This window comes from Pseudomonas sp. LBUM1664, from assembly GCF_059695895.1.
Genome location: NZ_CP166791.1, coordinates 6,224,351 through 6,389,726, shown reverse-complemented (window position 1 = coordinate 6,389,726; position 165,376 = coordinate 6,224,351). Strand labels below are relative to the sequence as shown.

General features: G+C 59.5%; 146 protein-coding genes and 2 pseudogenes (1 of these 148 only partly in view). 81 read left to right on the top strand and 67 right to left on the bottom strand.

Going from position 1 to position 165,376, the window contains the following annotated elements; genetic code table 11:
* Positions 1 to 566 precede the first annotated feature (566 nt).
* From rpmH to ACA047_RS29445, 25 genes are all read left to right on the top strand, one after another.
* Entirely contained in the window at positions 567 to 701 is a 135-nt protein-coding gene (gene rpmH, locus ACA047_RS29565; RefSeq protein WP_003213577.1) for a 50S ribosomal protein L34, read from the top strand.
* A gap of 16 nt (positions 702 to 717) precedes the next feature.
* Positions 718 to 1,119: a ribonuclease P protein component gene (gene rnpA / locus ACA047_RS29560; protein WP_497360592.1), complete on the top strand. Its 402-nt coding sequence runs from the start codon at positions 718 to 720 to the stop codon at positions 1,117 to 1,119.
* Positions 1,112 to 1,357, top strand: coding sequence for a membrane protein insertion efficiency factor YidD (gene yidD, locus ACA047_RS29555; protein WP_010465488.1), 246 nt, complete (start codon positions 1,112 to 1,114; stop codon positions 1,355 to 1,357). The genes rnpA and yidD overlap by 8 nt, the downstream gene beginning before the upstream one ends.
* A gap of 2 nt (positions 1,358 to 1,359) precedes the next feature.
* Positions 1,360 to 3,042: a membrane protein insertase YidC gene (gene yidC / locus ACA047_RS29550; protein ID WP_497355523.1), complete on the top strand. Its 1,683-nt coding sequence runs from the start codon at positions 1,360 to 1,362 to the stop codon at positions 3,040 to 3,042.
* A gap of 79 nt (positions 3,043 to 3,121) precedes the next feature.
* Positions 3,122 to 4,492 carry a tRNA uridine-5-carboxymethylaminomethyl(34) synthesis GTPase MnmE gene (gene mnmE / locus ACA047_RS29545; RefSeq protein WP_497355521.1) on the top strand — a complete coding sequence of 457 codons (1,371 nt, stop codon included), beginning with the start codon at positions 3,122 to 3,124 and terminating at the stop codon, positions 4,490 to 4,492.
* Between the two features lie 566 nt (positions 4,493 to 5,058).
* Positions 5,059 to 6,951 carry a tRNA uridine-5-carboxymethylaminomethyl(34) synthesis enzyme MnmG gene (gene mnmG, locus ACA047_RS29540; protein ID WP_497355519.1) on the top strand — a complete coding sequence of 631 codons (1,893 nt, stop codon included), beginning with the start codon at positions 5,059 to 5,061 and terminating at the stop codon, positions 6,949 to 6,951.
* A gap of 5 nt (positions 6,952 to 6,956) precedes the next feature.
* Positions 6,957 to 7,592 carry a 16S rRNA (guanine(527)-N(7))-methyltransferase RsmG gene (rsmG, locus tag ACA047_RS29535; RefSeq protein WP_497360590.1) on the top strand — a complete coding sequence of 212 codons (636 nt, stop codon included), beginning with the start codon at positions 6,957 to 6,959 and terminating at the stop codon, positions 7,590 to 7,592.
* 18 nt (positions 7,593 to 7,610) lie between these two features.
* On the top strand, positions 7,611 to 8,408 hold the full coding sequence (locus tag ACA047_RS29530) for a ParA family protein (RefSeq protein ID WP_212798266.1): 798 nt from the start codon (positions 7,611 to 7,613) through the stop codon (positions 8,406 to 8,408).
* Between the two features lie 9 nt (positions 8,409 to 8,417).
* Positions 8,418 to 9,290 (top strand): ParB/RepB/Spo0J family partition protein, encoded by an 873-nt coding sequence (locus ACA047_RS29525; RefSeq protein ID WP_497355516.1) that lies wholly within the window; start codon positions 8,418 to 8,420, stop codon positions 9,288 to 9,290.
* A gap of 148 nt (positions 9,291 to 9,438) precedes the next feature.
* On the top strand, positions 9,439 to 9,846 hold the full coding sequence (locus tag ACA047_RS29520) for a F0F1 ATP synthase subunit I (RefSeq protein WP_497355514.1): 408 nt from the start codon (positions 9,439 to 9,441) through the stop codon (positions 9,844 to 9,846).
* A gap of 16 nt (positions 9,847 to 9,862) precedes the next feature.
* Positions 9,863 to 10,732 carry a F0F1 ATP synthase subunit A gene (gene atpB, locus ACA047_RS29515; protein ID WP_497355512.1) on the top strand — a complete coding sequence of 290 codons (870 nt, stop codon included), beginning with the start codon at positions 9,863 to 9,865 and terminating at the stop codon, positions 10,730 to 10,732.
* Between the two features lie 131 nt (positions 10,733 to 10,863).
* Positions 10,864 to 11,121, top strand: coding sequence for a F0F1 ATP synthase subunit C (atpE, locus tag ACA047_RS29510; protein ID WP_003097235.1), 258 nt, complete (start codon positions 10,864 to 10,866; stop codon positions 11,119 to 11,121).
* Between the two features lie 58 nt (positions 11,122 to 11,179).
* A complete protein-coding gene (locus ACA047_RS29505; RefSeq protein WP_122567679.1) occupies positions 11,180 to 11,650 on the top strand; it encodes a F0F1 ATP synthase subunit B in 471 nt (156 codons plus the stop codon).
* A 12-nt stretch (positions 11,651 to 11,662) separates the two neighbouring features.
* Positions 11,663 to 12,199, top strand: a complete 537-nt coding sequence (locus tag ACA047_RS29500) for a F0F1 ATP synthase subunit delta (RefSeq protein WP_497355509.1) — start codon at positions 11,663 to 11,665, stop codon at positions 12,197 to 12,199.
* A gap of 21 nt (positions 12,200 to 12,220) precedes the next feature.
* On the top strand, positions 12,221 to 13,765 hold the full coding sequence (atpA, locus tag ACA047_RS29495; RefSeq protein ID WP_420230943.1) for a F0F1 ATP synthase subunit alpha: 1,545 nt from the start codon (positions 12,221 to 12,223) through the stop codon (positions 13,763 to 13,765).
* Between the two features lie 50 nt (positions 13,766 to 13,815).
* Positions 13,816 to 14,676 (top strand): F0F1 ATP synthase subunit gamma, encoded by an 861-nt coding sequence (gene atpG / locus ACA047_RS29490; protein WP_092399613.1) that lies wholly within the window; start codon positions 13,816 to 13,818, stop codon positions 14,674 to 14,676.
* 27 nt (positions 14,677 to 14,703) lie between these two features.
* Positions 14,704 to 16,083 (top strand): F0F1 ATP synthase subunit beta, encoded by a 1,380-nt coding sequence (gene atpD / locus ACA047_RS29485; protein WP_497355506.1) that lies wholly within the window; start codon positions 14,704 to 14,706, stop codon positions 16,081 to 16,083.
* Between the two features lie 45 nt (positions 16,084 to 16,128).
* On the top strand, positions 16,129 to 16,554 hold the full coding sequence (locus ACA047_RS29480; protein WP_497355504.1) for a F0F1 ATP synthase subunit epsilon: 426 nt from the start codon (positions 16,129 to 16,131) through the stop codon (positions 16,552 to 16,554).
* A gap of 115 nt (positions 16,555 to 16,669) precedes the next feature.
* Positions 16,670 to 18,037: a bifunctional UDP-N-acetylglucosamine diphosphorylase/glucosamine-1-phosphate N-acetyltransferase GlmU gene (glmU, locus tag ACA047_RS29475; RefSeq protein WP_497355502.1), complete on the top strand. Its 1,368-nt coding sequence runs from the start codon at positions 16,670 to 16,672 to the stop codon at positions 18,035 to 18,037.
* 114 nt (positions 18,038 to 18,151) lie between these two features.
* Positions 18,152 to 18,928, top strand: a complete 777-nt coding sequence (locus ACA047_RS29470; RefSeq protein ID WP_497355500.1) for a DeoR/GlpR family DNA-binding transcription regulator — start codon at positions 18,152 to 18,154, stop codon at positions 18,926 to 18,928.
* Between the two features lies 1 nt (position 18,929).
* The gene (gene glmS / locus ACA047_RS29465) at positions 18,930 to 20,762 is read left to right on the top strand and encodes a glutamine--fructose-6-phosphate transaminase (isomerizing) (protein ID WP_497355498.1); all 1,833 of its coding nucleotides are present in this window, start codon (positions 18,930 to 18,932) and stop codon (positions 20,760 to 20,762) included.
* Between the two features lie 595 nt (positions 20,763 to 21,357).
* Positions 21,358 to 22,224 carry an alpha/beta fold hydrolase gene (locus ACA047_RS29460; protein ID WP_497355496.1) on the top strand — a complete coding sequence of 289 codons (867 nt, stop codon included), beginning with the start codon at positions 21,358 to 21,360 and terminating at the stop codon, positions 22,222 to 22,224.
* A gap of 46 nt (positions 22,225 to 22,270) precedes the next feature.
* Positions 22,271 to 23,386 carry an efflux RND transporter periplasmic adaptor subunit gene (locus tag ACA047_RS29455; RefSeq protein WP_497360588.1) on the top strand — a complete coding sequence of 372 codons (1,116 nt, stop codon included), beginning with the start codon at positions 22,271 to 22,273 and terminating at the stop codon, positions 23,384 to 23,386.
* Entirely contained in the window at positions 23,383 to 24,462 is a 1,080-nt protein-coding gene (locus ACA047_RS29450) for an efflux RND transporter periplasmic adaptor subunit (RefSeq protein ID WP_497355494.1), read from the top strand. Before ACA047_RS29455 ends, ACA047_RS29450 begins: the two co-directional genes overlap by 4 nt.
* Positions 24,459 to 27,500, top strand: a complete 3,042-nt coding sequence (locus ACA047_RS29445; RefSeq protein ID WP_497355492.1) for an efflux RND transporter permease subunit — start codon at positions 24,459 to 24,461, stop codon at positions 27,498 to 27,500. The genes ACA047_RS29450 and ACA047_RS29445 overlap by 4 nt, the downstream gene beginning before the upstream one ends.
* Positions 27,501 to 27,506: 6 nt before the next feature.
* Here ACA047_RS29445 and ACA047_RS29440 read toward each other — a convergent pair whose 3' ends face one another.
* On the bottom strand, positions 27,507 to 28,406 hold the full coding sequence (locus tag ACA047_RS29440) for an EamA family transporter (protein WP_497355490.1): 900 nt from the start codon (positions 28,404 to 28,406) through the stop codon (positions 27,507 to 27,509).
* A gap of 139 nt (positions 28,407 to 28,545) precedes the next feature.
* On the opposite strand from ACA047_RS29440, the gene ACA047_RS29435 reads away from it, so the two are divergent.
* Both ACA047_RS29435 and nudK read left to right on the top strand, forming a co-directional pair.
* A complete protein-coding gene (locus ACA047_RS29435) occupies positions 28,546 to 29,343 on the top strand; it encodes an AraC family transcriptional regulator (protein WP_497355488.1) in 798 nt (265 codons plus the stop codon).
* Between the two features lie 74 nt (positions 29,344 to 29,417).
* Positions 29,418 to 30,014 carry a GDP-mannose pyrophosphatase NudK gene (gene nudK / locus ACA047_RS29430; RefSeq protein ID WP_497355486.1) on the top strand — a complete coding sequence of 199 codons (597 nt, stop codon included), beginning with the start codon at positions 29,418 to 29,420 and terminating at the stop codon, positions 30,012 to 30,014.
* Between the two features lie 135 nt (positions 30,015 to 30,149).
* Here nudK and ACA047_RS29425 read toward each other — a convergent pair whose 3' ends face one another.
* The gene (locus ACA047_RS29425) at positions 30,150 to 32,360 is read right to left on the bottom strand and encodes an LTA synthase family protein (RefSeq protein WP_497355484.1); all 2,211 of its coding nucleotides are present in this window, start codon (positions 32,358 to 32,360) and stop codon (positions 30,150 to 30,152) included.
* 243 nt (positions 32,361 to 32,603) lie between these two features.
* Between ACA047_RS29425 and ACA047_RS29420 the strand changes: the two genes are divergently transcribed.
* Together ACA047_RS29420 and ACA047_RS29415 are read left to right on the top strand one after the other, a co-directional pair.
* The gene (locus tag ACA047_RS29420) at positions 32,604 to 33,506 is read left to right on the top strand and encodes a LysR family transcriptional regulator (RefSeq protein ID WP_497355482.1); all 903 of its coding nucleotides are present in this window, start codon (positions 32,604 to 32,606) and stop codon (positions 33,504 to 33,506) included.
* A gap of 125 nt (positions 33,507 to 33,631) precedes the next feature.
* Positions 33,632 to 34,258, top strand: a complete 627-nt coding sequence (locus ACA047_RS29415) for a glutathione S-transferase family protein (protein ID WP_497355480.1) — start codon at positions 33,632 to 33,634, stop codon at positions 34,256 to 34,258.
* 108 nt (positions 34,259 to 34,366) lie between these two features.
* Here the strand turns inward: ACA047_RS29415 and ACA047_RS29410 are convergent, their stop codons facing one another.
* From ACA047_RS29410 to ACA047_RS29375, 8 genes are read right to left on the bottom strand one after another with little or no spacing between them, the layout of a single operon-like run.
* Positions 34,367 to 35,497, bottom strand: coding sequence for a glycosyltransferase family 4 protein (locus ACA047_RS29410; protein ID WP_497355478.1), 1,131 nt, complete (start codon positions 35,495 to 35,497; stop codon positions 34,367 to 34,369).
* Positions 35,498 to 36,628 carry a glycosyltransferase family 4 protein gene (locus ACA047_RS29405; RefSeq protein ID WP_497355476.1) on the bottom strand — a complete coding sequence of 377 codons (1,131 nt, stop codon included), beginning with the start codon at positions 36,626 to 36,628 and terminating at the stop codon, positions 35,498 to 35,500.
* On the bottom strand, positions 36,619 to 37,986 hold the full coding sequence (locus ACA047_RS29400; RefSeq protein ID WP_497355474.1) for a glycosyltransferase family 4 protein: 1,368 nt from the start codon (positions 37,984 to 37,986) through the stop codon (positions 36,619 to 36,621). Before ACA047_RS29400 ends, ACA047_RS29405 begins: the two co-directional genes overlap by 10 nt.
* Positions 37,983 to 39,248: an ABC transporter ATP-binding protein gene (locus ACA047_RS29395; protein ID WP_497355472.1), complete on the bottom strand. Its 1,266-nt coding sequence runs from the start codon at positions 39,246 to 39,248 to the stop codon at positions 37,983 to 37,985. The genes ACA047_RS29400 and ACA047_RS29395 overlap by 4 nt, the downstream gene beginning before the upstream one ends.
* On the bottom strand, positions 39,248 to 40,045 hold the full coding sequence (locus ACA047_RS29390; RefSeq protein ID WP_497360586.1) for an ABC transporter permease: 798 nt from the start codon (positions 40,043 to 40,045) through the stop codon (positions 39,248 to 39,250). Before ACA047_RS29390 ends, ACA047_RS29395 begins: the two co-directional genes overlap by 1 nt.
* Complete coding sequence (locus ACA047_RS29385; protein WP_497355470.1) at positions 40,045 to 41,487, bottom strand: mannose-1-phosphate guanylyltransferase/mannose-6-phosphate isomerase; 1,443 nt, start codon at positions 41,485 to 41,487, stop codon at positions 40,045 to 40,047. The genes ACA047_RS29390 and ACA047_RS29385 overlap by 1 nt, the downstream gene beginning before the upstream one ends.
* Positions 41,488 to 41,490: 3 nt before the next feature.
* Positions 41,491 to 42,459: a GDP-mannose 4,6-dehydratase gene (gene gmd / locus ACA047_RS29380; protein WP_497355468.1), complete on the bottom strand. Its 969-nt coding sequence runs from the start codon at positions 42,457 to 42,459 to the stop codon at positions 41,491 to 41,493.
* A complete protein-coding gene (locus ACA047_RS29375) occupies positions 42,456 to 43,370 on the bottom strand; it encodes a GDP-mannose 4,6-dehydratase (RefSeq protein ID WP_497355466.1) in 915 nt (304 codons plus the stop codon). The genes gmd and ACA047_RS29375 overlap by 4 nt, the downstream gene beginning before the upstream one ends.
* A 426-nt stretch (positions 43,371 to 43,796) precedes the next feature.
* Between ACA047_RS29375 and ACA047_RS29370 the strand changes: the two genes are divergently transcribed.
* The 7 genes from ACA047_RS29370 (at position 43,797) to ACA047_RS29340 (ending at position 52,950) form a co-directional block, all read left to right on the top strand.
* On the top strand, positions 43,797 to 45,419 hold the full coding sequence (locus ACA047_RS29370; protein ID WP_497355464.1) for a glycosyltransferase: 1,623 nt from the start codon (positions 43,797 to 43,799) through the stop codon (positions 45,417 to 45,419).
* A complete protein-coding gene (locus ACA047_RS29365; protein WP_497355462.1) occupies positions 45,413 to 46,705 on the top strand; it encodes a glycosyltransferase in 1,293 nt (430 codons plus the stop codon). Before ACA047_RS29370 ends, ACA047_RS29365 begins: the two co-directional genes overlap by 7 nt.
* Positions 46,706 to 46,713: 8 nt before the next feature.
* On the top strand, positions 46,714 to 47,574 hold the full coding sequence (locus ACA047_RS29360) for a class I SAM-dependent methyltransferase (protein ID WP_497360584.1): 861 nt from the start codon (positions 46,714 to 46,716) through the stop codon (positions 47,572 to 47,574).
* The gene (locus ACA047_RS29355) at positions 47,571 to 48,725 is read left to right on the top strand and encodes an acyltransferase family protein (RefSeq protein ID WP_497355460.1); all 1,155 of its coding nucleotides are present in this window, start codon (positions 47,571 to 47,573) and stop codon (positions 48,723 to 48,725) included. Before ACA047_RS29360 ends, ACA047_RS29355 begins: the two co-directional genes overlap by 4 nt.
* Complete coding sequence (locus tag ACA047_RS29350) at positions 48,719 to 49,549, top strand: class I SAM-dependent methyltransferase (protein ID WP_497355458.1); 831 nt, start codon at positions 48,719 to 48,721, stop codon at positions 49,547 to 49,549. The genes ACA047_RS29355 and ACA047_RS29350 overlap by 7 nt, the downstream gene beginning before the upstream one ends.
* A 70-nt stretch (positions 49,550 to 49,619) precedes the next feature.
* The gene (locus ACA047_RS29345; protein WP_497355456.1) at positions 49,620 to 50,813 is read left to right on the top strand and encodes a DUF3142 domain-containing protein; all 1,194 of its coding nucleotides are present in this window, start codon (positions 49,620 to 49,622) and stop codon (positions 50,811 to 50,813) included.
* Positions 50,800 to 52,950 (top strand): hypothetical protein, encoded by a 2,151-nt coding sequence (locus ACA047_RS29340; RefSeq protein ID WP_497355454.1) that lies wholly within the window; start codon positions 50,800 to 50,802, stop codon positions 52,948 to 52,950. Before ACA047_RS29345 ends, ACA047_RS29340 begins: the two co-directional genes overlap by 14 nt.
* A gap of 59 nt (positions 52,951 to 53,009) precedes the next feature.
* On the opposite strand, the gene lpdA is transcribed toward ACA047_RS29340, so the two are convergent.
* Entirely contained in the window at positions 53,010 to 54,410 is a 1,401-nt protein-coding gene (lpdA, locus tag ACA047_RS29335; protein WP_497355452.1) for a dihydrolipoyl dehydrogenase, read from the bottom strand.
* A gap of 221 nt (positions 54,411 to 54,631) precedes the next feature.
* Between lpdA and hflK (ACA047_RS29330) the strand changes: the two genes are divergently transcribed.
* The 5 genes from hflK (ACA047_RS29330) to cfaB all read left to right on the top strand — a co-directional run bounded on the left by hflK (ACA047_RS29330) (position 54,632) and on the right by cfaB (position 62,004).
* Positions 54,632 to 56,593 carry a protease modulator HflK gene (gene hflK, locus ACA047_RS29330; RefSeq protein ID WP_497355450.1) on the top strand — a complete coding sequence of 654 codons (1,962 nt, stop codon included), beginning with the start codon at positions 54,632 to 54,634 and terminating at the stop codon, positions 56,591 to 56,593.
* Entirely contained in the window at positions 56,590 to 57,630 is a 1,041-nt protein-coding gene (gene hflC, locus ACA047_RS29325; RefSeq protein ID WP_497355448.1) for a protease modulator HflC, read from the top strand. Before hflK (ACA047_RS29330) ends, hflC begins: the two co-directional genes overlap by 4 nt.
* Entirely contained in the window at positions 57,627 to 58,679 is a 1,053-nt protein-coding gene (gene hflK / locus ACA047_RS29320) for a protease modulator HflK (protein WP_497355446.1), read from the top strand. The genes hflC and hflK (ACA047_RS29320) overlap by 4 nt, the downstream gene beginning before the upstream one ends.
* Entirely contained in the window at positions 58,676 to 60,586 is a 1,911-nt protein-coding gene (locus ACA047_RS29315) for a heavy metal translocating P-type ATPase (RefSeq protein WP_497355444.1), read from the top strand. Before hflK (ACA047_RS29320) ends, ACA047_RS29315 begins: the two co-directional genes overlap by 4 nt.
* 230 nt (positions 60,587 to 60,816) lie before the next feature.
* On the top strand, positions 60,817 to 62,004 hold the full coding sequence (gene cfaB / locus ACA047_RS29310) for a C17 cyclopropane fatty acid synthase CfaB (RefSeq protein ID WP_497355442.1): 1,188 nt from the start codon (positions 60,817 to 60,819) through the stop codon (positions 62,002 to 62,004).
* Here cfaB and cls read toward each other — a convergent pair.
* On the bottom strand, positions 62,001 to 63,440 hold the full coding sequence (gene cls / locus ACA047_RS29305; RefSeq protein ID WP_497355440.1) for a cardiolipin synthase: 1,440 nt from the start codon (positions 63,438 to 63,440) through the stop codon (positions 62,001 to 62,003). The genes cfaB and cls overlap by 4 nt on opposite strands.
* A 141-nt stretch (positions 63,441 to 63,581) precedes the next feature.
* Between cls and ACA047_RS29300 the strand changes: the two genes are divergently transcribed.
* Positions 63,582 to 64,103: a DUF3617 domain-containing protein gene (locus tag ACA047_RS29300; protein ID WP_497355438.1), complete on the top strand. Its 522-nt coding sequence runs from the start codon at positions 63,582 to 63,584 to the stop codon at positions 64,101 to 64,103.
* Between the two features lie 70 nt (positions 64,104 to 64,173).
* On the opposite strand, the gene ACA047_RS29295 is transcribed toward ACA047_RS29300, so the two are convergent.
* The 5 genes from ACA047_RS29295 to ACA047_RS29275 form a co-directional block, all read right to left on the bottom strand.
* A complete protein-coding gene (locus ACA047_RS29295) occupies positions 64,174 to 65,049 on the bottom strand; it encodes a metal ABC transporter substrate-binding protein (protein WP_497355436.1) in 876 nt (291 codons plus the stop codon).
* 11 nt (positions 65,050 to 65,060) lie between these two features.
* Positions 65,061 to 65,927, bottom strand: coding sequence for a metal ABC transporter permease (locus ACA047_RS29290; protein ID WP_497355434.1), 867 nt, complete (start codon positions 65,925 to 65,927; stop codon positions 65,061 to 65,063).
* Positions 65,927 to 66,595 carry a metal ABC transporter ATP-binding protein gene (locus tag ACA047_RS29285; RefSeq protein ID WP_497355432.1) on the bottom strand — a complete coding sequence of 223 codons (669 nt, stop codon included), beginning with the start codon at positions 66,593 to 66,595 and terminating at the stop codon, positions 65,927 to 65,929. The genes ACA047_RS29290 and ACA047_RS29285 overlap by 1 nt, the downstream gene beginning before the upstream one ends.
* On the bottom strand, positions 66,592 to 67,488 hold the full coding sequence (gene folE2 / locus ACA047_RS29280) for a GTP cyclohydrolase FolE2 (RefSeq protein ID WP_497360582.1): 897 nt from the start codon (positions 67,486 to 67,488) through the stop codon (positions 66,592 to 66,594). Before folE2 ends, ACA047_RS29285 begins: the two co-directional genes overlap by 4 nt.
* A 113-nt stretch (positions 67,489 to 67,601) precedes the next feature.
* Positions 67,602 to 67,994, bottom strand: a complete 393-nt coding sequence (locus ACA047_RS29275) for a glutamine synthetase (RefSeq protein WP_497355430.1) — start codon at positions 67,992 to 67,994, stop codon at positions 67,602 to 67,604.
* A 158-nt stretch (positions 67,995 to 68,152) separates the two neighbouring features.
* Between ACA047_RS29275 and zigA the strand changes: the two genes are divergently transcribed.
* Complete coding sequence (zigA, locus tag ACA047_RS29270) at positions 68,153 to 69,361, top strand: zinc metallochaperone GTPase ZigA (protein WP_497355428.1); 1,209 nt, start codon at positions 68,153 to 68,155, stop codon at positions 69,359 to 69,361.
* Positions 69,361 to 70,011 (top strand): DUF1826 domain-containing protein, encoded by a 651-nt coding sequence (locus tag ACA047_RS29265; protein ID WP_497355426.1) that lies wholly within the window; start codon positions 69,361 to 69,363, stop codon positions 70,009 to 70,011. Before zigA ends, ACA047_RS29265 begins: the two co-directional genes overlap by 1 nt.
* Here the strand turns inward: ACA047_RS29265 and ACA047_RS29260 are convergent.
* Positions 70,008 to 70,361: an NADH:ubiquinone oxidoreductase gene (locus ACA047_RS29260; protein ID WP_497355424.1), complete on the bottom strand. Its 354-nt coding sequence runs from the start codon at positions 70,359 to 70,361 to the stop codon at positions 70,008 to 70,010. The genes ACA047_RS29265 and ACA047_RS29260 overlap by 4 nt on opposite strands.
* Before the next feature lie 27 nt (positions 70,362 to 70,388).
* Here ACA047_RS29260 and ACA047_RS29255 point away from each other — a divergent pair, with 27 nt between their 5' ends.
* Positions 70,389 to 71,354 (top strand): CobW family GTP-binding protein, encoded by a 966-nt coding sequence (locus ACA047_RS29255; protein WP_497355422.1) that lies wholly within the window; start codon positions 70,389 to 70,391, stop codon positions 71,352 to 71,354.
* A gap of 12 nt (positions 71,355 to 71,366) precedes the next feature.
* Here the strand turns inward: ACA047_RS29255 and ACA047_RS29250 are convergent, their stop codons facing one another.
* Entirely contained in the window at positions 71,367 to 71,789 is a 423-nt protein-coding gene (locus tag ACA047_RS29250) for a DUF3301 domain-containing protein (RefSeq protein WP_497355420.1), read from the bottom strand.
* A gap of 119 nt (positions 71,790 to 71,908) precedes the next feature.
* Between ACA047_RS29250 and pdxY the strand changes: the two genes are divergently transcribed.
* Complete coding sequence (pdxY, locus tag ACA047_RS29245; protein WP_497355418.1) at positions 71,909 to 72,781, top strand: pyridoxal kinase PdxY; 873 nt, start codon at positions 71,909 to 71,911, stop codon at positions 72,779 to 72,781.
* Between the two features lie 58 nt (positions 72,782 to 72,839).
* Here the strand turns inward: pdxY and ACA047_RS29240 are convergent, their stop codons facing one another.
* The gene (locus tag ACA047_RS29240) at positions 72,840 to 73,325 is read right to left on the bottom strand and encodes an acyl-CoA thioesterase (RefSeq protein WP_497355416.1); all 486 of its coding nucleotides are present in this window, start codon (positions 73,323 to 73,325) and stop codon (positions 72,840 to 72,842) included.
* Positions 73,326 to 73,602: 277 nt separating this feature from the next.
* Here ACA047_RS29240 and ACA047_RS29235 point away from each other — a divergent pair, with 277 nt between their 5' ends.
* Positions 73,603 to 75,366, top strand: coding sequence for a cation:proton antiporter (locus ACA047_RS29235; protein WP_497355414.1), 1,764 nt, complete (start codon positions 73,603 to 73,605; stop codon positions 75,364 to 75,366).
* 21 nt (positions 75,367 to 75,387) lie between these two features.
* On the opposite strand, the gene ACA047_RS29230 is transcribed toward ACA047_RS29235, so the two are convergent.
* The 3 genes from ACA047_RS29230 to uvrD all read right to left on the bottom strand — a co-directional run bounded on the left by ACA047_RS29230 (position 75,388) and on the right by uvrD (position 79,237).
* Positions 75,388 to 75,795 carry an SMI1/KNR4 family protein gene (locus ACA047_RS29230; RefSeq protein ID WP_497355412.1) on the bottom strand — a complete coding sequence of 136 codons (408 nt, stop codon included), beginning with the start codon at positions 75,793 to 75,795 and terminating at the stop codon, positions 75,388 to 75,390.
* Between the two features lie 140 nt (positions 75,796 to 75,935).
* Positions 75,936 to 76,811 carry a Tim44 domain-containing protein gene (locus tag ACA047_RS29225; protein WP_497355410.1) on the bottom strand — a complete coding sequence of 292 codons (876 nt, stop codon included), beginning with the start codon at positions 76,809 to 76,811 and terminating at the stop codon, positions 75,936 to 75,938.
* Positions 76,812 to 77,053: 242 nt separating this feature from the next.
* Positions 77,054 to 79,237 carry a DNA helicase II gene (gene uvrD / locus ACA047_RS29220; RefSeq protein WP_497355408.1) on the bottom strand — a complete coding sequence of 728 codons (2,184 nt, stop codon included), beginning with the start codon at positions 79,235 to 79,237 and terminating at the stop codon, positions 77,054 to 77,056.
* A 261-nt stretch (positions 79,238 to 79,498) separates the two neighbouring features.
* Here uvrD and ACA047_RS29215 point away from each other — a divergent pair, with 261 nt between their 5' ends.
* The 3 genes from ACA047_RS29215 (at position 79,499) to ACA047_RS29205 (ending at position 83,753) form a co-directional block, all read left to right on the top strand.
* Positions 79,499 to 82,372, top strand: coding sequence for a putative bifunctional diguanylate cyclase/phosphodiesterase (locus ACA047_RS29215; RefSeq protein WP_497355406.1), 2,874 nt, complete (start codon positions 79,499 to 79,501; stop codon positions 82,370 to 82,372).
* A 140-nt stretch (positions 82,373 to 82,512) separates the two neighbouring features.
* Positions 82,513 to 83,379, top strand: coding sequence for a transcriptional regulator HexR (gene hexR, locus ACA047_RS29210; RefSeq protein ID WP_003187110.1), 867 nt, complete (start codon positions 82,513 to 82,515; stop codon positions 83,377 to 83,379).
* Between the two features lie 164 nt (positions 83,380 to 83,543).
* Entirely contained in the window at positions 83,544 to 83,753 is a 210-nt protein-coding gene (locus ACA047_RS29205) for a PA3496 family putative envelope integrity protein (protein WP_497355404.1), read from the top strand.
* On the opposite strand, the gene ACA047_RS29200 is transcribed toward ACA047_RS29205, so the two are convergent.
* On the bottom strand, positions 83,695 to 84,657 hold the full coding sequence (locus tag ACA047_RS29200) for a LysR family transcriptional regulator (RefSeq protein ID WP_497355402.1): 963 nt from the start codon (positions 84,655 to 84,657) through the stop codon (positions 83,695 to 83,697). The two genes, ACA047_RS29205 and ACA047_RS29200, sit on opposite strands and share 59 nt — an antisense overlap.
* 188 nt (positions 84,658 to 84,845) lie before the next feature.
* On the opposite strand from ACA047_RS29200, the gene ACA047_RS29195 reads away from it, so the two are divergent.
* Both ACA047_RS29195 and oadA read left to right on the top strand, forming a co-directional pair.
* A complete protein-coding gene (locus ACA047_RS29195) occupies positions 84,846 to 86,261 on the top strand; it encodes an acetyl-CoA carboxylase biotin carboxylase subunit (RefSeq protein WP_497355400.1) in 1,416 nt (471 codons plus the stop codon).
* Positions 86,262 to 86,272: 11 nt separating this feature from the next.
* Positions 86,273 to 88,081, top strand: coding sequence for a sodium-extruding oxaloacetate decarboxylase subunit alpha (gene oadA / locus ACA047_RS29190; RefSeq protein WP_497355398.1), 1,809 nt, complete (start codon positions 86,273 to 86,275; stop codon positions 88,079 to 88,081).
* A gap of 71 nt (positions 88,082 to 88,152) precedes the next feature.
* Here oadA and ACA047_RS29185 read toward each other — a convergent pair whose 3' ends face one another.
* Positions 88,153 to 90,051 carry an autotransporter outer membrane beta-barrel domain-containing protein gene (locus ACA047_RS29185; protein WP_497355396.1) on the bottom strand — a complete coding sequence of 633 codons (1,899 nt, stop codon included), beginning with the start codon at positions 90,049 to 90,051 and terminating at the stop codon, positions 88,153 to 88,155.
* 27 nt (positions 90,052 to 90,078) lie between these two features.
* On the opposite strand from ACA047_RS29185, the gene ACA047_RS29180 reads away from it, so the two are divergent.
* Positions 90,079 to 90,486 (top strand): hypothetical protein, encoded by a 408-nt coding sequence (locus tag ACA047_RS29180; protein ID WP_497355394.1) that lies wholly within the window; start codon positions 90,079 to 90,081, stop codon positions 90,484 to 90,486.
* 576 nt (positions 90,487 to 91,062) lie between these two features.
* Positions 91,063 to 91,314: pseudogene (locus ACA047_RS29175) on the top strand (hypothetical protein); the annotation flags it as partial.
* A gap of 52 nt (positions 91,315 to 91,366) precedes the next feature.
* Here the strand turns inward: ACA047_RS29175 and ACA047_RS29170 are convergent.
* Together ACA047_RS29170 and ACA047_RS29165 are read right to left on the bottom strand one after the other, a co-directional pair.
* Positions 91,367 to 92,203, bottom strand: coding sequence for an amino acid ABC transporter permease (locus ACA047_RS29170; RefSeq protein ID WP_497355392.1), 837 nt, complete (start codon positions 92,201 to 92,203; stop codon positions 91,367 to 91,369).
* Positions 92,200 to 93,021 carry an ABC transporter substrate-binding protein gene (locus ACA047_RS29165; protein WP_497355390.1) on the bottom strand — a complete coding sequence of 274 codons (822 nt, stop codon included), beginning with the start codon at positions 93,019 to 93,021 and terminating at the stop codon, positions 92,200 to 92,202. Before ACA047_RS29165 ends, ACA047_RS29170 begins: the two co-directional genes overlap by 4 nt.
* 113 nt (positions 93,022 to 93,134) lie before the next feature.
* On the opposite strand from ACA047_RS29165, the gene ACA047_RS29160 reads away from it, so the two are divergent.
* Both ACA047_RS29160 and ACA047_RS29155 read left to right on the top strand, forming a co-directional pair.
* A complete protein-coding gene (locus tag ACA047_RS29160; RefSeq protein WP_497355388.1) occupies positions 93,135 to 94,034 on the top strand; it encodes a homocysteine S-methyltransferase family protein in 900 nt (299 codons plus the stop codon).
* A gap of 208 nt (positions 94,035 to 94,242) precedes the next feature.
* Positions 94,243 to 99,561: an OTU domain-containing protein gene (locus tag ACA047_RS29155; protein ID WP_497355386.1), complete on the top strand. Its 5,319-nt coding sequence runs from the start codon at positions 94,243 to 94,245 to the stop codon at positions 99,559 to 99,561.
* Positions 99,562 to 99,724: 163 nt separating this feature from the next.
* Here the strand turns inward: ACA047_RS29155 and ACA047_RS29150 are convergent, their stop codons facing one another.
* The 3 genes from ACA047_RS29150 to ACA047_RS29140 are packed head-to-tail and all read right to left on the bottom strand — an operon-like array spanning position 99,725 to position 101,497.
* Positions 99,725 to 100,396, bottom strand: coding sequence for a GNAT family N-acetyltransferase (locus tag ACA047_RS29150; RefSeq protein WP_497355384.1), 672 nt, complete (start codon positions 100,394 to 100,396; stop codon positions 99,725 to 99,727).
* Between the two features lie 10 nt (positions 100,397 to 100,406).
* The gene (locus ACA047_RS29145) at positions 100,407 to 100,853 is read right to left on the bottom strand and encodes a GNAT family N-acetyltransferase (RefSeq protein WP_497355382.1); all 447 of its coding nucleotides are present in this window, start codon (positions 100,851 to 100,853) and stop codon (positions 100,407 to 100,409) included.
* Between the two features lie 2 nt (positions 100,854 to 100,855).
* A complete protein-coding gene (locus ACA047_RS29140) occupies positions 100,856 to 101,497 on the bottom strand; it encodes an FMN-binding negative transcriptional regulator (RefSeq protein WP_497355380.1) in 642 nt (213 codons plus the stop codon).
* A gap of 100 nt (positions 101,498 to 101,597) precedes the next feature.
* On the opposite strand from ACA047_RS29140, the gene pdxR reads away from it, so the two are divergent.
* Complete coding sequence (pdxR, locus tag ACA047_RS29135) at positions 101,598 to 103,142, top strand: MocR-like pyridoxine biosynthesis transcription factor PdxR (protein WP_497355378.1); 1,545 nt, start codon at positions 101,598 to 101,600, stop codon at positions 103,140 to 103,142.
* A gap of 43 nt (positions 103,143 to 103,185) precedes the next feature.
* On the opposite strand, the gene ACA047_RS29130 is transcribed toward pdxR, so the two are convergent.
* From ACA047_RS29130 to aspA, 12 genes are all read right to left on the bottom strand, one after another.
* The gene (locus tag ACA047_RS29130) at positions 103,186 to 107,790 is read right to left on the bottom strand and encodes a dermonecrotic toxin domain-containing protein (protein ID WP_497355376.1); all 4,605 of its coding nucleotides are present in this window, start codon (positions 107,788 to 107,790) and stop codon (positions 103,186 to 103,188) included.
* A 151-nt stretch (positions 107,791 to 107,941) separates the two neighbouring features.
* Positions 107,942 to 109,042: a polyamine ABC transporter substrate-binding protein gene (locus ACA047_RS29125; RefSeq protein ID WP_497355374.1), complete on the bottom strand. Its 1,101-nt coding sequence runs from the start codon at positions 109,040 to 109,042 to the stop codon at positions 107,942 to 107,944.
* Positions 109,043 to 109,053: 11 nt separating this feature from the next.
* Positions 109,054 to 110,085, bottom strand: a complete 1,032-nt coding sequence (locus tag ACA047_RS29120) for a histone deacetylase family protein (RefSeq protein ID WP_497355372.1) — start codon at positions 110,083 to 110,085, stop codon at positions 109,054 to 109,056.
* 234 nt (positions 110,086 to 110,319) lie between these two features.
* Positions 110,320 to 110,682 carry a DUF6124 family protein gene (locus ACA047_RS29115; RefSeq protein WP_497355370.1) on the bottom strand — a complete coding sequence of 121 codons (363 nt, stop codon included), beginning with the start codon at positions 110,680 to 110,682 and terminating at the stop codon, positions 110,320 to 110,322.
* 1,212 nt (positions 110,683 to 111,894) lie between these two features.
* Positions 111,895 to 113,442, bottom strand: coding sequence for an IS66 family transposase (gene tnpC / locus ACA047_RS29110; protein WP_201189251.1), 1,548 nt, complete (start codon positions 113,440 to 113,442; stop codon positions 111,895 to 111,897).
* Between the two features lie 81 nt (positions 113,443 to 113,523).
* Positions 113,524 to 113,859 (bottom strand): IS66 family insertion sequence element accessory protein TnpB, encoded by a 336-nt coding sequence (gene tnpB, locus ACA047_RS29105; RefSeq protein ID WP_201189253.1) that lies wholly within the window; start codon positions 113,857 to 113,859, stop codon positions 113,524 to 113,526.
* Positions 113,856 to 114,188 carry an IS66-like element accessory protein TnpA gene (gene tnpA / locus ACA047_RS29100; protein WP_207203826.1) on the bottom strand — a complete coding sequence of 111 codons (333 nt, stop codon included), beginning with the start codon at positions 114,186 to 114,188 and terminating at the stop codon, positions 113,856 to 113,858. Before tnpA ends, tnpB begins: the two co-directional genes overlap by 4 nt.
* A 461-nt stretch (positions 114,189 to 114,649) precedes the next feature.
* On the bottom strand, positions 114,650 to 115,855 hold the full coding sequence (locus ACA047_RS29095) for a hypothetical protein (RefSeq protein ID WP_497355368.1): 1,206 nt from the start codon (positions 115,853 to 115,855) through the stop codon (positions 114,650 to 114,652).
* A 549-nt stretch (positions 115,856 to 116,404) separates the two neighbouring features.
* Complete coding sequence (locus tag ACA047_RS29090) at positions 116,405 to 117,397, bottom strand: AraC family transcriptional regulator (protein WP_497355366.1); 993 nt, start codon at positions 117,395 to 117,397, stop codon at positions 116,405 to 116,407.
* Positions 117,398 to 117,611: 214 nt separating this feature from the next.
* Positions 117,612 to 118,616, bottom strand: coding sequence for an asparaginase (locus ACA047_RS29085; RefSeq protein WP_497355364.1), 1,005 nt, complete (start codon positions 118,614 to 118,616; stop codon positions 117,612 to 117,614).
* Positions 118,617 to 118,749: 133 nt separating this feature from the next.
* Positions 118,750 to 120,198 (bottom strand): alanine/glycine:cation symporter family protein, encoded by a 1,449-nt coding sequence (locus ACA047_RS29080; protein ID WP_497355362.1) that lies wholly within the window; start codon positions 120,196 to 120,198, stop codon positions 118,750 to 118,752.
* A 446-nt stretch (positions 120,199 to 120,644) separates the two neighbouring features.
* Positions 120,645 to 122,069 carry an aspartate ammonia-lyase gene (aspA, locus tag ACA047_RS29075; protein WP_497355360.1) on the bottom strand — a complete coding sequence of 475 codons (1,425 nt, stop codon included), beginning with the start codon at positions 122,067 to 122,069 and terminating at the stop codon, positions 120,645 to 120,647.
* Positions 122,070 to 122,249: 180 nt separating this feature from the next.
* Between aspA and ACA047_RS29070 the strand changes: the two genes are divergently transcribed.
* On the top strand, positions 122,250 to 123,158 hold the full coding sequence (locus ACA047_RS29070; RefSeq protein ID WP_497355359.1) for a LysR substrate-binding domain-containing protein: 909 nt from the start codon (positions 122,250 to 122,252) through the stop codon (positions 123,156 to 123,158).
* 57 nt (positions 123,159 to 123,215) lie between these two features.
* Here ACA047_RS29070 and ACA047_RS29065 read toward each other — a convergent pair whose 3' ends face one another.
* Positions 123,216 to 123,917: a zinc metalloprotease gene (locus tag ACA047_RS29065; protein ID WP_497355358.1), complete on the bottom strand. Its 702-nt coding sequence runs from the start codon at positions 123,915 to 123,917 to the stop codon at positions 123,216 to 123,218.
* A gap of 239 nt (positions 123,918 to 124,156) precedes the next feature.
* Positions 124,157 to 124,726, bottom strand: coding sequence for a hypothetical protein (locus ACA047_RS29060; protein WP_497355357.1), 570 nt, complete (start codon positions 124,724 to 124,726; stop codon positions 124,157 to 124,159).
* Between the two features lie 361 nt (positions 124,727 to 125,087).
* Between ACA047_RS29060 and purE the strand changes: the two genes are divergently transcribed.
* The 4 genes from purE to ACA047_RS29040 all read left to right on the top strand — a co-directional run bounded on the left by purE (position 125,088) and on the right by ACA047_RS29040 (position 127,650).
* Positions 125,088 to 125,579, top strand: coding sequence for a 5-(carboxyamino)imidazole ribonucleotide mutase (gene purE, locus ACA047_RS29055; protein ID WP_497355355.1), 492 nt, complete (start codon positions 125,088 to 125,090; stop codon positions 125,577 to 125,579).
* A gap of 12 nt (positions 125,580 to 125,591) precedes the next feature.
* On the top strand, positions 125,592 to 126,674 hold the full coding sequence (locus ACA047_RS29050) for a 5-(carboxyamino)imidazole ribonucleotide synthase (RefSeq protein WP_497355353.1): 1,083 nt from the start codon (positions 125,592 to 125,594) through the stop codon (positions 126,672 to 126,674).
* A gap of 105 nt (positions 126,675 to 126,779) precedes the next feature.
* On the top strand, positions 126,780 to 127,025 hold the full coding sequence (locus tag ACA047_RS29045) for a GlsB/YeaQ/YmgE family stress response membrane protein (protein WP_497355351.1): 246 nt from the start codon (positions 126,780 to 126,782) through the stop codon (positions 127,023 to 127,025).
* Between the two features lie 88 nt (positions 127,026 to 127,113).
* Positions 127,114 to 127,650, top strand: coding sequence for a DUF3299 domain-containing protein (locus ACA047_RS29040; RefSeq protein ID WP_497355349.1), 537 nt, complete (start codon positions 127,114 to 127,116; stop codon positions 127,648 to 127,650).
* Between the two features lie 43 nt (positions 127,651 to 127,693).
* On the opposite strand, the gene ACA047_RS29035 is transcribed toward ACA047_RS29040, so the two are convergent.
* Together ACA047_RS29035 and ACA047_RS29030 are read right to left on the bottom strand one after the other, a co-directional pair.
* Positions 127,694 to 128,593, bottom strand: a complete 900-nt coding sequence (locus ACA047_RS29035; protein WP_497355347.1) for a D-hexose-6-phosphate mutarotase — start codon at positions 128,591 to 128,593, stop codon at positions 127,694 to 127,696.
* A gap of 57 nt (positions 128,594 to 128,650) precedes the next feature.
* Positions 128,651 to 129,055: an acyl-CoA thioesterase gene (locus ACA047_RS29030; RefSeq protein WP_003177184.1), complete on the bottom strand. Its 405-nt coding sequence runs from the start codon at positions 129,053 to 129,055 to the stop codon at positions 128,651 to 128,653.
* A gap of 369 nt (positions 129,056 to 129,424) precedes the next feature.
* On the opposite strand from ACA047_RS29030, the gene ACA047_RS29025 reads away from it, so the two are divergent.
* The 8 genes from ACA047_RS29025 (at position 129,425) to ACA047_RS28990 (ending at position 140,100) form a co-directional block, all read left to right on the top strand.
* The gene (locus ACA047_RS29025; protein ID WP_497355345.1) at positions 129,425 to 130,714 is read left to right on the top strand and encodes an MFS transporter; all 1,290 of its coding nucleotides are present in this window, start codon (positions 129,425 to 129,427) and stop codon (positions 130,712 to 130,714) included.
* Positions 130,715 to 130,887: 173 nt separating this feature from the next.
* A complete protein-coding gene (locus tag ACA047_RS29020) occupies positions 130,888 to 131,883 on the top strand; it encodes a phosphate ABC transporter substrate-binding protein PstS family protein (protein ID WP_497355343.1) in 996 nt (331 codons plus the stop codon).
* A 468-nt stretch (positions 131,884 to 132,351) separates the two neighbouring features.
* Positions 132,352 to 134,385, top strand: a complete 2,034-nt coding sequence (locus tag ACA047_RS29015) for an ABC transporter permease subunit (protein WP_497360580.1) — start codon at positions 132,352 to 132,354, stop codon at positions 134,383 to 134,385.
* Positions 134,386 to 134,400: 15 nt separating this feature from the next.
* Positions 134,401 to 136,071: a phosphate ABC transporter permease PstA gene (pstA, locus tag ACA047_RS29010; protein WP_497355341.1), complete on the top strand. Its 1,671-nt coding sequence runs from the start codon at positions 134,401 to 134,403 to the stop codon at positions 136,069 to 136,071.
* A gap of 138 nt (positions 136,072 to 136,209) precedes the next feature.
* Positions 136,210 to 137,043, top strand: coding sequence for a phosphate ABC transporter ATP-binding protein PstB (gene pstB, locus ACA047_RS29005; protein WP_497355339.1), 834 nt, complete (start codon positions 136,210 to 136,212; stop codon positions 137,041 to 137,043).
* Positions 137,044 to 137,166: 123 nt separating this feature from the next.
* Positions 137,167 to 137,928, top strand: a complete 762-nt coding sequence (phoU, locus tag ACA047_RS29000) for a phosphate signaling complex protein PhoU (RefSeq protein ID WP_497355337.1) — start codon at positions 137,167 to 137,169, stop codon at positions 137,926 to 137,928.
* Between the two features lie 167 nt (positions 137,929 to 138,095).
* Positions 138,096 to 139,040: a response regulator gene (locus tag ACA047_RS28995; RefSeq protein ID WP_497355335.1), complete on the top strand. Its 945-nt coding sequence runs from the start codon at positions 138,096 to 138,098 to the stop codon at positions 139,038 to 139,040.
* Positions 139,041 to 139,203: 163 nt separating this feature from the next.
* A complete protein-coding gene (locus tag ACA047_RS28990; protein WP_497355333.1) occupies positions 139,204 to 140,100 on the top strand; it encodes a peptidoglycan DD-metalloendopeptidase family protein in 897 nt (298 codons plus the stop codon).
* Positions 140,101 to 140,231: 131 nt separating this feature from the next.
* On the opposite strand, the gene ACA047_RS28985 is transcribed toward ACA047_RS28990, so the two are convergent.
* The 3 genes from ACA047_RS28985 to phoB form a co-directional block, all read right to left on the bottom strand.
* Complete coding sequence (locus tag ACA047_RS28985; RefSeq protein ID WP_497355331.1) at positions 140,232 to 141,572, bottom strand: hemolysin family protein; 1,341 nt, start codon at positions 141,570 to 141,572, stop codon at positions 140,232 to 140,234.
* A gap of 123 nt (positions 141,573 to 141,695) precedes the next feature.
* The gene (gene phoR / locus ACA047_RS28980) at positions 141,696 to 143,018 is read right to left on the bottom strand and encodes a phosphate regulon sensor histidine kinase PhoR (RefSeq protein ID WP_497355329.1); all 1,323 of its coding nucleotides are present in this window, start codon (positions 143,016 to 143,018) and stop codon (positions 141,696 to 141,698) included.
* Between the two features lie 44 nt (positions 143,019 to 143,062).
* Positions 143,063 to 143,752, bottom strand: coding sequence for a phosphate regulon transcriptional regulator PhoB (gene phoB, locus ACA047_RS28975; RefSeq protein ID WP_003177195.1), 690 nt, complete (start codon positions 143,750 to 143,752; stop codon positions 143,063 to 143,065).
* 151 nt (positions 143,753 to 143,903) lie between these two features.
* Between phoB and ACA047_RS28970 the strand changes: the two genes are divergently transcribed.
* Positions 143,904 to 144,284: a COG4315 family predicted lipoprotein gene (locus tag ACA047_RS28970; protein ID WP_497355326.1), complete on the top strand. Its 381-nt coding sequence runs from the start codon at positions 143,904 to 143,906 to the stop codon at positions 144,282 to 144,284.
* A gap of 92 nt (positions 144,285 to 144,376) precedes the next feature.
* Here the strand turns inward: ACA047_RS28970 and ubiA are convergent, their stop codons facing one another.
* Positions 144,377 to 145,267 carry a 4-hydroxybenzoate octaprenyltransferase gene (ubiA, locus tag ACA047_RS28965; protein ID WP_497355324.1) on the bottom strand — a complete coding sequence of 297 codons (891 nt, stop codon included), beginning with the start codon at positions 145,265 to 145,267 and terminating at the stop codon, positions 144,377 to 144,379.
* On the bottom strand, positions 145,267 to 145,830 hold the full coding sequence (locus tag ACA047_RS28960; RefSeq protein ID WP_497355322.1) for a chorismate--pyruvate lyase family protein: 564 nt from the start codon (positions 145,828 to 145,830) through the stop codon (positions 145,267 to 145,269). The genes ubiA and ACA047_RS28960 overlap by 1 nt, the downstream gene beginning before the upstream one ends.
* Before the next feature lie 194 nt (positions 145,831 to 146,024).
* Here ACA047_RS28960 and ACA047_RS28955 point away from each other — a divergent pair, with 194 nt between their 5' ends.
* The 3 genes from ACA047_RS28955 to ACA047_RS28945 all read left to right on the top strand — a co-directional run bounded on the left by ACA047_RS28955 (position 146,025) and on the right by ACA047_RS28945 (position 147,831).
* On the top strand, positions 146,025 to 146,192 hold the full coding sequence (locus tag ACA047_RS28955; protein WP_322219698.1) for a rubredoxin: 168 nt from the start codon (positions 146,025 to 146,027) through the stop codon (positions 146,190 to 146,192).
* Between the two features lie 23 nt (positions 146,193 to 146,215).
* Positions 146,216 to 147,364 (top strand): NAD(P)/FAD-dependent oxidoreductase, encoded by a 1,149-nt coding sequence (locus tag ACA047_RS28950; RefSeq protein ID WP_497355320.1) that lies wholly within the window; start codon positions 146,216 to 146,218, stop codon positions 147,362 to 147,364.
* Positions 147,365 to 147,555: 191 nt separating this feature from the next.
* Positions 147,556 to 147,831: an HU family DNA-binding protein gene (locus ACA047_RS28945; RefSeq protein ID WP_497355318.1), complete on the top strand. Its 276-nt coding sequence runs from the start codon at positions 147,556 to 147,558 to the stop codon at positions 147,829 to 147,831.
* Positions 147,832 to 148,039: 208 nt separating this feature from the next.
* On the opposite strand, the gene ACA047_RS28940 is transcribed toward ACA047_RS28945, so the two are convergent.
* Positions 148,040 to 148,396, bottom strand: a complete 357-nt coding sequence (locus tag ACA047_RS28940) for a DUF6124 family protein (RefSeq protein ID WP_497355316.1) — start codon at positions 148,394 to 148,396, stop codon at positions 148,040 to 148,042.
* A gap of 704 nt (positions 148,397 to 149,100) precedes the next feature.
* On the opposite strand from ACA047_RS28940, the pseudogene ACA047_RS28935 reads away from it, so the two are divergent.
* Positions 149,101 to 149,511, top strand: a pseudogene (locus tag ACA047_RS28935) (protein kinase domain-containing protein); the annotation flags it as partial.
* 63 nt (positions 149,512 to 149,574) lie between these two features.
* Here ACA047_RS28935 and ACA047_RS28930 read toward each other — a convergent pair.
* Complete coding sequence (locus ACA047_RS28930) at positions 149,575 to 150,666, bottom strand: aminopeptidase (RefSeq protein WP_497355314.1); 1,092 nt, start codon at positions 150,664 to 150,666, stop codon at positions 149,575 to 149,577.
* 59 nt (positions 150,667 to 150,725) lie between these two features.
* Between ACA047_RS28930 and ACA047_RS28925 the strand changes: the two genes are divergently transcribed.
* Both ACA047_RS28925 and ACA047_RS28920 read left to right on the top strand, forming a co-directional pair.
* The gene (locus ACA047_RS28925) at positions 150,726 to 151,139 is read left to right on the top strand and encodes a PA0061/PA0062 family lipoprotein (protein ID WP_497355312.1); all 414 of its coding nucleotides are present in this window, start codon (positions 150,726 to 150,728) and stop codon (positions 151,137 to 151,139) included.
* 39 nt (positions 151,140 to 151,178) lie between these two features.
* Entirely contained in the window at positions 151,179 to 151,604 is a 426-nt protein-coding gene (locus ACA047_RS28920) for a PA0061/PA0062 family lipoprotein (protein ID WP_497355310.1), read from the top strand.
* A 6-nt stretch (positions 151,605 to 151,610) separates the two neighbouring features.
* Here ACA047_RS28920 and ACA047_RS28915 read toward each other — a convergent pair whose 3' ends face one another.
* Together ACA047_RS28915 and ACA047_RS28910 are read right to left on the bottom strand one after the other, a co-directional pair.
* Entirely contained in the window at positions 151,611 to 151,844 is a 234-nt protein-coding gene (locus ACA047_RS28915; RefSeq protein WP_497355308.1) for a DUF1161 domain-containing protein, read from the bottom strand.
* Positions 151,845 to 151,973: 129 nt separating this feature from the next.
* Entirely contained in the window at positions 151,974 to 152,405 is a 432-nt protein-coding gene (locus ACA047_RS28910) for an OsmC family protein (RefSeq protein ID WP_497355306.1), read from the bottom strand.
* A gap of 233 nt (positions 152,406 to 152,638) precedes the next feature.
* Between ACA047_RS28910 and ACA047_RS28905 the strand changes: the two genes are divergently transcribed.
* Positions 152,639 to 153,640 carry an LLM class flavin-dependent oxidoreductase gene (locus ACA047_RS28905; RefSeq protein ID WP_497355304.1) on the top strand — a complete coding sequence of 334 codons (1,002 nt, stop codon included), beginning with the start codon at positions 152,639 to 152,641 and terminating at the stop codon, positions 153,638 to 153,640.
* A gap of 53 nt (positions 153,641 to 153,693) precedes the next feature.
* On the opposite strand, the gene ACA047_RS28900 is transcribed toward ACA047_RS28905, so the two are convergent.
* Positions 153,694 to 153,915: a DUF1161 domain-containing protein gene (locus tag ACA047_RS28900; RefSeq protein ID WP_497355302.1), complete on the bottom strand. Its 222-nt coding sequence runs from the start codon at positions 153,913 to 153,915 to the stop codon at positions 153,694 to 153,696.
* 117 nt (positions 153,916 to 154,032) lie between these two features.
* Entirely contained in the window at positions 154,033 to 154,248 is a 216-nt protein-coding gene (locus tag ACA047_RS28895) for a dodecin (RefSeq protein WP_497355300.1), read from the bottom strand.
* Positions 154,249 to 154,402: 154 nt separating this feature from the next.
* On the opposite strand from ACA047_RS28895, the gene ACA047_RS28890 reads away from it, so the two are divergent.
* On the top strand, positions 154,403 to 154,729 hold the full coding sequence (locus ACA047_RS28890; protein ID WP_042730550.1) for an ElaB/YgaM/YqjD family protein: 327 nt from the start codon (positions 154,403 to 154,405) through the stop codon (positions 154,727 to 154,729).
* On the opposite strand, the gene ACA047_RS28885 is transcribed toward ACA047_RS28890, so the two are convergent.
* Positions 154,702 to 155,619: a LysR family transcriptional regulator gene (locus ACA047_RS28885; protein WP_497355298.1), complete on the bottom strand. Its 918-nt coding sequence runs from the start codon at positions 155,617 to 155,619 to the stop codon at positions 154,702 to 154,704. The genes ACA047_RS28890 and ACA047_RS28885 overlap by 28 nt on opposite strands.
* A gap of 113 nt (positions 155,620 to 155,732) precedes the next feature.
* Here ACA047_RS28885 and trpB point away from each other — a divergent pair, with 113 nt between their 5' ends.
* Positions 155,733 to 156,965, top strand: coding sequence for a tryptophan synthase subunit beta (gene trpB / locus ACA047_RS28880; protein WP_497355296.1), 1,233 nt, complete (start codon positions 155,733 to 155,735; stop codon positions 156,963 to 156,965).
* Entirely contained in the window at positions 156,965 to 157,777 is an 813-nt protein-coding gene (trpA, locus tag ACA047_RS28875) for a tryptophan synthase subunit alpha (protein ID WP_497355294.1), read from the top strand. Before trpB ends, trpA begins: the two co-directional genes overlap by 1 nt.
* A 119-nt stretch (positions 157,778 to 157,896) precedes the next feature.
* Here trpA and ACA047_RS28870 read toward each other — a convergent pair whose 3' ends face one another.
* From ACA047_RS28870 to ACA047_RS28830, 9 genes are all read right to left on the bottom strand, one after another.
* Positions 157,897 to 159,858 carry a DUF7844 domain-containing protein gene (locus ACA047_RS28870; RefSeq protein WP_497355292.1) on the bottom strand — a complete coding sequence of 654 codons (1,962 nt, stop codon included), beginning with the start codon at positions 159,856 to 159,858 and terminating at the stop codon, positions 157,897 to 157,899.
* Positions 159,855 to 160,175, bottom strand: coding sequence for a DUF2388 domain-containing protein (locus ACA047_RS28865; RefSeq protein WP_497355290.1), 321 nt, complete (start codon positions 160,173 to 160,175; stop codon positions 159,855 to 159,857). Before ACA047_RS28865 ends, ACA047_RS28870 begins: the two co-directional genes overlap by 4 nt.
* A 26-nt stretch (positions 160,176 to 160,201) precedes the next feature.
* A complete protein-coding gene (locus ACA047_RS28860) occupies positions 160,202 to 160,510 on the bottom strand; it encodes a DUF2388 domain-containing protein (RefSeq protein WP_497355288.1) in 309 nt (102 codons plus the stop codon).
* A gap of 107 nt (positions 160,511 to 160,617) precedes the next feature.
* Positions 160,618 to 160,935, bottom strand: a complete 318-nt coding sequence (locus ACA047_RS28855) for a DUF2388 domain-containing protein (protein WP_497355286.1) — start codon at positions 160,933 to 160,935, stop codon at positions 160,618 to 160,620.
* 329 nt (positions 160,936 to 161,264) lie between these two features.
* Complete coding sequence (locus ACA047_RS28850; protein WP_497355284.1) at positions 161,265 to 161,480, bottom strand: DUF1127 domain-containing protein; 216 nt, start codon at positions 161,478 to 161,480, stop codon at positions 161,265 to 161,267.
* 318 nt (positions 161,481 to 161,798) lie between these two features.
* The gene (scpC, locus tag ACA047_RS28845; protein ID WP_497355282.1) at positions 161,799 to 163,292 is read right to left on the bottom strand and encodes a succinyl-CoA:acetate CoA-transferase ScpC; all 1,494 of its coding nucleotides are present in this window, start codon (positions 163,290 to 163,292) and stop codon (positions 161,799 to 161,801) included.
* A gap of 199 nt (positions 163,293 to 163,491) precedes the next feature.
* The gene (locus ACA047_RS28840) at positions 163,492 to 164,928 is read right to left on the bottom strand and encodes an NAD(P)(+) transhydrogenase (Re/Si-specific) subunit beta (RefSeq protein WP_497355280.1); all 1,437 of its coding nucleotides are present in this window, start codon (positions 164,926 to 164,928) and stop codon (positions 163,492 to 163,494) included.
* A complete protein-coding gene (locus ACA047_RS28835) occupies positions 164,928 to 165,251 on the bottom strand; it encodes an NAD(P) transhydrogenase subunit alpha part 2 (protein WP_003187010.1) in 324 nt (107 codons plus the stop codon). The genes ACA047_RS28840 and ACA047_RS28835 overlap by 1 nt, the downstream gene beginning before the upstream one ends.
* A gap of 15 nt (positions 165,252 to 165,266) precedes the next feature.
* Positions 165,267 to 165,376 carry the 3' end of a Re/Si-specific NAD(P)(+) transhydrogenase subunit alpha gene (locus ACA047_RS28830; RefSeq protein ID WP_186708188.1) on the bottom strand. It continues 1,012 nt past the right edge of the window, so the window shows 110 of its 1,122 coding nt (coding positions 1,013-1,122); its start codon lies beyond the right edge, outside the window; its stop codon occupies positions 165,267 to 165,269.

The following is a 165,376-nucleotide window of genomic DNA, read 5'->3' as shown; positions in this document are numbered from 1 at the left end:
GGATATCCCCTAAGTTGAAAGCCGGTGAGGCAAAAACAAGCGGCCATTGTAGCGAGCAGACGCCCACTTATCCACATGCAGGTTGCTCATGGACCATGATTTATCAATGCCTTAACAGAGAGAAAGACGACGGGCGGTCGGTGGATAAGCTCTGTGGATAACCGGGCCTGAGGTCGTTGCACAAGTGGGGGTGAAACTCGGTGGATAACCAGCCTGTGGATAACTAGGCATTCCACACACAGCTTATCCGACAGCGCAGCACAGGCTGGCCACTGCTTTCCCCTGTAGTTGTCATTCTCTGTACACGGTGAATTACAAGGGCTGAGCCTGGTTATCCACAGCAAGGTGGCAGCCTTGCTTTTATAAGCTTTACAGAAAAGCTTTAAATAATTCCCTTCTTTATTTCTATATCTAGCGCTGCATGATGAATCCGCCCAAGGGGCTGGAGATCTATTTAAAGGAAACGCTGGTTGGAAATTGACCTAGAGGCTTGCTTTCTCTAGAATCCCCGGTCTCTTAAAACGGGGGCCATTCCGGCCCGTTGTGGACGAACCAGGTAACACGACATGAAACGTACTTTCCAACCAAGCACTATCAAACGCGCTCGTACCCACGGTTTCCGTGCTCGCATGGCTACCAAGAACGGCCGTGCCGTCCTGTCGCGTCGTCGCGCCAAAGGTCGTGCGCGTCTGGCAGTTTGATAATCCGGCACTGGAGGTGAGTCAGGACTTCAGTCGGGAAAAGCGTCTGCTTACACCCCGGCATTTCAAGGCAGTCTTTGACTCCCCTACCGGCAAGGTTCCGGGGAAAAATCTCCTGCTCCTTGCGCGCAGCAACGATCTCGATCACCCCCGACTCGGGCTGGTTATCGGGAAAAAGAGCGTCAAGCTCTCCGTTGAGCGCAATCGCCTCAAACGTCTGATGCGCGAATCGTTTCGCCTGAACCAGGATTCACTGGTCGGATGGGACATTGTTATCGTCGCGCGCAAAGGTTTGGGTGACGTAGAAAACCCCGAATTGATTCAGCATTTCGGCAAGCTCTGGAAGCGTCTGGCCCGTAACAAGCCAGTACCAGCAGTCACTACCGAAACTGTAGGGGTAGACAGTCCCGATGCGTAAACTGGCACTCGTTCCGATCCAGTTTTATCGCTATGCCATTAGTCCCCTGATGGCCAGTCACTGTCGTTTCTACCCCAGCTGTTCCTGCTACGCGTATGAAGCCATAGAAAATCATGGCCTTCTGCGCGGTGGCTGGCTGACCTTTCGTCGTTTAGGTCGCTGTCATCCGTGGAATCCCGGCGGTTATGACCCGGTTCCGCCTATCCCTACCTCCCGTTCTTCTTCGATGGCCGAGTAATCATGGATATCAAACGCACGATCCTGATCGTCGCCCTGGCAATCGTGTCCTACGTCATGGTCCTTAAATGGAACCAGGACTATGGCCAGGCTGCCCTGCCGACTCAGAATGTTGCAGCCAGCAATACCGCACCGAGCCTGCCGGACACCCCTACTGGCAACAACGCTGCCAGCAATGACGACATTCCGCGCGCGGCAAGCGATACCAGTGCACCTGCTGAAGCCCCCGTGGCTGCAAGCAAAGATCTCATCCAGATCAAGACCGACGTGCTCGAGCTGGCAATCGATCCACAGGGTGGTGACGTCGCTCAGCTGAAGTTGCCGTTGTATCCGCGTCGCCAGGACCATCCGGAAATTCCGTTTCAGCTATTCGATAACGGTAACGAGCGGACCTATCTGGCCCAGAGTGGCCTGATCGGCACCAACGGTCCGGATGCAAGCCCGGCCGGTCGTCCGGTTTACTCCGCCGAGAAGAAGACTTATCAACTGGCTGATGGTCAGGACCAATTGGTCGTGGACCTGAAGTTCAGCAAGGATGGCGTCAACTACATCAAGCGTTTCACCTTGAAACGTGGCCTGTATGACGTGACTGTGTCCTACCTGATCGACAACCAGAGCGCTCAGCCCTGGTCCGGTGCGATGTTTGCGCAACTCAAGCGTGATGCCAGCGACGATCCTTCCTCCAGCACCGCTACCGGCACTGCGACTTACCTGGGCGCAGCCCTGTGGACAAGTTCGGAGCCGTACAAAAAAGTGTCTATGAAAGACATGGACAAGGCGCAGCTCAAGGAGACCGTTCAAGGTGGCTGGGTTGCCTGGCTGCAGCACTACTTTGTGACCGCCTGGATTCCGCAGAAGGGCGACAGCAACATCGTCCAGACGCGTAAAGACAGCAAAGGCAACTTCATCATCGGTTACACCGGCCCGACATTGACTGCCGCGCCAGGTGCGAAAGCCGAAACCAGCGCCATTCTGTATGCCGGTCCAAAAAGCCAGGCTGTACTCAAAGAGTTGTCCCCAGGCCTGGAACTGACCGTTGACTACGGTTTCCTGTGGTTCATTGCCCAGCCGATCTTCTGGTTGTTGCAACATATCCACAGCATCGTTGGTAACTGGGGTTGGTCGATCATCTTCCTGACCATGCTGATCAAGGGGATCTTCTTCCCGTTGTCGGCCGCCAGCTACAAGTCCATGGCTCGTATGCGCGCCGTGGCACCAAAACTGGCCGCGCTGAAAGAGCAACATGGCGATGACCGGCAGAAAATGTCCCAAGCCATGATGGAGCTGTACAAGAAAGAGAAGATCAACCCGCTGGGTGGATGCTTGCCGATTCTTGTACAAATGCCTGTGTTCCTGTCGCTGTACTGGGTTCTGCTGGAAAGCGTGGAGATGCGTCAAGCACCGTTCATGCTGTGGATTACCGACCTGTCGATCAAGGATCCGTTCTTCATCCTGCCGATCATCATGGGCGCGACCATGTTCATCCAGCAGCAGTTGAACCCGACACCTCCGGATCCGATGCAGGCGAAGGTCATGAAAATGATGCCGATCATCTTCACCTTCTTCTTCCTGTGGTTCCCAGCTGGCCTGGTGCTGTACTGGGTTGTGAACAACGTGTTGTCCATTACTCAGCAGTGGTACATCACGCGTAAGATCGAAGCGGCTGCGAAAAAAGCCGAGGCGTAACTTGCTCTGTGGATAACCACACAAAACGCCCCCTAGTGGGGCGTTTTGCTATCTGCCACTTTTGTCTGGATACCGGTTTATGAGCGCACCCCGTGAAACCATCGCCGCCGTCGCCACCGCCCAAGGTCGTGGAGGTGTCGGCATCGTCCGTATTTCCGGGCCTTTGGCCAGTGTTGCGGCCCTGGCTATCAGCGGTCGCGAGCTCAAACCGCGGTTCGCTCACTACGGCCCATTTTTCAGTGATGACCAGCAGGTGCTGGACGAAGGCCTCGCCTTGTATTTCCCGGGGCCGAACTCGTTCACCGGCGAAGATGTACTGGAACTGCAGGGCCACGGCGGGCCGATCGTGTTGGACATGCTGCTCAAGCGTTGCCTTGAACTGGGTTGTCGCCTGGCCCGGCCGGGCGAGTTCAGCGAACGCGCGTTCCTCAATGACAAGCTCGACCTGGCCCAGGCCGAGGCAATTGCCGATCTGATCGAAGCAAGTTCTGCACAGGCCGCGCGCAACGCGTTACGTTCCTTGCAGGGCGCGTTTTCCCAACGTGTACATCACCTCACCGAACAACTGATCGGCCTGCGGATTTACGTCGAGGCTGCGATCGACTTCCCCGAAGAAGAAATCGACTTCCTTGCCGATGGCCACGTACTGAGCCTGCTCGACAAGGTACGGGATGAGTTATCCACAGTCCTGCGTGAAGCGGGGCAGGGTGCCTTGCTGCGCGATGGCATGACGGTGGTGATCGCCGGACGACCCAATGCCGGCAAATCCAGCCTCCTGAACACCCTGGCAGGCCGTGAGGCGGCGATTGTCACCGAGATCGCCGGCACTACCCGGGACATCCTGCGAGAACATATCCACATCGATGGCATGCCACTGCACGTAGTAGACACCGCAGGTCTGCGCGACACCGATGACCAGGTGGAAAAAATCGGTGTTGAACGGGCGCTGAAGGCCATCGGCGAGGCAGACCGTGTGTTGCTGGTGGTGGATGCCACTGCGCCGGAAGCCGACGACCCATTCGCCTTGTGGCCTGAATTCCTCGAAGTACGCCCGGACCCGGCGAAAGTCACCTTGATTCGCAACAAGGCCGACCTGACTGGGGAGGCGATTGCCCTCGAAATCAGTGACGATGGCCACGTGACTATCAGCCTGAGCGCGAAGTCGGCAGGGGAAGGCCTGGAACTGCTGCGCGAACACCTCAAGGCCTGCATGGGCTATGAGCAAACCTCGGAAAGCAGCTTCAGCGCCCGCCGTCGGCACCTTGAAGCATTGCGCCATGCCAGCGCGGCGTTGGAACACGGTCGCGCCCAACTGACCCTCGCAGGGGCCGGTGAGTTGCTCGCAGAGGATTTACGCCAAGCCCAGCACTCCCTTGGGGAAATCACCGGTGCCTTCAGCTCCGATGATCTGCTGGGGCGGATCTTTTCCAGCTTCTGCATCGGTAAATAACACCCTTCTCTAAAACCGGGTTTGCCCTCGAAAGCGAATCGAGTCCAACGCAAACCCGGTTTCCTTCTCTCATTTACAGCGATTGCCCCTCATGGCGGCTTGTCTGTGGCGCAACCTTTGCTCTGCAAGCGGCTGTTTTCTGTGGATTAAGCCCTGTGAATAACTGCCATTGAGATCGGTTGATAAACCCCCTCAAAAACTGAAGATAATCGCCCCTGTGGATAACAACCCCATTCATCCACAGGCTTACAGCGGTTATCCAAGCCCCTCATTGCCACCTGACCACAGGGTTTTGAATCTCTGTACATATTGAAAATAAAGGTCTGTAGAGTTTTATCCACAGATATGTGGGTCAGTAAGAATAAACATAAAAACAAAGGTTTTATAAATTTCTTTCTTTTTAATTTCTTTAACCGCGAGTTCTCCACAGCTGGTTAAATTTTGTGCAAAGGGTTCTTTAGGTAAGGCGAAGTCCCTATACTTGCCGACCTGGTTCGAAAAACGCCCAGGACCTGACTCAAAACCTATTTGCGAATGACCTGAATTAAGCAGGCACGAGGTGCGTGGTGGATTTCCCTTCCCGTTTTGAAGTGATCGTCATCGGTGGCGGTCATGCCGGTACCGAGGCAGCACTTGCATCAGCACGTATGGGAGCAAAAACCCTGCTGCTGACGCATAACGTGGAAACCCTCGGCGCCATGAGCTGCAACCCTGCCATTGGTGGGATCGGCAAAAGCCACCTGGTCAAGGAAATCGATGCCCTTGGTGGTGCGATGGCGATCGCCACCGACAAGGGCGGTATCCAGTTTCGCGTATTGAACAGCCGCAAAGGCCCAGCGGTGCGTGCTACTCGCGCCCAGGCCGACCGAGTCCTGTACAAGGCCGCTGTCCGCGACATCCTGGAAAACCAACCGAACCTGTGGATATTTCAGCAGGCGGCCGATGATCTGATCGTCGAACAGGATCAGGTGCGCGGTGTTGTCACGCAGATGGGCCTGCGTTTCTTCGCAGATTCGGTGGTATTGACCACCGGGACCTTCCTCGGCGGACTTATCCACATCGGTATGCAGAACTATTCCGGTGGTCGTGCCGGTGATCCACCGTCAATCGCCCTGGCCCAGCGCCTGCGTGAATTGCCGTTGCGTGTCGGTCGCCTGAAAACCGGTACGCCACCGCGTATCGATGGCCGGTCTGTGGATTTCTCGGTGATGACCGAGCAGCCGGGCGATACGCCGATCCCAGTGATGTCGTTCATGGGCTCGAAAGAGCAGCACCCGAAACAGGTGAGCTGCTGGATTACCCATACCAATGCCCGCACCCACGAAATCATTGCCGCCAACCTGGATCGCTCGCCGATGTATTCCGGCGTGATCGAAGGGATCGGCCCGCGTTATTGCCCTTCGATTGAAGACAAGATCCATCGTTTTGCCGACAAGGAAAGCCACCAGGTCTTCATCGAACCCGAAGGCCTGACGACGCACGAGCTGTACCCGAACGGAATCTCCACGTCCCTGCCGTTCGATGTGCAACTGCAGATCGTGCAATCGATTCGCGGCATGGAAAACGCTCACATCGTTCGTCCCGGCTACGCCATCGAATACGACTACTTCGACCCGCGTGACCTGAAGTACAGCCTGGAAACCAAAGTCATCGGCGGTCTGTTCTTTGCCGGGCAAATCAACGGGACCACCGGCTACGAAGAGGCCGGCGCCCAAGGGCTGCTGGCCGGGGCCAACGCTGCGCTGCGTGCCCAGGGCAAAGACAGCTGGTGCCCGCGTCGCGACGAGGCGTACATCGGGGTGCTCGTGGACGACCTGATTACCCTGGGCACCCAGGAACCGTATCGGATGTTCACTTCCCGTGCGGAATATCGCCTGATCCTGCGTGAAGACAACGCCGACTTGCGCCTGACCGAGAAAGGTCGTGAGCTGGGGCTGGTGGATGACGTTCGCTGGGCCGCGTTCTGCAAGAAACGCGAGAGTATCGAGCTGGAAGAGCAACGCCTGAAAAGCACTTGGGTTCGTCCCGGTACCGAGCAGGGCGATGCCATCGCGGCGAAATTCGGTACGCCACTGACCCACGAATACAACCTGCTCAATCTCTTGAGCCGCCCGGAAATCGATTACGTCGGGCTGGTCGAAGTCACCGGTCATGGCGCGCAAGATCCACAGGTGGCCGAGCAGGTCGAAATCAAGACCAAATACGCCGGTTACATCGACCGTCAGCAGGACGAAATCGCCCGTCTGCGCGCCAGCGAAGACACAAAACTGCCTGTGGATATCGATTACACAGGCATTAGCGGGTTGTCGAAGGAAATCCAGAGCAAGCTCGGAGCAACCCGTCCAGAGACCTTGGGCCAGGCTTCACGCATTCCAGGCGTGACCCCGGCGGCCATTTCCCTGTTGATGATTCATTTGAAAAAACGCGGCGCGGGCCGTCAGTTGGAGCAAAGCGCTTGAGTTCGATGGTCACCTCGCAACACGCCGAAGAGTTATCCACAGGTGCCCGTCAGCTAGGCGTCAGCCTGACCGAAGCCCAGCACGCGCAATTGCTGGGTTATCTGGCGTTGTTGATCAAATGGAACAAGGCTTACAACCTGACCGCCGTACGTGATCCGGATGAAATGGTCTCCCGCCATCTGCTCGACAGCCTCAGTGTCATGTCCTTCATCGAAAACGGCCGCTGGCTCGATGTCGGCAGCGGCGGTGGCATGCCCGGAATCCCGCTGGCGATCTTGTTTGCGGACTCGCAAGTGACCTGCCTGGACAGCAATGGCAAGAAAACCCGCTTCCTGACCCAGGTCAAACTCGAACTCAAACTGGATAACCTCCAAGTTATCCACAGCCGCGTCGAAGCGTTCCAGCCTGCCCAGCCATTCAACGGGATCATTTCCCGGGCGTTCAGCAGCATGGAGAATTTCAGCAACTGGACTCGCCACTTGGGTGATGCCGATACGCGCTGGCTGGCAATGAAGGGCGTTCATCCGGCCGATGAGCTGGTAGCATTGCCGGCAGACTTCCACCTCGATAGCGAACACGCCCTGGCCGTACCCGGTTGCCAAGGCCAACGCCATCTGCTGATACTGCGCCGCACGGCATGATTGGGAACACAAGCAAGAATGGCTAAGGTATTCGCGATAGCGAACCAGAAGGGTGGTGTGGGTAAAACCACCACCTGCATCAACCTCGCAGCATCCCTGGTCGCGACCAAGCGTCGGGTGCTGTTGATCGATCTCGATCCACAGGGCAACGCCACCATGGGTAGCGGTGTGGATAAACACGGCCTGGAAAACTCCATCTACGACGTACTGATCGGTGAATGCGATCTGGGTCAGGCCATGCACTTCTCTGAACACGGCGGTTATCAGCTGCTGCCGGCCAACCGTGATCTGACGGCGGCCGAAGTGGTTCTGCTGGAAATGCAGATGAAGGAAAGCCGTCTGCGCAGCGCGTTGGCGCCGATTCGTGAAAACTACGATTACATCCTGATTGACTGCCCGCCGTCGCTGTCGATGCTGACGCTCAACGCTTTGGTGGCCGCCGATGGGGTCATTATCCCCATGCAGTGCGAGTACTTCGCCCTCGAAGGGTTGAGCGACCTTGTGGATAACATCAAGCGCATCGCCGAGCTGCTGAACCCGCAACTGAAAGTCGAAGGCCTGCTGCGGACCATGTACGACCCGCGCCTGAGCCTGATGAATGACGTATCGGCCCAGCTCAAGGAACACTTTGGTGAGCAGCTCTACGACACGGTCATTCCGCGTAACATCCGCTTGGCCGAAGCGCCGAGCTACGGCATGCCGGCCCTGGCCTACGACAAACAATCGCGTGGTGCGCTGGCCTACCTGGCCCTGGCGGGCGAGATGGTTCGCCGTCAGCGCCGTAACCCACGCACCGCTGCAGCCCAGCCAACTTAAGGAAACCCCATGGCCGTCAAGAAACGAGGTCTCGGACGTGGACTGGACGCACTGCTCAGCGGTCCTACTGTCAGCTCGCTGGAAGAGCAGGCCGTACAGGTCGATCAGCGCGAGCTGCAACATCTGCCGCTGGACCTGATCCAGCGTGGCAAATATCAGCCACGCCGGGACATGGACCCGCAGGCGCTGGAAGAACTGGCCCAGTCGATCAAGAGCCAGGGCGTGATGCAGCCGATCGTGGTACGTCCGATCGCCAACGGGCGTTTTGAGATCATCGCCGGCGAACGCCGCTGGCGCGCGAGCCAGCAGGCCGGCCAGGAAACCATTCCGGCGATGGTCCGCGATGTGCCGGATGAAACCGCCATCGCCATGGCGCTGATCGAGAACATCCAGCGCGAAGACCTCAACCCAATCGAAGAAGCGGTGGCCCTGCAACGTTTGCAGCAGGAGTTCCAGCTGACTCAGCAACAGGTTGCCGAGGCGGTGGGCAAGTCCCGCGTGACCGTGGCCAACCTGTTGCGGCTGATTGCGTTGCCGGAAGTGATCAAGACCATGCTGTCCCATGGCGATCTGGAAATGGGTCATGCCCGGGCATTGCTCGGTTTGCCGGAAAATCAACAGGTTGAAGGGGCGCGACACGTTGTCGCACGCGGTCTCACCGTGCGCCAAACCGAGGCGCTGGTGCGTCAGTGGCTGAGCGGTAAACCGGCACCTGTCGAAGCTCCCAAACCCGATCCGGATATCGCTCGCCTGGAACAACGCCTGGCCGAGCGGCTAGGCTCTGCGGTGCAGATTCGCCACGGGAAGAAGGGCAAGGGGCAATTGGTGATCGGTTATAACTCTCTCGATGAGCTGCAAGGTGTCCTTGCGCACATCCGCTGAAACAATTGCGCTTGTAGCGCGCAGTCGGAAATCACTACCTGACAGTTGAATAGGGGCAGAACCGCCCCTATACTCTGCGCGCATTTTGTCGGCACAAATTATGCCAAGTTATTGAATTTAGGCAGCCGACCACTGGAGAGCAAAAGCGATGGAAACACGCACGCCAAACCGCTTGCCGTTTCATCGCCTGGCTGTTTTCCCGGTACTGATGGCTCAGTTCGTCGTTGTACTGATCGCCACATTGGCGCTCTGGCAATGGAAAGGAGTCGTCGCCGGATACTCGGGGCTTTGCGGAGGCCTGATAGCCTTGCTTCCCAATATTTATTTCGCTCACAGGGCATTTCGGTTTTCCGGCGCCCGAGCAGCCCAAGCCATCGTCCGGTCTTTTTATGCCGGCGAGGCGGGGAAACTGATTTTGACGGCAGTGCTGTTTGCATTGACGTTCGCAGGTGTGAAGCCACTGGCGCCGCTGGCTGTATTCAGCGTCTTCGTGCTGACCCAACTGGTTAGCTGGTTCGCTCCCCTGCTAATGAGAACAAGACTTTCGAGACCTTAGGGCGTTTGAGGCAACCATGGCAGAGACAACCGCTTCGGGCTATATCCAGCACCACTTGCAGAACCTGACCTTCGGTCAGCTACCCAACGGCGGCTGGGGCTTTGCTCACACCGCAGCAGAAGCCAAAGAAATGGGCTTCTGGGCTTTCCACGTCGATACCCTCGGCTGGTCGGTTGCGTTGGGTCTGATCTTCGTTCTTCTTTTCCGCATGGCGGCAAAGAAGGCGACTTCCGGTCAGCCTGGTGCACTGCAGAACTTCGTTGAAGTACTGGTCGAATTCGTCGATGGCAGCGTGAAAGACAGCTTCCATGGCCGAAGCCCGGTGATCGCACCGCTGGCACTGACCATCTTCGTCTGGGTGTTCCTGATGAATGCCGTCGACCTGATACCGGTCGACTGGATTCCTCAACTGGCCATCCTGATCTCCGGTGACCACCACATCCCGTTCCGCGCCGTGTCGACTACCGACCCGAACGCGACCCTGGGCATGGCGCTCTCGGTTTTCGCGCTGATCATTTTCTATAGCATCAAGGTCAAGGGCATCGGCGGCTTCATCGGCGAACTGACCCTGCACCCGTTCGGCAGCAAGAACATCCTGGTTCAGGCTCTGCTGATCCCGGTGAACTTCCTGCTGGAATTCGTGACCCTGATCGCCAAACCAATTTCTCTGGCCCTGCGGCTGTTCGGCAACATGTATGCCGGCGAGCTGGTGTTCATCCTGATCGCAGTGATGTTCGGCAGCGGCCTGCTCTGGCTCAGCGGCCTGGGTGTAGTTCTGCAGTGGGCGTGGGCTGTATTCCACATCCTGATCATCACCCTGCAGGCGTTCATCTTCATGATGCTGACCATCGTCTACCTGTCGATGGCGCACGAAGAAAACCATTAAGGCCAGTCTCGACTAGTCTGATGTCCTTCCCGGTCAAACGGGAAGGGGCCCGACCAGGGCGTAGAAACGATTTGTTTTACCGCTTTAATCTAAAAAACCTAAACCATACGACGTAAAAGTCGGGAGGAAAGATGGAAACTGTAGTTGGTCTAACCGCTATCGCTGTTGCACTGTTGATCGGCCTGGGCGCACTGGGTACCGCAATTGGTTTCGGCCTGCTGGGCGGCAAATTCCTGGAAGGCGCTGCGCGTCAGCCAGAAATGGTTCCAATGCTGCAAGTTAAAATGTTCATCGTTGCCGGTCTGCTCGACGCCGTCACCATGATCGGTGTTGGTATCGCTCTGTTCTTCACCTTTGCGAACCCGTTCGTTGGTCAAATCGCTGGCTAATTACTCGGATGTTTCGAGTAGATTGGTGTGATGGACAACGTAACTGCGAGGTGTTGGCGTGAACATTAATGCGACCCTGATTGGCCAGTCCGTTGCGTTCCTGATTTTTGTACTGTTCTGCATGAAGTTCGTATGGCCTCCGGTCATTGCGGCATTGCACGAACGTCAAAAGAAGATCGCTGATGGTCTGGACGCTGCCAGCCGTGCAGCTCGCGACCTGGAGTTGGCCCATGAAAAAGTGGGTCAGCAACTGCGCGAAGCGAAAGCTCAGGCAGCTGAAATCATCGAGCAAGCCAAGAAACGCGGTACCCAGATTGTCGACGAAGCCCGTGAACAGGCTCGCGTCGAAGCTGACCGTGTGAAGGCTCAAGCTCAAGCCGAGATCGAACAGGAACTGAACAGTGTCAAAGACGCGCTGCGTGCCCAAGTGGGTAGCCTGGCCGTTGGCGGTGCTTCGAAGATCCTGGGTGCCACAATCGATCAAAACGCGCACGCAGAGCTGGTTAACCGACTGGCTGCTGAAATCTAAGCGAGGGCGATCATGGCAGAACTGACCACGTTGGCCCGACCTTACGCTAAGGCGGCCTTCGAGCACGCTCAGGCCCACCAGCAACTGGCCAATTGGTCAGCCATGCTCGGCCTGGCAGCAGCGGTGTCGAAAGATGACACCATGCAGCGCGTGCTCAAGGCCCCGCGACTGACGAGCGCAGAAAAGGCCGCCACGTTCATTGACGTGTGCGGCGACAAGTTCGATGCCAAGGCACAGAATTTCATTCACGTCGTTGCCGAAAACGACCGTCTCCCGCTTCTGCCGGAGATCGCCGCTCTTTTCGACCTGTACAAGGCCGAGCAAGAGAAATCGGTAGACGTGGAAGTGACCAGTGCTTTTGCATTGAACCAAGAACAGCAAGACAAACTCGCCAAGGTTCTCAGTGCACGACTCAACCGGGAAGTGCGCCTGCAAGTCGAGGAAGACAAGTCCCTTATAGGGGGCGTTGTAATCCGCGCCGGCGACCTGGTTATCGATGGCTCGATTCGCGGCAAACTCGCGAAACTTGCCGAAGCATTGAAATCTTGAGTTTGAAGGGGCAGCAGAGCAATGCAGCAACTCAATCCTTCCGAAATAAGTGAAATTATCAAGGGCCGCATCGACAAGCTCGATGTGACCTCCCAAGCCCGTAACGAAGGCACTGTCGTCAGCGTATCTGACGGCATCGTGCGGATTCACGGTCTGGCCGACGTCATGTACGGCGAGATGATCGAGTTTCCGGGCGGCGTCTACGGTATGGCCCTCAACCTGGAGCAAGACTCTGTAGGTGCCGTTGTATTGGGCGCCTACCAGTCGCTGGCCGAAGGCATGAGCGCCAAGTGCACCGGCCGCATCCTCGAGGTTCCAGTTGGTAAGGAACTGCTGGGTCGCGTAGTCGACGCACTGGGTAACCCTGTTGACGGCAAAGGTCCGCTGAACAACACCGAGACCGACGCGGTCGAGAAAGTTGCTCCAGGCGTGATCTGGCGTAAGTCGGTAGACCAGCCTGTACAGACTGGCTACAAGGCTGTCGATGCCATGATCCCTGTCGGCCGTGGCCAGCGTGAGCTGATCATCGGTGACCGTCAGATCGGTAAAACCGCTCTGGCGATCGACGCGATCATCAACCAGAAAAACAGCGGCATTTTCTGCGTCTACGTGGCAATTGGTCAGAAACAATCGACCATCGCCAACGTGGTTCGCAAGCTGGAAGAAAACGGCGCCCTGGCCAACACGATTATCGTGGCTGCCAGTGCTTCGGAATCTCCTGCGCTGCAGTTCCTGGCACCGTACTCCGGTTGCACCATGGGCGAATACTTCCGCGACCGCGGTGAAGACGCACTGATCGTTTATGACGATCTGTCCAAGCAAGCAGTGGCCTACCGCCAGATTTCCCTGCTGCTGCGCCGTCCACCAGGCCGTGAAGCTTACCCAGGCGACGTGTTCTATCTCCACTCCCGTCTGCTGGAGCGTGCATCCCGCGTCTCCGAAGAGTACGTTGAGAAGTTCACCAACGGCGCAGTGACCGGCAAAACCGGTTCCCTGACCGCACTGCCGATCATCGAAACCCAGGCTGGCGACGTTTCCGCGTTCGTTCCGACCAACGTGATTTCCATCACCGACGGTCAGATCTTCCTGGAATCGGCCATGTTTAACTCCGGGATCCGTCCTGCTGTTAACGCCGGTGTTTCGGTATCCCGTGTGGGTGGTGCCGCTCAGACCAAGATCATCAAGAAGCTCTCCGGTGGTATCCGTACCGCTCTGGCTCAGTACCGTGAACTGGCGGCATTCGCCCAATTCGCGTCTGACCTGGACGAAGCGACCCGTAAGCAACTTGAGCATGGTCAGCGCGTTACCGAGCTGATGAAGCAGAAGCAATACGCCCCGATGTCGATCGCTGACATGGCGTTGTCGCTGTATGCCGCTGAACGTGGGTTCCTGACTGACGTCGAAATCGCCAAGGTCGGCAGCTTTGAACAAGCGCTGATTGCTTACTTCAACCGCGATCACGCCGATTTGATGGCCAAGATCAACGTGAAGGGTGACTTCAATGACGAAATCGACGCTGGCATGAAAGCCGGTATCGAGAAGTTCAAGGCCACCCAAACCTGGTAAGCCGCAGCGGGAGTCGCAAGGCTCCCGCTTGCTAACCTGATAGGTGTTACATGGCAGGCGCAAAAGAGATTCGCAGTAAGATTGCGAGCATCAAAAGCACGCAAAAGATTACCAGCGCCATGGAAAAAGTGGCGGTCAGCAAAATGCGCAAGGCACAAATGCGCATGGCTGCTAGCCGTCCTTATGCGGAGCGCATCCGCCAGGTGATTGGTCATTTGGCCAACGCTAACCCGGAATATCGCCACCCGTTCATGATCGAACGCGCCATCAAGCGCGTCGGTTACGTTGTGGTGAGCAGTGACCGTGGTCTGTGCGGTGGCTTGAACACCAACCTGTTCAAGGCCCTGGTCAAGGACATGGCGGTAAACCGCGAACAAGGCGTCGAGATCGATCTGTGCGTGATTGGTAGCAAGGGTGCGGCTTTCTTCCGCAACTTCGGCGGTAACGTCGTCGCTGCTATCAGCCACCTGGGTGAAGAGCCGTCGATCAATGATCTGATCGGCAGCGTCAAGGTGATGCTGGATGCTTACCTGGAAGGCCGGATCGACCGCCTGTCCGTGGTATCCAACAAGTTCATCAACACCATGACTCAACAGCCAACCGTGGAGCAATTGATCCCACTGGTGGCGACCCCGGAACAGGAACTCAAGCACCACTGGGACTATCTCTACGAACCGGATGCCAAGGAGCTGCTTGACGGCTTGATGGTCCGCTACGTGGAGTCGCAGGTGTACCAGGCGGTGGTCGAGAACAACGCAGCTGAACAAGCGGCGCGGATGATCGCGATGAAGAACGCTACCGACAACGCCGGTGATTTGATCAGCGATTTGCAGCTGATCTACAACAAGGCGCGTCAGGCTGCGATCACCCAAGAGATCTCGGAAATCGTCGGCGGCGCTGCCGCGGTTTAACGGTTCAAATATTCAGAGGATCCAGCTATGAGTAGCGGACGTATCGTTCAAATCATCGGCGCCGTTATCGACGTGGAATTTCCACGCGACAGCGTACCGAGCATCTACAACGCTTTGAAAGTACAAAGCGATGCAGGCACCACTCTGGAAGTTCAGCAGCAGCTGGGCGACGGCGTGGTTCGTACCATTGCAATGGGTTCCACCGAGGGCTTGAAGCGCGGTCTGGGTGTTCTGGACACTGGCGCTGCCATCTCCGTACCGGTCGGTAAAGCGACCCTGGGCCGGATCATGGACGTACTGGGCAACCCGATCGACGAAGCTGGCCCGATCGATACCGAAGAGCGCTGGGGCATTCACCGTCCTGCGCCATCCTTCGCTGAACAGGCAGGCGGCAACGACCTGCTGGAAACCGGCATCAAGGTTATCGACCTGGTTTGCCCGTTCGCCAAGGGCGGTAAAGTCGGTCTGTTCGGTGGTGCCGGTGTAGGCAAGACCGTAAACATGATGGAACTGATCCGTAACATCGCCATCGAGCACAGCGGTTATTCCGTGTTCGCCGGTGTGGGTGAGCGTACTCGTGAGGGTAACGACTTCTACCACGAGATGAAGGATTCCAACGTTCTGGACAAAGTGGCACTGGTTTACGGTCAGATGAACGAGCCGCCGGGAAACCGTCTGCGCGTAGCCCTGACCGGCCTGACCATGGCCGAGAAGTTCCGTGACGAAGGTAACGACGTTCTGCTGTTCGTCGACAACATCTACCGTTACACCCTGGCCGGTACTGAAGTATCCGCACTGCTGGGCCGTATGCCTTCGGCAGTAGGTTACCAGCCGACCCTGGCTGAAGAGATGGGCGTGCTGCAAGAGCGCATCACTTCGACCAAGGAAGGTTCGATCACCTCGATCCAGGCGGTATACGTACCGGCGGACGACTTGACCGACCCGTCGCCAGCGACCACCTTCGCCCACTTGGACGCCACCGTCGTTCTGTCCCGTGACATCGCTTCCCTGGGTATTTACCCAGCGGTAGACCCACTGGACTCGACTTCGCGTCAGCTGGACCCGAACGTGATCGGCCAGGAGCACTACGACACCGCTCGCGGCGTTCAGTACGTGCTGCAGCGCTACAAAGAGCTGAAGGACATCATTGCGATCCTGGGTATGGACGAACTGTCGGAAGCCGACAAGCAGTTGGTATCCCGCGCTCGTAAGATCCAGCGCTTCTTGTCGCAGCCGTTCTTCGTGGCTGAAGTCTTCACCGGTGCTTCGGGTAAATACGTTTCCCTGAAAGACACCATTGCTGGCTTCAAAGGCATCCTCAACGGTGACTACGACCACCTGCCAGAACAAGCGTTCTACATGGTCGGCGGCATCGAAGAAGCGATCGAGAAAGCCAAGAAACTGTAATCCCGGCGCCCGGCAACGGGCGCTAATTTAGGTTGAGGCAATCAGATGGCTATGACAGTCCATTGCGATATCGTCAGTGCGGAAGGGGAAATCTTCTCCGGCCTGGTCGAGATGGTGATTGCGCATGGTGAGCTGGGTGATCTTGGTATCGCTCTGGGTCACGCACCGCTGATCACTAATCTGAAACCAGGTCCGATCCGCTTGATCAAGCAGGGCGGGGAAGCCGAGGTGTATTACATCTCCGGTGGTTTCCTCGAGGTTCAGCCGAACATGGTCAAGGTCCTTGCCGACACCGTGCAACGTGCTGCCGACCTGGACGAAGCCTCCGCTCAGGAAGCCGTCAAGGCTGCCGAGAAGGCCCTGAACGAAAAAGGCGCAGACTTCGACTACGGTTCTGCTGCTGCACGTCTGGCCGAGGCCGCAGCCCAGCTGCGCACCGTCCAGCAGATCCGCAAGAAGTTCGGCGGCTAAGCCGTCTGCTTTCTGTGTGATTGATTAAAAAGGGTAGCCTCGGCTACCCTTTTTTCTTTTTCCGACATTCATCATCTGGTCGCAGCCGCTGACCACCCAGGATTGGTAGCCAGTCATGTCTCTTGAAATCGTTATCCTCGCGGCGGGTCAAGGCACTCGCATGCGTTCGGCGCTGCCGAAGGTATTGCACCCGATCGCCGGCAATTCCATGCTTGGCCATGTTATCCACAGCGCCCGCCAGCTCGATCCACAGCGCATTCACGTGGTGATCGGCCACGGCGCCGAAGCGGTACGTGAGCGTTTGGCAGCCGATGACCTGAATTTCGTCCTGCAGGATAAACAACTGGGGACCGGCCATGCGGTGGCCCAGGCCGTGCCGTTCATTAGCGCCGATACGGTGCTGATTCTCTACGGTGACGTGCCGCTGATTGAAGTCGACACCTTGCAGCGCCTGCTCAAGCATGTCGCACCGCAGCAGCTGGGGCTGTTGACCGTCGAGTTGGATGATCCCACCGGTTATGGCCGCATCGTACGCAGCGCCGACGGCCAGGTGAGCGCCATCGTTGAGCAAAAGGACGCCAACGAAGCCCAGCGCGCCATCACCGAGGGCAACACCGGGATTCTTGCCGTGCCGGCTGAGCACCTGGATGACTGGATGAGCCGCTTGTCGAACAACAACGCCCAAGGTGAGTACTACCTCACCGATGTGATTGCCATGGCGGTCAATGACGGGTTGGTGGTCGCCACCGAGCAGCCACTGGACGCAATGGAAGTGCAAGGTGCCAACGATCGCCGGCAACTGGCTGAACTGGAGCGCCACTATCAATTGCGCGCCGCTCGGCGCCTGATGGCCCAAGGCGTGACCCTACGCGATCCTGCCCGTTTCGACGTGCGGGGTGAAGTCAGCGTGGGCCGCGACGTGGTCATCGACATCAATGTCATCCTCGAAGGCAAGGTCGTTATCGAAGATGACGTGGTCATCGGCCCGAACTGCGTGATCAAGGACAGCACCCTGCGCAAGGGTGTGGTCATCAAGGCCAACAGTCACCTCGAAGGTGCGGTAATGGGCGAAGGCAGCGACGCCGGACCGTTTGCCCGCCTGCGTCCCGGTACCGTGCTGGAAGCCCGCGCCCATGTGGGTAACTTCGTCGAGCTCAAAAACGCTCGCATGGGCGAGGGTGCCAAGGCCGGTCATCTGACCTACCTGGGTGACGCTGAAATCGGAGCCCGTACCAACATTGGCGCGGGGACCATCACCTGCAACTACGACGGCGCCAATAAGTATCAGACGACCATCGGTGAAGACGTGTTCATCGGCTCCAACAACTCGCTGGTTGCACCGGTGACCATCGGTGATGGTTCAAACACGGCAGCAGGTTCAACCATTAATCAGAATGTGGATAAGTCCCAACTGGCTGTGGCTCGAGCGCGTCAGCGCAATATCGACGGCTGGAAGCGACCGGAGAAGATCAAGAAGAGTTGAGTTATCCACAGGGGCGCCTGTGGATTTCTGAATTTTTCTTCTCTCGACTTGACGATATGGCTTCAATAGGTTTTGATTGCTTACGTTATCTTTCGAATCGAAACTTATACCGCTATGTCGAAGCGTAATACACCACAACGTCGTCACAACATCCTTGCCTTGCTACAGGAGCAGGGCGAGGTCAGTGTGGACGCGCTGGCCAAGCGTTTCGAAACCTCGGAAGTTACGATTCGCAAGGATCTCGCCGCCCTGGAAAGTAATGGCCTGCTGCTGCGTCGTTACGGTGGCGCGGTCTCGATGCCGCAGGAGTTGGTGGTCGATAATGGGCAAGCCGTCTCCAAATACAAACAAGCCATTGCTGGGGCTGCGGTGAAGCGGATCCGCGAGCATGCGCGAATCATCATCGACAGCGGCAGCACCACCGCCGCCATGATTCCCCAACTCGGTTTGCAGCCGGGGCTGGTGGTGATGACCAATTCCCTGCATGTGGCCAACGCCCTGAGTGAACTGGAACATGAGCCGGTGCTGTTGATGACCGGTGGCACGTGGGACCCTCATTCCGAGTCGTTCCAGGGCCAGGTTGCCGAACAGGTCCTGCGTTCCTACGATTTCGACCAGTTGTTTATCGGTGCCGACGGCATCGATCTGGTCCGTGGTACCACCACCTTCAACGAACTGCTGGGCCTGAGCCGTGTAATGGCTGAGGTCGCCCGCGAAGTGGTCGTGATGGTGGAGGCTGACAAGATCGGCCGAAAAATCCCCAATCTGGAACTGCCGTGGAGCAGCGTCCATACCCTCATTACCGATGATCGCCTGCCCGTAGAGGCCCGCGATCAGATTCAGGCCCGCGGCATCAATTTGATCTGCGCGTCTGTCAGCCAGGAGAAATAGCATGTGTGGAATTGTCGGCGCGGTTGCTGAACGCAACATCACTGCAATCTTGCTCGAAGGCCTCAAGCGCCTGGAATATCGCGGCTATGACAGCGCCGGCGTGGCGGTCTTTACCCACAATGAAAAGCTTGAACGCATGCGTCGCCCGGGCAAGGTCAGTGAACTGGAACAGGCGCTGGACGCCGAACCGCTGATCGGTCGCCTGGGCATTGCCCACACCCGCTGGGCTACCCACGGTGCGCCGTGCGAGCGTAACGCCCATCCACACTTCTCCGGCGACCTGGCGGTGGTGCACAACGGCATCATCGAAAACCACGAAGCCTTGCGTGAACAACTTACGGCGCTTGGTTATGTGTTCACCTCGGAAACCGACACCGAAGTCATCGCGCATCTGCTCAATCACAAGCTCAAGGAACTGTCGGACCTGACCGGGGCCCTCAAGGCGACCGTCAAGGAACTGCATGGCGCCTATGGCCTGGCGGTGATCAGCGCGAAACAACCGGACCGCCTGGTGGCGGCCCGCAGCGGTAGCCCGTTGGTGATTGGCTTGGGCCTTGGGGAAAACTTCCTGGCTTCCGACCAGTTGGCGCTGCGCCAGGTCACCGACCGCTTCGCGTACCTGGAAGAAGGCGATATCGCCGAAATTCGCCGCGACAGCGTGCAAATCTGGGACATCAATGGCAAATCTGTGGTGCGCGAAACCGTCCAGTACCGCGACGGGGCCGAAGCCGCCGACAAGGGCGAGTTCCGTCACTTCATGCTCAAGGAAATCCACGAACAACCGGCCGTGGTGCAACGTACCCTGGAAGGGCGCATGAGCCAGAGCCAGGTGTTGGTCCAAGCGTTCGGTCCACAGGCAGCCGAGCTGTTCGCCAAGGTTCGCAACGTACAGATCGTCGCCTGCGGCACCAGTTATCACGCGGGGATGGTGGCTCGTTATTGGCTCGAAGAACTGGCCGGCATTCCGTGCCAGGTCGAAGTGGCCAGCGAGTTCCGCTACCGCAAAGTGGTGGTACAACCCGACACCCTGTTCGTCACCATTTCCCAGTCTGGCGAAACCGCCGACACCCTGGCAGCGCTGCGTAATGCCAAAGAGTTGGGTTTCCTCGCCAGCCTGGCGATCTGCAACGTTGGCATCAGCTCGCTGGTGCGTGAATCCGACCTGACCCTGCTGACCCAGGCTGGCCGTGAGATCGGTGTGGCTTCGACCAAGGCCTTCACCACGCAGTTGGTGGGTCTGTTGTTGTTGACCCTGTCGTTGGGCCAGGTGCGCGGTACGCTGGGTGAGGGCGTCGAGGCAAAACTGGTGGAAGAGCTGCGTCGCCTGCCGACCCGTTTGGGTGAGGCCTTGGCGATGGACAGCACGGTGGAAAAAATCGCCGAACTGTTCGCCGAGAAAAACCACACCCTGTTCCTGGGCCGTGGCGCGCAATTCCCGGTAGCGATGGAGGGCGCCTTGAAGCTCAAGGAGATTTCCTACATCCACGCCGAAGCCTATCCGGCCGGTGAGCTCAAGCACGGCCCGCTGGCCCTGGTGGACAACGATATGCCGGTGGTCACCGTGGCGCCGAACAACGAACTGCTGGAAAAGCTCAAGTCCAACCTGCAGGAAGTACGCGCCCGTGGCGGCCAGTTGATTGTCTTTGCCGACGAACAGGCCGGAATGACCAATGGCGAAGGTACTCACGTAGTCCATATGCCGCACATCCACGACATCCTGTCGCCGATTCTCTACACCATCCCGCTGCAACTGCTGTCGTACTACGTCGCCGTGCTCAAGGGCACCGATGTCGACCAGCCGCGTAACCTGGCGAAGTCCGTGACAGTGGAGTGAGTTAGGCGTTTTTCAAGGTTGGTGCTGCTGCTCCCGATCAGGGTTCAGCAGCACAGCTCCCCTCTAGTCTCCCCGTTACTCACCCGCAGCCAGCCGCTTGATGGCGTGCTACCCAATGCATGCCTCTTGCTCAGCTAGACCATCGACCGCAAAGACGTCAAGCGTCTAATGTGCCCTTGTTCGCATATCTGGAACCTGGATTCAGAAAAGTTCCCGGCTACTTTGTATCAAAAAGTTTCTATGCTGATTCGATTCAGCCTTTCTCCTGGTTGGGCAAATTTCGCGGAAGAACCCGAGTGTTTCGGGTTTTTTCCGCGATGTTGTTAAGAACGTTTCTCAAGACGTTTCGCGGTTTTTTACGCAAAAATAGCCGAACAAGCCATTTTGTCAAAACCATGACGCCAAATAGATGTCGTTTTTTTCATCACCTTGAGATAAGAATAGTTAACGCGATACAGGTTTATCGCTGCCTACCCAAAAATAAATAATAAAACTCAACGGATTTCGCCACTCACTCGGCGAGGCTTAAGGCACGGCTGCCAAAGCAGAGGCGCAGTAATAATCTTATTGTTATTAAGTTAGCTAGGAGGCTGTCATGGGAGCGAAAACGCAGGTTTTAGAGGTCGCCGAGTTCAAGATTTACACCGAAACTTACTGGAAAAGTAACACCGCCAAGACCGTTCTACTGGTCAACGGTGCGCTGTCGACAACCCGTTCTTTTGGGCAGACCGTTAAATATCTACAACCGCACTACAACCTGGTGCTGTTTGATCTGCCGTTTTCGGGCCAGTCGCGTCCACACAACCCGGGCGAGACGATTATCAGCAAGGAGGATGAGGTAAGAATCCTCCTTCATCTAATTAATTTGTTTAAAATCAATTACTTATTATCAGTGTCGTGGGGCGGTGTCTCAGCGTTGCTGGCGTTGTCCGAGTCGCCTGCGTCCGTGGAGAGGGCGGTCGTCAGCTCTTTTTCGCCGGTGCTCAACGGGCCGATGCTCGACTACATCGACAAGGCCCAGCTGTATCTGGCCACGCGCGAGAAGCGCAAGATTGGCGCGTTGCTCAACGATACCGTCGGCAAGTACTTGCCTCGACTGTTCAAACTGTACAACTACAAGCATTTGATTAGTCTGGCGGAACATGAATATGGTCAGATTGATTTCCATATCAACCAGATCCGCAAGCTTAATGCCAGTAACTATGTGGACCGTTTCTCCTCGATCAAGATTCCTGTGCTGTTCGTCAACGGTGAGAAAGATGAGTACACCACCGTTGAAGATGCCCGCAGTTTCGCCGCTTACATCACCCACAGCAGTTTTAATGTTGTTCCGGATACCGGGCATTTCCTTGATCTGGAGAGCAAGGCCGCGTGGCTGAACTCGAAGAAAAACGTGCTGGCGTTTTTGGGCACGCAGGAAGAGGTAGTCAAACGGGATGCCGAGGCGATGGCTTGGAGCTGATTTGATGGGGCAGTGGAATTCTCGTCATGACTATTCTGGTAAATCGCTGTCGGCTGTTTGTGGCTCCCGGCTGACGCTGTGGTGCAGCCTTTTGCTGCTCAGCGCATGCTCTGCCGATAAATCTGCGGAAAAAGCCTTGGTGCGCGTCGCGGTGCAGCAAGTGATGTCGGCCGAGGTGATGACCCAGGTGGTGCTGACGGGCGATATCCGGGCGCGTAAGGTCACCGATCAGGCCTTCCGGGTGTCAGGCAAGTTGGTTGCGCGCCAGGTTGACGTGGGCGATCACGTGCGGGCCGGGCAAGTGCTCGCCAGGCTGGATCCGCGTGAGCAGCAAACCGAACTGGAGTCGGCCAACGCCGAAGTGGCAGCGCGCGAGTCACGGTTGTCGCTGGCGCAGGCCAACTATCAACGCCAGCAAATCCTGCTGCCCAAGGGCTACACCAATCTCAGCGAGCACCAAAAGGCGCACGCGGCACTGCAGAGTGCTCTCGGTGATTTGACCGCGCTCAAGGCGCAACAGGCCAGCGCTCGCGACCGACTGGGTTATACCGAACTGCTCGCAGTGGCCGACGGCGTTATTACGGCGCGGCATGCCGAGGAAGGCCAGGTGGTGCAGGCGTCCACACCGGTGTTCAGCGTGGCCCATGACGGACAGCGTGAAGCGGTTTTCGCCGCCTATGAAGCGTTGCTCGACGCCGACCCGTTAGGACGCCTGGTCCAGGTGCGTACCCTGAGCACTCCAGACATTGAGTTGCCCGGCAAGATTCGTGAGGTCACGCCCATCGTGTCGTCCATCAGCGGCACGCAACTGGTGCGGGTAACGCTGCCAGAGTCGGCCTCGACCCTTGCGCTTGGCACGGTGGTCAGTGCGCAGCTCGATTTGCAAGCCCGTAAAGCATTCACCTTGCCTTGGTCGGCACTGACTCGTGTGCAAGGGCAGCCAGCCGTCTGGTTGCTGGATGATCAGGCTCGGGTCAGGCTGGCGCGGGTTCAGGTGCTGCGCTATGAACAGGGGCAGGTGCTGATTGCATCCGGGTTGTCCGATGGTGACCTGGTGGTTTCCAAAGGCCTGCAGTTCTTGCATCCGGGACAAGCGGTTGCGGTCGCCGAACGCACGTCCCAGACGAGCGCCGTTGCACTGGCGACAGTGCCGAAACCATGAGCGTGCGGGCTCGGCTTGGGCTGTTTTGCATGCTGTTGATGCTACCTTCGGGCTGTCGTGACAAACCGCTTCCCGAAGTGCGCGAGCGACCGGTGCTGTTCACCGAAATCACCGGCACTCGGCAGGATTTGCGCGGGCGTTTTGCCGGCAGCATTGAACCACGCGACGAGGCCGCCTTGAGCTTTCGTGTCGCGGGGCGAGTCGCAACCCGGCAGGCCGAGACCGGTCAGTGGGTTCGTCAGGGTGAACTGCTGGCGACGCTCGAACCCAGCGATCAACGGTATCAAGTGCATACCCGTGAGGCAGAGTTGAACAGGGCTTTAGCCTCGTGGAAACAGTTACGCGATGAGCAGCAGCGTTATCGGCAGTTGATCGAGCGGGGTGTCGGTGCCCAGGCGCAGCTGGATCAGATCAGCAGTGACATGCGAGTTCAGGAGGTGATGCTTGGTCAGGCACGTCTTGCGCTGCAGCAAGCCAATGACCAACTTTCCTACACCCGCCTGTTGGCCGAGTTCGAAGGTGTGGTGACCGATTGGCAAGCTGAAGTCGGCCAGGTAGTCGCCGCAGGGCACGCGGTGGTCAGCCTTGCTCGCCCGCAAAGCCGCGAGGCGGTGGTGGATTTGCCGGTAGAGCTGGCGGCCACGCTGGATGCCAACCTGCAGATCAAAGTGTTTGACGCACTCGACGGTCAGTCATTCGTGATGGCCCAGGTACGCCAATTATCGCCGCAGGTAGACGCGACAACCCGCACCCGCCGCGTGCGCCTGAGCTTATCGCCGCTGCTTGAAAGCTTTCGCATCGGTTCGACGGTCAACGTTGAGGTCAGCAGCGCCACGGCCTCGTTTCGCGAGCTTCCCGGCAGCGCGGTGTTCGAGCGTGACGGGCGGCTGCAGGTGTGGGTGATCGATCCGCAGACCTCGACCGTGAGCGAGCGTGCGGTGCAGGTTTTGGCGCGCCACGGGACGTTGGTGCGGGTGAGTGGGCAATTACAGGGTGGTGAAAAAGTGGTGATCGCCGGGGTCAATGGCCTGAAAACGGGGCAGAGAGTTCGCCTGCAACCTGAGGTCAGTCTGTGAGGGAGCGCTTCAACCTTTCTGCCTGGGGGCTCAGGCATCGCACGCTGGTCTGGTACATGATGTTCGTCGCTTTGTTGATGGGCAGTGGGTCTTTCATGAATCTGGGCCGCGAAGAAGATCCTTCGTTTGCCATCAAGACCATGGTGATTCAGGCTCGGTGGCCCGGCGCGACCTTGCCGCAGACCTTGCAGCAAGTCACCGATCGCCTGGAAAAGAAGCTTGAAGAGATCGACGCGCTGGACTATGTGAAGAGTTATACGCTGGCCGGTGAGTCGACGCTGTTCGTGTTCCTCAAGAGTGAAACCCGCAGCGCAGATATCCCGCAAGCCTGGTATGAGGTGCGCAAGAAAATCTCCGATATTCGCGCCGATTTACCCAGCGGTGTCCAGGGGCCGGCTTTCAACGATGAGTTTGGCGATGTGTTCGGCAGCATTTATGCGTTTACCGCCGATGGCCTTTCGATGCGCCAGTTACGCGACTATGTCGAGCAGGTCCGGGCGGACATCCGCAGTGTGCCGAACCTGGGCAAGGTCGAGTTGCTGGGCGCGCAGCGTGAGGTGATCTACCTGAATTTTTCCATGCGCAAACTGGCGGCGCTGGGCATCGATCAGCGTCAGGTCATCGAAAGCCTGCAAGCCCAGAATGCCGTGACGCCCGCCGGGGTGATCGAAGCGGGGCCGGAGCGGATTGCGCTGCGCATCAGCGGCCAGTTCAACGATGAGCGCGACTTGCAAACGGTCAATCTGCGCTTGGGTGAGCGCTTCTTTCGGCTCAGTGATCTGGCGACGGTCGAGCGTCGTTATGCCGATCCGCCCGGTTCGCTGTTCCGTTTCAACGGCCAGCCAGCGATTGGCCTGGCGGTGGCAATGAAGCAAGGCGGCAACATCCAGGACTTCGGTACGCGCTTGCAGCAGCGGATCAATGAACTGACCACCGAGTTGCCATTGGGCATCGACGTGCAGTTGGTGTCCAGTCAGGCCGACGTGGTCGAAAAAGCCATCGGCGGTTTTACCCGAGCCTTGTTTGAAGCGATTCTGATCGTGCTGGTGGTGAGTTTCATCAGTCTCGGGGTGCGCGCCGGGCTGGTGGTGGCCTGCTCGATCCCGTTGGTTCTGGCGCTGGTGTTCGTGTTCATGGAGTACAGCGGCATCACCATGCAGCGTATTTCCCTCGGCGCGTTGATTATTGCCTTGGGTCTGTTGGTGGACGACGCGATGATCACCGTGGAAATGATGGTCACCCGGCTCGAAGGTGGCGACTCCTTGCAGCAGGCTGCAACCTTTGCCTATACCTCGACGGCATTCCCGATGCTGACCGGCACCCTGGTCACGGTGGCTGGCTTTGTGCCCATTGGCCTGAATTCCAGCTCGGCTGGCGAATATGTCTTCACCATGTTTGCCGTGATTGCTGTGGCGTTGCTGCTGTCCTGGCTGGTGGCGGTGTTGTTTGCGCCGCTGATTGGCGTTCACATGCTCAAGCCACCCTCGGCGCACCAACACGTGACCAGTGCCTGGATGTTGCTGTTCCGTCGTTTGCTGTTGCGGGCACTCAGACACCGCTGGTGGGTAATTGGCATTACTGCGTTGATCTTCGTCGGGTCTTTGCTGGCGGCTAAACTGCTGCAAAACCAGTTCTTTCCAGACTCGGATCGCCCGGAAGTGTTGGTCGACATTTATATGCCACAGAACGGCTCCATCGACGGCACGCGCCAGGTCATGGATCGTTTTGAAGCCACGCTCAAGGATGATCCGGACGTGCTGCGCTGGAGCTCTTACGTTGGCAAGGGCGCGGTGCGCTTTTATCTGCCGCTGGATCAGCAACTGAGCAATCCGTTTTATGGCCAATTGGTCATCGTCAGCCGAGGCGGTGCAGGCCGCGATCAATTGATCAGGCGCCTTCGCGAACGCTTTCGCGATGATTTCGTCGGGATTGGCGGCTATGTGCAGCCATTGAACATGGGGCCGCCGGTTGGCTGGCCGGTGCAATACCGCATCAGCGGTCCGGACATCGAACAGGTGCGCAGCCAGGCCATGGCGCTGGCCGCGATCCTGGATGGCAATCCCAATATCGGTCAGGTGATCTACGACTGGAACGAGCCTGGCAAGGTCTTGAAGATTGATATTGCCCAGGACAAGGTTCGCCAGTTCGGGCTGTCATCCGAAGACGTGGCGCAGATTCTCAACAGCCTGGTATCGGGCACGAGCATTACCCAGGTTCGCGATGACACCTACCTGATCGATCTGGTGGCGCGCGCCGAAGTTCAGGAGCGCAGCTCGTTGCAGGCGTTGGACAGCCTGCAAATTCCGATTCCGGGCGGCACCAGTGTGCCGTTGCGGGCCTTCGCCTCGCTCAGCTATGAGCAAGAACAGCCGCTGGTCTGGCGTCGCAACCGGCTGCCGACCATCACCTTGAAGGCCAGTGTCATTGGTCAGTTGCAGCCGGCAGCGTTGGTCAAGCAGTTAAGCCCGCAAGTCGAAGCGTTCAGTGCCGGATTACCGCTGCGTTATGCGGTTGCCACCGGCGGCGCCGTTGAAGCCAGTGCGCGTTCACAAGGGCCGATCCTGAAAGTGGTGCCGCTGATGTTGCTGCTTATGGCGAGCTTTCTGATGATTCAGTTGCACAGCGTGAAAAAGCTCTTGCTGGTGGTCAGCGTGGTCCCGCTGGGTTTCATTGGTGTGGTGGCCGCGCTGTTGTTGACCGGTTATCCGATGGGCTTTGTTGCCTTGCTGGGCGTGCTGGCGCTGATCGGCATCATCATCCGTAACTCGGTGATTCTGGTGACGCAAATCGACGAATTCATGGCCGCAGGGGAGCAAGCCTGGACGGCGGTGGTCAAGGCGACCGAGCACCGGTGTCGGCCCATTTTACTGACCGCCGCAGCGGCAAGCCTGGGCATGATCCCGATTGCCCGGGAAGTGTTTTGGGGGCCGATGGCCTACGCGATGATTGGCGGCATTGCGATGGCCACTGTGCTGACGCTGTTTTTTCTGCCTGCGCTGTACATCGTCTGTTACAGGATCAAGGCTGCGCCTGAATAGACCCGCTCACTCAGGGCGTAACTGCGCCCTGGGTGCGGTATTGATTGGCCCTGGGGACTTACGATAGAGACCGACGGCCAATCCCGTAATGATGATCGCCATCGAGATCAAGTTCGGTGTCGAGATGTGTTCACCGATAATCAGCATCGAACTGCCGATGCCGAATACCGGTATTAGCAACGACAGCGGCGCCACTGTTGAAACGGGATAAAGCTTCAACAGGGAGTTCCATCCCCAATAGGCGAAGTGTGTGGCCAGATAGACCTGGAAAATAATCGATAGCCCAGCCGTCAAGTCGAGACTGCTGTGCAGGTGCTGAAAGGGCGCGACGCCATGCATCAGCCAGGCGATGAAGAAGAGTGGGATGGGGGGAAACAGACTGGCCCAGACCATGAATGAAAAAATCTCTTTAACGCCGGATTTCTTGATTATCACGTTGCCGACGCTCCAGGCGACTGCACTGAGCACAATCAATAGAACGCCAAGTATCGCGTGCTCCCCTTGCTGGGTAAAAATGATACCTGCCAACCCCACCAACGCCAGCAGTGCACCGATAATCTGCGCACCGCGAAGCTTCTCTTTAAACAGTAGCGCCCCCCAACCCATGGTGAAGAACACGCTGAGCTGGATGATCAGCGAAGCAATACCGGGGCTGACGCCGACCTGAATTCCATAATTGATCACGCCCCACATACCCAGCCCGAAAATGAAGCCGTAGGCGGCGACGTAGCTGAACTTGATGGCGGGGCGCTTTATGAAGAACACCCAGGGTATGGCGGCGAGAGCGAAGCGTATTGCGGTTAACACAAAGGGATCGATCGAGCGTAACCCCAGCTTGGTGATTGGAAAGTTCACGCCCCACACCAGGGTAACGAGTATCGCCAGAACCAAATGTTTTTTCTGCATGTCCCTAGCCTTATGTCAGGCGGTATACCGCATTCCACCTGATAACCGTCATTCGAATTGCCCATTTTCGGAACTGATTCTATGGCTCAAAAATTTGGCCTGCTTGCTAAAGCAGGCCTACTTTTGTTAAAAACGGGCCATGTTAGTCAGCCAAACACTGGAACCCTATGAATACGCCAGCCCCGACGCTGTCGTGAACCTGCGTCAGTATTCTTCGGGTACTGTTTTTGCGCGGCACACGCACCGTCGTGGTCAGTTTGCCTACGCCTCGACGGGCGCGTTGAAGATGTTCACCGATATGGGGAATTGGGTTGTCCCGCCTCAAAGAGCGCTTTGGGTTCCCGCAGGCGTGCCGCACGAAATGCACATGCGCGGCGAAGTGATCATGATCAACACTTACCTGGATGAGGCCGCCACCAGCCGCGCTGGTTTGCCCGGGCGTTGCCAGGCTTACGACGTATCTCCATTGCTCAGGCATTTGTTGGAAGCGGCGTTGGCCATCGACCCGAAACAGCCGCCCAATATCCGAAGCCAGTGCGTGCAGACGCTGCTGGTGGATGAAATAGGCGCCATGGCGCAGCTTCCATTGAGTGCGCCGTTGCCTTCAGAACCTCGACTGGCTCTTTCGTGCCATCGCTTCCTTGATGGCCCTTCGCAGAATATTTCCATCAGTGAGATGGCCAGTTGGTCGAACATGAGCCGGCGAACGTTCACGCGAAATTTTCGAGAAGCAACCGGCATGAGCTTTGTCTGCTGGCGACAGCAAGTCTGTCTGCTTGAAGCAACGGCCAGACTTTGCAATGGTCTCTCTATCACCGAAGTGGCTATTGATCTGGGCTATAGCAGTCCCAGCGCATTTACATCGGTATTTCGGCGCAACTTTGGAGATTCACCGGGGCGTTATCTGGCCAAGTCCAAAGGCGCATCAGTGTTCTGAACGATTGTTCAAGGCGCGGACACCTGTCGGCTCTTCGTCCAGGTCAGCGATTGGGGTTCGAATGGAGTGGGTTAATGACACAGGCAATCAGCATTAAAGATCGCGTACGCATCAAGAACGTCGAAGTGCTCTCGGACAACTGGTACGTGCTGCGCAAAACCACCTACGACTACCTCGGCCGCAACGGTCAGTGGCGTGAGCTGACGCGCGAGACGTATGACCGCGGCAACGGCGCCACCATCCTGCTTTACAGCAAGGCCAAGCAGACCGTGGTCTTGACCCGGCAATTCCGCTTCCCGGCCTTCGTCAACGGGCATGATGATCTGTTGATCGAAACCTGCGCCGGCCTGCTGGATAACGATGATCCGCATACCTGTATCCGCAAGGAAACCCAGGAAGAAACCGGCTATATCATCCAGGACGTGCGCAAGGTGTTCGAAGCCTTCATGAGCCCGGGCTCTGTGACCGAACGTGTGCACTTTTTTGTCGGCGAGTACTTCGACGAGGACAAGCGGCACGAAGGCGGCGGGCTGGAAGCCGAGGGCGAGGAGATCGAGGTGCTGGAGATGTCTCTGGATCAAGCTTTGGGCATGATCCAGAGCGGGGAAATATGCGATGGCAAGACCATCATGCTGTTGCAGTACGCCAAGCTGCATCGGTTGCTGGATTAGCCCCAAGGCTGGTGGTCAGGTGCGGCGCTACATGCGTTCGAGATCATGCGATTGGTTAAATATTGATCAAACATGGTGCTTAACCCTAAAACGTGCAGCCGTGTTCAACGACTGCATGTTTTCGTTGGCGCGGGCTTAGCTGGACTGAGCCTCGCTGTCGTCCTGCATATCGTCCAGGTACTCCGGCTGGTCCATCTGGTCCGGCAGTTCGGTCACGACGCTGAAGTCGCTGATCTCGATGGCGCCCACCCCATGACCGAGCAAATGGAAGGAAAACGCCTTGCGTGTTTGCGGGTTATCGAAACGGATGTTCATCACCAGCGGCTGCTCGGATGTCACCGCCACGTCTGTCGGCAGGTCCATTGCTACATCCTGCTCGAACTCTTTGGCCTTGAGGGAAATATAGGCCGCATGGTCCGCATCCACGGCGCGAATGGTCAGGCTGACGCGGGTCTGTGAACCCTTGGGCATTTCCAGGTACTGGGCGCCGATCAGGTTGTCGGTCCAGTCGTTGGTGACCTGGGCCGGCAGCGGGATTTTATCGGCGCTGCCAAACTGATAATGCTGGTTCAGGGGCGTGCGTAGCAGGGTCTGGTCCAGGGCCGTGGCCCGCGCGCTGATCAGCCTGGCTCGCTGGCCGCTGTATTGCCCGCCGTAGGTGGCGCGGTCAGCGATGAAGCCTGCGCTGGTGTAATAGCGGCAATGCTGCAGGAAATCGCACTCGGTAAAAGTCCCCTTGCCGTCGTGATAGCGCAGCTTGCCGTTGGTGAACGACATGATTTCCCGGCCCGTTGTGTAGTCCCTGAACAGGGAGCGGCCAGACAACGACGTGGGCACCGGGAAACTGAAGTAATCGAGGATCGAGGCGCTCAGGTCCACATGGCCATAGACCCCGGACTTGATCCGGGGCAATGGCTCCGGCGCCAGCGTCAGGTTGAACCCCCAGGACGACGCCAGGCGTACATCGTCGATGCCATGGGACTCGTCCGAGGTGATGACCACCAGGGTGTTTTTCAGAATGCCCTGGCGTTCCAGGCCCGTCAGGAAACTGTCCAGGGCGTCGTCCAGGTAACCCACCGCCGCCTGCTTGGCGGTGTCGTAGCGTTGCAGGTATTCATCCGGTGCGGAGTAGGGCTGGTGCGTGCCGACGGTCAGCAGGGTGAGCATCCAGGGCTTGTCTGCCTGTTGCAGTTGCCCGACATAGTCCAGCGCGCCTTCGAAGAAGGTCTTGTCGTCCTTGCCCCAAGGGAATTCCAGGTAGGCGGGTTTGGTGAACCATTCCATGCCCAGGGTTGTGTCGAAGCCGATGTGCGGCATGATCCGGTCCTTGGCCATGAACCGCAGGCCCGCGCCCTGCAGGAAATGGGTGGAGAAGCCGTTCTGGCGCAATTGGGCCGGTAGGCAGGCTTGGTTGCGATGGGGCTGGTTCAGCATTCCGACGCCCTTGGGCGTGCCGTCGTCGAGTTTGTCGTAATCGCCACACAACATGGCGTACAGGCCGCGGATAGTCTGATGGCTGTGCAGGACGTAATCGGGCGTGTTCATGCCGCGCTCAGCCCAGGCACTGAGGTGCGGCATCAGGTTTTCCTGATAGCTGCTTTTCAACGCCTGGCGGTTGGCGCCCACGTAGGCGCCGGGAATGCCTTCCAGGGCGATGACCAAGACGTTGCGTGCGCGGCCTGGCGCGGCCAGCAGTTTTTGCCCATCGAGGTCCAGCCGGGTAAGGCCCTCCATCGGCGGGACCTGAACCGCGGTATCGCCTTCAAGCCATTGCTGGGCGCGATCCTGCCCGGCGGCGACACCCGCTGTGACGAGTTGATGAGGCAGGTTGAACACGCTCCACTGGTGCGCCTCACTGGGCCGCCAGGATTGCACCGCGCCGTGGGCCAGCAAGAGCAACACGGGCAATGCCCAGGCGTGGCGTGGCAAGCGGGGCGCCAGGTGAGGACGGCCGGCCCATTGCACAATCAGCCAGAACGCCAGCCCCGCCAACAGGATTGTGGCCAGCCAGGGATGGGCGAAGCCACCGCTGGTGGAGTTTTCGACGAATTGCGGGTCGGTCAGGTAATGCACGTCCGATGGGTTGGGCATCCGCCCGACGGCGCTGACCAGCTCGATGCTGGCCAGTGTCAGTGCACTCCAGGCCAGCAACACGGGTAATGCCAGCCACCAGGGACGACGGTAAAGCAGCGCGATCAGCAACCCGCCAATACCCAGGTCCGAAAGATAGCCCAGCGGATCGGACCAGCCGAGCGCCAGGCGCAGGCCCATCGGGACGACTACTACGCATCCGACCAGGGCGATAAGGGCAGCGAGGGGGTGGGTTAAACCGCGGTAAACGTTCACAAAAAGCAGGCCTTTCGGTTGAAGTCAATCCATTGAGCAACACACATAACCCACAAGGGTCTTTCTTCTGGTCATCAAATTGTCATGACGATAAACGCGATGGTACCAAGCGTTACCGCCCATGGCCGGACCAATGTCCTGCACTACGCTGTGGTTCACTTGCGCGGGCCTCTACAATGGCCGTGCGGCGCTGTTTTGAGGCGGGCAGAAAACTTGTATCAGGATTTCTCATCGGGGGGATGGATGGACAGGTTTCAGGAAATGCAGGTTTTTGTCGTCGTTGCCCAGGAGTCGGGTTTTTCAGCGGCCGCGCGGCGTCTGGGCCTGTCAGCGGCCAGCATCACGCGCGCCGTGGCGGCGTTGGAGCAACGCATCGGTACGCCCTTGCTGATACGCACCACGCGCAACGTGTACCTGAGCGAAGCAGGCCAGCGCTTTCTTGAGGACTGTCGCCGCATCCTCACCGATTTGCAGGAAGCCGAGGATTCAGCGGCTGGCAGTCACGCCCAGCCCCGTGGACAACTGACGATTACTGCGCCGGTGTTGTTCGGCCAGTTGTTCGTCACGCCGGTGCTGGTCGATTATCTGCAGCTGTTTGCTGACGTCAGCATCAACGCCTTGCTGCTGGATCGCGTCGTCAGCATGGTCGAGGAGGGCGTAGACGTTGCCGTGCGCATAGGCGAGTTGCCGGACAGCAACCAGCACGCCGTGCGCGTCGGTGAAGTGCGGCAGGTGGTGTGCGGCTCCCCCGATTTTTTGGCTCGCCATGGCCGGCCCCAACACCCGCAGGATCTGGAGCGAATGCCTGTGGTGACGTCCTCGTCCATCGGCCAGATCAAGAACTGGACCTTCGCCGACGCAGGGCAACCGCTGACGGTCCGGCCCACGCCTCGATTGGTGGTGACCGCCAACCAGGCCGCAATCACCGCAGCCTGCCAAGGATTGGGGCTGACGCGGGTTCTGTCTTATCAAATGGCGGGCAACGTCGCGGCCGGTGAACTGGAAATCGTTCTGGCCGATTTCGAACTGCCGCCTCTGCCGATCCATGTGGTGTACCAGGGCGGGCGCAAAGCGCCGGCGCGAGTCCGCAGTTTTGTCGATTTCACTGTCCGCGCCTTGCGGGAACATCCGGCCTTGAAGGGCTGAAGCAGTGTTTCATTTACTGAAATAATGGATTGCGCTTTTGGGTGATTCTGTAGCTTTAAGCTTGAGCGGAAGATGACCCCATCGACGCCGTTCTGCTGATGGCGTCACTTTCAGCGGAGTCGACCATGAACCCCATCAAGCTTTATCACTTCCCGCTTTCTGGCCATGCGCATCGCGTTCAACTGATGCTTTCGCTGCTCGAGTTGCCTGTCGAGGTGGTTTTTATCGACCTGGCCAAGGGCGCGCACAAGCAGGCGGACTTCCTGGCGCTCAATGCGTTTGGTCAAGTACCGGTCATTGACGATGACGGCGTGGTGCTGGCCGACTCCAACGCCATCCTGGTGTACCTGGCGCAAAAATATGGCCAGGGTCGCTGGCTGCCAACGGACCCGGTCGGCGCTGCCCAGGTGCAGCGCTGGTTGTCGGTGGCGGCTGGGCCGCTCCATGCGGGACCGGCCACGGCGCGGCTGATCACGGTGTTCGGCGCGCCATACAACGCCGAGGACGTGATCGCCCGTTCCCATGATTTGCTCAAAGTCATTGATCAGCACTTGAGCAACAGCGCTTATCTGGTGGGCGACGCTGCGACGATTGCCGATATCGCCGGCTATAGCTACATCGCCCATGCACCGGAGGGCAATGTGTCGCTGGAGGACTACGCCCATGTGCGTGCCTGGCTGGCGCGGATCGAAGCCTTGCCGGGGTTCGTGGGCATGCCGCGTACGGTTGTCGGATTACAAAAAAACGCCTGAGAAAAAGCCGAGTGTCTTTGTGGCGAGGGAGCTTGCTCCCTCGCCACAATGGATAGCGTTGTTTCAGTGTCATGATTCTTGCCCAGTATCCGGGCAGTGCGCCTGGTGTTATGCGTAGGAAAGCGCCTTTTCCTCCAGCAACTCCTCATACAGTTGCACCCACTTGCGGCCCATCTCTTCGGAGGTGAACAACTGTCGGTAGCGGGCTTCGGCCCGGACGCCCATTTCTTTGGCCTGGGTCGGGTTGTCCCACAGGGTGCGCATCGCTTCCCGGAAAGCCTCGGGGTTGCTCGGTGGCACCACGAGGCCGGTTTCGTTGTGGATATTGATGTAGCTGGTGCCCGTGCCGATTTCGCTGGAGATCATCGGTTTGCCGTACATCGCGCCTTCGAGCAGGGAAATACCAAAGGCTTCGGAGCGCAGGTGCGAGGGGAACACGATGGCGTAGCTCAACTCCAGCAATGCCACCTTGTCTTCATCCCCCAGGCGTCCGAGGAAGTGCAGGTTGCGCAGGCCCAGTGCCGTGGCCTGAGCGTGCAGTTCTTTTTCCAGCGGGCCGGCCCCGACGATGACCACGGGATAATCCACGCCTTTGAGGGCGTCGAGCAGAATGTGCAAGCCTTTGTAGTAACGCATCACGCCCACGAACAGAAAGAAACGCTCGCCCAGTTTCGCCTTCCATTGCGCCATGCGTTCGGCGTCGGGCTGTGGATAACTGCTTTTGTTCAGGCCGTATGTGATGACCCGGGTTTTATCGGGGTATTGCTTGAGCACATCGCTGGTATGAACATAGTTTGGCGATGCCGCGACGATGCGATCGGCGCCCTTCAGAAAGCGCCGCATCAGAGGCTGATACAACTTCAACAGGTGCCGCTGGCGAACGATGTCCGAATGGTAGGTGACCACGTAGGGTTTTTTCACGGCGCTGAAAAAGTGCACCAGGTCCATGAACGGCCAGGGGAAGTGGTAGTTGATCACGTCTGCTTCGGCGGCCAGCTCGCGAAATTTCTTGAACACACTGTAGGAAAACCCGGTAGAAGCCAGTTGGAAGTCCATCCGGGCCTGATGAACGTCATGCTGTCGGATCTTGATCGGACCTGGGGCCGGATGCTCGCTGAGGGTCAGCACGGTGTTGTCGATGCCCAATCGGTCGCTGCTGTCGCACAGTTGGAAAATGACCTGTTCGATGCCGCCCATGGACTCAGGCAAATAGGTTTTGTAAAAGTGCAGGACTCGCATTCAACCTCCCAAAACCTGGCGATACGCGTGGGCGGTCACCTTCGCGCACCGTTCCCAGGAAAAAAGCGCCGCTTGTTGCAATCCCGCTTCTCGACACGTCTGCCAATGCAGGTGATCTTCCATCAAGCGGCTCATGGCATCGCGCATGCCTTGTGGGTCGTCGGGCTCGCAATAGTCACCGGCGGGCCCGGCCACTTCCGGCATCGCCGAGCAGCGGGTGGTGATCACCGGTGTACCGCTGGCCATGGCTTCGAGCACCGGCAGGCCGAAACCTTCGTAGAGCGACGGGAAGATCAACGCCCGCGCGCCCGCCAACAACTGGGCAACCTGTTCGTCAGGCAGGTAACCCGCCAGACAGACATGGCCGCCGGCCAGAGCGCTTTTCAACTCGTCATTGAGCTGTGCACGCTGCCATCCGCTCATGCCTACGATGAACAAAGGAAAGGCCTGACGCACGGACTCGGGCAGCCCTGCATGGGCGCGCAGGGCCAGCGACAGGTTCTTGCGTGGCTCCAGGGTGCCGACACACAGAAAATATTGTCCCGCCTCCAGGCCATGGGCCTTGAGAACGCCGTCGATAGCCTTGGGGTCGCGTGGGTGGAATCGCGCCGCGACGCCTAACGGAGCGACTCTCAGGCGCTCGGCTGGCAGGCCGAAATGCTGCCGGGCTTCATCGGCGATGAACTGCGAGTCGGTCAGAATCAGTTGTGCCTGTTCCACCGCTCGGGACAACCGTCGCTCGATTTCTTTGAGTCGTGCCGGCGGTTGCGTCTCGGGGTAACGCAGGTGGGTCAGGTCATGCAGGGTCATCACCGTCGGCCCCTCGAAGGCCAGCGGCCACAGGCTGGGTTCGTGGTACAGGTCGATGGCCTGGGAGCGGCCCTGATCGAAGCGTTTCTGTTCCAGCCAGCGCCGCGCCCGATACGCCCCCGGAACCTGCCGAAGAAAGGGCGTAAGCCGCGAATAACCAGGCGTGGCCGCTTGCGGTAGCTGCGAGCTCCAGCCCCAGCCGTGGAACAAGGACAAGTGCACGTCCGGCTCCCGGGCCAGGGCGTTGACCAGTTCCGCCACGTAATGGCCGATGCCGGTACGAGGGGCCTGGAGGATGCGGGCGTTGAGGGCTATCCGCATGCTGTTTCCCTGCCCAGGGCCACTTCGCCGAGGTGCTGCTCGATTCGCTCTACCAGTTGCTCACTGGCCTGGCGCCAGCTCAGCCATTGCCATTGATCGAGGTTGCGATTGGCCGGGAAGGCCCCGGTGTGTTCCATGCCAGCGACCAGGTCCGCCAGACTTTGAGGGTCGTTGAGATCGAAATAGGCCATGAATTCACCGCCGATTTCCCGAAACACTTCGATGTCGCTGCCCATCGCCGGCAAGCCGCGCTGCATGGCTTCGACCAGAGGCAGACCGAAACCTTCCACGTAGGACGGGAACACCAGGGCAGTGGAATGCTGGTAGGCGTGTTCCAGGCTCTGGTCGCAAAGGTCGTTGAACATGAACAGGCGGGTGTTGAGTTGGGGATGACGCCGGATGCGTTCGATCAGGGCCTCGCATTTCCAGCCGACTTTCCCGACGATGCATAACCTCGCCCGTGAGCCGGCGGCCCAGGCGCGTTCGAACGCATCCAGCAGGTAAGCGTGGTTTTTGCGCGGTTCGATGGTGCTGACCATCAGGAACACCGGCTCGGGTTGCTTGAACAGTCGCAGCAAATCCCGGTCGACGGCGCTGGTGGCGTCAATCAGATCCAGCTCGCTGCCCAGGTGAAAATAGTCGAACCAGCGCGCCTGCACCTGCTGCTCGCCAATGCGCCGTACCATCTCCTGGCGAACCTGGTCGCGGATGGTGCTGGAGATGGCGATGTAGCCGTCGGCGGTGCGGGCAATCCAGTCGAACCAATGGTTGAACACCTTGACCAGCCCGGCGTCGCAGAATTGCGGATGGGTCAGGGGAATCAGGTCGTAGATCACCGAAACGATCCCGACGCCATCGCGCTTGAGCTGTTCGGCCAAGGGAAAGAAATCGGCGTGCCAGGAAGAGTCCAGCAGCACCAGTTGATCGCCGGCCCGATGCTCCAGCGGCACGCTGCGCGCCGGCACGGGCTTACGTTTGAGGAGGCGATCGAGCACTCGAATCGGGATGCTCAGGCAACCCAGGGCGAACAGCCGGCAGCCCACGTATAAAACGCGGCGAGCCCACAGCGACTGGCTGAAGGGGCGCCGCCGCTCGAGGGTCCGGTGCCTGAGCCAGAACAGGTTGGCGAATTGCTCCAGCCGCACTCGCAGGCTGACCAGGTCCAAGCCCTTTGTGGGCAGCGGCGCGAGGCTTTTGACCTCGTACAGCTTGCCTTGCAGGATCACCACAGGAATGCATTCGCGTTCTCGGTCCTTGGCTGGCAGTTCGCGGATGACGTTGCGCACCACCCGCTGAATCCCGGAATTGGCATTCGGGTGTTCGTACACATAAGTGCACTCCACCAGCAGGCGGGTCATGGCAACTCCTTTTGCGGCAACGCTTGGACGGCGGGTTGGCTCGAGCGCTGAATACTGGTTCGGGCCTGGAGCCACGAACAACCGACGAAATCCTCCTGACGATTGTTGATGACGTGAAACACCAGCCCATAATCGCGCCATTCGAAATTGCGGTCCAGGTGCGAATCCAGCCGCGACAGACTCAACGCGACGGAGTAATTGCCCTTGCCCAGGCGCATGTCGAAACTGAAGCGGAAGGTGACCTGTTCGCCGGCCTTGAGGTCGGTCACGGCTTTGTCCTGGCGATGGGTGTTGATGCCGTACATGGGCTGGCCGAGGCGATCCTTGATCAGGAAACCCAGCACCAATCGCTCGATGTCCTGGCGGATTTCAACCCGGACCTGCAACACCATGGGCTGGCCGATTTCGGCCACTTCCACCGGCTGCCCCTGGCTGTTGAGCAGTTGTACATCGAGAATACCGGCCTCGCCGGTGCCGGAAATGGTGCGCACCTGACCGTTGGCAAGCATTTCCTGGCGCACCACCTGGCCCTCGCGCTGGGCCAGCATCGCATTGTAGTAATCCATCACTTCTTCGGGTTTGCCGCGCATGGCCATGCGCCCGTTTTCCAGCAGGATGGCGGTGTCGCAGATCGACTGGATCGCCGAACGGTCGTGGGACACGATCAGCAACGTGGTACCGGCCTTGCGAAAGCTGCGGATGCGTTCGAAGCTCTTGTGCTGGAAGTAGGCATCGCCCACCGACAGGGCTTCGTCGACGATCAGGATATCCGGGCGTCGCGCCGTGGCGACGCTGAAGGCCAGGCGCATCTGCATGCCGCTGGAATAGGTACGCACCGGTTGGTCGATGGCCTCGCCGATTTCGGCAAACCCTTCGATCTCGGGCATCAATGCTTCGATTTCCTCCACCTGCATGCCCAGTAACTGACCGGCCATGAAGGCGTTCTGGCGGCCCGTGAAGTCCGGGTGAAAGCCCATGCCCAATTCCAGCAACGCGGCGACGCGGCCGTGCAGTTGAATGTGGCCACAGGTGGGTTGGGTGGTGCCGGTGATCATCTTGAGCAACGTGCTTTTACCGGCGCCGTTGACTCCGACGATGCCGACGGCTTCCCCCGGCTGGATCTCGAAATCGACACCCTGCAGGACCCAGTGCAGCTGATGACGCTGGCGGGAAAAGGGTATCAGCCATTCGAACAGCCGGCTCCAGCGGTTCGGGTACTGCTTGTAAGCCTTGCCCAGGCCAGTGACGCGTAGATGTCCCATCAGAGTTCGTCCACCATTTCACCGCCGCGCCGGCGAAACATCCGCAAGCCTGTGACGCACAACAGCAGAGCGATGACCAGCAGCGGGGTCAGGGAACTCCAGACCGGCCACTGGTTGTAGAGAAACAGGTTCTGGTAGCTCTGCATCAGGGCTGTCATGGGGTTCAGGGCAAGCAGTTGCTGGATCGTCGGCGGAAGGATCGTCATTGGGTAAACGATCGGCGTGAGCCAGAACCAGAATTGCAGGCAGATGCCGAACAACTGCCCGACATCGCGGAAAAACACATTGAGAATCCCCAGCAACATACCCAGCCCGGCCGCGAACATCACCTGCAGGACCAGCAACGGCACCAAGGCCAGCAAAGCCATGCCCGGCCAGCGCCCGGTGATCAACAGGAAACCGAGAAACAGCCCGAGGATGATCGCGAAGTTGATCCCGGCGTTGAACAGCACGATCACCGGCAGGCAGATCCTGGGGAAGCTGATCTTCTTCAGCAGATTGGCGTTTTCCAGGAACATGCCCTGGCTGCGGGTGGTGATTTCAGCGAACAACCCCCAGGTCAGCAGCCCGGCGCAGAGGTAAACGCTGTAGGCCATGCCGTCGTCTACCCCGGGTAGGCGAGCGCGCATGATGTGGGAAAAAATCACCGTGTAGACGATGATCATCGACAGCGGATTGAGCACGGTCCACAGGGCGCCGAACAACGAGTTGCGATACCGCGCCTGGAACTCGCGCTTGACGCTGCCCAGCACGAAGCCGCGGTAGCTCCACAGTGCGCGTTGAAAAGTCAGCAGCATCATACGGCCCTGCCGTAGTGATCCTCGAAGCGAACGATGTCATCTTCTCCCAGGTATTCGCCGCTCTGGACTTCGATGATCACCAGGTCGATGACACCGGGGTTTTCCAGGCGATGCTTGTGGCCGGCAGGGATAAAGGTCGACTCGTTCTTGGCCACCAGGTGCGAGCCCGAGCCGTTGTTGGTGACCTTGGCCATGCCCTCGACCACCACCCAATGTTCGTTGCGGTGATGGTGCATTTGCAGCGACAGCGACGCGCCAGGCTTGACCACGATGCGCTTGATCTTGAAACGCGGGCCCTCTTCCAGCACGGTGTAACTGCCCCATGGCCGGCTGACCGTGCGGTGCAGGCGATAGGCTTCGTGCTCCTTGTCCTTGAGTTGCCGGGCCACGCGCCGGACGTCCTGGGCGCGGTCGGCGTGGGCCACCAGCACGGCGTCGGCGGTGTCGATGATGATCAGGTTGTCCACGCCCAGGGCGGCCACCAAGCGGCCTTCGCTCTGGACGAAGTTGTTCTGGCTATCAATGAACAAGGCTTCGCCCGTGGCGCGGTTGTTCTGGGCGTCGGCGGGCACCAGGCCGGCGATGGCGCTCCAGGAACCGATATCGCTCCAGTCGAATGCGGCGGGGATCACCACGACGTTGGCGGAGCGTTCCATCAGGGCATAGTCGATGGAAATGTCCGGCATTTCGGCGAAATGCGTCGCGGACAATTCCTGCTGCACACAGCCTGAGGTTTCCACGGCCGCGCTGGCCGTCATGCAGGCACGCGCCTGTTCCAAAAGCTCAGGTGCGTGGGTTTGCAGCTCCGCCAGCAGGGTTTTGACTGAAAAGCAGAACATGCCCGAATTCCACAGGAACCGGCCGCTTTCCAGATAATGCGTGGCGGTTTGCAAGTCGGGTTTTTCGACGAAACGTACGACCTTGGCCGCACCCTTGGTATCCAGGGGATTGCCCCGTTCGATATAGCCGAAACCGGTTTGCGGTGTCGTGGGCAGTACGCCGAAGGTCACCAGGTGGCCGCTTTTGGCCAGCTGCGTCGCATGCTCCACTGAAGCCTTGAAGGCGGCCTCGTCCTGGATCAGGTGGTCGGCGGGCATCACCACCAAAATAGCCTCGTCACCGTGCAGGGCCTGCACCGCGAGGGTAGCCGCAGCAATGGCGGGCGCGGTGTTGCGGCCGGTTGGTTCCAGTACGAAGTGGCCGCGAAAGCGTTCCAGGTGGGCGCTTTGGTAGTGGTCGCGGCTCTGGAAGTAGTACTCGCGATTGGTGACCGTGACGATGTCGCCCCGGCCGTCGAACAATCCGGCGGCGCGTCGGTAGGTCTTGCCCAGCAGTGACTGGCCGTCAGGCAAAATCATGAACGGTTTGGGATGGCCCTCGCGGGACACCGGCCACAACCTGGTCCCGGCACCGCCGGAGAGAATCACGGGAATGAGCATGGCCTACTCCTTGGCGACGCGTTTCATGTCCGCGTCCATCATCATGCGGATCAGGGTATCGAGGTCGGTCCTGGGCTTCCAGCCCAGTACTCTTTGCGCTTTGGCTGGGTTGCCAAGCAAGACTTCGACTTCGGCCGGGCGGAAAAACGCCGGGTCGATCTTCACGAAGTCACGGTAGTCCAGGTCGACATGTTCGAAGGCAATTCTGCACATCTCGCGCACGGTGGTGGTGATGCCGGTGGCCACCACGTAATCGTCGGGTTTGTCCTGTTGCAACATCAACCACATGGCCTCGACGTAATCACCAGCAAAGCCCCAGTCACGCTTGGCGTCGATATTGCCCAGGCGCAGCTCTTGTTGCTTGCCCTGCTTGATGCGCGCCGCGGCGTCGGTGACCTTGCGGGTCACGAACTCGATGCCGCGCAGGGGCGATTCGTGGTTGAACAGGATGCCGCTGCTGGCATGCAGGCCGAAGCTTTCACGGTAGTTGACGGTGATCCAGTGGCCGTACAGTTTTGCCACGCCGTAGGGGCTGCGCGGGTAAAACGGCGTGTGTTCGTCCTGTTGCTCGGCCTGGATCAGGCCGAACATTTCGCTAGTGGACGCCTGGTAGAAACGGGTGTGTGGGCTGAACTGGCGAATGGCTTCGAGCAGGTGCGTGACCCCCAGCCCGTCGACGATGCCAGTGGTCACCGGCTGGTCCCACGAGGCAGCGACGAAACTTTGCGCGGCCAGGTTGTACACCTCGTCCGGGGCTGACTTGATCACCGCCCGTTGCACCGAGCAGGCGTCGGCCATGTCGCCGTCCAGGTAAATGATGTCTTGCTCGATGCCCGTCTCGCGCAGCCGCCAGCGCGAGTCGCTGCTTCGTCGCGCCACCAGGCCATGGACTCTGTAACCCTTGTCGAGCAGCAATTTGGCCAGATACGCGCCGTCCTGGCCGGTGATCCCAGTGATCAATGCACTTTTCATTCTTCTTGTACCCGTATCTCCCAGTCGGACAGGATCGCCCGCAAGGATTGTTGTGTTGTTGTTTCTGGCGTCCATCCGGTGGCCTGTTGGAGCTTGGCAGGGCTACCACAGACGCGACGCTGTTCTGCGCGGCGAAGACGCGCAGGGTCCTGGACCAGTTGCACATCGACCTGGGCGATGTCGGCCAGTTGTTCAATCAGGCCGCGAATGCTTTGCTCGCGGCCCGAGCTGATGTTGTAGGTCTGCCCTGGGATGCCTTTGTCCAGCAAGGCCAGGTAGGCCGAGATCACATCGCCGACATCGAGGAAATCGCGGGTCACGTCAATGTCGCCCACTTGCAGCTGGGCCGGTTGCAGGCCCTGCTTGATACGGCTGATTTGCCGGGCGGCGCTGGCGATGACGAAGCTGTCCTTCTGCCCGGTGCCGATGTGATTGAAAGGCCGGGCCACAAGTACCGGCCAACCTTCGCTCATGCCCCATTGCAGGCTCAGCAGTTCGGCCGAAAGCTTGCTCACGGCATAAGGGTTGCGCGGGGCGGGAGGTTGCAGTTCGGTAATGGGCAGCTGGTGTTCACTGACCTGGCCGTAGACATCACCGGAGCTGACGTACAGAAACGTTCCGGTGAACCCCCGGGCCTTGAGGGCCTGGAGAAGATTCAAAGTGCCAAGCAGGTTGATTTGCAGGGTGCGGGCCGGATCGCGAAAGGCTTCGGGGACAAACGTCTGGCCCGCCAGATGGATCACGGCATCGGGAATTTCGGGCCAGAGGCCTTCGAGGGTCTTGTTGTCCGTCAGATCATAGCGAGCGGCAACAGGCATCACTCGCCACGCTGAATCGGGGGTATCCAGGCGAGATTTGATGTGACGTCCCACGAAACCGCCGAGGCCCGTGACGAACAGACGTTTTTTCAAGCTCCAGCCCCTTTGATGAAGGCTTCGTCTATTGCGGATCGAGTGGGAAATTTCCGTAAGGCCGGGGAAAGCACCACGCAACGATCAGCCCAGAGAAGCGATTGTTGTATTTGTTTGATTGCCAATTTGTGCCAATTTCGATGCAATTTCAACAGGGCAAACCGTGACTGGTCAGTTCTCATATTTTCAGCCGGTTTATTCTCGCCGGGCGGTTCACGAACCCTTGGCGGATGTGTTTAGAATGCCCCTCGTCACGATGCCCCCCGGTTCTGATTTTCGAGTCGAAACGCGGGCAAGGGGGCCACAAAAAAACAAGAACGAGACGGGTAAGAAGACGATCGACGAGCGCGGCCAAGGCCGGTTCGATTCGTGAATCGACCGTCGTGAAGTGGGGCTGCCGGGATGGTGGCTCCATGCTGGGGCGCCATGAACTTCATTCTGTACTCGGATGTAAACGATTCCTCCATCAGCCAGAGCCTCGGTCGCCCGGAGTACAGCTATTACTTCGTGCTCAAGGCCTATCGGCCCGTGCTCGAAAGCCTGGGCCGGGTGCATGTGGTGTCGTCGGTTGCCGAGGTTGATCCGCTTTATCAAACACTCCAACAGGCCGGGCAGGAGTGCCTGTTTCTCTCGTTCTCACCTCCGCACAAGACGCCCGTTGATCTGCTGTGTCCGATGGTCTGCGTGGTGGCCTGGGAATTCGACTCGATCCCGGCCGAGCACTGGGATGATGACCTGCGCCATGACTGGAGCCGGACGCTGGCCAGCCATGGCCGGGTGATTACCCTGTCCAGCCATACGGCGCAGGCGATTCGCCGTACCTTGGGCGAAGATTTCCCGGTGCTGGTCTTGCCTACCCCCCTGTGGGAGCGCTTCGCGGCGGTTCGGGAGCAATACCCGAGTACGCCCGTCAACCCGGGCACGATCTTGCAGATCAAGGGCTGCATCATCGACAGCCGCCCCCTCGGGCTGTCGGCCGATGGCTTGATCGCGCCGCTCATTGAAGAAGAGCCAGTGGCGGTGCCCGAGCCTCCCCAAGCCCCTGAGCCGGTCATTGAGCCGCCGCCCCTGACTTGGCGGCGTCGCGCATTCATCTCCCGCCATTACCTGCGTGAACTCCTGCGCGCCTTCACCGGTGAGGCCGAGCAGGGGTCGCTCTGGCTGATCAAGCACAATCTGTTGTGCTGGTACCGCGAAGCGGCTCGCGACCTGGTGCCGGTGCCGGTGCGCGTTTCGGTGAGCAGGGTTCTGAGGGGGCCGACAGCGCCGCCGGAGCCGGTGGTGATCGAGCCACCGCCAGAACCCGCGCCACCGGAACACCCCCAGGCGGTTCTGCCGGATACCAGCCAGATCGTAGAAACCGAAGTCAGTGGGGTGGTGTATGTCAGCGTGTTCAACCCTGATGACGGTCGCAAGAACTGGCATCACTTGATCACGGCATTTTGTTGGGCCCTGCGGGACGTCGAGGACGCCACGCTGGTGTTGAAAATGACCCAGAACGACCTGTCGACCTACTACGTCGAGTTGCTCACGCTGTTGTCCCAGCTGTCGCCGTTCAGTTGCCGGGTGGTGGTGATGCACGGTTTTCTGGAGGACGAACAATTCGCCCGGTTGTATGGCGCGGCGAGCTTCTACGTCAATGCTTCCCGTTGTGAAGGGCTGTGCCTGCCGCTGATGGAGTTCATGTCCTGCGGGCGTCCGGCGATTGCACCAGACCACACGGCGATGCGTGACTACATCGACGCCGAGGTGGCTTTTATCGTCCAGTCCAGCCATGAGCCCACCATCTGGCCGGAAGACTCGCGCATTCTTTATCGCACCCTGCGCCATCGGCCCGACTGGGGTTCGTTGAAGCTCGCCTACCAGCAGAGCTACGCCATGGCCCGGCACCAGCCGCAGGCCTACCAGGCCATGGCCTTTGCTGCCAGCGAGCGCATGCGCGGTTATTGCGGTTTCGCCCCGGTGCAGCAACGCCTGGCGGATTTCCTCGCGCCGGGCTGCGACGAAAGGCTGCCGCTCACGGTTCAGGCGGGTGGCGCATCATGCTGATCATCATTTATTCGGAAACCAACCAGAGCAACATTCTGGAGAACCTCGGCAAGCCCGAGTACAGCTACTACTTTGTACTCAAGGAATTCCGCCCGGTGCTGGAGCGGCTGGGGCAGGTCATTGAAGTGACCCGGCCGGACGAAGAGGTCGATCAGCTGTATGCCGATTGTCTGGAGCGCGGCGAAGACTGCCTGTTTCTGTCGTTTTCACCGCCGCATCGCACCGCTGGCCACTACGCCTGCCCGACGATTCCAGTGTTTGCCTGGGAGTTCAGCACTATCCCCACCGAAAGCTGGCAGGGTGAACCCCGGCACGATTGGCGGGTGGTCCTCGGCGCAACCGGCATGGCGATTACCCATTCCAACTTCACGGTCAAAGCCGTACGTGACGTGATGGGGGCGGATTTCCCCATCGTCGCCATCGCGGCGCCGGTATGGGACCGCTTTGCGGCCCGCGGCGCGGTGCTGGCGCAAAGGCCGACGGTCGATCACATGTGCCTGCAATTGCGTGGCCTGTTGATCGACAGCCGCACCACTGACCTGCGGCCCTACGGCCCGCTGGCGCATCGGGCCGGTACTCCGCTGGTCCTTGACGGCCCGGCCCAGGATTGCGAGTTGCTGCTGGACGGCGTGATCTATACCTCGGTGTTCAACCCCTACGACGGGCGTAAGAACTGGAAGGACATGATCAGCGCCTTTTGCACCACGTTCCGCGATGTTCCCGACGCAACCCTGGTGCTCAAGCTGACCCACCACGACGTCACCGACGCGCTCAACGACATGCTGCACCACGTCTACAAGAACCAATCGTACCGTTGTCGCATCGTGCTGATTCACGGTTACCTCGCGGACGCGGACTACGAGCGGCTGGTGGAAGCTACCCGGTACGTGGTGAACAGTTCCTACGGTGAAGGGCAGTGCTTGCCGTTGATGGAGTTCATGTCTTGCGGTCGTCCGGCGATTGCCCCGTTGAACACGGCGATGGCCGATTACATCGATCACGACAATGCCTTCGTGGTCGATTCCACCGAAGAGTTGACCGCCTGGCCCCACGACCCGCGTGCGGCGTTCCGTACCCTGCGCTACGTCACCGATTGGGACTCGCTGTGCTCGGCCTATCGCGCCAGTTATGACGTGGCCAAAAACGACCCCGAGCGTTATCGCCGCATGTCCGCCCATGCCGTGCGCAGCCTGGAGGCGTTCTGCAGCCAAGCCAATGCCGAGCAGCGTCTACGGGCGTTTTTCGAACAGGTAGCTGAGCGGCGCCGGAGCGCCCAGCAGCCATGATCCAGCGAATGCTTGCCTGGCTCAGGCCACCGGTCGAACCCGCACAGCCCTCGACGGGCGCTGTTTCACCCCGTGATGCCGGCCTACACGACGCGTTACTCGATGGCTGGTTTCGCAATGAAACTGGCGAGTTGCTCAAAGGTTTTGCCATCGGGGCCGACGACACCTTGCTGGACGTGGGGTGCGGGGAGGGCGTGGCGACGCTGTTTGCGGTGCGCCAGGGCGCGTCGGTGATTTTTACCGACAGCCAGCACGACAAGGTGCGCGACCTGGCCCGCCAGGTCGAGGCCCAGACCGCCGCGCCGTTTCTGGGCCTGGTCAGCAACAGCCTGCCGTTGCCCCTGGCCGCTGGCTGCGCGAACAAAATCGTCTGCATGGAGGTGCTCGAGCATATCCACGAACCAGAGCCATTCATGGCTGAATTGGTGCGCATGGGCCGGCCAGGAGCCCAGTATTTGCTCAGCGTACCGGCGCCGGTGGGCGAGCATTTGCAGCAAGGCATCGCGCCGGCGGGCTACTTTCAATCACCCAACCATGTGCAGATTTTCAGTGCCGAACGATTTGCCGCATTGGTGGAGGACGCCGGGCTGGTGATCGAGCATCGCCAGGCCAGCGGATTTTTCTGGGTCATGGGCATGATTTTCTTCTGGGCCAGTGAGCAGGCGGCCGGACGGCACCTCGATGGCGCCGTGCGCGACCGTATCCAGGCGCCGTTCCCAGCGCTGATGGAGCGCTGGGCGAGTGTCTGGCAAGACTTGCTGGCGCAACCCGATGGCTTGGCGATCAAACAGATACTCGACCGATTCATGCCCAAGAGCCAGGTCATCATTGCCCGCAAACCCGATCCTTTGTCCGGGAGCCCATCATGAGCAGCAAGCGAATCATGGACATCGAATTGCTGCGCGCCGTTGCGGTGATGGGCGTGCTGTTCCATCACATACAAAGCATGCCGTTCCCGGGCGGATGGCCGCGCCTGGCGGCCACGGCCGACAGCTTTCAGCTGTGGTGGGGCGTGGACCTGTTTTTTGCCATATCGGGATTTGTCATCGGGCGCAGCCTGATCCCGCAATTGCGCCGCTGCGACAGCCCACGGCAATTCTGGGCCGTTACCCGGGAATTCTGGATTCGTCGGGCGTTTCGCCTGTTGCCGTCGGCCTGGCTCTGGTTGGCGCTGGTGCTGTTTGCGGTGTTTTTCCTGAACCGTTCCGGCGCGTTCGGTAGCGTGCAAGCCAACCTGCAAGCGACCCTGGCCGGGTTTCTGCAGTTTGCCAACCTGCGCTTTGCCGATGCGTTCATGCGTTATGAATACGGGGCGAGCTTCGTGTACTGGACGCTTTCGCTGGAAGAGCAGTTCTATTTGATTCTGCCGCTGCTGGTGTTCGTCTCGCGCCGGTATCTGGTTTGGGTGTTGCTGGCGGTGGTGCTGGTGCAGTTTTTCACCTGGCGGGCGCTGTGGCTGTCGGTCATCCGTACCGATGCCCTGGCCCTCGGCGTGTTGCTGTCGATCTGGAGCCTGCGCCCCGGTTACTGGCGGTTCGAACCCAAGTGGTTGCGCTGGCCCGGGCTGGGCGTGTTGCTGATGGTAGCAGCGGGGAGCGTGATGGCCTGGATTGCGACCGAGCACTTCAATTTTTCGTTCTATCGCTTCGGGGTCATCGCGGTATGCAGTGCGCTGCTGGTCTGGGTTGCCTCCTATGATCGGGATTATCTGTTGCCTCGCAGCCGGCTGAAAACGGCGCTGACCTGGCTCGGCAGTCGTTCCTACGGGATCTACCTGATCCACATCCCGGTGTTTTTCCTGCTGCGCGAGCTGTGGTTTCGTTTCGCCCCGTTGGGGTCGCAGGACGTGGCGAGCCATCCGTGGCTGGTCCTGACCTGTGCCTTATTGCTGATCGGGCTGTTGAGTGAGCTCAATTACCGGTGGGTGGAAATGCCCATGCGCAATCGTGGTGCTCAACTGGTTGCACGCCTGTCCGCCGCCCGAACCGTCCTTCCCGTCTCTGGAGCCCCTTCATGCTGAGCCTTTTGAAGAAACTCACCGCGGGCACCCCTGCGCCTGCGCCCGTCGAGCCGGTGGCCGCCAGGGTCGACCCGTACATGCTCGGGCTTTACGATGCGAAGCTCAGCGGCTGGTTCAACCAGGAGACAGACGAGCTGTTTACCGGTTTTCAGGTGAGGCCTGAAGACACGCTGCTGGACGTTGGCTGCGGCGACGGCGGTAACGTGCATTTTTGCGGTATGCGCGGGGCGAAGATCATCATTGCCGATATCGATGCGGCCAAGGTCGAGGCCACACGCCAGCGCTTGAGCGACACGCCGGCGCGGGACATCGAATGCCACGTGACCGACTGCAACCCGCTGCCCATTGCCGACGCCACGGCTACCCGCGTGGTGTCCACCGAAGTCATTGAGCACGTCGACGACCCGGCGCAGTTTCTCGCTGAGCTGGTGCGGGTCGGTCGGCCCGGCGCGTTGTACCTGTTGAGCGTGCCGCACCCCAGCTCCGAAGACCTGCAAAAAGACATCGCCGCGCCGGAGTATTTCCAGAAGCCCAACCACATTCGCATCATCAGCGAAGCGCAGTTCAAGGCGATGGTCAGCGAGGCCGGATTGGAGGTGTTGAGCCACAGCCAGTACGGTTTCTACTGGTCGATGTGGATGATGTTGTTCTGGGAGGCCAAGGTCGATTTCAGCAACGCCGACCACCCGATGCTCAACCATTGGGCCGACACCTGGCAAGCGGTGCTGGATTCGCCACGAGGCGCACAGATCAAACAGGCGCTGGACGCTGTGGTGGCCAAGAGTCAGGTGATTATTGCGCGTAAGCCTGGTGCCGTTTCATAGCACACTCGCCACAGTTTTCGGTTCGGCCCAGGAGGCGGTAATCTGCCAGCCTTTTGGGTGGTGAGGTTTCATGACTTTTCTTTTCCGGCTATCGCTGGCCCTCGCCGCGTTGCTGTTGAGCGGTTGCGAGCAGCCCCCGGCCCAGCCCCTCGATCAACAACTTTATATCTGGCAACGCCAGTGGACACCGGCCCACGAACCGGCGCTGCGCCAGAGCCGTGATGATTTTTCCACTCTGCGGGTGCTGGCGTTGCAGGCTTTTCCCGGGGCCGGCTGGAGCCGTGCGCGGATCGATCCGGCCTCGCTCAAGGCTGACGGTCGGCCGCTGATCGCTGTGATTCGCCTGGACGGTCAGCTCAAATCCCTGGCCCAGGACGATGTGATCGCGCAGATCCAACAACTGCTGAGCGACTGGCAAGCACAAGGCCTGAACCCGGTGGGGGTGGAGATCGACCATGACGCGGGTAACGCACGATTGCCGGCTTATGGGACGTTTCTGACCCAGCTGCGGCAGACCTTGCCGGCCACGCTGGGGTTAAGCATCACGGCATTGCCCGCGTGGCTCGACAGCCCCGCGTTGCCAGGACTGTTGGCGACGGTGGACAGCAGCGTGTTGCAGGTCCATGCGGTGAGCGATCCGCGACTGGGGCTGTTCGATCCGAAACAGGCCAGGCTTTGGGCCGAACGCTGGGGCGGCGTCACCCAGCGACCGTTCTACCTGGCCCTGCCGGCCTACGGCGTAGCGCTGCTGACGCAGGAGAGCGGGGTGCCGGTGGTTGAAAGCGAAGTGCCGATTGATCGAGGCGGCGAGCGTCGGGAGCTGCTGGCCGATCCGCAACAGGTGGCCGGGCTGGCGGCAGACCTGCGTGCCAAACCGCCGAAACATCTGGTCGGGCTGATCTGGTTTCGCCTGCCGTTGGTGGGTGACCGGCGCGCCTGGAGCCTGACCACCCTCGCTGCGGTGGCGCGAGGAGACAGGCTGGACAGTCGCCTGGCGTTGCATGTGCAAGAGCAGGGTGGTCTGTACGATATCCGCCTGGTGAATCAGGGCAATCTCGACAGCCCCTGGCCCCAGCGCCTGACGCTGGCGGTCGGCGCCTGTGACGGGGTCGATGCCTTGGCGGGTTATACGTTGCAACAAACCCCCGGACTGCTTACCTTCACCCGCATTCAGGAGGGCCGCTTGGCCGCTGGCGCTCAGCGGGCCGTCGGCTGGGCGCGCTGTACAAAAATTGACCAAGGAGGTTTCAATGTTTACCCGTAAGTGGCCTCGTCGTCTGTTGTGTCTGAGCCTCAGCTTGCCGCTGGGCCAGGCGCTGGCTTGCGGACCGGATTTCCCCATGCGCCTGCTGGATAACCGTGCCCAGTCACTGGCCGAATTGCCCGAGGGCAGCTTTCGCTTCGAGATCAGTCGCCTCGGTCACGCGATTGCCGGGCTGAAGCTGGCCACCGATGCGACGCGCAACCCGGATTACAGCTATGACGATATGGCTTCCTACGTTGAACAACGCAAAACGGCCGAACAAATCGGCCTGACCCCGCCGCAGCAAGCGGTGGTGGAACGTCTGCGGGCGCTGACCGATGTCGAGCAGGTCGCCACCGAAGCTGCAAACCTGCCTGCCGAACTGCGCCTGTACGCGGTCGGCGCCGCGGCCTTTAACGCCGGCGAGCATCAACGGGCCGTGGAGTCCTTCCAGCAGTTGCTGGCATTGCCGGCTGACGAGCGCCGGTTGCGCAGCACCTGGGCCGCGTACTCCCTGGGGCGGGCATTATTTAACCTGAGCACCGAGGCGGGCAGCGACGACCCCGCAGTGTTGCAGGACCAGGCCAGAGAAGCGTTCCGCCAGGCTCGCGAGCTGAGCGTTGCCGGCTTCAGCGACCCGCTGGAACTGGGTGTCGCCAGCCTCGGCGAAGAAGCCCGGGTGGCCTACACCGCTGACGACTGGGGCAGTGCCATCGAACTGTATGCGAGCCAGTCTCTGCAAGGTTCCCAGGTCGGTTACAGCTCGTTGTTGCAACTGGCCGGCGACTTGAGCGCCCAGCCGGATGAGCGCTTGAGCCAATTGCTCAAAGCCAAAGCGGTGCAGCGCTTGGTGACCTCGTATTTGCTCAGCCGTGTCGGTTGGTGGGACGGTGAGGAACCGTCGGGCGAGAAGAGACTTTTCGAACTGTTGCAAGCCAATGCTCAGGTCAACCTGGACAATGCCGACCGCCTGGCGGCTGTGAGCTATCAGCACGGCGATTACGCCAGCGCCAAGGCTCTTGTGGAAAAGGCCGGCGACAGCGGATTGGCCTGGTGGGTGCGAGCCAAACTGGCGCTGCGCGACGGTGACAAGGTCGCCGCGGCTGCGGCGTATGCCAAAGCGGCCCAGGCTTTTCCGAAGGATGAGTCCTGGGGCCAACGACGTACTCCGGATTGGGACTACGAGTCGGTGCAGCCCAAGTGTCGGGTCGAGGGGGAAAGCGCGATCCTGGCCTTGCAACGGGGAGATTACCTGCAAGCCTTCAATCAGCTTTATCGCGGCCAGAGCAACTATTGGTACGACGCCGCCACGGTCGCCGAACGGGTGCTGACGCTGGATGAGCTGAAACAGTACGTCGACGCTCAAGTCCCGGCCCCGCCGCCATTGAGCCAACAGGATCGCGATAATTACGTGCAACTGCCGGTGGCCGCGAGCCTGCGCAATCTGTTGGGTCGTCGCTTGCTGCGCGAAGGGCGCTACGACGAGGCACCGGCTTATTTCGACAACGCTGATCTACAGGACAAGGCCCGGTCCTATGGACAGTTGCGCCAGGATGCGGAGTCCAAGTGGTGGCCAACCCGGCGGGCCGAGGCGTATTTCAATGCGTCCTTGCTAGCGCGTAAATGGGGCATGGAACTGCTCGGCTATGAGATGGCGCCGGATTACGCCACCTTAGGTGGCAGCTATAGCCTGGAACCCGTTGAACTGAAGGTCGGGCCGCTGGTGGCCGAAGGCGAGGTGCAACGCCAGCAGGCTAGCGCCGCGCAACCGGACGTGCGTTATCACTATCGTTTTGTCGCCACCGCGCTGGCGAGCCAGGCGGCCGATCATCTGCCTCACACCAGCCAGGCGTTTGCGGCGGTGTTGTGCAACGCGGTCGGCTACAACTCGAGCCTTAAAGAGCAAAGCGCGTTGTATCAGCGGTACGTCAAGGAAGGGCCATACGTGGATTGGGCCGGAGACTTTGGCCATCAGTGCCCTTCTCCGGAATTCAACAAGGCCGACAAACGCTACGTCACCCAGGCCCTGGAGCCCCTGCGCTCGACGCTTCGGCCCTACAAGGGTTGGTTGCAAATCGGCGGCTTGGTACTGGTGACGGCTGGGGTGCTGGCGTTGATCAGTCGTCGCAAGCGAAGGGCCCGGATGTCGGCCAGTTAAGCTAACAACCCGCCGAACACAGAATGTGGCGAGGGAGCTTGTTCCCTCGCCACAGGTATTCACATCTGCGTTGCCATCCCTTCCACATTCATCGCTGCCTGGCGCAACGCTTCCGAGCGAGTGGGGTGTGGATGGCAGGTCAGGGCGATGTCTTCGGCCGAGGCGCTGAATTCCATGGCCACGCAGTACTCGCCGATCATCTCACTGACGCTTGGGCCTACCAGGTGCACGCCGAGGATTTCGTCGGTACGTTCATCGGCCAATACTTTGGCGAACCCTTCGGTCTCGTGGTTGATCTTCGCCCGGCTGTTGGCCGTGAACGGGAATTTCCCAACCTTGTAGGCGCGGCCTTCAGCCTTGAGCTGTTCCTCGGTCTTGCCGACGCTGGCCAGTTCCGGGCGGGTATAGATGACGCTGGGGATCAGTTCATAGTTGACCTCGCCGGCCTTGCCGACGATCTGTTCGATGCAGGCCATGGCCTCGTCTTCGGCCTTGTGGGCCAGCATCGGCCCGAAGGTTACGTCGCCGATCACCCAAACACCGGGCGCTTCGGTGCGGTGGCCCTTGTTGGCGAGCATGCCGCGTTTGTCGGTGCTCAGCCCGACGTTCGCAAGCCCCAGCCCTTGGGTATAAGGCCGACGGCCAATGGCAACCAGCACGTAATCGGCGTCCAAGGTCTGCACCTCGCCGCCCGCCGCGGGTTCAACCTGCAATTGCACGCCGCTCGCCGAGGAAACGGCGCCAGTGACTTTGGCGCTCAGCTTGAATTGGATGCCCTGTTTGCCCAAAGCCCGTTGCAGGGCTTTGCCGGCTTCGCCGTCCACGCCAGGGCAGATGCGATCAAGGTATTCCACCACTGTCACTTGGGCGCCCAGACGCCGCCAGACCGAACCCAGTTCGAGGCCGATGACGCCTGCGCCGATCACCACCAGATGTCGGGGCACTTCACTCAGGGACAACGCACCGGTGGAGTCCAGGATGCGTTGGTTGTCGATGTTCACACCCGGCAGCGGCGTGGGCTCGGAACCGGTGGCGATGACGATGTCCTTGGCGTTCAGTTCGGTCTTGCTGCCGTCTTCGCCCGTGACAGTCACCTTGCCCGGCCCGTCGATATGGCCCCAGCCCTTGATCCAGTCGACCTTGTTCTTGCGAAACAGAAACTCGATGCCCTTGGTCAGGCCCGCCACGCTCTCGTCCTTTTGCTTCATCATTTGCGCAAGATTGAGGGTGGGTTTGACGTCGATGCCCAGGATGGCGAATTCTGCCCCCATGGCCGCCTCGTACAGTTCCGAGGCATGGAGCAACGCCTTGGAGGGCATGCAGCCGACGTTCAGGCAGGTGCCGCCAAGGGTGGAGCGTCCTTCGACGCAGGCGGCTTTCAACCCCAACTGCCCGGCGCGAATCGCCGCGTTATAGCCGCCGGGGCCGCCGCCCAGAATGATCACGTCGTAGTTGCTCATTGCTGTTCCCTCTCTTGGCCTGATAAAAAATTATGTACGTAATATGTTCGTACCCGCAGATATCGGTCAAGGCTTTAGTCAAGGGGAAGGCGAGGGGCCTGTCATGAAAAATTCAAAACGGAAATTTCACAGGAATCGTTATAGGGTAACGTCACTTAACGAATCGGCGGTGGTGTCTGTCCACACGCCCGGTTTTTGATCGCCACAAGTGCTGGGGTGGTATGCAAGTCGATCTTGATGTCGAGGGGGCACCGGTGGCCGAGTGGCCGCGTTTTCAGCGGGCGATGTTTCAAGGGCGTCGCTTGAAGCGGATCGCATTCGCGCTGGGCAGTCTGGCGGGGCTGGGGCTGGGGCTGGCGTTTTTTGTCGGGCTGTTTTCGCCGCAATCGCTGTGGCCGGCCCTGCTGGTCAGTCAAAGTGCCGGGTTACTGGTGCTGGTGGCGGGTTTGCAATCGGCTGGGTGGGTCACGCAGTGGCGCAGCAGGGCGCTGCTGCCGGCTGTGGATAGCTTGGCTTATGAAAACGAGCCTGTTGAGAACCTTGGCTGGTATGAACGGTTGCTGGAGCGCATCACGGCGCGCTGGATGGGTTTGCTGAAGCAAATCGGTGCGCCCACGTTATGGCTGGCCGGATGGGCAGGGCTGGTGCTGCTGAGTCTGGAGCAAGTCTGGAACCTGGGATTGCCTGCGGCTGAGCTGGGTGTGTCGGCCAGTGTTGGCGCGGTGCTTTCATTGTTGCTGGCGTTCGGGCTGCTGGTGTTCGAACGTCAACTGGCTCAGCAATCACCCGTGGAATGGCCGGAAGCAACGCCGCTGGCGCAGCTGACGCGGGTGGCAATCATCGTGCTGGTGCTCGGCGCCTTGTGCTTGCTGTTCGCCGCACAAACGTCCATCTGGCCAGTGCGCCTGGCGGTGCTGATGGGGGCGTTGCCGGGGCTGGTGGCGGTTGAGTTGTTGCTGCGTGCATTGCTGTCTTTATTTAGCCCGCGCCGCGATTCCCTGGAGCCGACCCTGTTGGGCCGAAGTGTTATCGCCGATCTGCTGCGCTGGCCGCCGCAACCGTTGCTGGCCTTGCAGCATGAATTGCACAACCGTTTCGGCATCGACTTGCGCCAGATCTGGGCGTTCAGCTACATGCGCCGCGCCTTTTTGCCGGTGTTGGCGCTGGTGTCGCTGGTGGGCTGGCTGCTGACCGGCGTGCATGAGGTGCCGCTGCAAGGGCGGGGCATCTATGAGCGTTTCGGTAAGCCGGTGGAGGTCTTCGGCCCGGGCTTGCAGGTCGGGTTGCCCTGGCCGTTGGGCAGGGTGCTGAGTGTCGAGAATGGCGTCGTGCACGAGCTGGCCACCAGCGTCGGTGACAACCGGGGGGCTACAGAGGTGACGCCGGCGGAGGGGCCGGCGCCGGCGATTGCCAATCGGTTATGGGACGCCAGCCATGTGAACGACAAGTCTCAAGTCATTGCCAGCCAGCGCGCCGACCAGCAGAGCTTCCAGATCGTCAACATGGACGTGCGCTTTGTCTACCGCATCGGCCTGACCGACGCGGCGGCGCTGGCGGCGACATACAACAGCGCCGATGTGCCCACGCTGATCCGCAGCACTGCCAGCCGGATCCTGGTGCATGAATTCGCCTCGCGCACGCTGGACGGTTTGCTCGGCGCCGATCGTGTCAGCCTGGCCGATGAAATCGGCCGCGCCGTGCAGGCCGACTTGCAGTCGCTCGACAGCGGCGTGGAAATTCTGGCGACGGTGGTCGAAGCGATTCACCCGCCGGCCGGTGCGGCCAATGCTTATCACGGTGTGCAAGCGGCGCAGATCGGTGCCCAGGCACTGATTGCCCGGGAACGCGGTGCAGCGGCGGAGCAGACCAACCAGGCGCAATTGCAAGCCAGCATCGCCCATGACCAGGCCCAAGCCACCGCCCGGGAAATCAGCGCGACCGCACAGGCCGCCGACCTGCGCTTCAGCGCTGAACGCAAAGCCTACGCGACGGCCGGCCACGCCTTTGTTCTGGAGCAATACCTCAGTCAACTGAGCCAGGGCCTTGGCAGCGCCAGGTTGCTGATTCTCGATCACCGTCTGGGCGGCAGCGGCAACGCGCCGACCATCGACCTGCGTACCTTCACGCTGCCGGCGGACCCTGCGTCGCCGCGTAACCCTGTCCTGCCAGGAGCTGCCCATTGAGCCAGTCCTCTTCACACGATCACCACGACCATGCCGGTCACGATCACGGCCATGCCGGTCATCACCATGGGCATCATCATCACCATCACGGCGATCCGCAGGAAGCCAGTCCGTTCCCTTGGCGGCGGATGGGCTGGGCGGCGCTGCTCGTGGCGTTTGCCGTCGCGGCCGCCAGCCTGGTGCAAGTGCGTTCGGGGGAGGCCACCGTGATCACCCGTTTCGGCAACCCGGCGCGGGTGCTGCTGCAACCGGGACTGGGCTGGCGATGGCCGGCTCCGTTCGAAGCGGCGATCCCGGTGGACCTGCGATTGCGCACCACCTCCAGCGGTCTACAGGACGTTGGTACCCGTGACGGTTTGCGGATCATTGTTCAGGCGTACGTGGCGTGGCAGGTGCAGGGTGACCCGGACAATGTGCAGCGTTTCATGCGCGCGGTGCAGAACCAACCGGACGAAGCAGCGCGGCAGATCCGCACCTTCGTCGGTTCGGCGCTGGAAACCACGGCCGCCAGTTTTGATCTGGCGAACCTGGTCAACACCGACGCGAGCCAGGTGCGCATCGCTGATTTCGAAGCGCAGTTGCGCCAGCAGATCGATCAACAGCTGCTCACCACCTATGGCGTGCGCGTGTTGCAAGTCGGCATCGAGCGCCTGACCTTGCCTTCAGTGACGCTGACCGCGACAGTGGATCGCATGCGTGCCGAGCGCGAAACCATCGCCACCGAGCGCACGGCCATCGGCAAGCGTGAAGCCGCGCAGATCCGTTCTGCCGCCGAACGCGATGCGCGGATTGTGCAGGCCGATGCCACGGTGAAAGCCGCCGATATAGAAGCGCAGTCTCGCGTGGAAGCCGCCGGGATTTATGGCAAGGCATACGCCGGCTCGCCCCAGCTCTACAATCTGCTGCGCTCGCTGGACACCTTGGGCACCATTGTTTCCCCAGGCACGAAACTGATTTTGCGCACCGACGCCGCGCCGTTCCGCGTCTTGGTAGACGGTCCGCCCTCCGTGGAACCCAAAGGTGGACCACAACCATGAGTTTGGTTCCACGTGGAACAAATGAGTTTTCCAGCCCGTGGATTCAGGCGGGGCGCTTGGCGTTTCTGGCGCTTTACGCGGTCACGCTTTTGGCGGCATTGGCCTGGTTTTTTTCCAACGTTCGACAGATCGATCCGCAAAACCGCGCGGTGGTGCTGCACTTTGGCGCGCTGGATCGAATTCAGAATGCAGGTCTTTTGTTGGCTTGGCCTCGTCCTGTGGAACAAGTGATCCTGCTGCCGTCGGCGGATCGGGTTCTTGAGCGACGGGTGGAAAGCCTGCTGCGCTCGGATGCGGCTTTGCAGGCGGATCGCGTCGTCAGTTTCGCCACGCCGGTCAGCGATGCCCTCGCCGGTTCTGGTTATTTATTGACCGGTGACGCAGGCGTGGTGCAACTGGATGTGCGGGTGTTCTACAAAGTCACCGACCCCTACGCCTTCGTTTTGCAGGGTGAACATGTGCTGCCGGCGCTGGATCGACTGGCGACTCGCAGTGCCGTGGCCCTGACTGCGGCCCGGGATCTGGACACAATCCTGGTGGCTCGCCCCGAACTGATCGGCAGCGACAACCAGGCGGCCGAACGTCGCGAACGCTTGCGCGGCGACCTGGTGCAAGGTATCAACCGGCGTCTGGCCGAGCTTGCCGCAACAGGGCAGGGGTTGGGGATCGAAGTGGTGCGTGTAGACGTGCAATCGAGCCTGCCGGGGCCGGCGGTGAATGCGTTCAATGCGGTGCTGACCGCCAGCCAGCAGGCCGATAAAGCCGTCGCCAACGCCCGTACCGAAGCCGAGAAACTGACCCAGACCGCCCGTCAGGACGCTGACCGCGCCCTGCAAGTTGCCCATGCCCAGGCCAGCGAACGGCTCGCCAAGGCTTCGGCCGACACCGCCACGGTGCTGGGCCTGGCGAAGGCCCAAGGCACCGATCCGCAAATGCTGCTGCGCCTTTATCGCGAGCGCATGCCGAGCATTCTTCGTCAGGCCGGTTCGGTGACAACGGTCGATCCGAAAGACGATTCCCGCCTGATCATTCAGGGAGCCGAACAATGACCGCTCAAACCGTCGCCGCGCCAATGTTGTCTTCCGCCGAACAACGCACAGCCGCTCGACAACTGACCCTGGCGATGCTCGCCCTCGGTCTGCTCGCTTTGGGTCTTGTGTGGCGCGGCTGGTCGCCGGAGCAGAGCGGTGTCAGCCAACTGTTGTTGGGCGTTGCCTCGCTGCTGGTGGCGGTTCCGGTGATGCGTTCGGCCTGGTACAGCCTGCGCTATCCGAGCCTGCACGGGATCACCGACCAGCTGATTGCCCTGGCGATGCTCGGTGCCTGGGCCACCGGCGATCTGCTGACGGCTGCGCTGTTGCCGATCATCATGATTTTTGGCCATGTGCTGGAAGAGCGCAGCGTCATCGGTTCCCAGGAAGCGATCCACGCCCTTGGCCAACTGACCCGCAGCCAGGGTCGCAAGGTTCAGGCCGATGGTTCGATCATCGAGGTCGACAACGGCACGCTCCAACCCGGCGATGTGGTGGAGGTGCGCGCCGGTGACCGGGTGCCGGCCGATGGCCGAGTGTTGTCCGGCCAGGCCAGTCTCGATACCGCGCCCATCACGGGTGAATCGGTGCCACTGGAGGCCGTGGTGGGTTCCGAGGTCTTTGGCGGTGCAATCAACCTCGATGGGCTGCTGCGCCTGGAAGTGACCCGCACCGGTGATGAGTCGACGCTGGGCAAAGTCATCGCCCTGATGCAAAACGCCGAGCGCTCCAAGCCGCCCATCACCCGGTTGCTGGAACGCTACGCCGGTAGTTATCTGGTGTTGGTGCTGTTGCTGGCAGCGGTGACCTGGTTCGTCACCAACGATGCCCAGGCGATGCTGGCGGTATTGGTGGCAGCATGCCCTTGCGCGTTGGTGCTGTCGGCTCCTGCGACGGCCATTGCCGGGATTGCAGTGGCGGCGCGCCATGGGATCTTGATCCGCAGTTCGGCCTTCCTGGAAGAACTGGCGGACCTCACATCGTTGGTCGTCGACAAGACCGGTACCCTGACGTATGGCACCCTGCGCTTGCAATCCATCGAAAGCGCCGTCGACGATCACATACCTTTTCTGCCATTGGCCGCCAGCCTCGGTTCGGCCAGCAGCCATCCGGTCAGTCGTGCGTTGGCGGGGCTGGTGGGACAGGAACAGTGTTTGCCGCTCACGGACATTCACGAGCGCCAGGGCCTGGGTGTGGTGGCGATGACCGGGCAGGGCGAAGCGGCCCTTGGCCGACCGGAGTTGTTTGCTCAGTTGGGCATCAAGACTACAGCTGTCCCTGACCACGATGGCCCGATTGCCGGGCTGGCCTTAGACGGCCGGTTCCTTGCCTGGCTCCTGCTGGCCGACAGCGTCAAGCCGGAAGCTCGGGTTGCAATGGCTGAATTACGCGAGCTGGGGCTGGGGCGTCAGTTGCTGCTGACCGGCGACCGTCAGAGCGTGGCCAACACCTTGGCACTTGACGTCGGCATCGGCGATGTACAGGCCCAGGCCTTGCCGGAAGACAAACTCAAGCGGGTCATGGCCGAAATCGACCACGGTTTCCGCCCCATGGTGGTGGGAGACGGTATCAACGACTCCCTGGCGCTCAAGGCCGGGGTGGTGGGTGTCGCAATGGGCGCGGGCGGTGCAGACATTGCCCTCGCATCGGCAGACATCGTGTTGATCGGCAGTGACCTGCGGCGTCTTGGTACCTGCGTGCGGCTCAGTCGCCAATGCAGGCAGACGTTGCAGGTAAACGTGATCATTGGCTTGGGTTGGACACTGGCCATTGTCGCCTTCGCCGCATTCGGCTGGCTCGGGGCGGCGGGAGCGATGATTGCGGCATTGCTGCATAACTTGAGCACGTTATTGGTGTTGGGTAATGCCGGGCGTCTGCTACGCTTTCAGGAACCGTTGGTGAGGATCCAACGGGATGAGTTATAGATGCTTTGAGTTGCAGTGATTTAGGAAAAGATTGCAGGCCGTTGGAGAACTTTGGCGAACTGGAAGCCGGGCCTGCAGTCAGCTAGGGTGAGGGGATCACTTCAGGCAGTCACTGCTCAAACAGTGGATTTGGAAGGCGATAGAAAAAGGCTATAAATTCGATAGCCTGCTATTTTTCTACGATGGTCTACCCTCATTTCAGATGTTCTGAAACTAGGGGGGAATATCTCATGCTCGCGCAACTTCCACCGGCCTTACAGAATCTGCACTTATCGCTTCGGCTGCGGCTCTGGGATGGCCATGAATTCACGTTGGGTGCCGATCCCAGCGTCACGATCGTGGTCAAGGACCCACAAATGGTCGCGCAATTTTCCCATCCCAGCCTGGATGCACTGGGAGCGGCGTTTGTCGAAGGAAAACTGGAACTCGAAGGCTCGATCAGCGAAGTCATTCGGGTCTGCGACGAATTAAGCCAGGCCCTGTTGGACGAAGATTTCGACAACCTGCCAGTGCGCTCGGTCCACGACAAGGAAACCGACGCCAAGGCAATTTCCTATCATTACGACCTTTCCAACGCGTTCTATCAGCTGTGGCTCGATAGCGACATGGCTTATTCCTGTGCCTATTTCGAGACCGGCAGCGAAACCCTCGAACAGGCCCAGCAAGCTAAATTCCGTCACCTGTGCCGCAAGCTGCGTCTGCAACCCGGTGATTATCTGCTGGATGTGGGTTGCGGATGGGGCGGCTTGTCGCGTTATGCGGCGCGGGAGTTCGGTGTCAAAGTTTTCGGCATCACCCTGAGCGAGGCGCAACTGGCCCTGGCCCGGGAGCGGGTCAAGGCTGAGGGCCTGGAGCATCAGGTGGAGTTGCAGTTGCTGGACTACCGAGACCTGCCCCAGGACGGGCGCTTCGACAAAGTGGTGAGCGTGGGCATGTTCGAGCACGTCGGCCACGCCAATCTGACGCAGTACTGCAAGACGCTGTTCGGCGCGGTCCGCGAGGGCGGGCTGGTGATGAACCACGGCATTACCGCCAAGCACATCGACGGCCGCCCGGTCGGACGCGGCGCGGGTGAGTTCATTGAGAAGTACGTGTTTCCCAACGGCGAGCTGCCGCACCTGTCGATGATCTCTGCCCAGATCAGCGAAGCGGGGCTGGAGATTGTCGATGTGGAGAGCCTGCGCATGCACTACGCACGCACGCTGGATCACTGGAGTGAGCGCCTGGAAGACAACCTGGAGGCGGCGTCGAAGGAAGTGTCGGAACAGGCGCTGCGGATCTGGCGCCTGTACCTCGCCGGCTGTGCCTATGCGTTCGCCAAGGGCTGGATCAATTTGCACCAGATCCTGGCGGTGAAGGCCCACGCAGACGGCAGCCATGAGTTGCCATGGACCCGTGACGACATCTACACGCCTTAAAGTATCGGGGAAATAAGCCGGGCGATCCGCATGCCGACTTTCTGCAGGCGGTGGGTCTCCCGGCTTTCCTGTTTAGCGATCTCGTGGGCTTGGGCGAAGTCTTTATCGAGCATCTGCTCCACCTCGGTGGCGAACGAGATGTCCACGGTCAGCAGCATCACTTCGAAATTCAACCGGAACGAACGGTTGTCCAGATTCGCACTGCCGATGGCACTGATTTCCCGGTCGATCAGCACCACTTTCTGATGCAGGAAACCCGGTTCATAACGAAACACCCGCACGCCGGCCCGCACCGCCTCAAACGCATACAGGCTGGACGCCGCGTAGACGACCTTGTGGTCCGGTCGTGAGGGCAACAGGATGCGTACATCCACGCCACGCAGCACTGCCAGGCGCAACGCAGCAAATACCGCTTCGTCAGGAATGAAATAGGGCGTTGTTATCCAGACGCGTTCGCTCGCCGCATGGATGGCTTCGACGAAAAAAAGCGAGCAGGTTTCGTAGGCATCGGCCGGGCCGCTGGCCAGCAACTGGCAAAGCACGCCGTCGTCCGGGTAGGTATCGGGAAGGATCAACGGTGGCAATGAGCGGGCCGCCCAGAACCAGTCTTCGGCAAACGATTCTTGCATGCTCGCCACCACGGGCCCGCGTACTTCGACATGGGTATCACGCCACGGTGCCAGGGGCGGCTTTTCGCCCATGTATTCATCGCCCACGTTGTGTCCGCCGACGAATCCCAGGACGCCGTCTACCGCGATGATCTTGCGATGGTTTCGGAAGTTGACCTGGAACCGGTTGAGCCAGCCGCTGCGGGTGGCGAAGGCTTTTACCTGGACACCGCCGTCGCGCAACGTCTGGACATAGCGGCCGGGCAGGGAATGGCTGCCGATGCGGTCATAGAGCAGATACACCGCCACGCCTTCGGCGGCTTTTTTCAAGAGCAGTGTTTGCAGGCGTTGGCCGAGGCGGTCGTCGTGGATGATGAAAGATTGAATCAGCACGGCTTCCCGGGCGCTATCGATGGCCTGGAAAATCGCCTCGAATGTGGCGTGACCATTGACGAGCAACTTCACCTGATTGTTCGCCAGGCACGGCGTGCGCCCCAGTTTAGGCATGGCCCGTAACGAGGCGTAGGCCTGGGATGCGCGGGCCGCCAAGGCTTCTTCGACCCATGGCCGCCAGTTCAGCTCGGAGATCGCCTTGCGCATTTCTTCGTTGGCTTGCCGACGCGCCTTGATGTAGCCATCAAACGTGCTGCGCCCGAAAACCAGGTAAGGAATCAACGTCAGGTACGGGATGAACACCAGCGACAAGGCCCAGGCAATCGAGCCTTGGGCTGTGCGCACTGTCAGTACCGCGTGGATGGCGGCAATGGAACCCAAGGTATGGATCAGCGCGATCAGGTAACCGAAAACATGTGGTCCGAAAAAATCCATGGGGCCGACTTGCTCCTGAAGTCTCAATGCTTAACAGACCATGTTCCATGGCGAATGTCGCTATTTAATTCACCGAACCCGAGCCTGAACCGAAGTCTGTGGGCGGCGTCTAACGGCCACTTGTTCTCTGGAGTTTTTGCAATGAATGTTCGTCTGCTGGGTTTGGCCTTGGCGGTTGGTTTGTCAGTTCCTGTGGCGGCTCAGGCGCAGATGCTTCAACCAGGTTTGTGGGAACTGACCTCAAGTAACATGAAAGTCGACAACCAGAATCTGCCGGACCTGCAACTGATCCTCGGCCAGCTGCAAAACCAGATCACCCCGGAGCAACGGGCGGCGCTGGAAAAGCAGGGCATTACCATGGGCGGCAAAGGTATTCGGGTCTGCCTCACCCAGGCGCAGGTGCAGACCAATGAAATTCCGCTGCAAGACCCGCAATCGGGCTGCAAGCAGCAGGTCACCGAGCGCACTGGCAACCAGTGGAAGTTTCGCTTCAGCTGTCCGAAAGCCCAAGGCAATGGTGTCGCGACGTTCCAGAGTGATCGTGAGTTCACTACCAAGGTCAACGGCACCTTCAATGCCACCGGTATCCAGCAGAATGGCAGCCTCGACACCCGGGCTGTGTGGCTGGGGCAGGATTGCGGGACGGTCAAGCCGAGGGCTTAACAGGCTCCCGCTGGGCTGCGCAGCAGCCCCACTGAAGCATTCAGGGCCACCACCATTGCTCAACCATTAATCAAGGTCGGCTCAGCGCCTCGTACAAGGTGTTGAGGTTGTATTCGAACAGGCCGGTGAAAGTGCTGGCCGGCCCGCTGGCAGCGAGGGCGTCGGAGTACAGCGTGCCACCGATGTGGGCGCCGCTTTCGTCGGCTATCTGCTTGAGCAGGCGCGCGTCCTTGATGTTTTCCATGAACACCGCTTTGACTTTCGCCTGACGGATCTGGGTAATCAATGCCGCGACTTCTGCGGCCGAAGGTTCACGTTCGGTAGATAAGCCCTGGGGCGCTATGAAGTCAATGCCGTAGGCCTGGCCCAGGTAACCGAATGCGTCGTGGGACGTCACGATCTTGCGGTTGCCCGGTGGCAACGCACCGAACTTGGTCTTGGCTTCGGCGAGCAGCGCGTAGATTTTTTTCAGATACGCCTGGCTGTTGCGTTCGTAGTCGGCCTTGTTCGCCGGGTCGGCGGCTTCCAGCGCCTTGGTGATGTTGCTGACATACAGCTCGGCATTCGCCAGGTTATGCCAGGCGTGCGGGTCGGGGATGGTCTCGCCATCTTCATCCAGCGAACGTGGGATCACACCGCGACTGGCACTGATCACCGGGGCGGTGGTTTCGGTACTGGTGACCAGGCGATCCAGCCACGGCTCGAAGCCCAGCCCATTCTTGATGATCAGTTTTGCGCGAAGCAGCGCCTTGGCGTCGTCTGGCGTGGGTTCGTAGGTGTGCGCATCGGCGTCCGGGCCGACCATGTTGGTGATCTGGATATGCTCGCCGCCGACCTGTTGGGTCATGTCGGCGAGGATGCTGAAGCTGGTCACCACCTGAAGCTTTTCGGCGGCGGACAAGGACATGGACAGCATCAGACTGAACAGCACGAGTAGAGCGCGCATCGGGAAACACCTCATTGGGATGTGAGCAAAGGCGGGCGGCGCAGCAAACCGTGCACCGGACCGAACACCACGGACAGCAGATACAGCGCGCCCGCCACCAGCACGATGGCCGGCCCGCTGGGCAGCGAGAAATAGAAGGACAACAACAGGCCAAGCCAAACCGAGAGGCAACCGAGCAGTGCCGCGACGACCATCAGGACCGGCAGGCGGCGGCTCCAGAATCGCGAAGCGGCAGCCGGCAGCATCATCAGGCCAACGACCATCAGCGCGCCGATGGCTTGGAAGCCGATCACCAGGTTCAACACCACCAGGGTCAGAAACACGCCGTGGGCCAATGGGCCCAGACGACTGACGGTTTGCAGGAACAGCGGGTCCAGGGTGTCGAGCAACAGGGGCCGATAAATCAGCGCCATCGCGATCAGGCTGGCCCCCGACACCCAGAGCATGCCGGTAAGTGTTGGGCCGTCTACCGCCAGTGCGGAGCCGAACAACAGATGAAGCAGGTCGAGGCGTTTACCGGCGATGCCGAGGATCAATATGCCGGCCGCCAAGGAAATGGGATAAATCGCCGCGAGGCTGGCATCTTCCCGTAGGCCGGTGCGGCGGGTAATCCAGGCGGCCAGCCCAGCCATGCCCAGGCCCGCGCCGAGGCCACCTACCGTCAGGGCTGGCAGGCTCAGGCCGGCGAACCAGAAACCCAGGGCCGCGCCGGGCAGGATGCCGTGAGCCACGGCGTCGCCGATCAGGCTCATGCGTCGCAGAATCAGAAACACCCCCAACGGTGCCGTGCTGCATGCCAACACCAGGCCGCCAAGCAAGGCCCGGCGCATGAAGACGAATTCTTGGAAGGGTTGCCAGAGCTGGGTGGCCACGAGCATCAGGCCACCTGCATGCGAGGTTGTTGGGCAATCAAGTCGACACTGCGCCCCAGCACGCACCCGGCGTGGCTGATCAGCAGTGTGTTGGGAACATGCTGGCGAACCGCTGCCAGGTCGTGACAAACCACCACCAGGGTTCTGCCTTCGGCATGCCAGCCGTGAATGTGTTTCCACAGCAGCGCCTGGCCCTGTTCGTCGAGGGCGGCGTGGGGTTCATCAAGCAACAATAGCGGCGCTTCGGCCAGGCTCAGGCGAGCGAGCAGGGCGCGTTGTAACTCGCCTCCCGACAGTGCCATCAATGGGCGATATTCGAGGCCACCCAGGGCCCAGTCGTCCAGCACGGTTTTGAGTCGTTGGCTTCGCATGGCTGGCGTGTGCCGGTTACCCCAGAAGCCAGCTGCCACCAACTCTTGCAGGCTGATGGGGAATTGCCGATCCAGATGTTGCTGCTGTGGCAGGAACGAGACACCGCCGCGACGTGGAACGTCCAGCATGACTTTGCCCAATAGAGGTTTTTGCAGTCCCGCGAGCACTTTCAGCAGGCTGCTTTTACCCGAGCCGTTGGCGCCGATGATCGCCGTAAGGCTACCCTCTGGCCGTTCCATATCCAGTGGCGGCGTGAGAGGTTGCCCGGGAGCGCCCCAGCGCAAGGTTTGGCAGCGGATCATGAGGCCTCCCGATTCCAGCGGCTCAGGGCCACGGCGTCATGGGCATGCAGGCTTTCGGCGTGAACGACCCGTACATCGAGGGAGACGATGTCGGGTGACCGTCTCAAAGCTGTGTTTAATCGCCGAGCGGCGTCTTCGCAGAACATCAGGTTTTGGCCGTTGGCGAGTGCGAAGGCCTGTTCATCGGCCCGTTTGACTGCGGTTTGCACAGCAGTGCCGAGAGCTGCTTCGGCTTCGTTGATGAGAGACAGCAGCGGCAACTCGTCAATCTCGGCGCCCAATCGCAGGTTCAGAGTGGCCGTGCTGCGTTGACTATGAGGGGTGGCGACGATGCCGTTTGAAGAGCCCAACCACGCTAGGACCTCTGCATGCTCGAGCCTTTTGTTGGCGAAATCGTCTACGAATTGCTGCTGAATTAGCTGCCGGGCGAGCGCCGCCGAGCACGGGCAAGTGGAGGCGTAGGGGATCTGAATGGTCAGTTCCACGTGGAACATTGTGTTTTTAAGGTGAGCTTCGATGCTCACTGGATAACGCTTCCAACCGGCCAATGGACTGACCAGCGCCGGGCGCTTGAGCAATAGATCAGTGTGAATATTTAGAGAGGCCGCTTGGGACAGACCTTCATGACTCTCAAGAAACTGCTGCAGAATGCGGCGCAACAGCGAGGGGGATAGGGGCTCGTGTTCGAGCATATCCAACGCCAGGTATAAGCGTGACATGTGAATGCCGCGAGCTTCACTGTCGTCGAGGCTGACACCTGCGTCGGCAATCGCGCTGAGGCGCTGGCCGTCGATCAACACCGGTGTCGCGATGCCACACATGCCTACCCAATCGAGAGGTAAAGCTTGGCGTGAGGCCTGCGCAGCAACATCTGGCAGCGTTAACGCATTCATGGTCAAGGTCCATCGTGGGTTCGATTTAATGTTACAGTATAACAATAAAGTCGAAGCAATCTTTTTCATGAACAGAGTTTCATTTCCCTCATCTCAGCGTTCCACGTGAAACATCAGTATGGCGAATCTTGGCAACCGTTCATGCGTCCGCATACAAATTTTCCGGTGCTACCGCCCGAGCTGGAGAAGCGATTGATTGTCGTCCAACCAACACGGCGGCTGTATCCAACCCAACTTTCACCATCCGAAGCCAGGCCTGTAAAAAACGTGAGCTGACCATAACGGCTGCTTGTTTGCGCCCAATAGCGGTGACTGGGTGCTTCAAAACCACGCAGGTAAAGGGTGTTTCCGCTCGTCGCCACGCTGTACGCGTTGCCTTGGCCATCCACGCAAGCCAACAGATTTGCGCTACGGGTGCAGTTCGCCAGTAATGAGCTTTGGGCAAAGGCGCTCAGCGCCAACAGCAATAACGGGGCCGCTAACACTAATTTCAGATGATTGCGCATTGATTGTTCTCAGGCCGTTGAGCACTGCGGGGCTGGTTAAATGGATCTGTTATACTATAACATAAAACACGCAGACCTTGAACCGACCCAAAGCCTGAAAACGAGCCGCAACACGCATCAACAGCGTCAGCCACGGCCGCCCGATGAGGATATACCTGATGCCCAATCGCCTCCCCGTAACCGTGCTTTCCGGCTTTCTCGGTGCCGGAAAAAGCACGCTGCTCAACTACGTCTTGCGCAATCGCGACAATCTACGGGTCGCCGTGATCGTGAATGATATGAGCGAGATCAACATCGATGGCAGCGAAGTTCAGCGAGATGTCACCCTGAGTCGCTCCGAAGAGAAGCTGGTGGAAATGAGCAACGGCTGTATCTGCTGCACGTTGCGTGAAGACCTGTTGGAAGAGGTTGGCCAACTCGCCAGGGAAGGGCGCTTCGATTATCTGCTAATCGAATCCACAGGTATCTCCGAACCCTTGCCGGTGGCAGAGACCTTCACTTTTCGTGATGAAGAAGGTCGCAGTCTGGCCGATGTCGCGCGGCTCGATACGATGGTGACGGTGGTCGATGGGGTGAATTTTCTGCTGGATTACCAGGCGGCCGAAAGCCTCGCGTCACGGGGCGAAACCCTTGGCGAGGAGGATGATCGCTCGATCACTGACCTATTGATCGAACAGATCGAGTTCGCCGACGTGATCCTGATCAGCAAAATCGACCTGATCAGTCACCACGAACGCAAAGAGCTGATAGCGATTCTGGAACGTCTCAATGCTCAGGCGCAGATCATCCCAATGGTTATGGGGCAGGTGCCTTTGGGAAACATTCTGGATACCGGCCTTTTCGACTTTGAACGCGCCGCTCAAGCACCCGGCTGGTTACAGGAACTGCGTGGCGAGCATGTCCCAGAAACCGAAGAATATGGCATCGCCTCGACAGCCTACCGGGCGCGCCGACCGTTTCATCCCCAGCGTTTTTTCAATTTGATTGATCGTCCGTGGACTAATGGCAAACTCCTGCGTTCCAAGGGTTTCTTCTGGCTGGCCAGCAAACCGGAGGAAGCGGGCAGTTGGTCCCAGGCCGGGGGATTGATGCGTCATGGGTTTGCCGGACGCTGGTGGCGGTTCGTACCGAAAACCCAATGGCCGCAGGACGAACAAAGCACCGCTGCCATCATGAAAAACTGGCTTCCCACCACAGGTGATTGCCGCCAGGAACTGGTGTTCATCGGCCAGAACATCGACTTCACCCGACTCACCGCCGAACTGGACGCTTGCCTGCTCACTGACGGGGAAATGGTCCTTGGTGTTGAAAGCTGGCGCCTGCTTCCAGACCCGTTCGGCCCTTGGCATGACGAGGTCGCGGCGTGATGCTGGTGCCCAGTCTAAAAAGAGGAGCGCAGGTGCGGCAGGTCCAGGGTGATACCCCGCGGGTCTTGACGCAAATTCTGGAAGACGGCACCAATCTCGCGGTCTGGCAGCGTCAGCTTCCGGCGCACATTGGCGATTTTGCGGCGATGGTGCTTTCGATGGACGAGCTTCTGGCCGAATCGTTGGTGCTCGACCTGCCGGAGGAAGACGCTCAACCGATGCTGGGCGGTCTCGCCGCAGGTTTCAGCGATCTGCAAGGCTACGAAGGCTTTATCGCCGATGTCGCCTGGCTGGTCAGTGCGTTTACCTGCCTGCTGGGCGCCAGACGTGTCGGCCTGCGTCTGCGAACCTTGAACAAGGCAATGTGCCCGCGCTTTCACGTAGACCATGTGCCGGTACGGCTGCTCACCACTTATGCTGGTGCCGGCAGCCAGTGGATTGAGGAAGGGATCATGGACCGTCTACGTTTGGCGCAGCCAGAGGCTGAGCCTAGTGATCCGCGAGTGATCCAGCAGTTTTGCAGTGGTGATGTGGCGTTGCTTAAAGGCGAGAAGTGGCACGGCAATGAGGGTTTCGGACTGATCCATCGCTCACCGGAGCCGGCCCCGGGGGAACGCCGATTAATCCTCACGCTGGACTGGCTCGCTTAAGGCTTGAGCCAGTTACCTTGGCTTTGCCCCTCACAAAACGGCTGGAGATAAGCCGCGTCGGTGGCCACGCCGTAATAGTGAATATCCTGGCGGTAAGGCATATTGGCGACCTGGGCGTTGTTGCAGATGCCGAACGCGCCGCCAGGGCATTGATCGACGTATTGCACCTCGACCTTCTGCCCGGCAAGGCTTGGCTGGCAGAAGCCGTCGGCGAACAGCTTTTGCGGGATGTTGCGGTTCTGCTGGCAGACTTTCACATCGAGCCGTTCCGCCTGGCTGTGCACCACGCAAGCCTGGGCCAATGCCTGGTTCGAAATCAGCGCCAGTAACCACCAGCCGATCACCCGCATTTTCACCTCCATCGAAAGCCGTCGATTATGTTGCAGAATATCCCCACCCATGTCATCGCCGGACCCTTGGGGGCCGGCAAGACCAGCCTGATCAGGCAATTACTGGCCCAGCGGCCGGCTAATGAGCGCTGGGCGGTGCTGATCAACGAGTTTGGCCAGATCGGCCTGGATGCCGCGCTGTTGACCCAGGCCGCCGATGGTATCGCACTGGGCGAGGTGGCCGGGGGCTGTCTATGTTGCGTCAATGGCGCGCCGTTTCAGATTGGCCTCGGTCGTTTGCTGCGCAAGGCGCGTCCGGATCGGCTGTTTATCGAGCCCTCCGGGTTGGGCCATCCGGCGCAACTGATGCGGCAATTGAACGAAGCTCCATGGCTCGGCGTGCTGGCGGTCCAGCCTTGCGTGTTGGTGCTGGATGCCGAAGCGATGGCGGACGGTAAGCCGTTGCCCGATGCGCAACGACAAACCCTGGCCAACGCCGGGCTGCTGGTGCTGAACAAATCCGAGAGCCTCACCGAGACCGATCGTGCACACATCACCGCTCAATTGCCCAAAATGGCGCTGTACTGGACGCAACAGGCTGCGTTGCCGATCGATCGACTGCCGGGTCTTGCGGTTCGGGGCAGTGGGGTTGTGGATAACTTCAACTTGCCCAAGAGCGTGGGTCAAATGCCGGCTATCTGGACCGACCCGAAGTCGCCGATCTGCCTGCATCAGCAGCAGGACGGAGGCTGGAGCATCGGTTGGCGCTGGCATCCGAGCCAGGCATTCGACACGACGGCGCTGACTCGATGGCTGCAAGGCAAAGGCTGGACACGGGCGAAACTGGTTATCCACAGCCCCGACGGCTGGGTTTCAGCCAATGCGCTGGAGGGTGCGGCACTGGGTTGGAACGACAGCGAGTGGCGACAGGACTCACGGATCGAACTGATTTTTACCGAGCCGCAAGACGTTGAGGCCCTGCAAGCCGATCTGGCGAGTTGTCGATGTCCGTGAGTCAGCCCTGCTTCAAGGCTTCCACTTGTTGTGTTCCTGACGCCACTGACTCAACTCGATGACTTCGGCCCTGGGCCGGGTCTGGACCGGTTCAATCGGCGCCTGCGGTATTTCTTCGAACGGCATCGGGTAGGGCGCCAACTCGATTCGCGCGCTGTGGGCGCCGAACTGCGTAATGCTGCCCGAATGACGCGATTCGCCGGTGACCGTAAATTCGAAATCATAAATACGCGCCAGGCGTCGCCGTCCATCGGCATCTTTCACGAATCCGATCTTTTTCAGCGCCACATTGCCGTCCAGCAACTCGATCTTGAGGTTGGCGCAATGTTGGATGACCCTGGCCAAGGCCCGTTCGCGCAAGCCATGGTTGTGCCACAGCCAGGCGCCGCCGGTGGCCAGCAGCATCAGCACGAAAATGTTTCCAAGGGTCAGCATGAACGAAGTGCTCCAACAAGTTGCTGTCAGCTTAACTGTGTCGTCGGCCTGTCGTATAGGCTGCGTTTAGTCGCATACTGCGCGGCTTGAATTTCAATCGTTTTACGGAAACTTCCCGCATGAAACGCACCCCTCATCTGCTTGCCATTCAGTCCCACGTGGTGTTCGGCCACGCTGGCAATAGTGCTGCCGTGTTTCCAATGCAGCGGATCGGGGTGAACGTATGGCCGCTCAATACCGTGCAGTTTTCCAATCATACCCAGTACGGCCAATGGGCCGGGGAGGTGCTTGCGCCTCATCAGATACCGGCGTTGGTTGAGGGCATCGCGGCGATCGGTGAGCTGGGCAATTGCGATGCGGTGCTGTCCGGTTACCTGGGCAGCGCCGCCCAGGGGCAGGCGATTCTGACGGGCGTGGCGCGGATCAAGGCCGCAAATCCCAAGGCGCTGTACCTGTGCGACCCGGTCATGGGGCATCCGGAAAAGGGCTGCATCGTGGCCCCCGAGGTGAGTGAGTTTTTACTGGAAGAAGCCGCTGCCATGGCGGACCTGATGTGCCCAAACCAACTGGAGCTGGACAGTTTTTCGGGGCGTAAGGCGCAATCGCTGTTGGACTGCGTGGCCATGGCCCGTGCGCTATTGGCCCGCGGACCGAAGGCGGTGCTGGTCAAACATCTGGCCTACCCCGGCAAGCCTGAAGACAGTTTCGAAATGCTGCTGGTGACCGCCGACGGTAGCTGGCATCTGCGTCGTCCGCTGCTGGCTTTCCCTCGCCAACCGGTGGGCGTGGGTGACCTGACTTCGGGGCTGTTCCTGGCGCGGGTGCTGCTGGGAGACAGCCTGGTGGCGGCGTTCGAATTCACCGCCGCAGCGGTGCATGAAGTGCTGCTCGAAACCCAGGCTTGTGCCAGTTACGAGTTGGAACTGGTCCGCGCCCAGGACCGGATCGCCCATCCGCGAGTGCGGTTCGAGGCTGTGCCGATCAGTCTTTGATTGATGCCAATCCATGTGGGAGCGAGCCTGTTCGCTCCCACGTTTGTTTCGTTGCCAGTTAAGGCCCGTCCGCCTTGATCTCCTGATAACGCTTCTCCAGTTCCTGGCGGATCTGCCGGCGCTGCTGGGCTTGCTCGTACCGGCGTTTTGCTTCGCCGTTCTGCGGTTGCAATGGCGGGACTGCGGCCGGTTTGCGTTGGTCGTCCACCGCGACCATGGTGAAGAAGCAACTGTTGGTGTGGCGCACCGAGCGTTCGCGAATGTTTTCGGTCACGACTTTAATGCCGACTTCCATCGAGGTGTTGCCGGTGTAGTTCACCGACGCCAGGAAGGTCACCAACTCGCCGACGTGAATCGGCTCACGGAAGATCACCTGGTCAACCGATAGGGTCACCACGTAGCGTCCGGCGTAGCGACTGGCGCAGGCATAGGCGACTTCGTCGAGGTACTTGAGCAGGGTGCCGCCATGGACATTGCCAGAGAAGTTGGCCATATCGGGGGTCATCAACACCGTCATCGACAGCTGGGCATTTCCGGGTTCCATAACGTACTCACGGTTCAAGGCAGCAATTCGGGAAGTGCGCCTCTGCGGGCGCTGGTGAGTGGCCTGTGTGGCCACTTGGTTTTCAAAACCACCGATATCGGGACGCTGCGCCTGTGGTTGCCGTCACGCCCCGATGGATCTGTTTCCATATATTGCACCGTCTTTTTGTCGGAAGTCGCGGTGTTACCCTTCAAAAGCCCGATGCGAGGGCTTTTCCTACAAAGGAAACGGACTTATCCAGCTCTGTGATGAGTCATGTTGAACAGGGAGCCCCACCATGCATGCCATCAGTTTTATTCAAGACCTGGCGATCATCATGATGGCAGCGGGGCTGGTGACCGTTCTCTTTCACCGGTTCAAGCAACCGGTGGTGCTGGGCTACATCGTGGCTGGCTTCATCATAGGCCCGCATACGCCGCCGTTCGGTTTCATCCACGACGAAGACACCATCAAGACCCTGGCCGAGCTCGGGGTGGTCTTCCTGATGTTCTGCCTGGGCCTGGAGTTCAGCCTGCGCAAGCTGTTCAAGGTGGGGGCCACGGCGTTCATCGCGGCGTTCCTCGAAATCGTGCTGATGATCTGGATCGGCTACGAGATCGGTCGTTGGTTCGACTGGAACACCATGGACTCGCTGTTCCTCGGTGCGATCCTGGCTATCTCCTCGACCACGATCATCGTCAAGGCCCTCAATGACCTGAAGATGAAAAATGAGCGCTTCGCGCAGTTGATCTTTGGGGTATTGATCGTCGAGGACATCCTTGGCATCGGCATTATCGCCTTGTTGTCGAGCATTGCGGTGAGCGGTACGGTGAGCTCCGGGGAAGTGTTCTCCACAGTCGGCAAGTTGTCGTTGTTCATGATCGTCGCGTTGGTCATTGGCATTTTGCTGGTGCCAAGGCTGCTGGCCTATGTGGCGAAGTTCGACAGCAATGAGATGCTGTTGATTACCGTGCTGGGCCTGTGTTTCGGCTTCTGCCTGCTCGTGGTCAAGTTGGAATACAGCATGGTGCTGGGGGCATTCCTGATCGGTGCGATCATGGCCGAGTCCCGGCAACTGCTGAAAATCGAGCGCCTGGTGGAGCCGGTGCGGGACCTGTTCAGCGCAATTTTCTTCGTGGCCATCGGGTTGATGCTCGATCCATCGATATTGCTGCAATACGCCTGGCCGATCGCCGTGATCACTGGCGCAGTGGTGCTGGGCAAGATGCTGTCCTGCGGCCTCGGTGCCTTTATCGCCGGCAATGACGGACGCACCTCACTACGCGTTGGGATGGGCCTTTCGCAGATTGGCGAATTCTCCTTCATCATCGCTTCATTGGGGATGACCTTGCAGGTCACCAGTGACTTCCTCTATCCGGTTGCGGTCGCCGTCTCGGTGCTGACCACACTGATGACGCCTTACCTGATCCGGGCTGCCGATCCATTGTCCGTCAAGTTGGCGACGGTGATGCCACAACGGCTGACGCGGGTGCTGGGGATGTATGGCGAATGGCTGCGCAGCATCCAACCCCAAGGTGAAGGAGCGTTGCTGGCCTCCATGATCAGACGGATTGTGCTGCAGGTCGGGGTCAACCTGGCGCTGGTCATCGCGATTTTTGTCTCGGGCGGTTTTTTCGCCGAGCGGATGTCGGTTTATCTGCAAGCGTGGATCAGCGACCCGAGTTGGCAGAAAGCGCTGATTTGGGGCGGGGCGCTGCTGTTGTCGCTGCCGTTTTTGATCGCCGCGTATCGCAAGCTCAAGGCGCTGTCGATGCTGCTGGCGGAGATGGGCGTGAAGCCGGAGATGGCCGGCCGCCACACCCAGCGCGTGCGCCGGGTGATCGCCGAAGTGATCCCGATCCTCTCGCTACTGGTGATCTTCCTGCTATTGGCAGCCTTGTCGGCCAGTATCCTGCCGACCAACAAGTTGCTGGTGTTGATTGCAATAGTTGCGATTGCCGTAGCGGCATTGCTCTGGCGCTGGTTCATCCGCCTGCATACCCGGATGCAGGTGGCCTTGCTGGAAACCCTTGATAATCACAAGGAGTCGTCCGGGCATTAACCAGCGTTGGGCGTCGGCGAATCAGCTTTCCAGCCAGACGTCCCGCGCCCAGTGCCAGACTGATTCCCAGGTCTCTTCGGCAATCAGCTCTTCTTCGGCCTGCCACAGCACCACGGTGCCGTCTTCTTCTACGCAATAATAATCGTCGCCGTCCTGGCAGATTGGGATCAGGCTGCGGTCGACACCGACATCCCAGGCGTTGGCGGCCACGTCCGGAAGGTAGGTGTGGGATTGAGAATCGGTGACGGTCACCGGCTCCAGGCTGCCATAAACGACGTCGCTGACGGTCAGCAAAAACTCTCTGAAGACGAACGGGATGTCGATGAACAGCTGCTCTTCGATCTCTACCAGCAAATCTTCGTCGGGCAACTCCAGCGGAACCGGTACGGGCTCGTTGGCTTCACGCAATTGTTCGATAATTTCTTCCACGTCCGGGGATCCTCTTTCTCGATGGCGCGGTTTATATGGAGCGGTTTATACAGTAGCTCGCTATAGATGCAACTGCGAAATAGAAAACCCCGGCACCAGGCCGGGGTTCTTTTATTTCAACATGCAAAACGCGGAAAGGTTCAACCGTTTTGGCGAATACCGGCGACCAGCCAAGGCTGGTTCTCGCCCTGGGCGCGTTCCATGTTCCAGCTTTCGCTGAATGCTTCACCCTGGTCGAAGCGAGAGTTCTTCGACACGCCGATGAAGGTCAGGGTGGCGATGGTCTTGTCGGCGCGATCATCGACGCCGTCCAGTTGCACCTGAAGATTGTCGATGTAGGTGGACTGGAAGCTATCGCCCAGATCGGCCCGCTCGCGCTTGAGGAATTCCAGCAATTGCGGGGTCACGAACTCGGCGATCTTGTCCATTTCGTTCGCGTCCCAATGCTGCTGCAAGGACTGGAAGTGGTTGCGCGCGGCTTCGACGAAACGCTCTTCGTTGAACCAGGCCGGTGCATTGATCACCGGACGAGCCGCCACTGGCGCTGCCGAGCCGCCGAAGATTGAACCGCCGGCAGGCTGCTGATTGAACACTTCACGCTGCATCGGCGCATGACCGGCCGGAGCGAGTTGCTCCTGCTGCTTGCGGCGACGGGCGGCAATGAAGCGGAAGACCAGGAAGGCGATGACCGCCATGATCAGGATGTCGAAGATCTGCATGCCCTGGAAGCCGCCGCCCATGAACATGGACGCGAGCAGGCCACCGGCGGCGATGCCGGCCAGAGGGCCAAGCCAGCGCGAAGCACCGCCGGCCTTGGTGGCTGCGCCAGCGGCACCGGCCGCGCCTGCGGTAGCAGCAGTGGAACCGGCGGCAGAGGACGGCGCCATCTGGCTGGTTTGGTGAGTCGGGGCAGCCCCCGCGCTTTTACCACCGCCAAAGCGCTTGGCGGCATTGGCGTCGATGGCCATCGTCAGGCCGATGCACAACGCCATGGCGATGCTAAGAAAACGTTTCATAATAAAGGCATTCCCATTTGTGGATAGCACGCGGGCCATGTTGCACAGGTCAACTGTCGCTGGCTAGCGACAGAGTGTTTCGGGCTTTTGCGTGACAGGTTAGGTTCAGCTTCAGCCTGCGCAAGAGGGCTTGTTCGCTTTAGGCTGTAGGAAAGGGGAACAAGTTCTATCGGAAAGGCAACAGGCACCTGACCTGTGGGAGCGAGCCTGCTCGCTCCCACATAAAAAGCTTCAGGAGCCCCCTAGATCGCCTCGAGCTTGGCATACCCCAGCATCAGCCACTTGCTGCCTTCGCTGAAGTTCACCTGGACCCGGGCCTGGGCGCCGGCGCCTTCGAAGTTGAGGATCACGCCGTCGCCAAACACCGAGTGCCGCACGGCCTGGCCGAGGCTGAAGCCGGTTTCCGGGATATCGCTGCCGCCGAACAGGCTGCTGGTGCTTTGTTGCTGGCCACCCCCGAACGGACGGCTGACGCTGTTGGACAGCCGCACTTCCTGGATCAGGCCTTTCGGTACTTCGCGTACGAAACGCGACACCTTGTTGTAGGTCTCGCTGCCATACAAGCGTCGGGTTTCGGCGTAAGTCAGCACCAGATTCTGCATGGCACGGGTGATACCGACGTAGGCCAGGCGCCTTTCCTCTTCCAGGCGCCCCGGTTCTTCCAGGCTCATCTTGTGGGGGAACAGGCCTTCTTCCATGCCCACGAGGAACACGTAGGGGAATTCCAGGCCCTTGGCGCTGTGCAGGGTCATCAGTTGGATGCTGTCTTCATGCTCGTCGGCCTGGGTGTCCCCGGCTTCGAGAGAGGCATGGCCCAGAAAGGCCGACAGTGGCGACAGGTCCTGGTCTTCTTCGGTGTTCTCGAAGTTGCGTGCGGCGCTGACCAGTTCCTCAAGGTTTTCCACCCGGGCCTGGCCTTTCTCGCCTTTTTCCGCCTCGTGGTAGGCGATCAGGCCGGACTGCTCGATGACGGTCTGGGTCATCAAATGCAGCGGCATTTCCCCGCATTTGGCGGCCAAGTCTTCGATCAGGTCCATGAAGGCCTTCAGTGCACCCGCCGCGCGGCCGGTCACACCTTTGTTGGCAACCAGCTGGTTTATGGCTTCCCACATGGATACATGGCTGTGGCGCGCGTGATCACGAATCGCTTCGACGGTCTTCTCGCCAATACCCCGCGTCGGGACATTGATCACCCGCTCCAGGGCGGCGTCGTTGCCGCGCCCTTCGAGCAGGCGCAGGTAGGCCATGGCGTTCTTGATTTCGGCGCGCTCGAAGAAGCGTTGGCCACCGTAGATGCGGTACGGGATCCGTTCGCGCAACAAGGCTTCTTCCAACACTCGCGATTGGGCGTTGGAGCGATACAAAATGGCGATGTCGCTGCGAGCCAGGCCGGTTTTCAGGGCGCTCTCGATGGTTTCCACCACATAGCGGGCCTCATCGTGTTCGTTGAAGGCGGCATAGAGATTGATCGCTTCGCCTTCGCCGCCGTCGGTCCACAACTCCTTGCCAAGACGCCCGGTATTATTGGCGATCAGGGCGTTGGCGGCCTTGAGGATGCCGGCGGTAGAGCGGTAGTTCTGTTCCAGGCGGATGACTTCGGCGTCAGGAAAGTCCGCCGAGTACTGGTGAATATTCTCGATTTTGGCGCCGCGCCAGCCGTAGATCGACTGGTCGTCGTCGCCCACCACCATCAGGCTGTCGCCGCCCTTGGCGAGCAGGCGCAACCAGGCGTATTGCACGGCGTTGGTGTCCTGGAACTCATCCACCAGTACATGCCGGAAGCGCTTCTGATAGTGAGCCAGCAGGCCAGGGTGGTCGCGCCACAGGTCCAGCGCACGTAGCAGCAACTCGGAAAAATCGATGACCCCGGCACGCTGGCACGCCGCCTCGTAGGCTTCGTAGATGCTGCGCATGGTCGCCAGGAACAGGTCGCCGCTGGCCTGGATGTGTTGTGGGCGCAGGCCTTCGTCTTTCTGGCCGTTGATGAACCACTGGGCTTGACGGGCCGGCCAGCGTTGTTCGTCCAGGCCCAGTTCGCGGATCACTCGCTTGACCAGGCGCTGCTGGTCGTCGCTGTCCAGAATCTGGAAGGTCTGGCTCAGGCCGGCTTCCTGCCAATGCGCCCGCAACAAGCGGTGCGCCAGGCCGTGGAACGTACCGACCCACATGCCCGCCGGGTTGATACCCATCAGCTGCTCGATGCGATGGCGCATCTCGGCAGCGGCCTTGTTGGTGAACGTCACCGACAGGATCGAATGGGGCGAGGCGTTTTCGACCTGGATCAACCAGGCGATACGGTGCACCAGCACTCGGGTCTTACCGGAGCCGGCACCGGCCAGGACCAACTGACGGCCCACGGAGGCAGCTACGGCCTGGCGTTGGGCATCGTTGAGGGAGTTCAGCAGAAGGGAGAGATCATCGCGCATCGGGGCATTCTAGGGTGCGGCGTCACCCCGGGCAAACCGAGCTTTGCATCAGCCGATAAAAGACCGGTGGATGATGACCGGTTGGTCATGGGCTACAGGCGTTGGCGGGGCTCGCTCGAAGGGCTCGTTACCCAATGAAATCGCGACTTTTTTCAGCATTTTTTAGCGCGCAAGCAGTGTGGGATGGCGTTTGGCTTGTGTATGCTCCGTGCACGTTTCGGGTTCTCCATGCTCCGTTGAATAAGAACAAGAACAGTGTCTATGAACCTTAATTCCGATCCGGCGGGGCCCTGTGTGGAACCCCGGGTCATCCGCAAACAGTACGCCACGGAGATGGCGGTCGAACGCACACGTCTGTTATATCAAGGCTCGTTGCTACCCACGCTGTTCATGCTGGTCAACGGTCTGGTTTGCGCCGCCCTGTTATGGGGGCCGTCGCGGTATTTTCTGGTCAGCGTCTGGCTCGTCTGGTTGCTGTCATTGGTGGCGCTGCGGGTGATTCAGGTGGCTGCCTTCGATTCGGCGATGCCAAGCCGCCAGGCACACCCGGTCTGGTTGCGCATGTTCTTGCTTGGCTCGGCCATGACGGGCCTGACGTTGGCTGGGGCTGGCATCGCGCTGGTTCCGGCTGACAGTTTCCAGCAACAGGCCTGGGTGTTCGGCCTGATTGGCGCGGCCACGCTGTCGGCCAGCGTGGCCTATGCTGTGAGCCTTCCGGGGTTTCTGTCCTTTACGTTGCCCTGCCTGTTACCGGCCATCGGTTATCTTTTCTGGGGCGGTGATGAACAGCAGCGCGGATGGGGCTGGCTCGGGCTGGTGGTGCTGGTCTCGTTGAGCGTAGTGGCCTGGCAGGTCAACCGGCTGATACAAAATGGCTTGCTGCGACGGTTCCAGAATCAGGCGCTGATCGAGCATTTGCAGCAGGCACAAACCCGTAGCGCGCAGCTCAACGAGGCGCTGGGCCGGGAGGTCGAACAACGTCGTTTCGCCGAGGAAAAACTGCGTGCGGCCCAGGTTGGCCTGGAGGCGCGGGTAGCGCAGCGCAGCCTTGAGCTGGAGGCGGCCAGCCAGGCCTTGAGTAAGAGCGAGGCGCGGCTGGCCCTGGCCCTCAATGCCAGTGAGCTGGGGTTGTGGGACTGGAACCTGCAGACTGACGAAGTCCACCACACTCAACTCAAGGAACTGTTCGGCCTGGAGCCCGAATACGTCACGGCCATGCTCAGCCACCTCACCCCGCGCCTGCATCCCCAGGACCTGCCGGCCCTCAAGCGTGCCCTGGTCGAACACCTCAAAGGCCGCAGCGAGGATTACCAGATCGAATACCGGGTGCGCCACGGCGATGGGCACTGGGTCTGGATCGAAGACCGTGGCCGGGCCGTGGAACGCAGCGCCAGCGGTCGAGTGCTGCGCATGGTCGGTACCCGCCGAGACATCAGCGCCAATAAAGAACTCGAGCAGCAACGGCAGCTGGCGGCGACGGTGTTCGAGGCCGCCAGCGAAGGCATCGTGATTTTCGACCCCGGCTACGTGCTGCTCGCCGCCAATCAGGCGTTCACGCGGGTCACCGGCTTCAATATCGATGACATGCTGGGGCGCAACGTGGTCGACCTGCCGTGCAGTCGCGATGCGCGCCGGCACTATCCGGTCATTCGCCAGGCCCTCAAGCAGCACGGCACCTGGCAAGGTGAGCTGGTGGAGGCACGGGCCAACGGCGAACTGTATCCGCAGTGGCTGCAACTGAGCGTGGTGCGCGATACCCGGGGAAATGTCAGCCATATAGTCGGCTTCTTCGCTGATCTTTCGGCGCGACGCGAATCCGAAGAGCGGATGCGCTACCTCACCCATTACGACGAGCTGACCGGGTTGGCGAACCGCTCGCTGTTCCGTGAGCGTCTGCAGGAGGCCCACCAGCGGGTGCGCCAGGGCGGACGGCGCAGCCTGGCGTTGCTGCATATCAACCTGGATCGTTTCAAATTGCTCAATGACAGCCTCGGCCATGACATTGCCGACCAGCTGTTGCAGAAGATGGCCCGACGCCTGATCAATGCGCTGTCTGAGGCTGACACCATCGCCCGATTGTCCGGAGATGAATTCGCCGTGCTGTTCGATGCCTATGGCAACCTCTCCAGCCTGGCGCGGGTGGCGACCCGATTGTCCGCCAAACTGCGCCTGCCGCTGACCATCGAAGGTCATGAGCTGGTGGTCAGTGCTTCCATCGGCATCAGCATGTTGCCGGACAACGCGCGGGAAATTTCCACCCTGGTCAGCCAGGCGAACATGGCCATGCAACATGCCAAGCACCTGGGCGGCAACAATTTCCAGTTCTACACCGAAAGCCTTCAGGCCAGTACGCTGGAGCGCCTGCAACTGGAGAATCACCTGCGCAAGGCCCTTGAAGAGCAGCAGTTGAAGGTCTTCTATCAACCCAAATTGTGCCTGGCGACCGGTCGCCTTAACGCCGCCGAGGCGTTGGTGCGCTGGGATCATCCAGCCATGGGCCAGGTCCCGCCGGGGGATTTCATCGGTCTGGCCGAAGAAACCGGGCTGATCGGGCCGATTGGCGAGTTCGTATTGCGCCAGGCCTGTTGGCAGGCGTGCGAATGGCAGCGCCAGGGACTGCCGCCGATCAGGGTGTCGGTCAATCTGTCGGTGCATCAGTTACGTCAGGGCAAGCTTGTCAGTCTTGTGCGACAAGTGCTGCAAGAAACCGGTCTGGCGCCCCAATACCTGGAGCTGGAACTGACCGAGAGCCAGTTGCTCGACAGCGTTGAGCACATCATCGCCACGTTCCAGCAATTGCGCGACCTTGGGGTCAAGTTGGCGATCGACGACTTTGGCACCGGCTATTCGTCCCTGAGTTATCTCAAACGCATCCCGGTGGACTACGTGAAGATCGACCAAGCGTTCATTCGCGGGTTGGAGGAGGGCGGCGAGGATGCGGCAATTACCCGGGCGATCATTGCCATGGCCCATGGGTTGTCGCTCAAGGTAGTGGCCGAAGGCGTCGAGCGGCAGGAGCAGCTGGAGTTTCTGAAAGCCGAGCAGTGCGACGAGGTTCAGGGCTATCTCATCAGCCGACCGGTTGAGGCCCAAGGCCTGGCCGCGTTGCTGAAGGCCGATGAGGACGGTTTATAGCCCCTGGCTGCTACATGGCGCGTATGCTGCGTGAAACCGGGACATGGAGTTACGTATTGGGCAGGCAAAAAGCCAATTCTTGTAGTATAACTACAAGCTTGCTACATCCCGGCATCTGCCAATAACAAGAGTCCAGCCCCTTGAACCTGTTGCAACACATCGCCCAGTCACGCCACCTGCTGCGCAAATCGGAGCTGAAAGTCGCCGATCACGTACTGCTTGATCCTGCGGCCGTGATGCACAGCTCCATGGCCGATCTTGCCCACAGCGTCGGCATCAGCGAACCGACCATCGTGCGTTTTTGCCGGGCCATCGGTTGCTCGGGTTTTCAGGACCTGAAACTCAAATTGGCGCAAAGCCTGGCGGCCGGTGCGAGCTTTGGCCAGTTTGCGATCCATGAAGACGATTCGGTCGCTGACTACAGCCTGAAAATCTTCGACACGACCCTGCACACCTTGATGGAGGTTCGCGAGAAGCTCGACCCGGTGGCGTTGCAAAAAGCTGTCACGGCCATGTCCCAGGCGCAACGCGTCGAGTTCTATGGCTTTGGTGCCTCGGGCGCGGTGGCGGCAGATGCACAGCACAAGTTTTTCCGCTTGCTGCTCACGGCGGCGGCCTATTCCGACCCGCACATGCAGGCGATGTCGGCGGTCACGTTGAAACCCACCGATGTGGCGATCTGCATTTCTCAATCCGGGCGCTCCAAGGACCTGTTGATCACCGCCAATCTGGTGCGCGAAAGCGGCGCCTCGCTGATCACCTTGTGTCCGAGCCAGACCCCATTGGCCGAGCTCTCGACAGTGAACCTGGCTATCGACGTGCATGAAGACACTGAAATCTACACGCCGTTGACCTCGCGCATTGCTCACCTGGTGGTGATCGACGTGCTGGCAATGGGCGTTGCCATGGCGCGCGGCCCGAGCCTGGTCAACCACCTCAAGAGCGTGAAGCGCAGCCTGCGAAGCCTGCGGCTGTCGCCCAAGTCGGTGAAGGCGTTGGATGATTGATTCATAAGCCCTGAGGCCGAGGGCTTCTGCGTGGCGAGGGAGCTTGCTCCCTCACCACAGGGTATGTCACCGGCCAAATTCATCGTTTTGTAACTCACGCGCCGCCAAACCGTCACCCCGCGCCTTCATTGTGAAACTCCCGTATACGTCTTGGGAGTCTCGACATGACCCAGTCCTACGAAGATCGCAGCGCCGCCAAAACCCGTCGTCAGCAGGAAGACCAGCGCCGCATGGCGTTCCGTCGTGCAATTGAAGACCGCTGCGAGCAGCGTCAGCTTCTGGCAGAAATCAGCGAATTTCCTGACACAGTGGAGTTCAATTACTGGCAGGCATCGTCGACGGCTTCCCGTCGAAACGCTCAACCAGGCCAATGATCTGAGCGCGCTCACCGCGAACGAACGCCAGGAAGGCGTGGGCCACCGGTGACAAGCGTTTCGCCCTGGCCTGCACCAGGCACCAGCTGCGAAATAGCGGCAATTCCTCAACCGGCAACTCAATGAGCGCGCCGGACGTCAGTTCCCGGCTCACGGCGTGGCGCGTTAACAGCGCCACGCCCAGGCCCGCCAACACGCATTCGCGTTGCGCCTCCGCCGACGCCACCTCCAGTGTCTGGGTGAAGTGCACCCGTTTCTCCTTGAAGTATTCCTCACAGGCCTGCCGCGTGCCTGACCCTGGTTCGCGCAGCAGCAACGTATAAGGCTCCAGACTCTGCAAGTGCAGCGCGCCCATGTGGCACAGCGGATGGTCGGGCGGCGCCACGGCTACGATCGGATTGTTGAGAAACGGCAGGAACTCCAGGCCCATGTCCTGAGGCACCATGGACATGATCACCAGGTCATCACGGTTGTCCGAGAGCCGTCGAATGACCTGCCCGCGATTGACCACGGTGAGGTTCAGGTTGACCTCCGGGTGTTGGCGCTTGAACGCGGCGAACAGGTGCGGCACGAAGTACTTGGCGCTGGATTCCACCGCCAGCTTGAGTTGGCCTTGCAGCGACCCCTGCATGTCCGAGAGCTGCATATCGAGGTTTTCCAGGCGCCCGAAGATGTCTCGGCTGGCGCGTTGAAGGGCTTCGGCGGCTTCGGTCATGTAGAGCTTTTTGCCGACATACTCGAACAGCGGTTGGCCAATCAGCTCCTCAAGTGAACGAATCTGTAGGCTAACGGCCGGTTGTGTGAGAGACATTTCGTCGGCTGCGCGGCTGTAGGACCGCAGATCGCACACCTCGTGGAAAATCTGCAGTTGACGCAATGTCATACGCATCAATGACTTACGCATTTAATAAACACTCTGGAGCGAGACGGATAGCTCAACTATAAGTCTTTGCTTATGCACGACCCAATAATTATTCATTTTTGTTAATCCCAAGCCAGGACTAGTGTGGTGCTGCGACCGATTGTTACATCTGGTCACGCGTCGGCCTGAACCTCCAGGTCGTGGTATCACCGGCTTAAGGGAACCTCCAATTGATAACAAAGATCCTGATCGCCAACCGTGGTGAAATTGCCGTTCGAATCGTGCGCGCTTGCGCCGAGATGGGCATTCGCTCGGTCGCGGTCTATTCCGACGCTGATCGCCATGCGTTGCATGTCAAGCGTGCGGACGAGGCCCACAGCATCGGTGCCGATCCGCTGGCCGGCTACCTCAACCCGCGCAAACTGGTGAACCTGGCCGTCGAAACCGGCTGTGACGCGTTGCACCCCGGCTACGGTTTCCTTTCGGAAAACGCCGAGCTGGCGGACATCTGCGCCGAACGCGGGATCAAATTCATTGGCCCGTCGGCGGAAGTCATTCGCCGCATGGGCGACAAGACCGAAGCGCGCCGCAGCATGATCAAGGCCGGTGTGCCGGTCACGCCGGGTACCGAAGGCAACGTGTCGGGCATCGAAGAAGCCCTGATCGAAGGTGATCGTATCGGTTATCCGGTGATGCTCAAGGCCACCTCCGGCGGTGGCGGTCGCGGTATCCGTCGCTGCAACAGCCGTGAAGAGCTCGAACAGGCTTTCCCACGGGTTATCTCCGAAGCCACCAAGGCGTTCGGCTCGGCGGAAGTGTTCCTGGAAAAATGCATCGTCAATCCCAAGCACATCGAAGCGCAGATCCTGGGCGACAGTTTCGGCAATGTGGTGCATCTGTTCGAGCGTGATTGCTCGATTCAGCGTCGCAACCAGAAGCTGATCGAAATCGCCCCCAGCCCGCAACTGACGCCTGAGCAGCGCGCCTATATCGGTGACCTGTCGGTGCGCGCTGCCAAGGCTGTGGGCTATGAGAATGCCGGCACCGTGGAGTTCCTGCTCGCCGAGGGCGAGGTGTACTTCATGGAGATGAACACCCGGGTGCAGGTGGAACACACCATCACCGAAGAAATCACCGGCATCGACATTGTCCGCGAGCAGATCCGCATCGCCTCCGGGCTGCCGCTGTCGGTCAAGCAGGAAGACATTCATCACCGTGGCTTTGCGTTGCAGTTCCGGATCAACGCTGAGGACCCAAAAAACAACTTCCTGCCCAGTTTCGGCAAGATCACTCGTTACTACGCCCCCGGCGGCCCGGGCGTGCGCACCGACACGGCGATCTATACCGGGTACACCATTCCGCCATTCTACGATTCGATGTGCCTGAAACTGGTGGTCTGGGCATTGACCTGGGAAGAAGCGATGGACCGTGGCTTGCGGGCCCTGGATGACATGCGCCTGCAGGGGGTCAAGACCACCGCGGCGTATTACCAGGAGATTCTGCGCAACCCGGAATTTCGCAGCGGCCAGTTCAATACCAGCTTCGTTGAAAGCCACCCTGAACTGACCAACTACTCGATCAAGCGCAAACCCGAAGAGCTGGCCCTGGCCATCGCCGCCGCCATTGCCGCCCACGCAGGCCTGTAAGGAATATGACAATGTCCAAGAAGATTCATGTAACCGACACAATCCTGCGCGACGCCCACCAATCGCTGCTTGCCACCCGCATGCGCACCGAAGACATGCTGCCGATCTGCGACAAGCTCGACAAAGTCGGCTATTGGTCGCTGGAAGTCTGGGGCGGCGCGACATTCGATGCCTGCGTGCGCTTCCTGAAGGAAGATCCGTGGGAGCGTTTGCGTCAACTGCGCGCGGCGTTGCCCAACACCCGTCTGCAAATGCTGCTGCGTGGCCAGAACCTGCTGGGCTATCGCCACTACAGCGATGACGTGGTCAGGGCGTTCGTCGCCAAAGCTGCGGTCAACGGCATTGATGTCTTCCGTATTTTCGATGCGATGAATGACGTGCGTAACCTGCGGGTCGCCATCGAGGCGGTGAAAGCTGCCGGCAAGCACGCTCAGGGCACCATCGCCTACACCACCAGCCCGGTGCACACCATTGAGGCCTTCGTGGCCCAAGCCAAACAAATGGAAGCCATGGGCTGCGATTCGGTGGCGATCAAGGACATGGCCGGTCTGCTGACTCCGTATGCCACTGGCGAACTGGTGAAAGCGCTGAAGTCCGAGCAGTCGTTGCCGGTGTTCATTCACTCCCACGACACCGCCGGCCTGGCCGCGATGTGCCAGCTCAAGGCTATCGAAAACGGCGCCGATCACATCGACACCGCGATCTCCAGCTTTGCCTGGGGCACCAGCCATCCGGGCACCGAATCGATGGTCGCCGCCCTCAAGGGTAGCGAGTTCGACACCGGTCTGAACTTAGAATTGCTGCAGGAAATCGGCCTGTATTTCTATGCCGTGCGCAAGAAGTACCACCAGTTCGAAAGCGAGTTCACCGCGGTGGACACCCGTGTTCAAGTCAATCAGGTCCCGGGCGGGATGATTTCCAACCTGGCCAACCAGTTGAAAGAGCAGGGCGCGCTGAACCGCATGGGCGAAGTGTTGGCGGAAATCCCGCGAGTTCGCGAAGACCTCGGCTTCCCGCCGTTGGTGACCCCGACCTCGCAGATCGTAGGTACCCAGGCCTTTTTCAACGTGTTGGCCGGTGAGCGCTACAAGACCATTACCAACGAAGTGAAGCTCTATTTGCAGGGCGGCTACGGCAAGGCACCGGGCTTGGTGAATGAGAAGCTGCGTCGCCAGGCCATCGGCAGCGAAGACGTGATCGACGTGCGTCCGGCCGACTTGCTCAAGCCGGAAATGACCAAGCTGCGTGGCGAAATCGGCGCGCTGGCCAAGTCCGAAGAGGACGTGCTGACCTATGCCATGTTCCCGGACATCGGTCGCAAGTTCCTCGAAGAGCGCGAAGCCGGCACCCTGACGCCAGAAGTGCTGTTGCCAATCCCTGAGGCGGGCGGTGTGAGCTCGGCGGGCGGAGAAGGTGTGCCGACCGAGTTCGTCATCGATGTTCACGGCGAAACCTACCGCGTCGACATCACCGGGGTGGGCGTCAAGGCCGAGGGCAAGCGTCACTTCTACCTGTCCATTGACGGTATGCCGGAAGAGGTCGTGTTCGAACCGCTCAATGAATTTGTCGGCGGCAGCAGCAGCAAGCGCAAGCAAGCCACTGCGCCGGGCCATGTCAGCACCACCATGCCGGGCAACATCGTCGATGTGCTGGTCAAGGAGGGCGACGTGGTGAAGGCCGGTCAAGCAGTGCTGATCACCGAAGCCATGAAAATGGAAACCGAAGTACAGGCGGCCATCGCCGGCAAGGTATCCGCGATTCACGTGGCCAAGGGCGACCGGGTCAATCCGGGCGAGATCCTGATCGAGATCGAAGGCTGAATTAACAGCCTCGATACAACGTTTTAACCTCGGGGGGGCATGTGCTCCCCTTTTTTTTGCCCGCGAAATGGTCAGAACATCATTCGCCATTGACCCATCAGCGCACCGTTGCGGTTGTCTTGACCGGTTTCACCGCTGTAACTCAATCCCAAGGTATGACGTGGCGAAACGGCCAGGTCCAGCCCTGTTTCGAAGAGCAGGCTGTCGCGGTCCAGCTCGATGCCTTCGACGGTATAGGTGTTGCCGGCGCTGGCCAGGTGCTGGCGGGAAGTGCCCTGGGTCTCGCCATACAGGTGTTTCCAGCCGAGATTCAAGCGGGGCGTCAGTCGCATGCCTTGGTCAAGAGAGAAGGCCCGGGCGATGCGCAGGCCCAGGTTGCTGTTGTAATTGTCCTGAGACTGGCCACTGAACTGCAGCGCCGCGTCGCCACCTTTCTCTGTATAGCGATCACGTTGATAGCGTTGGTAGCCCACGTGGACATAGGGCTCGACATCGAAATGCCCGACGTTCAGGTTGTAGCCGAGTTGCCCAAAGACTTGCTGGGTGTTGGCATCGTAACGACCTTTGAGGTGATCCCTGAAACCGTTGAAGGCTACGTGACGCTTGGTGCTGCCGTCATGACTACCGTAAACGGCGCCCAGGCGCAGTGTTATTGGCCCGTCCTGATGCAAGGCATAGGCGCCCACGTGCCAGCTGTTGAGCCGGCCGTCGAATCGGTGACTGTCCAGCCGTGTTTGCGTCTTGCTGCCGATCACACCCAGGCGCCAATCCGGGCTGACTGCCCAGTCGGTACCCAGCATCAGACCTTTGGTCGAATGCTTCAGGGCATCGCTGCCCAATTGCTTCCCGATGCGGCCGCTGTTGCCGATGGCCTGGACCCAGACTTGGCCGTCGGTATGTACGCTCTCCGAATTTCTCCGGTCCATGGCCGAGAGCATGCCGGTGCCGATTGGCGCGATGCTGCTCAGGGTGGCATTGCCCAGGTCAGCCGCGTTGTACCCGCTCAGTTGGTCAATGGCGTCGGCGGCGGTAGTCATATCGCTGCCGAGCAGGGCGTTGATGGCTTTGTTGGGTTTTGCTTCTGGCTTGGCGGCGGTCGTCATGTTGGTGCCGAGCGGGGCGCTGATGGCGGCCTTGGGGTGGGCGACTGCCTTGGCGGCATGCAATTGGCTGGTGGGTTTTGGTGTGGTGCTGATGATTTCTGGCGGTTCAGCGGGCTTGTCTGTTGGGGCCTCGGTTTTTGGGTTGGCTGCGGGTGCCTGTGCGACGGTGGGGACGTCAATGGGTTCGGCTGGTTTGACCGATTGCGGCTCTTCGATACTGGCCGCAAATGCTCGCCCTTTATCGGAAGTGGCTGCTTCCTTGAGTGGGACATCGTTGCGGGCATAAGTCAGTCTGACTTGCGTATCGGTGGGGATCAGCGTCGCCGTCATGAATGCCAGCTTACTGGAGACTGTGCCGAACGCTCCTTCGATCTTCCCCGCGCGAATGACCGTGTGCTCGCGCGCCTCAATGTATTCGCCCGGCACGCCGGCAACTGTCAGTGCCGCGTTATGCAGGAACGCGGTGCCTTCAACGTTGATCGTGGAGCTACCGCCATCTGCATTAGCCCCGTAGATCAGTTCGGCAGTCTGCGCCAACGAGAAATCCTTGGTAATGGAGGGTGCGCCCATTTCGGGGCCGACTTCCAACCGACCCGCGACACTCAAGAACTCCACTGTTCCATTGCCGCTGAAGCTGGCCTTCTCACGCACTTCCACACGACCGGCCACTCCCGAGTTCATCATGTGGGCACCTGGCTCGACAGTCACGCGATTGGCCACCACTCCCTTGTTATCGAGCTTGCCAAGCACGCCCAGTTGTTCGTCGATTCGGCCAGTGTTGATCAACGTGGTGTTCGGCTCGATCACTCCCCAGCCAGCGAAACTCCCGGTGTGCTGCCATTCGCCTTTGGCAACCTGCAAAGCCATGAAGTTGCGGGTCTCAGCCAATATTGAATGTTTGGCGGCATCAAGTCGCAGAACGTTTTTTCCACCGCCGCCATCAATGATTCCGGGGAATTTTCCATTTCCGCTGATGATGACCAAGTCATTTTTGCCAGTCCATTTCGCATCACCTTTGCGGGAGGTGTTGGCATTTTGCTGCTTGGTGTCTGTGGCTTCGGCGAAGGCCTTGAGGCGCTCTTGTTGCTCGGCGGTTGTGGAGATATCGGCTGGTTGCTGAGCCATCGAAACATCGACGCAACCAAGCGCCAAGGCGACTGCCAGGGCAAGGTGTTGGGGTGGGTAAAGGTGTTGAATAGACATCGAATGCGGCCTCTCTTGAAAGGAGTCCGCACTTTAAAAATTTCACTCTGGGCGGCGATGCCAGCCATCTCCTCGCCATGGGAAAGATTCGGTGGATGAAATTCGTAGGCTGCTTGTGCTGCGATCAGTGTGTCGTCTCGTTGGCTTTCATGGTTCGAAGCTTTGCCCTACGACCGGTACAGATCTTTCTATTTGACGGGCATTTGGAGAAACAATCATCGCCCTCGGATGCCTTGTTTGAATCGTTGGGATGAGGATGAGGCGTAGTCAGGCAGCGCTCAATCGGAAGCGCAACTGATCAACTGCTCGATACAGATTGGGCTCGCAATGGTAGGCTTCCGGCCGATCAAAATTGAGCTTTGTAAACCCATTCTGTGTTTCGCGTAGGATGGTTCCGAGATACGGAAACTCAGCGTTGTATCGTTAGGGCCTCGCCTATAGTTCTCTCGTCACCGACAGATCGGTGATCGATCTTAGCCGGTCGAACAAGAGTGCACGGGCGCCCCCAATGGCGGCGCTTTTTGCTGCCTGTGTTTTTACATTTATGGCGGCTGTGCGGGGGACATCTTCGGGTGTGCCGGATTCTCTTGTCCGGTCGGCTAACCCGCGTACAGCTGCCACCCACATTCGTTTAGCCGCGAACGGTGGTAGCTCCTAACTCAAGAGAGCAACCCGATGATCAAGTACCACCCCCCTCAAGCAAATACCGGCGTCGGCGCCACACTGTTTATCGACACAGAAGCTGGTGCATCCGATCTTTTGGAAACCGCTGCACATCGCATCAAAGCCGCTCGAGACTTACTCAACAGCGTTTCCTGTCTATGCCTGAAAAACGCCGAGGGTTATGACCTGGAGCATTTCGCCAACGCCGCGCATCTGTTGTTACAGGACGGTTGCGATGCGCTGGAAGTGTTGGGGTGGAGCATCGGTGGATGTGATCTCCAAACTTCACCTGCTAGCGATTCGGTTGCACCTCAGCTCAGCGATTATTCAGATACGCCTTCCCATAATGCCGCTCCATCCGCGCCTGGATCAGCTCCAGTGCGATGGACATCAGCCAATAGATGATCGCCGCCGTGGTGAGCATTTCGATGTATCGGTAGCTGGAGCGTCCATAGGATTGCGCCAGGAACATCACTTCCCAGACGCCCATCACCGAGATCAGGGAGGAGTCCTTGAGCATGGAGATGAATTGGTTGGTGGTCGGCGGGATGATGGTGCGCATGGCCTGGGGCAGGGTGACGCGCCAGAAGATCACGGTTTCGCTCAGGCCCAGCGCCAGTGAGGCTTCGCGCTGGCCATGGGGTACGCCGAGGATGCCGGCGCGGAAGATTTCGCTCAGGTAGGCGCCGTAGTTCAGCGACAGGGCGATTATCCCGGCGGCGATGGCGCCCGGCACCACCCCCAGTTGTGGCAGGCCCAGGTAGATCAGCAGGATCTGGATCAACAGCGGCGTGCCGCGAAAGAACGACGCATAGAAACTGGCAATGCCGAACGCCACGGCGCTGCTGGACAGCCGCGCCAGGGCGGTGATGAAGCCCAGCAATGACGAAGCGACGATTGAACACAGGCACAGAAACAGCGTCAGCATCGCGCCTTGCACAAAGCCGTTGGGCGCCAGGTGCAGGCCGATCAGGTTCGGAAGTTTGTCCAGGATGATGGAGAACTTCAGGTCGAAGCTCAGGAAAAAACTCGCGAACAGCACCAGCATCGCCGCCCAGGTCAGGTACAGCCGGGTGCGAAATCCGAAGATTTTTTGCAGACGCGACTCGGCCACCGGTTGCGGTGGCCTAGAAGGGGACGGAAAAGAGGTCATTGGCTGATGTCGGCGCCGATCCATTTTTGCGAGAGTTTGCTCAAGGTGCCGTCCTGTTTCAACTGGGCGAAGACTTCACGCACCTTACGGTTCCACTCGGCGTCGCCCTTTTCGATGGCCACCGAGTTCGGCTCGGAATAGAGCGGCTCGCCGGCCAGTTTGAAGCGCTTGTCTTCGCTCAGGCGCGGTTGTGCGGTGACCAGGTTGGTCAGCACCGCATCCAGGCGCACCCCGGCGCCCAGGCCCAGGTCCTGGAAGGCCACGTTGTCGGTGTCGTACGGGGCGATCTGTACCTCTTCGAAGGGGTAGCTCAGTTGGGTGTCTTCGGCACCTTCGATCACCAGGTTCTTGTTCAGGTAGCTCTCGTAGCTGGAGGCGCTGGTGAGGCCGACTTTCTTGCCACTCAGGTCCTTGGCGCCGTGGATGCGGTCGTCCTTGGCGTTAACCACGATTACCGCCGGCGAGGCGTAATATTGCACCGGGAAATCGAACACTTCGGCGCGAGCCTTGCTCGGCGTCATGGAGCAGATGCAGATGTCGTAGCGACCGCTCCAATGTCCGGCAGCGATTACGTCCCAGGAGGGTGTCTCCAGGCGCAACTTCACACCCAGTTTCTGCGCCACGGCTTTGGCCACGTCCACGTCAAAACCGTCGAGCTGGTTCTGATCGTTCAGGAAGGAGAAGGGCGGGTAGCTTTCCATCAAGACACCGACCAGTTCTTTCTTCTGCTCGATGCGATCCAGTGTGGCGCCAGCAAGGGCTTGCGAAGAGGCGGCCAGCAGAGTCAGGCCCAGGGCCAGCAGTGGTTGAAATTTCACGAGAGATCCCTGGCTGAAAAATAAGTTGTAGTTAACCGATTGGTGCGTATTAAATAGTTATAAGAACAACTCCGGTAGTGAGTATTTTTCATAAGCTTATGAGTGAATCGCATATGGGCTCAGCAACGACAGTCATTCTCGATGGCGGCATGGGCCGCGAACTGCAACGCCGGGGCGCGCCGTTTCGACAGCCCGAGTGGTCGGCGCTTGCCTTGAGCGAAGCGCCCCAGGCGGTAGAAGCGGTGCACGCAGCTTATATCGCTAGCGGCGCCAATGTAATCACCAGCAACAGCTACGCCGTGGTGCCGTTTCATATTGGCGAAGCGCGCTTCGCTGCCGAAGGCCAGACACTGGCGGCGTTGGCCGGAGAGCTGGCGCAGCGTGCGGTGCAGGCTTCGGGCAAAGCGGTACGGGTTGCCGGGTCGCTGCCGCCATTGTTCGGCTCCTATCGGCCCGATCTGTTCGATGCCGCCCGCGCCAGTGAACTGCTGACGCCGCTGGTGAAGGGCCTGGCGCCCCACGTCGACCTGTGGCTGGCCGAGACCCAGAGTTCTACGGTCGAAGCGCGGGCGATTCACGCTGGGCTGCCGAAGGATGGCAAGCCGTTCTGGCTGTCGTTTACTTTGAAAGATGAAGACACCGACGAAGTGCCGCGCCTGCGTTCCGGCGAGCCGGTGGCGGAAGCGGCGGCGGTTGCGGCGCAGCTGGGCGTCGAGACGCTGTTGTTCAACTGCAGTCAGCCAGAAGTGATCGGTGCAGCGATTGATGCGGCGCGGGAAACGTTCGAGCGTCTGGGGGTGAAGATTCACATCGGTGCCTATGCCAACGCCTTCCCGCCGCAACCGAAGGAAGCGACGGCCAACGACGGGTTGGACCCGTTGCGCGAAGACCTTGATCCACCAGGGTACCTTCAGTGGGCGGCGGACTGGCAGAAACGTGGGGCCAGCCACCTGGGCGGCTGCTGCGGGATCGGGCCGGAGCATATTGCGGTGTTGGCGCAAAAGCTGCTCTGAACCTTGATGTGGAAACTGCTCCTGTGGCGAGGGAGTGCTCCCTCGCCACGCGTCGGCGTTGAGCCGCCAGCCGCCAGCCCCCTGTTTAGCGGACATCTGCGCTAACGGTTTGCCCCAATTGCGCAGCCGCCCCTATACATATGTATGTCATTTCCAATCGAACGGCGCGATAGGGTCTGTATCCCTCAATCACGACCGAGACACTTCAATGTCTGTTTTTTCAGGAACCGAGCCCGGCACCTTATTGAAACCTGTCAGCCCGTTACCCGGCGGCAAGCAATTTCAACCCCATGAGTTTGTCGATCACTGGTTATCTCAACGGGGGCTCACCGGCGATGCCCAGGTTCAGGCCACTTATCAAGAGGTGAAGACCGTCGATTCGGCCGCTGAAAGCAAAACCGCAGCGGTGCCTTTGCGTGATGTTGTTACACCGGGTTTTTTAAGCGCCTATCAAAGCAAGACGGTTTTCTCGTCCGTTGCCGTTTCCCCGCGCCAAGGCTGGGTTTACCCACACAGAAGCCACATGACCCTGGATTTCACGTCACTTCGGGTCGGCGGAAACCCCCTCCCACAAGCCCTTTTGCGTGAATTGCAGGCGGGTATTGCCGCCGATTATCGGGCACCTGGGCAGCCCTTCACTCCCCAAGTGGAGGCTCAAGGCACTCAGATCAGCGCCCAGGAAAAGGAACAGATCAGGCAACTGGAACTGCTGGACGCCAATCAGGTGAAACTGGCGCGTTTGTTCGCCGGGCTTCCAACGTTTGACACGGTGCTCAAGCATCTGCTGGTCAGCAGGATCCAGGGAAAACTGGCTGGACAAAAACTGCGCGCCTCACTGCCTCAGAACATCGACCCGGATCACTGGTATGTCAATCACCTCGCCATCGACTCAAGCGGTGGGCGCTCAATTACGTCCTCGCAGAGTTTTACCCACGTCATGTGGGACTGTCTGGTGCGGGACGCCTCCCCGGATTATTCGGCAGGTGGCGTAGGGTTTTTCACTCGCCCGGATGCCGTGGACGAGGCCGACAGCGTCTTTGCCGGCCCGGTGGATACGCAAACGCTACGGGCCATGCAGTCGGCATTCTATATCGCTCATCCCCCCACCAATGCCGATATAAAGCGTCAGTTGCGTGACGAACTCACCCTTTTTCGCCATAACAAAAACTGGGGCGACTCGCTCGATACGTCCGCGCCGGCCACGGCTCAAGCGGCCCTCGCTCATCTGCTCGCTCGACGATTCGGGTACCTTTTCGATTTGTACAAAGCCGATCGGGATTTCGACGCCTCCCTCACCCAAAGTGCGCAAATTGCGCAGCGTGATGAAGATCGCCTGCTGGACATTATTACGACCCATCCCTCCATGGCGGACAGAAGCCGTTTGACGCGAGCGCCCATCCCCCATGTTTATGCGGTCATGCTCGATATGGGCAGCGCGATAGCGCAGAAATGGCCTGCTGCGATGGCGATCAAGGCGCCTGATCGAGCGTCACTGTTCCTGTATTCCCTGGAAGAAGGCATACAGCGATTCCCTTCTTTTCAAGACGTGGTAAACACCGTACGCCCCCGCTACGAGGGACAGGAACGCACGATTCAGAATCTGTCTTCTGAACTGTCCGGGCATGTATTCGACGTGGCGGCCAATGACCTGTTGCAGATGCAAAGCGCCGCGCTCGACGCGGTGTTAAATACACCGGCCAATGAGACGGCCCTGGTGTGGGACTTTGCGCAAAAAGCAGAAGATGCCCTGGATTTACCCATGTTGTCTCTGGCTGGGCCGTTGGCGGTCCGTCAGCAACTGCTGGTCGAAAACAACCGACCGCCGCTCTATAAAACCGCCACTTCTTCGCAGAAGACGAAGTATCGCAAACTGGAAGAGGAGGTCTTCCAGGCGGTCTTTAAGTTGGGTCGCGGCATCCCGACGTTGTCGCAGTTCACCCGCCAGAAGGTCAAACACTACCTCCAGCAAACCGTGCACCCGGGTATCGAGCCCGACTCGGACAAGACCATGGTCACGCTTTCCTATGGGCAAAGTGCCAATCCCCGGCAGTCCCGCATCATCCAGCTCACCCAGTTGATGCTCGATAACATCCGCCCCGAGCAATATCCCAATGCCATGCGCGAAGTGCTGACGGTCTACCTGGCCGATCAGCAGGGCCAGCGCATCCGGCACCCGGCCAGTGGTTACTTCATCACCCTGACCGGGGGCGAACTGGCCCGGATGGTGACGAGCATCGACGCTGGGGGAAGTTATCAAGTGCTGCTCAGGCAGGAGATGAATAAACCGGCGTACAAAACCGCCTGGAAAAACGCGTACCTGGCCAACCTGAAATTCAAAGGTTACGAGGCTGGGCTAAGGGGCAATGAGGTGTTCAAGGCCGGAGTGATCGATAACACCGTCAATCCACCGACCTCGCAAAAACGCGTCTCGCTCTGGTTGGACGCTGTTCTGAAATCATCAACGGCACAAACACGCGCCCGGGTCATGGGGCTAAGGGTGCGCGTCTACGGCCTGCTGTTGGGGGGAAGCGTGGGCGTTGGAGGGCAGCACGGGACGATGGCTGGTGCGCTGAGCATTGATGGCGCGCTGATCTTCTCCGATCAGGACGGGCCGGATATCAAGGGAACGGTTGGCGTTTATTTCCCTGATAGCCCCGATGGGAATGACTTCCATGAGTTTTCCGATCTGGGCGATGGCATTGCAGGGCTTTTGCGGCAAGAACAATGGCAGGCGTATTTCCGTTCGCGCATTGCCACCCTTGATCCCGAGGAAATCAGGCGTGCATTGGGGCAGCAATACGGTCGCCCGTTGATTCGTGGCTCACTATTGAGCGGTGACGTTCTTGAGGAGCTTCATCAGGCGCACGTCAATTTCCAGAGTGCTCACGCGGATCATCGCTCCAGCAGCAATCTGGATGTTCGTCGGCAAACCACCGGCAAACTCGTGACGGTGGCGATCGAGATTGTCATAGACCTGGCCAGTATGCTCTTGGTACCCGGTTTTCAACTGTTCAAGCGCGCCATGAAAACGCTCTGGTGGGTGACCAAGACCGGTTCAATTCCACTGAACATGGAAACCCTGCAGTTAGTGTATTTAGTGGCGAACTATGAAGGGCGGGGCGTTGCCCGTGGGGCGGCGGTTCTATCACGCGGTCAATCCTCTTTCCTGACACTTGCGGCGCGCAAAAAACCGGGTGAGACGCTGGCGGGGCTGCCATTGGAAGAGGCGGTCTACAGCCGTTATGCCGTGACGGACTCCTCGGTGATCCGAGGGCTGAAGGCGGATGCCCAGGGCTTTTATCGTACAACCGGCGGCGTTGCTCGCCCCGTGTATGTGCGACAACCCGATGGCACGGTGTTCCGGGTGCATGACCATACGAAGTTGAAGGCTATCGAGGCCACCCTCGTCGACCCTGTTACGGGATCCAGCATCCGCTCCAGTGGGGTAATGAGAAGCACGGTGGCACGGATCGATGGTGAATGGCGCGCCGTGGTATTTGGCCAGGGCGGAGGGAAACGTAAGGCAGACATGTCTCCCGAACCGGGGTCTTCACAACCGAAAAAACCTGCCCCGGGGCCTGACGCTGTTTCCGATTCAATACGTACGCCCGGCAATTGGGACACTCAAATCATGGACCTGGTCCCCTCAATCGTGACCCGTCTTGAGAGTTGGCCACAAAACCGCAGTTTGTTGATTATTGATCAACTCACGGCAGAGCGCAGTTGGTCCGTGCGCTATACCCCGGGGCAGGTTGAACGTATCTGGCCGATGGCCAACCACCCGAATGCATCAGCCACGGATCTGATCTTGAGACGAACGGCTCAGAATCATTACAGTCTGGTCCTGGGTGATCAGGTGGTGGAGATCCCTGCCGACGGTGATTGTTTCTTCAATGCGCTTGCCCGTGGACTGAATGACGGGCAGGTGCAGGGGGCTTTCTCGATGCGGGGGTTGCGCAATGCCGCGGCCGACTATATCGACCGGAATCCGGAGGTAGGGAACTTCGTGGTGCCGCAAGCCTCGGGAGTGCAGACAGCGCTTTTTGAAAATGCACCTGTGCTGAAACAGTTTTTGGACGAGACCGCATTGTTCGATCTCACCCAGATCATCCAGGGCTCTCCCAATCCGCATGGTGTGTTTCAACCGACCCTTAAATACTTGAACCTTTATGCAGACTGGTCAGCGCGAACGTTGTTAACGAACGCGCCTAACACGGATGTCTTCCCGGCAGAAATTCTGAAAAAAATCGGGCTCTTATTGTCATCCAGAACCCGGTCTTCGGCCAGACTAACGCTGAGCAGGACACCTTATTCAGCGCAGGAAAGGCAAACCATGCGCAGCTACTTCGAGGATATTCTGCTGGGACCTATTGAAGACTCTCACATTACCCAGTTGCTTAATAATCAATACCTCCTGCTGTCTGAAGATGTGAACCATATCCTGCTGGAGTATGGCGTCAGCGCCCGGCAGTTGACCGATCATCATCCCAGCAATGACCTGGCCTTTGTAAAGTTCGATCGGGCCACGCACGGTCATCTCAATGATGATCAGCTGGATGAGTTACTCGAGGGTGCCTATCTAGTGGATAAGGACGATTTAAAGGAGGTAGCAAAAAAACTTAAGCAAGAACACGGTAAGGTTGTTGAGGACGAATCAGAACTGATGGACCAATTTATATATTCCACCGGGGTTGAGGACACCATTGACTTGCTCAGGGTTTCCCTTGCGCGTTTTCCAGATTTTCTGAGGCGGCTTAATATTGTCCTGAGCTCACCGGTTATCTCAGGTCACCTGGGTGGCCTGTTACGCGTCAGTGAAATCGCGGGATGGCTACGCAATCCGGCACTTTCCGATACGCGACTAAGGATCATCGCTGAGGATGCCAGTACTCGTTATGCCGATGTGCTCAGGACGGAAAGTATCGATATCAACTGGATGCGGCCGTTCGATGATCAGAACCTGCAAAATATTCTTGCTCAACAACGGACATTGATTGATTTGATGAAATTCCTGGGAGGGGGGGCGAACGTTGGCGTGTCTGATATTGCAAGATTGTTCAGCGTTGCGGGGCAGACGTCTTCGAATACTAGAATTGCTCTCCTGTTCAATACCGCGGATATATGGGGTTCCATTCAGCGCATTGCGCCAAATGATGCCAAGCGAATGTGGGTCGACCTGATTGGACCACACTTCAGCGATGACAATATTCAACAAGTGCTCAGGCACCCCGGGTCGCTAGGTTCTGCGAGAAGCTTTTTGGCCGCATTAGGCGCCAGCCTTGGAAGAGAAGAAGCTCGAGCGAATCAGATTATTCAGGCTCTTTTTAGTGTCGGCCCAAGTCGGGCCCAACAATATCTATACCACTTTGCTTTCCCGAATGATCGTCCGGGGCGCAGCCGGCTGGATCTTGCACTGCACTTGGAGATTGAGGGGGATATGCCGGATTGGGCCTGGGAATATGCGAGGAGTGGGGTGACCCGAGTTTCGCTCAAGTCGTTGCTGGAACGTTGGCATAGGGAGCCCTGAGAAGGGCGGCCCACCCGCTGAACTCGCTCGCAGAGAAAACGCTCAATGGCGTGTGAGGTCTTGAGTCCGTGCGTCGCTCATTGCGAGGGAGCCCCGTTTATAGCCGGGCTCCCGCGCTTTTTGCGAGCCCGCTCGTGATAGCAAACGCTCAGTCACCCATAAACTATGACCGGCACTCGACCAACCCGCGCACCTGTCCACTCGCCGTCTGATTTTCCTCACTCAACCACTGCTCGAACCCCGCCCTGATGGTCGGCCATTCCACATCCAGCATCGAATACCACGCGGTGTCGCGGTTCTGGCCCTTGACCACCATGTGCTGGCGGAACACCCCTTCAAAGGTGAAACCCAGCCGCTCGGCCGCGTATCGGGAGCGGGCGTTGGCGTTGTTGCATTTCCATTCCAGGCGGCGATAGCCCAGGGCGAAGGACTCCTTGGCCAAGAGGTAGACCGCCTCGGTGCTTTTCGGCGAACGCTGCATCGGCGCGCCGAAGGTCACATGGCCGATCTCGATGCGGCCTTGGGCTGGCACGATGGACATCAGGCTGAGGATGCCCTGGACCTCGCCACTGGCGCGGTCGATCACGCTGAAGAAATACGGGTCGGTATTGGTCGCATGATTCTCCAGCCAAGCGTCAAAGGCAGCGCGATACTTGAATGGGCCGTAGGGCAAGTAATCCCAGAGTTTCGGGTCAGCGCCGGGGCCTTCAAGGGCTTGCCACAAGCCGTCGGCGTGACGCGTCGGGTCAAGCTTTTCCAGGCGAATGAAGCGCCCTTCGATCAACTGCATGGAGGGTGCCGGGGCACCTTTCCAATCGGCGAGTGAAGTCGACATGCTGCGCTCCTTACAGGGCTTTGCGAAATTGAATGAAACCCGGACGTTCGGCGATGCGCTCGTAGAGCTGGATCGCGGTCGCGTTGGTTTCGTGGGTCAACCAGTGCACCTTGCAGCAACCATCCGCCTTGGCGGTGGTGTAGACAAATTCAATAAGTTGGCGACCGACGCCGGTACCGCGGCTCTGTTGCGCCACCAGCAAGTCTTGCAAGTAGCAGGAGTTTTCGATGCTCCAGTTTGAACGGTGATAGATGAAGTGCACCAGGCCCACCGCCGTGTCGCCGTTCCAGGCGAGGGCTGCGTGGGTGGGCTCGCGCTCATCGAGCAGGCGTTGCCAGGTGCTTTGACTCACCGCCTCCGGCAGTTCAGTGTTGTAGAACCGCAGGTAGGCCTGCCACAACGGCAGCCAGGCGGCGTGATCCTCAGCGGTGACGAGGCGGATCTCGGGTTGGCTCATGTTCACTCCTTGGACGATGAATCAGGCATCAGGCGCGCGAGCGCCTGGTCTTGCGGATCGGGGCTGGCGGCAAGGCCTTTGCGCACTCCGGCGGTATCTGCGGGGCTGCGGTTCTGACTGAGTTTGCGTTTGCCCTCCAGGCGCTGGATGGGCAGGGCGAAACCGACGATGGCCTTGAGCATGCTGTCGATGTACTCAGCCGGAGCATCATCGATTTTCCATGGCTGAGTACGGCCGGTTTCGTGACGGTCGGTCAGGGCGCTGACCAGGTTGCGCAGTCGATGAGGATCGCTGAACACCTCTGCGGTGCCATAGGCGTGCACGGCCAGGTAATTCCAAGTCGGCACGACCTTGCCGTGTTCGGCTTTGCCGGGGTAGAAACTTGGGCTGACGTAGGCGTCGGCCCCGGCGAATATCACCAAGGCTTCGGCCCCTGCTTCCAAGTCGCGCCATTGTGGATTGGCCCGCGCCATGTGCCCGTAAAGGCTTCCGTTGGGGCCTTGGTGCGTGTCCAGCAACAGCGGCAAGTGACTGGCCTGCAAACCGTGTTCACCTTGAGTGATCAATACGGCCAGACGGCAATCACCCATCATGCTATGCAATTGCGGCAGGTCTTGGACGGCAAAGTTTTTAGGGGTGTACATGACGATTTTCCTTGGCGAATGCGAGCATCCTAGGCAGGCTATTGGTCTGTTGTAAGAGCCACTTACGACCAATTCGATAGGTCCATTTGCGAGGGCTGTCATGAACAACGTCGTGCCGCCACTGTCGTTCAACCCCGCCGGGATCGAGTTGGATCGCCGCCATGGGCTCAGTCGTCAGCTCTACCAGGCGTTGCGTACCCGGGTACTGGACGGGCGGCTGGCCAGCGGCACGCGGCTGCCGGCCAGTCGCGACCTGGCAGCAGCCCTGTCGATTTCCCGTAACAGCGTGGTGCGGGCCTACGATCAGCTCTATGCCGAGGGTTTCATTGAGGGGCGGGTCGGTGACGGTACTTACGTGGCAAAACTCTCCTCGACAGCGCTCCCCCTCAAAAACATATCCACAAAAATATCCACAGGGTTTTCAACAGGCTTACCCACAGCCTTATCCACAGATTGGCTCGATTTACCTGTGGTTTCATCCAGCAAAGTTATCCACAGTGGCGCACTGGATCGGGTCGAAAAGCACCATTTGCCCCGGCCGCCCAGTGGCCCGCCAAGGGCATTTCGTGTCGGCGTCCCGGCGTTCGATCTGTTCCCTTTCGACGTCTGGGCCAAGCTGAATGCGGCTTTCTGGCGCAAGCCGGATTTGCAGCAGCTGTGCTATGGCGATGCGCAAGGCGATGCGCGCTTGCGCAGTCTGATTGCCGCGTACCTGCGCAGTTCTCGAGGCCTGCACTGTACAGCTGAACAAATTGTGATCACCAGCGGTGCCCAACAGGGCATCAGCCTTTGTGCACAGCTGTTGGTGGACCCTGGCAATGTGGTGGCTGTGGAAAACCCGGGCTATCGAGCGGCAGGTCATGCCTTTGCCGTCGCCGGTGCCGACGTGAGAGGCGTGCCGGTTGATAGCGATGGCCTGGATTGCACGGCGCTGGGTACGTTGGGCGACTGTCGGTTGGCTTACGTCACCCCGTCCCATCAGTATCCGACCGGGGTGGTCATGAGCCTTGCGCGGCGGTTGGAGCTGCTGGCCTGGGCCGAACGCAATGAAGGCTGGATCGTCGAGGACGACTACGACGGCGAATACCGCTACAGCGGCGCACCGCTGGCGCCATTGGCCGCACTGGATCGCCAGGGCCGTGTGCTTTACGTCGGCACGTTCGGCAAAGTGGCTTTCCCGGCCTTGCGCCTGGGCTATCTGGTGTTGCCGCCCGGTCTGGTAAATGCCTTCGCCCGACGCCGCGCCGTGGATGTGCGCCACTCTGAAGTCAGCACCCAGGCGGTGATGGCCGAGTTCATGGCCGCCGGGCATTTTCAGCGGCACATCAGGCGCATGCGCCGGGCCGCACTGGTCCGACGTGATGCACTGCTGGCTGGCTGGCCGAAGGCGGTTGCGGGCGTTGGTGACATGCCCACGGTCGTGGCTGGGCTGCATGTCACGGTGCCGGTGGACAGCATCGAACGTGAGCAAGAGCTGATAGCCCAAGCGACCCATGCCGGTATCGAAATCAATGGTTTGAGTGGTTATTGGTTGCCCAGCACGACGGCGCCAGTGCGAGCCGGGTTAGTGCTGGGGTTCGCGGCGGTCCCGCCAGCGGCGATAGACACCGCGCTGGCGAGCCTGGCGAATGCTTGGCAGAGTTAATGGTTCAGAGCCGGGGCATCGAGGGATGCCCTGGCGTTTGTATTTATGACCGCTCTTTTGGAAAGAACACTTCCTTGGCCTGGTCCACGGCAATTTCGCTGCGGTAATGACCAATAAGTTGATGCTGGTTAAGCCCCTCGCTGGAGTCGGCGGCCGTTCCCAGATTGACTTGCTCCGGCGTTTTCAAGCGTGCAGAGAGATACGCATGGGCGGGCACCCAGTATTTTGAGTAGTGAAAATCCGCGAACCAGAGCGTTTTATTTTTTTTGCGGTCCTTGATCTCATACCTGTCGAGATAGTCGTGATGTGGGCCTTTGATACGTTGCCGGTTTTTTTGTTTACTGATGGAAATCTGATTCCGGTTTTTAAGCCATAGGATCCCACTCATGGTTGGCGGGCTTTGTTTGAGCCGTTCCAGTACGTTCTCGAATCCCAGCTCATAAAGGGCTTTTGATTGCTTCTCAAGTTCCAGGCGCAAGGATTCGGCCGGGCGCCGCTGTTCTTGTGGAATTTCAATCGTTTCGTTCGAGACAGCGTCGAGTGCTTTTTTGATCGCAACGCCGACTTTCTCCATCCTGCTTGCATGTGCGTTCAGGATCATCCCGATACCGGTGGGCGTTCGGTCTGGCTGTTGCATGCGCGCCTCGATCTGCGCCTTGAAGTCCACCAGCCCGGCGATCAGGGCTTTACCTTTCGCGACGCTGGTTGCCAGCGCAGGTACCGCCAGCGGGGCGTCGGCCGTCCCGTGGGGCACCCACTCGCCGGTTTCCTTGCGGTGGAACGTGACGATGTTGTTATCCGAGAGCGGATGCTTTACATCGACCCAATCCGTTTCGTCTCTCGTTTTCGTTAAGCGAGGTTCGCCACTGACGATGCCCCAAAAGCGTGCCCTGATGAATTTTTTTCGGGGCCTTGGGCGTTCCTTATAAGCGCTGGGTATGCTTCGCTGGTTGTTTCTTTCTTCGAGGGCCAGCTCCAAATGCCCCAATGCCTGTTCTTTGAAGGTAGTGATCTGCTCGCGCAGTTGAGTGAGCTGTGTCGGGGGAGCGATGTCCTTGTATTCATCGCTCACGTATTCGAGGTGTTCGTCGATTGCTGCGAACTGTTCCGTCAGGCTGCCCAGCGCGTCGATTTGTTCATCCAGCCGAATCACGCTTCGCTCATTCATTGCGTCGTGCAGGCTTTGAAGAGAAACCGTGGCGTTATCAACAATCTGGCTCACCACCGCCCAGCCTTCGGGCACGGTGTTGATGCTGTCCAGTGACAGGCAGAGGTGGCGATACATTTCCACCAGGACAAGTCGAAGCGTTTCACTCTTGTAGCTCGGCATCTTTTCACGGTGCTGCCGGATAAACTCAAAGCCTTCGAGCCCTAGTTTCTTTAGCCTGGAAAAGCGTGTCTCCATATAATCCAGGCGCTCAATCATGTCGTCAGCGACACTGATCATGGCTTCGGCGGCGTCGATGTGCCGTTGCTCCAGTACCCCGATTCCAGAGTCGATCATGTCCAACGCTTCGTTCAACGCGGGGGTAAATCGCTCTTGCAGTGCGCCTATCTCTGCGAAAGTGAGGTTTATTTGCGTGTTCAGGTAGCCTAGCCGGGTTCGGGCGTAGTCGGCCATTGATTGGAAGACGGGCCGTTGATTGATGATTTTCAACGCGTTTTCGTAGCTTTCCCGCTGTGTTTCCAATGTCTTTAAATAGACTTCCCGCCTGGTTTTCCTGGAGGGGCCCGAGGTTTGGTTCAGCGCCTGTGCCTCCTTCATCAGCAGGACCTGGCTTTGCGGTTTGGTTTCTTCAAACTGGTTCAGTTGGGTCAGCAGTTCAGAACTTCTGCTTTCGGTGTCAGTGATATTTTTTTGCCTGGAAAGTGTTGAACCGCCGCCGCATAAACGCAAGCGGGTGTCAATGCTCCATTGACCCTGTGCATTGCTCATCAGGGGAGGGCCCCTGCGCGTGGGTTCTTTCCCATGAACGATGGATACGTCGTTCTCATCCACGGTCACTTTGAACCATTTTCCTGCGACCTTTGCGTACCAGTCGCCACCCTTCTGGTAGAGCCCTTTGAGCGGTCCTGCGGTTTTGGGTAGCCCTGGCTCTTCGGGTTCTTCGATGTGGAAGGCTTCAAGGGCTTTCGCGGCTTTTTGCGATGTGCTCATCAAGGCGCCGCTGCTATGGATGGCGTCATAGTGCTCGGACGCAAGCGTTGTGCTCGTTAAAGGCGCGAGCTTCTCGATAATGGGGGCAGGTTTTGGCAGGTTTTCCAATTCGCGCACTACTTGCGGCACCTTTGCTCGACGCTTGCGTCCGGCTTCTCTGGCGCGGTCCATGGCGTGCATGGAGATCGCCAGTGAGATGTTCAGCAGCAGGTCGACGAATGCTTCCCACTTGGCCTGTGTGTTGGTTTCGTCGTTGCGCTGCGTCAGCTTTTCAATGTCATCCAGAATTTGCCAGAGCCAGGCCGTGGTGCCGACGGTATTTCCCAAGTAGGGCAACGCCAGATTGAAAATCAGCCAGCCAGTCTGCTTAAAAGTCTCCCAGCGGTTTTCGCTATTGGAAACCGATTGGCGGTCGGCAAACTCTACCAGGGCATTGGCATTGGCTTTGAACAACAGTGGCAGGAACGCTTGCCCCAGAGGTTCGTCGCTCAACTTGATGGGGCCGCTGGCGCGCACCGCCGTCAGGGGGGCCGTCACGAACTCCACAATGATCCACGGCGAGGGCAGGGGCCCCGGAAAAATATATCGGCTGTAATGGGCGCGTACCCCATCGGGCAGCCATGCCAGCACCGACTGGCGCAAGGAGGCTGTTTGCCGGATCGCATATAGCAGGTTGCTGGATGACGGGTACTGGCACAGCTGCGGTTCAAGCAACGGTCGATAGAGCAGGCATGGACCGGCGCCAGGTTCTTGCGGGCCGATCACAAACATATTGGTGACGATGTCCTTCGCGGTGCCCATTTGCAGCTCGGGTACCAAGGCCAGTTGGCGCAGGACGATGGTTTGCCCGTCTACCTTGCGATCGGCGACCTCGGGCTCCATCAATGCGGCGACGTAACGGTAACCCCGTTCGTCCATGTTGCCTTGTCCACGAATTTTGTTCTCTAGCGCAAGCATCGGTAGCTGAATGCGTAGTTGGGAGGTATACAACTCTTCGCGACGAGTTGATTCTGCCGCATCGTCGAGCAGTTTGCTCTTGACCAGGTCGGGATAGACACGACCGAGATCGACTTCGGTAATGAGCTTTTTGATGTAGTCGACTGTCATCCACTCGGGTAGCGCATTGCCGTCGAGCGACCTGACTGTTTTGTCGCCGAGAGGGAGTGCGATCAGGTTTTGTAACGCCAGGTCAACGAGGTTGAACCGGGTGGTATCAATCTGGTTGGGAACGACGAACGTCCCCCAGACAACGGGGCTGCGGATCTCGATCTCGACTTTTTCCGGATCGAGGGTCGAGGCGTCGGCATGTTCTGCCTCCATCTGTTTTTTCAGGGTGCTCAGCGCGTAGTCCCTGATGGGAGGGATATCGTCCAGGTAGGTCTTGCCGGCATGCGAGCTGCCCAGCGCTGACAGATTTTTCATGTGTTCGGCGAACTGGATCTGGTCGGCTTTCGACGCGGTCTGCAGCCAGTCGGGTAGCTGTTTTTTGAACCAGGCCGCGCCAAGCCCTTTATCCGTGTTCGAGTCATCGGTAGGAGGCTGTTCGCTCTCGTCGAAGCGAAACCCTTCCATAAAGCCGGGGAGGCCGATGACGTTGACCTGCATGGCGATCAGCCCGCAGGCCTTTTGATCGAAAATGTTGCCGGCGGGTTCATAAAGTCGCCACTGAATTTTCCTGCCGGCCACGTTGCTGCCCAGATGAGAGGGCAGGGATTGCCCCAGCGCTTGCTGTGACTCGTACTTCTCATAGCCGTTGCTCATCGAGTACGTGAGAATGACCTCTTTGTTGTCGACTGTGCCGATCAATACCACGATGGAGTTTTCGTTCAGGCGTTTGATCTCATCGTTGTCAACTTCGTCGACGTCAATCAGATACGCATGGGTGTCATAAGGGTCCTTGCCCTTGCGATCCTGCAGGTCCGGGTAACGATATAAGCGTCTGGCCATGTCGCATTCAACGGTGGTCCAATCCTCGACCTGGTTAACGTCCCAGATCTTGCGCAACGTTCTGGAGAGCTCATGCCAGCGAGGGCCGGATGTGCCGAGCGAAGCATTCCAATACGCCAATTGCTGTTCCTGAAGGGCAGGCACCATGGCGGGCACGAGCTCGTTGATCAGACGCCCGATCTGGTCGATACGCACCGGTAAATGCACCTCAGGTGAGGTGATCGGTAGTTGAGTCAGAAAGTGCACGCCTTCGAGCAACAGCGTCGAATCAGGGTCATGAGCTCTATCGGCCAGCATTTCGCTGAGCGCTTGATAGAGAGTGGCGAGCTGTACGATTTCTCCGTCGACAATGTCCCAGGCCGGCACACCGACCACGCTGGTGTGTGGATCAAGGTCCAGTTCCGGGTACAGCTCCAGCAGGGCTGCCCGCAAAAGGACAGCGGCTACTTCCGGGTACGTGGGGCCGGCGAACAACTGGTTCTGGATAGCATCCCTGAGGCTGGCCTCGGACGCAGGATTTGTGGTGGTAGAGGTGTGTGTCATTTGAAACTCCCTGTCTCGCGATACATGCAATCCCCACAGCGGAACACTTCGGGTTTTCCATGCTAGGGGCGCGCAAGACAGGGAAGGTGGTAACTATATATATGCCTGCTCACAGAGTCGGGTGCCCCTGCGAGGTGTCTGCGGCCTCAATTTACTGGCCGGATTTGATTCGAGTCCAGGCCCGTGTCCGCGCCCGCTCGGCGTCCCTGGGCAAGGGCTGCAGGGTGTACAACGTGGCCATCGCCGCCTCGGTCGGGTACAGGTTGGGGTTGTTGCGGATCGCCGGGTCGACCATGTCCGTGGCGTCTTTGTTCGGGTTTGGATAGCCGACGAAATCGCTGACCGGTGCAATCACTTTCGGTTGCAACAAGTAGTTGATGAAGGTGTACGCGTCGTCCGGGTTCTTCGCGCCTTTGGGAATGGCGAGCATGTCGAACCAGATCGGCGCGCCTTCCTTGGGCAGCCGCATGTCGACCGTCACGCCGTTCTTGGCTTCCTTGGCCCGGTTGGCCGCTTGGGAGAAGCTGCCGGAGTAGCCGACCGCCACGCAGATGTCGCCGTTGGCGATGTCGGCCATGTACTTGGAGGAGTGAAAGTAGGTGATGTACGGGCGAATCTTCAACAGCAGCGCTTGCGCCTTGGCGTAGTCCGCCGGCTGCTTGCTGTTGGGGTCCAGGCCCAGGTGCTGCAAAGCCAGGGGCAGGATTTCCGACGGGGAATCGAGCAGCGCCACGCCACACTGTTTGAGCTTGCTGATGTTCTCTTCCTTGAAGATCAGGTCCCAGCTGTCCACCGGTGCGTTGTCACCCAGGGCGGCCTTGACCTTGTCCGGGTTGAAGCCGATCAGGATGGTGCCGTACATGTAGGGCACGGCGAATTTGTTGCCCGGGTCGTTGGCTTCGATCAGCTTCATCAGCTTGGGATCGAGGTGGTTCCAGTTCGGCAGCTTGCTGCGGTCCAGGGGCTGGAACACGCCGGCTTCGATCTGCTTGGCCAGGAACACGTTGGACGGCACCACCACGTCGTAGCCGGAATTGCCGGTCAGCAGCTTGGCTTCCAGGGCTTCGTTGGTGTCGAAGATGTCGTAGACCAGTTTGACCTGGCTGTTCTGCGCCTTGAAATCGTCCAGGGCCTTGGGCGTGATGTAGTCGAACCAGTTGTAGACACGCAGGGTATGTTCCTCAGCTTGGGCGGCACCGCACAACAGCGTGGCGCACAGGCTGGGAACCAGCAAACGCTTGAGTCGGTTCATGCTTTTATTCCTCATTGGGCGCTTTGAAAACCTTCGAGAACGTTCACGGCATTGATGCCGATTTGTGCCACCGCGTAGCCGCCTTCCATCACGAACAGCGTCGGTTTACCGAGCGCGGCGATGCGCTTGCCCATCGCCAGGTAATCCGGGCTGTCGAGCTTGAATTGCGAGATTGGGTCGTCCTTGAAGGTGTCCACACCCAAGGACACGACGATGACATCGGCGTCGTAACGTTGGGTCTTGTCGCAGGCCTGCTCCAGCGCGGCGCTCCAGGTGTCCCAGCCTGAGCCGGCCGGCAAAGGGTAGTTGAAGTTGAAACCTTCACCGGCACCTTCGCCACGCTCATCGGCATAGCCCAGGAAGAACGGAAACTCGGCTTCCGGGTGGCCGTGGATCGAGGCGAACAACACGTCGTTGCGTTCGTAGAAAATCGACTGGGTGCCGTTGCCGTGGTGGTAATCCACATCGAGGATCGCGACCTTCTTGTGGCCCTGGTCGAGAAAGGCCTGGGCGGCGATGGCGGCGTTGTTGAGGTAGCAATAGCCGCCCATCAAGTCACCGGCGGCGTGATGCCCCGGCGGGCGGCACAACGCAAAGGCACTGCGGGCGCCACGCTGGATCTCGGCCTGGGCAGTGAGGGCGACCTGCGCGGCGCTGTAGGCTGCTTGCCAAGTGCCGGCGGTAATCGGCGCGCCGCCGTCGAAGCTGTAATAACCGAGCTGGCCGTGCAGGCTTTTCGGAATGACCGTGCGCAAGGTCCGCGCCGGCCAGGTGTAGGGCAGCAAATCGCCGTCGCGATTGAATTCAGTCCATCGGTCCCAGGCACCTTTGAAGAATTCCAGGTACGCCGGGCTGTGGATGCGCTGGATCGGCCCCAGGCCGAAATCATGGGGCGCTTCGACCGGGCCCAGCGCCTGAGCCTTGACCCGCGCCAACACGTGATCGGCCCGGGAGGGCATTTCGAAGCAGGGCATCAGTTGCCCGTCCATCAACTCGCAGCGCCCGTGATGCAGGTGGTGATCGTCCGAATAGATCGTCAGCATTATTGTTCTCCGCAAGGCTGATCCGGTTGATCACAGTCTTGCGGCGCGCAGCGTTTTGGAGAACGGCAGGAGAGGCCAAAAGGGGATCGAAATGGCCAAAAGGTTTGACCGTAAATCGCCCCTTGCTGGCGCGGGTGTGCGCGGGTTTGGGGCGTGACTGATGCTTGGATGGCTGCTCTGTAACCTATGGCGAGGGAGCTTGCTTCCTCGCCATAGGGGTTGATGTTGTGGCGGTTAGCGTGGGTCGACGTTATGCAGCGCTCGGTTCGCCAGCAATGAACTCAGTTCGATCAGTTGCTGGATACCGAGGGCGATGTGACGTCGTGAGCCTTCCAGCTCGAAGGCCAGATCGTTGACCATCGCATCGGCTGAAGCCAGGGTTTCGCTGAGGTTTGCCAGGAGGGATTCGTTGTCGATGTCTTTTATGACGGTGAATATCTGGCCGGGTTGGATGGTTTCCGCGGGTTTTGCCGGTTTGGGCGCCAGGTAATAGTCCAATGCGCGCTTGGAGGCCTCGTCGAGTTTTTTTGCGTTGAGGCCGTCCAAGTAGGGGGAATTGGGATCTGCTTCTGCTGGGTTTGGTTTGATCTTGAACATAGTGAAGCTCCTTTCAGGTGAGGAACTTTCGTCAACCGGGCCGCCAAACCCGTTCGCTGGTGTCAGCGACAGGGAGACGATAGGTGGTGAGGGCAAGGCGCACAAGCCGGCGGTTTCTGGCGTAGTTGTAGGCAATGGTGCAAGGATGCGTAGCTGGTTGGAAGCTTGGCAGAGGGAGAATAAACGTATGCGTCCGGGCATCCCGTCTTGCACCCTGGGAGAGCAGGAAAACAGAGGTAACACATGGGTCAGTTCGTATAATTACATTAGACGGTGTTTTAACTGATTTCTGTCCCCCAAATTTGGCACTGATTCGAGAGTGTTTTCAGCCACCCTCCATCGGTTTGCCGGAATTCAATTGGCCATGTTTTAGCTTTGGCTTGGCCCCCCTTGCGTGACCAGGCAACCGGAGCCCCATGCTGGTTTGACCAGTGCAGGCGTGAATGAACCTGAATTGGGTCCATGTGCGCCACGACAATATCGCCTTCGGTGCGATATGAGTGCTGATCTGGGTTGTGTCGGGGCGTTAGGGGTGGCGTCCGGGTTGAGATGGTGTGGCGTAGGTGCGTCTACGGTGCTTTCAGTTGAAAGTCGTCGAGAAATAGACGGTGTTTTTTAGGTGCGGATTAGGGCTCGCTGAGTGCTCAGTGGGTGCTTATAAGGGTTGGGTGAGTGTGGTGCGGGGCGTTCCTGGGTTTATATGGATCGGTGATGGTGCCGGTCGGGGCAGAGCGCGCACCCAAAGCACCCAAACTGCCAAGAAGGATGTTGACGGAGGGAAGCCTGCTCGGTTCCCTCCGAAAATAGCTGAGTTGTCCGAGAATTTTGCGGAACAGTTTCGTGTGTCGATCATCACGAGAGGCGACACGTTGCTGCACCTGATTGACCACTACATACGGCGAACCTTCGACAACGGGCGGAGGATGCCGCCTCAAGTTTGCAAAAGGCTATCGACCTCTTCCCCGTTGTTAGCGAAGGGCTTCGCTACCCCGTCAAGGTCACCAGGAGCGCCGGGAAATCTCTACCTTGCGCTCAGAAGCAAAGGTGGTGGCACAGACTCGTTGGCCTGGCTGATGGAAATCGAAACGGGGCAGCTATCCGCATATTGATTCCATTGATTGGCCAGGCGGGTGCAGAACAGATGCTCGATGCGCTGAATAAAGTGCAGGAGGTTTCGGATGAAAGTGCGGCCGGGCATACCGTCTTGCGCAACTAAACCGGTTGCCATCTATGCGGCAGCAGTTCGGCAATCGCACTCGCCCGCTGCGTCGGCAGGCGCGTGAGGACGTCCTTCAAATAAGCATACGGATCATGTCCGTTGAGCCGTGCCGATTGGATCAAGCTCATGATCGCGGCTGCACGTTTGCCACTGCGCAGTGACCCAGCGAACAGCCAATTTTTGCGACCTAACGCCCATGGCCGAATCTGGTTCTCGGCCCAATTATTGTCAATGGGTACGGCACCGTCATCGAGATAGCGCGACAGCGCCGTCCAACGTTTGAGGCTGTAATCCAGAGCCTTGCTAATAGCCGAGCCGTCGTGCACGAGCTGGCGCTGGGCGATCATCCAGGCATGCAAAGCGTCCATCACCGGTACGGCTTTTTCTTGCCGTATTCGGCGGCGTAAATCCGGTTCCAGGTCGCGGACTTCATGCTCTATTTCGTACAGCCGCTGGATGTACCTCAAGGCCTGCTCGGCAAGCTGGCTCTTGTTGGTGGCGTGCAGCTCGAAGAACTTGCGCCGCGCATGAGCCATGCAGCCGATCTCGGTCACGCCGAGTTCAAAGCTGGCCTTGTAGCCGCCAAAATCATCGCAGACCAGCTTGCCCTTCCAGTCTTGCAGGAAGTTGCGGGCGTGTTCTCCGGCGCGGCTAGGGCTGAAGTCGTAAACCACCGCCGCCAATTCCGAGAACTGGCTGGTGGCGTAGGCCCAGACATAGGCTCGATGGGTTTTCTTCGCACCCGGCGTGAGCATCTGCACCGGCGTTTCATCGGCGTGGATTACGCCATGTTCGAGGACAGTATTACGCAGGGCATCGACCAGCGGCTGTAACTGCACGCCACAGTTGCCGACCCATTGCGCCAGGGTCGAACGCGCGATAGCCAAACCGGCTCGACCAAAAATCGATTCCTGGCGATAGAGCGGTAGATGGTCGGCGAACTTCGCGATCATGACGTGGGCCAGCAGCCCCGCGGTCGGGATGCCTTTGTCGATGACCTGCGCCGGAACCGGTGCCTGGATCAGGGTTTCGCACTGATCGCAGACCCACTTGCCACGGATGTGCCGCTCAACGGTGAACACGCCCGGCGTGTAGTCGAGTTTCTCGCTGACATCCTCGCCGATACGCTTGAGAGCGCAGCCGCACTGGCAATGGCTGTTGTCGGGTTCGTGGTGGATCAGAGTGCGCGGAAACTGCGGCGGCAAGGCGGTGCGTTTAGGTTTTTGCCGAACCTCGGTCGAAGCGGGAGCAAGTTTCAGCGCTTCAAGTTCAGCCTCGATGGCCGCAATGTCGGTGTCGATCAGGTCATCGAGCAGGCTGGCTTGATCCGGGCTCAGTTGCTCGCTGCGCTTGGCAAACTTGAAGCGCTTGAGTTGCGCAATCTCGTGGGTCAGCTTTTCGATAACCGTTTGGTCGCGGTGGATCTTCTTACCCATTGTCTCGATTTTCTGATCGAGACTCTCGACACGCTGCATCAACTGCGCCGCCAGAGCACGCAGTTGTTCAGGGTTTAGTTGGTCGAGATTGGGCAGTGAAGTCATGCCGCCGATTTTGCCAGAGCAGGCTAAAACCGACGATAGGCTCATCGGACAATTGCACGGCCTGGGTGGCCATGGCAGGTGTTATACGATGGAAATCGCGCTGCCAGGCCCGACTCTTTGCCAAGGCAAACCCAGCACCAGGGCATGTAGCTGTTCGGCACCCAATTCTATCTGAGAGCCGTGTCGAGAACCCGGCCAGAAGAACTTGCCTTGATGCAGGCGGCGCGCTACCAGCCAGATACCCAACCCGTCGTGCACCAGCACCTTGATGCGCGTGGCGCGGCGATTGGCAAACAGATAAGCACAGTGCGGCTGCGCCGCACCGAACACTGCAACCACCCGCGCCAGCGCGGTTTCGGTGCCGGCGCGCATGTCCATCGGCTCGGTGGCGAGCCAGATGGAGTCGATGCGGATCATCGCAACAGGTCTCGCAGAAAGGTGGCGCAGGCAGCGGCGCTTTCGGTCGGCCAGTTCACTTTCACGGTGCCGCGCGGGTGTGGGATTTCGAGGCAGATAGTCGATGACGCGGCTTGCGAATTTGCTCCGGCTAACTGCAAGGGCAGCGGAATGAAAGCAGGTTGCAGCGCCATGGCTTTCTGCGTTTGCACTCGAATCCATTTATGGACGAGGTTCGCGTTGAGGCTGTGGCTCAGCGCAACGCTGGCAATCGAGGCCCCGGGCTGGGAGCACTCTTGAATGACCTGGGCCTTGAAGGATTTGGAGTAGGAACGGCGTTGTGGCTGCATGAAAGACCCGCTTAAAAGGCTAGAAATGGTGTCCACTTAAATCAGGTGGACACCATCGCCTTTGGCGTCGGGGTCAGGAAGGTGTGTTGGCCGGACGCATACGAATAAACAAGGCTCCGAATTGCCCCGGGATTCGTGGCGAGGGAGCTTGCTCCCGGTCGGTGGCGCAGCGGTTTTTCTGTAGGAATGCGCCGGCTTTTGGGGCTGCTGCCCAGCCCAGCGGTGCGGTGCGGTGCGACGTTTCGCTAAATCCCCTCGCCACAGGTTGATGGTGTAGCGGCTATCGTGGGTCTACGTTATCCGGCACTTGGTTCGCCAGCAATGAACTCACATTTTCTGGGATAGCTGAGCGCGATCAATATAGAAGCGTCGAGACAGTGCTGTCCCGACGCTTCGTTTTGTGCCCCTGTCCCTTTGTCTACCCATGTGCACGGTAAATGTAGGCAAGTGCGCAATGTTCGCTAAGGCATTTTCACATCCGTGAATACGCTGTATCCCTTGAGGCCGCCCACAAATACACCAATCACTTTCCGCTGAGTCTCAGCCTCCTTTTCTGCGGCTTCTTTTTTTTCCGCGCTGGCTCCACTTTGCAAAACTGCCTGCGCTTGTTCCAGCTTTGATTTTGCATTGTTCAGTAAAATCTCTCGGGCATTAGCCTGGGTATTCATTACCTTGATGCACCAAGCCGAAAATTCTTTCTGATCATTATTTGGGGCTGATAACAAAAGAGCCGACATGCACATTTGATGTTCATCATCGGAAAGCACAATGTTATTAACAATTCCTTCGACTGTTTTTGCTATCTGCTGAATATGGGCATCTGATCGTTGGCCACCCATGCCCGTGGTTTCTATTCTTACCTTGGTTTCGCCATCGACCAGCACGCCTTTTGTTTCAGCTATTGCACTGTCGATAACGCTTCTATCGTCTTTCAGGTTCTTAATTTTTTCCGCCAAGCCCGATGCGATTTGATCCATTTCCGACGTGTCAGCCTTGGCATCCGCTTTTTTTGCGTCACTGATTTTTTTGTCTACGGCCGTCTTCTCTGCTTCCAGGGCAGAAATTCTATCGCTGACCTTCTCTCTTTCGGCTCTTTGTTCGGAAAGTGATTTTGTCGCTTCAGCCCGCCCACTTGTCGTGAGGGCTATCGGAGGGGCTTTGACCGTTCCGGTCAGTTGCTCAATCGCCAAGAGGGCGACCGTGTTTTTTTGGAAACGTCTCATGAGGAGGTCATATTGAGCGGCGCTTATGGCGCCAGACAGGTAGCTCTCACACAGGCGATAACCGAAATCACGGAGCAATTGGATGCTTTGAGTGCGTATGCCGGTGAATGCAGCCCCATCCTGCATGGCGAAAGCCAATTCACCGCTTGCCTTACCTGGATACCCCCCTTTTGCCGCCAACTCATAAGCAAGGGAGGCCATTGCATCGGGGCTTGGTTCTGCACACACAACCGTCCCTTTCTTTATGTGCTCTTCCAAAACGTACTTTCCGGTCGGGTCGTATTTTTTGGTTATGCTCTCGTTGGGGGCTACCAGTATGGCTCTCTGTCGAATATCGCTCATGGTGCTTTCCCCACGAGAAATATCAAATGTTCGGTAGATACTGTTCAGGTTGGCGCATCCGGCGATAGACATAATTAGTAAAGCTAAGAAAGTCCCCTTCATGGCGCATGGCTCCCTTTGCGTGGCGATGATGGCACTTTGGTATAGCTCATAGAATCATCGTCTGCGACTGAGCCGGGCAAAAAGAATTTTGACGTGCCGACTCATATCTTATTTTTCCAACAAACGGGGGGGTACCGCGCGGCGGAGTAGCCGTCGTAGACCCGTTGATGCGGTTTTTCCGGAGAAATGCGTCAGCCTGTTTTGGGGCGGCTTTGCCGCCCAGCGGGAGCAAGTTCCCTCGCCACGGGTTGATGTTGCAGTGGCTAGCGGGGGTCGACGTTATCCAGCACTCGGTTTGCCAGCAATGAAGTCGGTTTGATCAGTTGCTGGATGTTGAGGGGTAAGCCTTCGTAGCAAAAATTCTTAATTTTCAGCTTTTGGCGCAGGATTTTTTCAGTGCGCCAAGAAAATCTTGAGTTGAGCCAGTTTTGCGGATTTTTTCTTAACTCGCCAGCAGCCCCTTGAATTGTTCAAGCAAAGCTCTCTGCAAAGCTTGGTTGTAGTCTGCTGCGCAGGGCGGTGTGCATGAGCGCGGTGGTTGCCGAAGGTTCAGGACCTGAACTGGCTCGGCGCCACGCCGCTCCAGCGCACGAAGGCGTGGCGGAAGCTGGCGGTTTCACTGAAGCCCAGTCGTTCGGCGATCTGGTAGATCGGCAACTGATCCTCGCAGAGCATCTGCTTGGCCCGCTCGAAGCGCAGTTCGTCCAGCAGGTCCTGATAGCTGCAACCCAAATCCTTGAGGTGCCGGCGCAAGGTGCGCGCCGAGCAGTTCATTTGTTCGGCCAGGCCTTCCAGCCCGGGAGCGGCGTCCAGTTGTGCGCCGAGCAACTGGCGAATCCGCCCCAGCCAGGCCTGGCGTCCGGTGAATTCGGTGTTCTGTCGGCGGCAGCGTTCGGCCATGGCGTGATGGGTGATGGGGTCGGCCAGGGGCAGCGGCTGTTCGAGCCAGTTGCGGTCGAAGGCGAAGGCATTATCGATACTGTCGAAACGCACCGGGCAATCGAACAGTGCCCCGTAGCGCGCCTGGTAGTCGGGTGCCGAATGTTCGAAGCGCGCCGCGCGCAGTGGCAGGGCATGACCGAGCAGGTCGTTGCAGATGATTTTCAGCGAGACCATGCAGAACTCGGCGTTGAACGCCGCCAGGGCCGGGTTCTCCCGATAATCGCTGGCGCTCAGCCAGACCGTCTCGTCGTCTTCTTCCAGATTCAATGCGAAGAGTGTTCCCAATAGCGCTGGATAACGCAGCGCCAGGCGCAAAGCGTCACCTAAGGTGGCACTGGTGAGCAGCGCATAGCCGAGCATGCCGTAGGACGACACGTGCATGCGCAGGCCCAGTTCCAGGCCGATGTCGCGCTTGAGGGCCACGGCGTTGGCGCAGACCTGCATCTCCTGGTTGGTGGTGATGCGCGTGTCGGCCCGGCTCAGATCCGCCGCGCTGATGCCGCTGCCGGCCAATAACGCGTCACTGGGCAGCCCTTCATGCTTAAAGGTGCTGAGCACCAGGGAGACGGCGTTGAGGGTGGTGAGGTGGGAATGAAGCATGTTCGTTTCCAGCCTTGGGAGGCTGGAAATGGAGCAAGTTGTATGCCGGGTACTTTGGCATGACGTCGCTTTTGTGGCGAGGGAGCTTGCTCCCGCTCGGGCGCGCAGCGGCCGCTAATGTTGGGAGCGCTGCGCACTGGAGCGCTAGCCCGGTCCAGCGGGAGCAAGCTCCCTCGCCATAAAAGCCCTTGCTACAAGTTAATGCAGGTTTGAATCAGCTCAGTTCGCCGCACAGGTCCAGCTCAACCAGCCGCCGAACTTCATCCACCGGTAACCCGGCGCCGATCAACGCCTGCAACTTGCCGGACGCGGCCTCGCGGGTCATGCCGCCGCCGGACAGTACGCCGACGCCACGCAAGCGGCTGCCGGCCTCGTACACGTCCAGCTCCACGCCACCTTCATGACACTGGGTCACGGCCACGACCACCACGCCGTTGTCCCGCGCGCGCTCGAGGCTGGCGAGGAAGGCCGGGTTGTCGCTCGGCCCGGTGCCGCTGCCGTAGCACTCCAACACCAAGCCCTGGATGCCGCTGCCGAGCAGGCCATCGAGAATCTCGGCGCTGATGCCGGGAAACAGTGGCAGCGCCGCGACATTCGCCAGTTGTTTGGGCTGGTTGTAATTCAACTGCGCCGGCAGCGAAGAAGCTTTGATACCCCCGCCCTGACGCTCCAGGCGTTTGAACGGGTGACGACCGAAGCTGCGCACCTTGGCGCAACGGGTCGGCGCCAGCAGCTCACCGTGGAAGTACAGATGCACGCCTGGCGCCAACCCTTGGCCGAGGGCAACCAACGCGCTGCTGAGGTTTTCCCAGGCGTCGCTGTCGGTCACGCCGGCGGGCAGCATGGAGCCGGTAAAGCACACCCGGGCGTGCAGGCCGAGCAATTGAAAGCTCATGGCCGCCGCGCTATAGGCCAAGGTATCGGTGCCGTGCAGGATCAGTACGCTGTCGCAGCCCTGCACATCCACGGCATCGACCACCGCTTCGCGCAGTTGCTGCCAGTAGGCCGGGGTCATGTTGGCGCTGTCGATCAGCGGCGACATTTCCCGGAAGCGCCATTGCGGGACAACGAGTTCGGGTTGGCTGTGCAAGTAATCGCGCATTCGCGCTTCGAAACCGGATGCCGGCGCCAGGCCGTGAGCGCTGGCCTGCATGCCGATGGTGCCACCGGTGTAGAGCACCATGACGTGCTGGGCGGCAGGGTAAGTCGAGGGGTTCATGGGTGTTCTCCGAGGACGAAAACGGCAGCTTCATTAAAGCTGCCACAACATAAGGTCGAGCATGACGCCGACCTTACGTTGTGTCACGCCGGGCGCAGGGGATGCGCCCGGTTTTTTACGGTCAGCCTGCCGATCAGCGTTGCGCTGCGGCTACGCCCGCGGCAGCTTCAGGCTGGGCAGCCGGCGCCGACGGGTTGGCTGGCCACGCTTTGCGGTCCAGATCCAGATCCGGGAATTTGCTGGAATCGAACACCGGAACCTTGATGCCGGCCGAACGCTGGTCATCGTAGTCGCGCAGGATGCGCATGCCGACCTTGAACAGCAGGAACAGCGCGATCAGGTTCACGAACGCCAGCAGGGTCATGGTGATGTCGGCGAAGGCAAACACGGTGCTGAGGTTTTCGATGGCGCCCCAGAAGATCAATACCAGCACCAGGGCGCGATAGCCGATCAGCACCTTGCGGTTTTCACCGACCATGAAGCGCAGATTGTTCTCGCCCAGGTAGTAGTTGTAGAGGATCGAGGTGAACACGAACAACGACAGGGCCACGGAGATGAAAATCCGACCCCAATCACCGACCACGGCGGCCAGGGAGTTCTGGGTCAGGGCAATGCCGTCGCCTTCGAAGCCAGGGGTGTAGAAGCCCGACAACAGGATCAGCAGCGCGGTGCAGGTGCAGATTACGAAAGTGTCCAGGAATACGCTGAACGCCTGGACCACACCTTGGGCTACCGGATGCTCGACCGAGGCTACGGCGGCTACGTTAGGCGCACTGCCCAGGCCGGCTTCGTTGGCGAATACGCCACGCTTGACGCCCATGACGATGGCGCTGCCGATCAGGCCGCCAAAGGCCTGATCCAGACCGAACGCACTTCTGACAATAGTCGCCAGCATGTCCGGTACGTGTTCGAACTGCAGCACGATCACGTAGAGAGTTACGCCGATGTACGCCAGGGTTTTGACCGGTACCAGCAGGTCGGCCACCTTGGCGATGCGCTTGATCCCGCCAATGAACACCAGGCCCAGCAATACCGCCAGGGCCAGGCCGGTGTAGGTAGTGTCAAAGCCGAAGGCGTTGTTCAGCGAGTGGGTCACGGCGTGGGCTTGCAGGCCGTTGAAAGCGAAGCCGAAGGTGATCAGCAGCAGGAATGCCATGATCATGCCCAGCCAGCGTTTCTGCAGACCGTGCTGGATGTAGTAGGACGGGCCGCCACGGTACTGGCCTTCGGAGTCGCAGCGCTTGTAGAGCTGGCCGAGGGAGCATTCGAAGAAGCTGCTGGACATGCCGACCAGCGCGGTCACCCACATCCAGAACACCGCACCAGGACCGCCGAGGGTCACCGCGATGCCGACACCGGCGATGTTACCCGCACCGACACGACCGGCCAGGCTGAGCATCAGGGCCTGGAACGAACTGAGCTGGTCAGTGCTGCTCTTGAGGCTGTCACGGAACACCGTGAACATGTGGAAGAAATGTCGGAACTGGACGAAACGCGAGCGGATCGTGAAGTAGCTACCGAGCCCGACAATGAGCACGATCAGCACTTTCCCTGAAAGGAAGTCGTTGATGACTTCGAGCATGAGTATTCCTCGCTGTTTTTTGTTTAAGCAAATGATGGCCATTTGGAAACATTGCGTTACATCCGTAAGCGCGCGGCTTGACAGGTGAGGCGCGGTTTCGTCCCGGTCCAATTCGCGGGTTGTTATTAGTTCGGGTTTCGCATGTTGTTGAGACCTCGCTACCGACGATCACTCATACGAAGAGGGGCGGCACTATACCTATCAGCGCGGCGCCCGTCTGCACAGTTGTGGTGCGTCCGACGAAACGGGGTGCAGCAATATCAAAAAATCGCAGCTTTCGGCAGCCTCATTTCAATCAATGCAGAGGCTGTCGAAGGCTGCGATCTTGTCAGTTCAGGCATGAGCCCTCCTGGTAACGGCAAAAAAAGGGCTTAGGGAAGATCCCCAAGCCCTCAAAAGGTGAGAGGTGTCTAGTCCCTCGACCTGGTGAGCGTTAGTTGCGTCGATCACGCTTTCAGCGGTACCAGACGCGGTGCAATCATGTTTTCCGGGCGCAGGATGTCGTCGAGCATGGCGTCGTCGAGCAAGCCTTCTTCGCGCACCAGTTCCAGCACGCCGCGGCCGCTTTCCAGGGCTACGCGGGCGATGCGGGTGGCGTTTTCATAGCCGATGTACGGGTTCAGGGCGGTGACCAGGCCGATCGAGTGCTCGACCAGTTCGCGGCAGCGCGCTTCGTTGGCGGTGATGCCGACGATGCAGTGCTCGCGCAGCATGTCCATGGCCCGTTGCAGCAGGCGGATCGAGTCGAAGATCTTGAAGGCGATCAGCGGCTCCATCACGTTCAGTTGCAGTTGGCCGCCTTCGGCGGCGATGGTCAGGGCCAAGTCGTTGCCGATGATCTGGAACGCCACTTGGTTGACCGCTTCCGGGATCACCGGGTTGACCTTGCCGGGCATGATCGAGCTGCCTGGCTGGCGGGCCGGCAGGTTGATTTCGTTGATGCCGGTGCGAGGGCCGCTGGAGAGCAGGCGCAAGTCGTTGCAGATCTTCGACAGCTTGACCGCGGTGCGCTTGAGCATGCCGGAGAACAGCACGAAGGCACCCATGTCGGATGTGGCTTCGATCAGGTCGGCGGCCGGTACCAGCGGTTGACCGCTGATGGTTGCCAGACGCTGCACGGCCAGGGCCTGGTAGCGTGGGTCGGCGTTGATGCCGGTGCCGATGGCGGTGCCGCCCAGGTTCACTTCGGTGAGCAATTCAGGCGCCAGGGTTTTCAGGCGCGCCAGGTCTTCGCTCAGGGTGGTGGCGAAGGCGCGGAATTCCTGGCCGAGGGTCATCGGCACAGCGTCCTGCAGCTGGGTGCGGCCCATTTTCAGGACGTGGCTGAATTCTTCACCCTTGGCTGCGAACGACTGGATCAGGCTATCGAGGCTGGCCAGCAATGCATCGTGACCCAGCAGCAGACCCAGGCGGATCGCGGTCGGGTAGGCGTCGTTGGTGGACTGCGCCATGTTCACGTCGTTGTTGGGGTGCAGATACTGGTATTCGCCCTTGTTGTGGCCCATGGCCTCCAACGCAATGTTGGCGATGACTTCGTTGGCATTCATGTTGGTCGACGTGCCGGCGCCGCCCTGAATCATGTCCACCACGAACTCTTCGTGGAAATCACCGCGGATCAGTCGTGCACAGGCTTCGCTGATGGCTGCATGCTTGGCTTCGCTGAGCTGGCCCAGCTCGCGGTTGGCGTCAGCGGCGGCCTGTTTGACCATTGCCAGGCCGACTACCAGCTTGGGGTAATGCGAGATCGGGACGCCGGAGAGACGGAAGTTGTTCACCGCTCGCAGGGTCTGGATGCCGTAATACGCTTGTGCTGGTACTTCGAGTACGCCAAGCAGGTCTTTTTCTGTGCGGAACGATGCAGCGCAGGACATGATAGAAATCATCTCGATAAGGACCCGGTCTAAGCCGGAACGCTGTGGATCCTAGGCTCTGGAAAAAATAAGGGCCAATGCTGTTAAACACTGCCCTATGCATATTCGGCATAATGCCGGTGTGACGCTGTCGGTGCGTCGAGCGTGTGACCTGTTTTGGTGCGTGTAACGGAGGACATGATGAATCTTGAAAGCAAATGGCTTGAGGACTTCAGTGCCCTGGCCGCTACTCGCAGCTTCTCCCAGGCCGCCGAACGGCGCTTTGTGACGCAACCGGCTTTCAGCCGGCGAATCCGCAGCCTCGAATCGGCGCTGGGGCTGACCCTGGTCAACCGCTCTCGCACACCGGTCGAACTGACGGCGGCGGGGCAACTGTTCCTGGTGACAGCGCGCACAGTGGTCGAGCAGTTGGGTGAAGTGCTGCGCCATTTGCATCATCTGGAAGGCGGGCAGGGCGAAGTGATCCAGGTGTCGGCCGCGCATTCCCTGGCCTTGGGCTTCTTCCCACGCTGGATCGCGCAACTGCGCAACGAAGGGATGAACATCGCCACGCGGCTGGTGGCGACTAACGTGGGCGATGCCGTCCATGCATTGCGTGAGGGCGGCTGCGACCTGATGCTGGCCTTCTACGATCCGGATTCGGCGATGCAAATGGACCCGGAGATCTTCCCGTCGCTGCACCTGGGCCAGACCGAGATGCTCCCGGTGTGTGCGGCCGATGCCGACGGCAACCCACTGTTCGATCTTGAAGGCGAGGCCAGCGTGCCGCTGCTGGCCTACAGCGCCGGAGCGTTTCTCGGCCGCTCGGTTAACCAGTTGTTGCGCCAGCGGGCGCTGCGTTTCACCACGGTCTACGAGACAGCCATGGCCGACAGCTTGAAAAGCATGGCCCTGGAAGGCCTGGGCATCGCCTGGGTACCGCACCTGAGCGTGCGCGCCGAACTGGCCCGGGGCGAACTGGTGATCTGCGGCGGTGCGCAATGGCACGTGCCGCTGGAGATTCGCCTGTATCGCTGCGCCCTGGTGCGCAAGGCCAATGTGCGGTTGTTGTGGCGCAAGCTTGAGGGGGGTGCGGCGAGCAACGCATGAAGCGATTTGACTCGCCGTCGGTATAAGCCTCTCAGCCGGGAGGGGCTGTAAACAATTTCATGGCGTGCTGTCCAGGTACGACACGATACGTTCACGATTACCCTCACTATATTGGTAGCAGTTGCTCAGCATTTGGTTGATCTTGGCTGCCATGAATGTTTCGCACCACCACCCGTTGTAGCGAACTTCTGATAGGTCGTGATCCGCCGTGAACATGTGTCCCAACTCATGGCCGGCAATTTGCTTTCCGAGCAGTGAGGCAATGCCAAAGGGTTGACCCCTGCCCGCGACGCCCAAGACGTCTTTATCAACCATGGCGTTTTTCGTCAGCAGTACGAATTTCGTCGTTTTGTTGTGCGGAAGATTTTTATCACGACGGTACTGTTGGGCGAGTAAGACCCACCCGTTATATGATTCTACCTGAGTGTTTTTGTACGAATAATTCGTATAGGGCGGCATGTTTCGAACAAACGCTACAGACACACGACGCCCGGTCACTGCAGTTATCTCTTTCACCCAATCGAGAAAGTGCTCTTTGAACAACGAAGAAATCGCCGTCTCGGGGATGTCGTCATGAATGAATGCAAAAATGAAAATCGGTCTTTTTTCTTCGGGTGCGGCACTGGACCTGTCGGACACTCTGGGCGTTTCAACGTTATTCACTGGCCATGGTGTATTGTCCGTTACAGTATTTGCCTGGGCGGTCGGGAGTATCAGTAAAGCGCTCAATAAAAGCATTGGTTTAAGAAATTTAGGCATGACTCTTCTCAGTTTATATTCAAATGTGTCTAATGTTGATTGTATGATCGTGAAATGATAAGTGCGTGTGGGCCAATTTTTTTGGCGCGGGCATTAATAGTGCGTTGTTCGTCATTTCTAATCGTGGGCGGTGTTGCCGGTGTTGCCGGTGTGGCTGCTGTGGCGCAACCTTGCAGGTGGTGCGGCAAGCCCTGCTGGTGAGGGCGTGAGACTCCACAGTGTTGGTTGCGCAGCGGATGTCAATCGAATCGACTTAGATGCCTACGAATGTTTTCTCTGTTTTTGTTGCTGAAGCGATAAGTGTTGCCACGCAAATGTGAAAAATTATCGGACAACATGATCGAGCTGTGCCACCAGCCGTCGTAATCAATTTCACTGTCTTCGTGAGTGGCACCCAGCATGTGCCCAATTTCGTGGGCGGGGGCGCGATACATACTGATTGACGAGATGGCGGCATAGCTTTTGTTATAAGCTATGCCAATAACGCCATTGTTAATGGCGTGTCGAGTCAGCAAAAGAACTGGGTTGAGGGCAGAGTTAAAATAATCTGACTGGGTTAGCTTGTGATGAGATTTGTTCACTCGTTGCCGCCAGCCGCTCAGCGCAATTGATTCGTCTGCGTTTCTGTAGTCGTATCCTGATAAATCTGAGTAGGAACCCGGATTGACTATCGTAAAGCTGACGTTTCGCTCCGAAATTTCTTCCAGCTCGGTTTTAAGCCAAGAGAAGTAATCGGTGTAAAGCTTATTGGCGTCGTAGTCCTTTAAATCGTCATGAGCGATGATGTAGATGTTGATGGGGTATTTCATTGCATTTGAACTCCTGTTCAGTTGTTGATTCCTGTTAAAGACGCACCGGTCATTATCGTTAATGAACCGTGCGAAGTTTTTATAATGGTTTCTACCCACTAAATAAATCGCCGCAACGCCTCAAAATATTTCGCTGTATCGGGCCGTGGCGAGCTGACTTTTTAGTCAGGAAGCGCGTATTTTCCAATCCCATGACAGATGGTCGTCACAGGGGCTGTTTATCTGCTTCATTGAGGTATACTGCGCGGCCTTCGGCCGGTCCAGATCGGCCATTATTCGTACAACAAGCCACGCCGGGTTTCCCGCGTGGCTTGTTGTTTTTTGACGCGCCTGCGGGCGCCCAGAGAGAAGAGGCACGACGATGAGTGCACTGGTTGGCGTGATCATGGGCTCCAAGTCCGATTGGTCCACCCTTAGCCACACCGCCGATATGCTGGAAAAGCTCGGCATCCCTTACGAGGTGAAAGTGGTTTCCGCTCACCGCACCCCGGACCTGCTGTTCCAGTACGCCGAAGAGGCCGAGTCCCGTGGCATCGAGGTGATCATCGCCGGTGCCGGTGGTGCGGCCCACTTGCCAGGCATGTGTGCGGCCAAGACCCACCTGCCGGTGCTGGGCGTGCCGGTGCAGTCGTCGATGCTCTCGGGCGTCGATTCGCTGCTGTCGATCGTACAGATGCCGGCCGGCGTTCCGGTCGCGACCCTGGCCATCGGCAAGGCTGGCGCGATCAACGCGGCGTTGTTGTCGGCGAGCATCCTGGGCGCCAAGCATCCACAATTTCATACCGTGCTGAAAAAATTCCGCGCTGAGCAGACAGACAGCGTCCTGGACAATCCAGACCCACGCATTGCCTGAGGTTGTTGACGAATGAAGATCGGTGTAATCGGTGGCGGCCAGTTGGGTCGCATGTTGGCCTTGGCGGGTACGCCGCTGGGGATGAACTTCGCTTTCCTGGACCCAGCGCCGGACGCCTGTGCCAGCGCGCTGGGTGAACACCTGCGAGCCGACTACGGCGACCAGGATCACCTGCGCCAATTGGCCGATGAAGTCGACCTGGTGACCTTCGAGTTCGAAAGCGTCCCGGCCGAAACCGTTGCCTTCCTGTCCCAGTTCGTCCCGGTCTATCCGAGCGCCGAAGCCTTGCGCATCGCCCGTGACCGTTGGTTCGAAAAGAACATGTTCAAGGACCTGGGCATCCCCACGCCGGCCTTCGCCGACATTCAATCCCAGGCCGACCTGGAAGCCGCCGTTGCCTCCATCGGCCTGCCGGCGGTCCTCAAGACCCGTACCCTGGGTTACGACGGCAAGGGTCAGAAAGTCCTGCGCAACCCTGAAGACGTGGCCGGTACCTTTGCCGAGCTGGGCAGCGTGGCGTGCCTGCTGGAAGGCTTTGTGCCGTTCACCGGCGAAGTCTCGTTGATCGCCGTGCGTGCCCGCGACGGTGAAATCCGTTTCTACCCGCTGGTGCACAACACCCACAAGGACGGCATTCTCAAGCTGTCCGTCGCCAGCACCGACCATCCGTTGCAGGCCCTGGCCGAGGACTACTCCAGCCGGGTGCTCAAACAGCTCGACTATGTCGGCGTGATGGCGTTCGAGTTCTTTGAAGTGGACGGTGGCCTCAAGGCCAACGAAATCGCCCCTCGGGTGCACAACTCCGGGCACTGGACCACCGAAGGCGCCGAGTGCAGCCAGTTCGAAAACCACCTGCGGGCGGTGGCCGGGCTGCCGCTGGGGTCGACCGTCAAGGTCGGCGAAAGCGCGATGCTCAACTTCATCGGCAAGGTGCCGGACACCGAGAAAGTCCTGGCGATTGCCGGTTGCCATCTGCACCACTACGGCAAGGCGTTCAAGGTCGGACGCAAGGTCGGCCATGCCAACCTGCGCTGCGCTGACCGGGCCACACTGGCCCAGCAGATTATCAAGGTCGAGACGCTGATCGCCGAGTAATAATCTGAAGCATTGGTGGAACCATTCGTCGGCCGGCTTCTCTCATGGCAAGGTGCCAAAGTCTGACTAGGCTTTGGCTTAGCGGCTTAATCAGAGGGAAATGCCATGGGAATTATTGGAACCATCTTTATCGGCTTGATCGTCGGCCTGCTGGCGCGCTTCCTTAAACCGGGCGATGACGGCATGGGTTGGATCATGACCATCCTGCTCGGTATCGGCGGTTCGCTGGCAGCCACCTACGGCGGCCAAGCCCTGGGTATCTACCAGGCTGGCGAAGGCGCTGGCTTCATCGGTGCCCTGGTGGGCGCGGTGGTACTGCTGGTGATCTACGGCCTGATTAAAAGAAACTGATTCAACGCGACAAAGCCCTCTCTGCGTGGCGCGCAGGGAGGGCTACAATGCCCGGCGTTTCATTTCTCACTTATTGCCGAGCCCTTTCATGCGCCGTCTAGTGTTGACCCTTCTTCTGCTGGGCAGTGGCCTGGCCCACGCTGCCGAACTGCCGGAAACCGACTGGCTCGAACTGATGCCCAAGTCGGACCAGAAAGCCCTCGAGGCCATGCCCGAAATCGACCACAACTCCCCCGAAACCAACGGCACCTTCACTGCAAAAGGTGGCCTGAAGCAGAGCAAGGGATTGCCGGCGGTGATGTATTCCACCAAAACCGTGGCCTCGATGAACGACAAGCACATTCGCATCGGCGGTTACCCGGTGCCACTGGAAACCGACGCCAAGGGCCGTAGCACGCTGTTCTTCCTGGTGCCTTACCCCGGTGCCTGCATCCACGTCCCGCCACCGCCGCCTAATCAGCTGGTGCTGGTGCGCTATCCCAAGGGTCTTAAGCTGGACGACATCTATACACCGCTGTGGGTGATTGGCACGCTGAAGATCGAAAAGGTCGACAACGACCTGGCCAGCGCGGCGTACGCACTGGACGCCGAGAAGGTGAGAGTGGTGGTGGAGGCAGATCTGTAACAAAACCGGTTAGCCGGGCACAGACACCAAGGTGTAGTGCGGCTTAGAGCGGCTTGCTACCGATGCTCACCCCGAGGGTATGACTGGCCTGTGGCAGCAGCGTCACCACGTCATCCATCACGTTCGCCGTCTCGATGCACAGCATGCGCTGCCAGCCATCGTCGGCCATGTCGCTGAAGGCCTTGGCGCGTTCGGTCCAGGGATTCCAGATCACCGCCGAGCGCGAACCGCTGCTGGTCAGTTCGATCCGTCGTTCCCAGTGCGGGTCAACGATGCTCAGCTTCGGCGGGGTATCGAGGTAGATGCGATCGGTCTCGCCGGCAAAGTGCAAATTGCCGGCCTGGGTGACGGTTTTCCAGTCGTCCAGGGTCTCGATATAACTTAAGCCATCCACCCCTTCGACATGCACATTACGCACGTCGCTGACGGCGAAATAGCTATGCAGTGCCTGGCTGAGGCTGACGGTTTCGCTGCCGAGGTTATGGCTGGTGAGGCTGATGTGCAACTGCTCGTCCATCACGATGGCCAGTGTCAGGTCTACCTGATGAGGCCAGCCCGAGAGGCCGTTTTCGGGGTAGGGCAAGACGAATTCCACTTTCAAGCTTTCGCCCTGAGCTTCGATCCCCTTGAGCGTCCAATCCATCGCCCGCACCAGACCGTGGGCGGTGGCCGGGTCGTTGCTCACGCGCATGGCCTGTACGCTGTCAGGGTTGCGCGTCAGGTTGCCGAACCACGGCCAGCACACGGGCACGCCGGCACGGATGCTCTTGCCGGTCTTGAACGTGGCCTGGTCATTGAGCCAGATCAGCGGCGGCTGGCCGTCCACTTGATAGCTGAGGATATGCGCGCCTTGCTGGGCCACCAGCAACTCGGCCTGGCCGTGGCGGATGCGCCAGCCATTCAGTTCATCCAGTTTGACGGCTTCGACATTGGGCGTAGGCATGCTGCAAATCTCGTTCAGGAACAGGAACTGCAATGGACCGTAAAACGGCCGCCGCGTTTAACGAGCGCGTGGCGGAACCGAGCGGGTACGACCACTGCCGTCGATGGCGACGAACACAAACACGGCCTCGGTCACTTTGCGCCACTCACTGGACAGCGGGTCGTCGCTCCAAACCTCGACCATCATCTGGATCGAGCTGCGGCCGATTTCCAGCGCCTGGGTATAAAACGATAGCTGCGCACCCACCGCCACCGGCACCAGGAACGCCATGCGATCGATCGCCACGGTGGCCACGCGTCCGCCGGCCACTTTACTGGCCATTGCGGTGCCGGCCAGGTCCATCTGGGAAACCAGCCAGCCACCGAAAATATCGCCGAAACCGTTGGTCTCGCGAGGGAGCGCGGTGATTTGCAAGGCCAGGTCGCCCTGCGGGATTGGATCTTCTTGTTCGAGCTCTATCATGCCGGGGGTGCCTCTGACCCGTAACGCTGTCTTGTGCTTAAGGTGAATAGCCGTCTTTGAAAAAAACGATTCAGCCCGAACATGCTGCGTTCGTCACGTTTTTCGTAAAGGCGTGCCAAAGGGAAACTCTGCGAAACCGGCTGGTTCTGGTACTACGCCACCAACGACGTTTTCGCACAGCAACCCCTTACAGAGTGTTGCAAGGTTGCGAGTATATCGGGCGATAGACGTCGAGACGACCATTGGGTTCTGTTTTCGACGGTCAAATACGCGCCGCTATGTGCTTTTTCGAACAATTTGCTATCGTGCCGAACCTGCCCAGGCCACGATGTCGTGGCTGCAGAACCGACTATAAGAGAAGCCCCTGCCATGACCACTGCGCCTTTGAGCACGGCGATGCCTGCCCGTCCGCTGACCCGCAACGATTACAAGACCCTGTCGCTTTCTGCCTTGGGCGGCGCGCTGGAGTTCTACGATTTCATCATTTTTGTGTTCTTTGCCACCGTGGTCGGTAAATTGTTCTTTCCCGCCGACATGCCGGAGTGGCTGCGCTTGATGCAGACGTTCGGCATTTTTGCCGCCGGTTATCTGGCCCGGCCGCTGGGCGGGATCATCATGGCTCACTTCGGCGACCTGCTGGGGCGCAAGAAAATGTTCACCTTGAGCATTTTCATGATGGCCGTACCGACCCTGATCATGGGCCTGCTGCCGACCTACGCCCAGATCGGCATGTGGGCGCCGATTCTGCTGCTGCTGATGCGGATAATTCAGGGAGCAGCCATTGGCGGCGAAGTGCCGGGAGCCTGGGTATTCGTTTCTGAACACGTGCCGGCGCGCCACATCGGCTATGCCTGCGGCACCCTCACGTGCGGCCTGACGGTGGGGATTCTGTTGGGTTCGCTGGTCGCCACTGCCATCAACAGTATCTATACGCCGGTTGAAGTGGCGGATTACGCCTGGCGGATTCCGTTCCTGCTGGGCGGTGTGTTCGGTCTGTTTTCGGTGTACCTGCGCCGCTGGCTCCACGAAACCCCGGTGTTCGCCGAACTGCAACTGCGCAAGGCCCTGGCCGCAGAGGTGCCACTGCGAGCCGTGCTGCGCGATCATCGCGGCGCCATCGCCATTTCGATGCTGCTGACCTGGTTGTTATCGGCCGGCATCATCGTCGTCATCCTGATGACCCCGACCGTGCTGCAGACCGTGTATCACTTCAGCCCGACCACCGCGTTGCAGGCCAACAGCCTGGCAATCGTGTTCCTCAGCTTTGGCTGCATCGGCTCTGGTGTGCTGGCCGACCGCTTCGGCGCTGGCCGGGTCTTCGTGTTTGGCAGCGCGTTGCTACTGATCACGTCCTGGACGTTCTACCACAGCCTGTTCGACCACCCCGAGTGGCTGTTCCCGCTCTACGCCCTGAGCGGGCTGCTGGTGGGCACCATCGGTGCGGTGCCCTATGTCATGGTCAAGGCGTTCCCGGCCGTGGTGCGCTTCAGTGGCCTGTCGTTCTCCTACAACCTGGCGTATGCGATCTTCGGCGGCCTGACCCCGATGATCGTCACCCTGCTGCTCAAGGAAAGCCCGATGGGGCCGGCCTATTACGTGGCGGTTATCTGCGGCCTCGGAATCGCGGTGGGCGGTTACCTCTGGAAGAAAGGTCGCTAGGCCTAGACGTTTATCGACTGTACTGGCCTGCTCGCGGTGAAGGCGACTGGCAGGATTCTTGTAAAACCCAATGCTGGCCTTTCATCTAATTGTCATATTCCGGTCATAGAGTGTTCGCACGGCTTACAGATAATTAGCCGACTTAACACACCCCTATCTGCTAGGAGTAAGGCATGAAACTGAAGCGTTTGATGGCGGCAATGACCTTTGTCGCTGCTGGCGTTGCGACTGCTAACGCGGTTGCTGCTGTTGACCCTGCGATCCCGAGCTACACCAAAATCACTGGTGTGTCGGGCAACCTGTCCAGCGTCGGCTCCGATACTCTGGCCAACCTGATGACCTTGTGGGCTGAGAACTACAAGAAAGAATACCCGAACGTAAACATCCAGATTCAAGCCGCCGGCTCCTCCACCGCGCCGCCCGCACTCACCGAAGGCACCGCCAACCTGGGCCCGATGAGCCGCAAGATGAAGGACACCGAGCTGCAGGCCTTCGAAACCAAATACGGTTACAAGCCTACTGCCATCCCGGTTGCCGTGGACGCCCTGGCTGTATTCGTGCACAAGGACAACCCGATCCAGCACCTGACCATGGAACAGGTCGATGCGATCTTCTCGTCCACTCGTCTGTGCGGCGCTAAAACCGACGTGAAAACCTGGGGTGACCTGGGCGTGACAGGCGACCTGGCTAACAAGCCGGTGCAACTGTTCGGTCGTAACTCGGTATCCGGCACCTATGGCTACTTCAAAGAAGAAGCCCTGTGCAAAGGCGACTACAAGCCAAACGTCAACGAACAACCAGGCTCGGCTTCGGTCGTGCAGTCGATCAGCTCTTCGCTGAACGGCGTCGGTTACTCGGGCATCGGCTACAAAACCGCCAGCGTGAAGACAGTAGCCCTGGCCAAGAAAGGCAGCACTGAGTTCATCGAAGACTCGGAAGAGAACGCCCTGAACGGCAAATACCCGCTGTCGCGTTTCCTCTACGTTTACGTCAACAAGGCTCCGAACAAGCCTCTGGCTCCGCTGGAAGCTGAGTTCGTGAAGCTGGTCCTGTCCAAGCAAGGTCAGGAAGTTGTGGTCAAGGACGGCTACATCCCACTGCCAGCCAAGGTTGCCGCCAAGGCACTGGCTGACCTGGGTCTGTCCGAAGGCAACGTTGCCAAGAAGTAATACCTGAGCCGGGCCAATGCCCGGACTCCTGTGGGGGTGAGTTTGCTCGCGATAGCAGTGGGTCAGTCAACAACAATGTTGAATCTGATGACCCTTCGCAAGCAAGCTCGCGCCCACAACCCCAAATTCCTGTCCGCTGCCGGCTCCTACGGCGGCGGATTTGTCGCGTCACTGCACTGTCATCTTTCTGTCATACAGGATCGCTAGGGTGTGCGCATGAATGATCTGGCCAACTCCACAATGACTACGACTTCCCCTCCCAAGCGCATTGATTTCAATACGCCTGAGCTGCAACGCAAGCGCCGTATTCGCGCGCTCAAGGATCGCCTGACCCGCTGGTACGTCCTGATCGGCGGGCTCGCCGTCCTGGCAGCCATTACCCTGATTTTCTTCTTCCTTGGGTACGTGGTATTCCCGCTGTTCCAAGGCGCGGACCTGACCGCCAAAGACGCGATCACCCCGGCCTGGATGCAAGACGCCGGCAAACCGCTGATGATCTCCATCGAAGAACAGAACCAGGTCGCCATGCGGGTTTCCGACAAGGGCCAGGCGCTGTTTTTCGACATCAACAGCGGCGCCGAACTGCGCCGTGTCGACCTGCCGATTCCGGCCGGTGCCAGCGTGACGTCCATCGGCGAAGACCAGCCCGGCAGTCCGCTGGTGGCAATCGGTCTGTCCAACGGCCAGGCCCTGGTGTTCCGTCACACCTATAAGGTCAGTTACCCGGACGGCAAGAAAACCATCTCGCCAGCCATTGAATACCCGTATGGCGAAACGCCGATCGCGTTGAACGAACAGGGCGCGCCCTTGGAGCATGTCAGCCTCAACGCCACCGATTCGACCCTGCTGATCGCCGGTTCCAGCGGTGCCCAGTTGCAGGTGCTGTCGCTCACCCGCGAAGAAAACATGATGACCGGTGAAGTCACCAGCGAGCAGGCGCGCATCGAGCTGCCGCAGATGACAGAGCCTGTGAAGAGCATCTTCGTCGACCCGCGCCAGCAATGGCTGTATGTGGTCAACGGTCGCGCCCAGGCCGACGTGTTCAGCCTGCGGGACAAGAGCCTCAACGGTCGTTACAAACTGCTGGAAGACGGCGAAGCCCAAGTCACCGCCACGACCCAGCTGGTGGGCGGGATTTCGCTGATCATCGGCGACTCCAAGGGTGGCCTGGCCCAGTGGTTCATGGCCCGCGATGCGGACGGCGAGCAACGTCTGAAGCAGATCCGCACCTTCCAGATGGGCACCACGCCGATCGTTGAAATATCCGCCGAGGAACGTCGCAAAGGCTTCGTTGCCCTCGACGCGGCCGGCAAGCTCGGCGTGTTCCACAGCACCGCTCACCGCACCTTGCTGGTGGACCAGGTGGTCGATGGCCAAGGCCTGTTCGGCATGTCGCCACGGGCCAACCGCCTGATCGTGGAGCAGGGCGGCAAGCTGCAACCGCTGCAGTTGGAAAACCCGCACCCGGAAGTTTCGTGGAGCGCGTTGTGGAGCAAGGTCTGGTACGAAAACTACGACGAACCTAAGTACGTCTGGCAATCGACCGCCGCCAACACCGATTTCGAACCCAAGCTGAGCCTCTCGCCGCTGACCTTCGGTACCCTCAAAGCCGCGTTCTACGCGATGCTGCTGGCCGCGCCGCTGGCGGTTGCCGCTGCGATCTACACCGCGTACTTCATGGCCCCGGGCATGCGTCGCAAGGTCAAGCCGGTGATCGAGCTGATGGAAGCGATGCCGACGGTGATTCTGGGCTTCTTCGCCGGCCTGTTCCTGGCGCCGTACGTCGAAGGACACCTGCCGGGCATCTTCAGCCTGCTGATGTTGGTGCCGATTGGCATCCTGGTGGCCGGTTTCGTTTTCAGCCGCTTGCCTGAATCCATACGCCTGAAGGTGCCAGAGGGCTGGGAAAGCGCGATGCTGATCCCGGTGATCCTGTTCGTCGGTTGGCTCTCGCTGTACATGAGCCCGTACATGGAAACCTGGTTCTTCGGCGGCGACATGCGCATGTGGATCTCCCATGACCTGGGTATCACCTACGACCAGCGCAACGCCCTGGTGGTCGGCCTGGCGATGGGCTTCGCGGTCATCCCGAACATCTACTCCATCGCCGAAGACGCCGTGTTCAGCGTGCCGCGCGGCCTGACCCTGGGCTCGCTGGCCCTCGGTGCCACACCGTGGCAGACCATGACCCGTGTGGTGATCCTCACCGCCAGCCCCGGCATCTTCTCGGCGCTGATGATCGGCATGGGCCGTGCGGTGGGTGAGACCATGATCGTGCTGATGGCCACCGGTAACACGCCGGTCATGGAAATGAACCTGTTCGAAGGCCTGCGCACCCTGGCGGCCAACGTGGCGGTGGAAATGCCCGAATCGGAAGTCGGTGGCAGCCATTACCGCGTGCTGTTCCTGTCGGCCTTGGTGCTGCTGCTGTTCACCTTCGTCATGAACACCCTCGCCGAGCTGATTCGTCAGCGTCTGCGCAAGAAATATTCGTCGCTTTAAGAAAGGTAGAAGTCTGTGAAACAGAACTCCCTGAAAGGATGGTTCAAGAGCGGCGCCCCAGGCGTCTGGATCAGCGGTGGCGCGGTGTCCATCGCGGTCATCATGACCATTGGCCTGCTGGCAGTGATTGCCGTGCGCGGTCTGGGCCACTTCTGGCCGGCGGACCTGATCCACGCCAGCTACAACGTGCCGGGCATGCCTAACCACCTGGTCGTTGGCGAAGTGGTGCAAAAAGAAGAAGTGCCACGCGAGCGCCTGAAAAGCGCCGGCTTGCCGGTGCCGGACGAAGGCCCCGAGTTCATGACCCGCGAGCTGGTCAAGGTCGGCAACCGGGATCTGAACGGCAACGACTTCACCTGGATCGTCGGCGAATGGCTGACCAACCAGACAACGCCGCCGGAGCTGATGGCCATCGAGCGTCGTGAGTGGGGCAACTTCTACGGCTATCTGGTCAACGTCAAGGAAGACGGCAAGGTCATCGCCGAAGGCGAGGCCGCCTGGCCGCAGTTGCAGGCCCGCGTACAGCGGGTCAACAAGCTCGCTGCCGAGCTCAAGACCCTGGAAAAAGTCGACATCGGCGCGATCAACGCCGGCCTGGAGCGCATCCGCCTGCACGGTCGCAAGCTGGAGCTGGACGGCAAGCTTGACGCCGCCGCACAAGCCGACATGGAAAGCGATCGCGCCGAACTCAATGCCCGTTACAAGGACATTGAGGCTCGCCTGTCCGACCTGCACGCGCAATTCAACCGCGACAGCCTGACCGCCCGCGATGCCAACGGTAAAGAGGTGGAAATCGGCATTGGCAAAGTGGTGCACGCTTACCAGCCGAACGGCATGGGCACGTTCACCAAACTCGGTTTCTATTTCAGCAAGGTCTGGGAATTCCTCAGCGACGATCCTCGTGAAGCCAACACCGAAGGCGGGATCTTCCCGGCGATTTTCGGTACGGTGATGATGACCCTGATCATGGCGATGATCGTGACGCCATTCGGCGTGCTGGCAGCGGTGTACCTGCGCGAATACGCTCGCCAGGGGCCGATGACCCGCCTGATCCGCATCGCGGTGAACAACCTGGCGGGCGTACCGGCCATCGTTTACGGCGTGTTCGGCCTGGGCTTCTTCGTCTATGTGCTGGGTGGCTCGCTTGACCGTCTGTTCTTCCCCGAGGCTCTGCCGGCGCCGACATTCGGCACCCCGGGCCTGCTCTGGGCTTCCCTGACCCTGGCACTGCTGGCGGTGCCAGTGGTGATCGTGGCCACCGAAGAAGGCCTGGCGCGTATCCCGCGTACCGTGCGCGAAGGGTCCCTGGCCCTCGGCGCGACCAAGGCCGAGACATTGTGGAAAATCGTCCTGCCCATGGCGAGCCCGGCAATGATGACCGGCATGATCCTCGCCGTGGCCCGCGCCGCCGGTGAAGTGGCGCCACTGATGCTGGTAGGCGTGGTAAAACTGGCCCCGTCGCTGCCGCTGGACGGCAACTACCCGTACTTGCACCTGGACCAGAAAATCATGCACCTGGGCTTCCATATCTATGACGTCGGCTTCCAGAGCCCGAACGTCGAAGCGGCGCGACCGCTGGTGTACGCCACGGCGCTGTTGCTGGTGCTGGTGATCGCCACGCTCAACCTGTCGGCGGTGTGGATCCGTAACCACCTGCGCGAGAAATACAAAGCACTGGATAGCTGATTACACACTGATCTTTTGTGGGAGCGAGCCTGCTCGCGATGGCATCACCTCGGTTTAACGCCAAACCGAGTCGCCTGAATCGCGAGCAGGCTCGCTCCCACACAACCGAACCGAATTTGTTAGCACAGGGAGCCTCCCATGCAACACGAAGTACAACCACGCGGCATCAACATGTCGGCCCTGGGTCGTGATAAGCAGAGCCTGGACCTGGCGCAGGAAACCGTCGCCATCGAAGTACCGGGCCTGAGCCTGTTCTACGGCCAGAAGCAGGCGCTGTACGACGTCAGCCTGAACATTCCAAAACAGCGCGTTACCGCGTTCATCGGCCCGTCGGGCTGCGGCAAGTCAACCTTGCTGCGCACCTTCAACCGCATGAACGATCTGGTGGATGGTTGCCGCGTCGAGGGTGAAATCAACCTCTACGGCAACAACATCTACCGTAAGGGCGAAGACGTGGCTGAGCTGCGCCGTCGCGTGGGCATGGTGTTCCAGAAGCCCAACCCGTTCCCCAAGACCATCTACGAGAACGTGGTCTACGGCCTGCGCATCCAGGGCATCAACAAGAAGCGCATTCTTGATGAAGCCGTGGAATGGGCGCTCAAGGGCGCGGCGCTGTGGGACGAGGTCAAGGATCGCCTGCATGAATCGGCACTGGGCCTGTCCGGTGGTCAGCAGCAGCGTCTGGTGATCGCCCGCACCATCGCCGTGGAGCCGGAAGTGCTTCTTCTCGATGAACCCTGCTCGGCCCTGGACCCGATCTCGACGCTGAAAGTCGAAGAGCTGATATACGAGCTAAAGTCCAAATTCACCATCGTCATCGTGACCCACAACATGCAACAGGCGGCGCGGGTTTCGGACTACACCGCGTTCATGTACATGGGCAAACTGGTGGAATTTGGCGACACCGACACCCTGTTCACCAATCCGGCCAAGAAGCAGACCGAGGACTACATCACCGGTCGCTACGGCTAGTCGAGGCCGCTGTAGAGCCGCAAGCTTCAAGCGGCAAGACAGAGGCGGTGTGATATCAGGATCAACATTTAACTGCTTGAAGCTTGCAGCTTGAAGCTTGCAACTTTCGCGGAGCGAACAAAGATGATTTCGAAGGAAGGCCTTACTCACCACATTTCCGCACAGTTCAACGCCGAGCTGGAAGAGGTGCGCAGCCACCTGCTGGCCATGGGCGGGCTGGTGGAAAAGCAGGTCAACGACGCGGTGACCGCGCTGATCGAGGCCGACTCCGGCCTGGCCCAGCAAGTGCGCGAGATCGATGACCAGATCAACCAGATGGAGCGCAACATCGACGAGGAATGCCTGCGCATCCTGGCCCGTCGTCAGCCTGCCGCTTCCGACCTGCGCCTGATCATCAGCATCTCCAAATCGGTGATCGACCTGGAGCGGATCGGCGACGAATCTACCAAGATCGCCCGTCGTGCCATCCAGTTGTGCGAAGAAGGTGAAGCGCCGCGCGGTTACGTCGAAGTTCGCCACATTGGCGACCAGGTGCGCAACATGGTACGCGATGCGCTGGACGCCTTCGCCCGCTTCGACGCCGACCTGGCGTTGTCGGTGGCCCAGTACGACAAGATCATCGACCGCGAATACAAGACCGCCCTGCGCGAGCTGGCGACCTACATGATGGAAGACCCGCGCTCCATCTCCCGGGTGTTGAGCATCATCTGGGTGCTGCGTTCTTTGGAGCGTATCGGCGATCATGCGCGCAACATCTCGGAACTGGTGATTTACCTGGTGCGCGGCACTGACGTGCGGCACTTGGGGCTCAAGCGAATGAAGGAAGAAGTTGAGGGCACCCCGTCTGAAACTGCTAATGTTCCGGGCGAATCTGACGATAAGTAAGATTGCCAGGAAAAATGCCCGGCCTTCTGGTCGGGCTTTTTTTTGTGAATTTTTTAATCGAAAGCAGCACCCCGCGAACGAAAAGTACCGGCGTGACTGAAGGTTTTTGGCAATGTGCCATCAGTAAAAGCGGTATGCTTGCCGGGATTTTTTAGAGGTGTATCTGGATGAGTAAGGTCAGTGTGTTGGTCGTGGACGACGCTTCGTTCATTCGTGACCTGGTGAAGAAGTGCCTGCGTAACTACTTCCCGGGCATTCGCATCGAAGACGCGGTGAACGGCAAGAAAGCCCAGTCCATACTGGCCCGTGAGGCGTTCGACCTGGTGCTGTGTGATTGGGAAATGCCAGAAATGTCTGGCTTGGAGCTGCTGACCTGGTGCCGTCAGCAAGACAACCTCAAGGGCATGCCGTTCGTGATGGTCACCAGTCGCGGCGACAAGGAAAACGTGGTCCAGGCGATCCAGGCCGGTGTGTCCGGCTACGTTAGCAAGCCATTCACCAACGAACAGTTGCTGACCAAGGTCAAGCAGGCCCTGCACAAGGTCGGCAAGCTCGACACCCTGATGAACAGCGCCCCGACCAAGATGAACTCAGCGTTCGGCAATGATTCGCTCAGCGCCCTGACGGGCGGTAAGGCGGCTCCGGTTGCAGCGGCTGCCCCTGCGGTGAATCCGTTTGCCCAACCCGTTGCCGTCGCGCCCGCCGCCGCTGCACCGGCCCGTGGCTTGCTCAATAGCCCGCCGGTCAAGGCGCCTGCAGCATCCGCGCCGACCGCCAACCGCGGTCAGGGCCAGTTACGCCTGCCCAGCGGTACCCAGCCATGCGTGATCAAGGCCCTGAGCCTCAAAGAAGCGCTACTGCTGGTCAAACGCACCGACACCCTGCCGCAAGTGCTCGAAAGCGCGGTGCTGGACATGGAGCAGGGCGATAACGCCGAAACCGCTCGTCTGAACGGCTACCTGCACGCCATCGTCGCCCACGAGCAGACCCCTGACAGCGAATGGCTGCAACTGACCTTCCGTTTCGTCGACAAAGACCCGCAGAAACTCGACTACATCTCCCGTCTGATCGCCCGTGGCACGGCGCAGAAACACTTCGTGCCTGGCGCCTGATCCAGCGGCGTCTGTAGATCGCTCCCACGCAGAGCGTGGGAACGATCTACCTCCTCGGCAATGCCTGATCTGCCAACCCATTTTGAAACATTCGTCGACTACGCTGGTCAATCCCAGCTGCTAGGCTGCTGTGCAGGCCTTCATTTCGACAGAATTTTTGCCCATGCTCGTGCCCCTCCTGTTTGCCTGCGGTCTTGTCCTGGCCTCCACCTCGGCGGTGGGCATGACGATCTACAAATCCACCGATGCCAATGGCGTGGTGTCCTATAGCGACCGGCCCAGCAAGGGCGCCCAGGTGTTCGTGTTCCGCGATCGCATGGTCGAACGCCTGGAGCGGCAGGTGTTTCTCGATATCAAGAAGCAGAACGGCGCGGATGCGGTATTTGTGCGCAACGACCTGTACGCGCCGGTGGAGGTCGAGTTGAGTTTCGCCGAGCTGCGCAACGTGAGCGGTGCGCCGAGCCGGCCGATTCGACGGGTCCTGCCGGCGCGCAGCAACCTGCGCCTGGCGCTGCTCACGGCCACGCGGCCCGGAAGGCCGCTGGTGTATACCCCAAGGTTCGAATACTCCCTGGGCGACCCTTCAGGCGCGGCGCAGGCCTATCAGTACCCCTTGCCGTGGCGTGGCGGGCCGTTTCGGCTGAGCCAGGGCGCCAACGGCCAGTACAGCCATTACGGCCCGAAAAACCGCTACGCCATGGACATCGCCATGCCCGAAGGCACGCCGATCATCGCGGCGCGGGGCGGCGTGGTGATCAAGACCGAAAATGAGCAGAGCGGTCGCGGGGATGACCCCTCGGGCAACTTTGTGCGGGTGTTGCACGATGACGGGACCATGGGTGTCTACTTGCACCTGCAACAAGGCTCGGTGAGCGTACGGGAAGGGCAACGGGTTGTGGTGGGCACGCCGCTGGCGTTGTCGGGCAACACCGGCAACAGTTCCGGGCCGCACTTGCACTTCGTGGTGCAGCGCAATACCGGGTTGGGGCTAGTGTCGATTCCCTACCAGTTCAATCAACCGGTGGGCGCACTGCCCAACTTTGCGTTGGGCAAGCAATAGGGCTGGAGGCGCAGGGCTTTTGTGGCGAGGGAGCTTGCTCCTGCTGGGTCGCGAAGCGGCCCAAAGCGACGACTGCTTCGCAGCCGAGCGGGAGCAAGCGCCACAGGGGGGATGGCCTTTTAGGCTGATGCTCAATCGAGCATCAACACCTTCGCTAGAATAATCTTCGGCCCTTTCATCTTCTTGATGATGATCCGCAAGCCTTCGACTTCCAGCACTTCTTCCTCTACCGGCACCCGCTTGAGGGTTTCATAGACCAGCCCGGCAAGGGTTTCGGCTTCGATGTGGTCCAGGTCGATACCCAGCAGGCGTTCAACCTTGAACAGCGGCGTGTCGCCGCGCACCAGCAGCTTGCCCGGCTGGTAGGCCAGGATGCCGCGCTCGGCCTTGCGGTGTTCGTCCTGGATGTCGCCAACCAGCACTTCCAGCACGTCTTCCATGGTCAGGTAGCCGATGATGTTGCCGTCGGCTTCCTCGACCACGGCGAAGTGCGAGCCGCCCTTTCGGAACTGCTCCAGCAACTGTGACAACGGCATGTGCCGCGACACGCGCTCCAGCGGCCGGGTCAGCTCGGCCAGGTTGAACGACTCGGGAATGTGATCCAGGGCCGCCAGTTCCAGCAGCAAGTCCTTGATGTGCAGCAGGCCGACGAACTCCTGGCGTTCGCTGTCGTACACCGGATAACGGCTAAACTTGTGGCGACGGAACATCGCCAGGATCTCTTTGAGCGGCGCGTTGAACTCCAGCGTCACCAGGTCTTCCCGGGAGTTGGCCCAGTCCACCACTTCCAGCTCGCCCATCTCCACGGCCGAGGCCAGCACGCGCATGCCTTGGTCGCTTGGGTCCTGGCCACGGCTGGAGTGCAGGATCAGTTTCAGTTCTTCACGGCTGTAATGGTGTTCGTGATGCGGGCCGGGCTCGCCTTGGCCGGCGACGCGCAGGATGGCATTGGCGCTGGCGTTGAGCAGGTAGATCGCCGGGTACATGGCCCAGTAGAACAGGTACAGCGGCACGGCGGTCCACAGCGACAGCAGCTCGGGTTTGCGGATCGCCCAGGATTTGGGCGCCAGCTCACCGACCACGATGTGCAGGTACGAAATAATGAAAAACGCGGTGAAGAACGACACGCCCTTGATGACTTCCGGCGATTGAACGCCGACCGCGCCCAACAGCGGCTCGAGGATGTGGGCGAACGCTGGCTCACCGACCCAGCCCAGGCCCAGGGAGGCGAGGGTGATACCCAACTGGCAGGCCGACAGGTAAGCGTCGAGCTGGCTGTGGACGGTGCGCAGGATGTGCCCGCGCCAGCCGTTCTGTTCGGCGATGGCCTCGACCCGGGTCGAGCGCAGCTTGACCATGGCAAATTCGGCCGCAACGAAAAAGCCGTTGAGCAAAACCAGGATCAGAGCAAAAAGAATCATGCCGAATTCGGCGAAGAGTGTTACGAGGGACAAGCCAGGGGAAGGGTCCATGATGGAGTTTTGCGGGTTCCGTATGTTCGTAAGGGTTAGAAATGAGCGCCTGAAAAGGCAGGCACAAGTCAGCTAATGTAGCGGCTGACTCGACGGTTGCCTAGGGGGGAATGCCGGTCGGTATCAATCGGCGCGGCTGACCAGACGCGAGCGAACCACCTGCGCGGGAACGAAATGGCAGGTAAATGTGCTGCCGTGGCCGGGCACGCTGCTGATTTCCATGCGCCCGCGATGGCGTAACAAAACGTGTTTAACGATCGCCAGGCCCAGCCCGGTGCCGCCGGTGTTGGAATTGCGGCTGGAGTCGACGCGGTAGAACCGTTCGGTCAGGCGCGGCAGGTGTTTGCTGTCGATGCCGATGCCCGAGTCTTGTACGCTCAGGTGCGCACCTTGCTCATCGCCCCACCAGCGAACTCGGATCCGGCCTTGCTCGGGCGTGTACTTGACTGCGTTGAACACCAGGTTGGAAAACGCACTGCGCAGTTCCGCCTCGCTGCCTTTTAGCTGCACGCTCGGGTCGGCTTCAAGCGTGATGGTCTGCTGCTTGGGGCCGGACAGCTCCTGGGCATCTTCAGTAATGGTTTGCAGCAGATCGTCGATGGGCACCGGCTGGTTGTCCGACGGGTAATCGGTGGCTTCCAGCTTCGCCAGCAGCAGCAAGTCGTTGAGCAGGGTCTGCATGCGCCCGCCCTGTTGTTGCATCTGCTGCAGGGCCCGGCTCCAGCGTGGGTTCACTTCCTCGACGTTATCGAGCAGGGTTTCCAGGTAACCGCAGATCACCGTCAACGGCGTGCGCAGTTCGTGGGAAACGTTGGCGATGAAGTCTTTGCGCATCTGTTCCAACTGATGGATACGCGTCACGTCACGCACCAGCATCAAGTGTTCGTTGTTGCCGTAGCGCGTGATGTACAGCTGGATGCGCAGCCGATCGTTGGTCGGCGAAGGAATCTCCAGCGGCTCGGCGTAATTGTTTTGCTCGAAATATTCCTTGAAGCGTGGATGGCGTACCAGGTTGGTCACCGGCTGGCCGCTGTCCTGAGGCGTCTTGAGGCCCAGCAGGGTCTCGGCGGCGCGGTTCCACCATTCCAGATTACCGTCGCTGTCGAGCATGATCACCGCGTCTTTGAGCGCGGCAGTCGATTCCTGAACCCGGTCGATCACTGCTTGCAGGCGGCCGCGCACGCGCTGGTCGCGCCGTTGCAGGTGGTAAATGCTGTCGAACACCTCACCCCACAGGCCATAGCCGTCGGGCGGTGCTTCGTCGGGTTTGTGCAAGCGCAGCCACTCATGCAGGCGCAGCAATTGCTTGAGGGTCCAGGCCAGGTAAAGCGCCAGGCCCGCGGCCAGGCTCCAGCCGTAATAGCCGCTGATCAGGCCGATCACCAGGCAGCCGGTGATCAGCAGCAACATGTGGCGGATCAAGGTGCCATGCCAGTTTTGGTTCAATTAACGCGCGTCCTTGTCAGCTTGTCGGGCGGTAAGGGCTCGGGTCAGGCCTTGGTAGAAAAACGATAACCGGTACCGCGTACGGTTTGTACCAGATTCTCATAGGCATCGCCGAGGGCCTTGCGCAGGCGGCGGATGTGCACATCCACGGTACGCTCCTCGACATAGACGTTGCCGCCCCAGACCTGGTCCAGCAGTTGGCCTCGGGTGTAGGCACGCTCCTGGTGGGTCATGAAAAATTGCAGCAGGCGGTATTCGGTCGGGCCCATCTCGGCCGGTTTGCCGTCGATGGTCACGCGGTGGCTGATCGGGTCCAGCAGCAGGCCACCGACTTCAATCGGCGCTTCGCCATCGGTAGGCCCGGCGCGACGCAGCACGGCCTTGAGGCGCGCCACCAGCTCGCGTGGGGAAAATGGCTTGGTGATGTAGTCATCGGCACCGACTTCCAGGCCCTGGATCTTGTTGTCCTCTTCGCCCTTGGCCGTCAGCATGATGATCGGAATATCGCCGGTCAGCTCGTCGCGCTTGAGGCGCCGCGCCAGTTCGATGCCAGACGTGCCGGGCAGCATCCAGTCCAGCAGAATCAGGTCGGGCTTGCGGTCGACGATGATGGCGTGGGCCTGTTGTGAGTTTTCTGCTTCCATGCAGTCATAGCCGGCCATCTCCAACGCGACGGCAATCATCTCGCGGATGGGCGCCTCGTCGTCGACGATCAGAATGCTCCTGCCAACCATGGGGTAATCCTCTGTCATTTAACTGTCTTGCGCCGCATTAGATAACGGAATTATTGCAGTCGTGTGACAGTTATTTCGTCAGCCGGCGACGAAGGGGATCCTGAGCTACGCTTTTCAGTCCGAATCCTGACAACCACAAAAGAAGGTTTCCATGACTTACTTCACCCAATCCATCAAGGCTCTGGCGGTAACGGCTGCCCTGGCGCTGCCGGCATTGGCATTCGCGGCTGAACCGGCGATGGAAAAAGACGGCATGTGGGTCGATCACCAAGGCATGACGTTGTATACGTTTGCCAAGGACGATGGCGGCAAGTCGATGTGTAACGACAAATGCGCGGAGAACTGGCCACCGCTCAAGGCTAGAAGCGACGATAAGCCAATGGGCAAATGGACTGTGATTAAGCGCGATGACGGTTCACCGCAGTGGGCCTACGAGAGCAAGCCGCTGTACACCTTCGTGATGGACAAGAAGGGAGACAACACCGGTGACGGCAAAATGGACGGTGCCTGGAAGACCGCCAAGTCCAAGTGACAGGTCCAGTCGAGACGTTTTTGTGGTGAGGGAGCAAGCTCCCTCACCACAAAGGTTTTCATGACCCAAGGTTCAGCGCCGGGTCAGCGGCCTCAGCGCAACGCGTAATCCAGCACAATCCCCACGAAAATCGCCAACCCGGCCCAATGGTTGTGCAAAAACGCCTTGAAGCAGCGCATCCGGTCCTTGTCTCGGGTGTACCAGAACTCCCAGGCAAAGCACGTGGCGGCGGCGACCAGCCCCAGGTGGAACCAGCCGCCCAGGTGGAATTTCGACCCGGCCAGCAGCAGGCAGCCCAGCGCCAGGCCTTGCAGCGTGAGGATGATCACCCGGTCGGCATCGCCAAACAGAATCGCCGTGGACTTCACGCCGATCCTCAAGTCATCGTCCCGGTCGGTCATCGCGTAATAGGTGTCATAGCCCACCGTCCACAGCAGGTTGGCGATGTACAGCAACCAGGCGGCCGCCGGCAAGTGGCCGGTTTGGGCGGTGAACGCCATCGGCATGCCCCAGGAGAACGCCGCGCCCAGCACCACTTGCGGGTAGTAGGTGTAGCGCTTCATGAACGGGTAACTGAGCGCCAGCGCCAGCCCGCCGAGGGATAGCACAATGGTCGGCGCATTGGTGCACAGCACCAGCAGAAAACTCACGCTCATCAGCACCGCAAAGAACACCAGCGCTTCTTTCGAACTGATCTTGCCGCTCACCAGGGGGCGCTGCTCGGTGCGTTTGACGTGGCCGTCCACCTTGCGGTCAGCCCAGTCATTGATCACACAACCACCGGCACGGGTCAGCACCACACCGAGGACGAAAATCACAATGTTGGCCAGGGACGGCGAGCCCTCACCGGCAATCCACAAGGCCCACAACGTTGGCCACAGCAGCAGATAAATACCGATGGGTTTGTCTATGCGGCTCAGTTGCACGAAGTCCCAGGCCCGCGGGTTCAGGCGGTTCAAGGATTTGAGCAGTTGCACATACATCAGCAATTCTCCGAATAGTCGCGGGCGACGGTCCACAAACGCGGCAGGAAGACTTCCGCCACCAGCACGCTCAACGCCCCGCGATCGAACCGCGAACGGCGGCCCCACATCTCACTGGCGCGTACTTCTGCCGGCAACCATGGCGCGGGATAATGGCAAACCTCGATGGCCTGGCGCTGGAACGCCTGGTCGCAAAACAGCAGTTCGCCCAGGGAGCGGCTGCCCAGTTCATCCATCTGCAACCCGTCGCCCTGCAGCGCGCTGCGCGCCGCCACACTGCGAGCGAACACCCAAGGCTGGCCGTGGCCGCGCAAATACACCTCGCGCACCCAGCCCTCGCTGCCTTCGGCCAGATCTAGCGCTGCGCATTCGTCGGCGCGCAACGGCTGCCAGCCTTCGAACAAGGGCGTCACACTGAAACGCTCGTCCGACAACTGCGTCAGGCGTCGGGTCAGGGAGCCCTCGTCGAACAGCCAGTCGAGCACACAGGCGTCGGGACGGGGCGACAGCAGGTTCTGGGGCAGCCATTGGAGTGTAGGAAATATCGAATTTGTATGCGGCACAGAAGTCTTGAATGGCAGCAAATGAGGCCGCGAGCTTACCATGTCGGTCGGCGATTTTGACTGACCCGGCCTGCCGTTACGCCGATCATGCTTGCATCTATCGCGACCGATCAGTACAAAACGCCCTGAGCCGGAAAGCGCCTTGAGCGACCCGAGCATACCGGCAAACGCCTGACACCTGAGGAAGTACCTGAATGAAGAAGTGGCAATGTATTGTCTGCGGCCTGATCTACAACGAAGCCGACGGTTGGCCGGATGATGGCATCGCACCCGGCACTCTCTGGCAAGATGTACCGCAAGACTGGCTCTGCCCGGACTGCGGCGTCGGCAAAATGGATTTTGAAATGATTGAAATCAACTGATCATTCCTCACATGGAGAGCAACATGAGTGCACCTGTCGTCATCGTCGGTACCGGGCTTGCCGGTTACAACCTGGCCCGGGAGTTTCGCAAGCTCGACAGCGAAACCCCGTTGCTGCTGATTAGCGCGGACGATGGCCGCTCGTACTCCAAACCGATGCTCTCCACAGGCTTTGGCAAAAACAAAGACGCCGATGGCCTGAGCATGGCCGAGCCGGGCGCCATGGCCGAGCAACTGAAGGCCCAAGTGCGCACCCACACCCGCATCAGCGGCATCGACCCGGGGCACAAACGCTTGTGGATCGGCGAAGAAACGGTGAACTACCGCGACCTGATCCTGGCCTGGGGCGCCGAAACCGTGCGCGTACCGGTACAGGGTGATGCCTCGGACCTGGTCTTCCCCATCAACGACCTGGAAGACTATGCACGCTTTCGGGCCGCAGCCGCTGGCAAGCGCCGGGTGTTGTTGCTCGGCGCCGGCCTGATTGGCTGCGAATTCGCCAACGACCTGATGCTGGGCGGCTACGAAGTGCAACTGGTGGCGCCGTGCGAGCAAGTCATGCCAACGCTGCTGCACCCAGCGGCGGCAGCAGCGGTGCAGGCCGGGCTGGAAAGCCTCGGGGCGCGTTTCCACCTGGGACCAGTGCTCAATCGCCTGCAACGTGTGGCCGACGGCCTGGAAGCCCATCTGTCCGACGGCCAAGTGATTGCCTGCGACTTGGTGGTCTCGGCCATTGGCCTGCGCGCCCGTATCGACCTGGCTGCCGCCGCTGGCCTGGTGGTCAATCGCGGTGTGGTGGTGGACCGCCACCTGAAAACCTCCCACGCCAACATCTACGCCCTGGGCGATTGCGCCGAGGTCGACGGCTTGAACCTGCTGTACGTCATGCCGCTGATGAGCTGTGCCCGCGCCCTGGCCCAAACCCTGGCCGGCAACCCAACTGCCGTCAGCTACGGCGCCATGCCGATTACCGTGAAGACGCCGGTGTGCCCACTGGTGGTTTCGCCGCCCCCGCGAGGCCGCGAAGGCGTGTGGAGCGTCGAAGGGCAGGGCGCCGACATCAAGGCCCTGTGCCGCGATCCCCAAGGCAACCTGCTGGGCTACGCCCTGACCGGCGCGGCCGTGATGGAGAAACTGGCGCTGAACAAAGAACTTCCACCCTTGCTGGCGTAAATACTGGTCGTTCTGTCGCAAAAACCCTACTTTTGGTGTCACAAAGGTCGCCCGGCCACTGGCGCCGCCTTCAGCCCCGTGCCATCCTCACTCCCGTCTGCCGCAGCGTAGAGCCTGCGGCGCCTTAGGGGCTGTTCCCATGAGAACAGCCCAGACATAACAACAAAAAAACCGTCAAAGGGGCTTCATTCATGCGTAAACCAGAACTCGCTGCCGCCATCGCGGAAAAAGCAGACCTCACCAAAGAACAAGCCAATCGCGTACTCAACGCCGTTCTCGAAGAAATCACCGGCGCCTTGCACCGCAAGGACAGCGTCACCTTGGTTGGCTTCGGCACCTTCCTGCAACGCCACCGCGGCGCCCGCACCGGCAAAAACCCACAAACCGGTGAGCCGGTGAAGATCAAGGCCAGCAACACCGTTGCCTTCAAGCCGGGTAAGTCGTTGAAGGACACTGTTAATCAGTAATTGCTGCGAGTACCTCGGTTGGGAGGGAAAACGGCAATAAAAAAGGGCACACCGATGAGTCGGGTGCCCTTTTTTACGGCTATTTTTCAGTGGCAGGCCTGTTCCCGAAAGTGGTGACCACCAAAAATGGTCGACTCAAGGAACTGACAGACAGATGAAAGCAAACCCGACGCAATGCGTCGGGTTTTTATGGGCGAGTGCTTGCCTGCTATCGCGCTTCGACGTTATCCAGCACCCGATTCGCCAGCAACGAACTCAGTTCAATCAGTTGCTGGATACCGAGGGCGAAGTGGCGGCGGGAGCCTTCCAGCTCGAATGCCAGGTCGCTGACCATCGCATCGGCCGAAGCCAGGGTTTCGCTGAGGTTGGCCAGTAGGCATTCGTTGTCGATGTCTTTTACGACGGTGAATAGCTGGCCTGGTTGGGTCGCGTCTTCAGGCTTTGTCTTTGGCGACAGGTAGAAATCCAGAGCGCGATTGGCGGCTTCGTCGAGCTTTTTGGTTTTGGATTTGGTGCGCGGGGAAGCGTGGTCCGTTTCCGGAGGGTTTGGAGTTATTTTGAACATAAGCTTCGGTTCCTGATGTGATGCCGACACGCCCTTGCTACTAAACAAGGGGTGGTAGCTGTACGCAGGTTAGTAGACCGGGGAACCGAAGAAGCCGGCGCGCCAAAGCGCCCTGCGTACAGCCACCATCAAGCGCAGGATTGGAAGCCTGTCTGACGGAAGCACTTGTACATCTTCAATTACCACGGGCTACTAAACCCGACCACTGATGGGCAGTGGCAGGGAAACGATAAGGCCCGGGGGCAAGGCGCACAAGCGGGCGGATTCTGGCGTAGTTGTAGGCAAAGGCGCAAGGATGCGTAGCTTGGAGGAAGCACGGCGGTCCGGCGTATGCGCCGAGGAGGTGCCCCATGCTCTGAAGGCTGCCTGGCTCGTGGCGAGGGAGCTTGTTCCCGCTCGGCGGCAAAGGTTGAATCAGCCATGGAGCTTCGTCTCTATCGTCCTATTGCAACCTTCGTAATCGGCCAGTAAAAACGTTCATAGCAGGTCCGCTTCCGGCCCAGAGTGTGTAAAAACGTTTTTCAGCGAGATTGACGCCCAAATCAGGGTTGAAAGTCGCGCATCTACGCAAAATCCAGGTCTGCCAACCAGCCGATAAACTTCAGATTTCACATAGAAGCGCAGACTTCAATTTTGACTAAGCGTTTTTACACACTCTGGGCCGATTGCTGCCCATCGCAACAGGCAGTAATCACCTAGAAGTGGATATCCAGGCTCGGCAAAGGGGCGTACGCCCGTTCGATTTAGGTTGGGCTTGGCCGAGGGCGGGCCCTTTGAAGAACCTGTCAAATCTAAACCGCAAATGCCTCAACGCCTGGACCCCTAGCTACGCCGCTCCTGAGTTGCTCGAAGGCGCGCCTCTATCAACGGGTGCCGATGTCTATGGTGTGGCTTGCGTGCTGTATGAGCTGGCGAGCGGCAAACACCCGTTCCGTCGCTTGCCTTCAACCCAGGCTCGCGATGCCCGGTTGCAGCGCGAGCTCAAGGCGCCGCGCAACCTGCCCAGACGTTGCTGGCCGGCGTTGCGTTCGGCGCTGGCGTTTGATCCGGGGCAGCGCAGTATGAGTGCGGCGCAGTTGCGTGATGCCTTGGGTGGTGATTCGTCTTGGTGGTAAGGCTGATGGCGAGATAAGCAAGGGTCACTCAGCCAAACTCAATGCGGGAGCGAGCAGGCCCGCTCAATCACCAGAAGTCTTGGCGTGGGCCAACACCCTAAGTTCCGCTTTGCGCTGATCAACCGGTAACCTGCCTAGCTTTTCCACCGCGGCATAAAACGCAACCCAATCCCCACCCGCCTGCCGGAACAATTGCGCAAACGCCGGCACCCACTGGTCATACAGGCCGAATGGCAATAGCCGCGCGTTGTTCAGTGGCGCGTAGATCCAGGCATCGTAGTGTTTGTCGCCTGCCCACTGGGTGTCGCGCAGTTGCTCATAGTCGGTGCGCAGGCGTTCGAATTCCTGTGCCTTGCGCTGGCGCATTTGTTCGGCCGGCAGGGGCTGGCTGTAGAGTTTTTCCAGGCGCTGGCGAGTGTCGAGGATCAGCTGGATGAGCTGATCGCGCTGACGCATCGGTTTGCCGTTATCCGGCGGCAGCCCGCGGCTGGCGCGCCATTGCCGGGTGCCTTCCTGTTCGACGAAGTTGGCAAAGGACTCGTTGAATTCCGTGTCGTCCTTTACATAAAACCGCTGGTGCGCCAGTTCATGAAAAATCAGCGTCGCCAGGCGCTCGTCACCCCAATGCATCATCGAGCTCATGATCGGGTCGTTGAACCAGCCCAACGTCGAGTAAGCCTCCACGCCGCCAATCGCCACATCCATGCCTCGCAAGCGCTGCAACGCCGCCTCGCCACGGGCGGCGCTCTGGCTGTAGAAGCCGCGATAAGCCACGCAACCGGCGATCGGAAAACAGTGGCTTTGCGGCGCCAGGGAAAACTCTGCCGTGGCGAAGACATTCCAGACTACGAACGGTCGGCCAATGTCCGCATACAGGCGGTAGCTTTTATTGTCTGGCAGGTGCAGGTGTGAACTGGCGAACACCCGGGCCTCGCGCGCTTGGGTCAAATGCGCGCGCAGTTGGGGATCGCGGCTGGGGTCGGCAATGACTTGGTCGACAGGCTCCCGGGCCTGCAGCAGTCGCACCTGTCCGCCGACGAGTTGGCTGTAATAGCTGACGCTTGCGCAACCGTTGAGTAACAAAAGCAGGAGGGCTGGAAACAAAATTCTGAAAACACGGTCGAGTAACCGATGGCTTGAACGCGGCCTGATCAATTGGAATCACCCTGGGAAAGTCTGCCCACAAGACTATCCCGCCTGCCTGGAGCTTTGCTATGCGCGTGTTGATGCTGACAAGTGGCCTGTTGCTACTGACCGGGTGTGCCGGTTTGCCTGACCCTGATCCGTCGCAAGCGTGGATCGACCTGGGAAGCCATCAGGACACGGCGCTGCAAGCGCTGGAAGTCGACGATAAAACGTCCGTCGACCGACGTTATTTCGAAGTGCAACCCGGTAGCCATGAGCTGACGGTGCGTTATCAATTTGCCGTCGAGCCCGGCAACATCGGTCCGGATGCCGAGCCACTGTGGCGTGATTGCCGGTTGAACGTGAAATTCAAGGACTTCAACGCAGGCCAGCGGTATCAGTTACAGGCCGGCAACATTGGTTTCCGGCCGTGGGCCAAGCTTTATGACCAACAGCGAAACGTGGTGGGACAAGGCACGCCAGCGGGCTGCCAGCAAAGCTGATAGGCGCTATGCTCAGAACCTGACCTCAGGAAGTCCACCATGCGCTTACATCTGTTGTTGCTGGCATTCGTCTCCATGAGCGGTTGTGCATCGAACCCGCCGCCCCAAGTCGATCCGAACATGGCCTGGGTCGATTTTGCTACTCCCACGCCGGGGGGCAAAGTGCTGATGGCTGAGAGCCTGGATGGCCAGCGACTGCGCGACGGACGGTTCTTTCAGGTTTCGCCGGGCAGCCATGAACTGAAAGTGCGCTTCGACTTTGAGGTTTTTAGCGGTGGCGGGTTGGGCATGCAGACCGACCCGCAAGAGCGACTGTGCTACATGATCGTGCGTTACGACCATTTCGAGGCTGGCCAGCGGTATCGTCTGGAGGCGCGCAACCTGGCGTTCACCCCAAGCGCCCGGCTCTATAACGCCAAGCGCGAGATCGTTGCCGAAGAACGGCAAGTCAATTGCGTACCTTAGTGATGCTTAGCGGTCGTTCTTCTGGTAGATGATTTTCTTCGAGCCGTATTCGCAGGTGCCAACCACCATGTTCTGGTCGTGGACTTCGTCATTGGTGACAATTTCCAGCGTGTAGGACGACACGTTATTCGCCTGGATCTTCGCTTCGATTTCCGCTTTCAGTTCTTCACAGGATTTGGGTGCTGCGAGGGCTGATGTGGCCAATGCGCAACCGATGAACGCCAGGGCAAATCGTTTCATGCTCGACTTCCTCATTGCAGCGCGCACTGCCTGTGCGCTGAAACTGCAGACTTGCATTCGACCACAATTGTTTGTGGGTAAACAGATCACAGCCTGCAGCCGTCGTTGAAGGCTGTGATCGGTATCGCATTAGCTCACCAACGTCGCCTCCAATGTGATGTTGGCATTCAGCACTTTGGAAACCGGGCAACCTTCCTTGGCGTTGTTACTCAGTTCTTCGAACTGCGCTTGGCTGGCGCCGGGGATCTTCGCCTTGAGAATCAGCTTTACGGCTGTAATCGCAAAGCCGCCCTCAACCTGGTCCAGGGTCACCTCCGCGCTGGTATCGATGCTGTCGGCCTTCAACCCTGCATCGCCAAGGATCATCGAAAAGGCCATGGAAAAGCAGCCCGCATGGGCCGCGCCGATCAGCTCTTCGGGGTTGGTGCCCTTGCCGCCTTCAAAGCGTGCCTTGAAGCCATAGGGTGCTTCGCGCAGTACACCGGTCTCCGTAGAGATGGAGCCGAGTCCGGTTTTCAGGTCACCTTCCCAGTGAGCCGATGCTTTCTTAACGATAGCCATGTCTGCCTCCTCAATCCGGCGCGAGAGTCGCGCCTGGTGTTTTTGTCTGTCAGGGTTGTGAGGATAGACCGCCCGATAAAGTTCACCCTGTCGATTAGTCGACCAATTTAGTAGGAAAATTCGTTGCAGCTATTGAAACTCGGGTATATGCCCACATTGCATGGAACACACCTATAGAAACGGCAGGCTTTTGCTCGTAGGAAAAGCCGCACGTCCGTTGGAGATGCCGGCCCATGAAACAGCTGTCCGAAGTGAAATTCTCAACCCTCGACCTCGTGCCTGTTCGCGCGGACGGCAACGCCGCCCAGTCGTTGCGCAACTCCCTAGACCTGGCGCAGCACGTGGAAAAATACGGCTACACCCGCTTCTGGGTGGCCGAGCACCACAACATGGATGGCATCGCCAGCTCGGCGACCGCGGTGCTGCTGGGTTATCTGGCGGGGGGCACTTCGACCATTCGTGTCGGCTCCGGCGGGGTGATGTTGCCCAACCATGCGCCGTTGATCATCGCCGAACAGTTCGGCACGCTGGAGAACCTCTTTCCCGGTCGAATCGATCTGGGGTTGGGGCGCGCGCCCGGCTCCGATCAGATGACCGCCCGAGCCCTGCGGCGCGAGCGCTCCGGCAGTGCAGACGACTTCCCCGAAGACGTGGCCGAACTGATGCGCTACCTCGGCCCACGGACACCGGATCAGCGCATCATCGCCATGCCCGGCACCGGGACCAATGTACCGGTGTGGCTGCTGGGGTCGAGCCTGTTCAGTGCGCAATTGGCCGGTGAGCGCGGTTTGCCCTACGCCTTCGCCTCCCATTTCGCACCGCGCTATATGCACGAGGCGATCCGCGTCTACCGCAACCACTTCAAGCCCTCGGCGGTGCTCGATAAACCTTATGTGATGCTCGGTGTGCCGCTGGTGGCGGCGGACACCGACGAGCAGGCCGATTATCTGGCGACCTCGGTGTATCAGCGGATCCTGGCGCTGATGCGCGGCCAGAGCCTGGTGCAGCGTCCGCCGGTCGAAACCATGAACGGTCTTTGGCTGCCCCATGAGAAAGAAGCGGTTGGCGACTTCCTGGGCCTGGCGATGGTCGGCAGTCCGCAGAAGATTCGCGCCAAGCTTGAGGTGCTGATTGAGCAGACCCAGGCCGATGAGTTGATCTTCACCAGCGATCTGTATGAACACGCGGATCGCTTGCACTCTTATGAGTTGCTGGCGCAGGTCATGAAAGGCTGAATCGCGCTCATAAAAAAGCCGACGCATTGCGTCGGCTTTGACGTACGAAGGGGTCAGCGTTTGTAGACGATTTCCTTCGCGGCGCCCTCGCAAGTGCCGACGACTTTTCCGTCAGCAGCTGCGCCTTTATCGACAATCTCCAGTGAATAGCCTGACGCACCTTTGGCATCAATTTTTGCTGCGATTTCGCTTTTCAGCTCTTCGCAGGGCTTGCCGGCCGCAAATGCACCACCCGCAAGGCTCAGCAAACCCAGGGCCACCATCAACTTTTTCATCGCTCGCACTCCTTGGTCGGATCAAATAGGGCAGGTATCGACAGGCTTTAATGCGCACATACCATAGCGCATCGCCATTCCCTATGGCACTCCGCCAGCGTGCAAGTTCACTGCTCCTCAGCTATTAACAATCCGAAACCCGACTTTTATGGTCACCTGAAAGTGCGCGGCCCGGCCATTTTCGATATGCCCGCGGGTTTCCGTGACTTCGAACCATTCCAGATGCTTGAGGCTTTTGCTGGCCTCGGCCAAGGCATTGTTGATGGCGTCTTCAATGCTGGTGGGAGACGAACCGACCAGCTCGACTTTTTTGTACGTGTGATGATCACTCATGACGTTCTCCTTGGTTTTTTTAATAGCCTAGCAGCGATTTTTCGCCTTACGTGTGGTGCCGTTTGCGCTTTGAAGTTCAGATTTACTGCACTTTCAGAAACGACCGCAGTCCCAATTCACACACGCCACTCAACCACTGCAGGAGAGAGCCACCATGGCCAGCAATTCGTTACGTAAAGCCTCGTTGCAAAGCATGGAAGCGGAGATCGAGAGTCTGCTCAAGTCGTTGGAAAGCCTGAAAGACGATGCTTCGGACGAGTCGCGTAAGACCCTCAAGACGCTCAAGGCCAACGCAGAAAGTGCTCTGAAACATTCTCGGCATCTGCTCAGCGATGCGTATGAAGAGGTCAAGGTGAAAACCCGTGAAACCGGGCTCGCCACACGCGATTACGCTCAGGAACACCCTTGGACCACAGCCGGTGTCGCGGTCGGGGCAATTGGTTTGCTGGCCGCTTATTTGCTGTGCAAACGCGGTGACTGAGCCGATTGGCTCAGCTCATGCCTGAGCCACTGCGCCAATTGCCGAGCGCGTCCGTCCGCGGCGCGCTTGGGTAGCCACAACGCCAGTTGCGCCGGGGTTTCATCGAAACCCCACGGCGCGACCAGGCGGCCGGCGCGCACGTCTTCGGCCACCAACGGCTCGGGGGCGATTGCCACGCCCAGGCCGGCTACGGCGGCCTCAAGCAAATAATACAAATGCTCAAACCCTTGCCCAAACTTCAATGCCTGGGGTTCAAGGGCGTTTTGCCGTGCCCAGGTCGGCCAGGCCTGGGGGCGTGACGTGGTATGCAGCAGCGCCTCGCCCAGCAGCGCATTGGCCGGTGCGTTTTGCAGACGAGCGAAACCGGCGTAATGCGGGCTCATCACCGGGCCAATCCGCTCGCTGGCCAGTTCATAAACTTGCATGTCTGCCGGCCAGGGTGGCTCGGCGAACACCAGCAAAGCATCCAGCCCGGGTCGCCGGGGATCCAGATCGCCTTCACCGGCGGACAGGTGCAAGCGTAGATCCGGCAGGTCGGCGTTGAGCCTGCCCAAACGGGGAATAAACCACCGCGCCAACAGGCTTCCCGAGCACCCCAACACGAACGGCGCGTCTGCCGTGCTTTGCGTCAGCTCCGCGCAAACGGTGCGTAACCGCTCAAAGGCGTCGGTGCTGGCGTCACGCAGGCGCAAGCCTGCATCTGTGAGTTTCAGGCCGCGTCCATCCTTGATGAACAGGCTGACGCCCAAGTGTTCTTCCAGCACCTTCAGTTGGCGGCTGACGGCACCATGGGTAACGTGTAGTTGCTCGGCCGCCTGGCTTACGCTGTTCAGGCGGGCGGTGGCCTCAAACGCGCGCAAGGCGTTGAGCGGGGGAAGGTCATGGCTCATGTTATCTGTGAGTTTTCCTGACAGGTTACGGCGATCTTATCGGTTTTCAGCGCAGGATGTCAGGGGTAGAGTGAGCGTCATTGTCTTTCTACGCATTCCCCTGGAGCGCCCCGATGACCCAGTCTACGACCCCTTTCAACCTGCGCAGTGGCCCCGATGCCAATGGGCTGTTCGGTGCATTTGGCGGCCGTTATGTGGCCGAAACCCTGATGCCGCTGATCCTTGATCTGGCCCGCGAATACGAAGTGGCGAAGGAAGATCCTGCGTTCATCGAGGAGTTGGCCTACTTCCAGCGCGACTATGTCGGTCGTCCGAGCCCGCTCTATTTCGCCGAGCGCCTGACCGAATACTGCGGCGGCGCCAAGATTTATCTCAAGCGCGAAGAGCTGAACCACACCGGCGCGCACAAGATCAACAACTGCATCGGCCAGATCCTGCTGGCGCGGCGCATGGGCAAAAAACGCATCATCGCCGAGACCGGCGCCGGCATGCACGGCGTGGCCACCGCCACTGTGGCCGCACGTTTCGGTCTGGATTGTGTGATCTACATGGGCACCACCGACATCGAGCGTCAGCAAGCCAACGTGTTCCGCATGAAGCTGCTGGGCGCTGAGGTGATCCCGGTGGTCGCCGGCACCGGCACCCTGAAAGATGCCATGAACGAGGCCCTGCGCGACTGGGTGACCAACGTGGATAGCACGTTCTACTTGATCGGCACCGTGGCTGGCCCGCACCCATACCCGGCCATGGTTCGCGACTTCCAGGCCGTGATCGGCAAGGAAACCCGCGACCAACTGCAAGCCCAGGAAGGTCGTCTGCCGGACAGCCTGGTGGCGTGCATCGGCGGCGGCTCCAACGCCATGGGCCTGTTCCATCCATTCCTGGACGACAAGAGCGTCGAAATCATCGGTGTCGAAGCCGCAGGCTACGGCATCGAGACGGGTAAGCATGCGGCGAGCCTGAACGGCGGCGTCCCGGGCGTACTGCACGGTAACCGCACGTTCCTGTTGCAGGACGAGGACGGTCAGATCATCGATGCCCATTCGATTTCCGCTGGCCTCGATTACCCGGGTATCGGCCCGGAACACGCCTGGTTGCACGACATTGGTCGTGTCCAGTACACCTCGGTAACCGATGCCGAAGCTCTGGACGCCTTTCACAAATGCTGTCGCCTGGAAGGGATTATTCCTGCACTGGAAAGCGCCCATGCCTTGGCTGAAGTGTTCAAACGCGCACCTAACCTGCCGAAAGATCACCTGATGGTGGTCAACCTGTCTGGCCGTGGCGACAAAGACATGCAAACCGTGATGCACCACATGGAACAATCCCAGCAGGAGAAACACTGATGAGCCGCCTGCAAACCCGTTTTGCCGAACTCAAGGAACAGAACCGTGCCGCCCTGGTGACATTTGTCACTGCCGGCGACCCGAACTACGACACCTCGCTGGCGATCCTCAAGGGCCTGCCGGCGGCCGGTGCCGATGTGATTGAGTTGGGCATGCCGTTCACCGATCCGATGGCCGACGGCCCGGCGATCCAGCTGGCGAACATCCGTGCTTTGGGTGCCCAGCAGAACCTGGCGAAAACCCTGCAGATGGTTCGCGAGTTCCGTGAAAGCAATACCCAGACGCCGCTGGTGCTGATGGGGTACTTCAACCCAATTCATCGCTATGGCGTGCAGCGTTTCATCGGTGAGGCGCTGGATTCTGGCGTTGATGGCCTGATCGTTGTGGACATGCCGCCCGAGCACAACAGTGAGCTGTGCGAACCGGCCCAGGCTGCCGGTCTGGACTTCATCCGCCTGACCACGCCAACCACTGATGACGTGCGTTTGCCGACTGTGCTCAACGGCAGTTCAGGCTTTGTGTATTACGTGTCGGTGGCGGGTGTGACCGGCGCCGGCGCTGCGACACTGGAACATGTCGAAGAAGCCGTGGCGCGTCTGCGGCGGCACACCGATTTGCCGATCAGCATCGGTTTCGGCATTCGTACGCCAGAGCAAGCTGCCGCCATTGCACGGTTGGCCGATGGGGTAGTCGTCGGCTCGGCGCTGATCGACCATATCGCCAGCGCGCAGACGTCGGAACAGGCGATCGACGGGGTGTTGAGCCTCTGCGCGGCCCTGGCCGACGGCGTACGGAAGGCGCGCGTCAGCTGAATCCTGATTCAGTCCGCCAGTAACAAAAAAGGGGTTCAGAACTTGGTTCTGAACCCCTTTTTGTTGTGCATGAAATGGTAGACGGTTGATTTCTGGGGCCTGGCTCTTGTGGCCTGGGATCAAGGTAACTCCAACCCACCAGACGCCTTGTGCAGTTTGCGCAGATGCTCGCCGAGCTCTTTGACGTTGGCCTCACTCGCGGCTATTTCAGCCGCACGGCTCGGCTCAAGCAACGCCCTGACTTCTTTATCCAGATCACCTGTCAGCGTCTGCAGCTGTTTCTGGCGCGAGCTGCTTTCCGATTCCAGTCGCTGCCACTCGCTGGGCTGTGGCAACCCATAACCGCTGCTGCCCAGCAACTCGGCGGGGCGGCTCAGGAAACCGCTGTTGGCGAGGATCTGCTGCAGCGTCGCGTTGGCCCTTTCCATGCCACCGTTCTGCAATTCACGGGCCCCGAGGTAACGCTGTTTGACTTCATCCTGAGCCAGCAACAACTGTCGGCGATAGCTGGCCTGCTCCAGCAGCAGCAATGCTGCACTGGTGCGCAGGTCGGCTTGTGCGAACCAGACGCGGCGTTCGGCGGCATTCAGGGCCAGCCAGTCTTCCACTGTTTGTTGCTTGATGGGCAGGTGCTTCTTCAGCACGTCGAACATGGCCTGATATCGGTCGCGAAATGAGTCAAAGCGGTAGCCCAGGCGCAGGGCTTCTTTGGGATCATCAAGCACGCTGGTATCCGCCAGGCCCCGGCCCTTGAGCACTTCCAGCAAACCGTTGGGCATGATGCTGTCCAGGCCCTTGAGCTGCGCGTTATTGCTGCCGCTGCGTAGCAGTTTCAAGCTCTCCACCGCGCAGTTATTGGACAGGAAGTAATAGTTGCCGTCATAGCTCCAGTGCATTTCGGCGGCGTGTTCGACCGTCTCCTCGATCTCGGTGCGGGACAGGTTCAGCGGCACCGACGCCAGGCTGCGCAATTCAGTCTTGGTGTATTCGTCGATCACCTGGGCCAGCGGCAGTACGAACAGGCGCGAGGGGTATTTGCCCACCAGCCCGTCCCAGCTCGACAACTGCACATCGCCCACGAAGGCGCGGTACGACAGCACCAGGTGTTGATCCAGATCCAGCCGGCAATCCGGCCCACGCGGGCGGCCCGGGGCACAGATCACCAGCCGCAGCATGCTATGGCCCCAGCGGCTGACCCAGTTCTGGTTGGCTTCGGCCAACAGGTAATCAATGGCATAAACCCGCTCTGGGTCGACCTTGCCCAGTGGCGTCTTGGCGAAGTCGTTGCCGGCGTTGAGGAAGGCGAACGATTTGGCGCAGGTGTCCTTGGCCGCGGGTGCCCAGCCGAAGTGTTCCTGGTAATAGCGATACAGTGCGGGCCGTCGACAGGCGTAGCTCGGGTCCAGGAGAAAGTACTCCATGTTGACCGCGACAAACTCCTTGGGGCTGCTGGTCTCGTAAAGGTCCGGGCTGCGGGCGACCTGGCGGTTGTGCTGTTCCCGTTCACCGCGACGGCCAACGTATTGCGGCCAGCCAGCGAGGTCCAGCAAGCGTGGATCATCACTGAGGGTGAAACGACGGTCATTCTCGCCTCGGCATTGATCGGGAAGGCCGATCTGTCCGACGCTGCTGATGCGTTGGGTACAACGCTGGATCAGCGTGCGCTCGGCATCCGGCCATAGACGCGAGCGGTCATAAATGTGGGTCAGTTCGTGGAGGACCGTGGCAAGCATTTCCCGCCGCACGGTGCCGTGGGGGCGTTGAGTCTTTTGCGTGGCAGCGCTGCCGTCAGTGAGGCTGTCGAGCAGGTTGCTATTGAGGTCCAGCTCCGACACCAGTGAAGCCTGGCCATAGGCATTGGCGGGCATCTGGTCGGTCCAGCCGACATCGATGCGTCGGTCCAGTCGCTCGATGAAGCGTGGCGGCAGAGCCTGCATGGCTTCATCGAGCAACGCCTGGCTGGCCTGCTGTTGCGCCGGGCTCAGCCCTTCGCTGATGAGGTGTAGTTGCAGGCCGGCCTGGGCGGTGCCGCCCATGAGCAGCACGACCCCGGCCGTCAGCCAGGCGGCAAACCGCCTCACAGTGCGAGGATGGCTTCGGCGAGAACCTGGTCACTGGCGTCGCGGGCTTCTGGCACGCGAGTGCGCAAGGTGTCGAAGGCGGCCTCGAGATGAGCGCCACGAATTTCACCGTTGCTGGCGACGAAGCTGGCCGCATCGTCATGGGCTTCACGGACGACTTTCGAATCACGGATGGACGTGGTGGTGTCGGAAGTGAAATCAATCGTGCGCTGAGAGGCACGAACGATGATGTTACTGGTGGCTACCAGGGTATGTGCCTGGGCCACATCGGCCAACAACAGCAGGCCAAGGGCGGCAGCAATCAGCGGGCTACGCATGGAACGACTCCAGAGAATAAAGATAACTATTGGACGAGAATTGCCTGTGCCAGTTCAAGGTCGCTGACGCGAAGTTTTGGTTGGGTCCGGCGTAGATAATCCAGGGCCGACTCCAGTTGCGCACCTCGCAGTTGCCCGTCGCTGGCAATGAATGCCGCAGCGTCATCGTGAGCGGCGGCGATCAGTTTATGGTCGAAGGGCGCGGAGGTCACCATGGTCGTGGCATAGCCGCTGACCACCACTTGCTGGGTGGACACATCGAAGGCATGGGCCGGAACGGACCAGCAAAAGGCAATGAAGAAAAGCGCGATGAACAGATCTGAGTAAAAACGCATGGGACTCGACGGTTGATGGCGAGCCTGAAGGCTAGCGCAAACTTCCGGGGCAGAGCCAGCGCTGAAACATCGGAACACCATTGGCGGCCCGATGTTTCATGTTTGGATCAGATCGCCAGGATGGCTTGAGCCAGTTGCGCATCGGTGGCGTTCAGTTGTGGTGCTTGCTGGCGGATGTAATCCAGGGCGCTTTCCAGTTTCACGCCGCGAATGACGCCTTCGCTGGCCACGAAGCTGGCGGCGTCGTCCCGGGCGGCCTGAACGACTTTGTTGTCCCGCAGCGACGAAGTCGCATCCGAGGTGGCGTCGGATGTGCCCTTGAGTGCACCCACAAGGGAGTCGGTGGTGACAATAAAGCTGCTGGCATTGGACTGGGCGGCTACGGCCAGCAGGGCGGCAGCGCTGAGCAGACGAAGACGGATCATGATGGAGTTCCTTGAATAGTGAGGGGATGCCGGTGCGTGTAGCTGGAAGAGAAGACGCATGCTCGACTCGTTTCGCCACGTTCGCTCCGATATTAGGTCAGAACGCGTCAGCTGACAGCCTTGGAATGCTCATGTGCTGTTTATCAGCGATATCAGAAAAACTGTACTGGTTGAATGTTAAGTAATTTAAAACTGTTATTGGTGTGGTTTTTTACCGCAAAACCACGCCGCTGAAACGACAAAACCCGTCGCGGTTTCCCGCGACGGGTTTTGCTTGTTCAATTCGGTGCTGGCGGTGGACCCGGTGGGTCAGGGCCAGCGACGCTGAGTTAGCGCCAGAACGGCTTGCTCAGCTCTTCGTAGCGTTGTGCTTCGCTGATACCGGCATCAGCCAGCAGGCGCGAATCAAGACGAGCCAGTTGGTGACGGCTGGCGATGCGGCGCTGCCACAACATCAGGTTAGCGATAACGCGAAGAGGCATGGAAGCCTGGTTTTTTGCAGCGTTGTCTTCGAAAAACAGCTCGGAACTGAGTGTACGTTCCATGGTTGACATCCTTCCGCTTGTGGCGGGATTAGGTAGTGGTTTGACTGGTGCCCATGATCCTCTCGTTTGGCCAGTCTCTCTAGATACAGTTCACCTGTATTGTGAGAGACCAGTTAACTGTTAAAGAGCGGTGTACTGGTCGATATTGAGGCAACTGTACCTATCAGCACTGTAATGGTGCAATTTAGAGGTTTAGGAGAAGTTATGTGGGAAAAGACTGTAAGAAAACACCGGTACAGCAGTACAGTTTTTGTCATGGCTGGCTCGAATTGCTCGCTTAACCAAAACTGTAGCTGCAACACCGGCGATCCAGCTGTATCAAACTGACAACATGCGCCCGGTTTCTTCCAGGTTCAGGTGCCAGCTCAGTGCATCGCGCAGGATGTGCGGCGTATGTCCACCCAAGGCGCACGCTGCTTCAAAATACTCACTCAGCGCCTGGCGATAGGACGGGTGCACGCAATTGTCGATGACCACCCGTGCCCGCTCCCGTGGCGCCAGGCCCCGTAAGTCGGCCAGACCGATCTCGGTCACCAGGATGTCGACATCGTGCTCGGTATGGTCCACATGGCTGACCATCGGCACGACACTGGAAATCGTCCCCCCTTTGGCGATCGACTTGGTGACGAAAATGGCCAGGTGCGCATTTCGGGCGAAGTCCCCCGAGCCGCCGATGCCGTTCATCATCCGCGTGCCACAGATATGGGTGGAGTTGACGTTGCCGTACAAGTCGAATTCCAGCGCAGTGTTGATGGCAATGATGCCCAGGCGACGTACCACCTCAGGGTGGTTGGAAATTTCCTGCGGGCGCAGGACCAGTTTGTCCTTATACCTTTCCAGGTTTCCGAAGACGTCAGCATTGCGTCGACTCGACAACGTGATGGAGCTGCCAGAGGCAAAGCTCAGTTTGCCGGCGTCGATCAGGTCGAACGTGGAGTCCTGCAGGACCTCGGAATACATGGTCAGGTCTTCGAAGGGGGAGTCGATCAGCCCGCACATCACGGCGTTGGCGATGTTGCCGATACCGGCCTGCAACGGCCCCAACTTATTGGTCATGCGCCCAGCTGCGACTTCCTGCTTGAAGAAATCGATCAAATGATCGGCAATCGCCTGGGTGTCACTGTCCGGTGCCATGACTGTCGAAGACGAATCCGGTTGGTTGGTAATAACAATGGCGACAATTTTTTCCGGCGGGATCGGGATAGCGGTGCTTCCGATACGGTCGTCGACCTTCACCAGGGGAATCGGCGTGCGGGTCGGGCGATAGGTCGGGATATAGATGTCGTGCAGCCCTTCCAGGTCGGGGTTGTGGGCCATGTTGATTTCAATGATTACCTGTTTGGCGAAAATCGCAAAACTGGCCGAGTTACCCACCGAGGTGGTCGGCACGATATGGCCTTGCTCGGTGATGGCCACCGCTTCGATCACTGCGATATCGGGCAGCTTGAGCTGGCCGTTGCGCAGTTGCTCGACGGTTTCCGACAGGTGCTGGTCAATGAACATCACTTTGCCAGCGTTGATCGCCTTGCGCAGTGTGCTGTCGACCTGGAAGGGCATGCGGCGTGCCAGTACGCCGGCTTCGGTGAGTTCCTTGTCGAGGTCATTACCCAGGCTCGCACCGGTCATCAGGCTGATTTTCAGCGGGGTGACTTTGGCGCGTTCGGCCAGGGCGTGGGGTACCGCTTTTGCTTCACCGGCACGGGTAAAGCCACTCATGCCGACGGTCATGCCGTCCTGAATAAACAAGGCTGCTTCAGCAGCGCTCATCACTTTATCCAACAACCAAGGCAGGCGGATGCGATCACGGTACATAGAGTGTTATCTCGGGCTGGAAGCAGGGATGCGCAGTCTAGTGAATTCCCTTCGCGTCCGTCCCGCTACAAAAGTCGCATTTGAGGCATCTATTACGGGCGTTCCAGGCAAAACATTGTTACCGAATCGGTAACGTTTTGCCTTGATGCAAATCAAAACGCCCCGACAAGGCGGGGCGTTAGTGACGAAGCGGTGATCGTTATTCCACCGCTTTGACCATGTCTTCGATGACCTTCTTGGCGTCACCGAACACCATCATGGTCTTGTCGAGGTAGAACAGCTCGTTGTCCAGGCCGGCGTAGCCGCTGGCCATCGAGCGTTTGTTGACGATGATGGTCTTGGCTTTGAAGGCTTCGAGGATCGGCATGCCGGCAATCGGCGATTTCGGATCGTTCTTGGCCGCCGGGTTGACCACGTCGTTGGCGCCGAGCACCAGGACCACGTCGGCCTGGCCGAATTCGGAGTTGATGTCCTCCATTTCGAACACCTGGTCGTACGGCACTTCGGCCTCGGCCAGCAGCACGTTCATGTGCCCGGGCATGCGACCGGCTACCGGGTGGATCGCGTATTTAACGGTCACGCCGCGGTGGGTCAGCTTCTCGGTCAGCTCTTTGAGTGCATGCTGCGCCCGCGCCACGGCCAGGCCATAGCCCGGCACGATGATCACCGTGTCGGCGTTGGTCAGCAGGAAGGTCGCATCGTCAGCCGAACCGGATTTCACCGGGCGGGCTTCTTTCGAGCCAGCCGGGCCAGCCGCTTCGGCGCTGTTGCCAAAGCCGCCGAGCAGGACGTTGAAGAACGAGCGGTTCATCGCCTTGCACATGATGTACGAGAGGATCGCACCGCTCGATCCCACCAAAGAGCCTGCGATGATCAGCATTGAGTTGTTCAGCGAGAAACCGATACCGGCTGCAGCCCAGCCCGAATAGCTGTTGAGCATCGACACCACGACCGGCATGTCTGCACCGCCGATCGGGATGATGATCAGCACGCCCAGCACGAACGCCAGGGCCAGCATCAGGGCGAACGCACCAAGGTTGCCAGTGATCATGAAGGTCAGGCCCAGGCCCAGCGTCGCCAGGCCCAGAATCAGGTTGAGCTTGTGTTGGCCGCCGAACTGTACCGGTGCGCCTTGGAACAGGCGGAACTTGTACTTGCCCGAGAGCTTGCCGAACGCAATCACCGAACCGGAGAAGGTGATCGCACCAATGGCGGCGCCGAGGAACAGTTCCAGACGGTTACCGGCCGGGATTGAATCCCCCAACTGTTTGACGATGCCCAGGGACTGCGGCTCGACGACTGCGGCAATGGCGATGAATACCGCGGCCAGGCCGATCATGCTGTGCATGAACGCCACCAGTTCCGGCATCTTGGTCATCTCGACGCGCTTGGCCATGATCGAGCCGGCGGTGCCGCCGATAAGCAGGCCGACAATCACGTAACCGATGCCCGCTGTCGCGAGCTCAGCGCCGAGCTTATAGATGAGGCCCACGGTGGTGAGCACCGCCAACGCCATGCCGAGCATGCCGAACAGGTTGCCACGGCGGGACGTGGTGGGGTGCGACAGGCCCTTGAGGGCCTGGATGAAGCAGATCGACGCGATCAGGTAGAGCGTCGTTACCAGGTTCATGCTCATTACTTGGGCGCCTCTTCTTTTACGGCTTTCGGGGCTTTTTTCTTGAACATCTCAAGCATGCGGCGCGTCACCAGGAAGCCGCCGAACACGTTCACCGCGGCCAGGGCCACGGCGAGGGTGCCCATGGTCTTGCCCAGCGGTGTCACGGTCAGCGCGGCGGCGAGCATGGCGCCAACGATCACGATTGCCGAAATGGCGTTGGTTACCGCCATCAACGGCGTGTGCAGTGCAGGTGTCACGTTCCAGACCACGTGGTAACCGACATAAATCGCCAGCACGAAGATGATCAGGTTGTAGATACCGGGGGAGATGAGCTCTTCCATTGTCTGAATCCCTGCTTAGGCGTTTTTGCGGATGACTTGGCCGTCGCGGCACATCAGGCACGCGGCGACAATGTCGTCTTCCAGGTTCACGTCGAACTGACCTTCCTTGGTGAAGACCAGCTTCA

Coding starts and splice junctions, on each gene's coding strand:
- atpG (WP_092399613.1), top strand. CDS start 13,816: ATGGCAGGCGCAAAAGAGATTCGCAGTAAGATTGCGAGCATCAAAAGC.
- ACA047_RS29150 (WP_497355384.1), bottom strand. CDS start 100,396: ATGTCGACTTCACTCGCCGATTGGAAAGGTGCCCCGGCACCCTCCATG.
- ACA047_RS29480 (WP_497355504.1), top strand. CDS start 16,129: ATGGCTATGACAGTCCATTGCGATATCGTCAGTGCGGAAGGGGAAATC.
- ubiA (WP_497355324.1), bottom strand. CDS start 145,267: ATGTATGTGCAACTGCTCAAATCCTTGAACCGCCTGAACCCGCGGGCC.
- ACA047_RS29370 (WP_497355464.1), top strand. CDS start 43,797: ATGAACTTCATTCTGTACTCGGATGTAAACGATTCCTCCATCAGCCAG.
- atpD (WP_497355506.1), top strand. CDS start 14,704: ATGAGTAGCGGACGTATCGTTCAAATCATCGGCGCCGTTATCGACGTG.
- ACA047_RS28910 (WP_497355306.1), bottom strand. CDS start 152,405: ATGGCTATCGTTAAGAAAGCATCGGCTCACTGGGAAGGTGACCTGAAA.
- ACA047_RS29205 (WP_497355404.1), top strand. CDS start 83,544: ATGACCCAGTCCTACGAAGATCGCAGCGCCGCCAAAACCCGTCGTCAG.
- ACA047_RS29085 (WP_497355364.1), bottom strand. CDS start 118,616: ATGAACCCCTCGACTTACCCTGCCGCCCAGCACGTCATGGTGCTCTAC.
- ACA047_RS29360 (WP_497360584.1), top strand. CDS start 46,714: ATGCTTGCCTGGCTCAGGCCACCGGTCGAACCCGCACAGCCCTCGACG.
- ACA047_RS29395 (WP_497355472.1), bottom strand. CDS start 39,248: ATGGGACATCTACGCGTCACTGGCCTGGGCAAGGCTTACAAGCAGTAC.
- ACA047_RS29340 (WP_497355454.1), top strand. CDS start 50,800: ATGTTTACCCGTAAGTGGCCTCGTCGTCTGTTGTGTCTGAGCCTCAGC.
- phoB (WP_003177195.1), bottom strand. CDS start 143,752: ATGGTTGGCAGGAGCATTCTGATCGTCGACGACGAGGCGCCCATCCGC.
- ACA047_RS28955 (WP_322219698.1), top strand. CDS start 146,025: ATGAAGAAGTGGCAATGTATTGTCTGCGGCCTGATCTACAACGAAGCC.
- ACA047_RS28945 (WP_497355318.1), top strand. CDS start 147,556: ATGCGTAAACCAGAACTCGCTGCCGCCATCGCGGAAAAAGCAGACCTC.
- ACA047_RS28835 (WP_003187010.1), bottom strand. CDS start 165,251: ATGGAAGAGCTCATCTCCCCCGGTATCTACAACCTGATCATCTTCGTG.
- ACA047_RS29020 (WP_497355343.1), top strand. CDS start 130,888: ATGAAACTGAAGCGTTTGATGGCGGCAATGACCTTTGTCGCTGCTGGC.
- pdxR (WP_497355378.1), top strand. CDS start 101,598: ATGAACAACGTCGTGCCGCCACTGTCGTTCAACCCCGCCGGGATCGAG.
- uvrD (WP_497355408.1), bottom strand. CDS start 79,237: ATGCGCGATGATCTCTCCCTTCTGCTGAACTCCCTCAACGATGCCCAA.
- ACA047_RS28840 (WP_497355280.1), bottom strand. CDS start 164,928: ATGAGCATGAACCTGGTAACGACGCTCTACCTGATCGCGTCGATCTGC.
- ACA047_RS29080 (WP_497355362.1), bottom strand. CDS start 120,198: ATGCTCGAAGTCATCAACGACTTCCTTTCAGGGAAAGTGCTGATCGTG.
- ACA047_RS29410 (WP_497355478.1), bottom strand. CDS start 35,497: ATGCGAGTCCTGCACTTTTACAAAACCTATTTGCCTGAGTCCATGGGC.
- ACA047_RS28920 (WP_497355310.1), top strand. CDS start 151,179: ATGCGCTTACATCTGTTGTTGCTGGCATTCGTCTCCATGAGCGGTTGT.
- ACA047_RS29065 (WP_497355358.1), bottom strand. CDS start 123,917: ATGCCTAAATTTCTTAAACCAATGCTTTTATTGAGCGCTTTACTGATA.
- ACA047_RS28890 (WP_042730550.1), top strand. CDS start 154,403: ATGGCCAGCAATTCGTTACGTAAAGCCTCGTTGCAAAGCATGGAAGCG.
- ACA047_RS28885 (WP_497355298.1), bottom strand. CDS start 155,619: ATGAGCCATGACCTTCCCCCGCTCAACGCCTTGCGCGCGTTTGAGGCC.
- pstB (WP_497355339.1), top strand. CDS start 136,210: ATGCAACACGAAGTACAACCACGCGGCATCAACATGTCGGCCCTGGGT.
- ACA047_RS29050 (WP_497355353.1), top strand. CDS start 125,592: ATGAAGATCGGTGTAATCGGTGGCGGCCAGTTGGGTCGCATGTTGGCC.
- ACA047_RS29290 (WP_497355434.1), bottom strand. CDS start 65,927: ATGCTCGTGGCCACCCAGCTCTGGCAACCCTTCCAAGAATTCGTCTTC.
- ACA047_RS28895 (WP_497355300.1), bottom strand. CDS start 154,248: ATGAGTGATCATCACACGTACAAAAAAGTCGAGCTGGTCGGTTCGTCT.
- ACA047_RS28990 (WP_497355333.1), top strand. CDS start 139,204: ATGCTCGTGCCCCTCCTGTTTGCCTGCGGTCTTGTCCTGGCCTCCACC.
- ACA047_RS28855 (WP_497355286.1), bottom strand. CDS start 160,935: ATGATCCGTCTTCGTCTGCTCAGCGCTGCCGCCCTGCTGGCCGTAGCC.
- ACA047_RS28865 (WP_497355290.1), bottom strand. CDS start 160,175: ATGCGTAGCCCGCTGATTGCTGCCGCCCTTGGCCTGCTGTTGTTGGCC.
- ACA047_RS29095 (WP_497355368.1), bottom strand. CDS start 115,855: ATGAAGGGGACTTTCTTAGCTTTACTAATTATGTCTATCGCCGGATGC.
- aspA (WP_497355360.1), bottom strand. CDS start 122,069: ATGTCCTGCGCTGCATCGTTCCGCACAGAAAAAGACCTGCTTGGCGTA.
- ACA047_RS29415 (WP_497355480.1), top strand. CDS start 33,632: ATGAACCCCATCAAGCTTTATCACTTCCCGCTTTCTGGCCATGCGCAT.
- cfaB (WP_497355442.1), top strand. CDS start 60,817: ATGCTCGCGCAACTTCCACCGGCCTTACAGAATCTGCACTTATCGCTT.
- ACA047_RS28905 (WP_497355304.1), top strand. CDS start 152,639: ATGAAACAGCTGTCCGAAGTGAAATTCTCAACCCTCGACCTCGTGCCT.
- ACA047_RS29140 (WP_497355380.1), bottom strand. CDS start 101,497: ATGTACACCCCTAAAAACTTTGCCGTCCAAGACCTGCCGCAATTGCAT.
- ACA047_RS29120 (WP_497355372.1), bottom strand. CDS start 110,085: ATGCTGACGATCTATTCGGACGATCACCACCTGCATCACGGGCGCTGC.
- ACA047_RS28950 (WP_497355320.1), top strand. CDS start 146,216: ATGAGTGCACCTGTCGTCATCGTCGGTACCGGGCTTGCCGGTTACAAC.
- tnpA (WP_207203826.1), bottom strand. CDS start 114,188: ATGCAGCCACAACGCCGTTCCTACTCCAAATCCTTCAAGGCCCAGGTC.
- ACA047_RS29240 (WP_497355416.1), bottom strand. CDS start 73,325: ATGGAACCCGGAAATGCCCAGCTGTCGATGACGGTGTTGATGACCCCC.
- ACA047_RS29260 (WP_497355424.1), bottom strand. CDS start 70,361: ATGCGGGTGATCGGCTGGTGGTTACTGGCGCTGATTTCGAACCAGGCA.
- purE (WP_497355355.1), top strand. CDS start 125,088: ATGAGTGCACTGGTTGGCGTGATCATGGGCTCCAAGTCCGATTGGTCC.
- ACA047_RS29115 (WP_497355370.1), bottom strand. CDS start 110,682: ATGTTCAAGATCAAACCAAACCCAGCAGAAGCAGATCCCAATTCCCCC.
- ACA047_RS29160 (WP_497355388.1), top strand. CDS start 93,135: ATGGGCTCAGCAACGACAGTCATTCTCGATGGCGGCATGGGCCGCGAA.
- nudK (WP_497355486.1), top strand. CDS start 29,418: ATGACACAGGCAATCAGCATTAAAGATCGCGTACGCATCAAGAACGTC.
- glmS (WP_497355498.1), top strand. CDS start 18,930: ATGTGTGGAATTGTCGGCGCGGTTGCTGAACGCAACATCACTGCAATC.
- ACA047_RS29315 (WP_497355444.1), top strand. CDS start 58,676: ATGACCGCTCAAACCGTCGCCGCGCCAATGTTGTCTTCCGCCGAACAA.
- ACA047_RS28985 (WP_497355331.1), bottom strand. CDS start 141,572: ATGGACCCTTCCCCTGGCTTGTCCCTCGTAACACTCTTCGCCGAATTC.
- ACA047_RS29350 (WP_497355458.1), top strand. CDS start 48,719: ATGCTGAGCCTTTTGAAGAAACTCACCGCGGGCACCCCTGCGCCTGCG.
- ACA047_RS29180 (WP_497355394.1), top strand. CDS start 90,079: ATGTTTGGCGGCATCAAGTCGCAGAACGTTTTTTCCACCGCCGCCATC.
- ACA047_RS29060 (WP_497355357.1), bottom strand. CDS start 124,726: ATGAAATACCCCATCAACATCTACATCATCGCTCATGACGATTTAAAG.
- ACA047_RS29225 (WP_497355410.1), bottom strand. CDS start 76,811: ATGAAACGTTTTCTTAGCATCGCCATGGCGTTGTGCATCGGCCTGACG.
- ACA047_RS29525 (WP_497355516.1), top strand. CDS start 8,418: ATGGCCGTCAAGAAACGAGGTCTCGGACGTGGACTGGACGCACTGCTC.
- rpmH (WP_003213577.1), top strand. CDS start 567: ATGAAACGTACTTTCCAACCAAGCACTATCAAACGCGCTCGTACCCAC.
- ACA047_RS29250 (WP_497355420.1), bottom strand. CDS start 71,789: ATGCTGACCCTTGGAAACATTTTCGTGCTGATGCTGCTGGCCACCGGC.
- atpB (WP_497355512.1), top strand. CDS start 9,863: ATGGCAGAGACAACCGCTTCGGGCTATATCCAGCACCACTTGCAGAAC.
- ACA047_RS29400 (WP_497355474.1), bottom strand. CDS start 37,986: ATGACCCGCCTGCTGGTGGAGTGCACTTATGTGTACGAACACCCGAAT.
- ACA047_RS29040 (WP_497355349.1), top strand. CDS start 127,114: ATGCGCCGTCTAGTGTTGACCCTTCTTCTGCTGGGCAGTGGCCTGGCC.
- pdxY (WP_497355418.1), top strand. CDS start 71,909: ATGAAACGCACCCCTCATCTGCTTGCCATTCAGTCCCACGTGGTGTTC.
- ACA047_RS29300 (WP_497355438.1), top strand. CDS start 63,582: ATGAATGTTCGTCTGCTGGGTTTGGCCTTGGCGGTTGGTTTGTCAGTT.
- ACA047_RS28900 (WP_497355302.1), bottom strand. CDS start 153,915: ATGAAAAAGTTGATGGTGGCCCTGGGTTTGCTGAGCCTTGCGGGTGGT.
- yidC (WP_497355523.1), top strand. CDS start 1,360: ATGGATATCAAACGCACGATCCTGATCGTCGCCCTGGCAATCGTGTCC.
- ACA047_RS29390 (WP_497360586.1), bottom strand. CDS start 40,045: ATGCTGCTGACTTTTCAACGCGCACTGTGGAGCTACCGCGGCTTCGTG.
- ACA047_RS29530 (WP_212798266.1), top strand. CDS start 7,611: ATGGCTAAGGTATTCGCGATAGCGAACCAGAAGGGTGGTGTGGGTAAA.
- ACA047_RS29015 (WP_497360580.1), top strand. CDS start 132,352: ATGCAAGACGCCGGCAAACCGCTGATGATCTCCATCGAAGAACAGAAC.
- hflK (WP_497355446.1), top strand. CDS start 57,627: ATGAGTTTGGTTCCACGTGGAACAAATGAGTTTTCCAGCCCGTGGATT.
- ACA047_RS29025 (WP_497355345.1), top strand. CDS start 129,425: ATGACCACTGCGCCTTTGAGCACGGCGATGCCTGCCCGTCCGCTGACC.
- ACA047_RS29255 (WP_497355422.1), top strand. CDS start 70,389: ATGTTGCAGAATATCCCCACCCATGTCATCGCCGGACCCTTGGGGGCC.
- yidD (WP_010465488.1), top strand. CDS start 1,112: ATGCGTAAACTGGCACTCGTTCCGATCCAGTTTTATCGCTATGCCATT.
- hflK (WP_497355450.1), top strand. CDS start 54,632: ATGCAAGTCGATCTTGATGTCGAGGGGGCACCGGTGGCCGAGTGGCCG.
- ACA047_RS29185 (WP_497355396.1), bottom strand. CDS start 90,051: ATGGCTTTGCAGGTTGCCAAAGGCGAATGGCAGCACACCGGGAGTTTC.
- folE2 (WP_497360582.1), bottom strand. CDS start 67,488: ATGAATGCGTTAACGCTGCCAGATGTTGCTGCGCAGGCCTCACGCCAA.
- ACA047_RS29435 (WP_497355488.1), top strand. CDS start 28,546: ATGTTAGTCAGCCAAACACTGGAACCCTATGAATACGCCAGCCCCGAC.
- trpB (WP_497355296.1), top strand. CDS start 155,733: ATGACCCAGTCTACGACCCCTTTCAACCTGCGCAGTGGCCCCGATGCC.
- ACA047_RS28860 (WP_497355288.1), bottom strand. CDS start 160,510: ATGCGTTTTTACTCAGATCTGTTCATCGCGCTTTTCTTCATTGCCTTT.
- glmU (WP_497355502.1), top strand. CDS start 16,670: ATGTCTCTTGAAATCGTTATCCTCGCGGCGGGTCAAGGCACTCGCATG.
- ACA047_RS29155 (WP_497355386.1), top strand. CDS start 94,243: ATGTCTGTTTTTTCAGGAACCGAGCCCGGCACCTTATTGAAACCTGTC.
- ACA047_RS29450 (WP_497355494.1), top strand. CDS start 23,383: ATGAGCGTGCGGGCTCGGCTTGGGCTGTTTTGCATGCTGTTGATGCTA.
- ACA047_RS29345 (WP_497355456.1), top strand. CDS start 49,620: ATGACTTTTCTTTTCCGGCTATCGCTGGCCCTCGCCGCGTTGCTGTTG.
- ACA047_RS29200 (WP_497355402.1), bottom strand. CDS start 84,657: ATGCGTAAGTCATTGATGCGTATGACATTGCGTCAACTGCAGATTTTC.
- ACA047_RS29035 (WP_497355347.1), bottom strand. CDS start 128,593: ATGCCTACGCCCAATGTCGAAGCCGTCAAACTGGATGAACTGAATGGC.
- tnpB (WP_201189253.1), bottom strand. CDS start 113,859: ATGATCCGCATCGACTCCATCTGGCTCGCCACCGAGCCGATGGACATG.
- gmd (WP_497355468.1), bottom strand. CDS start 42,459: ATGAAAAGTGCATTGATCACTGGGATCACCGGCCAGGACGGCGCGTAT.
- ACA047_RS29295 (WP_497355436.1), bottom strand. CDS start 65,049: ATGCGCGCTCTACTCGTGCTGTTCAGTCTGATGCTGTCCATGTCCTTG.
- ACA047_RS29355 (WP_497355460.1), top strand. CDS start 47,571: ATGAGCAGCAAGCGAATCATGGACATCGAATTGCTGCGCGCCGTTGCG.
- ACA047_RS28925 (WP_497355312.1), top strand. CDS start 150,726: ATGCGCGTGTTGATGCTGACAAGTGGCCTGTTGCTACTGACCGGGTGT.
- ACA047_RS29235 (WP_497355414.1), top strand. CDS start 73,603: ATGCATGCCATCAGTTTTATTCAAGACCTGGCGATCATCATGATGGCA.
- ACA047_RS29170 (WP_497355392.1), bottom strand. CDS start 92,203: ATGACCTCTTTTCCGTCCCCTTCTAGGCCACCGCAACCGGTGGCCGAG.
- scpC (WP_497355282.1), bottom strand. CDS start 163,292: ATGTACCGTGATCGCATCCGCCTGCCTTGGTTGTTGGATAAAGTGATG.
- ACA047_RS29460 (WP_497355496.1), top strand. CDS start 21,358: ATGGGAGCGAAAACGCAGGTTTTAGAGGTCGCCGAGTTCAAGATTTAC.
- ACA047_RS29405 (WP_497355476.1), bottom strand. CDS start 36,628: ATGCGGATAGCCCTCAACGCCCGCATCCTCCAGGCCCCTCGTACCGGC.
- ACA047_RS29275 (WP_497355430.1), bottom strand. CDS start 67,994: ATGCGCAATCATCTGAAATTAGTGTTAGCGGCCCCGTTATTGCTGTTG.
- ACA047_RS29130 (WP_497355376.1), bottom strand. CDS start 107,790: ATGACACACACCTCTACCACCACAAATCCTGCGTCCGAGGCCAGCCTC.
- ACA047_RS29215 (WP_497355406.1), top strand. CDS start 79,499: ATGAACCTTAATTCCGATCCGGCGGGGCCCTGTGTGGAACCCCGGGTC.
- ACA047_RS28850 (WP_497355284.1), bottom strand. CDS start 161,480: ATGGAACGTACACTCAGTTCCGAGCTGTTTTTCGAAGACAACGCTGCA.
- ACA047_RS29045 (WP_497355351.1), top strand. CDS start 126,780: ATGGGAATTATTGGAACCATCTTTATCGGCTTGATCGTCGGCCTGCTG.
- lpdA (WP_497355452.1), bottom strand. CDS start 54,410: ATGAGCAACTACGACGTGATCATTCTGGGCGGCGGCCCCGGCGGCTAT.
- ACA047_RS28940 (WP_497355316.1), bottom strand. CDS start 148,396: ATGTTCAAAATAACTCCAAACCCTCCGGAAACGGACCACGCTTCCCCG.
- zigA (WP_497355428.1), top strand. CDS start 68,153: ATGCCCAATCGCCTCCCCGTAACCGTGCTTTCCGGCTTTCTCGGTGCC.
- atpE (WP_003097235.1), top strand. CDS start 10,864: ATGGAAACTGTAGTTGGTCTAACCGCTATCGCTGTTGCACTGTTGATC.
- ACA047_RS29125 (WP_497355374.1), bottom strand. CDS start 109,042: ATGAACCGACTCAAGCGTTTGCTGGTTCCCAGCCTGTGCGCCACGCTG.
- ACA047_RS28995 (WP_497355335.1), top strand. CDS start 138,096: ATGAGTAAGGTCAGTGTGTTGGTCGTGGACGACGCTTCGTTCATTCGT.
- rsmG (WP_497360590.1), top strand. CDS start 6,957: ATGGTCACCTCGCAACACGCCGAAGAGTTATCCACAGGTGCCCGTCAG.
- ACA047_RS29265 (WP_497355426.1), top strand. CDS start 69,361: ATGCTGGTGCCCAGTCTAAAAAGAGGAGCGCAGGTGCGGCAGGTCCAG.
- ACA047_RS28970 (WP_497355326.1), top strand. CDS start 143,904: ATGACTTACTTCACCCAATCCATCAAGGCTCTGGCGGTAACGGCTGCC.
- ACA047_RS29420 (WP_497355482.1), top strand. CDS start 32,604: ATGGACAGGTTTCAGGAAATGCAGGTTTTTGTCGTCGTTGCCCAGGAG.
- oadA (WP_497355398.1), top strand. CDS start 86,273: ATGTCCAAGAAGATTCATGTAACCGACACAATCCTGCGCGACGCCCAC.
- ACA047_RS29365 (WP_497355462.1), top strand. CDS start 45,413: ATGCTGATCATCATTTATTCGGAAACCAACCAGAGCAACATTCTGGAG.
- ACA047_RS29385 (WP_497355470.1), bottom strand. CDS start 41,487: ATGCTCATTCCCGTGATTCTCTCCGGCGGTGCCGGGACCAGGTTGTGG.
- ACA047_RS29030 (WP_003177184.1), bottom strand. CDS start 129,055: ATGATAGAGCTCGAACAAGAAGATCCAATCCCGCAGGGCGACCTGGCC.
- ACA047_RS29440 (WP_497355490.1), bottom strand. CDS start 28,406: ATGCAGAAAAAACATTTGGTTCTGGCGATACTCGTTACCCTGGTGTGG.
- atpA (WP_420230943.1), top strand. CDS start 12,221: ATGCAGCAACTCAATCCTTCCGAAATAAGTGAAATTATCAAGGGCCGC.
- cls (WP_497355440.1), bottom strand. CDS start 63,440: ATGGATTTTTTCGGACCACATGTTTTCGGTTACCTGATCGCGCTGATC.
- ACA047_RS29070 (WP_497355359.1), top strand. CDS start 122,250: ATGAATCTTGAAAGCAAATGGCTTGAGGACTTCAGTGCCCTGGCCGCT.
- ACA047_RS29285 (WP_497355432.1), bottom strand. CDS start 66,595: ATGATCCGCTGCCAAACCTTGCGCTGGGGCGCTCCCGGGCAACCTCTC.
- ACA047_RS29500 (WP_497355509.1), top strand. CDS start 11,663: ATGGCAGAACTGACCACGTTGGCCCGACCTTACGCTAAGGCGGCCTTC.
- ACA047_RS29520 (WP_497355514.1), top strand. CDS start 9,439: ATGGAAACACGCACGCCAAACCGCTTGCCGTTTCATCGCCTGGCTGTT.
- mnmE (WP_497355521.1), top strand. CDS start 3,122: ATGAGCGCACCCCGTGAAACCATCGCCGCCGTCGCCACCGCCCAAGGT.
- phoU (WP_497355337.1), top strand. CDS start 137,167: ATGATTTCGAAGGAAGGCCTTACTCACCACATTTCCGCACAGTTCAAC.
- ACA047_RS29470 (WP_497355500.1), top strand. CDS start 18,152: ATGTCGAAGCGTAATACACCACAACGTCGTCACAACATCCTTGCCTTG.
- trpA (WP_497355294.1), top strand. CDS start 156,965: ATGAGCCGCCTGCAAACCCGTTTTGCCGAACTCAAGGAACAGAACCGT.
- tnpC (WP_201189251.1), bottom strand. CDS start 113,442: ATGACTTCACTGCCCAATCTCGACCAACTAAACCCTGAACAACTGCGT.
- ACA047_RS29145 (WP_497355382.1), bottom strand. CDS start 100,853: ATGAGCCAACCCGAGATCCGCCTCGTCACCGCTGAGGATCACGCCGCC.
- ACA047_RS29090 (WP_497355366.1), bottom strand. CDS start 117,397: ATGCTTCATTCCCACCTCACCACCCTCAACGCCGTCTCCCTGGTGCTC.
- ACA047_RS28915 (WP_497355308.1), bottom strand. CDS start 151,844: ATGAAACGATTTGCCCTGGCGTTCATCGGTTGCGCATTGGCCACATCA.